The 230,686-nt window shown below is 72.9% G+C and carries 197 protein-coding genes and 5 pseudogenes (1 of these 202 cut by a window edge); 118 read left to right on the top strand and 84 right to left on the bottom strand.

Annotated features, from left to right (window positions below):
* Positions 1-2,903, top strand: partial view of a LuxR C-terminal-related transcriptional regulator gene (locus ABD350_RS12930; RefSeq protein ID WP_344348109.1) — the 3' portion only. 946 nt of this gene lie to the left of the window's left edge; only the last 2,903 of its 3,849 coding nucleotides appear in the window; its start codon lies off the left edge, out of view; the stop codon is at positions 2,901-2,903.
* Positions 2,904-3,124: 221 nt separating this feature from the next.
* On the opposite strand, the gene ABD350_RS12925 is transcribed toward ABD350_RS12930, so the two are convergent.
* From ABD350_RS12925 to ABD350_RS12915, 3 genes are all read right to left on the bottom strand, one after another.
* Complete coding sequence (locus ABD350_RS12925; RefSeq protein WP_344348108.1) at positions 3,125-3,487, bottom strand: ArsR/SmtB family transcription factor; 363 nt, start codon at positions 3,485-3,487, stop codon at positions 3,125-3,127.
* A 378-nt stretch (positions 3,488-3,865) separates the two neighbouring features.
* Entirely contained in the window at positions 3,866-4,663 is a 798-nt protein-coding gene (locus tag ABD350_RS12920; protein ID WP_344348107.1) for a hypothetical protein, read from the bottom strand.
* A gap of 360 nt (positions 4,664-5,023) precedes the next feature.
* Positions 5,024-5,452, bottom strand: a complete 429-nt coding sequence (locus ABD350_RS12915) for a MarR family winged helix-turn-helix transcriptional regulator (protein WP_344348105.1) — start codon at positions 5,450-5,452, stop codon at positions 5,024-5,026.
* Positions 5,453-5,620: 168 nt separating this feature from the next.
* Here ABD350_RS12915 and ABD350_RS12910 point away from each other — a divergent pair, with 168 nt between their 5' ends.
* Together ABD350_RS12910 and ABD350_RS12905 are read left to right on the top strand one after the other, a co-directional pair.
* Positions 5,621-6,517: an MBL fold metallo-hydrolase gene (locus tag ABD350_RS12910; RefSeq protein WP_344348104.1), complete on the top strand. Its 897-nt coding sequence runs from the start codon at positions 5,621-5,623 to the stop codon at positions 6,515-6,517.
* A 467-nt stretch (positions 6,518-6,984) separates the two neighbouring features.
* The gene (locus ABD350_RS12905; protein WP_344348102.1) at positions 6,985-9,894 is read left to right on the top strand and encodes an amidohydrolase family protein; all 2,910 of its coding nucleotides are present in this window, start codon (positions 6,985-6,987) and stop codon (positions 9,892-9,894) included.
* Here the strand turns inward: ABD350_RS12905 and ABD350_RS12900 are convergent.
* The gene (locus tag ABD350_RS12900) at positions 9,878-10,648 is read right to left on the bottom strand and encodes a class I SAM-dependent methyltransferase (RefSeq protein ID WP_344348101.1); all 771 of its coding nucleotides are present in this window, start codon (positions 10,646-10,648) and stop codon (positions 9,878-9,880) included. The two genes, ABD350_RS12905 and ABD350_RS12900, sit on opposite strands and share 17 nt — an antisense overlap.
* A gap of 113 nt (positions 10,649-10,761) precedes the next feature.
* Here ABD350_RS12900 and ABD350_RS12895 point away from each other — a divergent pair, with 113 nt between their 5' ends.
* Positions 10,762-11,241, top strand: a complete 480-nt coding sequence (locus ABD350_RS12895) for an Lrp/AsnC family transcriptional regulator (RefSeq protein ID WP_344348099.1) — start codon at positions 10,762-10,764, stop codon at positions 11,239-11,241.
* A gap of 62 nt (positions 11,242-11,303) precedes the next feature.
* Here the strand turns inward: ABD350_RS12895 and ABD350_RS12890 are convergent, their stop codons facing one another.
* Entirely contained in the window at positions 11,304-11,888 is a 585-nt protein-coding gene (locus ABD350_RS12890; RefSeq protein WP_344348098.1) for a TetR/AcrR family transcriptional regulator, read from the bottom strand.
* Between the two features lie 110 nt (positions 11,889-11,998).
* Between ABD350_RS12890 and ABD350_RS12885 the strand changes: the two genes are divergently transcribed.
* The 3 genes from ABD350_RS12885 to ABD350_RS12875 all read left to right on the top strand — a co-directional run bounded on the left by ABD350_RS12885 (position 11,999) and on the right by ABD350_RS12875 (position 14,080).
* Positions 11,999-12,439, top strand: coding sequence for a nuclear transport factor 2 family protein (locus ABD350_RS12885; protein WP_344348097.1), 441 nt, complete (start codon positions 11,999-12,001; stop codon positions 12,437-12,439).
* Positions 12,436-13,284, top strand: coding sequence for an NAD(P)H-binding protein (locus tag ABD350_RS12880; protein WP_344348096.1), 849 nt, complete (start codon positions 12,436-12,438; stop codon positions 13,282-13,284). The genes ABD350_RS12885 and ABD350_RS12880 overlap by 4 nt, the downstream gene beginning before the upstream one ends.
* 97 nt (positions 13,285-13,381) lie before the next feature.
* Positions 13,382-14,080 carry a response regulator gene (locus tag ABD350_RS12875; protein WP_344348095.1) on the top strand — a complete coding sequence of 233 codons (699 nt, stop codon included), beginning with the start codon at positions 13,382-13,384 and terminating at the stop codon, positions 14,078-14,080.
* A gap of 37 nt (positions 14,081-14,117) precedes the next feature.
* Here the strand turns inward: ABD350_RS12875 and ABD350_RS12870 are convergent, their stop codons facing one another.
* Positions 14,118-14,528 (bottom strand): pyridoxamine 5'-phosphate oxidase family protein, encoded by a 411-nt coding sequence (locus ABD350_RS12870; protein ID WP_344348093.1) that lies wholly within the window; start codon positions 14,526-14,528, stop codon positions 14,118-14,120.
* Positions 14,529-14,710: 182 nt separating this feature from the next.
* Between ABD350_RS12870 and ABD350_RS12865 the strand changes: the two genes are divergently transcribed.
* Both ABD350_RS12865 and ABD350_RS12860 read left to right on the top strand, forming a co-directional pair.
* Entirely contained in the window at positions 14,711-16,435 is a 1,725-nt protein-coding gene (locus ABD350_RS12865; RefSeq protein ID WP_344348092.1) for a sensor histidine kinase, read from the top strand.
* Between the two features lie 196 nt (positions 16,436-16,631).
* Positions 16,632-17,300 (top strand): helix-turn-helix domain-containing protein, encoded by a 669-nt coding sequence (locus tag ABD350_RS12860; protein WP_344348091.1) that lies wholly within the window; start codon positions 16,632-16,634, stop codon positions 17,298-17,300.
* 23 nt (positions 17,301-17,323) lie between these two features.
* Here the strand turns inward: ABD350_RS12860 and ABD350_RS12855 are convergent, their stop codons facing one another.
* Positions 17,324-17,776 carry a universal stress protein gene (locus ABD350_RS12855; protein WP_344348090.1) on the bottom strand — a complete coding sequence of 151 codons (453 nt, stop codon included), beginning with the start codon at positions 17,774-17,776 and terminating at the stop codon, positions 17,324-17,326.
* Positions 17,777-17,910: 134 nt separating this feature from the next.
* Positions 17,911-18,369, bottom strand: a complete 459-nt coding sequence (locus ABD350_RS12850) for a Crp/Fnr family transcriptional regulator (protein ID WP_344348088.1) — start codon at positions 18,367-18,369, stop codon at positions 17,911-17,913.
* A gap of 352 nt (positions 18,370-18,721) precedes the next feature.
* Here ABD350_RS12850 and ABD350_RS12845 point away from each other — a divergent pair, with 352 nt between their 5' ends.
* A complete protein-coding gene (locus ABD350_RS12845) occupies positions 18,722-19,108 on the top strand; it encodes a VOC family protein (protein ID WP_344348087.1) in 387 nt (128 codons plus the stop codon).
* A 188-nt stretch (positions 19,109-19,296) separates the two neighbouring features.
* On the opposite strand, the gene ABD350_RS12840 is transcribed toward ABD350_RS12845, so the two are convergent.
* A complete protein-coding gene (locus ABD350_RS12840) occupies positions 19,297-19,989 on the bottom strand; it encodes a response regulator (protein ID WP_344348086.1) in 693 nt (230 codons plus the stop codon).
* Positions 19,986-21,179 (bottom strand): sensor histidine kinase, encoded by a 1,194-nt coding sequence (locus ABD350_RS12835; protein ID WP_344348085.1) that lies wholly within the window; start codon positions 21,177-21,179, stop codon positions 19,986-19,988. The genes ABD350_RS12840 and ABD350_RS12835 overlap by 4 nt, the downstream gene beginning before the upstream one ends.
* Positions 21,180-21,499: 320 nt before the next feature.
* On the opposite strand from ABD350_RS12835, the gene ABD350_RS12830 reads away from it, so the two are divergent.
* Together ABD350_RS12830 and ABD350_RS12825 are read left to right on the top strand one after the other, a co-directional pair.
* A complete protein-coding gene (locus ABD350_RS12830; RefSeq protein ID WP_344348084.1) occupies positions 21,500-22,273 on the top strand; it encodes an SDR family NAD(P)-dependent oxidoreductase in 774 nt (257 codons plus the stop codon).
* A gap of 210 nt (positions 22,274-22,483) precedes the next feature.
* Positions 22,484-23,491 (top strand): 2-hydroxyacid dehydrogenase, encoded by a 1,008-nt coding sequence (locus tag ABD350_RS12825; RefSeq protein ID WP_344348083.1) that lies wholly within the window; start codon positions 22,484-22,486, stop codon positions 23,489-23,491.
* A gap of 19 nt (positions 23,492-23,510) precedes the next feature.
* Here the strand turns inward: ABD350_RS12825 and ABD350_RS12820 are convergent, their stop codons facing one another.
* The 7 genes from ABD350_RS12820 to ABD350_RS12790 form a co-directional block, all read right to left on the bottom strand.
* Complete coding sequence (locus tag ABD350_RS12820; protein ID WP_344348081.1) at positions 23,511-24,611, bottom strand: sensor histidine kinase; 1,101 nt, start codon at positions 24,609-24,611, stop codon at positions 23,511-23,513.
* Entirely contained in the window at positions 24,608-25,261 is a 654-nt protein-coding gene (locus ABD350_RS12815; RefSeq protein ID WP_344348079.1) for a response regulator, read from the bottom strand. Before ABD350_RS12815 ends, ABD350_RS12820 begins: the two co-directional genes overlap by 4 nt.
* A gap of 176 nt (positions 25,262-25,437) precedes the next feature.
* Positions 25,438-26,085, bottom strand: coding sequence for a histidine phosphatase family protein (locus tag ABD350_RS12810; RefSeq protein ID WP_344348077.1), 648 nt, complete (start codon positions 26,083-26,085; stop codon positions 25,438-25,440).
* Between the two features lie 372 nt (positions 26,086-26,457).
* Positions 26,458-27,645, bottom strand: a complete 1,188-nt coding sequence (locus tag ABD350_RS12805; protein WP_344348075.1) for a lanthionine synthetase LanC family protein — start codon at positions 27,643-27,645, stop codon at positions 26,458-26,460.
* Positions 27,646-27,714: 69 nt separating this feature from the next.
* Positions 27,715-27,870 carry a hypothetical protein gene (locus tag ABD350_RS12800; protein WP_344348074.1) on the bottom strand — a complete coding sequence of 52 codons (156 nt, stop codon included), beginning with the start codon at positions 27,868-27,870 and terminating at the stop codon, positions 27,715-27,717.
* A 24-nt stretch (positions 27,871-27,894) separates the two neighbouring features.
* Entirely contained in the window at positions 27,895-30,546 is a 2,652-nt protein-coding gene (locus ABD350_RS12795; RefSeq protein ID WP_344348073.1) for a lantibiotic dehydratase family protein, read from the bottom strand.
* 2 nt (positions 30,547-30,548) lie between these two features.
* A complete protein-coding gene (locus ABD350_RS12790; RefSeq protein WP_344348071.1) occupies positions 30,549-31,514 on the bottom strand; it encodes a thiopeptide-type bacteriocin biosynthesis protein in 966 nt (321 codons plus the stop codon).
* Positions 31,515-31,751: 237 nt separating this feature from the next.
* Here ABD350_RS12790 and ABD350_RS12785 point away from each other — a divergent pair, with 237 nt between their 5' ends.
* Positions 31,752-32,402 carry a CatB-related O-acetyltransferase gene (locus ABD350_RS12785; RefSeq protein WP_344348270.1) on the top strand — a complete coding sequence of 217 codons (651 nt, stop codon included), beginning with the start codon at positions 31,752-31,754 and terminating at the stop codon, positions 32,400-32,402.
* Positions 32,403-32,548: 146 nt separating this feature from the next.
* On the opposite strand, the pseudogene ABD350_RS12780 reads toward ABD350_RS12785, so the two are convergent.
* The 4 genes and pseudogenes from ABD350_RS12780 to ABD350_RS12765 form a co-directional block, all read right to left on the bottom strand.
* Positions 32,549-32,983 (bottom strand): annotated as a pseudogene (locus ABD350_RS12780) (MBL fold metallo-hydrolase); the annotation flags it as partial.
* Positions 32,984-33,065: 82 nt separating this feature from the next.
* Positions 33,066-34,064, bottom strand: coding sequence for a type I glyceraldehyde-3-phosphate dehydrogenase (gene gap, locus ABD350_RS12775; protein WP_344348069.1), 999 nt, complete (start codon positions 34,062-34,064; stop codon positions 33,066-33,068).
* A 231-nt stretch (positions 34,065-34,295) separates the two neighbouring features.
* Complete coding sequence (locus ABD350_RS12770; RefSeq protein WP_344348068.1) at positions 34,296-34,520, bottom strand: hypothetical protein; 225 nt, start codon at positions 34,518-34,520, stop codon at positions 34,296-34,298.
* Between the two features lie 90 nt (positions 34,521-34,610).
* Positions 34,611-35,609, bottom strand: a complete 999-nt coding sequence (locus ABD350_RS12765) for a TrbL/VirB6 family protein (RefSeq protein WP_382466628.1) — start codon at positions 35,607-35,609, stop codon at positions 34,611-34,613.
* A gap of 223 nt (positions 35,610-35,832) precedes the next feature.
* Between ABD350_RS12765 and ABD350_RS12760 the strand changes: the two genes are divergently transcribed.
* The gene (locus ABD350_RS12760; protein WP_344348067.1) at positions 35,833-37,032 is read left to right on the top strand and encodes an acyl-CoA dehydrogenase family protein; all 1,200 of its coding nucleotides are present in this window, start codon (positions 35,833-35,835) and stop codon (positions 37,030-37,032) included.
* A gap of 163 nt (positions 37,033-37,195) precedes the next feature.
* Complete coding sequence (locus ABD350_RS12755; protein ID WP_344348066.1) at positions 37,196-38,401, top strand: CaiB/BaiF CoA transferase family protein; 1,206 nt, start codon at positions 37,196-37,198, stop codon at positions 38,399-38,401.
* A 13-nt stretch (positions 38,402-38,414) separates the two neighbouring features.
* Here the strand turns inward: ABD350_RS12755 and ABD350_RS12750 are convergent, their stop codons facing one another.
* The 4 genes from ABD350_RS12750 to ABD350_RS12735 form a co-directional block, all read right to left on the bottom strand.
* A complete protein-coding gene (locus ABD350_RS12750) occupies positions 38,415-39,443 on the bottom strand; it encodes a LysR family transcriptional regulator (RefSeq protein WP_344348065.1) in 1,029 nt (342 codons plus the stop codon).
* On the bottom strand, positions 39,433-40,341 hold the full coding sequence (locus ABD350_RS12745; protein WP_344348064.1) for a LysR family transcriptional regulator: 909 nt from the start codon (positions 40,339-40,341) through the stop codon (positions 39,433-39,435). Before ABD350_RS12745 ends, ABD350_RS12750 begins: the two co-directional genes overlap by 11 nt.
* A 47-nt stretch (positions 40,342-40,388) precedes the next feature.
* Positions 40,389-41,345: a GlxA family transcriptional regulator gene (locus ABD350_RS12740; RefSeq protein WP_344348063.1), complete on the bottom strand. Its 957-nt coding sequence runs from the start codon at positions 41,343-41,345 to the stop codon at positions 40,389-40,391.
* A 280-nt stretch (positions 41,346-41,625) separates the two neighbouring features.
* The gene (locus ABD350_RS12735) at positions 41,626-43,215 is read right to left on the bottom strand and encodes an MFS transporter (RefSeq protein ID WP_344348062.1); all 1,590 of its coding nucleotides are present in this window, start codon (positions 43,213-43,215) and stop codon (positions 41,626-41,628) included.
* A gap of 844 nt (positions 43,216-44,059) precedes the next feature.
* Here ABD350_RS12735 and ABD350_RS12730 point away from each other — a divergent pair.
* Entirely contained in the window at positions 44,060-44,614 is a 555-nt protein-coding gene (locus ABD350_RS12730; RefSeq protein WP_344348061.1) for a DoxX family protein, read from the top strand.
* Positions 44,615-44,718: 104 nt separating this feature from the next.
* On the opposite strand, the gene ABD350_RS12725 is transcribed toward ABD350_RS12730, so the two are convergent.
* Together ABD350_RS12725 and ABD350_RS12720 are read right to left on the bottom strand one after the other, a co-directional pair.
* Positions 44,719-45,144 carry a glutaredoxin domain-containing protein gene (locus tag ABD350_RS12725; protein WP_344348060.1) on the bottom strand — a complete coding sequence of 142 codons (426 nt, stop codon included), beginning with the start codon at positions 45,142-45,144 and terminating at the stop codon, positions 44,719-44,721.
* Between the two features lie 168 nt (positions 45,145-45,312).
* Positions 45,313-46,818: an MFS transporter gene (locus ABD350_RS12720; RefSeq protein WP_344348059.1), complete on the bottom strand. Its 1,506-nt coding sequence runs from the start codon at positions 46,816-46,818 to the stop codon at positions 45,313-45,315.
* 121 nt (positions 46,819-46,939) lie between these two features.
* On the opposite strand from ABD350_RS12720, the gene ABD350_RS12715 reads away from it, so the two are divergent.
* Complete coding sequence (locus ABD350_RS12715; protein WP_344348058.1) at positions 46,940-47,560, top strand: TetR/AcrR family transcriptional regulator; 621 nt, start codon at positions 46,940-46,942, stop codon at positions 47,558-47,560.
* A gap of 168 nt (positions 47,561-47,728) precedes the next feature.
* On the opposite strand, the gene ABD350_RS12710 is transcribed toward ABD350_RS12715, so the two are convergent.
* Complete coding sequence (locus ABD350_RS12710; RefSeq protein WP_344348057.1) at positions 47,729-48,169, bottom strand: MarR family winged helix-turn-helix transcriptional regulator; 441 nt, start codon at positions 48,167-48,169, stop codon at positions 47,729-47,731.
* Between the two features lie 88 nt (positions 48,170-48,257).
* Between ABD350_RS12710 and ABD350_RS12705 the strand changes: the two genes are divergently transcribed.
* A complete protein-coding gene (locus ABD350_RS12705; protein ID WP_344348056.1) occupies positions 48,258-48,668 on the top strand; it encodes a nuclear transport factor 2 family protein in 411 nt (136 codons plus the stop codon).
* Between the two features lie 321 nt (positions 48,669-48,989).
* Positions 48,990-50,294 (top strand): phosphatase PAP2 family protein, encoded by a 1,305-nt coding sequence (locus ABD350_RS12700; protein WP_344348268.1) that lies wholly within the window; start codon positions 48,990-48,992, stop codon positions 50,292-50,294.
* 75 nt (positions 50,295-50,369) lie between these two features.
* On the opposite strand, the gene ABD350_RS12695 is transcribed toward ABD350_RS12700, so the two are convergent.
* Positions 50,370-50,573 carry a hypothetical protein gene (locus ABD350_RS12695; RefSeq protein WP_344348055.1) on the bottom strand — a complete coding sequence of 68 codons (204 nt, stop codon included), beginning with the start codon at positions 50,571-50,573 and terminating at the stop codon, positions 50,370-50,372.
* A 5-nt stretch (positions 50,574-50,578) separates the two neighbouring features.
* Positions 50,579-52,057: an alpha/beta hydrolase gene (locus ABD350_RS12690; RefSeq protein WP_344348054.1), complete on the bottom strand. Its 1,479-nt coding sequence runs from the start codon at positions 52,055-52,057 to the stop codon at positions 50,579-50,581.
* 66 nt (positions 52,058-52,123) lie between these two features.
* On the opposite strand from ABD350_RS12690, the gene ABD350_RS12685 reads away from it, so the two are divergent.
* Positions 52,124-53,041 (top strand): MerR family transcriptional regulator, encoded by a 918-nt coding sequence (locus ABD350_RS12685; protein WP_344348053.1) that lies wholly within the window; start codon positions 52,124-52,126, stop codon positions 53,039-53,041.
* A gap of 21 nt (positions 53,042-53,062) precedes the next feature.
* On the opposite strand, the gene ABD350_RS12680 is transcribed toward ABD350_RS12685, so the two are convergent.
* Positions 53,063-53,641, bottom strand: coding sequence for a GNAT family N-acetyltransferase (locus ABD350_RS12680; RefSeq protein ID WP_344348052.1), 579 nt, complete (start codon positions 53,639-53,641; stop codon positions 53,063-53,065).
* Positions 53,642-53,744: 103 nt separating this feature from the next.
* Positions 53,745-56,018, bottom strand: coding sequence for an alpha-xylosidase (yicI, locus tag ABD350_RS12675; protein ID WP_344348051.1), 2,274 nt, complete (start codon positions 56,016-56,018; stop codon positions 53,745-53,747).
* A gap of 284 nt (positions 56,019-56,302) precedes the next feature.
* Between yicI and ABD350_RS12670 the strand changes: the two genes are divergently transcribed.
* The 5 genes from ABD350_RS12670 (at position 56,303) to ABD350_RS12650 (ending at position 61,620) form a co-directional block, all read left to right on the top strand.
* Positions 56,303-57,556: an ABC transporter substrate-binding protein gene (locus tag ABD350_RS12670; RefSeq protein WP_344348050.1), complete on the top strand. Its 1,254-nt coding sequence runs from the start codon at positions 56,303-56,305 to the stop codon at positions 57,554-57,556.
* Positions 57,553-58,497: a carbohydrate ABC transporter permease gene (locus ABD350_RS12665; RefSeq protein ID WP_344348048.1), complete on the top strand. Its 945-nt coding sequence runs from the start codon at positions 57,553-57,555 to the stop codon at positions 58,495-58,497. The genes ABD350_RS12670 and ABD350_RS12665 overlap by 4 nt, the downstream gene beginning before the upstream one ends.
* A 6-nt stretch (positions 58,498-58,503) precedes the next feature.
* On the top strand, positions 58,504-59,337 hold the full coding sequence (locus tag ABD350_RS12660; protein ID WP_344348047.1) for a carbohydrate ABC transporter permease: 834 nt from the start codon (positions 58,504-58,506) through the stop codon (positions 59,335-59,337).
* 527 nt (positions 59,338-59,864) lie between these two features.
* Positions 59,865-60,830: a dihydroxyacetone kinase subunit DhaK gene (locus ABD350_RS12655; RefSeq protein WP_344348046.1), complete on the top strand. Its 966-nt coding sequence runs from the start codon at positions 59,865-59,867 to the stop codon at positions 60,828-60,830.
* Positions 60,831-60,966: 136 nt separating this feature from the next.
* On the top strand, positions 60,967-61,620 hold the full coding sequence (locus ABD350_RS12650; protein WP_344348267.1) for a DAK2 domain-containing protein: 654 nt from the start codon (positions 60,967-60,969) through the stop codon (positions 61,618-61,620).
* A 61-nt stretch (positions 61,621-61,681) separates the two neighbouring features.
* Here the strand turns inward: ABD350_RS12650 and ABD350_RS12645 are convergent, their stop codons facing one another.
* Together ABD350_RS12645 and ABD350_RS12640 are read right to left on the bottom strand one after the other, a co-directional pair.
* Positions 61,682-62,434, bottom strand: coding sequence for an HAD family hydrolase (locus ABD350_RS12645; RefSeq protein WP_344348045.1), 753 nt, complete (start codon positions 62,432-62,434; stop codon positions 61,682-61,684).
* 239 nt (positions 62,435-62,673) lie between these two features.
* Positions 62,674-63,687 carry a ScbA/BarX family gamma-butyrolactone biosynthesis protein gene (locus tag ABD350_RS12640; RefSeq protein ID WP_344348044.1) on the bottom strand — a complete coding sequence of 338 codons (1,014 nt, stop codon included), beginning with the start codon at positions 63,685-63,687 and terminating at the stop codon, positions 62,674-62,676.
* Positions 63,688-63,808: 121 nt separating this feature from the next.
* Between ABD350_RS12640 and ABD350_RS12635 the strand changes: the two genes are divergently transcribed.
* Positions 63,809-64,489: a ScbR family autoregulator-binding transcription factor gene (locus ABD350_RS12635; protein ID WP_344348042.1), complete on the top strand. Its 681-nt coding sequence runs from the start codon at positions 63,809-63,811 to the stop codon at positions 64,487-64,489.
* Positions 64,490-64,742: 253 nt separating this feature from the next.
* Here the strand turns inward: ABD350_RS12635 and ABD350_RS12630 are convergent, their stop codons facing one another.
* The 3 genes from ABD350_RS12630 to ABD350_RS12620 are packed head-to-tail and all read right to left on the bottom strand — an operon-like array spanning position 64,743 to position 68,511.
* Positions 64,743-66,005, bottom strand: coding sequence for a hypothetical protein (locus tag ABD350_RS12630; RefSeq protein ID WP_344348041.1), 1,263 nt, complete (start codon positions 66,003-66,005; stop codon positions 64,743-64,745).
* Positions 66,002-67,291: an amidohydrolase gene (locus ABD350_RS12625; RefSeq protein WP_344348040.1), complete on the bottom strand. Its 1,290-nt coding sequence runs from the start codon at positions 67,289-67,291 to the stop codon at positions 66,002-66,004. Before ABD350_RS12625 ends, ABD350_RS12630 begins: the two co-directional genes overlap by 4 nt.
* Entirely contained in the window at positions 67,288-68,511 is a 1,224-nt protein-coding gene (locus ABD350_RS12620) for an MFS transporter (RefSeq protein WP_344348038.1), read from the bottom strand. The genes ABD350_RS12625 and ABD350_RS12620 overlap by 4 nt, the downstream gene beginning before the upstream one ends.
* A gap of 174 nt (positions 68,512-68,685) precedes the next feature.
* Between ABD350_RS12620 and ABD350_RS12615 the strand changes: the two genes are divergently transcribed.
* From ABD350_RS12615 to ABD350_RS12605, 3 genes are all read left to right on the top strand, one after another.
* Positions 68,686-69,780 (top strand): Lrp/AsnC family transcriptional regulator, encoded by a 1,095-nt coding sequence (locus tag ABD350_RS12615; protein ID WP_344348037.1) that lies wholly within the window; start codon positions 68,686-68,688, stop codon positions 69,778-69,780.
* A 124-nt stretch (positions 69,781-69,904) separates the two neighbouring features.
* On the top strand, positions 69,905-71,566 hold the full coding sequence (locus ABD350_RS12610) for a cellulase family glycosylhydrolase (protein ID WP_344348036.1): 1,662 nt from the start codon (positions 69,905-69,907) through the stop codon (positions 71,564-71,566).
* A 361-nt stretch (positions 71,567-71,927) separates the two neighbouring features.
* Complete coding sequence (locus ABD350_RS12605; protein WP_344348035.1) at positions 71,928-73,130, top strand: SGNH/GDSL hydrolase family protein; 1,203 nt, start codon at positions 71,928-71,930, stop codon at positions 73,128-73,130.
* Between the two features lie 25 nt (positions 73,131-73,155).
* On the opposite strand, the gene ABD350_RS12600 is transcribed toward ABD350_RS12605, so the two are convergent.
* From ABD350_RS12600 to ABD350_RS12590, 3 genes are all read right to left on the bottom strand, one after another.
* Complete coding sequence (locus ABD350_RS12600) at positions 73,156-73,368, bottom strand: hypothetical protein (RefSeq protein ID WP_344348266.1); 213 nt, start codon at positions 73,366-73,368, stop codon at positions 73,156-73,158.
* Between the two features lie 86 nt (positions 73,369-73,454).
* Positions 73,455-73,841, bottom strand: coding sequence for a DUF2267 domain-containing protein (locus tag ABD350_RS12595; protein WP_344348034.1), 387 nt, complete (start codon positions 73,839-73,841; stop codon positions 73,455-73,457).
* 51 nt (positions 73,842-73,892) lie between these two features.
* Positions 73,893-75,218: an erythromycin esterase family protein gene (locus ABD350_RS12590; protein ID WP_344348033.1), complete on the bottom strand. Its 1,326-nt coding sequence runs from the start codon at positions 75,216-75,218 to the stop codon at positions 73,893-73,895.
* A gap of 232 nt (positions 75,219-75,450) precedes the next feature.
* Here ABD350_RS12590 and ABD350_RS12585 point away from each other — a divergent pair, with 232 nt between their 5' ends.
* The 9 genes from ABD350_RS12585 (at position 75,451) to ABD350_RS12545 (ending at position 83,346) form a co-directional block, all read left to right on the top strand.
* Positions 75,451-75,897, top strand: a complete 447-nt coding sequence (locus ABD350_RS12585) for an SPW repeat protein (RefSeq protein ID WP_344348032.1) — start codon at positions 75,451-75,453, stop codon at positions 75,895-75,897.
* Between the two features lie 220 nt (positions 75,898-76,117).
* Positions 76,118-76,561, top strand: a complete 444-nt coding sequence (locus ABD350_RS12580; protein ID WP_344348030.1) for a DUF2267 domain-containing protein — start codon at positions 76,118-76,120, stop codon at positions 76,559-76,561.
* A 248-nt stretch (positions 76,562-76,809) separates the two neighbouring features.
* Positions 76,810-78,216 carry an eCIS core domain-containing protein gene (locus tag ABD350_RS12575; RefSeq protein WP_344348028.1) on the top strand — a complete coding sequence of 469 codons (1,407 nt, stop codon included), beginning with the start codon at positions 76,810-76,812 and terminating at the stop codon, positions 78,214-78,216.
* 301 nt (positions 78,217-78,517) lie between these two features.
* Positions 78,518-78,658 (top strand): lasso RiPP family leader peptide-containing protein, encoded by a 141-nt coding sequence (locus tag ABD350_RS12570; RefSeq protein ID WP_344348027.1) that lies wholly within the window; start codon positions 78,518-78,520, stop codon positions 78,656-78,658.
* An 86-nt stretch (positions 78,659-78,744) separates the two neighbouring features.
* Positions 78,745-80,580, top strand: coding sequence for an asparagine synthase-related protein (locus ABD350_RS12565; protein ID WP_344348025.1), 1,836 nt, complete (start codon positions 78,745-78,747; stop codon positions 80,578-80,580).
* 102 nt (positions 80,581-80,682) lie between these two features.
* Positions 80,683-80,943 carry a lasso peptide biosynthesis PqqD family chaperone gene (locus ABD350_RS12560; protein WP_344348024.1) on the top strand — a complete coding sequence of 87 codons (261 nt, stop codon included), beginning with the start codon at positions 80,683-80,685 and terminating at the stop codon, positions 80,941-80,943.
* A gap of 107 nt (positions 80,944-81,050) precedes the next feature.
* Entirely contained in the window at positions 81,051-81,488 is a 438-nt protein-coding gene (locus ABD350_RS12555; protein WP_344348023.1) for a lasso peptide biosynthesis B2 protein, read from the top strand.
* Positions 81,485-82,495 carry an ABC transporter ATP-binding protein gene (locus ABD350_RS12550; RefSeq protein WP_344348022.1) on the top strand — a complete coding sequence of 337 codons (1,011 nt, stop codon included), beginning with the start codon at positions 81,485-81,487 and terminating at the stop codon, positions 82,493-82,495. The genes ABD350_RS12555 and ABD350_RS12550 overlap by 4 nt, the downstream gene beginning before the upstream one ends.
* Positions 82,492-83,346: an ABC transporter permease gene (locus ABD350_RS12545; RefSeq protein ID WP_344348021.1), complete on the top strand. Its 855-nt coding sequence runs from the start codon at positions 82,492-82,494 to the stop codon at positions 83,344-83,346. Before ABD350_RS12550 ends, ABD350_RS12545 begins: the two co-directional genes overlap by 4 nt.
* A 114-nt stretch (positions 83,347-83,460) precedes the next feature.
* Here ABD350_RS12545 and ABD350_RS12540 read toward each other — a convergent pair whose 3' ends face one another.
* The 6 genes from ABD350_RS12540 to ABD350_RS12515 all read right to left on the bottom strand — a co-directional run bounded on the left by ABD350_RS12540 (position 83,461) and on the right by ABD350_RS12515 (position 88,637).
* Positions 83,461-83,628, bottom strand: a complete 168-nt coding sequence (locus ABD350_RS12540; RefSeq protein ID WP_344348020.1) for a hypothetical protein — start codon at positions 83,626-83,628, stop codon at positions 83,461-83,463.
* Positions 83,629-83,893: 265 nt separating this feature from the next.
* On the bottom strand, positions 83,894-84,802 hold the full coding sequence (locus ABD350_RS12535; RefSeq protein ID WP_344348019.1) for an NmrA family NAD(P)-binding protein: 909 nt from the start codon (positions 84,800-84,802) through the stop codon (positions 83,894-83,896).
* A 79-nt stretch (positions 84,803-84,881) separates the two neighbouring features.
* The gene (locus ABD350_RS12530; RefSeq protein WP_344348018.1) at positions 84,882-85,862 is read right to left on the bottom strand and encodes a quinone oxidoreductase family protein; all 981 of its coding nucleotides are present in this window, start codon (positions 85,860-85,862) and stop codon (positions 84,882-84,884) included.
* Positions 85,863-85,952: 90 nt separating this feature from the next.
* Entirely contained in the window at positions 85,953-86,438 is a 486-nt protein-coding gene (locus tag ABD350_RS12525) for a MarR family winged helix-turn-helix transcriptional regulator (RefSeq protein ID WP_344348017.1), read from the bottom strand.
* A gap of 202 nt (positions 86,439-86,640) precedes the next feature.
* Positions 86,641-87,252 (bottom strand): TetR family transcriptional regulator, encoded by a 612-nt coding sequence (locus ABD350_RS12520; RefSeq protein ID WP_344348016.1) that lies wholly within the window; start codon positions 87,250-87,252, stop codon positions 86,641-86,643.
* A gap of 92 nt (positions 87,253-87,344) precedes the next feature.
* Positions 87,345-88,637: an MFS transporter gene (locus ABD350_RS12515; protein WP_344348015.1), complete on the bottom strand. Its 1,293-nt coding sequence runs from the start codon at positions 88,635-88,637 to the stop codon at positions 87,345-87,347.
* A 220-nt stretch (positions 88,638-88,857) separates the two neighbouring features.
* Between ABD350_RS12515 and ABD350_RS12510 the strand changes: the two genes are divergently transcribed.
* Complete coding sequence (locus ABD350_RS12510) at positions 88,858-89,793, top strand: LysR family transcriptional regulator (protein WP_344348014.1); 936 nt, start codon at positions 88,858-88,860, stop codon at positions 89,791-89,793.
* A gap of 91 nt (positions 89,794-89,884) precedes the next feature.
* On the opposite strand, the gene ABD350_RS12505 is transcribed toward ABD350_RS12510, so the two are convergent.
* Positions 89,885-91,117: a spore photoproduct lyase family protein gene (locus ABD350_RS12505; RefSeq protein WP_344348013.1), complete on the bottom strand. Its 1,233-nt coding sequence runs from the start codon at positions 91,115-91,117 to the stop codon at positions 89,885-89,887.
* A 272-nt stretch (positions 91,118-91,389) separates the two neighbouring features.
* Positions 91,390-91,788 (bottom strand): nuclear transport factor 2 family protein, encoded by a 399-nt coding sequence (locus ABD350_RS12500; RefSeq protein ID WP_344348012.1) that lies wholly within the window; start codon positions 91,786-91,788, stop codon positions 91,390-91,392.
* 147 nt (positions 91,789-91,935) lie between these two features.
* Between ABD350_RS12500 and ABD350_RS12495 the strand changes: the two genes are divergently transcribed.
* Together ABD350_RS12495 and ABD350_RS12490 are read left to right on the top strand one after the other, a co-directional pair.
* Positions 91,936-92,484 carry a TetR/AcrR family transcriptional regulator gene (locus tag ABD350_RS12495; RefSeq protein WP_344348011.1) on the top strand — a complete coding sequence of 183 codons (549 nt, stop codon included), beginning with the start codon at positions 91,936-91,938 and terminating at the stop codon, positions 92,482-92,484.
* 106 nt (positions 92,485-92,590) lie between these two features.
* Positions 92,591-92,944 (top strand): annotated as a pseudogene (locus ABD350_RS12490) (arabinofuranosidase catalytic domain-containing protein); the annotation flags it as partial.
* 2 nt (positions 92,945-92,946) lie between these two features.
* On the opposite strand, the gene ABD350_RS12485 reads toward ABD350_RS12490, so the two are convergent.
* The 5 genes from ABD350_RS12485 to ABD350_RS12460 form a co-directional block, all read right to left on the bottom strand.
* Entirely contained in the window at positions 92,947-94,269 is a 1,323-nt protein-coding gene (locus ABD350_RS12485; protein ID WP_344348010.1) for an SGNH/GDSL hydrolase family protein, read from the bottom strand.
* A 45-nt stretch (positions 94,270-94,314) separates the two neighbouring features.
* Positions 94,315-95,826 (bottom strand): sodium:solute symporter family protein, encoded by a 1,512-nt coding sequence (locus ABD350_RS12480; RefSeq protein WP_344348008.1) that lies wholly within the window; start codon positions 95,824-95,826, stop codon positions 94,315-94,317.
* An 85-nt stretch (positions 95,827-95,911) separates the two neighbouring features.
* Positions 95,912-97,186, bottom strand: a complete 1,275-nt coding sequence (locus ABD350_RS12475; RefSeq protein ID WP_344348007.1) for a glucarate dehydratase family protein — start codon at positions 97,184-97,186, stop codon at positions 95,912-95,914.
* On the bottom strand, positions 97,183-97,938 hold the full coding sequence (locus tag ABD350_RS12470; RefSeq protein WP_344348006.1) for a 5-dehydro-4-deoxyglucarate dehydratase: 756 nt from the start codon (positions 97,936-97,938) through the stop codon (positions 97,183-97,185). Before ABD350_RS12470 ends, ABD350_RS12475 begins: the two co-directional genes overlap by 4 nt.
* Positions 97,939-98,331: 393 nt before the next feature.
* The gene (locus tag ABD350_RS12460) at positions 98,332-99,177 is read right to left on the bottom strand and encodes an LLM class flavin-dependent oxidoreductase (RefSeq protein ID WP_344348005.1); all 846 of its coding nucleotides are present in this window, start codon (positions 99,175-99,177) and stop codon (positions 98,332-98,334) included.
* A gap of 262 nt (positions 99,178-99,439) precedes the next feature.
* Here ABD350_RS12460 and ABD350_RS12455 point away from each other — a divergent pair, with 262 nt between their 5' ends.
* Together ABD350_RS12455 and ABD350_RS12450 are read left to right on the top strand one after the other, a co-directional pair.
* Positions 99,440-100,183 carry a class I SAM-dependent methyltransferase gene (locus ABD350_RS12455; RefSeq protein ID WP_344348004.1) on the top strand — a complete coding sequence of 248 codons (744 nt, stop codon included), beginning with the start codon at positions 99,440-99,442 and terminating at the stop codon, positions 100,181-100,183.
* Positions 100,184-100,341: 158 nt separating this feature from the next.
* Positions 100,342-102,138 carry an eCIS core domain-containing protein gene (locus ABD350_RS12450; RefSeq protein WP_382466625.1) on the top strand — a complete coding sequence of 599 codons (1,797 nt, stop codon included), beginning with the start codon at positions 100,342-100,344 and terminating at the stop codon, positions 102,136-102,138.
* Here ABD350_RS12450 and ABD350_RS12445 read toward each other — a convergent pair.
* Genes ABD350_RS12445 through ABD350_RS12430 form a run of 4 tightly spaced genes read right to left on the bottom strand, consistent with a single transcriptional unit; the run spans position 102,125 to position 105,352 of the window.
* Positions 102,125-103,066: a class I SAM-dependent methyltransferase gene (locus tag ABD350_RS12445; RefSeq protein ID WP_344348003.1), complete on the bottom strand. Its 942-nt coding sequence runs from the start codon at positions 103,064-103,066 to the stop codon at positions 102,125-102,127. The two genes, ABD350_RS12450 and ABD350_RS12445, sit on opposite strands and share 14 nt — an antisense overlap.
* Positions 103,045-103,689 carry a cysteine hydrolase family protein gene (locus ABD350_RS12440; RefSeq protein ID WP_344348002.1) on the bottom strand — a complete coding sequence of 215 codons (645 nt, stop codon included), beginning with the start codon at positions 103,687-103,689 and terminating at the stop codon, positions 103,045-103,047. Before ABD350_RS12440 ends, ABD350_RS12445 begins: the two co-directional genes overlap by 22 nt.
* The gene (locus ABD350_RS12435) at positions 103,686-104,819 is read right to left on the bottom strand and encodes an isocitrate/isopropylmalate family dehydrogenase (protein ID WP_344348001.1); all 1,134 of its coding nucleotides are present in this window, start codon (positions 104,817-104,819) and stop codon (positions 103,686-103,688) included. The genes ABD350_RS12440 and ABD350_RS12435 overlap by 4 nt, the downstream gene beginning before the upstream one ends.
* On the bottom strand, positions 104,816-105,352 hold the full coding sequence (locus tag ABD350_RS12430) for an EF-hand domain-containing protein (protein ID WP_344348000.1): 537 nt from the start codon (positions 105,350-105,352) through the stop codon (positions 104,816-104,818). Before ABD350_RS12430 ends, ABD350_RS12435 begins: the two co-directional genes overlap by 4 nt.
* Positions 105,353-105,769: 417 nt before the next feature.
* Here ABD350_RS12430 and ABD350_RS12425 point away from each other — a divergent pair, with 417 nt between their 5' ends.
* A complete protein-coding gene (locus ABD350_RS12425; protein WP_344347999.1) occupies positions 105,770-106,600 on the top strand; it encodes a nucleotidyltransferase domain-containing protein in 831 nt (276 codons plus the stop codon).
* 80 nt (positions 106,601-106,680) lie between these two features.
* Here the strand turns inward: ABD350_RS12425 and cynR are convergent, their stop codons facing one another.
* Positions 106,681-107,571, bottom strand: a complete 891-nt coding sequence (gene cynR, locus ABD350_RS12420) for a transcriptional regulator CynR (protein WP_344347998.1) — start codon at positions 107,569-107,571, stop codon at positions 106,681-106,683.
* Positions 107,572-107,699: 128 nt separating this feature from the next.
* Between cynR and ABD350_RS12415 the strand changes: the two genes are divergently transcribed.
* The 6 genes from ABD350_RS12415 to ABD350_RS12390 all read left to right on the top strand — a co-directional run bounded on the left by ABD350_RS12415 (position 107,700) and on the right by ABD350_RS12390 (position 114,210).
* On the top strand, positions 107,700-108,293 hold the full coding sequence (locus ABD350_RS12415) for a carbonic anhydrase (RefSeq protein ID WP_344347997.1): 594 nt from the start codon (positions 107,700-107,702) through the stop codon (positions 108,291-108,293).
* Between the two features lie 53 nt (positions 108,294-108,346).
* Positions 108,347-108,817, top strand: coding sequence for a cyanase (gene cynS, locus ABD350_RS12410; protein ID WP_344347996.1), 471 nt, complete (start codon positions 108,347-108,349; stop codon positions 108,815-108,817).
* A gap of 208 nt (positions 108,818-109,025) precedes the next feature.
* Positions 109,026-110,000: an L-threonylcarbamoyladenylate synthase gene (locus tag ABD350_RS12405; protein WP_344347995.1), complete on the top strand. Its 975-nt coding sequence runs from the start codon at positions 109,026-109,028 to the stop codon at positions 109,998-110,000.
* A gap of 750 nt (positions 110,001-110,750) precedes the next feature.
* Positions 110,751-112,070 carry a uracil-xanthine permease family protein gene (locus ABD350_RS12400; protein WP_417801506.1) on the top strand — a complete coding sequence of 440 codons (1,320 nt, stop codon included), beginning with the start codon at positions 110,751-110,753 and terminating at the stop codon, positions 112,068-112,070.
* The gene (locus ABD350_RS12395) at positions 112,067-113,503 is read left to right on the top strand and encodes an amidohydrolase family protein (protein ID WP_344347993.1); all 1,437 of its coding nucleotides are present in this window, start codon (positions 112,067-112,069) and stop codon (positions 113,501-113,503) included. Before ABD350_RS12400 ends, ABD350_RS12395 begins: the two co-directional genes overlap by 4 nt.
* Positions 113,500-114,210: a TSUP family transporter gene (locus ABD350_RS12390; protein WP_344347992.1), complete on the top strand. Its 711-nt coding sequence runs from the start codon at positions 113,500-113,502 to the stop codon at positions 114,208-114,210. Before ABD350_RS12395 ends, ABD350_RS12390 begins: the two co-directional genes overlap by 4 nt.
* Positions 114,211-114,285: 75 nt before the next feature.
* Here the strand turns inward: ABD350_RS12390 and ABD350_RS12385 are convergent, their stop codons facing one another.
* From ABD350_RS12385 to ABD350_RS12360, 6 genes are all read right to left on the bottom strand, one after another.
* Complete coding sequence (locus ABD350_RS12385) at positions 114,286-115,326, bottom strand: LacI family DNA-binding transcriptional regulator (protein ID WP_344347991.1); 1,041 nt, start codon at positions 115,324-115,326, stop codon at positions 114,286-114,288.
* A gap of 176 nt (positions 115,327-115,502) precedes the next feature.
* A complete protein-coding gene (locus ABD350_RS12380; protein ID WP_344347990.1) occupies positions 115,503-115,790 on the bottom strand; it encodes a lasso peptide biosynthesis PqqD family chaperone in 288 nt (95 codons plus the stop codon).
* Complete coding sequence (locus ABD350_RS12375; protein ID WP_344348263.1) at positions 115,787-116,161, bottom strand: lasso peptide biosynthesis B2 protein; 375 nt, start codon at positions 116,159-116,161, stop codon at positions 115,787-115,789. Before ABD350_RS12375 ends, ABD350_RS12380 begins: the two co-directional genes overlap by 4 nt.
* 99 nt (positions 116,162-116,260) lie before the next feature.
* Complete coding sequence (locus ABD350_RS12370) at positions 116,261-117,154, bottom strand: asparagine synthase-related protein (protein WP_344347989.1); 894 nt, start codon at positions 117,152-117,154, stop codon at positions 116,261-116,263.
* Positions 117,112-118,113 carry an asparagine synthase-related protein gene (locus ABD350_RS12365; protein ID WP_344347988.1) on the bottom strand — a complete coding sequence of 334 codons (1,002 nt, stop codon included), beginning with the start codon at positions 118,111-118,113 and terminating at the stop codon, positions 117,112-117,114. The genes ABD350_RS12370 and ABD350_RS12365 overlap by 43 nt, the downstream gene beginning before the upstream one ends.
* Positions 118,114-118,123: 10 nt before the next feature.
* On the bottom strand, positions 118,124-118,249 hold the full coding sequence (locus ABD350_RS12360; protein ID WP_344347987.1) for a lasso RiPP family leader peptide-containing protein: 126 nt from the start codon (positions 118,247-118,249) through the stop codon (positions 118,124-118,126).
* Between the two features lie 287 nt (positions 118,250-118,536).
* Between ABD350_RS12360 and ABD350_RS12355 the strand changes: the two genes are divergently transcribed.
* Positions 118,537-119,448: a DUF5995 family protein gene (locus tag ABD350_RS12355; protein ID WP_344347986.1), complete on the top strand. Its 912-nt coding sequence runs from the start codon at positions 118,537-118,539 to the stop codon at positions 119,446-119,448.
* 83 nt (positions 119,449-119,531) lie between these two features.
* Here ABD350_RS12355 and ABD350_RS12350 read toward each other — a convergent pair whose 3' ends face one another.
* The 3 genes from ABD350_RS12350 to ABD350_RS12340 all read right to left on the bottom strand — a co-directional run bounded on the left by ABD350_RS12350 (position 119,532) and on the right by ABD350_RS12340 (position 121,337).
* Entirely contained in the window at positions 119,532-120,449 is a 918-nt protein-coding gene (locus ABD350_RS12350) for a glyoxalase (RefSeq protein ID WP_344347985.1), read from the bottom strand.
* 178 nt (positions 120,450-120,627) lie between these two features.
* Positions 120,628-121,125 (bottom strand): MSMEG_6728 family protein, encoded by a 498-nt coding sequence (locus ABD350_RS12345; protein ID WP_344348262.1) that lies wholly within the window; start codon positions 121,123-121,125, stop codon positions 120,628-120,630.
* Between the two features lie 65 nt (positions 121,126-121,190).
* Complete coding sequence (locus ABD350_RS12340; protein WP_344347984.1) at positions 121,191-121,337, bottom strand: hypothetical protein; 147 nt, start codon at positions 121,335-121,337, stop codon at positions 121,191-121,193.
* Between the two features lie 288 nt (positions 121,338-121,625).
* On the opposite strand from ABD350_RS12340, the gene ABD350_RS12335 reads away from it, so the two are divergent.
* The 10 genes from ABD350_RS12335 to ABD350_RS12290 all read left to right on the top strand — a co-directional run bounded on the left by ABD350_RS12335 (position 121,626) and on the right by ABD350_RS12290 (position 133,141).
* Complete coding sequence (locus tag ABD350_RS12335) at positions 121,626-123,368, top strand: pyruvate dehydrogenase (RefSeq protein ID WP_344347983.1); 1,743 nt, start codon at positions 121,626-121,628, stop codon at positions 123,366-123,368.
* Positions 123,369-123,477: 109 nt separating this feature from the next.
* Positions 123,478-124,353 (top strand): alpha/beta fold hydrolase, encoded by an 876-nt coding sequence (locus ABD350_RS12330; protein WP_344347982.1) that lies wholly within the window; start codon positions 123,478-123,480, stop codon positions 124,351-124,353.
* Positions 124,354-124,575: 222 nt separating this feature from the next.
* On the top strand, positions 124,576-125,301 hold the full coding sequence (locus tag ABD350_RS12325) for an alpha/beta fold hydrolase (RefSeq protein WP_344347981.1): 726 nt from the start codon (positions 124,576-124,578) through the stop codon (positions 125,299-125,301).
* A 94-nt stretch (positions 125,302-125,395) separates the two neighbouring features.
* Positions 125,396-126,253: an alpha/beta fold hydrolase gene (locus ABD350_RS12320; protein ID WP_344347980.1), complete on the top strand. Its 858-nt coding sequence runs from the start codon at positions 125,396-125,398 to the stop codon at positions 126,251-126,253.
* Positions 126,254-126,418: 165 nt separating this feature from the next.
* Positions 126,419-129,382 (top strand): FAD-binding and (Fe-S)-binding domain-containing protein, encoded by a 2,964-nt coding sequence (locus ABD350_RS12315; protein ID WP_344347979.1) that lies wholly within the window; start codon positions 126,419-126,421, stop codon positions 129,380-129,382.
* Between the two features lie 37 nt (positions 129,383-129,419).
* The gene (locus ABD350_RS12310; RefSeq protein ID WP_344347978.1) at positions 129,420-130,262 is read left to right on the top strand and encodes a fumarylacetoacetate hydrolase family protein; all 843 of its coding nucleotides are present in this window, start codon (positions 129,420-129,422) and stop codon (positions 130,260-130,262) included.
* A 107-nt stretch (positions 130,263-130,369) separates the two neighbouring features.
* Positions 130,370-131,344 (top strand): SMP-30/gluconolactonase/LRE family protein, encoded by a 975-nt coding sequence (locus tag ABD350_RS12305; protein ID WP_344347977.1) that lies wholly within the window; start codon positions 130,370-130,372, stop codon positions 131,342-131,344.
* A gap of 53 nt (positions 131,345-131,397) precedes the next feature.
* On the top strand, positions 131,398-131,898 hold the full coding sequence (locus ABD350_RS12300) for a MaoC family dehydratase (protein WP_344347976.1): 501 nt from the start codon (positions 131,398-131,400) through the stop codon (positions 131,896-131,898).
* 14 nt (positions 131,899-131,912) lie between these two features.
* Positions 131,913-132,575, top strand: coding sequence for a DUF4232 domain-containing protein (locus ABD350_RS12295; RefSeq protein WP_344347975.1), 663 nt, complete (start codon positions 131,913-131,915; stop codon positions 132,573-132,575).
* Positions 132,576-132,676: 101 nt separating this feature from the next.
* On the top strand, positions 132,677-133,141 hold the full coding sequence (locus tag ABD350_RS12290) for a DUF5709 domain-containing protein (protein ID WP_344347974.1): 465 nt from the start codon (positions 132,677-132,679) through the stop codon (positions 133,139-133,141).
* 103 nt (positions 133,142-133,244) lie between these two features.
* Here ABD350_RS12290 and ABD350_RS12285 read toward each other — a convergent pair whose 3' ends face one another.
* Positions 133,245-134,873 (bottom strand): alkaline phosphatase D family protein, encoded by a 1,629-nt coding sequence (locus ABD350_RS12285; protein ID WP_344347973.1) that lies wholly within the window; start codon positions 134,871-134,873, stop codon positions 133,245-133,247.
* Between the two features lie 141 nt (positions 134,874-135,014).
* Here ABD350_RS12285 and ppk2 point away from each other — a divergent pair, with 141 nt between their 5' ends.
* Positions 135,015-136,010: a polyphosphate kinase 2 gene (gene ppk2 / locus ABD350_RS12280; protein ID WP_344347972.1), complete on the top strand. Its 996-nt coding sequence runs from the start codon at positions 135,015-135,017 to the stop codon at positions 136,008-136,010.
* A gap of 101 nt (positions 136,011-136,111) precedes the next feature.
* Here ppk2 and ABD350_RS12275 read toward each other — a convergent pair whose 3' ends face one another.
* Positions 136,112-137,740, bottom strand: coding sequence for a flavin-containing monooxygenase (locus tag ABD350_RS12275; RefSeq protein ID WP_344347971.1), 1,629 nt, complete (start codon positions 137,738-137,740; stop codon positions 136,112-136,114).
* 142 nt (positions 137,741-137,882) lie between these two features.
* On the bottom strand, positions 137,883-138,299 hold the full coding sequence (locus ABD350_RS12270; RefSeq protein ID WP_382466632.1) for a class I SAM-dependent methyltransferase: 417 nt from the start codon (positions 138,297-138,299) through the stop codon (positions 137,883-137,885).
* A 1,225-nt stretch (positions 138,300-139,524) separates the two neighbouring features.
* Here ABD350_RS12270 and ABD350_RS12265 point away from each other — a divergent pair.
* Positions 139,525-139,728 carry a cold-shock protein gene (locus ABD350_RS12265; protein ID WP_344347970.1) on the top strand — a complete coding sequence of 68 codons (204 nt, stop codon included), beginning with the start codon at positions 139,525-139,527 and terminating at the stop codon, positions 139,726-139,728.
* 254 nt (positions 139,729-139,982) lie between these two features.
* Positions 139,983-141,509, top strand: a complete 1,527-nt coding sequence (locus tag ABD350_RS12260; protein WP_344347969.1) for an alpha/beta hydrolase domain-containing protein — start codon at positions 139,983-139,985, stop codon at positions 141,507-141,509.
* Between the two features lie 98 nt (positions 141,510-141,607).
* Here the strand turns inward: ABD350_RS12260 and ABD350_RS12255 are convergent, their stop codons facing one another.
* Positions 141,608-144,052, bottom strand: a complete 2,445-nt coding sequence (locus ABD350_RS12255) for a SpoIIE family protein phosphatase (RefSeq protein ID WP_344347968.1) — start codon at positions 144,050-144,052, stop codon at positions 141,608-141,610.
* A 37-nt stretch (positions 144,053-144,089) separates the two neighbouring features.
* Positions 144,090-148,367 carry a HAMP domain-containing protein gene (locus tag ABD350_RS12250; protein WP_344347967.1) on the bottom strand — a complete coding sequence of 1,426 codons (4,278 nt, stop codon included), beginning with the start codon at positions 148,365-148,367 and terminating at the stop codon, positions 144,090-144,092.
* A gap of 422 nt (positions 148,368-148,789) precedes the next feature.
* Here ABD350_RS12250 and ABD350_RS12245 point away from each other — a divergent pair, with 422 nt between their 5' ends.
* Positions 148,790-149,437, top strand: coding sequence for a phosphodiesterase (locus tag ABD350_RS12245; RefSeq protein WP_344347966.1), 648 nt, complete (start codon positions 148,790-148,792; stop codon positions 149,435-149,437).
* 179 nt (positions 149,438-149,616) lie between these two features.
* Here ABD350_RS12245 and ABD350_RS12240 read toward each other — a convergent pair whose 3' ends face one another.
* Both ABD350_RS12240 and ABD350_RS12235 read right to left on the bottom strand, forming a co-directional pair.
* A complete protein-coding gene (locus tag ABD350_RS12240; protein ID WP_382466623.1) occupies positions 149,617-150,537 on the bottom strand; it encodes a Rieske (2Fe-2S) protein in 921 nt (306 codons plus the stop codon).
* A 153-nt stretch (positions 150,538-150,690) separates the two neighbouring features.
* Positions 150,691-152,217: a glycosyl hydrolase family 18 protein gene (locus tag ABD350_RS12235; protein ID WP_344347965.1), complete on the bottom strand. Its 1,527-nt coding sequence runs from the start codon at positions 152,215-152,217 to the stop codon at positions 150,691-150,693.
* A 298-nt stretch (positions 152,218-152,515) separates the two neighbouring features.
* On the opposite strand from ABD350_RS12235, the gene ABD350_RS12230 reads away from it, so the two are divergent.
* Together ABD350_RS12230 and ABD350_RS12225 are read left to right on the top strand one after the other, a co-directional pair.
* Positions 152,516-152,938, top strand: a complete 423-nt coding sequence (locus ABD350_RS12230; protein ID WP_344347964.1) for a DUF6003 family protein — start codon at positions 152,516-152,518, stop codon at positions 152,936-152,938.
* Positions 152,939-153,206: 268 nt separating this feature from the next.
* A pseudogene (locus ABD350_RS12225) lies at positions 153,207-154,368 on the top strand (PP2C family protein-serine/threonine phosphatase).
* Here ABD350_RS12225 and ABD350_RS12220 read toward each other — a convergent pair.
* Positions 154,284-155,882 (bottom strand): FAD-binding oxidoreductase, encoded by a 1,599-nt coding sequence (locus tag ABD350_RS12220; RefSeq protein ID WP_344347963.1) that lies wholly within the window; start codon positions 155,880-155,882, stop codon positions 154,284-154,286. The pseudogene ABD350_RS12225 and the gene ABD350_RS12220 overlap by 85 nt on opposite strands.
* A 333-nt stretch (positions 155,883-156,215) precedes the next feature.
* Here ABD350_RS12220 and ABD350_RS12215 point away from each other — a divergent pair, with 333 nt between their 5' ends.
* Positions 156,216-157,895 (top strand): Ig-like domain repeat protein, encoded by a 1,680-nt coding sequence (locus ABD350_RS12215; RefSeq protein ID WP_344347962.1) that lies wholly within the window; start codon positions 156,216-156,218, stop codon positions 157,893-157,895.
* Positions 157,896-157,988: 93 nt separating this feature from the next.
* Here the strand turns inward: ABD350_RS12215 and ABD350_RS12210 are convergent, their stop codons facing one another.
* Positions 157,989-158,636 (bottom strand): TetR/AcrR family transcriptional regulator, encoded by a 648-nt coding sequence (locus tag ABD350_RS12210; protein ID WP_344347961.1) that lies wholly within the window; start codon positions 158,634-158,636, stop codon positions 157,989-157,991.
* A 184-nt stretch (positions 158,637-158,820) separates the two neighbouring features.
* Between ABD350_RS12210 and ABD350_RS12205 the strand changes: the two genes are divergently transcribed.
* From ABD350_RS12205 to ABD350_RS12165, 9 genes are all read left to right on the top strand, one after another.
* Positions 158,821-160,221 carry an MFS transporter gene (locus ABD350_RS12205; RefSeq protein WP_344347960.1) on the top strand — a complete coding sequence of 467 codons (1,401 nt, stop codon included), beginning with the start codon at positions 158,821-158,823 and terminating at the stop codon, positions 160,219-160,221.
* A gap of 12 nt (positions 160,222-160,233) precedes the next feature.
* Positions 160,234-161,466, top strand: coding sequence for an FAD-dependent monooxygenase (locus ABD350_RS12200; RefSeq protein WP_344347959.1), 1,233 nt, complete (start codon positions 160,234-160,236; stop codon positions 161,464-161,466).
* A gap of 129 nt (positions 161,467-161,595) precedes the next feature.
* On the top strand, positions 161,596-162,363 hold the full coding sequence (locus ABD350_RS12195) for an ATP nucleotide 3'-pyrophosphokinase (protein ID WP_344347958.1): 768 nt from the start codon (positions 161,596-161,598) through the stop codon (positions 162,361-162,363).
* Positions 162,364-162,930: 567 nt separating this feature from the next.
* Positions 162,931-164,166: a PucR family transcriptional regulator gene (locus ABD350_RS12190; protein ID WP_344347957.1), complete on the top strand. Its 1,236-nt coding sequence runs from the start codon at positions 162,931-162,933 to the stop codon at positions 164,164-164,166.
* Positions 164,167-164,637: 471 nt separating this feature from the next.
* Positions 164,638-165,429, top strand: coding sequence for an ABC transporter ATP-binding protein (locus ABD350_RS12185; RefSeq protein WP_344347956.1), 792 nt, complete (start codon positions 164,638-164,640; stop codon positions 165,427-165,429).
* Between the two features lie 92 nt (positions 165,430-165,521).
* Positions 165,522-166,301 carry an ABC transporter ATP-binding protein gene (locus ABD350_RS12180; RefSeq protein ID WP_344348260.1) on the top strand — a complete coding sequence of 260 codons (780 nt, stop codon included), beginning with the start codon at positions 165,522-165,524 and terminating at the stop codon, positions 166,299-166,301.
* Positions 166,298-167,194: a branched-chain amino acid ABC transporter permease gene (locus ABD350_RS12175; protein WP_344347955.1), complete on the top strand. Its 897-nt coding sequence runs from the start codon at positions 166,298-166,300 to the stop codon at positions 167,192-167,194. Before ABD350_RS12180 ends, ABD350_RS12175 begins: the two co-directional genes overlap by 4 nt.
* Positions 167,187-168,311, top strand: a complete 1,125-nt coding sequence (locus ABD350_RS12170) for a branched-chain amino acid ABC transporter permease (protein ID WP_344347954.1) — start codon at positions 167,187-167,189, stop codon at positions 168,309-168,311. Before ABD350_RS12175 ends, ABD350_RS12170 begins: the two co-directional genes overlap by 8 nt.
* Complete coding sequence (locus ABD350_RS12165; protein ID WP_344347953.1) at positions 168,308-169,576, top strand: ABC transporter substrate-binding protein; 1,269 nt, start codon at positions 168,308-168,310, stop codon at positions 169,574-169,576. The genes ABD350_RS12170 and ABD350_RS12165 overlap by 4 nt, the downstream gene beginning before the upstream one ends.
* A 162-nt stretch (positions 169,577-169,738) precedes the next feature.
* Here ABD350_RS12165 and ABD350_RS12160 read toward each other — a convergent pair whose 3' ends face one another.
* A complete protein-coding gene (locus tag ABD350_RS12160) occupies positions 169,739-170,284 on the bottom strand; it encodes an SMI1/KNR4 family protein (RefSeq protein ID WP_344347952.1) in 546 nt (181 codons plus the stop codon).
* Positions 170,284-171,021: pseudogene (locus ABD350_RS12155) on the bottom strand (RHS repeat-associated core domain-containing protein); the annotation flags it as partial. The gene ABD350_RS12160 and the pseudogene ABD350_RS12155, both read right to left, overlap by 1 nt.
* Positions 171,022-171,299: 278 nt before the next feature.
* Between ABD350_RS12155 and ABD350_RS12150 the strand changes: the two are divergent.
* Both ABD350_RS12150 and ABD350_RS12145 read left to right on the top strand, forming a co-directional pair.
* A complete protein-coding gene (locus tag ABD350_RS12150) occupies positions 171,300-172,382 on the top strand; it encodes a fatty acid desaturase family protein (protein ID WP_344347951.1) in 1,083 nt (360 codons plus the stop codon).
* Positions 172,383-172,538: 156 nt separating this feature from the next.
* Complete coding sequence (locus tag ABD350_RS12145) at positions 172,539-173,276, top strand: dienelactone hydrolase family protein (RefSeq protein ID WP_344347950.1); 738 nt, start codon at positions 172,539-172,541, stop codon at positions 173,274-173,276.
* A gap of 122 nt (positions 173,277-173,398) precedes the next feature.
* Here the strand turns inward: ABD350_RS12145 and ABD350_RS12140 are convergent, their stop codons facing one another.
* Both ABD350_RS12140 and ABD350_RS12135 read right to left on the bottom strand, forming a co-directional pair.
* Positions 173,399-173,884: a hypothetical protein gene (locus tag ABD350_RS12140; RefSeq protein WP_344347949.1), complete on the bottom strand. Its 486-nt coding sequence runs from the start codon at positions 173,882-173,884 to the stop codon at positions 173,399-173,401.
* Positions 173,885-174,104: 220 nt separating this feature from the next.
* Positions 174,105-175,397: an extracellular catalytic domain type 1 short-chain-length polyhydroxyalkanoate depolymerase gene (locus ABD350_RS12135; RefSeq protein ID WP_344347948.1), complete on the bottom strand. Its 1,293-nt coding sequence runs from the start codon at positions 175,395-175,397 to the stop codon at positions 174,105-174,107.
* A 277-nt stretch (positions 175,398-175,674) separates the two neighbouring features.
* On the opposite strand from ABD350_RS12135, the pseudogene ABD350_RS12130 reads away from it, so the two are divergent.
* The 5 genes and pseudogenes from ABD350_RS12130 to ABD350_RS12110 form a co-directional block, all read left to right on the top strand.
* Positions 175,675-176,829: pseudogene (locus tag ABD350_RS12130) on the top strand (glycoside hydrolase family 10 protein); the annotation flags it as partial.
* Positions 176,830-177,244: 415 nt separating this feature from the next.
* Complete coding sequence (locus ABD350_RS12125) at positions 177,245-178,300, top strand: FecCD family ABC transporter permease (RefSeq protein WP_382466622.1); 1,056 nt, start codon at positions 177,245-177,247, stop codon at positions 178,298-178,300.
* Positions 178,301-178,302: 2 nt separating this feature from the next.
* Positions 178,303-179,070 (top strand): ABC transporter ATP-binding protein, encoded by a 768-nt coding sequence (locus ABD350_RS12120; RefSeq protein WP_344347947.1) that lies wholly within the window; start codon positions 178,303-178,305, stop codon positions 179,068-179,070.
* An 8-nt stretch (positions 179,071-179,078) separates the two neighbouring features.
* Positions 179,079-180,083 (top strand): ABC transporter substrate-binding protein, encoded by a 1,005-nt coding sequence (locus ABD350_RS12115; protein ID WP_344347946.1) that lies wholly within the window; start codon positions 179,079-179,081, stop codon positions 180,081-180,083.
* A 254-nt stretch (positions 180,084-180,337) separates the two neighbouring features.
* Complete coding sequence (locus tag ABD350_RS12110) at positions 180,338-180,658, top strand: hypothetical protein (RefSeq protein WP_344347945.1); 321 nt, start codon at positions 180,338-180,340, stop codon at positions 180,656-180,658.
* Positions 180,659-180,735: 77 nt separating this feature from the next.
* On the opposite strand, the gene ABD350_RS12105 is transcribed toward ABD350_RS12110, so the two are convergent.
* Positions 180,736-181,968, bottom strand: a complete 1,233-nt coding sequence (locus ABD350_RS12105; RefSeq protein WP_344347944.1) for an MFS transporter — start codon at positions 181,966-181,968, stop codon at positions 180,736-180,738.
* Between the two features lie 282 nt (positions 181,969-182,250).
* Here ABD350_RS12105 and ABD350_RS12100 point away from each other — a divergent pair, with 282 nt between their 5' ends.
* Together ABD350_RS12100 and ABD350_RS12095 are read left to right on the top strand one after the other, a co-directional pair.
* Entirely contained in the window at positions 182,251-183,435 is a 1,185-nt protein-coding gene (locus ABD350_RS12100; RefSeq protein WP_344347943.1) for a Gfo/Idh/MocA family protein, read from the top strand.
* 59 nt (positions 183,436-183,494) lie between these two features.
* Positions 183,495-184,034: a VOC family protein gene (locus ABD350_RS12095; protein WP_344347942.1), complete on the top strand. Its 540-nt coding sequence runs from the start codon at positions 183,495-183,497 to the stop codon at positions 184,032-184,034.
* Between the two features lie 243 nt (positions 184,035-184,277).
* Here ABD350_RS12095 and ABD350_RS12090 read toward each other — a convergent pair whose 3' ends face one another.
* The gene (locus ABD350_RS12090; protein ID WP_425584187.1) at positions 184,278-184,682 is read right to left on the bottom strand and encodes an SDR family oxidoreductase; all 405 of its coding nucleotides are present in this window, start codon (positions 184,680-184,682) and stop codon (positions 184,278-184,280) included.
* 17 nt (positions 184,683-184,699) lie between these two features.
* On the opposite strand from ABD350_RS12090, the gene ABD350_RS12085 reads away from it, so the two are divergent.
* The 24 genes from ABD350_RS12085 to ABD350_RS11970 all read left to right on the top strand — a co-directional run bounded on the left by ABD350_RS12085 (position 184,700) and on the right by ABD350_RS11970 (position 216,396).
* Positions 184,700-185,053 (top strand): MmyB family transcriptional regulator, encoded by a 354-nt coding sequence (locus ABD350_RS12085; RefSeq protein ID WP_382466621.1) that lies wholly within the window; start codon positions 184,700-184,702, stop codon positions 185,051-185,053.
* A gap of 527 nt (positions 185,054-185,580) precedes the next feature.
* Entirely contained in the window at positions 185,581-187,440 is a 1,860-nt protein-coding gene (locus tag ABD350_RS12080) for a phage tail sheath family protein (RefSeq protein ID WP_344347940.1), read from the top strand.
* 34 nt (positions 187,441-187,474) lie between these two features.
* Entirely contained in the window at positions 187,475-187,999 is a 525-nt protein-coding gene (locus ABD350_RS12075; RefSeq protein WP_344347939.1) for a phage tail protein, read from the top strand.
* Between the two features lie 38 nt (positions 188,000-188,037).
* Positions 188,038-188,766 carry a T4 family baseplate hub assembly chaperone gene (locus tag ABD350_RS12070; protein ID WP_344347938.1) on the top strand — a complete coding sequence of 243 codons (729 nt, stop codon included), beginning with the start codon at positions 188,038-188,040 and terminating at the stop codon, positions 188,764-188,766.
* Positions 188,759-189,502, top strand: coding sequence for a hypothetical protein (locus ABD350_RS12065; RefSeq protein WP_344347937.1), 744 nt, complete (start codon positions 188,759-188,761; stop codon positions 189,500-189,502). Before ABD350_RS12070 ends, ABD350_RS12065 begins: the two co-directional genes overlap by 8 nt.
* A gap of 127 nt (positions 189,503-189,629) precedes the next feature.
* Positions 189,630-190,568 (top strand): Pvc16 family protein, encoded by a 939-nt coding sequence (locus ABD350_RS12060; protein ID WP_344347936.1) that lies wholly within the window; start codon positions 189,630-189,632, stop codon positions 190,566-190,568.
* Between the two features lie 36 nt (positions 190,569-190,604).
* On the top strand, positions 190,605-192,572 hold the full coding sequence (locus ABD350_RS12055; protein ID WP_344347935.1) for an ATP-binding protein: 1,968 nt from the start codon (positions 190,605-190,607) through the stop codon (positions 192,570-192,572).
* Positions 192,563-192,847, top strand: a complete 285-nt coding sequence (locus ABD350_RS12050) for a hypothetical protein (RefSeq protein ID WP_344347934.1) — start codon at positions 192,563-192,565, stop codon at positions 192,845-192,847. The genes ABD350_RS12055 and ABD350_RS12050 overlap by 10 nt, the downstream gene beginning before the upstream one ends.
* Positions 192,844-199,638 carry an eCIS core domain-containing protein gene (locus ABD350_RS12045; RefSeq protein WP_344347933.1) on the top strand — a complete coding sequence of 2,265 codons (6,795 nt, stop codon included), beginning with the start codon at positions 192,844-192,846 and terminating at the stop codon, positions 199,636-199,638. Before ABD350_RS12050 ends, ABD350_RS12045 begins: the two co-directional genes overlap by 4 nt.
* Positions 199,638-200,234 (top strand): hypothetical protein, encoded by a 597-nt coding sequence (locus tag ABD350_RS12040; RefSeq protein WP_344347932.1) that lies wholly within the window; start codon positions 199,638-199,640, stop codon positions 200,232-200,234. Before ABD350_RS12045 ends, ABD350_RS12040 begins: the two co-directional genes overlap by 1 nt.
* On the top strand, positions 200,231-200,917 hold the full coding sequence (locus tag ABD350_RS12035) for a hypothetical protein (protein ID WP_344347931.1): 687 nt from the start codon (positions 200,231-200,233) through the stop codon (positions 200,915-200,917). The genes ABD350_RS12040 and ABD350_RS12035 overlap by 4 nt, the downstream gene beginning before the upstream one ends.
* A gap of 7 nt (positions 200,918-200,924) precedes the next feature.
* Positions 200,925-201,290 carry a LysM peptidoglycan-binding domain-containing protein gene (locus tag ABD350_RS12030; protein ID WP_344347930.1) on the top strand — a complete coding sequence of 122 codons (366 nt, stop codon included), beginning with the start codon at positions 200,925-200,927 and terminating at the stop codon, positions 201,288-201,290.
* Positions 201,283-202,422 (top strand): phage late control D family protein, encoded by a 1,140-nt coding sequence (locus ABD350_RS12025; RefSeq protein ID WP_344347928.1) that lies wholly within the window; start codon positions 201,283-201,285, stop codon positions 202,420-202,422. Before ABD350_RS12030 ends, ABD350_RS12025 begins: the two co-directional genes overlap by 8 nt.
* A 36-nt stretch (positions 202,423-202,458) precedes the next feature.
* Positions 202,459-202,995: a phage baseplate assembly protein V gene (locus ABD350_RS12020; RefSeq protein ID WP_344347927.1), complete on the top strand. Its 537-nt coding sequence runs from the start codon at positions 202,459-202,461 to the stop codon at positions 202,993-202,995.
* 18 nt (positions 202,996-203,013) lie between these two features.
* The gene (locus ABD350_RS12015) at positions 203,014-203,349 is read left to right on the top strand and encodes a hypothetical protein (protein ID WP_344347926.1); all 336 of its coding nucleotides are present in this window, start codon (positions 203,014-203,016) and stop codon (positions 203,347-203,349) included.
* Entirely contained in the window at positions 203,346-203,738 is a 393-nt protein-coding gene (locus ABD350_RS12010; RefSeq protein WP_344347925.1) for a GPW/gp25 family protein, read from the top strand. The genes ABD350_RS12015 and ABD350_RS12010 overlap by 4 nt, the downstream gene beginning before the upstream one ends.
* The gene (locus ABD350_RS12005; RefSeq protein WP_344347924.1) at positions 203,735-206,839 is read left to right on the top strand and encodes a putative baseplate assembly protein; all 3,105 of its coding nucleotides are present in this window, start codon (positions 203,735-203,737) and stop codon (positions 206,837-206,839) included. The genes ABD350_RS12010 and ABD350_RS12005 overlap by 4 nt, the downstream gene beginning before the upstream one ends.
* Positions 206,836-210,636, top strand: a complete 3,801-nt coding sequence (locus ABD350_RS12000) for a putative baseplate assembly protein (protein WP_344347923.1) — start codon at positions 206,836-206,838, stop codon at positions 210,634-210,636. The genes ABD350_RS12005 and ABD350_RS12000 overlap by 4 nt, the downstream gene beginning before the upstream one ends.
* The gene (locus tag ABD350_RS11995; protein WP_344347922.1) at positions 210,636-212,795 is read left to right on the top strand and encodes a hypothetical protein; all 2,160 of its coding nucleotides are present in this window, start codon (positions 210,636-210,638) and stop codon (positions 212,793-212,795) included. Before ABD350_RS12000 ends, ABD350_RS11995 begins: the two co-directional genes overlap by 1 nt.
* A 54-nt stretch (positions 212,796-212,849) precedes the next feature.
* Positions 212,850-214,397: a DUF6519 domain-containing protein gene (locus ABD350_RS11990; protein ID WP_344347921.1), complete on the top strand. Its 1,548-nt coding sequence runs from the start codon at positions 212,850-212,852 to the stop codon at positions 214,395-214,397.
* Positions 214,397-215,284, top strand: coding sequence for a peptidoglycan-binding protein (locus tag ABD350_RS11985; protein ID WP_344347920.1), 888 nt, complete (start codon positions 214,397-214,399; stop codon positions 215,282-215,284). The genes ABD350_RS11990 and ABD350_RS11985 overlap by 1 nt, the downstream gene beginning before the upstream one ends.
* A 104-nt stretch (positions 215,285-215,388) precedes the next feature.
* A complete protein-coding gene (locus ABD350_RS11980) occupies positions 215,389-215,715 on the top strand; it encodes a PadR family transcriptional regulator (protein ID WP_344347919.1) in 327 nt (108 codons plus the stop codon).
* Positions 215,712-216,068 (top strand): DUF1048 domain-containing protein, encoded by a 357-nt coding sequence (locus ABD350_RS11975; RefSeq protein ID WP_344347918.1) that lies wholly within the window; start codon positions 215,712-215,714, stop codon positions 216,066-216,068. The genes ABD350_RS11980 and ABD350_RS11975 overlap by 4 nt, the downstream gene beginning before the upstream one ends.
* Position 216,069: 1 nt before the next feature.
* Entirely contained in the window at positions 216,070-216,396 is a 327-nt protein-coding gene (locus ABD350_RS11970; protein ID WP_344347917.1) for a DUF1048 domain-containing protein, read from the top strand.
* Between the two features lie 99 nt (positions 216,397-216,495).
* Here the strand turns inward: ABD350_RS11970 and ABD350_RS11965 are convergent, their stop codons facing one another.
* Together ABD350_RS11965 and ABD350_RS11960 are read right to left on the bottom strand one after the other, a co-directional pair.
* Positions 216,496-218,136 (bottom strand): alkaline phosphatase D family protein, encoded by a 1,641-nt coding sequence (locus ABD350_RS11965; protein WP_344347916.1) that lies wholly within the window; start codon positions 218,134-218,136, stop codon positions 216,496-216,498.
* Positions 218,137-218,527: 391 nt separating this feature from the next.
* Positions 218,528-219,349, bottom strand: a complete 822-nt coding sequence (locus tag ABD350_RS11960; RefSeq protein ID WP_344347915.1) for an SDR family NAD(P)-dependent oxidoreductase — start codon at positions 219,347-219,349, stop codon at positions 218,528-218,530.
* A gap of 116 nt (positions 219,350-219,465) precedes the next feature.
* On the opposite strand from ABD350_RS11960, the gene ABD350_RS11955 reads away from it, so the two are divergent.
* The 8 genes from ABD350_RS11955 (at position 219,466) to ABD350_RS11920 (ending at position 230,627) form a co-directional block, all read left to right on the top strand.
* The gene (locus ABD350_RS11955) at positions 219,466-220,095 is read left to right on the top strand and encodes a TetR/AcrR family transcriptional regulator (RefSeq protein ID WP_344347914.1); all 630 of its coding nucleotides are present in this window, start codon (positions 219,466-219,468) and stop codon (positions 220,093-220,095) included.
* A 205-nt stretch (positions 220,096-220,300) separates the two neighbouring features.
* Complete coding sequence (locus ABD350_RS11950) at positions 220,301-222,100, top strand: hydroxysqualene dehydroxylase (protein ID WP_344347913.1); 1,800 nt, start codon at positions 220,301-220,303, stop codon at positions 222,098-222,100.
* Positions 222,101-222,755: 655 nt separating this feature from the next.
* Positions 222,756-224,426 carry a hypothetical protein gene (locus ABD350_RS11945; RefSeq protein WP_344347912.1) on the top strand — a complete coding sequence of 557 codons (1,671 nt, stop codon included), beginning with the start codon at positions 222,756-222,758 and terminating at the stop codon, positions 224,424-224,426.
* Positions 224,419-225,522: a Gfo/Idh/MocA family oxidoreductase gene (locus ABD350_RS11940; RefSeq protein ID WP_344347911.1), complete on the top strand. Its 1,104-nt coding sequence runs from the start codon at positions 224,419-224,421 to the stop codon at positions 225,520-225,522. The genes ABD350_RS11945 and ABD350_RS11940 overlap by 8 nt, the downstream gene beginning before the upstream one ends.
* Positions 225,519-226,658: a Gfo/Idh/MocA family protein gene (locus ABD350_RS11935; protein WP_344347910.1), complete on the top strand. Its 1,140-nt coding sequence runs from the start codon at positions 225,519-225,521 to the stop codon at positions 226,656-226,658. The genes ABD350_RS11940 and ABD350_RS11935 overlap by 4 nt, the downstream gene beginning before the upstream one ends.
* On the top strand, positions 226,655-227,920 hold the full coding sequence (locus ABD350_RS11930; protein ID WP_344347909.1) for a B12-binding domain-containing radical SAM protein: 1,266 nt from the start codon (positions 226,655-226,657) through the stop codon (positions 227,918-227,920). Before ABD350_RS11935 ends, ABD350_RS11930 begins: the two co-directional genes overlap by 4 nt.
* Positions 227,917-229,425 carry a methionine--tRNA ligase gene (locus ABD350_RS11925; RefSeq protein WP_344347908.1) on the top strand — a complete coding sequence of 503 codons (1,509 nt, stop codon included), beginning with the start codon at positions 227,917-227,919 and terminating at the stop codon, positions 229,423-229,425. Before ABD350_RS11930 ends, ABD350_RS11925 begins: the two co-directional genes overlap by 4 nt.
* A complete protein-coding gene (locus ABD350_RS11920) occupies positions 229,422-230,627 on the top strand; it encodes an MFS transporter (protein ID WP_344347907.1) in 1,206 nt (401 codons plus the stop codon). The genes ABD350_RS11925 and ABD350_RS11920 overlap by 4 nt, the downstream gene beginning before the upstream one ends.
* The last annotated feature ends 59 nt before the right edge of the window (positions 230,628-230,686 follow it).

Below are 230,686 nucleotides of genomic sequence, written 5' to 3'. Positions count from 1 at the left end.
CCCCGCCGCGCCATGATCCCGATTCCCTGCCGGAGCCGGGGGCGGAGAGCGGGTCCATACCGGGCCATGGCGTTGACCGACTGTCGTCGGTGCGCGCTGGGGGTGACCCCGTGTCGGGGCACGGGCAGGGGCAGGGTCTGGATCCGCTCGCGGAGCCGCGTGCGGCGGGTGGGCCCGTGCCGGGTCGCCGCGGCGTGGCTCGTCTGCCGGAAGCGCGTGCCGGGGGCGGATCCGTGTCGGGGCAGACGGAGGGCCGGTCTGTGGTGCCGGGTCACGGCCTCCATTCCCTGTCGGAGCCGCACGCCCATGGCGGCCCCATCCCAGAACATGCCCCCGTCACGCTGCCGACCCCGCACCTCGACGACGGGCCCACGCCCGGGCCAAACTCCGATCGACAGGGCACCGGTGACGGGCCTACGCCCGGCCCTGGCCCCGGTCGGCAGGGCATTGCCGGCGGACCCATGCCCTGGCCCGGCTCCGACCGGCAGGGCACCGGCGGTGGGCCCACGCCTTGGCCTGGCTCCGGTCGGCAGGGCACTGGCGCTAGGCCTACGCCTTGGCCTGGCTCCGGTCCGCAGAGCACCGGTGACGGGCCTACGCCCGGCCCTGGCTCCGACCCGCACGGCACCGGCGGCGGTCCCACGCCCGGCCCCGGCCCCGATCCGCACGGCGCCGGTGACGGCCGGCTCGCGTCGGGCGGTGTCGTGTTGCCGGAGGCGCTGTTCGGGGCCGAGGGGCGGCTCGGGTTCCGCAGTGTGGTGCTGTGCCGGGCGGTGTACGCCGGGGCGTCGGCCGAGCGGCGCCGTGCGGCCCACGAAGCGCTGGCCGGCACGCTGCCCGACGCGCACGGTCTTCCGGCGCTGCTGCACCGCTCCTGGGCCGTCACGGCCCCCGCCCCGACGCTCGCCGCCGCCCTCGCCTCCGTCGCTGCGGACCCGGCGTCGGCGGTCACGCCCGCCCAGTGCTGTACGGCTTACACCCGGGCCGCCGAACTCGCCCCGGACGGCGTCGAACGCGTCCGGTGGTACACGGCCGCCGCCGAACAGGCGCTGCTGGCCGGTCGGTCGGCCCAGGCGCTGCGACTGCTCGACACGGCCCGCTGCCGACCGGCCCCCGCACCGGTACGCGCGCGTGCCGAACTGCTGCGCGGCACCGCGCTGCGCTGGGACGGCCCGGTCGACGACGCCCGCGAAACCCTGTTGCTCGCCGCGGCCCTGTCCGCTCCGCACGACCCCGAGCGGTCCGCCGAAGCCGCCCTGGTCGCCGCGGACGCCGCCTGGTCGGCGGGCGACGTAGCCGCGTGCCTGCGCGCCCTGGCGCAGGGCCGCTGGTCGACCGGGACCCACCACACGGGTGGGGCCCCCGGCGCCGCCCTACGGAGCCGGTCACTGCCCGGGATCCCACCCCGGTCCGCCGATCGGACCGTGGCCGAGCGGGCGCCGGACGCGGGGGAGGCCCTGGGCACGGTTCCCGTGGGCCAGGCACCGCCGGTGCCCGCCGCTCCCCCTGGGGCCGAGTGGGACCTTGGCACGGCGGAGCCGTCCGGTCCCGGTCTCTGGGGCGGCGAGGTCGCGCCGGTACCGCCCGGGAACCCGGCCCTGTCCGCCGGCGCGCTCACGGCCGGGCGGGGCCTCGGCGCCGTAGCGGCGGCCCTCCGGGACCACCGTGCGGGCATGCGCGCGGTCCTGCAAGGACGCTTCGACCTGGCCGCGGCCCCCCTGCGGCGGGTCGTGGACCGCGCGTGGACGGCGGACGACCCCGAGGAACTGCTGCGGGCGGCCTCCGCGGCCCTGCTGCTCGGCGACACCGCCGCCGCCCGCCGGGCCGGCGCCCGGGCGCTCGCGGTGGCCCGGACCGGCGGGTCCGCCCTGCACGAGGCACGAGCCCTGGAGTACCTGGCCTACGGCGAACTGCGCGCCGGACGGCACGCCCTGGCCCGGGCGCACGCCGAGGAGGGACTGCGCAGCGCCTACCGAGCCGGGCAGCGCAACACGGCCGCCCACCACCACGCCGTACTGGCCCTGGCCGCGTCCATCGCCGGTGAGGCGCACACCGTCGCCGAGCACGCGACGGCGGCCATGACCATCGCGCGCCGGCACGGGCTGGCCCAGGCCGCCGCGCTGGCCCAGTGGGCGCTGGCCCGCGCCGACCTGGGCCACGGCCGGCCCCGCGAGGCCGCCGAACGGCTCGCCCCCCTGGTGCGGCCCGGCCCGGGGCGCGGCCACTTCGCCGTCTGGCTGCTCGCCGTACCGTGCTACGTGGAGGCCTGCGCGCTCGCCCGGCAGCCGGAGGGCGCCGGGGACGCGGTCGAGGACTTCGCGCTCTGGTCGGCGTGTGACGCCGACCCGCAGGCCCCCGCCCAACTGTTGCGCTGCCGCGCCCTGCTGGCACCGCCCGAGGCCGCCGACGCGCTGTACCGGCAGGCGCTGCGGCGGCACGGGGAGGCCGCCGGGGACTTCGAACGCGCCCGTACCGAACTGCTCTACGGCAAGTGGCTGCGCCGGCGCCGCCGGCTGCGCGAGGCACGTACCCACCTGCGGGCCGCGCTGCTCGGCTTCGAGCGCTGCGGCGCCGGCCCGTGGGCCCAGCAGGCGGCGGCGGAACTCCGGGCGAACGGGGTGACCGGGGTCGCCGGGGTGCTCGGCGCGGACGGACCGGCCGCGGGCGTGCACGGGGACGCGGTTTCGCCGGACGGGCTGGCGCGACTCACCCCGCAGCAACTGCGCATCGCCCGGGGCGTCGCACAGGGACTCACCAACCGGGAGGTGGCCCTCAGCCTGTCGGTCAGTACCCGCACCGTCGACTACCACCTGCGCAACGTCTTCGCCGTCCTCGGCGTCCGCTCCCGGATGGAGCTGGCCCGTCTGGTGGAGCAGGCCGGGCAGACCGTGGCACAGCTCTGAGGGGCGCCCCTCGCCAGGTATCCCGGCGCCTCCGCACCACCACAAGACCCACCGTGACACCCGGCACGGCCCGGTCGAAGGCACTGGCCCCAGGGTTGTCGCCGAACCGGGCCAGTCGCCGCCTGGCCGCCGCCTCCATCAGGCCGCGCGGACCGTGCTCCAGCGCGCGCACGCGCCTCCGGCACGCTGCCCCCGGACGGTCCCCGGAGTCCGCGGTGGTCTCAGGCGCCGGTTCCGCGTAGCCGGAGCGTCCTGCCGGAGCCGTATCGGGAGGGCCCGGTCAGATGGCCGACCATCACCCGAACGAGTGTGACCACGTCGGGATCGTCGATGTAGTAGACCTGCCGTCGGCCTTCCCGGCGGGAGCCGACGAGCCCGGCCAGCTTCAGCTTGGTGAGATGCTGGCTGACGGCGGGCAGGGCGCCGCCCACCCGGTCGGCGAGGTGGGTCACATCGCTCTCGCCCTGGGCAAGGGCCCACATCAGGTGCAGCCGGGCGGTCGAGGCGAGCAGCCCGAACGCGGCGGCCGCGGCCGCCAGCACCTCGGCGGACGGATCCTCCAGGCCACCGGCGCGGTCCGTCACGGTTCCCCCGTCCTCTCCGGTGCTTCTCCCATTTCGCCTCGTGGGCAGCCGACGCCCGCGGGCCCGCTCATCGTAAGGGCCGGGCCCCCGGCCATAGCGCGCCGGAAGCCAGGCCGTAGCGCGCCACCGGGCGCGGGCACCTCCGCCGTGCACCGCCGGGACCCCATAGCGCGCCGCCGGACGCCTCTCTCGTGCATCGCCGGGCCCTTGGCCACCGTGGGCCCTCGACGGCGCTCGACGGCAGGCACCAGAGGCACCAGGGGGTCTCCCGCCTCCTCCGCGCAGCCCGTACCAGGGATTTCCCGCCCCTCCGCTCGGCCCGTACCAGGGGGCCTCCCGCCCCAGGGGCCGGCTCCAGGCTCTCCCGCGCACGGTTCATCACCGTCCCGCGTGATCCCGGCGCTGCCCCAGGCGTGCCTCTTCGAGGCGGCCGAGGAGGAAGGGCACCACTCCCCGCTCCAGCAGGGCCAGTTCCCAGGCCTGCCGGGCCCGGGCCACCGTGTCCGCGGAGCCCGCCACCGCGCCGGAGCCGTCCGGGCGGTCGCCTCTCACCGGCCCGGACCGCCGGACCAGGTCACCGACCGCCACCCCGACGGCCAGCGCGCCCAGCAGCAGGCCGGCCGTGAGCAAACCGTCACCGGCGCCGGGCAGGGCACCGGAAGAGCGCATGCCGTACCCGGAGAGCAACAGCACCAGCCCCACCGAGGCCGAGACGCGCATCGCAGGGGCCGAGGACGGCGCTCCGGCGGCACGGCCGGGCAGCCCGGCGGCGTGGGACGGCGGCAAGGCGCCGTGCGACGCCGTCCCCGGGGCGCGGGACTCCGGCCCGGAGGTACGGGACGGCGGTCCTGCGACACGGGACGGCGGCACAAGGGCGGATGCGGATGACGGCGGCACAGGGGCGGATGACGGCGGCGCGGGGGCGCGGAGGGCCCGTCGGCCGTTCCTCCGGACGGAGCTCGCGGTCACGGCCGCCAGATACTCGCGGTACTCGATGTCGGCGAACGCGGCGATCGCGTGTATCGCTCCGAGCGCCCGTGTGCGCAGCTCCGCACGGTCGATGAGGCTCCCGCACCGCTCCATCGCCTCCACGACCTGCCCGAGGCTTATGGCCTGGTCGAGTACGCGCTCGAACACGCCGCCGAGTTCGAGCCCGAACGGAGCACTGTCCGCCATACATCCCCCAGGGTCCGGAAACTTCGCCGACAGCGGGTTCGTCACCCGTCGCGCCGTGACGAGGGGTGGTGAGCCTCATAGTCGCAAGGTTGCGCAACCAAGAGAACGGGGCGTGCGGTCGGTCGAGGGGGCGCGTAGAAGGAAAAAGGGGGAGGGAGGCCGGCGGCTCGGTCCCCCTCCCCCTTTTTCAGGGCATTCAGCTCAGGCGCAGGGCCTCGCGGAGGGGGGTGAACAGATCGGTCTGGTTGGTGTTGGTGACGGATACGAGGCCCGGTGCGTCCGGACGGACGTCGGTGCGTGGCTCCCGGGCGGCCGCCGGTGGCGAAGCCGGTACCGGGGGCGCTGTTTCGGTGGTACGGCTCAGGGGCGGGTGATGGCTTGCTCCAGCAGGCCCTGAAGGGTGCGTTGCTGCTGTGGGCTGAGGCCGGCCAGCGGTGAGTCCTGGGCGAGGAGGCCGAGGAGGCGGTCGCGCAACGCCGTGCCCTCGGCGGTGAGCAGGAGCTGCCTGGCGCGTCGGTCGGTGGGGTGCGGGCACCGCTCGACCAGGCCCTGCTTCTCCAGCTTGTCGACGACGAACGTGGCGTTGGAGGGCTCGCAGCTCATCCGCTCGGCGAGCTCGCGCATCGTTATCGGGCCGGTCATCTCCCGCAGCGCGGTCGCCTGGGCGGCGGTGAGGCCCAGGGCGACGGCCCTTTCGCGTACGTGCTCGGCGATCTGCTGGGCCAGTCCGTTCACCAGACCGCACAGCTCTCTCTCGGCGCTGGTCTGGGGTTCGGGTGACGTCGTCATGGCCCCCATCCTAGCAAATCCGTCAAGCTCGGATATTTAGAGCTTGAATGTTTCTAGCTTGATGCTTATCGTGGTCGTGTGCCGACCGGGAGACATGACGGTGACCGGCATCGAGGTCCGGCGGCCGACGACCGAGGCCGGGAAACGAAGAAGAGGGAGACGAAGCTCATGGCGGCCAACTCCGCATTCACCTGGGCCGACCGGCTGCGGCGGCCCGCGGGAATCCGCTCGGTACGGCTGGGCGACACGAAGGTGTCCTTCGTCCCGGACGGGGCCGTGCAGGGCAGGCCGCGCGCCTGGCTGCCGGACAGCACCGACGAGACCTGGGCCGCGCATCCGGAGTACCTGGACGCCTCCGGGTATCTCGTGGCGAGCGTCGGCGGCCTCCTGGTGGAGCACGGCGACCGGGCGCTGCTGATCGACGCGGGGTTCGGCCCCCAATCCCTGCCGGCCGATCCGGGCACCCCGAACGGCGCGCTGTACGGCGGCGCACTGTTGGACAGCCTGGCCGGACTGGGCCGCCCGGCCGGGGAGATCGAGGCCGTGGCCTTCAGCCATCTGCACCCGGACCACGTCGGCTGGGCCCTCCATCCCGTTCCGGGCGCCGACCGGCTCGCGTTCGCCCACGCCGACCACCTCGTACCGGAGCCGGAATGGGCCGCGCGCGACCTGCCCGAAGCGGCCGGCGGCCTGGGCGAGGAGACCGTCGCGGCACTGGCACCGCGCGTGCGCACGGTGACCGACGGACAGGAGATCTTCCCCGGCGTGCGCGTCCGGATCACCGCCGGCCACACGGCCGGGCACGCGGAGTACGTCATCACCGGCGGCGGAACGCGGCTCATAGCGTTCGGCGACTCCCTGCACTCACCGATCCAGGCGGACCACCCCGAGTGGTCCTGTGTCTACGACCAGGACCCCGCCCGGGCCGCCGACCACCGCCGACGTCTCGTCGCCGAGCTGGCGGAGCCCGGCACGATCGGGTTCGGCGTCCACTTCGCCGACGTGGTGTTCGGCCGGGTCCGGCGGGACGGCGACGGCCCCGCGTGGCAGCCCCTGGACGCCTGAGGCGCCGGGCACCGGCACGGGCACGGGCGGGGCGGAGGAGCCGGGGTGCACACCCGGAGCGCGGGTGCACGCGCAAGGACACGGCGCGTACCCCCCGTGCAACGACGCACCCGGGAACCGCCGGCCGGTGCCCGAAATCCCGCGCGCCGTCCCGCGTCCGGCCCCGGTGCCCGACACCATGGACCCGGCCGTGCCGCCCGCCCACCGTGGCGGTGCGCTGCGCACGGCTGCCCGGCGACCTGGTGAGGAGAGCGATGACGACGGATCACGGCCGGGTCAGCCGCCGGAACCTGCTGCGGGCGTCCGCCGCCGGGCTGACGGCCGTCGGGGCCCCTGCGGCACCACAGGCCATGGCCACGCCAAAGGCCACGGCGGCACCAGGGGACACGGCCGCACCACAGGCTACGGCCGCGCCCGCCGGCGCAGCGCGACAAACCCTGGAGTACCGAGAGTTGACCGGTGGGTCGGTGACCTCCTCCCGCGATGGGTCCGTGCTGGTCGCCGAGGTGCAGGGCGTCCTGTGGCGGGTGCCGCCGGAGGGCGGGGAGGCGGTACGGATCACCGACTGGGACCTGGAGGCGACCCGCCCGGCCCTGTCCCCGGACGGCGGACGGCTGGTGGTGGGCGGCTACCGGGGCGGCGGCTTCCATCTGTGGACGCTGCGCACCGACGGCAGCGGGCTGCGCCAGATCACCGACGGGCCCTGGGACGACCGGGGCCCGGCCTGGTCGTCCGACGGCAGCTGCCTGGTCTTCGCCTCCGAACGCGGTGGCGACGCGGTGACCGGCGCGTCGTTCGGGCTGTGGACCATGGACGCGGACGGCGGCGGGACGGTCCGGCTGACCGGCGGCGCCTACGAGGACAGCGACCCGGTCTGGTGGCCCGACGGGCACTCGGTGGTGTGCGTCCGCGCCGCCCACACGGCCGACGGCGCCACCGACGGCGGCCGGGCACTGGTCCGGGTGCCCGCCGGGGGCGGCCCCGCACAGGTGCTCCGCGAGGTGGGGGAGGGACGGCTGCTGTGCCCGTCCGTCTCCCCCTCGGGCCGGATCGCCTACCTGCACCTGTCCGGCACCACGGCCTCCCCGTCCCTGCCCGCCGCGCGGGCGACGCTCCTGGTGGACGGCCGGGTGGTGGCCGAGGGAGAGGATCCGGCGGCGGCACCGCCGTGCTGGCTCGGCGACGACTGGCTCCTCTACGTCGCCGACGGCCGGCTCCGCCTGCGCGCCCTCGGCGCACCCGGCTCGGTGCGGGACATCCCGTTCACCGCCCGGATGCCGGTGCCGCGCCCCCGGCGGCGCCCCAAACCGCCCTCCCTGGAGGCCGCGGGACCGGTGCGCGGCATCCATCTGCCCGCCCTGGCGCCCGACGGCGGCAGCGTGGCCTTCGTGGCGCTGAACGCCCTGTGGGTGCTGCCCGTCGACGGCACGCCCCGCAAGCTGCTCCAGGCCGCCGCCGTCCACCATGTGCAGATGCCCGCCTGGATGCCGGACGGGCGGAGCCTGCTGTACTGCACCGACCGGGACGGGCTGACGGCCGTACACCGGATCGACCTGGACGGCGGGCGCGACGAGCCGGTCACCGGCCCGGGCCGGCTGTACCCGGCGCCGTCCCCGGACGGCACCCGTCTCGCCTGCCAGGACACCCGCGGCTCCGTGCTGCTGCGCGACCTGGCCACCGGCGCGGAGCGGGTGCTGGCCCGGCCGCTGGCCGCCGACGGCCCGCCCGGCGCCCCGACCTGGTCGCCGGACGGCCGCTACGTGGCCTTCTGCGACCGCAACCGGCTCAACCACCGCTTCCGCGAGGGCTATCACCTCATCCGGGTCCTCGACACCCGCACCGGCGCCGAGAAACGCCATCTGCCCGCCGACCACCAGTCCCTGTCCGACCGGGCCGCCGCCGGTCCCGTGTGGTCGCCCGACGGCCGCTGGATGGCGCTGGTCGCCGAGTCGGAGCTCCGGCTGCTGCCCGTCACCGGCGACGGCACCCCGACGGGCCCGGCCCGCCGGCTCACCGGCGAACCGGCCGACCACCCCACCTGGGCACGCGAGACGAACACCCTGCTCTACCTGTCCTCGGGCCGGCTCCGTCTCCTCGACCCGGCCCGGTCCGGGCCCCGGGCGCTGTCCGTGCCACTCACCCACCGCCCGGCCCGAGGCGGGCAGCGACTACGTGTCCACGCCGGGCAGTTGTGGGACGGGACCGGCACCGCCCCGCGCCGGGACGTCGACATCCTCACCGACGGCCGACGGATCACCGCCGTCGAACCCCACCGCCCGCGCCGCCCCGGGCACCGCACCGTCGACGCCTCGCGGCACACCGTTCTGCCCGGCCTGTTCGACAGCCACACCCACCCCTACAGCGCCACCTACGGCGCCCGGCACGGCCTCACCGCGCTCGCCTACGGCATCACCACCATGGCCTGCCTGGGCGCCTCCCTGTACGAGGCGATCCGGCTGCGCGAGTCCCTCGCCTCCGGGCACAGCACCGGCCCGCGCCTGCTGGCCTGCGCCGAACTCATCGACGGCGCCCGCACCGCGTACGCCATGGGCCGTGCCCACCGCACCACCGCCGGTGTGCGGCGCACCCTGGAGCGGGCCACCGCCCTGCGGGTCGACTTCGTCAAGACCTACGTCCGCGCCTCCGGCCAGGTCATGGCGCAGGCGGCCGAGGCCGCCCACCGGCTCGGGGTGCCCAGCGGCAGCCACCTGTGCGCACCGGGCCGGGCCGCCGGGCAGGACCTCACCACCCATCTGCAGGCCACCCAGCGTCTGCCCTACGGCCACGCCACCACCCCCGCCGGCCACATCCACCAGGACCTCGTCCAGCAGTACGCCGACGGCCGTTTCGCCCTGATCGCGACCCCGTTCACCGCGCAGGCCCTGCTCGGCGCCGACCCCGCCCTGGCCGACGACCCCCGGGTGCTCACCCTCATGCCGCCCTGGGACGTCGCCGCCGTCCGTGAACGCGCCCGCACCCCGCCCACCGACGAGCAAGTGCGGGCCCTCGCCACCGAGATGGCCGCCTACCGCCGCCTCGCCGCCGAGGGCGCCCTGATCGCGGTGGGCACGGACGCGCCCCTGGTCCCGGCCGGCCTCTCGCTCCACCTGGCCCTGCGCGCCCTGCACGCCCACGGCTTCACCCCGGCCCAGGCCCTCCGAAGCGCCACCGCCGTTCCCGCGCGGCTGTTCGGCGTCGAGAACGATCTGGGCACCGTCGAGCCGGGGAAGCTCGCGGACCTGACCGTCGTCGACGGCGATCCCTTCACCGACTTCGGCAGCCTCCCGCGCACTCCGCTGGTCCTCCGGGACGGCGTCGCCCACTACCAGAGCGACCTCGTGAAAGCGGTGCGGGGCACGGTCACGACGCCCGCTTGAGGACGACGGTCCGCATGCCCCCCGGTCCGCTCCGCTCGTGCGTCACCCGCAGTCCGGCGCCGTGGAACTGCTCCAGCACCCAGGCGTGGGAGAGCCGCAGCTTGCGGTAACTGCGGGCGTTCAGGGACCAGTCGCCGCTCGCGGGGTCCCGGGTGTGGATCAGGTCGTGCACCACCACCGTGTAGGCGTCGTCGTCGTCCGGGTACTCCAGGAAACAGGTCATGATCCGGTCCTCGGTGGAGCGGACCGGGAGGAAGCGGTCCGTGCCGGTGAGCGGGACCGTCAGATCGCGGTAGGCGAACACGGCCGTTCCCTCGGGCGCGAGCGCGGCGGCGACATCGGCGCACAGCGCGGCCACGGCCCCCCTGGTCGGCAGATGGGTCAGGGTGTCGCCCAGGCACACGACGGCACCCGCCGAGCCCGGGTGGACCAGGTCCGGCAGGGCGGTGCGCACATCCGCCCGTACCGGGCGCACCGCCGGGGTGCCGGCGGCGTGCGCGGTCAGCTCGTCCAGGAGCGGTTCGCTCAGGTCGACGGCGAAGACCGGATCGAAGCCGAGGCCGGCCAGGGCGAGGCTGGTGTGCCCCGGACCGCAGCCCAGGTCCACGGCCGTCGACGCGGCCGGACCGGGCGCCACGCCCCACTCCAGCAGGTGGGCGCGCTGGGCCGAGGCCAGCGCGCGGAGATCACCTCCCAGCATCCAGGTGTAGTGCTCCGCGAGGAACTGGTCGTAGTGATCGACAGCGGTCGTCATGGGGTGGTCAGGGCTCCCTTCGGCTCCGGTGGGTGAAGGGAAATCTAGAGCGGGATACGGCAGTTGCGAGCACCGGCCGAACCCTATTCGGGGCGGGGGGAAAAATGGCGGCCATGGACTCCATTGATTCGGCGATCCTCGGCCATCTCCAGCGCGATGCACGGCTCACCAACCGGGAGTTGGCCCGCAAGGTCGGCATCGCCCCGTCCACCTGTCTGGAGCGGGTCCGGTCGCTGCGGGCCCGCGGGGTGATCACCGGCTATCACGCGGCCGTGCAGCCACGTCTGTTGGGCCGTTCGCTCCAGGCCCTGGTCTTCGCCCGGCTGCGCCCGCTGAGCCGGGACGTGATCTCCGGCTTCGAGGCGTACCTCGCCGAACTGCCGGAGGTGGTCTCGGTGTTCGTGGTCTCCGGCGACGACGACTTCGTGGTGCACGTGGCGGTGCCGGACATCGAGCGGCTGCACGCCTTCCTCATGGACCGCTTCAGCGCCCGCCGGGAGGTGGTGAGCTTTCGCAGCTCGGTGATCTACCAGCAGACGAGCAGCCGTGTGCTGAGACCGCTGGACGGCACCGACCACGGGGAGGGAAAGTGAGCGACGCGGCCGACGCCCTGCCGTCTCCGGCGGCTCACCCGTGAACCGCCGGCCCCGCCGCGTCAGTCCTCGGCGCCCAGTGTCCGGGCGGTGAACTCCGCCAGCCGCGACCGCATTTCCTCGCGGGAAAGACCGTTTTCGCCGGCCAGATGGGCGACGAGGTCGGCCCGGGTGGCGGCGAGCAGGGCGTGGGCGGTGAAATCGGCGTCGGGCCCGCCCGGCACCCGCTCCAGCAGTTCCTTGAGCAGGGCGTGCCATCGCGCGTAGTGGTCCGTGCGGTACGGGCTGGCGTCGCCGGTCTGTTCCAGGGCCAGCGCGAGGTGGCGGTTGTCGAGCTTGAAGCACAGCACGGCGTCGAGCAGGGCCGGCACCCGCAGGCGCGGCGGGCTTCCGGGTCCGAGCGGCGGCGGGCCCTCCTCCACGCTCGCACGGACCGGTTCGAGCCGTGCCTCGTACAGCGCCCGGATCAGCCCGGTGCGATCGCCGAAGGCGCGGAAGAGCGTGCCCTTGCCGACACCGGCCGCCGCCGCGATGTCGGCCATGGTGACGTCGTCCGGGTGCTCGCACCGGGCGAACAGCGTGTCGGCGGCGGCGAGGACGGCCGCGCGGTTGCGGGCGGCGTCCTTGCGCGGTCTGCGGTCGGCCATGGGGCCCTCCTCTGTTCCTCGGTCGGTCCCTCTGTTGCGATCCGGACCGGCGGTCCGTATCTTCGATTAAGCGGACCGCCGGTCCGTATCGTACTGGAACGGAGACAGCCATGCCCGTGACCACCCATGCCCTCGCCTCCCCGGCCGACTTCTACCGCCACAGCCTGCGGCTGCTGCTGGACAAGGACATCCCCGGCTGGATCGGGCTGTGGGCCGAGGACGGCGTGATGGAGTTCCCCTTCGCCCCGCCGGGCCGGCCCGAACGCCTGACGGGCCGGGACGCCATCGCGGCCTACATGCGCCACTACCCCGACCACATCGACCTGCGCGACTTCCCCGAAGTGCGGATCCACCAGACCACCGAACCGGACACCATCGTGGTCGAGATGCGCGCGGTGGGACGGATCGTGGAGAGCGGCGACCCCTACGACATGACCTACATCGCCGTCGTCACGGTCCGGGACGGCCGGTTCACCTCCTACCGGGACTACTGGAACCCCCTCGCCCTCCAGGCGCCCGGTCTCGACTTCGTCAGGAGCGATGCCCGATGACGACCTCCGACACCACCTTGGTCATCGGCGCCACCGGCACCACCGGCGGCCGGACCGCCGCGCGGCTGACCGCCGCCGGACACCCCGTGCGGGCCGCGAGCCGCCGGGCCACCCCCGTCGCGGGCGCGCAGCCGGTCCGCTTCGACTGGTACGACCCCGGCACCTACGACGGCGCGCTCGACGGCGCCGACCGCGTCTACCTCGTTCCGCCCCTGGGCGACCCGGACCCGGCCGCGGTCATGCTGCCCTTCCTCCGGCAGGCCCGGGCCGCCGGCGTCCGCCGTGCCGTGCTGCTCAGCTCCTCGGCCATCCCCGCGGGCGGACCGGGCGTCGGGGCCGTACACCAGGCCCTGCCCGAACTGTTCGACCAGTGGGCCGTACTGCGGCCCTCCTGGTTCATGCAGAACTTCACCGGCGCCCACGCCCACGCCCGGAGCATCCGCGAGCACGGCGTGATCCTCACCGCCGCCGGCAACGGCCGGGTCGGGTTCGTCGACGCCGACGACATCGCCGCCGTCGCCGTACACGCCCTGACCGACGACCGCGCACCCGACACCGACCTCGTCCTCACCGGGCCGCAGGCGCTCGGCTACGACGACATCGCGGCCATCGTCACCGAGGTCACCGGCCGTCCCGTGACCCACCGCCCGCTGACGTACGAGCGGATGCGGGACCGGCTGGCCGAACAGCTGCCCCTGGAATTCGCCGAGATGCTGGCCGGCATGGACCGCGCCATCGCCGCGGGCGCCGAGGACCGCACCACCGACACCGTCCGGCGCCTCACCGGCCGCCCGCCGCACAGCTTCCGGGAGGTCGCGGAGCGCGAACTGACCCGGGGCGGATGAGCGGGGCCCGCGCGCGAAAGGGCCGGACGGCCCTGTTCCGCGGTCCCACAAGGGACCAGGATCGGCAAGGAAACCGAGTATGTGACAGGGAGTTACCATGGCGGAGCGCGCGCAGACCGGACCCGGCAACCCGATCCGGGTCTTCCTCCTCGACGACCACGAGGTGGTCCGGCGCGGGGTGCGCGACCTGCTGGACGACGAGCCGGACATCACGGTGGCCGGCGAGGCGTCCACCGTCGCCCAGGCCCTGGCGCGCGTTCCCGCCCTGCGCCCCGACGTGGCCGTCCTGGACGTCCGGCTGCCGGACGGCGACGGGGTGACCGTCTGCCGGGAGCTGCGCTCGCGCCTGCCGGAGCTGGCCTGTCTGATGCTGACCTCGTTCGACGACGAGGAGGCGCTGCTGGACTCGATCATGGCGGGCGCGTCCGGGTACGTCCTCAAGCAGATCCGGGGCTCGGACCTGGTCTCCGCCGTGCGCACGGTGGCCGCCGGGCAGTCACTGCTGGACCCCAGCGCCACCACCCGGCTCCTGACCAGACTGCGCGACGGGCGGGAGGAGGGGGCCGAGCCGGACGCGCTGCCCGGGCTGACCGAGCGGGAGCGGGAGATCCTGGCCCTCATCGGCGAGGGACTCACCAACCGGCAGATCGGCCGGCGGCTGTTCCTGGCCGAGAAGACGGTGAAGAACCACATCTCGCGCCTGCTCGCCAAGCTCGGGGTCGAACGCCGGGTCCAGGCGGCCGTCATCGCCACCCAGGTCCGAACCCGCCCGCGCGCCGACGGCCACCGCTCGTGAACCGACGGCCCTCGGCCCGAGCGGTGCCCGGGGCCGGTCACATCCCCGCCAGCCGGCGCCCGGTGACCAGGTCCGGCGCGATGCGCACGAACACCCCGTCCCGCGGGGGCATCCAGGAGATGGGGCCGCACCGCGCGAGGCACGCCCGCTCGGCCGGGTCCGTCACGAGGGCGGCCCGGCCGGTGACGACCACACTCCAGCCGCTGCGGGCCGCCGCGTCGAACTCGTCGGCCTCGAAGGCGACCACGGCACCGTCGACCGCGCGCACCAGCTCCGAGCCCGCCGTCGTCCGCAGCACCACGGAGGAGTCCGCGTCCAGACGGAAGTTGACCGGCAGCACGGCCGGCAGCGCCTGCCGGGTGTACACGATCCGGCCGACCGGCACCCGGCGCAGCAGGCGCAGGCAGGCCTGTCTGCCGAGCGCGTGGAAGTCGACGTCGTGAAGCACCGGGCCATCGTGGACCCCGGCGGCCGTCAGGGGGTAGGGCCGATGGGCCCTGCCCGCGTCCGGAAACCGCCGCCGCCCGCCGGCGGACCACCCGACCCCCTGCCACGCCCGCCCGCGCCGGCCGCTACGGTGATCCCGGACGAGGCGGCCGTGCGCGGGGCGAGGGTTCGGGGAGGAACGGCGTGAAAGGCTCCGAGGGCACCGGTGCGGCACCTGTCGTACGGCTGCCGCAGCTGAGACTGGACGAGCTGCTGGAGGAGTTGCAGGCTCGTCTGGACGCCGCCCGCGGCACCCAGAACAAGGTGCACACCCTGCTGGAGGCCGTGGTCTCCGTCGGCCGCGAGCTGGACCTGGAGCAGGTACTGCGTGGCATCGTGGAGGCGGCGGCGGTCCTGGTCGACGCCGAGTACGCGGCGCTCGGTGTGATCGGTACGGGCGGCAGACGGCTCTCGGCATTCGTCACCTACGGCGTGGACGCCGCGGACATCGCCCGCATCGGCCCCTTCCCCGAGGGCCACGGCATCCTCGGCGAACTGATCCGCCACCCGGAGCCGCTGCGGCTCGACAAGCTCTCCGAGCACCCGGCGTCGTACGGCTTCCCGCCGAACCACCCGCCGATGCACACCTTCCTCGGCGTACCCATCCGCGCGCGCGACCGGGTCTTCGGCAACCTCTACCTCACCGAGAAACGCGGCGGACTGCGGTTCGACGAGGACGACGAGTCGCTGGTGTCCGCGCTGGCCGTGGCGGCGGGCGTGGCGATCGACAACGCCCGGCTGTACGAGGAGTCCCGGCTGCGGGAGCGCTGGCTCGCGGCCACCGCGGAGGTCAGCAGCAGCCTGATGTCCGGCGCGGACCAGCACGAGGTGCTGGCGCTGATCGCCGAGCGGGCGCGGGAGATCAGCGGCTCGGCGCTCGCCGCCGTGGCGACCCCCGTCCAGGACGCCGACGCGCTCGCGGTGGAGCTGGCCATCGGCCGGCAGGCCGACGCCCACCGGGGCCTCGTGCTGCCCGTCGAGGGCACCCTCACCGGCCGGGCCTTCGCCCTCGGCGCCCCCGTGACCAGCCCGGACGTGGCGCACGACGAGCGGGTCACGCAGGGCCCGCCACGCTTCGCCGGGCTCGGCCCGGCCGTCGCCGTCCCGATCGGACGGGAGGACCGGGTCCGGGGTGTGGTCCTGCTGGCCCGCGAGACGGGCGCGGGGGACTTCTCCGACAAGGAGACGGAACCGCTGCGGGGATTCGCCGCGCAGGCCGCCGTCGCCATGGAACTCGCCGAGCGCCGCCGGGACGCCGAGCAGATCGCGCTGCTGGAGGACCGCGACCGGATCGCCCGCGACCTGCACGACCTGGCCATCCAGCGGCTGTTCGCCACGGGCATGACGCTGCAGAGCGCGGACCGGTTCATCCAGCACCCCCAGGCCGCCGAGCGGGTGCGGCGGGCCGTGGACGACCTCGACGAGACCATCAAGATCATCAGGTCGGCCATCTTCGGCCTGCGCGCCGACGACCGCGACGAGACACCCGGACTGCGCGCCCGCGCGGTGCGCGTGGCCGGCGAGGCGACACCGGTGCTGGGATTCGCGCCCAGCGTCCGGATGGAGGGCCTGCTCGACACCCATGTGCCCAGGGAGGCCGCCGACCACGTCGTGGCCGTCCTGTCCGAGGCCCTCGCCAACATCGCCCGGCACGCCCACGCCGACCGCGCCGACGTGGCGCTGGAGACCGACGGGACCGAGGTACGGCTCACGGTCACCGACAACGGCGTCGGCATCCCGCCCGGGGGCCGCCGCAGCGGCCTGCGCAACATGGCGGAACGCGCCCGGAACCTCGGCGGCGACCTGGAACTCGGCTGCCCCGAGGGCGGCGGGACCCGGCTGGTCTGGTACGCGCCCCTGCGGGAGTAGCGCCCACTCGTGTGCCGGCCGGGGCCGGGGGGGGGCCGGACGGCGGCCGTGGTGCGGGATCGCCCGAGCGGAGCAGCGCGGGGGCCGAACGGCCGTAGCCCGCCGGGGCCGGGGCCGTTTGACCGGGCCCGGCCCGGTGGCATCGGTCATGGTGGACGTACGGGGCGACGGTCCGCAGCCCGAGGAGTGAGGAACCATGGCCGAGCAGACACCACCGGGACGGCTGCCGCAGGGCGACCTCGGGCGTCGCATCGAGCAGCGCCGCAGGGACCTCGGCCTCACCGTCGAGGAACTGGCGTTCCGGGCGGCCATGGCCCCGGCCTACATCGAGCACCTGGAGCGGCACAGCACCGCGGCACCGGAAGCCGGCACGCTGCTCAGGCTGGCCGGGGCCCTGCGCACCAGCGTCACGGAACTCGGCGGCGGACACGTCGACCTGCCGGCCGGCCTCGGGCACGCCGCCCGGGCACCCCGCTTCACCGAACTGGGCGAGGAGGACTGCCGTCGGCTGCTGTCGACGCACGGCGTGGGCAGGATCGCGGTGTCCACCGATGCCGCCCCGGTCGTCGTACCCGTCAACTACAGCGTCATCGACGACGCCATCGTCTTCAGGACGCAGGCCGGGACGGTCTCCCTCCAGGGGCTCGGCCGGGAGGTGGCCTTCGAGGTGGACCGCCTGGACGACGCGCTCAGCCAGGGCTGGAGCGTCGTGGTGCACGGCACCGCCGAACAGGTGACCGACCCCGATGCCGTACGTCACCTCGCCGAGCACGCCTACAGCGCGCCCTGGGCCGGCGGGGAACGCGATGTCTGGGTCCGCGTCGGGATGAGCGCGCTGACCGGCCGCCGCATCGACACCTGGTAGCCGGCGGCCCCCCGGGATCCGGGTCAGCGGGGCGGGCCCTGGTCCTCCCGGACGACGACGACCGGGCAGGCCGCGTGCTGGGCGCAGCGCAGGCTCACGGAGCCCAGGATCGCGCGGGCGAAGCCGCCCCGCCCCCGGCGGCCCACGACGAGGATCTCCGCGCCCTCCGAGGCGGCGATCAGCACGTCCGAGGGGTCGCCCTCCACCAAGATCTCCCGCATACCGGCGGGCCGCTCGTCCGGGAAGACCGCGCGCATCTCCTCCGCGAACCGCTCCTGCGCCTGCTCCAGGTCGAACTCGGGGTCGATCGCGGGCCCGGTCCAGCCGATGGCCGACGGCGTGTCCCAGGCGCACACGGCCTCCACGAAACCGCCGACCATCTCCGCGTACCGCGCCGCCCAGCGCAGCGCCGCGTACGACGTCGGGGAGCCGTCCACACCCGCGACCACGCGGGCCTTCGGTCCAGGGGGTTGCATGGCCACCTCACCAGCAGTCGTTGTCGGTACTTCCCACGCTGCCCGGGACGGCGGAACTGTGCCAGCCGGGAAGCCACCCCACCAGGCCGCGGCGAGCACGGGGAGTGAGCACCCTGCGCACGGCTGCCCCGTGGTCAGACCAGGCTGCCGCCGCCGTAGGGGGCGTACAGGTCGAGCAGCCGGGCACGGGAGGCGAGCAGCCGCTCGACGAGCACCCGGCCCACCCAGCCCGCGATCGCGCGGCCGAACTCCGGGTCCTCGGCGCACATGGCCCGGACCGTGCCGCCGTCGAACTCCCACGCGCGCACCGGACTGACCGCCTCGGCGCCCAGATGCCACAGGTACGGCGGGTGGTACCAGGACCAGCCGACCAACTGGCCGTGCCCCAGCGAGGCGACGACGGCGGGTCGCCGGCCGGGCACGCGGAGGTCGAGGGCGACCGTGCCGGTGCGGACGATCCACAGCCGGTCGGCACGCCGGCCCTCCTCGAACAGCCGGGTCCCCGCCTCGAAGGACACCTCACTGGCTATCCGCAGCAGCCGCTCACGGTACTCGGCGGGGAGTGCCGCGTTCATGGTGGTGGCGGAGGTCATCACACCGGCTCCCTTCGTATGGTCTGCCCCCAGCCTGGGCCGCCTACGGCCCCGCCACCACGGGCCGCCCGGCCCACCCCCGGGGCCTTTCGGCCCCCGTCTGCCGTGTTCCGGCCACGAGCCTCCGGAGCGGGCGGGGTGGTGCGAAAGGCGGTCGTCGCCGCGTGCCCGCTGTCCGCGCGCCGCCGTACCGACCAGCAGCCCGGCTCCGGCTCCCAGAGCCGGAGCAGCGTCCGTTTTTCTCGCGGCTCCGACCGGGTGAGGACCCGGCGCGCGGGGGGCGCCGCTGCGTGCCCCGCGTTCAAGGGGGACGATGGGCTCAAGGCCACGTCGCCGCACCGGAGAGAGCTCCATGAGAATCCACCTGACCAACGTCTTCGTCGACGACCAGGAGAAGGCCCTGCGCTTCTACACCGAGGTGCTGGGCTTCGTGAAGAAGCACGACGTTCCGCTGGGCGAGGACCGCTGGCTGACCGTGGTCTCGCCGGAAGACCCGCACGGGACCGAACTCCTGCTGGAGCCCTCCGGCCATCCGGCGGTGCAGCCGTACAAGACCGCGCTGGTCCGGGACGGCATCCCGGCCGCCTCGTTCGCCGTGGACGACGTACCGGCCGAGTTCGACCGGCTGCGCCGGCTGGGCGTGCGGTTCACCCAGGAGCCGCTGGAGACGGGCACCGTGACCACGGCGGTCCTGGACGACACCTGCGGGAACCTCATCCAGCTCGTGCACACCACCTGAGCGTTCCGGCGCCGGACCCGCTGGGCGGGCAGGGGCGGCACATCGCGGGGAACGGTCTTTCACGACGAGTGCCGACGGGCTGCCCGAGTTCTGGTGGAGACCGTAGATCGCATCGACTTCTCTCCCCAAGGCTGCGCGCGACCGATTTGCCGGGCCGGGGCAACGGGGTGAACCCGGGATGTGCCGGCTCAGCGTGGCGGCTCTTGTGGCGCCGGCGCAGGGGTGGGCCGGTCCGGGGTGATGCCGGCGAGGACGGCGAGAACGGCGAGCCGGATGCGGTTGTCCCGGCCCGTCTTCGCCATCAGGTTCGCCACGTGCGTCTTCACCGTGGTGACCCCGAGATGCAGCCGGTCGGCGATCTCCTTGTTGGACAGGCCCGCGCCGAGCAGGCCGAGTACCTCCCGCTCACGCGGGGTGATGGCCGGTACCGGGAGGGCCATGGGGGTGCCGGAGGAGGAACGGGCGCGGAGAGCCTGGGCGACGAGGCGGTCGAGAACATTCCGGCTGAAGGGGGTTTCTCCGTTGGCGGCCCGGCGTACGGCGTCCAGCAGTTCGGTCGGTGGGGTGTCCTTGACGAGGAAACCGCAGGCTCCAGCCACGAGCACCGGGTAGAGATGGTCATCGTCGTCGAAAGTGGTGAGGGCCACGACGCGGGTGGCCGGGCGTGCGGCGAGGATGCGGCGGGTGGCCGTGATGCCGTCCATTCCGGGCATTCTCAGGTCCATGAGGACAACGTCGGGAATGAGGCGTTCAGCCAGTCGTACCGCCTCCGCTCCGTTGTCCGCCTCGCCCTGGATCTCGATGTCCCGGGCCTGCTCGAAGAGCATGCGCAGTCCCATGCGGACCAACTGCTGGTCGTCGACGACGAGGAGCCGGATCACAGCAGCGGCTCCACGCCGGTCGCGATGGCGGGCAGTTCGGCCGTGAGCCGCCAGCCCCGAGGAGCAGGGCCCGCATCCAGCCGGCCACCGAGCAGGTCCACGCGTTCACGCATGCCGATCAAGCCGTGTCCGGACGGGCCCGGGACCGGTGGCCTCATTCTTCCGGCCCCGTCGTCGCGGATCGTCACCTGTACGGCGTCATCGGCCAACCGCACGGTCAGCTCCGCGTGTGTCCCGGGTCCGCCGTGCCGGGCCGCGTTGGCCAGGCCTTCCTGCGCCAGGCGGAGGACCGCGAGGCCACGTACTGCGTCGAGCCGCGCGACACGGGGATCCACGGAAGCGGTTACGGCCAGGCCGGACTGGCGGCTGTGGTCCACCACCGACTCCAGCGCCGCGGGCAGCGCCCCGGGCAAGACCAGGGAACCGGTGCCGGGACCGGCACCGTCCGGGGTGCGCAGTACAGCCACCAGGCGCCGCAGATCAGTCAGTGCCGCGCCGGCACTGGAGTGCAGGTCGTCGAGGACTTCGGTGATCCGCGGGTCGGTGGTGCTGGTGGCGGCGAAGACATGCCGGGCGACACCGACGCGCAGCACCATGGAGGAGACGTGGTGGGCCACGAGGTCGTGCAACTCGCGCGCGATGGTGGTGCGTTCCGCCGTGCGGGCGGCCAGCAACCGTTGTTCGGCGCGAAGTCGCTGCTGTTCCGCGTGCCGACGGGCATGCAGCGCGGCGTCGCGGGTCACGCGTACGTACGCGCCCAGGAGCAGGGGCAGACCGGCGACAACGCCCATCTTGTAGAGCACCGCAGGAAGCTCGCCGGGCAGGTCGCCGAGACGGTTCACGGCGACGGCGAGCGCCAGTGCCGTCGCCGCGGCGGCCAGGCGGCGCCCGGGCTGCCGCATGGCCAGCTCGAAGAGGGTCACGGCGGCCAGCACCTTCACCGCCGAAACGGTGCTCGTGCCCAGCGCGTGGGCGACGACGAGCAGCACCGACTGCGCCAGGAGCGCGCCGAACGCCCACTTGCCGACGGCCAGGCAGAGCACGAGTCCGGCTGCGGCAAGGCTCCAGTCCTGTGCTCCGGACGGCCGCTGCAACAGCAGTACGTCGCCGATCAGTGCGCCGGCGAGTGCGCAGGCGCGTATGACGGCGAATCTGCTGTCGAACGCCAGCTCGATCCATGATCGGTTCACCCGGCCCACGATAGGCGGACGTCCGGCTCCTGGGGTCCTGCCATGGGAGGAGGGCGACTCCTCCGACCGGCCGTGAGGTACGGCCCGAGGAGGGAGTCGTGTGCCCGGGGCGAACTGCCACTGTGCTCGTCATGGATACGCATGCGAGCACGAACACGAGTACCGGCACGAGTGCGGGTTCCGCGGTCACGGGGCGGCGGACCCTCCTCGGTGGTGCTGCCGCCCTGGGCCTGGCCGGCGCGGCCTTCGGCACCACCGCCCACGCGGTCGGCGCCCAGTCCGGGCCCCGGAGCCAGGCCGGCCGTTTCCAGGGGAAGTCGGTGCTCATCACGGGCGCCACGTCGGGTATCGGCAGGGCGGCGGCGATGGCGTTCGCCGCGGAGGGCGCCCATGTCGGATTCTGCGGGAGGCGAGCGGCGTTGGGGCGCCAGGTGGAACGGGAGATCCGGGCCTCGGGCGGCGAAGCCACGTACATCCAGGCCGATGTCCGGATGGCCGCCCAGGTGCAGAGCTTCGTGGACCGGGTCGCGAGCCGCTACGGCGGCATCGACGTGGCCTTCAACAATGCCGGCATCGGCGGCGGCAAACTTCCCCATGAGATGAGCGTCGAGGAATGGGATGACGTCCAGGCCACCAACGCCCGAGGCGTGTTCCTCGCGATCAAGTACGAGATCCCGCACATGCTCAGGGCACAGCGCGGCGTCATCATCTGTACCTCGTCGTCGGCGGCCGAACAGGCGCGGCCGAACGGCGCCGCCTACACCGCGAGCAAGCGGGCGGTACAGGGCATGGTGAAGTCCGCGGCGCTCGCTTACGGGCCCAGGGGAATCAGGATCAACGCCCTGCTGCCCGGTACCACCGACACCCCCTTCGTCCGCCCGCCGGGAATCCCGGACGCGGATTGGGCCCTGTACAAGCAGGCATGGGGGCCGCTCAACGTCGACGGTCTCGAACGGATGGCCGACGCGGAAGAGATCGCGCGCGCGGTGCTCGGGCTCGCGTCCGACGACTTCCCGTATATGACGGGCGCGTCGGTCACCGTGGACGGCGGAAGCACCGCGGGCCGCAAGATGACCCAGCCGAGCGGTACCTGAGGTGGGCCCTTGGCCCTGGGGACGACGCACCGGCTCCGCCGAGGCCGGCCCGGCAGAGGGGCCGGCGGAATCAGCCACGGCGCTTCGCGCGGCCTCCCCGAGCGGGAGCCCAAGCGGTGCCTTGGGCCACCCGGACGCCAGGCGCGCGCCGCTGGAGCCCGACCCGGGGCGTCGCGGCCTACGGTGGGGGGATCGACGGGAGGAGTGCACGTGGAGATCGTTGCGTACGGCGTTCTCTCCGACGAGGAACCCCTGCTCAAGGCCGCGTTCGACAAGGCGTTCGACGGGCGGCACGAGCTGCGCTGCCTGGGACTGTTCCTGGACCGGGACACCGTCCCGACGGCCACCGGCCACGAGATCGTACTCAGCAGCGTCAACGACACCCTGGACGCCGGCGTGCTGCGCACCCTGGCCGCGGGCGGCACCCGGATGATCGCCCAGCGGTCCACCGGCCACAACAACATCGACCTCGCCGCCGCCCGGGAACTCGGCGTCACGGTCGCCCGCGTCTCGTCCTACTCGCCGTACTCGGTGGCCGAGTTCGCCTGGACCCTGGCCCTGGCGGTCAACCGCCGGATCGTCCGCGCCGCGCACCGCACCCGCGAGTTCGACTTCCGGCTCGACGGCCTGATGGGCCGCGACCTGCGCGGCCGGACGGCCGGCGTGGTGGGCACCGGAAAGATCGGGACCGCGTTCGCCGCGATCGCCCACGGATTCGGGATGCGGCTGCTGGGCTGGGACATCACGGAGAACCCCGACTGCCTCGCCCTCGGCATGGAGTACGTGCCACGCGAGCGGCTCTTCGCCGAGGCCGACCTGGTCAGCCTGCACGTGCCGCTGCTCCCGGAGACCCATCACCTCGTCGACCCCGGCACGCTCGGCCTGATGAAGGACGACGCGATCCTGGTCAACTCCAGCCGCGGCGGCCTGGTGGACACCGACGCCCTGCTGGCGACGCTGCGCGCCGGACGGCTGACCGGCGTCGGCCTCGACGTGTACGAGGAGGAGGCCGGTGTCTTCTTCCTGGACAAGTCGCTGGAGGTGATGACCGACGAACGCCTGGCCCGGCTGATGACCTTCAACAACGTCCTGCTCACCTCGCACCAGGCGTACTTCACCGAGGACGCCGTCGGTCAGATCGTCCGCACCACCGTGTCCAACGTCGAGGACTACCTGGCCGGCCGCACCGGCGACAACACACTCGTCGCCGCGACATGAATGCCTCCGACGGGTGCGCTCACCTCGTGTCCTCGGCCGGCAGTACGACGCACAGTTCATAGCCGCCGTCACCGGTGGGACCCGAGGTCATGGTGCCGCCGAGGAGTTCGGCGCGCTGGCGCAGACCGAGCAGACCGTGGTGCGCCCCGGGCAGGGGCAGCGGCGGCTGGGTCGGCGCCGTGTTGGTGACCCGGACCCGGACCGAGCCGTCGGCATGGCTGAGGTCGATGTGCGCGGTGGCCCCCGGAGCGTGCTTGCGGGTGTTGGTCAACGCCTCCTGGACCGTGCGGTAGACCGCGCGCTGGACGGTCGGCGGAAGACCCTCGGGCAGGGCCATGCGCAACTCGGTCCTGATGCCGCAGTTGTCGGCCAGCCGCTGGATGTCGCTGAGCGCCGGCTGCGGGGTGAGCTCCGTGGGGTGACCGCTGGAGGCACGCAGCACACCGACCATGTGGCGCAGTTCGTCCAGCGTCTGCACGCTCAGCCGCCGGATCGTCGCCGCGGCCTGCCTGGTCTCCGGGTCGCCGGCACCGACTTGCAGCGCCCCGGCACGTACGGCGATCAGACTGACCTGATGGGAGACGACATCGTGCATCTCCCGCGCCAGCTGCGCGCGCTCCTTGGCGAGAACGGCCTGGGCGGTCAGCAACTGCTGGTGGTCGCGCGCCTCCGAGATCTCGGCCAGTCTCAGCGACAGATCGCGACGGGTGCACACCAGCTGCCCCAGGAAGACGGCCGCCGCCGCCGTGGCGGCGCTGTAACCGAGCGCGATCAGCGTCGGGGTACCCGTCAGATCCAGCTCCGGCGACGGCAGCGACGTCGTGTCGCTGACCGCGAACGCCAGGGCGCACACCACCAGCAGCCCCCGGGGACGGCTGAGCGAGGCGAGCGTGTACAGCGCGGCCAGGCAGGCGAACACCGAGTCGGACAGCAGGACGGCGGGCAGCGTGAGCAGGAAGGTGAGCAGCGGTTGCGGCCGGCGCAGCAGCAGGGCGACCGCGGCGGCCAGCGCGCAGGCCATCCGCAACGGCTCGTCGATGTCCCAGTGCGCCCACACGTCGAGGAGCGCCATGGCCACGGCCACGCCGTCCAGGAGCAGCGGCGACGGCCGGCGGGTCATCCCGTGCCCTCCGCGAGGAGTCCGGCCTGCTGGGCGAGGAGGGCGGCCTGGACCCGGCCGCTGACCTCCAGCTTGGTCAGGATCGCGCTGACATGGTCCTTCACGGTGCCGGTGCTCAGGTGCAGCCGGGCCGCGATGTCGGTGTTCGACAGCCCTTCGGCGATCAGCACGAGGACCTCACGCTCCCGCTCGGTCAGCCGCTCCAGAGCCTTCGCCGGGCGCTCCTGCGCTCCCGCGTTCAGATAGCCGTCCACCACCGTGCGCGTGACCTTGGGCGACAGCACCGTGCCACCGCGGGCCAGGCTCTGCACCGCCGGCGGCAGCGCCTCGGGATCGGTGTCCTTCAGCAGGAAGCCGGCGGCGCCCGAGCGCAGCGCCGTCTCCACGTACTCGTCCATGTCGAACGTGGTCAGCATGGCCACCACCGGAGGCTCCGGCAGCCGCCGGATGTCGCTCAGCACGGTCAGCCCGTCCACGTCCGGCATCCGGATGTCCAGCAGGACGACATCGGGGCGCGTCTCCCGCACCGTCCGCAGGGCCTGACCGCCGGAGACCGCCCCGACGACCTCGATACCGTCGGCTGCGTCCAGGATGCGCTGGAAGCCCGTGCGGATGAGGGCTTCGTCGTCGACCACCAGTACCCGGATCACGTGTGCTCCAGCCTCTGTGGGAGTACTGTGTCCGATTCGTACCACGCCGGGCGCGACCGCGCCGCCGGGGGAGTCCCGCGCGGTCTACGCGTCCCCGGGGCCGTACCGGCGCGTCCCCGGGCCCGTACCGGGGCGGGGCCGCCGTCCCGTCTCCCGCCGGGGTGGCCGCCCGGTGGTCAGGTCACGGCCCGGCCGGCGAGGCACAGCCGGTCCCGGCCGGCCGGCAGGGTGAGTACGGCGACGGGGACGGTCTCCCCGGCCGCCGTCGGCAGCCGCCGGGGTGTCGCGGGCGGCGCGAGCCGGGCCGTCCAGTGACCGTCGCGCATGGTCAGGGTCACCGTCGACAGCGGCGGCACCCGCAGCTGCCAGAAGGCGCGGGCGGGCACGGCCAGGGCATGGACCAGCGAGGCCCGGATGACGGCGGCCTCGGTGATCGCGAGCAGCTGTCCCGCGCCATCGGGCAGCGCCGCCAGCCAGGCCGCCGTGCGGTCGCAGAGCCGGGCGACCGACTCGCCGCCGTGCGGTGCGGCCTCGGGATTCGTCAGCCACGCGGACAGGCCGTGCGGGTCCTCGGCGACGATGTCCTGGAGCGGGCGGCCGTCCCACGCGCCGTAGTCCAGGTCCCGCAGGGAGTCCTCCGGCGTGGCCTCGACCGCCAGTGCCTCGGCGATCCGCGCACAGCGGGCCGAGGGCGCCCGGACGGCCCGCGCGTACGGCGGCAGGGCCGCCCGCAGGGCGGTGACCGCGCCCTCGTTCCCGAAGACCCGGTCAGGGCCGCCCGGTGTGGCGGTCGCGCACAGCATCGTCAGTCGCACGGTCACCATCCGACCTCCTTCTCCGCATGGAGCGGCACCTCACCGGCCCGGTGAGCAGGGGAGTGCCCGCCCGAGCAGGGGGTGCCCGTCAGTCACCACCCTCCAGGCAGGACGCGCGGTCGAACCATCCGGCAGATGGCCGGACCACCCCCGCCGGGTGGCGGGAGCCTCGCCCCGAAGAGACGGTCGCTTCCCGCACCCGGCCCGTTCCGAAAGGCGAGCCAGGCCCCTGCCCGGCCGCCCCGGCCCACGTCCGCCGCCGACGCAGTACCGGTCCGCGCGTGTGACGAGGACGGCGAGGCCCCGCGGGGTGGACTGCTCCGCGGCTCCAGGGGGGCGCGGGCAAGGCAACCTGGTCGTCTTCGGCAGCGGCGGGAGGTGTCAGCGCAGTCCCAGACAGGGCAGCCAGTCGCGGGGCGCCCCGTGGACGGCGGTCAGCAGCGCGGCCAGCACCCCCGGCAGGCCGGTGAGGAGGTCCGCGGGCCACTCGGCGAGCGGCGGAGCGGCCAGCCGGGCCGTCACATGACCGACGAGCCGGTCCTTCAGCGCGCTCGCCGCCGGCAGCCGGACGTGGCGGTCGAAGGCGTCGGCGACCGCCAGCACGCCCGCGGCCCCGTGGCACAGCCCGAGCCGGTCACCGGGGGTGTCGCCGAAGAGGTGGAACGACTCGTCGTAGTGCTCGGCGAGCGTGGTGAAGGCCGTCGCGGCCCAGCCGGCGGCGTCCTTGTCCCCGAGGGCGTCGGCGGCGTCCCACAGGGCCCAGGCGACCCCCGGCGTGCCGTAACACCACGCCTGGCGGGGGTTGGCCTCGGGGGGAGGCGGGTGCGCGAGTCCGGCGCCGGGCCAGGTGCGGATGCCCCGCTCGTCGTCGTACGCCTGGCGGACCAGCCAGCGGGTGGCCCGGCGGAGCGCCCCGGCGAGGTCGTCGGCGAGGTCCGGTTCCGGGCCGGTGCGGCGCAGTGCCGCGGTGAGCGCGGTGACGAGTCCGGCGACGCCGTGTCCCATGCCGGTGTTGACGCGGCCCTGCATCCAGGCCAGCAGAGGATGGTCCGTGTACTGTCCGGCGCGCAGCCGCCCCAGCTCCTCCTCGTCGCACAGCAGCGCCAGGTGCGCGGCGAGCGGTCGCGGCACGGGCCGCGCCGGTTCCGTCGCGCACAGGGCGAGCAGCAGGCCCGAGGGGCCGGAGATCAGGTCGTAGTCGCGAAACGCGACCTCGCGGACGCGGTACCCGAGCGGGCGCCCGGCGAGGTGGGCGTCGAGCCGGTCCGCCGCGGGCCGCAGCCCGGGCAGCACCCGGGCGCCCAGGCGCAGCCCGACGAGCGTGCCGGCCAGACCCCCGTCGTACAGGGCGGGGTGGGACGGCCCGCGCCCGGCCGTGCGGGACCACACGGCCACGGCGGCCGGCGCCGCCCGCTCGTCCGCGACCAGCCGGGCCAGCACCGGGATCCCGGGGTCGCAGCGGTGTCCGCCCCGCTCGGGCGTCTCGGCCCACTCCAGCAGGTAGCGGACGGCGAGGCCGTGGACGTCCTCGTCCGGCGGGGCGACCGGTGCTGCCGTGTCGTGCGGCATCGTCCTCCCAACGTCGTCGTGGCGGCGGGGCGGAGCCGCCCGCACGGGCGGGCGGCTCCAGGGGGGTCGTCATCCGCAGATGACGACCGTGGCACAGACGACGATCGTGCACAGGCCGCTGCAACCGTCGGTGTACGCGGACGCCGTCGGCAGGTCCTCGTCGGTGATCCGCTCCTCCAGGTCGCTGATCAGCGTGTCGAGTTCGGTGATCTCGTGTGCGGGCATGGGACTTCCCCTTTCACTGTTCACTCATCGGGTGTTGGCCGCCCCGGCGGGCCGCCTGGCGGGCGGGCCGGGGACGTCGTGCCGGCCGTCGTGGACCAGTGCGTCGGCGGCGGCCTCGGCGAGCCGGCCGGCGCCCTGGTCGTGGGGGAGCCGGAGCAGGAGCTGGGCGGCGACTCTGGCGCCGCCGTGCAGCGGGTCACGCAGCAGAAGGTCTTCGGGAGCCGGCAGCGTCTCCTCCACCAGCAGCGCGGTGCCCGCCTCCCGGGCGCACAGCCGCTCGATCAGCTGGAGGGCCGTCAGCGAGGCGAGGTCCACCGGGACCGGTTTCGCGCCGGGCGCCGTCCGCACGAACGCGTGCCGGGGCAGGCCGGCCGACCGGCGCAGCAAGGCGAGGACACGGACCTTGGTGAGCAGGTCGTCGCCCGGCTCCCACAGCCGCCCGCGGTCGATCCGCCAGGTGGCCGGGGTGAGGACCAGGTCGCCGCCCGCGGTCAGCCGCGGCAGCCGGTCCCGGTCGGGCAGCGCCGCGTCCAGCGCGTCCAGCCGCACCAGATAGGAGGCGGCCGGATGGCTCGCCGCGAGCAGCAGGCGCACCAGGGTGTCGTAGGGCGGGACGGGGGAGCGGGTGGCCTGGTACACGGGGATGATGCGCCGCCCGTCCGCCTCGGCGACGATCCGGCCGTGCGCGCGCCGCAGGCTGATGCGGTCCAGCGGGAGGTAACGGGCGTGCCCGCCGGGCGAGCCGTAGTACGGCGTGGGGTCCGGGTCGCCGGTCCACCAGCGGGTCGTCACCGGACGGCGCACGGCGTTGGCGGACCGCTCGGCGAGCGGCGGCACCAGCAGGTCGACGAAGCGGACCCCGGTGCGCTCCTCGACGCCGGCGAGGAAGGCGCGATAGGCGTCGTTGTTGCCGTAGCCGCCGTGCAGGGTGCGCAGCCCGTCGGCGAACCGGGCGTCGAGCACCCCGGCGGCCGAGGCGGTCTCCAGCACGGCGACCGGACCGCCGTCGGGGGACGGCGCCAGCGGGCGCAGCAGACAGTCGACCGGCCAGGGCGGCAGCGCGACATCGCCGGGCGGCGCGCCGAGTTCGTCCAGCAGCGCGTCGTCGATATCCCCACACGTCGTGCCGGAGCGGGCGGCCGCGTCCAGGTGGTCCAGCAGCCGGGCGTAGCCGCCGCCGGGGTCGCGGGCGGAGGGCCAGCCGGTGTAACGGCGGGCGGCGGGCGGCGGTTCGTCGGCGCTCAGCCGGTCGGCGAGGATCTCGCTGATCGGGCGCGCCTGTTCGGTCAGCCCGGCGAACCAGGGCTGCCGCTCCGGCGGCTCCGCGGGCCGGTCGGCCGCCCGGAGGGCGGTGATCCGGGCCGCGATCCGCAGCCCGCGCCGGACGCGTGCGGCGGCTGCCGCGGGCACGGCGACGCCGGCGCCGAGCCGGCGGTAGGAGTCGAGGAACCAGGCGTCCGTCCCGCCCCTCGCGGGCGTCGGCGGCAGTGCGCCGGTGGCGCCGACCGTCTCGGCCGGCACCCAGCCGGAGCAGTGCTGCCGGGGTGCCCGGCAGATCTGTACGACGCCCAGCCCGTGCAGGTGCTGGAGGAACCCGCGCAGTACCGCGGGGGCCACGGGCGGCCGGTCGGGCGGGGCGCTCAGCGGCGGCAGCATGCGGTCGAGTTCACCGAGCGTGCGCGGACCGTCGGCGAGCAGGGCCAGGACGCTTTCCAGCACACGGGTGCGGCGCAGCACGATCTGCCGGAGCCGGCCGGGTTCACGGGGGTCCACGACGTAACAGCGCACCTGCCCCGGGGTGTCGCCGGGGGCGGTGGCGGACGGTTCGGCGAAGTGCAGGGGTGTCGGCGCCAGCAGGGTCGCCGGGTCGGCGGTGCGCAGATCGGCGGGGGTGGTGCCGGTCCGCAGGAGGTGCACGTTCTCCACGGCGATCGCGGCGAGGGCACCGAGGGGGGTACCGGGCACGAGCAGCGGCAGACAGCCGTCGTCCGGGCCGTCGGTCACCGGGAGCGCGGCGATCTGGCCCGCCCAGCCGCGGGGCGTCGTCTTCACCGCGGCCCGGCCCACGATGCGCCACAGGTAGGCGGCGCGTTTGCGCAACTGCTTGCCGGACCACGACTGGCCGGCGGCGAGCCGTCGTTCGATGTCGTCGGCGAGCGCGGGAGCGGCGCTGTCCAGGAACGCGCGCATCACCGGGCTGGAGGACGCCGTACGCCACGCCTGCTCGGCGACCCGTTGCTGCTCGGCCGTGACCTCCTGCCGCAGCCGGGCCAGCGCCGCCTGTGCCGCCTCGGCGCCGCGCAGCAGGGCGCGGGCCTGCCCGGCGAGATCGGTGGGCACGGCCGACGAGCGTTCCAGCAGATCGCAGTCCGGCGTCCCCGGTGCCGCTCCCGAGTGCAGCCGCCGCCGCAGGGCGAGTACGGGGCCCCGGTCGGTGGGCGCCAGCGAGGGGTGCGGAACGACCTCGGCACCCAGCCGGTCGGCCAGCGCCCGGGCCTGCGCGGCGAGCCGCTCGGTGATGTCGGCATGCCGGGCGGCGCCCTCGAAGAGGTGCTCGGCGGCGCCGGCCGTCCAGGCCGCACCGGGCATGCCGCCCAGCCGCAGCAGCGCGGTGGCCCCGAGCAACGCGTCACGCGTGCCGACCGGTCGGGTCGTCTGTGCCGGTACGTGTTCCATGTTCAGTCCGCCTCCTCCCGGCCGTCGGCGGCGAGCGCCTCGGTGAGCAGGCACTGGCGGGCCGTGGAGAGCGCGCCCCGGTTCCAGTGGAAGATCACGTGGTAGGCGGCGGCCCGGCGCGGGCCGATGGTGGCGTCACCGGAGGCGAAGTAGTGGCTGTGCCAGCGCTCGGCGGCTTGCCCGACCGCCGCCAGATGTTCGCCGAGGATGTCGCGCCAGGCCTTGGGCAGGGACTGGAGCCGGTCCTCGGGGCTCTGCTCCCAGTAGGCGCGGATCCCGGCGGCGGCCCGGCGCAGGTCCGGCTCGCCGAGGCCGCCCGGCAGCCGCCGGCCGGTCTCCTCCCGTACGGCCTGCCAGACCCCCCGGTGCTCCCAGCCGACGATGCCCAGCCCGTCGAAGACGGCGTGCAGCAAGGCCAGGGACACCCGCCAGCCGACCGGGGCCGGCTCACCGGCCACGGCGGTGTGCACGTCCAGCCAGGCCCGGGAGTCCGCGGTGAACAGCTCGTGCACCCAGGGCATGGAGAGGGGGCCGCCGAAGAGGTATGTCTCCGGCTCGTACACACCCGCCACGGGTGGCGCCCCGGCGTCCTCGGACCGCTCCGGCGCCAGGTGCCGCAGCAGCGCGGCGCGCAGGTGCGGTGCCCGGGACGGTTCCGCCGCGAGGAACCGCACGCGCAGCCCCGGGGGTTTGTGCATGAAGAAGAAGTCGCGGGCCTGTCCGGTGCCGAGCAACTCACGGGCCGCGGTGGCGAGCCGGCCGTACGGCGGTGACGGCGTGCTGCCGACGTTGACCTGTACCCAGCCGGCCTCGGGGGTGTGGGAGCGCAGCGCTTCCAGCCCGGCCGTCAGAAAGGCTCGCCGGGCCGCCGCGTACCCTGGGTCCTCCGCCACAAGGGGTACGGTGTCCAGCGGCTCGGCGCGTACGTCGTCCATGCAGTCGGCCAGTAACCGCTCGACCCTTACCATGCGACCTCCTCACCGGGAAGGGCAATCCACTCCTGTGATGTCCAGGTCACCTGTGTTCCGAAGCGCGAATGTGAATTGGTCATATGATCAACAGGAGTGCGCGGGGGGTATGTCGCAGGCGGTGTCAGCCCGTTGGACGCGCTGGTTTCACACCGGCGCCGCCGGTGCCGGCGTCTCACGGATCCGCTCGCGGTGGCTGTCGCTGGCCATCGCTTCGCCACCATCGAGGAACCCGCCATGCCCGTGCCCGCCGACCCGACCGTCCTGCACCCGATGCCCGAACAGCCGCGCGTGGTACTGCTCAAGCCGTTGGTGAAGTCCCCGTTGATCGAGGTCGGCGAGTACTCGTACTACGACGACCCGGACGACCCCACCGCGTTCGAGACCCGCAACGTGCTCTACCACTACGGACCGGAGAAGCTGATCATCGGCAAGTTCTGTGCGCTGGGGACCGGGGTGCGGTTCATCATGAACGGCGCCAACCACCGTATGGACGGCCCTTCCACCTTCCCGTTCCCCACCATGGGCGGCTCCTGGGCGGGCCATTTCGACCTGCTCACCGGCCTGCCGAACCGAGGAGACACCGTCGTCGGCAACGACGTCTGGTTCGGCCACGGTACGACGGTGATGCCGGGCGTACGGATCGGGCACGGCGCGATCATCGGCTCCGGCGCCGTGGTCACCGCGGACGTACCCGACTACGGCATCGTCGGCGGCAACCCGGCCCGACTCATCCGCACCCGCTACTCCGACGAGGAGATCGCCCGGCTGCTGGCGGTGGCCTGGTGGGACTGGCCCGCCGAGCACATCACCGAGCACGTGCGCACGATCATGTCGGGCACCATCAGCGACCTGGAGGCCGCCGCCCCGGCCGGCGGGCAGGCGTAAGGCGCCACCGACGGCGGAAGCGGAGGCCGGGCCGGCCGGCGAGAGCGCGCGAGCGGGGCCGAGGCCGGCGGCGAGGCGGTGCTCCACACCGCTCGGAGAAGACCCGCGTCTCACGTCCCCGTCCGTCGGCCGGCGCGCGTGCGCCTCTAAGCGATCGAGAAGGTGGTGCCGGGGGCGGCGTAGTCGACGGGGCCGTGGTATCGGGCAGAGGCGCGCCGGACCGCTTCGCCCGGGGTGAGGGTCGGGCCGACGTGGGTGACGAGCAACCGGCCCGCCCCGGCCGCCCTGGCCGTGTCGCCGGTGTCCTCGGGAGTGTGGTGCGCCTGCGGGCCGTCGGTTGGGGCCTGGCTGCTCTCGGCCTCGCACAGCAGCGCGCCGCATCCCTCGGCCAGCCGCGTGAGGTTCGCGCACGGTGCCGTGTCCCCGGAGCAGACCAGCGACCGGCCCCCGGCCTCGATGCGTACGGCGAAGGCCGGGATGCCGTGCTCCACCGCCAGGGTGGTCAGCGTGAGTCCGCCGACCCGCGCCTCATGCCCGTCATGCAACTCATGGACGGTGAAGGCGGATTCGACGGGGCTGCGGGCCCGGCTGACCGGGCACGGCGGTGCCCCGGACCCACACGGGGAGTCCGGGGCGGCGTGGCCCGCGGCCCTCGAGACGAGGTCAGCGCGCGGCGAGCAGGTCGAGCGTGTCGAGCACGCGGTTGGAGAAGCCCCACTCGTTGTCGTACCAGGCGACCACCTTGACATGGCGGCCGTCCACGCGGGTGAGGGCCGAGTCGAAGATGGACGAGGCCGGGTTACCCGTGATGTCGGACGACACGAGCGGGTCCTCCGAGTATTCGAGGACGCCGGCGAGCGGCCCCTCGGCGGCGGCACGGTACGCCGCCAGCACCTCGTCCCGCGACACCTCCCGGTTGACGGTGGTGTTGAGTTCCACGATCGAGCCCACCGGAACCGGCACCCGGATCGAGTCACCCGACAACTTGCCGTCCAGGTTCGGCAGCACCAGGCCGATCGCCTTCGCGGCCCCCGTCGTGGTCGGCACGATGTTCACGGCGGCGGCACGCGCACGGCGGGCGTCGCGGTGCGGACCGTCCTGGAGGTTCTGCTCCTGGGTGTAGGCGTGCACCGTCGTCATGAAACCGTGCTCGATGCCCGCGAGTTCGTCCAGCACCGAGGCCAGCGGCGCCAGCGCGTTCGTCGTGCAGGAGGCGTTCGAGACGATCGTGTGCAGGGACGCGTCGTACGCCTCGGTGTTGACCCCGTACGCGAGCGTGACATCGGCCCCGTCCGACGGCGCGCTGACGAGCACCTTCCTCGCGCCCGCGTCCAGATGCGCGCGGGCGGCCTTGGCCGACGTGAAACGGCCGGTCGACTCCAGGACGATGTCGACCCCGAGTTCGGCCCACGGCAACCGCGCCGGCTCGCGCTCGGCCAGCACCTTGATGCGCCGGCCGTCGACGACGAGCGTGTCCCCGTCGGCGCTCACGGGCCGGCCGAGCCGGCCGGCCGTCGTGTCGTAGGCGAGCAGCCGCGCCAGGACGGCGGGCTCCGTGAGGTCATTGACGGCGACAACCTCCAGAGCGCTGTCGCGTTCGAGCAGCGCGCGCAGCACGTTGCGTCCGATGCGGCCGAATCCGTTGATGGCTATGCGGGTCATGCATGCTCTCCCTTCCGTTCGCCACCATCGTGGTCCGCCGCGCCCGCCGATGACTACGGCGCGAGCGCCATCGTTCGCAAGGATCGCGCCATACCGGTGGGCCGACCCGTCTCCGCCCGCCGTGGGACAACCCTCAAGCGGACGGCGGGCTGTCGGGAAGCACGGTGCCCTACTGCCCGAGGACGCCGACGAGTTCGGTGTGCTCCGGTGACGCGCCCCGGGGACGCGTCACTACGTGACTCCACGGCTGTCCGTACCCGCGCCCGCGCCGTCCTCGTCGTCCCGCCCGTCGTCCGGCAGCCCGGTGTGCCGGGTCGCGAGGCGGTAGACGATCAGGGCGTCCCGGTACTCCTTCCCGGCGACGACTTCGCCGGGAAGGTTGGTGCGCTCGCTGCGGGACGTCGATGTCCGCTTCCCGGTACCGGGGAAGCGGACCGCTGTTCGCGGCTCCTCCACGAAGCGGAGACGATCGGCGCGGACGGTCGCCCGGAACGCGATGTCCCAGGGCGGGTGTGCGGCTTCCGGCGCCAGGCCGCCGGCCGCCGTTCAGGGCGGCTCGTCCCGTTCCCTGGGGGCGCGGCGACGCACGGGCCGGGGCGGCACCTTCCCGTCCTCGCCGCGTAGTCGGCGCGCACGGGTGCCACCGCGACTTCGCACGGTCGGGTCCCGGTACTCGCCGCCGGGTTCGCGCGTCCGGGGCCCCCCGGGAGCCGCGGTCCGGCGTACGGCACCGCCCGCCGCATCCCGCGCGTCGGTGACGTCCGGTACGTCCCCCGCGACGTCAGCGACGTCAGCGACCTCCGGTACGTCCTCGACGGCGGCCGGTACGTCCTCCACCGCCCGGGTCACACCGCTCGCCGCATCCGCCACGGTGCCCCCCACCCCACGGGTCACCTCTCCGACGGCGTCCCCGGCACCCCGCCCGACGCCCTCCACCGCCGAGCCGGCGCCGCGGCCCACGTCCCGCACGGCGGAACCGGCTCCGCTGCCGAGGTCACCGACCGCCCTGCTCGCCCCCGTACCCAGCTCGCCGACGGCCTGCCGCGCCCCGCTCCCGACGTCCCGCACGGCGGACCCCACCCCGCGGGTCAGCTCCTCAAGGATCTGCGGATTGCGGTCGAGCGTGGTGAGCACCCGGTTGATGATCATCGCCACGTTGTCCAGCCGCACTTCCAGCCGGGCCTGCGCCTCCACCCCCGAGATGCCCAGATGCACCCGGCCCAGTGCGACATCGGCGCCCACGTTCAGCCTCAGCAGATCCAGTACCTCGGCCTGGAGCGAGACGTGCGCGCGCAGATCCTCCACGTCCAGATCGATCTGGTCCACCTTGAGCACCGGGACGTCGAGGAAGACATCGGGCTCCGCGTCGGCCGCCCTCCTCCGGCCGGCGGGCTTTCCGTCCGGGCCGGGCATGTCGTCGTAGACCTCGTCGTCCGGGGCGGCCGTCTCCTCGTAGACCTCGTCCTCGGGGACGGCCGGGTCCTCGTCGCGCAGCCCGGGCTGCTCCTCGATCGGCCCCTCACCGCCTTCGGCGCTGTGACGCATCCCGAGCCGCCTCCGCTGGTTCGCCGGACATTTCATCCCATTCTGCTGTGATGTACGCCGGGGCGCTCGGCGCGAGCGAGCCATTGGGAAGTCCTTGGATCCTGGTCGAATTTTCGTCTTTGACCTATGCCGTGCCTCGGACGTGCACTGGAAGAGCGGCCACCCGGTATCCGGGGAACCCGGGACCGGTGCCCCGCATGGTTTCCGACAGGGAAGGGCGATCATGGCCTCGCAGCACAAGAAGATGGATCCGTTCGCCGTCGAGGGCGACTTCTTCCGGATCAAGGACCTGCTCGAACCCGAGGAACGGCAGACGCTGGAGCGCATCCGTTCCTTCCTCGCCGACAAGGTGGAACCCTCCGCCGGCGAGCTGTGGGCCGGGGCGGAATCCCCCCTGCAACTGGTGGACGCGATCCGTGACCTGGGCATCACCGGCATCCCCGGCGACGCTCCCGGCATCACCGCGCGCAGCCCGCTGCTGAGCGGCCTCATCAGCATGGAGATGGCCCGCACCGACCCGTCGTTCGCCACCTTCTACGGTGTGCACAGCGGGCTGGGCATGGGCTCCATCCGCGAGTGCGGCTCCGACGAACAGCGGCAGCGCTGGCTGCCGCAGATGGTCGAGTGGCGCAAGATCGGCGCGTTCGGCCTGACCGAGCCGCTGGTCGGTTCCGGTACCGCACGCGGCCTGCTGACCACGGCCCGCCGTGACGGCGGCGACTGGGTGCTCAACGGCGAGAAGAGGTGGATCGGCAACGGCACGTTCGCCGACCTGGTGGTGATCTGGGCGCGCGACGAGGCGGACGGGCAGGTCAAGGGCTTCGTGGTGGAGAAGGGCACCCCCGGCTTCACCGCCCGCAAGCTGGAGGGAAAGATCGCCCTGCGCGGCGTGCAGAACGCCCACATCGTCCTGGACGACGTCCGGGTACCGGAGGAGAACCGCCTCCAGCGGGCCGAGTCCTTCCGCGACACCGCACGCGTCCTCAAGGTCACCCGGGGCGGCGTGGCCTGGCAGGCCATCGGCTGCTCGATCGGCGCCTACGAGGCGGCCCGCGCCTACGCGGTGGAGCGCGAGCAGTTCGGCAAGCCGATCGCGAGCTTCCAGCTCATCCAGGACCTGCTGTCCCGCATGCTCGGCAACATCACCGCCTCCCAGACGATGGCGGTGCGGATGGCCCAGCTGCACGCCGAGGACGCGCTGAGCGAGGCCCAGGCGGCCATGGCCAAGATGTTCTGCACCACGCGTATGCGGGAAACCGTCGCCTGGGCCCGTGAGGTGTTCGGCGGCAACGGCATCCTGCTGGAGTACAAGGCGGCCCGCTTCTTCGCCGACGCCGAGGCCCTCTACTCCTACGAGGGCACCCGCGACATGAACTCCCTCATCGTCGGCCGGGCGGCCACCGGCATCAGCGCCTTCGTCTGAGCCCCGAGCCCCGAGCCTTGAACCCTGAGTCCTAAGTCCCGAGCCCCGACCCCGAGCTGTGAGCCCCGGGCCCGAGCTCCCCGAGCCGTGAGTTCCTCACCTCACCGCACACCTCCCGCATTCCGCACAGGGATGAGTCATTCCACAAGGGGATGAGACGTTCATGAGCCACTCCACCCCGGCATCCGGCACCCGCCCCCTCGACGGCCTGCGCGTCATCGACCTGGCCAGCGTCATCATGGGGCCGTACGCCTGCCAGATCCTCGGCGACCTCGGTGCCGACGTCATCAAGATCGAATCGCCCGCCGGTGACGTGATGCGCCACGTGCACCGGCGGGACGCCGACACCATCGGGGCGCTGGCACTCAACATCAACCGCAACAAGCGCAGCGTCCGCCTGGACCTGAAGACACCCGAGGGCAAAGAGGCCGCGCTCGCGCTCATCGGCACGGCCGACGCGCTGATCACCAACATGCGCCCACGGGCCCTGCGCAAGCTGGGCCTCACCTACGACGACCTGGCCGAGAGCAACCCGCGCCTGGTCTACTGCAACGCCCAGGGCTTCCGCTCCGACTCGCCGGCCGCCGACTACGCCGCCTACGACGAGGTCATCCAAGCCGCCTCCGGCATGGTCGACCTGATGCGCCGGGTCACCGGCCAGCCCTACTACGTACCCACGGCCATGGCCGACAAGGTCTGCGGCATGACCATCGCCTACGCCGTGCTCGCCGCCCTGCTGGGCCGGGAACGCACCGGCAAGGGCCAGCACGTCGAGGTGCCGATGGCGGACACGATGTTCGCCTTCACCCTGGTCGAGCACATCGGCGGCCAGGCGTACGAGCCACCGGCGGGCCCCGTCGGCTTCCCGCGCTCCCTGGAACCGGGGCACGCGGCGTTCCCCACCAAGGACGGATACGCCTGCGTCCTGCCGTACACCTACCGTGACGCCGAGGCCTTCTTCGCGTTCGTCGGGCATCCCGAGGCGCTGGAGGGCTTCACCCCCGAGAACTTCCAGTCGAGGATTGGCCGGCTGTACGAGCTGCTCGCCCAGTACACGGACGGACACACCACCGCGGAGTGGGAGGAGTTCTGCTCCCGGCACTCCATCCCGTTCGCCCCGGTCATGAACCTCGACCACGCCGGGGAGCACCCCTACTGGGCCGACGGGCACATGCTCGACGTGCAGCGGCATCCGCACGTCGGCGCCTACCGGGTGATCGGCGACCCCGTCCGCTACTCCGGCTCGCCCTCCGGGGTACGGCGGCCCTGCCCGGAACTCGGCGAGGACACCGCCTCCGTCCTGGCCGAGATCGGTTACACCCCCGAGCAGGTGGCCGCGGTGACCGGCGGGGCCGACGCGGAGCGGTGAGGGGGAGGCGTACTCACGCGGCCGGGCCCGGACCGTCGGCGGATCGTGCCGCGCACGTCTCCCGCAGGATGTCCAGGAACACCCGGCAGGCCGGGGACAGGGGCTCCCGGCGGCGTGCCACCCCGAACGGAGCGCGCACGGGCGGGCCGAGGGGGCGTACGACCCCGCCCCGCTCCGCGATGCGCTCGGCGTACCAGCGGTCCACCAGAGCCGCGCCCGCACCGGTCAGCACCAGCGGCACGACCGAACCCAGATGCGGGGTCACGACACCGGCCCAGGAGTGCGCCGCCTCAGCCGGCTTCCGGCCGTCCTCCTCGTGCCCGCTGCCCTCCTCGTGCCCGCCCTCCCGGAGCCCGCTGCCCTCCTCGTGTCCGGCGCCGGCCAGAGCCCGGCGGATCGCGTGCCGGGCGGAGCCGCCGTGCAGGACCGCCACCAGCGGCATGGCGCTCACCTCGGCCGGCGACACCGGTCCCGGTGCGATGGCGGTGCCCGGCGCCATGGCCAGCCAGATGTCGTGGTGGCCCAGCTCCTCCGTCACCAGGGCCGGAGCCGGAGGCAAGGGCAGTGAGACCACGGCCAGTTCATGGCGCCCGTCGGTGAGCGCGTACACCAGCTCCGCGTCCCCGGGCGCGTCCTCCACCAGCACGCCGACCCCCGGGTAGGCCCGGCGGAAGCTGCCCACCGCCCGCGCCAGCGGGTCGGCCGTCACCGAGGCGTGCGCCACCAGCTCCAGGCGCCCGGCGCGCAGCGACGCCACGTCCGAGACCGCGCGGCCGGCCGCCCGGCGCGCCGCCAGGAGCCGCCGGGCCGGTTCCACCAGGGCCAGGCCCGCCGGGGTCGGGACGACACCGCGCGGCGTCCGCTCGAACAGCTCGGCGCCCGCCTGCCGTTCGATCGCCCGCATGGTCTGCGACAGGGACGGCTGGGCCACGTGCAGCCGCCGCGCCGCCGCGGTGATACCACCGCTGTCGACCACGGCCAGGAAGTACTCGGCCTGCCGCAGACCGGTGAACGGCGCGCCCCGGCCCGGTTCACCCGCCAAAGGACGCACCAGCCGCGTGCCCCGCGCCCTCCGGTGCCACCGCCAGATCGGCCAGCGCCCGGGCGGCCGGGGACAGTTGCCCGGGCACATACGCCAGACCGTACCGCTGGCGCAGCGGCGGATCGAGCCGGCGGACCCGCGCGCCCTGCCCGGCGGCCCACCGCGCCACCTTCCCGGCGAGGAAGGACATGCCGGCACCGGCCAGCACCAGGGGAATCACCATCTCCCGGTGCGCCACCTCGACCGTGACCCGCAGACGCACCCCGTGGGCCGTCAGATGGTCCACCAGCAGGGCGCGCTGGCGGCTGTGACCGGTGACCCCCACCGTTTCCCGGCCGGCCAGCCACCGGACCGGCAAAGGGTCGGGAGGGGGTGGTTCGTCGGGCGGGAAGACGGCCATGATCTCGTGTTCGCCCAGCGCGCGCACCACGATGCCGTCCGCGTCGACGGGCAGATAGGTCAGGCCCACCTCGGCCCGGCCGTCCGCCAGTATGCCGCGCACCTCCGCGTCGTGGTCGGTGACCTGGACGCGCACCCGTACCTCGGGATGCAGCCCGCGGAACCGCCCGAGGAGCGGGGCGCAGGGATCGACGGCCAGCACCGGCGTGGTGACGAGGTCCAGTTCCCCGGCCGGCCTGCCGTCCAGCCGGCCGATCGCCTCGCCCGTCCGGCGCAACTCGCGCAGCAGCAGCCGCGCATGGGGCACGAACGCCTGCCCCGCGGGCGTGAGCACGGCCCCCCGCCGCACCCGGCGCACCAGCGCCGCGCCCATCTCCTTCTCCAGGGTGCCCAGAGCCTGCGACAGCGACGGCTGGCTCACCCCGGCGGCCACCGCCGCGTGACCGAGGCTGCCGTGCTCGGCGACCGCGAGAAAGTACTCCAGCTGCTGACGGTTCACGCTCCGCACCGTACCCGGACCGGCACGTGATCCCGGCCGCCCGCCGGCTAGTCCCGCCGGAAGAAGGTGCGCCGGTATTCGGTCGGGGTGGTGCCGAGGATGCGCTGGAAGTGGGTGCGCAGGTTCGCGCCGGTGCCCAGACCGACGTCGGCGGCGATCTGCTCGACACCGCGTTCCGTGCGCTCCAGCAGTTCGCGGGCCAGGTCGATGCGGGCCCGCATGACCCACTGCATCGGTGTGTACCCCGTGTCCTCGACGAACCGGCGGGACAGCGTGCGCGGCGAGACCGCCGCGTGCCGGGCGAGCGCCTTGAGGGTGAGGGGTTCGCCGAGCCGGTGCAGCGCCCACTCCCGGGTGGCGGCGAACCGCTCGCCGAGCGGCTCGGGCAGGCTGCGCGGCACATACTGCGCCTGGCCGCCGCTGCGGTAGGGGGCCGCGACCAGGCGCCGGGCCGCGTGGTTCGAGGCGGCCACCCCGAGGTCGGTGCGCAGGATGTGCAGGCACAGGTCGATGCCCGAGGCGGCGCCGGCCGACGTCAGCACACTGCCCTCGTCGACGAAGAGGACGTTCTCGTCGACCCGGACCAGCGGATGCTTCGCCTTCAGCGCCCGGGAGTAGTGCCAGTGGGTCGTGGCACGCCTGCCGTCGAGCAGGCCCGTGGCGGCGAGCGCGAAGGCGCCCGTCGAGATGGCGGCGAGCCGCGCGCCCCGGGCGTGGGCGGCGAGCAGCGCCCGGACCACGGCGGCCGGCGGGTCCTCGCGGTCCGGGAACCGGTAGCCGGGTATGAAGACGATCTCGGCCCACTCCAGCGCGTCGAGGCCGTGGGCGACGTGGTACGACAGGCCGTCACCGCCGGTCACCAGCCCGGGCGCGGCGCCGCACACCCGCACCTCGTACGGCATGCTCGCCCGGGTCGTGAACACCTGGGCGGGGATGCCGACATCGAGCGGCTTGGCACCCTCCAGCACGAGGACGGTGGCACGACGCATTCGGGAGGACGACACGGCAACAGGGTACGATCCGCCGCCTCGGCGGGAGCGGGAGGTCCGTCCGGAGTGGAGTTCGCCGTGGCCGCTGGGGAGTTCACCGGTACGGGCGCGGGCGCGGGCGTGGAACGGGGGCCGGAGCGGCCGGTCCGTGCCAGGAACGCCCACGAGCGCGCCGGTGGCGATCCAGCCGGGCCTGCCCATGTTCGGCGGATTGACCGCCGCCGTCGGAGCGGCGGTGGCCCCGACACCCCCGCCCCGCATCCTGCGGGAGCGCTCGGCCCGGTGCCCGCGCGGGCTACGCCGCCGGCCGCATCAGCTTGCCCGGCTCGTCGGCCGGGGCCGCCGCCGGGGTGCGGACCATCACGTAGATGCACACCGCCACCACGGCCGTGCCCACGGCCCCCGTGTACAACGCCGCGTGCAGACCGTCGAGGAACGCGACATGGAACCAGCGGCGCACCGCACCGGCGCCCGGGCCCGCGAGCGCCGCCGCCGGCCCGTGGGCCAGGGCGCGGTCGGCCAGCGCGCCCGCCCGGTCCGCCGGGAGGACGGCCTCCGCCTGACGCAGGAACGAGTCCCTCATCCAGGAATTGAGCACCGCCCCGAGCGCCGCCACACCGGTCACACCGCCGAGTTCGCGCAGCATCTCGGCGATCGCGGTGGCCATGCCGGCCTGTCGGCCGCGTACCCGCTGCACGACGATGACGTTGATCGGTACGAAGGTCAGGCTCACGCACACCCCGATCACCGGCAGGACCCAGCAGTACTCGGCGTAGCGCGCGTGCTCCCCGTAGGAGGCGAGCCCCGCCAGCGCGAGCGGACACAGCGTGACGCCGACCAGCAGCGGCCGGAAGGCGCTCCAGCGCGCGGACAGCCTTCCCGCGAGGGGGCCCGTGACCACGATGAACGCGGACGCCAGCAGGAAGACGAGGCCGGCTCCGGCCGGCGACCAGCCGAGGATGTACTGGAGGTACAGCGACAGGAAGAAGATCGCTCCGAACAGGGCCAGACTCGTGGAGAAACCGGCCAGCGCGGCCACCGCGCAGAGCCGGTCGCGGAAGAAGGACAGATCGATCATCGGCTCGGCGGCACGCGCCTCCACGGCCAGCAGGGCGGGCAGGGCCAGCCCGGCCGCGGTGAAAGCGGCCAGGACGGCGGGGTCGGTCCAGCCTTCCGACGGCCCCTGGATGAGCGCGAAGATCAGCCCGCCGACACCGAGGGCCGCCAGCGCCTGTCCGGGCAGGTCCCAGGAACGGCTGCGGCACGGCGGCGCGTACGGCAGGACGTAGGCGCCGAAGACCAGGAGGCCCACGCCGATCGGCACGTTGATGAACAGCACGCTCTGCCAGCCGAACCGCTCCACGAGCGGACCGCCGATCACCGGGCCCAGGGCGAGCCCCAGGCCGGACGCGGCACCGCGCAGCCCCAGCGCCCTGGCCCGGGTGGCGTCCTCGGGGAAGACCTGCCGCAGCAGCGCCGCGCTGGACGGCAGCAGGGCCGCGCCTCCCGCGCCCTGGACGATGCGGCCGGTGACGAGCATGGACCAGCTGTCCGCCGTCGCCCCGAGCGCCGAGCCAAGGGTGAACGCGGCCAGTCCGGCTAGGAACAGCCGGCGCCGCCCCAGCCGCTCGCCGACGATGCTGCCCGGCAGCAGGAAAGCCGCCAGGATCAGCGTGTACGAGGCCACGACCCACTCCAGGCCGCCGACACCCACGGCCAGGTCCCTGCCGATGTCCGGCAGCGCGTTGTTCATGGCGAGGTTGTCGAGCATGACCATGAAGACGGCCACGGACTCGACGACGAGGACGGCTCCGGGGCGGCGGCGCCGGTTTCCGGGCAGGGCGGGGGCGGCGGGCGAGGGCGGGCCGGTACGCGGCAGTGACATGGCGTCGTCCAGAGGGGGGAGGGGGTACGGGGGCGGGGGTGCGGGCCGATGTGTCGGGCCAGGCGGATTCGGGGCGGCGGATCCGGTGGGCGGATCGGGTCAGGGTGTCCGGTTCGGGAGTGTCCGGTCGGCGGAGTCGTTCGGCGGGGAGCCGCGGTTCCCGGTCGAGAGCCTGGTCGGGATGGTCGGGACGGCGGTGGCAGAGGTCGCGGGGAAGGGAGGCCTGCCCCTGTCACCGGGCCTGTGCGGCCCCGGCCGGCAGGAGATCCGGTCGGCGGGCAGCGCGTGGTCCGGACCCGCCACCCCATGCGGCTTCGCGAGCAAGAGCGAGGGAGTCGCCGGGCCCCTCCCGCCGGGCGCGGTAGGCGAGTTCCGGATACCGTCCGGGGAATTCCGCGCCCATACCGGGCTGGTGGGCTCTTGGCCCGGGGGAAAGGACTGCGATCACCTGGCAAAAGGTACGCGTTCGCCGCCGGGTCGCAGGCCGATGCCGGTGAAGATCACTGACAGAGGTGAGGCGCGCGCTCTCGGCGGGCAACATGCGGATGATCGGACAATCAGCCGCATTAGGTGGTGTGTTGATCGTGAATGATCGGGCCGTGCGTCGTACGGAACGAACACGAGCACGGCTGTGACGACGCCCCTGTTCTTCCGGCGGGATTCTTCCGGCGGAATCCTCCGGGGCCGGTCGATGTGCGCGGTCACCGGGGTTGCGGAAGGATCGATAGGGGCGGCCCGCACCCCGCGACCGAAACGCGGGCCGTACGCCGCCGGCCGGTCAGCCGGTGCCCCACCTGCCGACATGCGACACCTCTTGTTCGTGCGTCCGTACCGGAGCACTCAGATGACCAAACGCGACACGGGCCGGTCCTCGGCGGCCACGCGACCGGCCGCACGGCGGATCCTCGCCCCCGGGGGCACCGCCGGTGACTGGGGGCTGCTCCTCCTCAGACTGACCTTCGGACTCGTCATGGCCGGCCACGGCGCCCAGAAACTGTTCGGCCTGTTCGGCGGGCCGGGGCTGACGGCCACCGGCAAGGGATTCGCCGACCTCGGCTACCACCCGGGGAAACTGTTCGCGGTGATCGCCGGACTCTCCGAGTTCCTCGGCGGCCTCGGTCTGGCCGTCGGACTGTTCACCCCGCTCGCGGCCGCCGCGCTGGTCGGAGTGATGATCAACGCCATGGCGACGGTGACCGGGGCGCACGGCCTGTGGGAATCGGACGGCGGCGTCGAGTACAACGTGGGCATCGCCGTCGTCGCCCTGGCCGTGGCCGCGACCGGCCCGGGCCGGCTGGCGCTCGACCGCTTCTTCCCCTGGCGCGCCGGCGGCTGGCCCGAAGCCGGCGTCGCCCTGGTACTGGGAGGCCTCGGCGCCGCGATCACCCTGAGCCTGTGAAGCCCGGCGGCGGGCGGCCGCTCCCGGACCCGTCCACGGCCTGACCGAGGCCGACGCACACGGCGTACGCGCACTCCTCCCGAGCCGGCCACCACACCCGCCGATCAGAGCTGGGCGCGCACCCATCGTGGGTCGGGGTTGACGTACGGCCGGCCCGCCACCACCACGGTCGGCACGGTCTCGTCACCGCCGTTGACCGCCCGCACCGCCGCCGCGCCGGCCGGATCACGCCAGATGTCGACCCAGTGCAGCCGACGGGCGTCACGGCCCAGCCGGAACCGCAGGCGCAGGCAGTACTTGCACCCCGCCCGCCAGTAGACGATCGGCCGGCCGTCGACCGCGCCGCGCTCCCGCGCCTCCACCGCACCGACCGGCCGCGGGAACACCAGCGGGGAGTGCATCCCAGCGAGCAGCGCGAACACCAGCCACACCGCGACGGCCGGTCCGACGGACCCGTCCACGGCGCCCACGGCCGCGACGAGCGAGCCGCAGCCGGTGAACAGGAGGGGCAGGAGCCAGGCGCGCATCATGATCACAGACCCTATCGGCAGGGCGAGTTCAGCGGGCCCGACGGAGGACGAACGCCGACGACGGCTTCCGCGCGCCTCCGTTTCGGGGCTCGTGGCGCCCGCGCCCGGGTCATCACCTCCCGAGCCTCCTTCGCAGCAGGTGACCAGGCCGGCGGTCACCGGGGCCGGTCAGGCCGCCTTCGTGGGCTGCCGGGCGGGCTCGGCAGCGAGAGGCGTCGCGGTGGTGTTCCGGCGGGGTGGGGCCAGCGCGGCGAAGATGGCCACCGCGCCGACCGCGCACACGGCGGCCGTTCCGTACAGGGCGAGGTGCAGGGCGTGGGTGAAGCCGTCGGCCAGTGCGGCCGAGCCGCTGCCGGACAGGTCGCCCGCGGCGGCCTTCGCGGCCAGCTCGCGCGATCCGACGCGGGCGTCGATGAGGCTGACCAGGACCGCGCCGTACACGGCGATGACGATGGCTTCGCTGCCGATGCGCATGGTGTTGAGGAACCCGGTGGCCATACCGGCCCGTTCGGGCTCGACGAGGCTCATCGCCGCACCGTCGCCCACGCCGAACGACACTCCGGCGCCCAGCCCGGTCATCAGCAGCGGACCGGCGATCACGGCGATGGAGGCGCCGGGGCCGATCACGGTGAGCCAGGCGTTTCCGCCGGCGAACATCAGCAGGGAGAACGTGATCAGCGCACGGGGGGACACACCCCGGTTGACCAGGCCCCCGGACAGCGGCGGGGCCAGCAGCACCGGCGCGGTCATCAACAGCAGGACCGTTCCGGCGCGTTGGGCGGAGAAGCCGCTCGCCCCCACCAGGTAGGTGGGCAGGTATGTCAGCAGCGTCACGAAGCCGAACGTCGACACCACGGGCACCATGCACAGCGCGAGGAAACGGCGGTCACGCACCAGCGTCAGATCGAGCACGGGGGCCGTGGAACGTGACTGGAGAACGACGAACAGCACCAGCAGACCCGCGCCGGCGACGAGCAGAGCCGCCGTGCCGGGGCTCGTCCAGCCCCATTGCGGGCCCTGGACCGCACCGAGGACGAGCAGCCCGAGACCCGCGACGAACACCAGCGCGCCGGTCGCGTCCAGCCGGGGACGCCGTGGGGCGCGGGACTCGGTGACGAAGCCGACGCCGGTCAGCGCCACGGCGAGCAGGGCCGCGTGCACTCCGAACGTGGCGCGCCAGCCGAGCGTCCCGACCAGCCAGCCCGACAGGGTCGGCCCCGTCGCCAGCCCGATGCCGGCGGCACTGCCGAGGGCCGCGAAGGCACGGGTGCGCGCGGCACCGTCGAAGGCCGTGGCCAGGATCGCGCCACCGCTGGCGAACACGCCCGCCGCGCCGACGCCCGACAGGGCGCGGGCGAGGTCCAGCAGGACGACGCCGGGTGCGACCGCCGTGGCGAGCGAGCCGACGGCGAACACCGCCGCTCCCGTCGCGAAGGCCCGCCGGCGCCCGACCAGGTCGGCCGCGGACCCGGCGACCAGCATGAACGAGGCGAACGTCAGGTTGTAGGCGTTCATGACCCATTGCAGGGGTGCCCCCGCGGTGTGCAGGTCCGCGCCGATGCCGGGCAGCGCGACGGCCGCTCCGGAGATGGACATCGGCACGGTGGCGAAGGCGAGCAGGACCACGGCCAGCGTGATCGCCGGACGTGAGCGGTCCGCGGAAACGGTAGTCACGGGGGGAGGGCTCCTTCAGGAGACGGCAAGAAGCGGCCAACGAACGGCCACTTGGGCGACAGTGCCACTGAGTGGCATTAGCTGTCAAAGGGCAACAGCGTCCGGGTGGTAGACTCATGACGTGAGTGACGATCTGCGCGAACTGCCGCTACGGGAACGGAAGAAGCTGCGCACGCGGCGCGCCCTGGCCGAGACCGCGCTCCGTCTCTTCACCGAACGCGGCTATGACGCCACCACCCTCGACGACCTGTGTGACGCGGTGGAGGTGTCCAAGCGCACCTTCTTCCGGAACTACCGGTCCAAGGAGGACGTGGCGCTCGCCGCCGACAGCGATCTGTGGTCGGCGTATCTGGACCGCGTGGCCGCCGCGCGACTGGACGGCCCGCTCCTTGAAGCGCTCCGAGTGGCCCTCGACGCCACCCTGGAGGCGATGGACGCGGACTGGGAACGCCGGTTCCTGGCCACCCGTGAGCTGTCGGAGTCCGTTCCCGTACTGCAGGCGCACAGCCTGGGGTACTGCCAGGACACCACCCGCGCCATGGTCGAGACACTGGCCGGCCGTTCCGGCGCGGGGGTGGACGACTCCCGCCTCCGTCTTACCGTGGAGATCTTCGTCGCCGCCTGGCGCACGGCGTGCCTGCGCTGGACGGCGCAGGGCGGCGAAGGGGGCCGCGACGGCCTGACGCGGCTCATCGAGCAGACCTTCGCCTTGATCCCCGACGCCCTCACCTGCACCGCCTAGCCTCCGCCGGCCCCTCGGAGGTCGACGGGGGCCCGGGGCGCGACGGAGAATGCGCGCTCCGTCCCGCCCCCGGCCGGGCTGGCGGGCCGGGGGCCTGGAAGCGACACGCCTCCGGCCCGGCCTCGGCGAGGAGGCGCCCCGGCGGCCCTGGACCGGCGCGCCGGGCTGTCACCGCGGCTCGTGCGCGGCGAGGGCGTGGGTGAGCAGGCGGGTCAAGGTCTGCCGCTCCTCCGCCGACAGCGGTTCGAGCAGGTCGTCCTGCACCCGGTCGAGCACCTTGTCCATGCGGCGCAACTGTCGGACGCCGGCGTCGGTGAGGGTCACTTTGTTGCGCCGGCCATGGTCCGGGTCGGGCGTGCGGTCGACGAAGCCCTGCGCGACCAGTTCGTTGACGGCCGCGACGACATCACTGCGGTCGATGCGGCACCGACGGCCCAACTCGGCCTGACTCGCGGGCCCGTGCTCGTGCAGTGCCGCCAGGATGCGGTAGTGGTACCCGCGCGCCCCGACGGTGGTGAAACCGTCGAACACCAGCTTGCGGGCGTGCACGGCCAGTTGGGTGATCAGCCAGCTCGGCCGCACCGTCAGGCGCTCGGGGATCTCTTCCATGGCGACCACTCTAGCCATGTTGGCGGGACCAACACTTGTGGATAGTGTTGGTCCTGCCAACATTGGAGCGACCATCAAAGGAGGCGCCGTGTCCACCGCTGCCCCGGCCGCCGATCGCGTCGAGATCGCCGAACTGTTCGCCCGCCTGGCCCGTCTGCTGGACGAGGGCCGGCACGAGGACGCGCCCACGGTCTACCACCACGACATCACGGTGCGTTCACCGCGCGCCGAGCTGCACGGCCTCGATGAGGTGACCGCCCACCTGAAGCGCAGCCGGGTGGCGGGGGAGAGCACCCAACACGTCCATGGAGACGTGCTGGTGCGGATGGACGGCGACCGGGCGGAGGCCACGGCGAACCAGGTCGTGTACTTCTACCGTGACGGCGAACCGCCCCACCGCACCAGCGGTCTGCGCGTCGCCTGTACGACCGTGCGGACGCCGGCGGGCTGGCGGATCGGCGACATGCGCATCACGCTCGCCTGGACGCGCGAGCGGTGACGTGGTGCGTCGGCTCCGGCGGGTCGACGCGGCTGGCGACCAAGAAGGCCGGCGCGCGCCTTCGTATTTCCCGGGAGGGCGATCTTCGTACCGTATGTAAGAGGCAAACCCCGGCCGCGGCACTCGGCTAACATGATCGAACTCATGACGAGCGTACCCATCGCTCGTCATTCACCGGAAAAGTGTGCTATCCGGCGCGAAGAGTCACCAAAATAGACAACAACTAACAAATCGGCCAGAGAATTGATACCTATACCAACACGGGTACGTACCCGAATAAAGGGCGGAACCGAGGTCGCCCCGTGGCGCCGACCACGGGTGATCCTCTGGACCGCGGCGGGTGTGACGACTCTCGGTTTCCTCGTCGCACTGGAGATCACCGCACGTCATTACGGATTGCGGGGGCCGCTCGCCACCGAAGCGCGAGAGCTGGTATTTCCGCCCAAATCGGGATTCCTGCTGTACGCCAGCATGGGCCTGATGATGGTGGTGCTCACCTGGCGGCAACGACTCGTCGCCGCCGGTGTCGCGGTCGGTATCGACGCCGTGTTCCTGCTGGTGCGCTGGGCGTCCGGCTACGACTTCGACCTGGACGAGGGCCACCCCTTCGGCAACGGCGCGCTGTGGGTGCTCCTGGGCTGCGGGGTCGTCGCCGTCACCCGCCGCACCGGCCAGGAGCGTGCCCTCCTGCTGAAGGGCGTCGGACTGGGCCTGCTGCTCATGGCCGGCCGCAAGACCGGTGACACCTGGCTGCTCATCACGTCCAAGAGCCGGCCGACCGTACTCGACCAGTACGTGGCGACCGCCGACCACGCGCTGGGCAACCCGTCGTGGCTGGTCGGCCGCTTGGTGAACGCCAGCGGCCCGGTCGGCACGCACCTGCTCGACTACGTCTACGCGCAGCTCGCGGTCGCCGCGGTCGTCGTCGCGCTGTACCAGCTGCGCAACGTGGCGGCCGAGCGCCGCTTCCCGCGCCACCACCTGGTGCGCACCTTCCTGGTGATCGGCCTCCTCGGCCCGGGCATCTACATGATCTTCCCCGTGGTCGGGCCGATCTTCGCCTACGGCCCGGGCGCCTCCGGCACCGGCGGCCTGGAGTGGGCGGCGGCCAACCTGTGGCCGCACACGCCGACACCGATCACCACACCGCACCCGATGCTGTACGACGGGATCACCCCCCGCAACTGCATGCCCAGCCTGCACACGGCCTGGGCCACCGCCATTTTCATCCACTCCCGCAAGGGTCCGCGCGTCCTGCGGTACGGGGGCACGTTCTGGCTGATCGCCACGCTCGGCGCGACCCTGGGATTCGGCTACCACTACGGCGCCGACATCGTGGCCGGTGTGGTGTTCACGCTCACGATAGAGGCCGGGCTGCGCTCGCTCGCCCGGGGCTGGGACCGCTCGGGGACCCAACTGGTCGCCCACGGCACGACGGTCTTCGTGGCGCTCCTGCTGGCGTACCGTTATCTGCCGATGGAGATGGCCAAGGCGCCCTGGCTGTTCGGGCCGCTCGTCATCCTGGCGATGCTCTCGGTGATCTACGGCTACCTGCGGACCACCTCGCGGTGGGAACCGAAGCCCGTGCCGGCGCCCCGACCGGAGCCGCAGCCCGAACCGGTGTGAGCCATGGCGCGGCACCGGACGTACGAGCCCGGGGTCGGCACCGGGACCGCGGCGAGGCGACCGCCGCCGGCCGGATCACCGACCCCGGCGGTCGCCGGCTCGGCGCACGACCGTCCAACGCCTCCGCGTCACGATCGCGACGACCGCCCCGACCTCCACGATCAGCGCTCTGAGCCCGCCGAAGAACAGCGGCAGCGGCCACAGCGAGGCGAGCCCGTCCCTCCGCGCGGCCTCGGGGGAGCCCGCGCGGCACAGCCCCCCGACCCGCTCGTCCGACACCGGCGTCAGCTCTCCAGGCGGGAGAGCACCGTACGCATCGCGCGAAGGACCGCCTCACGGGACTCGTCCGTCGGGCCGTGCGACTCGAAGCCGTGGGCGCCGTGCGGTACGTCGACGATCTCCACCGGTGTCCTGGATTCCTGCGCCGCCTCCAGGAACCCCTCGACCGTGGCGGCGATCTGCGGGGTCTCCAGGCCCGCCCGGGTGAGCACGAGCGGCGGCGGCTGCGCCCCGTCGGCCCGCAGCGCCTCGGCCGGACGGAAGCGGGGGGAGACGGCACCCCAGCCGGGCAGCGGGGCCAGGACCGGGTAGGTCAGGGCGACGCAGCGCAGCCACTTCGGCGGGGCGGTGAGCCAGTCGGTGACGAGCAGCCCGGCGCCGGAGAAGAACCACAGGGCGATGCGCTCCGGGTCCACGCGCGGGTCGGCCCGCAGCAGTTCGACGGCCTCGGTCACATCGTCCGCGGCCCGCGGGTAGGCGGCGAGGTTGTGCAGGCGGTGCTCCACGACGGCGCCCACCGCGCCCAGGCTCGCCGCGAGGCGGGCGTAGCCGAGGTAGAACGGCCAGTCGCGGGGCGCCGGGACCACATCGGGCGACACCGGGCCGCCGTGCACGAACAGCACCGCCGGCCGGGGCATCTCTCGCGGTTCCGGCAGGTGCAGGTCCACGCGGCCGGTCCTGACCCGTGGCCGCTCCGGGGGATCCAGCAGGAACGGGCGCAGGGAGGACGGTTCGTCCTCGGGCGGGGTCAGCCTGTGCCCCTCGTCCGCGGCAGCGCGGCACAGGACCTCGGTCAGCTCCCGTGGAGTGGACAGCATCGGCCAGTGACCGGTGGCCAGCTCGAAGAAGCCCACCCGCGGATCGGCCAGCTCGCGCAGCTGCGGCGGGCCGACGCGGACCAGCTCCTGGATCCCCTCGATGGTCGTCCCTCCGGCCGTGCACAGGACCGCGCTGACCGGCACACCGGCCGCCGCGCCGGTCAGCCGCAGCGGCTGGGTCAGCGTGCGCGGCGGCTGGGCGACGGCCCGCTCGCTCAGGAACTCCAGCTGGCCGGCCGTAAGGCCCTCCGTGCTGCCCCAGCGCTGCCAGTCCCGTGGCCCCGGCGGCGGGACGGGCCGCGGGTCGTCGCCGGTACCGAGCAGCTGGTGTACCGCGGGATCCGGGACGAGGGCCAGGGCCGGATCGCCGTGCCGCGGCAGCCCGGCGTCCAGGTGGACGACGCGGGCCACCCGCTCCGGGCGCAGGTCGGCCGCGCCCAGCACCGGGTGGATGGCGTAGTCGTGGCCGACCAGCACCACCTGTGGGGCGTCGAGGGAGTCGATCAGCCGGACCACGTCCTTCACGTGCGTCTCCAGGTCGGCCTCCGGCCGCGTGTCCAGCGACACCGGGTGTGCCCCGGCGCCCTTCCGCCGCAGCCGGCCCACCACCGCATCCCAGATCCGCCCGTCGGTGAACGGGCCGGAGACCAGCACAAACGCAGACATCAGCGCCTCCAGACAAGTAGGTCGTCGCGGGTAACGTAGGAACTCCCCCTGAGGGAGGTTCAACCTGTGTCACCGGACGGCACCCTGAGCATCGGCGACCTGGCCGCGCGGGCCCGCACCACGGTCAAGACCATCCGCTTCTACTCCGACCAGGGCCTGCTGCCCGAAGCGGCCCGCAGCAGCGGCGGCCACCGGCGCTACGGGCCGGACGCCCTGGCCCGGCTGCGGACGATCCGGTCGCTGCGCGCCCTCGACGTCCCCGTCCCCGAGATCAAGCGGGTCCTGGAATCCGGTGAGGGCCCGGAACCGGGCGAGGGCCTGGAAGCCGTGGTGGCACGGCGGTTGGACGAGATCAGTGGTCAACTCGCCGCCCTGCGCTGGCGGGAGGCCGCGCTGCGGGCGCTGCGGGAGAGCGAGCCGGGGCAGTTGGCGGAGCGCCTGGAGCTGATCGGAGCGGTCAGCGTCCCGCCCGACACCTCCGCGATCGCCCACTACTGGCGCCGGCTGCTGCCCACCCGGCTCTCCGCCCGCCTTCGCTCCGCGATCACCGAGGCGGCCGTTCCCCAGCCGCCCGCCGACCCCACCACCGACCAGGTCCTCACCTTCGCCCGCGTGCACGCGCTGGCCACGGCCGCCACCGACCACTGCCTCGCCGCCCACCGGCCCGTCACCGAGAACCACCCGGACCTGCTCTACGACGGCCTGTACGAGGCCCACCAACTGGTGGAGGCCGCCGTACGGGCCGGCCGCGCCCCGGGCCCGGGCGAGGCCCTGGACTGCTATGCCGCCGCCTACGCGCGGGCCGCCGGCACCCGGGACACCCCTGCCTTCCGTCAGGCACTGGCCGCCCGCCTGACCGCGGCGGACCACCCGATGATGCGCCGCTACTGGCATCTGGCGGGGGTCCTCCTCCCCGGCCTCACCCTCGGCGCGGCCGACGCCTGGCTCCGCGAGGCACTGGCCGCGGACACGGCGACGGGCTGAGCCGCCGGACCCGGCCGGGGTTCAGCCCTTCCACTCCCGGGCGAGCATCGCGTAGACGTACTCGCTGCCCCAGCGGTCCCCGTCGAGGTCGTTCTCGACCAGATGGGCCTCGCGGCGCATCCCGAGGCGCTCGCACACCCGCGCCGACGCCGTGTTGAGGACATCGAGCCGGGCGAAGACCCGGTGAGCGTCCAACTGCCCGAAGGCCAGCGAGAGCAGCGCGCCCGCCGCCTCGGTGGCGTAACCCCGGCCGGCGTGGCGGGGGTTGAACACCCAGCCGATCTCCGCCTGCCGCGCGTGCGCGCTGGTGAGCGTGAGGACCACCTCGCCGACGACACCGGGTTCCCCCGCCCGGCACACGGCCAGCAGCAGCGTATCGCCGTCCGTCCGCCAGTCCGTGCCCTCGGCCCGGGCCGCGATGGACTCGGCACAGCCCTCGCGGGTGAGCGGCGGACGGTACAGGTGGCGCGCCACCTCCGGCAGGCGCTGGTAGGCGTACCGGTCCTCGACGTCGGCGGATGTGAACGGCCGCAGCACGAGCCGTTCGGTGGCGACGGGCGCCGTGACGCGCTTCGCGTTGTTCTTCGAGACGGCGGTCATCGTGTCCCCCCATGTACTGCTGCCCGGCCTGCCTGCCGCGACAGACTAGCCGGGCATCGCGTGCCCTTTCCCGCGTATTACCCGGGGCCGGCATCCGGCCCGCTCAGCCCAGGGGTACGACCACCTCGCCCGTGCCGGTCGCGCTCGCGCCGTCGCCCGCGACGCGGACGGTGAACGGGCGGTCGGTGCCGCGCGCGGTGACCCGCAACCCGCTGCCGTCGCGGCGGACGGCGAAGGTGGCGGCGGGGGCACCCGACAGGTCGGGAACCGTGACCTCGGCGGTGTATCCCGGCTCGGCCGTGGGGTGGACCAGCAGGGTGGGGGTGTCCAGCCAGTCGCCGTCCGGGCGGCTGTCGTCGGCCGCCAGCGGAAGTACGGCGCCCTCGCGGACGTACAGCGGCAGGCTGTCGTAGTCGTGCCGCTCGGTGCGCCAGGCCGGGCCGGCGACCCGCTCGCCGGACAGCAGATGCGTCCAGGTGCCCTCGGGCAGATAGACCTCCACCTCGCCGTCCTCCGTGAACACCGGGGCGACCAGTAGATCGGGCCCCAGCATGTACTGGCGGTCCAGCGGGCGGCACGCCGGGTCGTGCGGGAACTCCAGGAGCATCGGGCGCATCACCGGCACGCCGGTGCGGTGGGCCTCGGCCGCGGCACCGTACAGGTAGGGCATGAGCCGGTGTTTGAGCAGCGTGAACCGCCGGGCGACCGCCACCGCCTGCTCGCCGAAGTTCCACGGCACCCGGTACGACGTGGAGCCGTGCAGCCGGCTGTGCGAGGAGAGCAGGCCGAAGGCGAGCCAGCGCTTGAACACCGCCGGGTCGGGGGTGCCCTCGAAGCCGCCGATGTCGTGGCTCCAGAAACCGAAGCCGCTCAGCGACAGGGACAGCCCGCCGCGCAGGGACTCCGCCATGGCCTCGAACGACGCCCAGCAGTCGCCGCCCCAGTGCACCGGGTACTGCTGCCCGCCCGCCGTCGCCGAGCGGGCGAAGAGGACGGCCTCGCCCTCGCCCCGCTCCTTCAGCAGGAGTTCGAAGACGGTCCGGTTGTACAGGTGGGTGTAGTAGTTGTGCATCCGCTCCGGGTCGGAGCCGTCGTGCCAGACGACATCGGTGGGAACGCGCTCGCCGAAGTCGGTCTTGAAGCAGTCCACGCCCTGGTCGAGCAGCGTCTTCAGCTTGGCCTGGAACCAGGCGCGGGCCTCGGGGCTGGTGAAGTCGACCAGGCCCATGCCGGCCTGCCACAGATCCCACTGCCAGATGTCGCCGTCCGGCCGGCGCACCAGATGGCCCAGTGCCGCCGCCTCCTCGAAGAGCGGGGACTTCTGCGCGATGTACGGGTTGATCCACGCGCTGACCCGCAGGCCCTTCTCCTTGAGCCGGACCAGCATGCCCTCCGGGTCGGGGAAGACGGCCGGGTCCCACTGGAAGTCGCACCACTGGTACTCGCGCATCCAGAAGCAGTCGAAGTGGAAGACCGACAGCGGGATGCCGCGCTCGGCCATGCCGTCGACGAAGGACATCACGGTCGCCTCGTCGTAGTCGGTGGTGAACGACGTGGTCAGCCACAGGCCGAAGGACCAGGCGGGCGGCAGCGCCGGACGGCCGGTCAGGGCGGTGTAGCGGGCGAGCACCTCCTTCGGGGTGGGGCCGGCGATCACGTAGTACTCGATGCTCTGGTCCTCGACGCTGAACTGCACCTGCCCGACGGACTCCGAGCCGACCTCGAACGAGACCTTGCCGGGGTGGTTGACGAACACGCCGTAGCCGCGTGAGGAGAGGTAGAAGGGGATGTTCTTGTAGGCCTGTTCGCTGCTGGTGCCGCCGTCCGCCTGCCAGATGTCCACCACCTGGCCGTTCTTCACGAACGGGGTGAAGCGCTCGCCGAGGCCGTAGACCTGCTCGCCCACGCCAAGCGCCAGCTGCGCCAGGACGTGATGGGCGCCGTCGTCGGTGGTGGCGAAGGCGGTGCCCTTGGCGCCCGCCCGCGTCAGCTCCCGGCCGTCCGCGCCGAGGAACGCCAGTGCCCACGGGGCCGCCTCGTCCAGGCGCAGGGTCAGCGGCCCGCTGGTCAGCTCCGTGACCGTGCCGTCGCGGCGCACCACGCCCGCGCCGTCCGGCTCCTCGCCGAGGGCGAAGTCAGGGCCGGGGCGGCGCTTGCCGGCGTGATGGGTGACCCGCACGCCGATGACGCCCTCGGCGGGGGAGAAGCAGTCGACCGTGAGCAGCGGCGCGTTGAGCGTGTCCCCTCTCCGCGTCACCTTCTGCACGGCGGCATATGCGGTGAAGCGCTTCGAAGACAGACGGACATCACGGGGTTGTACGGCATACGCGATCTGCACGCCGTCGCGGACGCGCCAGAAGCCGTTGGTGAACTTCATGTTCTTCCTCGGGGGGAGCTGGAGTGATTCGAGTAGGGCGCGAAGGCGCCGCCCGGCGAGGCGATCGTACACAGAACACTTCGTCGCCGGGCAGGTCCGCGCACCGTTAAATCGCTTCTGAACAGGGAGGATTGTGGATTTCCCGGCGATCGTCACCCGGGGTGCGGGTGAACGGGACGGGTGCCGGGGTCTGGCGCTGCGGCCCATGCATGGCGTATTAGTCATCACCATAAACAAAGGCGTCCGGCGCCGCTGCCGGACGGTACGACAGGCAAGGGCCGTACATGTCGAAGCGCTTCAATAGACGCTCCCGCAGGGCCGTGATACCTCTCGCAGTCGTCTACGCCCTGGTCGCCGGTGCGGCGCTGACCGGCTGCGGCCGGCAGCGCGACGGCTCCGTCTACACCGTGCTGAACTCCTCGACCGACGAGACGTACCACCGCTGGGACGCCGAGGCGATGGCCCGGTGCGGCGAGCGGCTCGGCGTCACCGTCGAGCAGCAGAGCGTCCCGGCGGCCCAGGTGATGACCAAGGCACTGCGCATGGCCTCCTCCAAGTCGCTGCCGGACATCGTGCAGTTCGACGCCTCGGAGATGCCGGTGTTCGCCGAGGCCGGCGGGCTGACCGACCTCAGGACGCTCGGACTGGGCACCGACGGCGTGCCGCGCGGCATCGTCAACTTCGGCTCCTACCAGGGCACGTACTACGGAGCCGCCCGGTCGGTGAACACGCTCGCCCTCTTCTACAACAAGGATCTCCTCCACCAGGCCGGCCTGAAGGTGCCCACCACCTGGGCGGAACTGCGCGAGAGCGCGCGCAAGCTGACCCGGGGCAAGCGCTACGGCCTCGCGCTCAGCGCGGGCGGCGCCGAGGACGGCGTCTTCCAGTTCACGCCGTTCATGTGGTCCAACGGCGGCGACGAGACCCGCCTCGACGGGCCGAGGGTCGTCGAGGCGCTGGACTTCTGGAAGGGCCTGCTGAAGGACGGCTCGCTGTCGAAGTCGACGGTGGGCTGGACGCAGGCCGACGTCAACGACCAGTTCATGGCGGGCAACGCGGCGATGATGATCAACGGCCCGTGGCAGGTCGAGACCCTGAACACCAGGAAGTCCCTGCACTGGGGCCTCGCGCGGATCCCCGTGCCGAGGCCCGGCGCGAAGTCCGTGGCCCCGCTGGGCGGTGCCGTGCTCACCGTCCCGGACACCGGCGACGAGGGGCGGGAACGGATGGCGGGGAAGATCGTCGGCTGCCTGACGAGCGAGCGCGAGCAGCTGACCTACGCCCGCAACAGCTGGATGGTCCCGGCGAACGAGAAGGCCGCCGCCGTCTGGCGCGAACAGGTGCCCCACCTGGACGCGCTGGCCGACCAGGTGGCCGCGGCCCGGTCCCGCACGGCCCGGCTCGGCGCCGGCTGGCCGGGTGTGTCGCTCGCCCTGCAGAGCGCCTTCCAGGCCGCCCTGACCGGCCAGTCCAGCCAGGCCGCCCTCCAGCGCGCCCAGCAGCAAGCCACGAGCGGGAACCGAGGTACGCGCGGATGACCACGCCCACCGTCACCGCGCGCGGCGCGGCGCCCACGGCCGGCGTACCGGCCTCCGCCCGGCCGCGGTACCGGCGCCGGCTGGCCCAGTGGGGGTTTGTCGCCCCCGCCGTGCTGTTCATGCTGCTGTTCTTCGGCTACCCGCTCGTCCGCAACGTCGTGATGAGCTTCCAGCACTACACGCCGAAGACGTTCTTCACCGGGGAGGCGCCCCTCAACGGGTTCGACAACTGGTCGGCGGTCTTCCGGGACGCCCTGTTCGGCAAGGCCCTGTGGCACACGCTCGTCTTCACCGCGGGCTCGCTGCTCGGCCAGTTCTGCGCCGGCCTCGCCCTCGCCGTCTTCTTCACCCGCAGGTTCCCGCTGAACGGCGTCCTGCGGTCGCTGATCCTGCTGCCCTGGCTGGTGCCCATGGTGGTCTCCGGCATCGTGTGGCGACGGATCCTGGACCAGGACACGGGTGTACTGAACTCCTTCATGGACACCGTCGGCCTGGACGGCCACACTCCATGGTTGACCAGTCCGCACATGGCCCTGCTCTCGGTCATTCTGGTCAACATATGGATCGGGATCCCGTTCAACATGGTCATCCTGTACGGCGGTCTCCAGGAAGTCCCCCGTGAGCTGTACGAGGCCGCCGCCCTGGACGGCGCCTCCGCCTGGCGGACCTTCCGCTCCGTCACTCTGCCGACGCTCCGCCCCGTCATCACGGTCGTCCTCGTCCTGGGCTTCATGTCGACGGTCAAGATCCTCGACCTGATCCTGGCCCTCACCGACGGCGGCCCCGCCGACGCCACCCAGACCCTGGGTACGCTCACCTACCAGAACTCCTTCGTACGGCTGGACTTCGGGGCCGGCGCCGTCGTCGGCAACGTACTGATCCTGATCTCCGCGGTCTTCGCGGTGTTCTACCTGCGGGCCAACCGCACCGAGGGGAAGTGACCGGCGATGGCCGCCGAGAACGTGAAGCTGCGTGCGCGCCGGCGCCGTTGGGGCTCCACCGTGGCCGGAGTGCTCGTCCTGGCCGTGATGCTGTTCCCGCTGTACTGGATGCTCGACACCGCGCTCCAGCCCGAGGCCGGGCTGCTGGAGGTCGATCCGGTGCCGCACAGCCTGGACCTGTCCGGTTTTGCCAAGGCGCTCGACGACCAGGGCGGGCATCTGCTGACCTCGCTGCTGGTCTCGCTCGGCGCGGTCGTCATCTGCCTGGCGATCGCGGCCCCGGCCGCCTACGGGCTGGCCCGGTTCCGGCTGCGCGGCACCCGCACCATCGTGTTCGGCACCCTGATCACCCAGATGGTGCCCGGCATCGTCATCGCCAACGCCCTGTACACGTCGTACGTCGATCTGGGCCTGGTCAACTCCTACTTCGGGCTGATGCTCGCGGACGCCTCCCTGGGCATCCCCTTCTCCATTGTGTTGATGCGGTCGTTCATGCAGTCCATACCCGGCGAGGTGATCGAGGCCGCGGAGATGGACGGGGCGGGCCGGCTGCGCACCTTTTTGCGGGTGGTGCTGCCGATGAGCCGCAACTCCCTGATCACCTCGGGGCTGTTCGCCTTCCTGTTCTCGTGGAGCGACTTCATGTTCGCGCTCACCCTCAACACCACCGACGACGTCAAGCCGGTCACGCTGGGTATCTACCAGTACATCGGCGCGCACGTGGGCGACTGGGGCTCGGTGATGGCGGCCTCCGTGCTGTCCGCGGTCCCCGCCGCCGTCCTGCTCGTCCTCGCGCAGAAGTACATCGCCGCCGGCATCACCGGCGGCTCCGTCAAGTGACCCCGTTCGAGGGGTCGCGCCAGGAGGACGGTCGAGGCCCTTCGCGCCGGACACCTACAGCCATACCCCCGGCGCCCGGGGGCCGGGGCGCGCCGCTCCGGCTCGCCGTGGACGACCTGACCTCCCTGCGCTTGGCCTGCTCGGCCGCATCCCGGCCCGCCACGGACGTCTCGTCCCTCCCGCCCCGTACCCGTGCAGCTCGCCGGGCGGGCAGCTCGTGAGAGGAAGCATGCACCAAGTCCCTCCGGTGTGCGCGGCGGCCGGGCTCGACTTGCCGTCGCGGCCGGGCCGCCGCAGCATGGCCGGAAAGACGGATCCGACGGCGACAGCCGCAAGGCGGACCGCCATAAGGCAGGTGAGACCCGGAGACACACGAGGCAGCATCCCGGGTTGTGCGTCCGTGGATGACGTGCCTCCGATCGACCCACCGTGGTTTCCGGCCTCCCGCTTCCCGCTCGGGGGCGCTGCGAGGCCGAGGACGTCTGGGAGGCCGGCCAGTGGTGTACTTCACGAATTCGCTCGACCGAATGGTCCCCGACGCACTGGCCGGGTTCGCCCGGGTCCACGCCGACCTCGTCGTCCACGACGAACAGGCCGGGTTCTTCCGGGCCCGGTACCCGGCCCCGGGCCGCCGCGTGGCGATCGTGTCGGGCGGTGGGTGCGGGCACGAACCGCTGCACCTCGGTTTCCTCGGCGCGGGCATGCTCGACGCCGTATGCCCCGGCCAGTTGATGGCCTCCCCACACAACCGGCAGGTGTTCGACGCCTCCCGCGCGGTGTCGCGCGGCGCGGGTGTGCTGCACCTGGTGAAGAACTACACGGGGGACCGCATCAACTTCGGCATCGCGGCCGAGCGGCTCGCCCATGAGGGCATCGACTGCGCCCGCGTGCTGATCGACGACGATCTGGCGTCGGACTCGCCCGAGTCGGCCACGGGCCGCCGGGGCACCGGGGCCGCCGTGCTGGTGGAGAAGGTCCTCGGGGCCGCCGCCGACACCGGCCTCGGACTGCGCGAACTCGCCGATCTCGGAACCGAGTTGGTGAGCCGATGCCGTAGCCTCGCGGTCGCCTCGGCCGCACATCGGACACCGGCCACGGGGCGTTCCGCCTTCGACCTCGCCGAGGGGGACCTTGAGTGGGGGGTCGGCATCCACGGCGAGCGGGCCCGCCGTACGGAGTCCCGGCCGGCCCTGGACGAGCTGGTCACCCGGATGACGGAGGAACTGCTGGCGGCGCTGGACCCGGCCGCCGGTGACTCGGTCATCGCCCTGGTCAACGGGCTCGGCGGGGTGACGCGTCTGGAGCTGTACGGCGTCGCGCGGGAACTCGCGGCGCGCCTGGACCGGTGGGGACTGGTCCTCGAACGCGTCCTCGTGGGCGACTTCGTGACCGCGCTGGACATGCGGGGCTTCTCGCTCACGCTGATGCGGGCGGACCCGGAGACGGTCAAGTGGTTCGACGCGCCCGCGCATACGCCCTCATGGCCCCGGTGACCAAGGGCGGGCAGGAGGTGGCACCATGCTGGAGCACTACTCGGCGCAGGACGACGCAGCATCCCCCAACACCGGTATCACGCGTCCGGTTCGGACGGATACGCCGCCCACGGACGCGGCCTTCACCGAAGGCTGGATGCGGCGGTTCGCCGCCTCCGTCCGGGCCACCGAGGCCGAGCTCACCGCGCTCGACCAGCGGGTGGGGGACGGCGACTTCGGTACGAATCTCCGATCGGGACTCGACGCGTCCGTGCGTGCCCTGGACCAGGCGGGGGCGGTGACACCGGCTGCCGGCGGGCGGGCCGGCCGGCCGCTGCGGACGGTGGCGACCGTCTTCCTGGACGGGGTCGGAGGCACCAGCGGCCCGCTGTTCGGGCTGCTGCTGACGGAACTGGCGCTGGCGGCGGTCGGTCCGGTACTGGACGTGACCGCGCTGCGGGCCGGACTCACCGGTGGGCTCGCCGCCGTACAGCGGGTCGGCGAGGCGCGGCCGGGGGACAAGACCCTCGTGGATGCCCTGTATCCGGCGTGCGAGGCGCTGCGCGTGTGTCCGGAGCGGGCCGGAAGCCGGGTGGCCCTCGCCCATGCGTCGCGCGCCGCATGGGAGGGGGTGCGCTTGACGGCGCGACTGCGTGCGCGCCGCGGCCGGGCCAGTTACGTCGGCGAGCGGGGCAGGGGAGTGCCCGACCCCGGTGCGGTGGGTGTCGGCCTGTTGCTGTCCTCGGCCGGCGCAGTGGTCACCGAACTGCCGCCGTTCGTGGCGGATCCGGCGCCGGAGCAGCCGGGCTGAACGAGCGGTGACCCGCCCCCCGAGGACGGTCCCGAGCCGTTCGCCCGCCGCTGGACGGCGGTCACGGAGCCGTGGCCTGCCGGAGCCCGGAGCCGGTCGGCGACGGAGCCGCGGCGGGCTTCGGCGGCGTGGTCCGCAGCGGTGTCCGCTCGGTGGCCCAGCGGACGACCCGCGGGTCCTCCAGCGTCTCGACCCACAGGTCGGTCAGGGCGGCGGTCTCGTCGCCGGGCCAGGGGCCGGCGCCGAGCACCGTCAGTCCGGCCCGGACCGCGGCGAGGATCCCGCAGTGCGTGTCCTCGACCGCCATCGTGTAGGCCGGATCGGCCCCGCAGCGCTGGGCGGCCGTCAGATAGACGTCCGGGTCGGGCTTGGGCCGGATCGTGCCCTCGGGCACCACCACGGCGCGGAAGTGACGGAGCAGCCCGGCCTCTTCCAGACCGGGTTCGACCACGTCACGGGGGCAGTTGCTGGCGACGGCCAACGGTGCGAAGGCGGCCGTCGCCCGCACCAGGTCGCGGGCGCCCGGCATGGTCACCGGATGCTCGCGGACCAGGACCCGGAAGTGCCGCAGCAGCCGGTCGGCGAGGTCCGGTCCCAGTTCGGGGCGGCCGCCCTCGTCGGCCATGAGCTGCCCGCACTCGGTGTAGTGCAGGCCCTTGGCCCGTTCCGCGAAGCCCGCGGCGGGGGTGAGGCCCACGTCGTCGAGGACCCGCCGGCGGGCGGTTTCCCAGTGTCGTTCGGTGTCCAGCAGCGTGCCGTCGCAGTCGAAGACGACGGCCGCCGGTGTCCAGGAAAGGATGCGATGAAGCGTCATCTGTGTGCTTTCCGTTCGGAGGGGCCGCGAGAGCGCAGACCGGGGCGTGGCGTCCTCTCACCGCAGGGGGGCGAGCGGCGCCGACGGGTCACCGTGTGCGCGGGGCGGCGCAGGGTTCCGGGCGGGGCCGAACGTCGTACGGACGGGCGTTGACGCCTGTACGGACTAGTCCCACCAGGGAACATAACGATCGTTACGCTAGATTTGTTCACACGTGGCAGTCAAGGTGTCACGGCAAGTTACGCCCGCAAGGGTGATTGGTAGTGCAGAACGCCGAAAGCGGGGCATTCTCCGTCCTGCTCGAACCGGAAGGCACAGGTGCGGTGGTGCGGCACGCAGACGACCCGCGCGGGCGGCGAGAACTCGGTGAAGCGCAGCGCCGTCAAGCGGACGCCGATGGGCCGGGACAGGACCCCTTCGCTCGCCAGTGCGGCGGCCTGGCGCGCCGCCTCCAGCAGCACCATTCCGGGCACGTGGTCGGTGGCGTGGTCGAAGAAGAAGGGATGCCAGGGGTCGGCCGCGTCCACCAGCACCTCCGGCGCATCCGGCCGGTCCCGCAGGGCCGGCGGCCGCGCCCGCCGGTGCCGGCCGCCGCTGCCGCCGGGCCCGGCGCGGCCGTGGCCGCCGGCGCAACCGATGACCACGTCCCGGGCATGGGGCACGCCCAGCCGTGCCGGGTCGGGCCGGAGCAGCCCGGCCGACGCCGGGGGCTGGCAGGTGCCCAGGAGGGGCCCGCGCAAGGCGGCGTACCGTTCGGGGGAGAGGAACCGGGCACCGCCGCCGGCCCTGGCGAACACCGCGCCGCCGGCCAGGAACTCCGCGTGCAGCCGCAACCCGGCGAGGGCCCCGTCGGGACCGGCGCGCAGCCCGGTGACCCGCACCCGGCAGGTGACCTGGGTGGCGCCGTGGGCGGCCTGTGGCTGCGCTCCGGGTTCCGTGGTGAAGAAGACGTCGGTGATGAGCATGCGGGTGTCCACCGGTACACCGAGGTAGCGCAAAGGGATGAAAATACCCAGCTGCCGTAATGTCTCCACGACCATCAGCGGATGATGTACGGCGTGGCCGTCGACCGGAAAGGTGGGATGCGACCGCGACCAGCAGGCGGCCGCCACGAAACGCGTTGCGTCGACGCGTAGTACGTCGGTGAGCAGAACCTCCGCCACGGACGCCCGGTGGACCAGTTCCCGGGGGACCGTGCGCGACCAGCTCAGGGACCGCGGCTCTTCGTCGGTGCCACGGATTCGAGCGTCCATTCCCCCAGCAGACCGCAGTTCGGCGCGTTCCGCACACCGACTCGACAGTCCGGACGGGCTCGGGTACTACATTGCCTAGCGGCAGGAGAGGTACGGGAACCTCGGAAAAAGGTTGCGACGCGTGCGAGCGAATCTGACACGGCGGGCTCTGCTGGAAACCGCGGCACAATTGTTCGATGAGCGGGGTTATGCCGGGACCAGCATCAGCGATATCAGCGCACTTTCCGGGCGCACCAGCGGCGCCATCTATTTCCATTACGCCAGCAAGGAGAAACTGGCCCTCGCCGTGGTCGAGGAGCACTTCGCCTCCTGGCCGCGCATGATCGAACACCATCGCTCCACCGGCCGCCCGGCGCTGGAGAAACTGGTGGCGCTGAGCTTCACCGTCGCCCGCGCCTTCCGGGACGACGTCGTCGTACGGGCCGGCTCCCGCCTGTGGATGGAACGCAAGGCCATCGCCGCGCCCCTGCCCACGCCCTTCGTCGACTGGATCGGGGTCGTCACCGAACTCCTCGCCGAGGCACGCGCCAACGGGGAGCTGGCGGCCGGTGTCGATCCGGTGCCCGCCGCGCACAGCGTGGTCTGCGCGTTCTTCGGCATCCACACCGTCTCCGACGCCCTGGACGGCCGCGAGCACATCGAGGAGCACCTGCACAACCTGTGGCGGCTGCTCCTCACCGCTCTCCAGGCCCACCCGGACCCGGCGGCCCTGCTCGACCGGGTACGCGCCGCCCAGGCCTCCGCTCCCCCCGCGCAGAAGCCGTCGGCCGACGACGCCCTCCTCACCCGCGCCGAGGCATAGCCGGCCACGGGACGGGGGAACCCGCGAGCGGGGCCGGCCGCCGGCCCGCCCCGCTCCTCGCCGTCAGGCGGACGGGCCGGCGGTCACCGCGATACCTGGTCCCCGGCTGACCGGTCCGCGGTCCGTCGGCGACGGCGCCCCCGCTGCCGGGAGCGGCGGCCGGCAACGCCCCAACGGCCGAGGGAGACATGGGAAGGCCGGCCCGGCCGTAGGGCCGTAACCGGCCTGCCACGACTCGGCGTTCCGCGTCGCGTCAGGACCCTGTGCAGGCGTCCGGCCCCGACCTGGCGAGCGCACCGAGGTCGCAATAGGCCGCCTCGGGGTAGTACGCGCCCATCACCTCGGCGGTGCGGGCCGGGCCGCTCCCCACCGGGACCCGCTGGATCGCCTCCGCGAAGCCGGGCGCGGCCACCATGTTCCGCAGGATCAGCAGGTGCCGGGCGGTCGGTGTGGCCGAGGACAGCGGCAGGAAGGTGACCCCGGGCACGCGCTCGACGGCCGCCCGCTGGTCCTCCGTACCGACGGCATAGGTGTACGTGCCGTCCGAGGAGAGTCGGGTGTCGAAGTCCGCGCGGCAGCCCGGGTCGACGCCGCCGCCGGGCAGCGGGTTGGCGACCACCTCGCCCGGCCCCCACCACAGGTTGTCGCACATCGACCAGTACCGGACCCGGGCACTCCCGGCGGGCCACGGCCGGGCGCGGTCCCCGGCGGTCGCGGTGGGCGCCTTGCCGCGGACGACGAGGACCTGGCCGGCGGGCGGCGCCTCGAAGCCGGTGCTCAGGTAGGCGTTGTCCGGGTTGGGGTAGAGACCGTCCCCGCCCGACCGGGAGAAGGCCGGCCGGGGCGGGGTGCCCTCCCCGGCCGGGGACGCGGTCCCGGAGGGTGCGCCGACCGAGGGCCCGGTGGACGCGCCGGCGGTGGACGCGCCGGGGGACAGGGCGTCCGCGCACGTCGCCACCCGGACGCGGTGCCCGCCCTGGACGAAGGTGACCTTCGGCAGGCGGAACCCCCCGTGCGGCAGATAGATCCGGTAGACGACGGTTCCCTCGGCGCCTTCCGGAGTGCCGGCGGGGGCGAGCGGCAGGGCGTTGGGCCGGTCCGCGGGCGCCTCCGCGACCGTGACCGTGAACTTGCCGCCGGGGCGGGCCGGTTCGCGGTACGGGTTGCGGCTGCCCCGGTCGGGGAGCAGCTGGTGGTCGGTCAGCGCGGACGGGGTTCCGCCGGGCCCCGTGAAGCTGCTGCGGCGGGCGTCGTAGGTGGCGACCGAGGCGTAGCGGGCGTCGGGGAAGCGGCCGTCGAGCCGGATGGTCAGACCCTCGCGGACGGTATAGCGCAGCAGCCAGTAGCGGGCATTGGTGTCCGGATAGGCGACGTTGGACGTCTGGTAACCCAGCGGCTCCCAGGCGCAGGCCGGGACCGTGGGCGCGGGGGCGGCGACCGAGGAGGCGGCGGCCGTGGGGCCTGCCGCCGACAGGGCGAGCGCGGCGGCGAGGAGAACGGGCTTCCAGCGCCTCATGAGGCTGTCCTTCCGGTGTGGGGGTCCCGGCCCAGCCACGACGCGGCGGCGGCGAGGAGGTGGCGTACCCCGGCGGCGACGGCGTGCCGGTCGGAGGGCGCGTAGTACGGGGAGTGGTTCGTGGCCGTGCCCGGCGGGAGCGTGCCGCGTTCCAGCGCGGCCACGGCCGCCTCGTCGAAACCCGCGGGATCCGCGCCGCCGAAGTGGAAGAACACCGACGGACACCCGGCCGCCGCCGCGAACCGGCCGAAGTCCTCGCTGGCCGAGAGTGGAGCGGGCAGGGTGTGCCCCAGGGCACCGGCGTCGGCGACGGCCGCCAGCACCCGCTCGGTGGCGCCCGGGTCGTTGACCGTCAGGGGGAAGGAGTCGTACGTCGTGATGTCCGGCCCGCGGGTGGCGCCCTGGGCGTCGGCCTCCGCGTCGACGACGCGCCGGAAGTCGGCCAGGACCCGCTCGCGGGTCCCCGCGTCGAACGTCCGCAGACTGCACAGCAGTTCGGCGGTGTGCGGGATGACGTTCGCGACGGTGCCGGAGTGCAGGGCCCCGACCGTGAGCAGCGGTGACGGGGACAGCGGCGCCAGGCGGGCGGACAGGGTCTGCAGCCTCAGCACCACGGCCGCCGCCATCACGACCGGATCGACGGCGAGATGGGGGGCGGAGGCGTGCGCGCCCGCGCCGTGCAGAGTGACGCGGAGGCTGTCGGCCGCCGCCATGAGGGTGCCCGGCCTGGTCGTCACCACACCGGCGGGCAGCGGGCCCACATGCTGGCCCAGCACCACCTCGGGCCGGGGGAAACGGTCGAGGACACCGTCGTCCAGCATGGCCCGCGCGCCATGGCCCACCTCCTCCGCGGGCTGGAAGACGGCCACCACGGTCCCGCCCCAGGCGTCGGGGTGCGCGGCGAGCTGCCGGCAGACCCCCAGCAGGGCGGCGACGTGCACGTCATGGCCGCAGGCGTGCATCAGCCCCGGCTCGACGGAGGCGTACGGGAGCCCGGTCTCCTCCCGCACGGGCAGGGCGTCCATGTCCGCGCGCAGCCAGACCACCGGTCCCGCTCCGTTGCGCAGGAGGGACACCACACCGGTCCGGCCGACCCGCTCGGTGGTCTCCCAGCCGCCGATGCCCGCCAGTTCCCGGACGACGGCGTCGGCGGTCCGGCGTTCCTGGAAGGCGAGTTCGGGGTGAGCGTGCAGATCGCGGTAGACCTCCTCCCAGTGCGGGAGGTGAGCGGCGAGGCCACGGCTCAGACCGGTCTCAGGCGGGGTGGGCGGCAGCGGACGTATCACTGTCGTCCTCCTTCGGGGTGTCGGTGACGACGGCGCGCAGACGCGCCAGGAAACGGGGGGAGGTCTGGGGCACCCAGAGCACGGCGGCGACGGCGAGCGCGGGACCCACGAGCAGCGACCAGAACGCGGTGCGGTAGGAGAAGGCGTCGACGATGTGACCGAACAGGGTCGGCACGATACAACTGGCCGCCGAAGAGGATGATTCCCGAGGCCGCTCCCGTCAGGCCCGGCGGAAGGCTGCGCAGGGGTACCGAGAAGCACGGCATGTAGCACAGACCGACGGCCCCGCTGACGAGCGTGCCGACCACCACGAACTGGGCCAGTGTGGTGGTGAGCGGCAGCAGGACGAGCAGGCCGGCCGCCACGCACATGGCGGGGACGACGATCCGCCGGGGGCGCCCCTCGAATCTGTCGCTCAGCCGGCCCCCGGCGATGGCGGCGACCGCCGCGAGCAGCGTCGGCGCCAGGGACACCAGCCCCGCGTCGGCCACCGCCAGACCGCGCTCCTCCATCAGGAAGGAGGCGCTCCAGCTGTTCAGTCCCCACACGACGACGTCGTAGGCGAGGAACATCACCGCGAAGCCCCAGACGACGGGCGCTCGCAGCAGCGCGGTCGCGGCCCCCTTCGGGTGGGCCAGGGGCGGGCCGGTCCGCTCGGCGGGCAGCGGTCCGGGCAGCAGGCGCCGGATCGCGACCACCACCAGCAGGCCCAGCACGGACACGGCGGCGAACATCACCCGCCAGTCCCAGCGGGCCAGCAGTAGCCCGCCCAGTACGGCGGCCAGCAGCCCGCCGACCGCGTTGGAGCTCTGGATCCAGCCGTTGGCGGTCAGCCGCTGCGCGGGCAGGCTGCGCCGGCTCAGGGTGTCGACGGCCGCCGCGGGGAACAGGCCCTGGGCCACGCCGAAGAGACAACGGCAGACCACGAGCGCGGTGAACGACCAGGCCACGGCGGTCAGTCCGGTGAAGACCGACCACAGGACGAGGGCCACGCACACCACCCGCACTCCGCCGAAGCGGGCGGCGACCAGGCCGGCGGGAATCTGCGTGAGCGCGTAGGTGAGGAAGAACGAGGAGAGGATCACGCCCCGTTCCGCGTGGCCGAGCCCGAAGGTGTCGCCGATCGACGGCAGCGCCAGATTGATCACCTGCCGGTCGATGTAGTCGACGGCCCAGGCGGTGAACAGCAGGACCGCGGTGGTCCGGGTGGTTCTGAGCAAGGGGTCCTCCCGCCGTGCGAGGTGACGCTTGGCGGACACCCTGCACCGGCCGCCGCTCCGCACCACGCAATCGCAGGAATCCGGCACCCGCGCGGCCTTGGCGCCGGAATCCGGCAACCCCGGTAGGGGACACGGGGCTTCAGCCGGGCCGTCCGCGCTGACAGGATGGGACGCGTGCCGCCCACCGACACCGCCCTCCCGGACACCCGTGACATCCCTGTCACCCCCGCCGGTCCCGACGAGACCGACCTGGCCCTGGTCGAGGCCCTCCAACTGCGGCCGCGCGCTCCCTGGGCGCAGATCGCCTCCGTGATCGGCGTCGACGCCACCACCGCCGCGCGCCGCTGGCGGCGGCTCACCGACAGCGGCCTGGCCTGGATGACGGCCTACCCGGCGCGGCACGCCTCGGTCGTCGGCTACGTCGATCTCGCCTGCGCCCCCGGCGCACTCGACGCGCTGACCGCCGAACTGTGCGGCTGGGGACCGGTGTTCAGCGTGGAGCGGACCACGGGCGACCACTCGCTGTTCCTGGGCGTGGCCGCCTACGACCTGCCCTGCCTGGACGACTTCGTCATCAGGCGGCTGGGGCGGCTGGACGGAGTGCGCTCGGTGCGGCTGAGCCTGTGCACCCGGGTGTACCGCGAGGGCAGCGGATGGCTGGTGCACACGCTCAACGAACGCCAGCGCACCCATCTCACGGGCGGCGACAGGCCCGCGCGGCCGCGGCCCGGCACCGGACCGCACGAGGGCGACCGCAGGCTCCTGCTCGCGCTCGGCGCCGACGCCCGCCGCGGCCACGCCGAGCTGGCGCGGGAGTGCGGACTGAGCGAGACGACCGTACGCCGGCGGCTGGGGCGCATGATCGCGGGCGGCGAGGTCTACTTCCGCTGCGACCTCACCCAGCAACTGGCCGGCTGGCCGGTCATCGCCACGTTCCGGATCGCCGCCCCGGGACCCGGCACCGAGGCCGTGGCGCACGCGTTGGCGGGGTTGCCGGAGACCCGGCTGTGCGCGTCGGTCACCGGACCGCACAACCTGCTGCTGTCCGTCTGGCTGCGCGCACCCGCCGACTGCCTCGCCCTGGAGGAACGCATCCTGCGCCGCCATCCCGGGCTGCGGATCGGCGAGCGGAGCATCACCCTGCACACCGCCAAACGCATGGGCAGGCTGCTGGACCGGTGGGGCCGCGCCCGGGCCCACGTCCCGATCACCGCCGCACCGCAGAGCGGGGCCGTGGAGGACGGTCGTCGCTTCCGCCCCGGCTGCTGACCCGCCTTGAAGGGCCGGTGGTCATTTCCATACCGCTCTCTTGACGTGAACCTGGCATCACTGGCTGTATGGGAGCGCTCCCACATTGTTTCGGCCGACTTGTTCACCCACTCATGGAGCCGCAGTGAGAACACCGACACGCACGACACAGAGGAACCCGGTTGCCGTCTTGCTGGCCGCCGTGGTCACCGCACTGGGTCTGCTCTGCCTCTCCCCGGTCCCCGCCCACGCCGTCTCCCGGTCGGCCGCCGCCGCGCCCGGGCTGCACATCGGCAACGGCCGCCTCCTGGAGGGAAACGGCAACGATTTCGTCATGCGCGGCGTCAACCACGCGCACACCTGGTACCCGGGCGAGACCCGGTCGCCGGCCGACATCAAGGCGCTCGGGGCCAACACCGTGCGGGTCGTCCTCTCCGACGGCTACCGCTGGTCCCGCAACAGCGCGCAGGACGTCGCGGCCGTCATCCGCGACTGCAAGGTCAATCGCCTGATCTGCGTCCTGGAGGTGCACGACACCACCGGCTACGGTGAGGACCCCGCCGCCGGCACGCTCGACCACGCCGCCGACTACTGGATCAGCCTCAAGGACGTCCTGGCCGGCCAGGAGGACTACGTCATCGTCAACATCGGCAACGAGCCGTGGGGCAACACGAATCCGGCCGGCTGGACCGAGCCCACCATCGCCGCGGTCAAGAAGCTCCGCGCGGCGGGCCTCCAGCACACGATCATGGTGGACGCGCCCAACTGGGGCCAGGACTGGCAGGGCGTCATGCGCGCCAACGCCCGCACGGTCTACGACGCCGACACCACCGGCAACCTCCTCTTCTCGATCCACATGTACAGCGTCTTCGACACCGCCCAGGAGATCAACGACTACCTCGACGCCTTCGTCGCCGCGAAACTCCCCCTCGTCATCGGTGAGTTCGGCGGTCCGGCCGACCAGTACGGCGACCCGGACGAGGACACCATGATGGCCACCGCCGAGCGGCTCGGCCTCGGCTACCTGGCCTGGTCCTGGAGCGGCAACACCGACCCGGTCCTCGACCTCGCGATCGGCTTCGACCCGGACCGGCTCAGCTCCTGGGGACAGCGCGTCTTCCACGGCGCCCACGGCATCGCCGCGACCTCGCGCGAGGCCACGGTCTTCGGCGGCACCGCCCCCGACACCCAGGCCCCGACCGCACCGGGCACCCCGGCCGCCTCCGCCGTCTCGCCCACCTCGGTCACCCTGACCTGGCCCGCCTCCGCTGACAACGTTGGCATCACCGGCTACGACGTGGTCCGCGTCAACGGCACCACGGAGACCCCGGCCGCCTCCACCACGACCACCACGGTCACCGTCTCGTCCCTGACCGCCGACACGACGTACACGTTCGCGGTCTACGCCAAGGACGTCGCCGGCAACCGCTCCCCCCGGTCGGCGACGGTCACCGTCAAGACCGACAAGGGTACCGGCGGCCCCGGCACCGGCTGCTCCGTGCGCTACCGCGTCGTTGGGGAATGGCCCGGCGGCTTCCAGGGCGAGATCACCATCGGCAACACCGGCACCGCCGCCATTAGCGGCTGGACGCTGGGCTTCAGCTTCCCGGACGGGCAGACCATCGGCAGCATGTGGGGTGGTACCCCGACCCAGAACGGCTCCTCGGTGACGGTCGCCGCCGCGTCGTACACCTCGACGGTCCCCGCGGGCGGCTCGGTCACGGTCGGCTTCACCGGCGGCAAACCCGCCACCAACACTCCGCCTACGGGGTTCACTCTCAACGGCGTGGCATGCGTGACCAGTTGACGGACCGGCCGCGCAGGCGCGCTGGTAGCCGACCGGCCGGGGGCGCGCACGTGGCGGTGCGGTCGCGGCCCGCCGGCCGGCCGGGTGTCCGTGATGCGGCCGCGATCCGGCCGTGATCCGGCCGGCCTTTCGGGCCGCACGGTTCCGGCATCCGGCGGCCTTCCGCGGCGTCGTCGGCTCCCGTGGATTCCCCCGGGGGTCGGCGCGTGCCGCGGGGTCCTTCTTTCGTGTGAACCACCGTCCCCGGACGGGGAACCCGTGCCGCCGACGGGCATCACCCGGATGCCCGACGCCCACCGCGACCGTACGGCTCAGGCATACGTTGGGAGAGTTCATGCCATCCCGTCCCACACCACAGCACGTGACCGCGCGGAACGCCGACGAGGTGGCGGACGGCACGCTCGGCGGGGGAGTCACGGACACCCCGCCCCGCCCGGTGCGGATCATGCCGCTGGGGGACTCGATCACCGCCGGTCTGAACAGCACAGGAGGGGCCGGATACCGCGACGAACTCCTCGGCCACCTGCACCGCCTGGGCCACGACGCCCGCTTCGTCGGCCCCTGCGTCAACCCCTTCCAACCGCAGGGGGACCCCGGCTACGCCGCCGTCTGCGGCATCACCGTCGAAGCGCTCACCGCACTGCTGCCGCGGTGGATTCCGGCCGCCCGGCCGGACTGGATGCTCGTCCACATCGGTACGAACAACATGTACGGCCCCGACCACACGGCCGCCCCCGGCTTCCTGCGTACCTTCGTGGCGACCCTGCTGCGGCTGGCCCCGTCCGCCGGCGTCCTGCTCGCCTCGATCATTCCCTCGCGGCTGCCCGAGTGGCAGGCGCACATCGACGACTACAACCGCCAAGTACGCGCGATCGCCGAGGAGTCCGGGCACCGCGGCAAGGTCTTCTTCGTCGACATGGCCCCCGCGTTGCACGCCTCACCGCAGGGCGGTGACGACCTGTCCGACCTGGTCCATCCGGGCGACCAGGGGTACGCCAAGATGGCGGCCGTCTGGCGGGACGCGCTCCACGCACGGCTGCCCGCCCCCGGAGGCGGACCGATCCTGAACCCCAACCCGCACTTCCGGACCCCCTGGCTCTCCGAGGCGGTACAACGGGGCCGGGGCGACACCCCCGCCTGCTTCCCGGGCTGGACGAACCACGGCGCGGACGCCTGCCACGGGCGACTCGCGGGCCTCGACAACGGCTCGAACGCGGTGGGTCTGCGCACCGCTCCCGGGTTCCTCGGCATCTCCACCCGACTCGCCACCACCCCCGGCCGCCCGGTCCGCGTCACCTTCCGCGCCCGCGCCCTCGGCGCGAGCCCGGACCTCGGCGCACCCATGCACCCGGGAAGGACCTTCGGCGTCCAGGGCGGCGGGCACCCCGGGGCCACCGTCACCGCCACCGACGACTGGCGCACCTGGACGTACGACTTCGTCCCCACCGGCCCGGTCACCGACCTCCGCTTCACCCCCGGGACCGGCCCCCGCTCGGCCCCCGGCGCCCGGGCCGGCCGAGGCCCCCTGGTCACGGATGTCGTGGCACGCGAGACCGCCTGCTGAGCGCGGTGTGGCGCACCCCGGCCCGTCACCCGGCGCAGCCGACATCCAGGACCTCGACCACGTCATCGTGGACGGTGTACACCAGCCAGCACCATTCACCGAAGGCCGCGGCGAGATCGGGGACCTGTGCCCGCCGGTCCTCGGAGACGGCCGTGATGAGCATGATGATCTCTTCGTGCATGTCCTCAGGGACGTCGAACAGCACGTCGGCAGCCCGTTGAATGAGTTCGATTTTCATGGCGTCCACCCGTGGACGGCAGGATCTCCCGTGAACATGGTAATTCCGCCGGCTCCGGCCGGAACCGGTAGGAGCCCCGCACGCGGTCAGGGCGGGCCCGGCCTGCCGAACAGCTCCGCGTAGCCGGCCGGCAGCCGCGACAGCAGGTGGTCGACATCCGCGCCCGGCACCGCGTCGGCGACGGTGGACAGCACGGCGCCGGCGTCCCACTCGGCGGTCCGGGGCCGGGCGCCGGTCCGCTCGGCCACGCGCCGCAGGAACTCCTCACGCCCGAGGTCCTCCGGCCGGTCCGGGTGCGTGTGCAGGGCGTCGTCCAGCGGCGCGGGCAGCCGGGCCGCCAGGTCGTCCGCCTCCTGCGGGGTGATCTCCGTGGCGAGCACCCGCAGTACCGACGTACTGATGTGCTCGGCCTCCTCCCGGCTGTGGTATTCCCCTCGATCGCGGACCTGGGCCAGAAATTCCGCCAGCTTCACAGTGTCCTCCTGGGACTGGTTCCACCCCGTCGGTCTCACACGCCGTCGGTCTCACACCCCGACGGGCCGGGTCTCCTCCTCCGGGCCCGCCGCGGCCGTCGGGCGCAACGGGGTGACGGCCCGGGTGCGGTCGAGATAGCAGAAGGCGTCGTAGCGCTCGGCCAGCACGGTGGGAACGTAGCTGCCGACGCGTTCGTACCGAGGCTGGCAGACCACCCTGATCGCCCGGTGGCCGCGCTCCTCGTGGAACCACGCGCGCCGGCCGGTGGCGGGCGGCCGCTGGAACTGCACAGGGGGGAAGACGAAGAGGGCCCGCTCGCCGGGCAGCGCCGTGTGCAGCAGGTCCTCCAGGCTGCCGGTGCGCGCCGGGGGCACCTCCATCACCCGGGGCTCGTGGCCCCACGCGTCCGCGGCGATCACCGTGCCGGTGTAGGAGCCGAAGCCGAACAGCGCCACGCCCGCGCCCATGTGCCGTTCGCGGACCAGCTGACCGACGTTGATCTCGCCGATGTCGGCCATGTCCGTGGCGCGGGCGTCCCCGACGTGGGTGTTGTGCCCCCACACCACCGCCTTGGCGCCGGGACCGCAGTGCTCCATCAGCCGGTCCAGCGTGTCGGCCATATGCCGGTCGCGGAGGTTCCAGGAGTCCGGGCCGCCGCCCGGCATGGCCCGGTAGTAGCGCTCGGCGCCGGCCAGCACCTCGGCGTGCTGCCGGGCGGCGAACTCCGTGAGCGAACCGTCCGGGGAGGCCGTCCGCGCGGGCCGAGCCTCCGTGAGCAGGGAGAGCACCTCCGGCTCACACCCTCGGGGGACGTACCGTGTGGCCGGCGCCCACGACTGCGGGTCCTCGGCGTACGGCTCGAAGCACCGGTACGCGTCCAGGGCGGGCCCCACCCGCTCGGGATCGTGCTCCCGGAGATGGGCGAGGACGGCGTGCAGTGAGTCCCACAGGCTGTAGACGTCCAGCCCGAGGAAACCGACGCGCCGCTTCGGGGGCAGCCCCTCGTTGTGCCGGCGCAGCCACCGGATGAAGGCCGTGACCTCGGTGTTGCCCCACATCCACGTCGGCCGGCGGCGGAAGCCCGCCAGCACTCCGCCGGGGTCCTCGGGCGCGCCCGGGGCGGCGACCACCGAGCAGTGCACGGCGTGGCGGTCGGGCCAGTCGCCCTCCACCGCGACGCAGGAGAAGCCCTTCTCCTCGATCAGCCGACGGGTCAGCGTGCCACGGAGCCGGTAGTAGTCGGCGGTGCCGTGGGACGCCTCGCCCAGCAGGACGTAGCGGACATCGCCGATGCGGTCCAGCAGGGGGTCCAGAGAGCCCGGATCGGTCAGCGGCAGCGCCGCCTCCCGGATGCGGGCCTGTTCGGTGTCGGGCATGGCTCGCCTCCCTTCCCCGGGGCGCACCACCGGGTCCCCGCCACGCCGCACCGCGAAACCGGAGGTCACCGAGGTGGCCACGGAGCGCGGGTGCGCGTGTGTGAACGGTGGGACACTAGTGATGTGTGATGTGAATCACAGTGTGCGGCTCATGAGGGCCGCTTCATTCACTCAAGCGGGGGAATTCGGATAAAAAGCACATAAGCCCAATGTTGGAGAGGGGACGACGCCCATGTCGTATCCGCAACACTCCACCGGCATGACCGGACACCCCGAGATGGCGGAGATGCGGGAGCGGCTCGAACGCACCGCTTCCACCGGCAGGGCGATCGCCCTCGAAGGGCTGATCCTCCTGACCGGTCTCTACACCGCGATCTCACCGTGGGTCGTCCACTTCGCGGGTCGGCCGAACATCACCACCAGCAACCTGATCGTCGGCATCACCATCGGCCTGATCGGTCTCGGTCTGGCCCTCGTCCCCGAGCGGATGTTCCGCCTGGCCTGGGCGCTGGTACCCCTCGGTGTCTGGCTCCTGATCTCGCCCTGGGTGGCCACCACCACGCACAGCGCACGGGCCGGCATCATCTGGAACAACGTCCTGACCGGCGTCATCACCATGGCGCTCGGCCTGGCGGCCATGGGCCTCACCGTCGGCGTCACCCGCCCGGAAAAGCGCTGAGCCGAGGAGCGTGCCGCATCCGCTGAGCCGGGGAGCGTGCCACAGGTGATGCCGGGGAGCGTGCCGCACCCGGTCAGCCGAGGGCATGCCGCGCCCGGCGGGTCCGGCGCGCTCCCCGTGCGGGCGGGCGGACGGCCCGGTTTCATCCACCGAGGCACGGAATCCGGACGGGGAGAGTCGGAGGCCCTCATTCCCCTCCTCTCCAGATCAAGGCGAACGTATGGAAGGCAAGACGATGGCCACCACCCGCTCATCCGACTTCGAGCACGCCATCCACAGTGCGAACATCTGGCTCAAGGCGGTCGCGGAAGCCCTGGGAACGGACGACCGCCATCTCGCCCACCGGGTCCTGCGCACCTGGCTGCACACCCTCCGGGACCGGCTCACCGTCGACACGTCCGCCCACCTCGCCGCGCAACTCCCCGAACTGCTGCGCGGCGCCTACTACGACGGCTGGACCCCGAGTGCCGTTCCCATCAAGTACGACGTCGACGGCTATGTGAACCGCTTCGTCCAGGAAGCCAGGGTCGACGCCGAAGACGTACCGGAGATGGCTGCGGCCGTCACCACCGTCGTCCGCGGCCATGTCTCGCCCGGCACGCTGGAGTCGGCGCTGAAGCAGCTGCCGAACGACATCTGCGCCCTGCTGCTGCAGCCGGCCTGAGCGGGCGCGGCCTGCTCCGACCGCCGACGGATACGGGCCCGGGCCTTGTTGCCCGGACGGTGCCGGCGCGCGGACCGCTGTGACCAGCCGCGACATGCTCGACGAGGCATCACCGTGCCTGATGCCCGGCGCGCCGAAGCCACGCGTCAACTGCCCGCGCTGCCCCTTGCTTTGCCCCCGGGTACCTGTCCGGTCGCCCGCGTCTCGGGTATGCAGAAGCGAGTCGATTACCCGAGAGGGAAGACCCCATGCATTCCGAAGACCAGGCCAGGCCGGCACGGGAACGAAAGGGACCGGCCCACCCACCCCAGGCCGCGTACCGGACGCCGCTCCCCGCCCTCCTCGCGTTACAGAGCAGCGTCGGCAACGCGGCAGTCGTCCAGATGCTCCGCCGGCCCGGACACCCAGGAGCCCGGGAAGAACACCGGCATGGCGCCGACCGCGACCGCCGGCAGACAGAGCATCCCGTACAGCGCTCCACCGTCCACGACGTCCTGCGCACTCCGGGCCGTCCCCTCGACGACGACACACGCAAGGAGATGGAAACCCGGCTCGGCGCGGACTTCTCCGACGTCCGCGTCCACATGGACGCGGCCGCACAAGCCTCGGCGGCGGACATAGGCGCCCGCGCCTACACCTCCGGCAGCCATGTCGTCATCGGCGCCGCCGGCGGCGACAAGCACACCCTCGCCCATGAGCTGACCCACGTCATCCAGCAGCGCCAGGGCCCCGTCGCGGGCACCGACAACGGTGACGGGCTGTCCGTCTCCGACCCGGGCGACCATTTCGAACAGCAGGCCGAGGCCAACGCCCGGCGCGCGATGAGCGGCCCTCCGGTCGCGCGGAGCGCCGACGCCGGCCGCTCCGGGCGCGGAGACGGCGGCGGAGTCGTACAGCGGGTGAAGCGCACCCGCGACGAGAGCGCGGAAGAGCAGATCTCCGAGGACGCGGTCAACCTGATCGGCTCCTCCGTCGGACGGGAGGACACCTACGCGGGCGGACAGGGGCGCAAGATCCCCAAGACGCCCAAGGAGGCCGCCTGCTGGGAGTGGGCCGTGCGGGCCGCCGAGGACTCCGGCGGCCTCGACCGGGGCGAGTACTGGAACTACCTCATCGGCCTGAGCGAGGAGGACGACGTACGGGAGCTGGACCAGGTGGAGCCCGCGGTCAGAAGCGATCTGGACCGGTTGCGGGACGACATCACGGCCGCGGGCATGCGTTTCGACCCCGAGAACCTCGAAGCCCAGCACGACGAGGCCGCCATCCGCCCCCTCATGGAACGGGCGGTCCGGACCTTCGTACAGTCCCACGGCCTGCGGATCGACGCCGAGAACCCGGCGGGCTGGATCATGTGCCACTACCGGATGGACGGCGCTTTCGGCGTCCCCGAGCACTTCTGGATCGAGCTCCCCGTCCCGAGAGGCGGACGGGTGCTCCTCCAGACCGTCCCGGACATCCCGTACATCGAGGCAGGCGGCACCGATCTGCGCTGGCACGACGAGAACAGCGTGGCAGAACGGCAGGAAGGCCACGAGACCTACGAGACCATCGAAGTGCCGGTCGCGGCGCTCAAGGGCAGTCACACCAAGATCATCAACGGCATCATGGAGCGACGCACCCGGCGCAGGGCGACGGAGCCCTCCTCCAGGCCCTGACGGGTGCCGGCCCGCGCCGGCACGGACAGGCAGGCGCGGGAAGTCCCGGCGCGCGTGGCACGGGGCGGCCGGTGATGTGCGCGGGCACGCGAAAGGTGAGACCTGCTTACTTTTCGTGGTGAGTGGTGCGGCTTTGCCGGGGTTGTGCTGCACCTTCATTCGTGCGGTGTGTTTATGCGGTTCAACCGGTTATCCCACGCCCGTTCGGCCATCACCGTTGCGGGAGCGGCCCCGAAGGCCGGCGGACGGGACGCCGCTCCACACTCCTTCGGCCCGGAGGAGACGGAAGGAGGTGACAGACATGGAGAACCGCGAAGAGGTCCACGAGGCGCCGATGCTGAGCGAGGCCGGCGACTTCGCCGAGGTCACCCTCGGCTGGCCGATGGGCTCCCGCTACGACGGAGGACTGCCGCCGTACTGGCGCTACCCCTACGGCCAGTGAGCCCGTTGCTGTGAGCCCGGTGGGCGTACGACGCGCGCCCACCGGGCGCGGGGCCGCCCGGCCCGCCCGTGACGACAAGGAGTGCCGTGGACGACTGGTGGGTGATGCTGCCGGACTCGCGGGCCGCCGCCGCTGTCGCGGCGCGACTGGGCCGGGAGGGCGTGCGTCGCGTGCCGCACGCCTCGGGACGGCCCTGGCTGGTGGGCCGTTGGGACGCCCGGCAGGAGGTGTCGGCGCGGGCCGGCGAGGCGCGGGTCGTCGTCCTGGGCCGGAGCACCGCGCGGGCCGGGACGCTACGGCGGCGGATCGAGCGGGTGCGTCTGCCCGCCGAGGCCGAACGGGCCGTGTCGGGCCTGGCGGGCAGCTTCCATGTGCTGGCCTCGGTGGGCGGACGGGTGTGGGCGCGGGGAACGGCATCGGCCGTATGCCGTGTCTTCACCACACACATCGACGGGGTACCGGTGGCGGCCGGCCGCGCCGATGTGCTGGCCGCGCTGTCGAGCGCGGATCCGGATCCGGAGGCGCTGGCCCTGCGGCTCCTGTACCCGCCGGTGACGTCCACGGTCCTCGCCGACCGGACCTTCTGGCACAACGTGCGCGCCGTACCCCCGCACGAGGCGCTGGTGTGGGACCGCGACGGGCGCCGGGGACCCACGGCCCGCTGGTGGCGTCCCCCCGAACCACACCTGTCCCTGACGGAGGCCGCCGCCGCGGTGCGTACGGCGCTGACGGACGCGGTCGGCACCTGCACGGCCGGCGGCGGCACGGTCAGCGCCGACCTCTCCGGGGGACTGGACTCCACGAGCCTGTGCTTCCTGGCCGCTCGGACAGCGGGCCGGCTGGTCACCGTGCACTGGGAGGGACAGGACCCGGACAACGACGACGCCGCCTGGGCCGCGCGCGCCCGCGAGGCACTGCCGTCGGCCACCCACCTGGTGCTGCGAGGCGAGGAGTCACCCGACTGGTTCACCGGCGTGGGCGGGCTGCGGCTGCCCAGCGAGGAACCCTGCGCCTGGGTGCGGGACTTCGCCAAACAGTCCGACCTGCTGCGACGGGTCGCCGGCCACGGCTCCCTGCTGCACCTGGGCGGCGGTGGCGGCGACGAGCTGTTCACCCCGTTCCCCTCCCACCTCCAGGACCTGGCCGCCACCCGGCCGTGGCGGGCCTGGCGGCTGCTGAACCGGCAACGCCACCAATGGCGCGCCGGCCCCCTCGCGGCGGCCCGCGGCGTCCTCGGACGGGCCTCCTACCGACGGTGGCTGCTGGATACCGCCCCGCACGTGACCTTTCCGCCGCCGTCGGGCTTCACCGGCATGCTCGGCTGGCAGCCCGAACCCCGCGCACCGGGCTGGGCCACCCCTGAGGCGGTGGCCCTGATGAGAGAGGCGCTGCGCACCGCGGCGGCCGGCAGCCCCGAACCGCTGGCGCCCCAGCGGTCCGTGCACTGCGCGCTGCAACAGGTCCGGGAAGGCGGCAACACGGTGCGCGTGCTGAACCAGACGCTGGCCGGCCCGGATATCGCCCTGCCGTACACGGACGACGCGGTCGTCACCGCCGCCTTGTCGGTCCGCCCGCTGGAAGCCGTACAGCCGGGTACGTTCAAACCCCTGCTCGGCGCCGCCCTCTCCGGCATCGTGCCCGCGCCCCTCCTGACCCGCCCGTCCAAGGGCCCGTACGACGCCGACTTCTTTCGCGCGCTGCGCCGCCACCGCGGTGAGCTGCTGGCCCTGACCGAGAACTCGCTGCTGGCCGAAGCCGGGCTGATCGACGCCGAACGGCTGCGCCGCGCCCTGCACTACCACGCCGCCGCCACCGAACTCGACCCGCTGCCCTACACGTTGGGCTGCGAGGTGTGGCTGCGCTCGCTGGACGGCGACGGCCCGGCCCCGCTCCCGTACCCGCCGGCCGCGAGAGCACGGTGAACGAAGGAGCTCGGTGAACGGAGGAGTGCGGCAGGACGAAGGAGTACGGCGGACGAAGGAGCACGGCGGACGAAGGAATACGGCGTTGGAAGGAGCGTGTTGATGTCCCTATCGCTGGCCGCATACCTGACCGCGGTCGACACCGACGGCGGCGCCATGGTCCTGCTGGACGAACGCACCGGTACATACCGGCAATTGAACCCGACGGGCGCCCTCGTCCTCCGTCTGCTGCTGCGCGGCGCCACCGCGGAGGACGCCGCGGCCGCCTTGGCCGAACGCCATCCGCAGGCGGGCGGGAGCGCCGGCGAGGACGTCGCGCGCCTTGTGGAAGCGCTCCGGGGGGCCGGACTGCTGCGCGACTGAGCCGCCGCCCGGCCTCTCCCGCCGGCCCGCGGAAGCCCATGGAATCCCGACGATTGCCGAGGAATCCCGAGAAAGACACTTTCGCCATCGCATCAGGAGCCATCGCCATGACCGACCCCGTCGGACCACCACAACCGGCCATCGTCCCACCGCTCCGCCGCCTGCTCGCCCGGCTGGCCGTGGCCGCCGCCCGCCCGCTGGCCGGTGCCGGACCGCGCCGCATCCGCGCCGTCCTGCACCTGCTGCGCCGCGGAGCCGTCCCCGCCACCCGGCAGCAGGCCGCCGCGGCCCGGCAGGCCGTGGTCGCCGTCAGCCCCCGCTGCGCCGCGGACCGCGGCTGTCTGCAACGCTCCCTGGCCACCGCCCTGTTGTGCCGGGCGTGGGGGACCTGGCCCACCTGGTGCACCGGCGTGCGCACCGAACCCTTCCGCGCCCACGCCTGGGTCGCCGTCGGCTCCGAACCCGTGGGCGAACCGGCACACGAACGCGGCTACACGCCCGTCATCACCGTCCCGCCCCTGCCGCTCACCGGGAACCGCTCATGAGCGGACGTCCGAGCCCCGCCCCCGACACCGCCGCCGGCGGACGGGAAACCCGGCGCGCCCTGCCGTACGCGGTCCACACCCGGGGACTGGCCAAGTCCTACCCCGGCGGCCAGGAGGCGGTACGGGGCGTGGACCTGACCGTCGCGACCGGCGAGATGTTCGCCTTCCTCGGCCCCAACGGCGCGGGGAAGTCCACCACCGTGTCCATGCTGTGCGCGCTGAAGAGACCCAGCGCGGGGGAGGCCTGGGTCGCCGGGGCGAACGTGCTCACCGAATCCCACCTGGTGCGCCGCCGCGTCGGCGTCCTCTTCCAGCACAGCGCCCTGGAGCCGGACCTGACCTGCGCCCAGAGCCTGCAACTGCACGCGCGCCTGCACGGTCTGTCCCGCTCCGACGCCCGCTCCCGCACCGGCCAGGTGCTGAGCGCCACCCGCCTCGCCGAACACCGGCACGCGCGGGTGCGCACGCTCTCCGGCGGTATGCGCCGCCGCCTCGACATCGCCCGCGCCCTGCTGCACGAGCCCCGCGTGCTGTTCCTGGACGAACCGACCGCCGGACTCGACCCGCCCGCCCGCGCACGCCTGTGGCAACACCTGCGCCGCCTGCGCGAGGACGAGCGCATCACCGTCTTCGTCACCACGCACTATCTGGAGGAGGCCGAGTACTGCGACCGGCTCGCCATCATCGACCACGGCCGCGTCGTCGCCCACGGCACGCCCGCCGGCCTGAAATCCGCCCTCGGCCAGGAGACCGTACGGCTGCGCACCAGCGACAACCGGCGGGCCGCGGCCCTGCTCAGAACCGACCACGGCCGCACCGCCTTCGACGGCGGAGAGGAGGTCACCGTGCCGGTGACCGACAGCGCCGAGTGGCTGCCCAGGCTGTGCACCACCCTCGGCGCGCACGGCGTCCACATCCATACGGCCATCGCCACCGTGCCGACCCTGGACGACGTCTTCTTCCACCACACCGGCCGCCCCTACGACCCCGAGAGCGGCACCCCATGACAAGGGCACGGACGACGGCACGAGTCTCGTCCCGGGCGGGCCGCGCCGGGGCGGGCGGCGCGCGTCAGGAACTGCGCGCCATCCACGCACTCATCACGCGGGACTGGCTACGACTGGCCGCCAACCCCACGAACACCGTACTGCTGCTCCTGCAACCCCTGCTGTTCCTGCTCGCCTTCGGCGGCGGCCTGTCCGCACTCGTCCCCGACACCGCCCTCGGCGGCCAGTACCGCGCCTTCCTCTATCCCGGCATCCTGCTCATGGCCATCCAGGCGCCGGCCATCAGCGTCGGCATCCGCCTGATCACCGACCGGTACAGCGGCAGCATCCGCGACCTGCTCGTCACCCCCGCCCGCCGGTCGAGCCTGCTGTGCGGGATCTGCCTCGGCGGCTGCGCCACGGCCACGGCCCAGGGTGCCGTCCTGCTCGCCCTGGCACCGGCCGGCCAACTGCCCTACCGGCCCCTGCTGCTCGCCGGCCTCCTCGCGGAACTCACCCTGGCCTCCTTCACGCTGACCGCGCTGACCCTCCTGCCGGCCGTACACATCCGGCGGCCAGAGACCTTCACCACGCTCCTGTCCCTGACCAGCGCCCCCCTGCTCTTCGGGTCGGGCGCGCTCGTCCCGCTCTCCGCCCTCCCCTCCTGGGTGACCTCCGCGGCCGTCCTCAACCCGCTCGCCTACGCCACCGACCTCCTGCGCCGCACCGCCGGCCCCACCGCTTCCGCCGGCGTGTACTGGGGCGCGTGGCAACCGCCGCCGGTCGTGGAGGCGGGCGTCCTCCTGCTGACCGCGGTCATCGCCCTGCTCTGGACGGCCCGCCGCTTCGGCCGCACCGACGACATGGCGTGACGTCACCACGCCCTGGCCCGCACCTCCGCAGCCCGCTCCCGGGGCCGGCCGGCGGCCCGAGCGCGCACGAGAAGGGCCACGCCACTCGGTGGGGCGTGCCTCACCGGCGCAAAGTCATCCGTCCCGAACCGGTGAGGCGCGCAGACCGGATGCCGGGCAGCGGTGGGCCTGGCTGGTCGGCGTGATGCTGCCGCCGACCTTCGCGCCCGCGAAAAGGCCGCTGCGCACCTTTCCGGCGAGGAGGCCGTCGCTGAGGGCGAGCGTGTGGACGGTACGGCGCACCGCCCGGACGGTGGAGGTGCCGACACGGTGCCCGGAGGCGTTCCGCCAGGTGATGGTGGCCTGGCCGTCCGGGGGGCGTGACGCTGCCGCAGTCGGCGCGTACCCGGCCGTCGACCAGGACCGTGCCGGTGCGGACCGGGCGCCCGGCGGCTGTGGCCGGCCGGCAGCCGGTGAGGGGCAGGGCCTTCCCGGGCAGCCGCCGGTGACCGGCGAACGGGTCGGCCCCCCGTGCTGAGCCGCCGGTGACCGCGCCGGCGCCGGTGCCTTACGGCTCAGAGCGGTCCGCCCGGACGAAGTCCTCCAGGGAGACCGGCTTGATGTGCGGGTACTCGGCGTTGTCCAGGGCGTCGAACTTGGCCTTGCCCGTCACCATGCACCACTGGTATTGCAGGCCCACGTAGTCGAACGGGTTCTGGGAAAGGCCGGCCCGACGGGTGATCTCGGCGCGCAGGTCGTCGGCGGTGCCGAGGTTCACCAGGGCCAGGGTACGGCCGGTGGCCCGCTCAAGGGCCTGGTGGAACCGGCGCATCGACAGCACCTCGCCGGCGAACCGCCGGGTGCCCCCGGCCCGCGGGTCGAGGGCGACCGCGGCGGTGAAGGCGGCGGTGTCGGCAATCGAGGTCATGTCCAGCGGCTGGTCGGGGTCCCCCCAGTGCGAGACGGTGCCCGCCTCCCAGTCGACGATCCCCATGAAGCCGATCATGACCTCGTAGAAGGCGCCGTTGAGCACGGAGAGCACCTCCAGGCTCGTGTCGCCGTACGCGGCCGCGGCCTGCCGCCGCCAGTCGATCATGAAGTTGTCGCCGTCCTCCAGCTTCGTGATGTCGATGGCGAAGTCGGACGGGACGAAGCGGCGGGCACCGGCCCGCTCCGCGGCGCGCACCAGGTTCACCTGCCCGTCCACGATCACGTCGGGGCCGCCCTGCACCGCCGAGACCACGGTCGTGGCATCGCCGATCGCGGCGGCCAGTTTCTCCACGGGGTCGGTGATGTCCCCCTCGACGAGTTCCAGGCCGCGGGCTTCCAGGGCCGCGAGCGCCGCCCTCCTGTCACCGTCGGTGCCGGGCCGGACAAGGGCGCGCACGGGGGCACCCTGGTCGAGCAGGGCCGTGGTGATCCGGCCGCCCAGCAGGCCGGTGGCGCCGGCCACGAAGATGCTGGATGTGGTGGTCATGGTGTGGTTCTCCTAGGTAAGGCCCGGGTCGCTCGCGGTGCGGCCGACCGTGGGCGAGGTGCTTGGCAAGGGAAGTGGTTCACGGGATGAGCAGCGTCTTGCCGACCGTGCCGCGCGACTCCACGGCGGCATGTGCCTCGGCCGCCCGCTCCAGCGGGAAGCTCTGCCCGACGACCGCCTTGAGCTCACCGGCGACGGCCAGGTCCAGTACCTCGGTGACGAGTTCACGGGCGTATGCGGGCCGGTTCCAGATGAGGCCCGCGCTGAAACCGGTCAACGTCAGCCCCCGGCCGAGCAACTCCATCGGTTGCACGTCGAGCGGCTGCCCGCTGGAGGCGCCGAACACCACTTGGCGTCCGGAGCCGGGAGCGAGCAGTGCCAGCGACTCGCGCCCGAGTTCGCCCCCGACGTGGTCGTAGACGATCTCGACGGCCCCCCGCGTGGCCTGGCGCACCTCGTCGGTCCAGCCGGCCACCGAGTAGTCGACGACCTGATCGGCGCCCAACTCCTTGACGAGGGCCAGCTTGTGCTCGCCGCGGGCCGTGCCGATCACCGTCGCGCCGGCCCGCTTGAGCAACTGGACGAGGATCGTGCCGACGGCGCCGGCCGCGGCGTGCACCAGGACCCGGTCGCCCGCGCCGACCCGCGCCGCGTCGATCAGTCCGCGGGCGGTGGCTCCGTAGCGGTAGAGCGCGACGGCGTCCCGGAAGTCCAGGCCCGTCGGTACCGGGACGAGCGATGCGGCGGGGGTGCGGGCCAGTTCGGCATAGCCGCCGAGGCCCCCGGTGGTGGCGAGCACCCGGCTGCCGACGAGCGCCGGGTCGACCCCCGTGCCGGCCTCCACGACCTCGCCGGCGATCTCCTTGCCGAGAACCACGGGCGGCACCGCGTCGCCCAGGGCTTTGCGCATCATGCCCGAGCGCACCTGGGTCTCCAGGAACTGGATGCCGACGGCGGCCACCTTGACCACCACCTCGCCCGGGGCGGGACGCGGGTCCGGCACCTCGGCCAACGCCAGCCGGTCCGGTGGACCGAATTCCTTCAACAGGACGGCACGCATCTGTCCTCACTCCTTCATGGGTGGATCGTGAACGGATCACCGTGTCCGCGACGACGGCCGCGGCCGCTGCCGGGCACCGGATCGGGGGTGCTACCCCTTCTTCTCGATCGCCTCGGCGAAAGCGGCCAGGCCGGCGGCCAGATTCTTGATCTCGGCGGTGCTCCAGCCGTCCATCAGTTCGGCCACGATGGCGGCCCGCGCCTGCCAGAGCTTGCGGATGGCGAGCTTGCCCGCCCGGCTGACACTGACCAACTGGGCGCGGGCGTCCGCCGGGTCCGGCTCGCGGACGATGAAGCCGCGGGCCTCCAACCGCTTGGCGGGCGGCGTGAGCGTGGACTTGTCGACCTCCATGAGGTCCGCCAGGACCGACAGCCGCACCGGGGCGTGCTGGGAGATCTGCGCGAGCAACGTGTAGTCCCCCAGGGACAGTTCGAGTCCCGAGGCCGCCATGATGCGGCGTCGCGCCGCGGTGGAGAACATCCAGTTCCCCACCGTGGCGAGGGCCGCCGCCACCTCACCGGAAGCCTTGCGGTGTTCCTCCGGCCCGTCTGAGGAACCGGCAGACGTGCGTCCCATCTCCGACACCCACGATCGCAATCGATTGGTTGTGACCAACCAACTATTACTCGTTGGTGGGGTTCCCGGCAAGTGCGTTCGGAACGGCGGTCCGTCACCGCCGGAGCCCGCCGTGTCCCCTGCCTCGGGCACGCGTACGGCAGTACTCGCCGCCGTACGGGCCCGGCCGACGCTCACACTCGGGGGCCGACGGGCACGAGGCTCACGCGCGAGGACCCAGTGTTGCCATGGCCCGGTCCAGGGTGTCGGCGAAGGAGCCCTTCCCGTCCGAGGCCAACCAGGAGCGCTGAGCGGCCACCAGGCAACCGAACGCCGCGGCTGTCAGGGCACGGGGCGCCGGGTCGTCGGGAGCGCAGGGGGCACCGAGCGCGGCGGCCCGCTCGCTCAGTTCGGTGACGACGGCGTCCTGTGCCCGGTGCAGTTCATGGAGATAGCCGGCCAGCAGGGCGGGGGTCTCGAAGACCAGCCGGTGAACCGGCGCCATCCCGCCCTGGTGCCCCGGCGTCTCCGTGCGGGCCACCAGCGGGTCGAACGCGCGGCGCAGGGAGGCCCACACCGGCTCGTCGGCCGGGCGAGCGCGCAGGGCGGCGACCACGTCGTCCACGACGAGGCCGCGGTGTCCGAGGACGATCTCCTCCTTGGTGGCGAAATAGCGGAAGACACTGCGCTGGGACATCCCGACGGCCGCCGCGATGTCGTCCACGGTCGTCGCCTCGAAGCCCCGCTCCACGAACAGCGCGGTGGCGGCTTCGGTGATCTCTTCCCGCACCGCCCGGCGGGAGAGCTCCCGCAGGCCGACCCGTTTCCCACCCATGACCCACGCACTCTAGCGAGAGAGACGGCGGTCGACACGCCCGGAGGACGACGGCGGTCGCGTCCGGCATGCCGGGCGCGACCCGCCACCCGTCACCCGCGGCCCGGGGGCCGGTGGTCAGGTACGGTTCGGCGCCGGGCCGGCGCGGAGAGGGGCGCCGCCGTACGGCGGGGGAGGAGCAACGGGGTCGTCAGCACGAGCACACCGGCCAGGCCGATGGCCGTACGCGGACCGAGCAGGCCGCCCAGCACGCCCCAGACGGCCGTCAGAAGCGCGGCCGAGGACTTGGACGTCACGGTCCAGGCGGACAGCGTGCGGGCGACCCGGTCCGGCGCGGTGCGCTCAAGGCGATAGGTCGCGTAGACGGGATTGAACACCCCGCAGCAGAAGATGAGCCCGGCCTCCACGCCCATCACCAGCAGCAGCCCTTTGGTGCCGGGCCCGAGGAAGGCCAGGCCGACGGGCCACAGCGCGCGCAGGACACCGGATGCCACCAGGACCCGGTGCTGCCCGTACCGGGTGACGAGCGGCCGGGCCAGCCGCGCGCCGGCCAGTCCGGCGAGGGCGGGCGCGGCGAAGGCGAGGCCGTACTGCCAGGGCGCGAACCCGAACCGGCCGAGCATCAGGACGGCCAGCAGCGGCTCGGCGGCCATCACCAGGCCGTTGAACAGGGCGGTGTTGAAGAACAGCGGGCGCAGCGCCGGCTCGGAGAGGATGTACCGCCAGCCGTCGAGCAGGTCCCCGGGCCGCATGCGCGCGGCCCGCCGGAGCTCCGGCCGCGCCTCGCGTCCGCCCATCGCGCGGATGCCGAGCGCCGAGAGCAGATAGCTGACCGCGTCGGCCAGCACCGTCGCCACCGGCCCGAGGAACCCGATCGCCGCGCCGCCCAGCGGCGGTCCGACGATCGTGGTCGTCCAGGCCGTGGACTCGAACCGGGCGTTGGCGACGAGCAGGTCCTCCGCCGGCAGCAGCGTCTTCAGGTACGCGCCCGAGGCGGCGCGGAAGGTGATGTCGGCCGCCGCGACGACGACCGAGACCAGCAGAAGCTGGGGGAAGGTGAGGACACCGAACGCGAACGCGACCGGGATCGTCAGCAGCGCCGCGCACCGCGCCAGGTCCATCCCGATCAGCACGGGCCGCTTGCGGCGGAACTCCACCCACGGACCGAGCGGCACCGCCACGGCCGCACCCGCCGCGGCCCCCACGGAGGACAGCGCGGCGACCTCGGCCGGCCCCGCGTCCAGCACCCGGATGGCGATCAACGGGAACGCGCCGAAGGCGAGCCAGGTGCCGAGCGCGCTGGTCCCGTACGCCGCCCAGAGCCACCCGAACGGCCGGCCGAGCCGAGGGCCGAGCACAGGTCCCGGCCGGCGCCCGCTCTTCATACCCGAGTCCCCTCACATCCGCACGGCCGACCCAGGGCCGAGCACATCACAACAGGCTTACGACACAACCAGCCGGCGACCGGAAGCATCACCACCGGCCCACGACGGAAGCGGTACAACCGATCCGCGACCTGCAACATCAAAGCGAGCCTCGTCCCCGGGAGCAAACAACCGCGGAGCACCACACCACAACCGATGGTTGTGGTCATAGGGTGTCGGCATGGACTTCGAAACCGTCCGGACCTTCGTCGCCGTCGCCGACGCGGGGCAGTTCCAGGGCGCCGCCGCCGAGCTGTCGCTCACCCAGCAGGCCGTCTCCAAGCGCATCGCCGCGCTGGAGCGCGACCTCGGCGTGCGGCTGTTCACCCGCACCCCGCGCGGCGCCGAACTCACCATCGACGGGCAGGCGTTCCTGCCCCACGCGCGCGAACTGCTGCGCGTCGCCGAGCGCGCGGTCACCTCCGTGCGCACCGGCCGCCGCCCGCTGCGCGTCGACGTGATCGCCTCGCGCGGCGCGGCATCCGGCCTGATGCGTGCCTTCCACCGCGCGCACCCCGGGATCGAGCTCGACGTCGTGTGGCTGTTCGACATCGAAGCGGCCGTCACCGCCCTCCGGTCCGGCGAGATCGACGCCTCCTTCCGTGCCGTGGCCGCGCCCGGCCGGCCCCTGCCCGAGGACATCGAGTCCGTCCGGGTGCTCGACGAGCCGCTCCAGCTCCTCACCGGTCCCGCCCACGCTCTGGCGGGCGCCCGGACCGTGCCCCTCGCCCACCTCGCCGAGCACCGCATCTGGATGCCCGGCGTCGTCCCCGGCACCGAGTGGGCCGCCTACTACGACGACCTCGTGGCCGAGTTCGGGCTCACCATCGAGGCGACCGGTCCCAACTTCGGCTCCGACGCGCTCCTCGACACCGTCGCCGACACCCCGGCCCTGGCCACCTTCATGGGCGGACACACCCGCCTCGTCTGGCCCGCCGGCCACGGCCTGCGCCGCATCCCGGTGACCGACCCGACGCCCGTCTACCCGCACTCCCTGCTCTGGTACCGCGACAACCCCCACCCGGCGCTGGCCACCCTCCGCGCCCACCTCGCCGCCACGGCGCCCGGCCACGACGCCGCCGGGACCTGGACGCCGAGCTGGGTACTGCCGGACTGACGAATCCGGGGCACCGGCGTGCCGTACCTTCGGGAGGACGTGCCCACCGGGCTCGCCGGCGCCGAGGAGCGGGCGGGACCCGGGCCGTGGGTCAGAAGGCGTACCGGATGCGCAGCCAGGGGGCGTGGGCCGCGATCAGGGCGCGCAGGGTGCGCACGGCCCCTGCTTTGACCCGGTCGCCGTAGCGGACGTTCAGCGCGCCGTTCTCCGAGCGCTTGTCCTGTTGCAGCTCCGGCCGCCAGAGCAGTTCCTCGGCCCGGGGGTGCCAGCCCAGGTTGACCTGGTGCAGGTCCCGGTTGTGGGTGAGCAGGATCACCTCGGCGGCCGCCTGCCGTTTGACCCGGTCGGGCAGGACGTCGTCCAGCTGTCGGAGCAGCTCGCTCCAGGCGTCTTCCCAACCGGGACGCAGTACCACGGGGGAGAGGTTGAAGTGGACCTCGTAGCCGGCGTCCAGGAAATCCGCCGCGGCGGCGATCCGGTCGCCCACCGGCGAGGTCCGTACGTCCAGCAGCCGCGCGTCCGCGGCGGGCATCACGGAGAAACGGATCCGGGTACGGCCCTGGGGGTCCAGCGCCAGCAGGTCCGGGTTGACGAACTTGGTGGCGAACGACGCCTTCGCGGTGGGCCATCGGCGGAAGGCGCGCACCAGGTCAGCGGTGTTGTCGCTGATCAGCGCGTCCACCGAGCAGTCGCCGTTCTCCCCGATGTCGTAGACCCAGGCCGACGCGTCGCACTGGTTGGGCTCCGGCTTGCGCCCCTGGCGGGCGATGTGCCGGGCCAGGTGGGCGATGATGGCGTCGATGTTCGTGAAGACGGTGACGGGGTTGGCATATCCCTTGCGGCGCGGGACGTAGCAGTAGGCGCAGGCCATGGCGCACCCGTTGGAGGGGCCGGGAGCGATCCAGTCGGCGGACCGTCCGTTGGGCCGTGTGGTCAGCGTCTTCCGCTCGCCCAGGACCAGCGTCTCCCCCTTCACCCGCACCCAGCGTCCGACATTGCCCTCGTTGCCGTGCAGCCCCGGGATACCCCAGTGGGAGTCCACCTCGATCAGGTCGGCGTCCGGGAAGCGGGCCAGGATCTGGCGGCCGCGCGAGGAGGACGCGGCGGCCGGTTCCGCGTAGATCGTCCGGACGGGCAGCAGACGACGGGCCGCGGCGGACTCGCGGAACGGCGGGCGGCGCCCCGGCCCGCCCCCGGGGCCCGCGCCGCCGCCCGCGGGGCCCGTGCCGTCGGTCCCGGCGGTCTCCGAGGCGGCGTCCAGCGCGTCCAGGCCGAACAAGGCGTCGAGGCCGTCGTCGCCGGGGCCTGCGGAGGGGTACGTCATGCGTGTCTGCCGAAGAGTAGAGGAGGGGCCGCACATGGGGGACGCGGGCCTCACTCCACTGTAGGCGCTCCACCGGGGTCGCCGGCGACCCCCGGCACGCGGGGCCGCACCGCTCCGCGCTCCCGGCGTCGACGGCACCGAGGCTGCTGGTGTGGGGCGAGGACGACCGTTCGCAGCCGATCACCCACGCCGAGCGGTGCGTCGCGGAGACCGGCTTCCCGCGCTCCTGACGGCCGTGCCACCCCGCCCGGCGTGGTCGGACGAAGAAGTGGTCAGACGAAGAAGGCGTTCATGCCGGGAACGTCCGAGAGGTACGTCTCGATGCCCGCGATCCGGCCGTCGCGCAGACGGCAGACGGTGGACAGGTGCTCGTCGAGCCGGACCTCGCCCCGCCGGGCGGTGTTGTGCAGCGACAGCGCCATGTTCTCGCGGCTGACCAGGATGTGCAGCAGCCGGAAGTCGAGCCCGTAGGAAGCGATCTTCCTGGCGCGTTCCACGACCGCGTCGGCCCCCACGGCCGTACCCGAGACGGTGTTGTCGCCGGGCAGCGTCCAGGTGGCGTCGTCGGTGAGCAGGGACCGGATGCCGTCCCAGTCACCGGCGGTGAGGAAGGCGTGGAACTGCGTGCCGAGCCGGTGCGCGGCCTCGTACTGGTTCTCGTACGCGGGCATGGTTCCTCCCCAGGAGAACAACTAAAGCGGCGATCTTTGCTTTAGTCAGGCTAGGTGACCTTCTGGCTAAAGCGCAATCCTTTGCTTTAATCTGGGGGAATGCCCGCCAAAAGCAAAGCCAGCCGCCCCGGAGGCCGGAGTGCCCGGGTGCGTGCCGCCGTCCACCGCGCGACAGAGGAACTCGTCCACGAAGTCGGCGCCGACAACGTGACCATCCCCGCGGTGGCGCGCCGCGCCGGCGTCAACCCCAGTTCGGTGTACCGCCGTTGGGGCACGGCATCCGCTCTGCTCGCGGACGTGGCCGACCGGCGTCAGGACGAGGGGACGCCCGAGCTGCTCGGTGATCTCCGCGAGGACCTGGAGCGGGTGGCGGTCTGGACGCTCACGGATCTGTCCCGGCCGGGAGGGGTGGCGTTCTTCCGCGCGGAAGTGGCGCCGGACGTGGACGAACGCCGGGCCGGCCTGCGTGCCTGCCTGGAGCGGGTGAGTGCTCGCTTCCGGGCGCCGCTGGACGCCGCCGCCGAGCGCGGCGAGACGGCGCCCACGCTGGAGCGCGTGCTCGACCGGGTGGTCGCCCCCCTCTATTTCCGTGTGGTGTTCTCGGTCCCGGGAACGGACGAACGGTACGCGCGAGGCCTGGTCGCCGAAGTGTGCGCTCCCGGCGGGGACGCTCCTGGTGATCGCGGTCGTGGCTGACTTCCCGTTGGCCGAAGTATCGGGCGTGCGGAGATCATTCACGTCTCCGACTCCGGCCCGCCCCGGGCGGGCCGGGCTCCTCGCCCTGCCGGCCCTCGTACCGGCGATGGCCGCGGCCCCGCTCGGCGGCCGGGCCTCCGCCGATGGCGACACCGTGGCCGCCGGCTCTCTGCCCTGTGGTCTGTACGCGGCCGGCGGCACGCCCGGCGTGGCCGCGCACAGCACCACCCGCGCCCTGTACTCCGCGTACAGCAGCCGTCTCTCCCAGGTGAAACGGGCTGCCGACGGCGCTACACGGGACATCGCCGCGCTCGGCGCGGGCGGCTACGCCGACGCCGCCGCCCAGGACTCCTTCTGCGTGGGCACACGCTGCCTGATCACCGTCGTCTACGACCAGTCCGGCCGCGGCAACCACCTCACCCAGGCACCGCCCGGCAGACTCCAGGACCCCGTCGTCGGCGCTCAGCGGTGGAAAAGGGCGAACGGGACGGCGTCGGCCAGCGCCTGGTAACCGGCCGGGTTGAGGTGGAGGTGGTCACCGGTGTCGTAGGCCGGCCGCAGTCGGCCGGGGGCGTCCGGGTCGCGGACCGCGCGGTCGAAGTCGATGACGGCGTCGAATCCGCCGCCGGTGCGGATCCACTGGTTGACCTTCCGCCGGGCCGACTCGTGGGCGCCGGCCGGGTCGTCGTAGCCGTGGCCGCCGAAGGGGGTGAGGGTGGCGCCGTAGACCTGGATGCCCTGGGCGTGGGCGCGGGTGACGATCTGCCGGTAGGCGCCGATGAGTTCGGCCGCGATCCGCTCGGCGTCCGCCGGGCTGGTGCCGGCGGTGCCGATGTCGTTGACGCCCTCGAAGACGATGAGCCGGTCGACGCCGCTCCGGGCGAGGACGTCGCGGTCCAGCCGGGCCAGGGCGTTGGGGCCGAGCCCGTCCCGCAGGACGCGGTTGCCGCCCGCCGCTTCGTTGACGACGGCGATGTCCGCCGTGCCGGGGCGGGCCGCCAGCCGCGCCCGCAGCCGGTCCGGCCAGCGGTCGTTGCCGTTGGTCGTGGAGCCGCGGCCGTCGCTGAGCGAGTCGCCGAGGACGACGGTGGCGGAGGAGGTCCGCCGCGACCACACCTCCAGCCCGCTCAGGAAGTACCAGTGGTCGACGGCCGTGGCACCGGACAGGTCCTCGTCGTCCACGTGGTCGCCGGCGAGCAGGTAGGACGTCGTACGGGATCCGGGGTGCGAGGTGATGGAGGTGGAGGCCTGTCCGTGCGCCAGGTACAGCGTCACGGTGAGGTTGGTTCCCGGCGCCACCTCGAAGTCCAGCGGATCACTGACCGCCTGCGCGCCCTGCGGGATGTCGAAGCCCGGCTGCCCGCCGAACGTCACCCGGCGGGAGCTGCCCGGCACGATCGCGCCGACGCCCGCCTTGCCGCCGGCCGGGCGGGCCACGGAGACGGCGGTGACGGGCAGGTCGGCGCCGCCGAAGGCGTTGGAGAAGCGCAGCCGTATGCGCTTGCCGCCCGGCCCGACGTGCACGGTCTGCCGCAGCGTGGCGTTGTCCAGCACGCGGTCGCCCTGCGTGAACGGCGCCGGGGGCATGTTGCCCGGCTCGGTCAGCTGGGGCATGGACGCCCATGTGTCCGTCCACTGCCCGCTCCCGGCCGCCATGGCGGCGGATCGCGCCGGTGCGGCGGTGCCGCTTCGCGGGCCGTCCGTGCCGGACGGCGGGTGAGGGGCGAGGCCCACCGTGACGGCGACCGTCGCGGCGGCGACCGCCCATGACGCTGCTCGCTTCATGAGAAGAGTTCCTCCGTTTGGCTGGATTGCTGGGGCCGGTGTGTGTCAGGAGCGCTCGGTCACCGGGTGCGCGGCCGTGCCGGTTCCGGGCTCCGGACCGGAGACCGCCGCCACCACGGCGTCCGCCTCCGCGTCCGGTTCGGGAAGGAACAGGCCGAGGCATGCGTAGACGACGAGCGAGGTGACCAGGGGGGTGACGACCACCGTGGTCGGGGAGGCGCCGTCCAGGCCGTACTTGACGAAGAAGTAGCCGCCGAGACCGAGCGCCCAGGACGCGAGGGCGGCCCGGGGCCCGCAGCGGCGGAAGGCGGGCAGCAGCCCGAGCAGCATCGGGATGGAGATCGGGCCCATGACGGCCGCGACCATGCCGACGATGATGCCGAGGACTCCGCCGAAGTGATCGGCCTCGATGGCCACGACCATGGAGACGGTGATGAAGACGACCGTGGTCACCCGTGCCGCCCGCAGGCCGCGCGCGGTGCTCACCTCGCGGAAACCGGGCAGGACGGCGGGAAGGATGTCCCGGGTGACCACCGCCGAGATGGCGTTCGCGTCCGAGGAGGCCATGGCCATGGTGTGCGAGAACATGCCCGCGAGGGTCAGCCCCACCAGCCCCATGGGCAGGTAGGACTGTGCCATCAGGGCGTAGGTCTGCTGAGGGTCGGCGATGTGCGGCATGAGCACCGGCGCGGCGACCGCCGGCAGCAGCAGCACGGCCGGCCACACGAGGTAGAGGGCCGCCGACAGTCCGGCCGAACGGCGGGCGGCCCGCGGGGAGTCGGTCGCCATGTACCGCTGGGCCAGGTTCCACATGCCGCCGTTGTACTCGAAGAGCTTCACGACGACGTACGCGGTCAGGAAGCCGGCCGTGTAGGGGCCGACGAGGGGGTCGGTGTGCCCGGCCGGCAGCCGGTGCCACAGCGTGCCGAGGCCGGAGACGCCGCCGAGCCGGTCGAGGACGACCCACATCATCGACAGCGCGGCCACGCCCTGGATGACGAACTGCCCGAACTCGGTGAGGGCGTCCGCCCACAGCCCGCCGACCGTGCAGTACAGCAGGGTGACGATTCCGGTCAGCAGGATGCCGTGGGTCATCGACATGCCGGTGAAGACCTTCAGCAGCACCGCCACCGACGCCCACTTGGCGGCCACGTCGAAGACCTTGAGCAGCGCGCCGCTCCACGCCAGCGCCTGCTGGGTGGGCAGGTTGTAGCGGCGCACCAGGTACTCCAGCGGGGAGGCGACCCGGTAGCGCTCGCGCAGCCGGTTCCACCGGGGGGCGAAGAGCCAGGCGCCGACGCCGGTGCCCAGGGCGAGCGGCAGGAAGGCCCAGACGTAGACGGTGATGCCGTAGTCGTAGGCGACCGCGGCGTAGGCGACGAAGACGGCGGCGCTGTAGCCGGACATGTGGTGCGAGATACCGGTCAGCCACCAGGGCATCCGGCCGCCGCCGGTGAAGTAGTCGGAGACGTCGTCGACTCGCCGGTGCGACCACAGGCCGATCAGCAGCATCACCAGGAAGTAGGCGCCTACGGCGGCCCAGTCGAGCCAGTGCATGGGAGGACCTTCTTGTCGTGAACGGCGGGGAGTCGCACGGAGGTCGGGACGGACGAAGCGGGGCGCGCCCGGGGCCCGCCGGGAATCACCAGCGCGGTGACTTCTTCTCGTACGACGGGTCCAGCCGGCGCATGTAGCCGGTGTCGTCCCGGTTGCGCAGGCCGCAGCGCAGGTACTGCTCGTGCAGCCGGGCCAGCGCGTCACGGTCGAGTTCCACGCCGAGACCGGGGGAGCGGGGGACGGCGACCGAGCCGGCGCGGAAGCCGAGCACACCCGGGACGATCACGTCCTCCGCCGGGTCCTTCCACGGCCAGTGTGTGTCGCAGGCGTAGGTGAGGTTCTCGGTGGCCGCGGCCAGGTGCGTCATCGCGGCCAGGCTGATGCCGAGATGGGAGTTGGAGTGCATGGACAGACCCATGCCGAAGGTGGCACAGATCCCGGCGAGCAGCTTGGAGCGGTGCAGGCCGCCCCAGTAGTGATGGTCGGACAGGACGACCTGGACCGCGTCGTCGCGCACCGCGGAGGGCAGTTCGTCGAAGGCGACCACGCACATGTTGGTGGCCAGCGGCATCGGGGCCTCCCGGGCGACCCGGGCCATGCCCTCCTGGCCGGGAGTCGGGTCCTCCAAATACTCCAGGACGCCTTCCAGCCGGCGGGCCACCTTCAGCGAAGTCTCCACGGTCCAGGCGGCGTTGGGATCCAGGCGCAGCGGGATTCCGGGGAACGCCCGCCGCAGCGCGAGGACCGTCTCGACCTCCTGCTCGGGCGGCATCACACCGCCTTTGAGCTTGATCGCCCCGAAGCCGAACTCCGCCACCATGCGCCGGGCCTGCGCCACGATGCCGTCCGGGTCCAGGGCGGGCCCCCACGCGTCGGGCTCCTGCCCGGGGTGGGCGGCCCACTTGTAGAACAGGTAGGCGCTGAACGGGACTTCGCTGCGGACGGCACCGCCGAGCAGGTCGCTGACGGGACGCCCGGCGGCCCGGCCCTGGATGTCCAGGCAGGCCACCTCGAACGGGGAGAAGACCCGGTCGACGGTACTGCTGGTGGTGATCATGCCGGTCAGGCCGTGGCCGTCGCCGCCACGGTCGTCGCCGATCACATCGGCGACGCGACGGCGCATCGGGCCGAGGGCGTGGACGTCCATGCCGGTGATCGCGTCGGCGGCCGAGCGCAGCCTGCGCAGGTGTCCCTCGTCGGCGTAGGTCTCGCCCAGGCCGGCGATGCCCTGATCGGTCGTCACCTCGACCACGGCGCGCAGCGCGTAGGGTTCGTGGACACCGACGGCGTTGAGCAGGGCGGGGTCCTTGAACGCCACCGGTGTGATGTCGACGCGGATGATCCGCGGGTCCTCGCTCATCGGATCGCCGCACCCCTCGCGATGATCTCCTCCAGTTCGGCGAGATGCGCGGGCGTCGGATCGGTCAGCGGCGGACGCACACCGCCCACGTCGAGACCCCGCAGCCGGACGGCCGCCTTCACCAGGGCCACCGCGTAGCCGGGCACGCGTTCGCGCAGCGCGGTCAACGGATGGAAGAAGCCGGCCAGCAGCCGCTGGACCAGCTCGTCGTCACCGGCCGTGACCGCCTGGTGGAAGGCGAGCGCCGTCTCGGGGGCGAAGCAGAACACCGCCGAGGAATACAGCTCCACGCCGATGCCGCGGTAGGCGAGCTGGGTCCCCTCGGCGGTGGGCATCCCGTTGAAGAACCGGAAATCCCGTCCGCCGGTGGCCGGGTCCGCCCGCACCGCGGTCACGATCCGGGCCAGCGGGTCCAGGTCGCCGGTGCCGTCCTTCAGGCCCACCACCCGTGGCAGGCGCGCGACGTCGACAGCGGTCGCGACGTCGAAGCGGGCGGTGCCGCGCTGGTAGACGATCACCGGCAGGGAACCGGCGGCGGCGACCTCGCGCTCGTAGGCGACCAGTCCGGCGGGCGGTCCCGCGACCAGGTACGGCGGCATCAGCAGCAGCCCGTCCGCACCGGCCTCCTCGGCGGCCCGCGCGTACTGCCGGGCGAGGGGCAACGCGCCGCCGGGCTCCGAAAGTTTCGCCGTATCGACCGAACCGTCTTTCGCGAACGGGGTGACGGGAAAGAAGAGGATGCCCTTCAACACGCTGACCTCATCCGGTGACTGTCACATACGTGAATGGTCGTCATGATGACGAATGGTGGAGGGAATGTATGGTCGGCCGTCGAGCGCAGTCAAGACGTGTGCGACGCCTGTCCGGGCGGCCGACCGCATGGCTCCAGTGACGACTGAGGCCTCTCGGTGGTCGAATACCCGGCGAAACTTTCGCTATCTTCCGTAGCTGTCGATCGGCGATAGCGGCCAGATGGCCTTGCCGGGCCGACCCCGGGGGGCGGAGCGCGAGATCGATCAGCTCCGCCCGCCGCAGCATCCGTCCGTCGAACCCCGGCAGGGGTACGTGCAAGGGCTCGGTCCAGCGGGCCGGGATCGCTTCCCAGCCGTGATACGCGCCCGCGAGTCCCCGTGTGGTCCGAGCCGTCAGAGGATGTCGGCGAGGCGGTCCGCCTGGTTCGGGTCGACGCCGTAGCAGTAGAGCATGACCTCGTCGGCGCCCAGGTCGCCGAAGCCGCTGAGCGCGTCGCGGATCTCGGCGGGCGTGGTGAGCAGCCCGGCCACCATCCGGTCGGCCATGCCGGTGAAGGCGTAGTAGGCGTGCATGTTGGCCCGGGCGTCGGCGATGACCTCTTCGGGGCCGAGCGCGACATTGACCTGCGCGACCATGCGGGGTTCGCCGTCGCGGCCGTACTCCTTCCAGAACGTGCGGACGGTTTCGAACAGGCCGCCCGCCCAGGAGGGAGCCGCCGCGGAGAGGAAGCCGTCGCCCCAGCGCGCGACGCGTTCCAGGGCGGCGGGCTGGAAGCCCCCGAACAGCACCTCGGGGCCGCCGGGCCGGGCGGGTGCGGGGCCGATCGGGCCGGCCCCGTCACCGTAGGGCCCGCCGGACCACAGGCGGCGCAGCACCGCCATCTGTTCGTCCAGGCGCCGGCCTCGGGTGCGCTTGTCGATGCCCGTGACCTGGTGATCGTCGTCCCGGCCACCGATGCCCAGGCCGAGGACCAGGCGGCCGTCGGTCATCCGGTCCAGCGTGGCGGCCTGCTTGGCCAGGAGGGCCGTGTCGCGCAGCGGGGCGAGGAGCACCTCGGTCTGGACCCGGACACGGGAGGTCGCGCCCGCGAGAACGGCGAGGGCCACCAGAGGCTCCGGGTTGTCGTAGACGAGCCGGTCCAGCAGGCCGAGCGTGCTGAAAGGACCGGCTTCGGCGCGCTGGGCCCAGCTCAGCAGAGTGCCGGGGTCGCCGATGGGCAGGCCGATACCGATGTTCATGAAGGAGCCTCCGACAGGAAGGAAGGGTCGACAAAGACTGCTGCCGCCCCTCCGGCACCCGGGGAAGGTGGGACGCTCCCGCCCTGCGGCGCACTTCCAGGGAGCCTCTCATCGAAGTGCCCCCACCGTAGGACGGCCGATTCCACGAGGCAAACCATTTCGGGGCCTCGCCCTCTTCGCCTGGCGGTGAATATCTGGCGGTGAGCATCTGGCGGTGAGTATTCGGTGGACAGCGCCGGTGGCGGCGGCGAACGCTGGTGGCATGCAGCAGGAGGGCGTCTGGGACGCGGATACCGCACGCGACTACGACACGATCGGGACCGGGATGTTCGCGCCGGAGGTCTTGGGACCGACCGTCGAACGCCTTGCCCGGCTCGCGGGGGACGGAGCAGCGCTTGAGTTCGCCATCGGGACCGGCCGGGTAGCCGTTCCCCTCGCCGAGCGCGGAGTGCCGGTCACCGGCATCGACGCGTCACCGCCGATGGTGGAGCAGCTTCGCACCAAGGCGGACGAGGCCACGATCCCGGTGGTCATCGGTGACATGGCGACCACCGTCGTGCCCGGCACGTACACCCTGGTCTACCTCGTCTACAACACGATCTCCAACCTGCTCACCCAGGCCGAGCAGGTCGAATGTTTCCGCAATGCCGCTCGCCACCTCACCCCCGGTGGCCGCTTCGTGATCGAGCTGTGGGTGCCGGAGCTGCGTAAGCTCCCCCCGGGCCAGACCGCCACCGTCTGGCACTGCGAGCCCGGCTACATCGGACTGGACACCTACGACACCCTGCGGCAGCGGGTCGTGTCGCACCACTTCCGGTTCGACGAGACCGGGCAGGCCCGGCTGCTCCGCAGTCCGCACCGCTACATCTGGCCGGCCGAACTCGACCTCATGGCCCGGCTGGCCGGGTTCGAGCTGGAGAGCCGGACCGCGGACTGGGCCGGTGCCGAGTTCACCGCCGAGTCGCGTTCTCACGTCTCCGTGTACCGGATCCCGCGGCCGCGCTAGCTTCGTGCGGACCGGTGCCGCGAGCCGCGCATCGGGTCCCCGAGGGCACGCGGGGGTGCCCCTTCGGTCCTGTCGCGCTGCCCTGATGTCTCTGGCGTGCCTTGCGCCCCGCCCTGTATCCAGGAAGGAGTCGCATTCGGCCGTCAGATGAGGAACACGTGCACGACCACACCAGGACGAGGACGACCGGCACCGACACGAGCAGGACACCGGCCCGCCAGGCCGCCACCGGACCGCGGTCGGTCGCCCGGAGCCTCGCGGCCTTCCAGGCGGCTGCCGGGAACGACGCCGTGGTGCAGATGCTGCGCCAGGCCGGACACCTCCCCGAGGAGGGGCACCAGCACGGTGCCGGCTGCGGGCACGAGCAGCCCGAGGTGCAGCGTTCCGCCGTCCACGACGTGCTGCGCGCCCCTGGCCGCCCCCTGGACGAGGCCACCCGTACCGACATGGAAGCCCGGCTCGGCGCCGACTTCTCCGACGTGCGGATCCACAGCGACGCGGCGGCCCGGACCTCCGCGGCCGAGGTCGGAGCACGGGCCTACACCTCGGGCAGCCACGTGGTCATCGGGGAGGGCGGCGCGGACCGCCACACCCTGGCCCATGAACTCGTCCACGTGATCCAGCAGCGACAAGGCCCCGTCGCCGGAACCGACAACGGAGCCGGTCTGCGGGTCTCGGACCCCGCCGACCGGTTCGAGCGGGAGGCCGAGGCCACCGCGCGGCACGCCCTGGCGGGGCACGCCGCCGGGACGCGCGCCACCGCTTCCGCCGCCGGTCCCGCGGCGCACGCGGGGGCCGGCGGACCGGCCGCGGTGCAGCGGATCGTCAAGATCACCCCCGGTATGTACCTGCGGGGCGTGGGCGCCACCGAGGAGACACTCGACGGCGGCACGCTCCAGCGGTACCTGGCGATCGCGGTGGAGGACGAGGTGCACCGCGCCCAGAAACTCGACCCCCAGGGCCCGTACGAGGCGAACCTCAAAGAGATCAAACGCAAACTCAAGTCCGATGTCCCCGAGGCTCTGCGGCTGACCACCGCACTCGTCGGCGTGGTGAACAGCTTTCTGGAGGACCAGCAGACCTACGTCTCCGACTACAACCCGCCGGACCACGCTGACGGACCCGGCGCCATGGTGCCGGTGCCGAACGCGCAGACCCGGTACGCGACGGCACCGGACACCACCGAAACCGGCTACTACCACACGTCCCTTGCCCGGCAGACGGAGCCGTACTGGGGCAACGACACCACAATGCGCGAGAAGACCGCCCAGTCGCTCGGCCCGGTCGCCGAGACGCTGCCGATCGAGCAGAGCAGGCTTGAGCGCCATGCGCGGGGCGGGGAGAACCTGCCGTTGAAACGGCTCACCCTGAAGCAGGCCGCCCAGATGCTGCCGCGCCCGCTGTTCAACCTCATCTTCGACGTGCGTTACCAGTTGGAGTCACCGGACGAGGGACAGCAGCGGCCCGTGATCGACGAGCGGAGCGAAGCGCAGAAGGCGGTCCGCGACAAGAGCCCGCACGAACCGGGCACCCTGCGCAGTTGGCACCAGGACGACTACGGCAGGCTGCCCGACAACAGGTTCGACCCCGCCGCCGTCCCCGAGCACGCCCGGGATCTGCACGACCACTACACCGCCCACTCCCAGTCCGGTGCGGGCTCCTCGGTCCAGAACGCGGCCACGGCACCCCGCGGCTTCGCCGAGTACACCGGCACGGGAAGCGACTGGGAACACAATGTCAAGGTGGTGCTGGACTACATCCAGAAGCGGGTCTACCTCACCCTGACGCACTACCAGTACTGGGCGCTGATCCCTCCCGAGCGGAGCGGCGAACCGTACACGTTCTGGCAGGGGCCGGGCCAGGACCTGCAAGCGGCCCGCGCCGCACTGGCCAAGGAGCCGCGCGGCGCGACCGGGGTCATGATGAGCCCCTGGCTGGAGATCAGCATGTCCTGACCGCCAACGGCCTTGCGGATCCCGGGCCGGGCGACAGGCGGGGCCGGGCGGCGAAGAACCAGCGGTTGGCCGCCAAGGCGTCGTCCGGTTCCGGGCGGGGGCCCCGGCCGTGTACGGCGGCGAAGTCGTACGGTGTGCGGGCGGCCACCGTCCAGCCGCGCGCGGCGAGTTCGCCCGCCGTGTCGGGACGTGGCTCCCCGTCGAACAGGGCGAGCAGATCGATGCCGGTCCGCCGCCTGGCAGCGGCATAGACCGGGCTGGCCCGCACCCGCGGTGACTCGACGCCCAGCTTGACCTCGTAGGCCAGGGAACTGCCCGCGGCGCTCAGCCGGTCGATCGTGGCCACGAGGCGGCGTTCGGCCGCCGCCGGGAGGTAGAGCAGCAGCCCCTCGGCGAGCCACGCGGTGGGCGCGGCCACGTCGAAGCCCGCCTCCAGCAGGGCCTCGGACCAGTCGAGCCGCAGATCGGCCGCAAGGGCCCGGCGCCCGGCCGCGGGGACGGCCCCGGCCCGGTCGAGTACCGCTTGCTTGAACGACAGCATCCCGGCGGTGTCCACCTCGTGGACCACACAGCCCGGCGGCCAGTCGAGCCGGAACGCCCGGCAGTCCAGACCCGCCCCCAGCAGCACCACCTGCCGGACGCCCCGGCGCACCGCGTGGAGCAGGTGGTCGTCCAGGACGCGGGTGCGCAGGCCGAAGTACCGCCCGAGCCGGCCCCACAGCGGGTCGGCCTCACCGGCGGGCACCTGTTCCGGGCGGACCGGCCAGCCGGCCGAGGCCGGTGCCGCGCGCACGAAGTGCTCGGCGAACGGGTCCCGGGCCAGGGCATCGGGACGATGGGTCTCGATGGCGCGGGCCGCGGCCACCAGCAGGGCGGTACGGCCCACACCGGCCGCGACGCCCGGGGTCAGTCCGGCGGGCGGACGCACGACGCCTCCTCGGGCCGGTACACGGGCGCGGCCCACACCCGGGGGTCGTCCGCGGTGGTGGTCCGGGCGCCGTAGACCAGCCGCATGAACCGCAGCACGGCGTCGTACGGCAGGTGCAGCGCTGCCGTGCAGTCCGTCAGGACGGTCACGTGCCAGCCCTTCTGGAACGCCGTGCGGGCGGTGGTGTCCACGCACACGTCCGCGTACAGCCCGGCGAGGACCAGATGGCTCACGTCCCGCGCACGGAGGTGCTCCTCGAAGCCGTCGGACAGGAAGGCGTCGAAGCAGGCGCGCTTGGTGAACACCCGCTCGCCCGGGGCCGGGACGACGGCGTGGAACCGCGCGCCCCATGAGCCCTCCAGGCACTTGGGCCGCTTGCCGAGCGTACGGTCCCGCAACCGCCAGCCGGCCCCCTGGTGTCGGGGATCGCCGACGAAGCGCACGAAGAGCACCTCCACGCCGTGCTCGCGCGCCCGGGCCACCGCCCGGACACAGCCGGCGACGGCCCGTTCCAGCACGGCCGTGTCCTTGCCGAAGCGGGCCAGGCCCGCCGGGCCGACGCAGAAGTCGTTCTGCAGGTCCACGACGACCAGGGCCGTCCCACCCGGTTCCGCGCCGGTCATGACCCGCCGACCAAGGCGTCGTTCTTCGGGGCCACGTCGGCCGGGAAGGCGTCGAGCACGGCGAGCAGCGCGTCGACCACGGCGCTGGTGGAGTGCCGCCCGCCGAGGTCCGGCGTGCGCACGCCCCGCTCGTCCAGGGCGCGCAGGGCCCGCTCGGTGGCCCGTACCGCTCCGGGGCATCCGGCGTGGCGCTCCGCGACGAGTGCCGCGGCGCGGATCGTCGCCACCGGGTTGACGAGGTCCCGGCCGGCGAGGTCGTCGGCGGACCCGTGGACCGTCTGGTACTCGACCAGGCCGGACAGAGCGGGATCGAGGCAGACGTTCTCGGTGCAGCGGCTCTCCTGACGGGGGGCGCCGAACCGGTCGAGCAGTACGACGTGCATGATGTCGGCCCACTCGTTCCCGGCGACGATCAGCGTCCGGTCGGGCAGTCCGTGGGTGATCAGATCGCGGTTGACCGTGTCCGGCTGGAACAGGTCGACGCGTATGCCGAGCCGGTCCGCGAGTTCGGTCACCCAGGCGTCGAGGGCGCCGTCCAGGAGGTGGAACTTGTAGGCCATGACGACGCGGTCGAGGTGTCCGTCCGGCCACTCGCGCCGGGCCCGGCGCAGGGCGTAGTCGACCACGGCCTCGGTGATCTCCCGGCTGAAGGTCATGGTGCGGGTGACCGCGCCGGGCGTATGCCGGTTGTCCCCGGTGTAGAACCCCTGGGCCTGGTCCCGGACCAGCAGCAGCGAGCGGCCGGCGCCGGTGAGGAGATCGACCTTCACGGACCGCAGCCGCTGCCGGACGAGATAGAGCGACTGGGCGTTGACGGCGGTGCGGAAGACCGCCCGGGTGCCCCGCGCGGCCAGGGTGCGGCAGAACCGCTCGTAGTGGTCCGCGTCCTCGGCGGTCAGCGCCCGGATCCTGGCCACGTCCCGTTCGGCGCGCAGTGACACATACGAGTGGTAGAGGCGGGGGGAGCGCTCGATCGCCACGCCGTGCGGATGTCCGGCGGTCAACGCGCCGAGCACCCGCTCGAAGACGTCCGCGACCTCGGGACCGGTGCCCCGGCCCACCGCCAGGCCGACGACGGGCCGCGCCGGGTCCGATTCCCCCGCGGGCGTGGCGGCGTGGGGAAGGGTCATCGGACCGTGCCCGCGGTGAGGTGGTCGCCGGGGATGCCGGCCTTCTCCGGACGGTAGTAGTCCCGGATGCCGTCCGCCCAGGTGGGCACGGGGACGCGGTCGCCGTCGACGGGTTCGAAGGCGTCGAACAGGGCGTCGATGTTGGGGCGTTGGAAACCGATGGCCGTCATCAGCGCCGTGAAGTGCGTGCGTTCGACCAAGCCGTCACCGTCCGGGTCGCCCATGGCGGCCAGGGCGTCCGCGAACTCGTCGACCGTGGCGTCGAACCGCTGTGGGTCGAGCACGATCGCGGCGAACTCCTCGGGGCTGACGCGCCCGTCACCGTCGGCGTCCAGCTCACGGAGCAGTGTCTGCCAGTAGCGGCGGAAGGCGTCGAGCAGCCTGCTCCTCGCGCCGTCGGCGGCCTCGGGTACCGCCGCGACGACCCGCTTGCCCATCAGCTCGAAGTCGTCCGCTTCCAGGACGCCGTTGCCGTCGGCGTCGAACAGGGAGAAGACGAGCCGGACGCGGTCGTTCGCCTCGGTGGTGGGCATGGTGTGTCCCCTTACGACGGAAGAGCTGTTCGGCGGATGGCCGAAGGACTGTCCGGATCGCTGAAGAACTGTCCGGCGGACGCCGGCGGATCCCGGCCCTGCGGCCCGACCACTATCGGCGTGCCCTCGGCACCCCGGCGCGGAATGCCGGGCGCGTGCACACGAAAGAAGGGAAATCCGCCGGCCGACGCATGAGACGCCGCCATCCTGGAAAGCCCCGGCGGCCGGGAGCGGCGCGGGCGCCGGCCGGCCCTCCGCTTCCCGCGGTGGCAACGGCCGTGACGACTACGGCCGTTATGCTCTCCGGCATGGGCAACTTCTCCTGAGCGGGCCGCGACGGTCCACAGACATCCGCCCGGCAGGTGCCGGGTCCCGTCAGCGTGCCCGCACGCTCACCTCAGGAGACACCACCACACCATGTCCGTTCACGCTGCCCGCTCCGTCCTGGACGACCGCATCGCACGCCTGCGAGAACTCGCCCACGCCGACCCCCGCCTGGAGGGCGTACTGCTCTACGGCTCGTGGACGGTGGGTGAGGCCGACGCCCACTCCGACATCGAGGCATACCTCTACGTCCACGACGACCACCTCGCCGACTTCGACGGCCCCGCCTTCCTGGCACAGCTCGCCCCGCTCCGGCTCGCCTACACCAACACGTACGGCGTCCTCGCCGTCGTCTTCGACGATCTGATGCGCGGCGAGTTCCACCTCGCCCCCGCCGGCCCCGGCATCGACGAAGTCCCCGCCTGGCAAGGGATGGTGCACCTTCCCCGCCCCGACGACGCCGTCCTGCTCGACCGCACCGGACGGCTCACCCGGGCCGCCCGGCAGCTGGCCACCTTCCGTCCGCCCGAGCCGGTGTCCACCGCCCAGCAGCTGACCGACGAGCTGACCAACTGGACCCTGATGCTCGCCCACGTCCTGGCCCGGGGCGAAATCGCCCGCGCCCATGCCCTGTTGCACACCGTCATCGCGCCCCGGCAACTCCAGCTGTGCCGCCTGTTGCGTGACAGCACGGCCCATTGGCTGACCCCCAGCCGCGCGCTCGAACAGGACCTGCCGGCCGCCGACCGCCACCGCTACGCCGCCACCACGGCCGCCGCCCGCGACCACGACGTACGCAGGGCGGCACGCTCCAGCTGGCGCTGGAGCCGGGACCTGGCCGCCGAGGCGGCCGGCCGCTGGCCCCTCCACCTGTCGCACGAACTCCACGAACAGATCGGCGATCTGCTCGACACACCCCGCTGACCGCGTCCGGCCGGGGCCACCGGACCCGTCCGGCGGCCCCGGCCAACGGCCCTTGTCACGACCCCCGTTGGCCAAGGGCGTCACCCACGGGCGCGGACGAGGTCGTGGATGAGGTCGGTGAAGGCGCGGGCGGCGGCGCTCTGGTAGGCGTCGGTGCGGGTGAGGAGGGCGACGGTGCGCTCCGGCAGGGGCGGATCGAGGGGGACGAGGGTGAGGTGGGGGTGGTCGTGGGCGATGGCGTCGGGCAGGACGGTGGCCAGCGTCGTGCGCTGGACGATCGCGGTGAGCGCCTGGATGGAGTTGGCCTCCACCGCGGTCCGGGGACTGATGCCGTGCTCGGCGAAGTAGCCGTCGATGTGGGTGCGGGTGGCGAAGTCGGCGGTGAGCAAAGCCAGTTGCATCCGGGCGAGGCTCTCCACGGGCAGTGCGTGGTGGTCGCCGGCCGGATGACGGGCGCTGGTGACCAGGGCGAGGGTTTCGGTGAACAGTTCGGTGGCGGTGACACCGGGCAGATGGGTGCCGGCGAAGGCGATGCCGAGGTCGATCTCGTCGGCCAGCAGACCGGCCTCGACGCGGTCCTGCGTCGTCTCCCGCAGGGTGAGGGTGATACCGGGGTGGCGGCTGTGGAGTTCGGCGGCGAGCGGGCCGGTGAGGTAGGCGGTGAAGGTGGGGGTGACGGCGAGGCGCAGATGGCCGCGGGAGAGGTCGCGCACGTCGTGGACGGCGCGTTCGGCGGCGGCGAGGTCGCGCAGGGCGCGGCGGGCGTGGTGGACGTACGCCTCGCCGGAGTCGGTGAGGCGCACGGTACGGCCGGTGCGGTCCAGCAACTGCGCCCCCAGCATCCGTTCCAGCTGCTTGATCTGCTGGGAGAGCGTGGGCTGGGAGATGTGCAGCTCTTCGGCGGCGCGGGTGAAGGTGCCGTTCTCCGCCACGGCGAGCAGATAGCGCAGATGACGCAGTTCCAGGGCCATCCCCCGACTATAGATGTCACCTATAGGAGTCAGGTCCAGCAAGTCTTGGACGCTATGGGAACCGGTCGGGCAGGGTGGGGTGTGCCGGCCCGGTAGGGGGCGGTGACCCATCGAAGGGAAGTGACCCCGTGCGTGATCTCGCCGAGGGCGTCGCGCGGTTCCAGCGGGACGTCTTCCCGGCCAAGGAGGGCCTCTTCGCCCGCCTGGCCGGTCAGCACAGCCCCCACACGCTGTTCATCGGCTGCTCGGACGCCCGTGTCGTACCGGAGCTGATCACGGGCAGTGAGCCGGGCGAGCTGTTCGTCGTCCGCACCGCAGGCAATCTCGTGCCCGCTCACGGCCCCTGCCCGGACGGGGTCGCGGCGAGCGTCGAGTACGCCGTCGCGGTCCTGGGCGTGCGGGAAGTCGTGGTGTGCGGTCACTCGGCGTGCGGCGCGATGACCGCCCTCGCCCAGCGCCACGACCTGTCCGGCACCCAGGCGATCGCCGACTGGCTACGGCACGCCGACGCCTCCCGGGCCCGTACCGCCCGCGACGGCGACGTCGCCGAGCTGGTACGGCACAACGTGCTCGCGCAACTGGCGAACCTGACCACCCATCCCTCGGTCGCCCGTGCCCTGGCGCAGCGGACCCTCACCCTGCACGGCTGGGTCTACGACATCCCCACCGGCCGCGTCGACGTCCTCGCCCCCACCGGCCGGCCGGCCGCCCTGACGTCCTGACTCCGACTCCTCACCGACTCCTGATCACCCATCCCGTAAGGAACGTGACTCTCATGGTGCATGCCCAGATCGACCCCGCCGCCCGACAGGCCCTCGCCGTGAAGGCGGTCGAGGCCAAGATTCGCAAGGACCTGACCTGGGAGCGGATCGCCGAGGCCTCCGGTCTGTCGGTGGCCTTCACCACCGCCGCCGTACTCGGCCAGCAGGCCCTGCCGGAGGAGTCGGCCAAGGCCGTCGCGAAGCTGCTGGACCTGGACGAGGACGCGGTGATGCTCCTGCGGACCATTCCCACCCGCGGCTCCATCCCCGGCGGCATCCCCACCGACCCGACGATCTATCGCTTCTACGAAATGCTCCAGGTCTACGGCACCACCCTGAAGGCCCTCGTCCACGAGCAGTTCGGTGACGGCATCATCTCCGCGGTCAACTTCAAGCTCGATGTGAAGAAGGTCGCCGACCCCGAGGGCGGCGAGCGCGCGGTGATCACCCTGGACGGGAAGTACCTGCCGAGCAAGCCTTTCTGAGCGCCCACTCCGGCGACGGCCCCCCTGCCCCACCGCGCCCCGCCAGGGCGAGTGCGGTGAGGGGGCCGGATCGCCGGGTTCGCCCCGGCGAAGCCGCAGGTCCCGGCGTGAGTCGGAGGCGCCGGCATGATCGGCGACCGCTATCGGGGCCCACGCGGTGCCGTCGGCCGGGACGGAGCGGGGGCGCGGCGGTGAGAGAATTGCCGGCGTGAAGGCAACAACCAGTGACATCGAGAAGGCGGCCGAGGTGCTGCGCGCCGGGGGCCTGGTGGCCCTCCCGACCGAAACGGTCTACGGTCTGGGCGCCAACGCCGAAGACCCCGCCGCCGTCTCGCGCATCTTCCAGGTCAAGGGGCGCCCGCCCACCCACCCGCTGATCGTCCACATCGGTGGCGCGGAACAGCTGGACGAGTGGGTCGAAGACGTGCCCGCGACGGCGCGCCTGCTCGCCGAGCACTTCTGGCCGGGGCCCCTCACGCTGGTCCTGCGGCGCGGCCGGCGGGTGCCGCTCGAAGCGACCGGTGGCCTGGAGACGGTCGCCGTGCGCGTGCCCGACCACCCCGTGGCACTGGCGCTGCTGGGGGCCTTCGGCGGCGGTGTCACGGCTCCGTCCGCCAACCGCTTCGGCTCGGTCAGCCCCACCACGGCGGACCACGTCCGCGCGGAGCTCGGCGATGCCATCGACTTCGTACTGGACGGCGGCCCCTGCGAGGTCGGCGTCGAGTCGACCATCGTCGACGCCACGGGCGAGATCCCGAGCATCCTCCGGCCCGGCGGAGTGACCCGCGAGGAGCTCGAAGCGGTGCTCGGGAGCCCGGTCGCGGTCCCCGCCACCAGCCATGTCCGGGTGCCCGGCCAGCACCCGTCCCACTACGCGCCGCGTGCGCGGGTCGTCCTCGTCGAGCCGGAGAAAGTCGTCGCCGAAGCGGAGCAAGCGCAGGAACTGGGACATCGGGTCGGTGTCCTTCTTCCCCCCTCGCTCGCCGGCGCCTCGGTGAAGACGCACGTCGTGGAGGCGGTCCCCGACTCGATGGCCGCCTACGCGCGCGGGCTGTACGGGTACCTGCGCGAGCTCGACCAGCGGGGCTGCGACCTCATCGTGGCGTCCTTGCCGACGGAGGAGGGGCTGGGCCTGGCGATCGCCAACCGGCTCCGCCGCGCCGCGGGCCCCCGGCCTTCCTGACCGGCCGGTCCGAAAAAGAGGCGGCGGAGTCGGCCCGGGCCGGATGCTTCCCGGAGCGAGCAGCTGACGCAGGCCTGAGGCGAGCAGCTGGAGCCGGCCCGGGGCGAGCAGCTGACGCGGGCCGGGGCGGGGCGAGTCGGCGCGCGTCTCCCAGCGGCTTCGGCGCCGTGCGAACCGGCGGAACCATGCGAAGTGGCCGTTCGCGCCCGGCGAAGGGCCCGCTCGACGACCCAGCGGCTCCTGCCCCGGCAGGAGCCGCGGGCGGTGCCCCCCTCGCGGCCGTCGCCGACCGAGCTGCCGCGTCGCCGGGTCGGGCCGGCCGCTGCGACAACCCTTGACGGTGGATCAGCGGGCTCCCATACTGGCGGCCAAATCGATTTGGCCAAATCGATTTGGCTCTCCGTCCAGGGCCGGATCGCGGCTGAAATCCGAGCGTGTCGTACGACCGAACGGAGCCCGAACGTGTCCAGTCCCCGCCAGAGCCGGCCCGAAGTCGGCCACCCACCCGTCCCCGACCGGACCCCCGCCACCGCCTCGGCCACCCACCCGGCCCCGGCCGACACCCCTACCGCCACCACTCCCGGCGACGCCTATCCCGTCACCGCCACCACTCCCGCCGACGCTCACCCCGCCCCCACCGTCCGCCCCGAAAGCGGCCACCGCCCCGCGGACGCTCCCACCGACGACACCGTGCCCTCGGCCGGGCACGGAGCCCTTCCCGGGCACGGGACCCCGTCCGGCACGCACCCCGTGGACGAGTCGCGTCCCCTCGGGCGGATCCTGCTCTTCGGGATCCAGCACGTCCTGGTCATGGCCGCCACGCCCATCTCGGCGATCTTCCTGATGAGCGCCACCCTCGGGCTCGGCGCCGACCTGACCGTCGACCTGCTCTCCGCGGCCTTCGTGCTGTCCGGCGCCGGCTCGCTGATCCAGTCGCTCGGACCGTGGAAGATCGGACCGCGGCTGCCCTTCATGATGCTGCCGGGCGGGGCGCCGCTCATCCTCTTCCTCGCGATCGCCGAACAGCACGGCCTGCCCACCGCCACCGGCTCGGTGATCCTGACGGCGCTGTTCACCTTCGTCGTGCTGCCGGTCTTCTCCCGGTTGCTCCGGTTCTTCCCCGCCCTCGTCATCGGCACCATGATCGTCATCGTCGGTGTCAATTTGGTGAAGGTCGGCGCGGTCCTCGTCACCGGGCAACCCGGCACGCCCGGCTTCGCCGATCCCGTCAACCTCGGTCTCGGCATGGCGACGATCGGGTTCACCGTCGTCTTCTACCTGCTCTTCACCGGCACCCTGCGTCAGCTCGCCGTCATGCTCGGCCTGCTCGCCGGTACCGCGCTCGCCGCCGTGACCGGCGCCATCGACGCCGGCGCCGTCGGTGGCGGCGGGCTGGTCGGCCTGCCGCGGTTGATGCCCTTCGGCTCACCCGTGTTCCATCTCGTCGCCGCGCTGCCGCTGATGCTCTACAGCCTGGCTTCCATGGCGGAGGCCACCGGCCAGACGATCGTCAACGCCGAGGCCGTCGGCAAGGAGATCGACCGCCGGACCGACGTGCCGAAGACCGTCCGCGGCGACGCGCTCACCTCCCTCTTCGGCGCGTTCTTCGGCCTGCCGCTCATGGTCACCAGCGGGGAGAACATCGGCATCGTCCGCGTCACCGGCGTCCGCAGCCGGTTCGTCACCGCCGCGGCCGGCATCGTCCTCGTCGTCATCGGCTTCCTCGCCCCCGTCACCCGCGCGATCAGCGTGATCCCGTCCGCGGTCGTCGGCGGCACCGCCATGGTCGTCTTCGCCGTCATCACCGTGCTCGGCGTCCAGATGCTCGGCCGTTCGGACCTCGACAAACACACCACCACCTTCATCTGCGCGGTCGCCCTGGCGCTGGGGCTGCTGCCGGTCCTGGTGCCCGGCGTGTACGGCCACTTCCCGCCGAGCGTCCGCATCCTCCTGGAAAGCGGCGTCGCCGTCGGCGCGTTCGTCGCCGCCTTCCTCAACATCCTCTTCCACCACGTCAGGCCGGGCATCGCCGCCCGGCTGACCGTCGTCCGCACAGGAAGCGACCGATGAACCAGCCCGAGCGCGAACTCCTCACCGCACCCGGCCCGCTCCTGCTCGTACCGGACGCGGTACTGCTGCCCGAAGGCCCCGTCGACGGCCATGCCGTCGTGATCGACGACGGCCGCTTCGAGGCCGTCGGACCAACGGACGAACTGGAGCGCACCCATCCGCGGTCGCCGGCCGTGCGACTGCCCGGCCGGCTGCTGATGCCCGGTTTCGTCGACGCCCACCACCACCTCACCCAGAGCTTCGGCGCCGCGCTCGCCTTCGGGGAGCCGTCGGAGATCTTCCGCCGGGTGTGGGTGCCGCTGGAGGGCGCGCTGGACGAGGAATCGGCCTACACCGCGGCCAAGCTGGCCGCCCTGGAAGCACTGCGCGGGGGCTTCACCACCGTCGCCGACGCCGGTACCCGCGCCGACGTGGACGTCGACGTGGTCGCGTCGGCCGCGCGCGACGCCGGGATCCGCTGCGTACTGGGACTCGTCTGCAACGACGCGGACGGCACGGACGGCGCGGGCGGCGGTGCCACCGCAGGGCATCCGGCCGTGCTGGGGAACGCGGAGAAGCACCTCGCCCGGTACGCCGGCGATCCGCTCGTCCACGCCTCCCTCGCCATCTCCATCCCCGAGGCGGCCACCGAACGGACCCTGCGCGCCACCGCCCGCCTGGCCGCCGAGTCCGGCGCCGTCGTACAGATCCATGTGAACGAGCACCTGGCCGGTGTGGAACGCTCTCTGGTACGGCACGGACTGCGGCCCCTGGAACACCTGCACCGCATCGGCGCGCTCGGCCCCCAGCTGCTCGCCGCGCACGCCGCGCTCCTCACCCCCCATGAGCTGACCCTGCTCGCCGACACGGGCACCGCCGTCAGCTACAACCCCGTCGCCAGCGCGTGGAAGGGCAACGCGGTGGCGCCCGCGACCGCCATGGCCGAGCGCGGCATCCGCTTCGGCCTGGGCACCGACGGCACCCGCGGCGACGGTTTCCGGCTCGCGGAGGCCGCCGAGTTCGCCCAGCGGCTGGCGTACGGGCTGAGCACCGGCGACTCCTCCTGCGGCGCCGGCTGGACCTGGCTGGAGACCGCCACCCGCGGCGGTGCCGACGCCCTGGGCCTCGGTGCCCGCACCGGCACCATCGCCCAGGGCCTGGCGGCGGACTTCCTCCTCGTCGACATCGGCACCCCGGAGCTGGCGCTCTCCTGGGACCTGCCCTGGGAGCTGGTACGGCGCGGAAACCGGGACCAGATCACGGCCGTCTTCGTCGCCGGCCGGATGCGCGTGTGGCAGGGCCGGCCGACCGACTGGGACGGGGCCGCGCTGGTGCGGCGCGCCGCCGAACTGGCCCGCGCCACCGTCGGCGAGGCGGACATCACCCGGGTGCACCGCACCTCCACCGCGGCACGGGCACTGCACCAGTCGCGGGAGCGGAGGGCGGCGCGGTGACGGTACAGACACTGACGGTCCTCGCCCTCACGGTGGCCGTGGCCGCGTTTGTCCAGGGCAGCAGCGGGCTCGGCTTCGCGCTGATCGTCGCGCCGGTCGCCGGGATGCTCGATCCCCACCTGGTCCCGGTCTTCGTCCTGGCGTCGATGATCCCGCTCAACCTGTACGTCGCCTGGCGCGAACGGGCATCGCTCGACCTGCGCGGCGCGGGCTGGATCACCGCGGCGAGGCTCGCCGCCACCCCGGCCGGGCTGGCGGTGCTCTGGCTGATCCCGGAGCGCGGCCTCGGGGTGTTCGTGGGCGTCTCCACCGTGCTCGCGGCCGTCGTGAGCCTGGCCGCGCCCGCGTTCACCCCCGGCCGGGCCGCCTACGTCGGAGCGGGCGCGGTGACCGGGCTGACGGAGACCGCGACCGGCGTCGGCGGGCCCCCGCTCGCGCTGGTCTACCAGCACCGGCCCCCCGCCGAACTCCGCTCCACCGTCGCCACGTGCTTCCTCGTCGGCGAAGTCGCCTCCCTGGCCCTGCTGTTCGGAACCGGGAAGGCGCAGGCCACGGAGCTCGGCCAGGCCGCCCTCCTGCTGCCGGCGATCGCCGCCGGCGCGTGGCTCAGCCGACTGGTGCACCACCGCCTGGACGCACGCCGGATGCGCCTGTTCGTCCTGGTCTTCGCACTGGTCTCCGGACTCGTCCTGATCCTCGGGGCCTGACGACGGCCCGGACGAGGCCGGGCCCGACGACGGTGCGGACGGGCTGGGCCCGACGACGGTTGAACGGGGCCGGGCTCAGGCCCGGGCAGCCCGCACGGACGACGCCCGGGCGATCACCCGCGGCTCGGGGGACACCGCCACCGACGGTACGGCGGCGTCCCCGCGCAGCCGCCCCAGCAGCAGCTCCACCGCGTCGGACGCCGCCTGGTCCAGATGCAGATCGACCGCCGTGAGCGGCGGCTCGCAGGTGCGGGCCCGCAGTCCGTCGTAGCGGGTCACCACCATGACGTCCTCGGGTACGGACCGCCCGCTGTCCCGGATCGCCCGGACCGCACCCACCGCGAAGGCATCCACCAGCGCGCAGACCGCGTCGATCCCGGGATGCTCGGCGAGCAGCGCGGCGCACCGCTCGTACCCGGCCCGCTCCCCACCGGACTCCGCGGCCCCGGCCAGGATCGGCGTCCAGCCGTACTCCTCGGCGATCTGCTCGTACGCGGCGATCGCGTCCACGGACGAGTGCCGCGAACCGGCGCCCACGATCAGCGCCGGCCGCACGGCCCCTTGCTCGTGCAGGTGCCGCAGCAGCAGCTCCGCGACCATCCGGCCGCGCAGATCGACGTACGGGGTGTCCTCCTCGGGCGCCACCGGCCGGCCGAGCGCCACGTACGGCAGCCCTCGCTCCCGCAACTGGGCCGCCGCCGCGTCCTCCACGTCCGGCTCGACCACGATGGCCCCGTCGATGTCGACGGAGTACAGCGCCGAGCCCGATTGCACGGGCGGTACCAGCACGAGCGCGTAGTCGTGCAGCAGGGCGCGCTCCGCGGCCGCCGCCGCGACCTCCATGTAGAACCCGAGCCGGGACGGCCCGCCCGCCACCGCGAACGGCATCGACGAGGCGAGCGCGATCACCTTCGCCTGCCCGCGCCGCAGCCGCTGGGCCCGGAGATTGGGCCGGTAGCCGAGGTCGGCCGCGACCTGCCGGATGCGCTCCCTCGTCCGCGGGTCGACCTTGCCGAGCCCGTTGAGGGCGTGGGACACGGTCGTACGCGAGACCCCGGCGACGCGTGCGACATCCGCGATCGTCGGCGGCTTCGGACCGGGGGCGGACGTAGCCATCTGCGCGAACACTCCTCGCTGGCGGGAACGGCTGGCCCACCCATCTTCCCCGACCCACCGCACACCGGCGCGGTCCGGGGACCCCTCGGCCGGCCCATGGGGGAGTCGCTTCCGTGGCCGTGGGGGAACGGTCCGCCCTTCCCCTCCGCCGTCGTCAACGGGCGGCCGGGCCGCCCCTACCCGGCGGCCCGGTCATCCGGTGTGGAGGCCAGGAGGCCGGCGGAGCGGAGCCGGCCGAGGAAGGCGCGGACGTCGGCTTCCGCCTGCTTCTGGTCGATGCCGTAACGGGACACCAGATGCTCCGCCGTCGCGCGGGGGTCCGATCCCCGCGCGAGGTGTTCCAGGATCGCCGCCGCGGTGGTGTTGAGCTGCCAGTACCGTCCACCGCGCTCGTCCAGCAGGACCAGTCCGTCGTCGGTCGCGACGGTCGTCACATGGGGGTGCAGTCGTACGCTCCGTGTCATGGGCGGGCCCCCCGCGCCCGGGACTGGCATGCGACCGTGATCAGTGGTCGCCACAAGGTGGTGTCGCTGCTTTCCCCGACCGCGGTTCCCTCCGCCTCCACCCAGGCGTGGGCGCGGAAAGGCATCGTACGGACGCCGACCCGCCACGTCGGCCACGCGCCGTGCCACCGGCACAGCAGGGCGATGGCCACGGACCGCTGGAGACAGCCGTCGCCGGCGCACATGACGCTCACCCTGAGAACCGCCGCCCGCGCCGCCGCCGCCTCGTCGTAGGTCGCCGGTCTCGCTCCCCTGGACAAGCGGGTCAGCACACGCCGCACATCGCGGGGCGGCCTGCGCGTCAGCAGGCGGGCCGCGCCGACGGCCAGCACCGCGCGCAGATGCCGTCCCGGAGTCAGGGGCTGCCGATCACCCGGCCGCGTCAGGGCCGCGCCTCTCGCTTTTCTCACCTTGCTCCTCCGGTAGGTGTGCTACGGGCCGGGCCTGCCGGGTACGGCGACGCCGGCGGCGGTGCGCGGCGCGGGCGACGTGTGGCCACGCAGCCACGCTTCGCAGTTCAGCGTCAGGATGAGGGCGGCCGGCAGGGGCCCCGGCCGCTGTGGGGCCAGGCACGCCTGCCGCAGTTCCCCGGCGTCGATCAGTCCCAGCCGGGCGAGCCGCGAGTCGTCGCACAGCGAGGCGAGTCCGCGTCGCCGGCCGCGCAGGCCGGTGTGGACGTCCTCGGCCATGTCGTTCTTCGTGGAACGCCGGAGCATTCCGGGGGGCACGGTCTCCGCCAGGGCTTCCCGCAGGAGCGGTTTGAACTCCCAGGGACTGGAACGCTCCTGGGGGCGGGTCGCCAGGCAGATCTCCACCACCCGGTCGTCGAGGTAGGGCGTGGCGGTCTGCACACCCGCCTCGCCCGTCAGCTGGTTGACCAGCCGGGCGATCCGGCCGGATGTCCTGATGTTCTCCAGAGCCAGGTGCTGTGTACGGGTCTCGGCCAGCGGCAGGGCCTGGCGGGCCGCGTCGGTCAGGGCGTCCGCGACCGCCTGTGCCGCCTGCGCGGTGATCCACGGAGGGAGCCGCAGGGTCTGGTGCCAAAGGGGCGGCGGGATGCGCCACTGACCGGGCATCGGCGAGCGCAGATGCCGGGCGCTGTGCGCCAGCCACGCCCCGTACGAGCGGCGGTCGCTGACCAGCTGCCAGGTCTGCCGCACCGACCACCGCCGCAACCCCCGCTGCCCGTACAGGTGGTTGAGGGCCGACAAGGGGTGGTGCCGGATCAGCGTGTGCACATAGGACGGCGGGGCCGTCAGCACCTCGTCACCGCCGTGGCCTGTCAGGTGCAGCCGGGAACCGGCGGACCGGGCGAGGCGCGCCAACTCCAGGAAGCGTGCGCTTTGCAGACCCTGGAAGGGCTCGTCGTGGCGGGGCGGGTGTCGAAGAGACCTTCCAGGACATGGGGCAGCCCGTCCGCGCCGATCAGCCTGTGGTCGGCCCCCGGCATGTGCCCAGCGGCTCGTACCGCCGCCCCCGTGTCGTCGTCCTCGCTGGTCAGGCCGGTGAGGGTGAGAGCGACGAGCCGGCTCGCCCGCTGCCACGCCAGATAGGCGACCGGGGTGGAGTCGAGCCCGCCGGACAGGTCGCAGCTGACGACCGCCCCCGTCTCGATACGGGCGTGTACGGCGCCGCAGAGAGCTTCGCGCAGCAGGACAGCGGTCTGTGCCCGCGCCAGCTCGGGGCGGGGTGGGGTCCATCGCCGCCCGGTCCGGGCCCTGCCGTCCGGGGTCAGTTCGAGGAAGTGGTCTCCGGGCAGCGCTCGGACACCCCGCCACACGGTCGTGTCCGACAGCGGATGCGGCACGCCGGGAAGGAGCAGCCGCAGGGCCAGCGCGGTCTCGTCGAGCGCGGTGGCGCCACCGGCCAGGATATCCGCGCGATTGGACGCCGGCACGGGGGGCGGCCCCGAGGTGTAGAACAGCCGTCGGGTGTGGGCCAAGGTGCCCCAGGCGCGGACCGTTCCCCCGGACGAGACGACGACATGATGGCTGCCCGGCAGTCCCGACGCGGCCTTCTGCATCTCGGCCGGCGTGCGCGCGCCGGCCGACCGGGACTCCAGCAGACGCCGGTCCACCGGGCAGAAGCCCAGCACCACGACGGTCCCGCCCGGGGTGCGGACCACCAGGAGCCGGTCGCCGTGGAGTACGCCGACGACGAGCGGCCGACCCGAGGGATGAGCGGCCAGGACCTCGGTGCCCGGGGCGGTGGGGGCGAGGGCGCCCTCGCAGTCGGGAAGGACGACGAACTCGCCCTCACCGCCCGGCTCGTGCGTGTCCGGCACGGCAGGGGCCTCAGTCCCACAGCCAGATGGTGTCCCAGGTCTGGGAACCGATGCCGTTCGTCAGCTCGGCGAACTCCCCGAGTTCGACCATCATCGGGGACTCGTACTCCTCACCCGTCACTTCCGGGTTCTCCATCTCGTTCCTCCTTCCAGCGGCCCACGGAAAGCCGCTACGGGGGCGTGGTGCCATGAAGGGCAAGAACAATCCTTCAGCATGAACAGGTGGAGCGGAACCGTAATTTGACTACTCTCCACACCAATCCGCTTCTTTCTGTATATAGATCACAAGTGCGACATGAAAGGGTGGGGAAGCGCCGCGGCCGGCCGCGTGTTCGTTACCTCTCCGGCCGTAACCCCCCGTCCCTCGGCCTCGTTTCAGCAGGCGATACCTCTGCCGCCGGGGAGTACGAGGAGGGGCGAGCCATGGGCCGTCGGCCGCGTGGAGTCCGTACGTTCATCGCCGTCACCATGGCGGGCGTGATCGCCCTCAGCGGCGGCACGACCTCCGCCGCCGCGCCGACCGCGGCCCCGGCCGGGCCCCTGGTGTGCCAGGGCGCGGTCATCCGCTGCGTGCAGGACGCGCGCCGCACCCTGGAAGGGATCCGGGACCGGCTGGGCTGCGACCACCGCGCCCCCTTCCCCGCCATCTACGTCCACCTCGAACGCTCGTTGGAGGCGGCGGTCGTCGACGGCGAACCCTTCGACGAGCCGTCCTGGCTCGCGGGCAGCCTCAACACCGGTTTCGTCAACCTGTACCTCGACGCCTACGAGGCCGACCGCGCCGGACGTCCCGTCCCGGCCGCCTGGCAGGCGGCGTTCGCCGCGGCGCGCACGGCCGATGTCAACGCCGGGCAGGACGTGCTCCTGGGAGCCAACGCGCACATCCAGCGGGACATGCCGTATGTCCTCGCCACCCTCGGCCTCACCCGCCCCGAAGGAGGCACGCGCAAGCCCGATTACGACCGTTTCCAGAAGATTCTGGACCGCGCCTACAGCCCCGCCGTCCAGGACGTCGCCAGCCGCTACGACCCGGTCGTCGCCCTCGCCGACGACCGTTGGAACCCCATCGCCGGCCTCACCGCCCGGCAACTGTTCCGGACCTGGCGTGCTCAGGCGTGGGAGCACGCCAGGCAGCTCGCCGACGCCCCCGACCAGGCCGCCCGCGACCGCGTCGCCCACGGGATCGAGACGAACGCGGCGCGATGGGCACACCTGCTGAGTGCCGTCCGCGTTCCCGACTATCGGCCGGTCCGCGACGACTACTGCCGGACACGTACCGGTCGCGAGCTCGCACCGGCCGCATCCGTGGAGATCCCGGCCCCCGCCCGGCTCTGACCGCCGCTCCGCCCGTCCGGTCCGGCCGTGTTCCCGGGGACGTGCCCGCGTCGGCCGGTCGCGCAGGCGAGGGCGGGCGGACGTCAGTGGGCCGTGTGCAGTTCGGCGATGTATCCGCCCGGGAACCGCACCGTCGCGGTGGACCGGCCCTCGGCGGTGTACGGCCCCCACAGCACCTTCGCGCCCGCCGCCTCGGCCTTGCGCAGTGTGACCGCGAGGTCGTGCACCGCGTAGCCGGTGGTCTCGCGGCCGAACGGATAGGGAAGGTGGCCGTCGGTGACACTGACGACGGTGTTGCCGAACGGGGAGCGGAGCGCGATGCGCCGGTACGTCCGCCCGGGCAGGCCGATGTCACCGGCGTCCGCCGCCCGCTGGTCGGAGACGATCCGGCCCCCGGTGAACCGGAGGTAGGCGCCGAGGAAATCGCCCACCGAGTCGGGCGTCAGGTAGACGCGGTTGTCCGGCACGGTCTTCAACGGCGCATACGACGGGGCCTTGGTGTGCCAGTACAGCTGGGCGTTGACACCCCCGGGGAACTGGACGACCGCGTCCCGGCCGATGGGATCGGCGAAGGGCGTCACGACGACGCGCGCCCCGCTCTGGCGGGCCTGCCGGACCCCCTGGTCGAGGTCGCTCACGAGCCAGCCCGTCCGCTCGGTGCCGAACGGATAGGGGACGGGCGTCTTGAAGTCGAAGACGGACAGGGTGCCGACGGGCGAGAGGACCAGCTGGGACTCGGTTTTGCTGGGCGTGGGGGTGACGGTCGTGACGACCTTCGCGGTGTGGGTGCCGCCGAAGGTCGCCTCCCAGCTCGCGACGAAGGCGTCCACGTCGCCAGGGGTGACATAGACGTGTGTGGTGTCGTACTGGGGGCCGACCGCCGTGGTCGGGACCGCGGTGGCGGCCCGCTCGCTCTGGGCCGAGGTCGGGGCCCCGGAGCCCACCACGCTCAACGCCACCAGCAACGTGGGCAGCACCCATGCCATCGTCTTGCGCTTCATCGGCGTCCTTTCCCGTGGAAGCAGGTCAGCCGAACGGTAGGGAACGGGAAGGCGGGTGAGGTTGCCGTCGGCGTCCCGGGTGTTGCCTGTCAGCGAACGGACCGGCCCTCACGGTGGCCCCCGGCGGAACGGCGGTACAGCCTGTGCGGGGGGCCTGCCCGCTGCGGCGGGGACACCACTAAGGTGCCGGCGGGGTGCCGGCGGCCCCGTCGGCCTCCCGGTCCGAGGACGGCCACACGTAGGGCAGGTCGTCGGGGACGCCGGGGAACACGTCCGCGTAGGTCTCCCGGTCCTTGCGGACGAGCGCGGACTGGTGGCTGCGGTGGAAGGCGGGGTCACCGAGCCAGGGCGGCAGTTCCCCGGCGCGGGCGAGTGCGGGCTGGTCGCGCACGGGAGCGCCGGGGTGGGTTCCGGCGTAGCCGGCGACCAGTGACGCGGCGCAGCTGTCCTGGTGGCCCTGTTCCCGCCACACCCGGCAGATCTCCAGCCCGTAGCGGACCAGGGCCTCCTCGTAGCCGCGCCACATCCGCACGGCCGGGTGCCTGCGCCAGCCGTAGCCGGGCACGGTCAGCCCGCGCAGCACCTGGAGCGCCTCGACCCGCTGCTTGCCCAGGCGCCGGCGGTCCAGGAGCAGGGCGGAGCGTCGGAAGTCGGAGTCGGGCAGGAACGTCTGCATGGTCACCGTCCGGTGCGGGTGCGGGTGCGGGTGCGGGTGGGGGTGGGGCTTCGTTCCGTGGTGGGTCACGGGTGCGGTGGTCCGACGGAGAAGGCGATCCGAGCGCGTGGGGGCACCTCGCGCGCGGCCCGTTCGAGGGCCTCGGCGGTCCGGCCGTCCATGTCTCCGGGGCGGCGGTGCCGGTCGGCGGGGGTGCTCCGGTGGCCGTTCATGGTGCTCCCTGGATGCCGTGGACGGTGCCGTGTACCCGTCTTCCTTTCCCGTTTCCGTCGCGGCGGCGGGTGCGCCGTCGGCCGAACGGGTCATGCGGGCCCCGCCCCGGGCGGTTCCGGCGGGCGAGGAGACGCGCGGGCCGTGTCGCGTGGCGCGCGCGGTCATCGCGGGGCATGGACAGCAGTGGTGCGCTGAGGGTCGCCGAGTGGTGCACGGAGGAACAACCGGTCCGCTCGGCGTCTTCCTAGCCTGGCCGCGACCCCGTGAGCGACCATCCGAGGAGCACCATGGCCAGACAGACCGTCGCCGAGCAGTATGTAGACCTCCTCGCGCGCGCCGGCGTGCGACGCATGTACGGGGTGGTCGGTGACAGCCTGAACCCCGTCGTCGACGCGGTCAGACGGCACGGCTCCCTGGAGTGGGTCCAGGTCCGGCACGAGGAGGTCGCGGCCTTCGCCGCCGGTGCCGAAGCCCAGTTGACGGGCAGGCTCGCCGCGTGCGCGGGGTCGTGCGGGCCGGGCAACCTGCACCTGATCAACGGCCTGTTCGACGCGCACCGCTCGATGGCACCGGTCCTCGCCCTGGCCGCGCAGATCCCGAGCGGCGAGATCGGCACCGGATACTTCCAGGAGACCCACCCCGACCGGCTCTTCGAGGAGTGCAGCCACTACTCGGAACTGATCTCCTCACCCCGGCAGATGCCGCGGGTGGTGCAGACCGCGATCCAGCACGCGGTCGGCCGGCGCGGAGTGTCCGTGGTGGCACTGCCCGGGGATGTCGCCGCGCAAGGCTCCCCGGCCGGCGGCGCGGAACTCGCCACGCCGCTGGACCGCCCGACGGTCCGGCCCGCGGACGAGGAACTGGCCCGGCTGACCGAGCTGGTGGACGCGGCCGAGAAGGTGACGGTGTTCTGCGGCCGGGGTGTCGAAGGCGCCCACGCGGAGGTCATGGCGTTCGCCGAGAAGGTCAAGGCTCCCGTGGGCCACGCGCTGCGCGGCAAGGAGCACATCCAGTACGACAACCCGTACGACGTCGGGATGTCCGGTCTGCTGGGCTACGGCGCCGCCTACGAGGCGATGCACGAGTGCGACCTGCTGCTGCTCCTCGGGACGGACTTCCCGTACACCGACTTCCTGCCCCGCCATGTGCGGACCGTGCAGGTCGACGTGCAGCCCGAGCGCCTGGGACGGCGCACCCAGCTGGACTTCGCCGTGTGGGGAGACGTCCGCGAGACACTGCGGTGCCTGACTCCCGCCGTGCGGGAGAAGCCGTCCCGCCGGTTCCTCGACCGGATGCTGCACCGGCACGTCCACGCCCTTGAGGGCGCTGTCGGCGCCTACACCCACGACGCGGGCCGGCACACCCCGATCCACCCCGAGTACGTGGCGTCCGTGCTCGACGAGGAGGCCGCCGACGACGCGGTGTTCACCGTGGACACCGGTATGTGCTGCGTGTGGGCGGCCCGCTACCTGACGCCGAACGGCCGGCGCCGCATCCTCGGGTCGTTCGTGCACGGTTCCATGGCCAACGCGCTGCCGCAGGCCATCGGCGCGCAGTTCCTCGACCGCTCGCGCCAGGTCGTGTCGCTCTCGGGTGACGGCGGCTTCTCCATGCTGATGGGGGACTTCCTGACGCTCGTCCACCACGGCCTGCCCGTGAAGGTCGTCGTCTTCAACAACTCCTCGCTGGGCATGGTGGACCTGGAGATGATGGTCGACGGACTGCCGCCGCACGGCACCGACTACCCGCACACCGACTTCGCGGCCATCGCCACCGCCGCCGGCGCACGCGGCATCCGGGTCGAGAAGGCCACGCAGGTACGTGAAGCCCTGCGCGAGGCCTTCGCCCACGACGGGCCGGCCCTGGTCGACGTGGTCACCGACCCCAACGCCCTCGCCATCCCGCCGAAGATCACCACCGAGCAGGTCACCGGGTTCGCGCTGTCGGCCAGCCGCACCGTCCTCACGGGCGGCGTCGGACGCATGATCGACCTGGCCCGGGCGAACCTCCGCAACGTTCCGCGTCCGTGAGCGGCCGACGGCCCGGCGCCGTCCCTTCCCCGCGTGGCGATCCCCGCGCGGCAACCCCCGCTCCGCGACCTCTGCTTGGCAACCCCCGCCGACCCGAAGGGCCACCGACATGACAGACCCGACAGATGTCACGCACCACACCGCCGTACTCAACGGCATCAAGCAGCACTGGGTGAGCGCCGGCCAGGGCCCGCCGGTCTACCTGCTGCACGGCTTCCCCGAGACCTGGTACGGCTGGCGCAAGCAGATACCCGTGCTGGCGGAGCGGTTCACCGTCATCGCACCGGACCTGCGCGGCTACGGCGACACCGACAAACCCGCCTCCGGCTACGACAAGCGGACCATGGCCAACGACATCGTCGCGCTGGCGGACCACCTCGGGCACGAGCGGATCGCCCTGGTCGGCCACGACCGCGGAGCCCGGGTCGGCACCCGGTTCGCCAAGGACCACCCGGAGCGCATCGACCGGTTCGTGGCCATGGACAACATCCCGACCCGGATCATCGCCGAGACCTACGACGTGCGGCTCGCCCGGCAGGGCTACTGGTTCTTCACCTTCCTCGGGGTGCCCGACCTGCCCGAGGCGCTGATCGCCGGCCGTGAGGAGACCTGGCTCACCCACTTCTACCGCAGCTGGTCGTACAACCCCGACATGCTCACCCCCGACGAGATCGCCGTCTACGTCCGCGCCTACCAGCAGCCCGGCGCCGTACGAGGCTCCTGCATGGACTATCGCGCGGCACCCGAGGATGTCGCCCAGGACCAGGAGGACGCCGACCGGCTCATCGACTGCCCCGTGCTGACCCTGTGGGGCGAGGACTTCAGTGCCGTCGGACAGGCCTACGACGTCCTCGACGTGTGGAAGGGGATGGCCCGCGACGTCCGCGGCGTGCCCATCGCCCAGTGCGGGCACCTGTGCCAGGAGGAGCGACCGGACGTCGTCAACCGTGAACTCCTGGACTTCCTCGCCGACTGGAGCGGCTGATCCGTATCCCCCTCGCGGGCACGGAAAGTCCACAAGCAGGGCACTGACGGACAAATGCCCTCCGCCCGTCGGCTCTAAGGTCCCTTACATACCAGCGGCATCCCTCTCATCCCGCTCATCCCACTCATCTCACTCATCCCACGCATCCCGCTCATCGCGGTCGGCGCCGGCCGGTCAGGCCGTCCCGCACACCGACCATCACACCCGGAAGAGAGCACTCCCATGTCCCGTTCCCCCAAGCCGACCGTCGTCCTCGTCCACGGTGCCTTCGCCGACGCCTCCAGCTACGCCGAGGTGATCCCCCGGCTCCTCGCCCGCGGTCTGGACGTGGTCGCCCCGGCCGTCCCCAACCGCAGCCTGATCGGCGACGCCGCGTACGTCGCCTCGGTCGTCCGGCAGATACCCGGCCCCGTCGTCCTCGTGGGCCACTCCTACGGCGGCGCCGTCATCACGGTCGCCGGCACCGAGGACAACGTCCAGGCGCTGGTCTACCTGGCGGGCTACGCGCTGGAGAAGGGCGAGAGCCTCGGTGAACTCCAGGGCCGCTTCCCGGACTCCGACCTCGCCGCCGCCCTCGTCTACACGCCCTTCCCCATCGAGGGCTCGACCGAGAACGGCACCGACGTGTCGGTCCGGCCCGACAAGTTCCCGGCCATCTTCGCCGCCGACGTCGACGCCCGGCTCGCCGAGATCCTCGCCGTCTCCCAGCGCCCCCTGGCCGCCCAGGCGTTCGCCGACGCCGCGCCGGCCGCCGCCTGGAAGACCAAGCCCTCCTGGGGCCTGGTCGCCTCCTCCGACCACACGATCAACCCGGACGTGGAGCGCTACGGCTACCAGCGGGCCGGCATGACCACGGTCGAGGTCGACTCCTCCCACCTGGTGATGCTCTCCCACCCCGAGCGCGTCGTCGAACTGATCGAGGAAGCCGTCCAGGCCACCTCCGCCTGAGGCCCCGGCCACCGGCCACGCCCGCCCGGACGGCCGGCCGCCCGGCCGTCCGGGCACGGCCTTCTTCCTCCCTCCCCTTCGCAGAGAGTGACCGATGAACTCACCGATCTCACGCCGCACCGTGACCGCGTCCCTCCTGGCCGGCGCCGCCGCGCTGGGCACCTCGGGCGTCGCGCACGCCGCACCGGCGGAGACGTCACACCGCCGCCCGGGCAGACCGCACGGGCGCCCGGAGGCGCCCACCGTGGTGCTGATCCACGGCGCGTTCGCCGACGCCTCCAGCTTCAGCGGCGTGATCCAGCGCCTCCAGCGGCACGGCCACCGCGTGCTGGCGCCGGCCCTGCCCCTGCGGGGACTGGCGAGCGACGCCGCCTACATCCGCAGTGTCCTGGACAGTGTCACCGGACCGGTCGTGCTGGTGGGGCACTCCTACGGCGGAGCGGTCATCAGCCAGGCCGCGTCCGACGCCCCGCACGTCAAGGCCCTGGTCTACCTCGCCGCCTTCGTGCCCGAGGTCGGGGAGAGCGCGCTCCAGCTCACCGACACATTCCCCGGAAGCACCCTGGGGCAGGCCACCGTCACCCAGCACTACCCGCTGCCCGGCGGCGGCCAGGGTGAGGAACTGGTCATCAGGAAGGACCTGTTCCGCCGCCAGTTCGCGGCCGGGGTCCCCGTCCGGACCGCCCAGGTCATGGCCGCGGGACAGCGGCCGATCACCCTCGCCGCGCTCCAGGAGCCCGCCACCGCCGCCGCGTGGAAGACGATCCCCAGCTGGTATCTCGTGGCGACCGAGGACCGCAACATCCCGCCGGCCGCGGAGCGGTGGATGGCCGGACGCGCCCGCGCCCGCACCGTCACCGTCCGGGCCCCGCACGCGGTGTCCGTGAGCGACCCCGGGCCCGTCACCGATCTGATCCTCAGCGCCGTGCGCTCCGTCCGCTCCGGTCGCTGACCCGGGCCGGTCACTCGTTCCCGCGCCCGACGACGACGTTGCGCCCGAGGACGCGAACCCCGCGGCCGTGACCGACCGGCCGCGGGGCCCTGCCCCCGCCCGCCCCCGAGTGCCCGCCGTCCCGGGCACCGACGGCGACCACCCCGCCATGGAACGGAGAGCCGTATGGCACTGCTCGATCCGGAACCGGGCAAGCTGCGCCCGCGGCATACCCGCGTCCCCGCGGCCGACCGGGTCCCCGACGCACGGGCGTCCGGCACACCGGACGCCCTGCGCGCCGGCCTCGTCCGCCTGCTCGGCCCGGACAAGGTGCTGCACACCCTGTCCGACCTCGTGAAGTACGCCTCGGACGCCAGCCCCTACCGCTTCGTACCCCAGGCCGTCGTCATCGCGCGGAACATCGAGGACATCGCCGCGGTGCTGCGGTACGCCCGCGAAAACCGGCGTGCCGTCGTCTTCCGGGCGGCCGGCACCTCCCTGAACGGGCAGGCCCAGGGCACGGACATCCTCGTCGACGTGCGCCGCAACTGGACCGGCCTCGAAGTCCTCGACGACGGCCGCAAGGCACGTATCCGGCCGGGTACGACCGTCGGACGCGCCAACATCGCGCTGTCCCGGTACGGCAGGCTGATGGGGCCCGACCCGGCGAGTTCCAGCGCCTGCACCGTCGGGGGCGTCGTCGCCAACAACGCCTCGGGCATGACCGCCGGCGTCACCCGCAACTCCTACCGCCTGCTGTCCTCCCTCACCCTGGTCCTCCCGTCCGGCACGGTCGTCGACACCGCGGCGCCGGACGCCGACGAGCGGCTGCGGGCATCCGAACCCGAACTGTGCGCGGGCCTGCTGGCACTCAAGGCCGAGATCGAGGCCGACGGCGCGCTCGTCGCCCGGATCCGCGCCAAGTACGAACTGAAGAACACCAACGGCTACCGCCTCGACGCCTTCCTCGACGGCTCCACCCCCGTGGAGATCCTGCGCGGGCTGATGGTCGGCTCCCAGGGCACGCTCGGTTTCATCGCCGAGACCGTCTTCGAGACCGTGTCCCTGGACCGGCTCACCCACACGGCACTGCTGTTCTTCCCGGACCTCGCGGCAGCCGCGGCGGCGGTACCGCGGTTCAACGACGCGGGCGCCCGCGCGGTGGAGCTGATGGACGGCAACACCCTCCGCGCCTGCGCGAGCGTCGACGGCGTCCCCGCCGACTGGGCCGAGCTGCCCGGGGAGACCGCCGCCCTGCTGGTGGAGTTCAAAGCCCCCGACGAGCCGACCCACCAGGCCCACCGGCGGGCCGCCGCCGCCGTACTGGCACGGCTGGACCTGGTCGCCCCGGTGCCGTCCGTCACCAATCGCTTCGTCGACGACCCGGCCACCGTGCACACGTACTGGCACGCCCGCGAGGCGTTCATGACCGCGGTCGGCAAAGCCCGCCCGGCCGGTACCACCCTGATCACCGAGGACTTCGCGGTACCGCCCTCGCGTCTCGCGGAGGCCTGCGAAGCCCTGGCGGACCTACAGCGACGGCACGGGTACGACGCGGCGGTCGCCGGGCACGCCGCGCACGGGAACCTGCACTTCCTGCTCGCCTTCGACGCCGCCCGGCCCGAGGACGTCCGGCGCTACGCCGACTTCATGGACGAGTTCTGCGCCATGGTGGTCAGCCGCTTCGACGGCTCCCTCAAAGCCGAGCACGCCACCGGCCGCAACATGGCACCGTTCATAGAGGCCGAATGGGGACCCCGCGCCACCGAACTGATGTGGCGGATCAAGGAGATACTCGACCCCGACGGCGTACTGGCTCCCGGCGTGGTCCTCACCCGAGACCCCGCCGCCCACCTCCGGGGCCTGAAGACCATCCCCGGCATCGAACCCGTCGCCGACGCCTGCATCGAGTGCGGCTTCTGCGAACCGGTGTGCCCCAGCCGCGACCTCACGACGACACCACGCCAACGCATCGTGCTCCGGCGGGAGATGATGCGCCAGAGCGACGACTCGGCCGCCCTGGACAGCCTGTTGGACTCCTACGGCTACGACGCCGTCGACACCTGCGCCGGCGACTCCACCTGCAAGACGGCCTGCCCGGTCGGCATCGACACCGGCGCCATGATGAAGGCCTTCCGCCACCAGCGCCACTCCGCACGGGAGGAACGCGCCGCGGCCCGCCTCGCACGGCGGTTCTCCCTGGTGGAGGCGTCCGTACGGGCCGCCCTCGGCGTCGCGGACCACATCGGCGACCGGACCCTGGGCCGTGTCACCTCCGCGGTACGCACCGCGGTCTCACCGGACCTGGTCCCCGAATGGATCCCCGCCGTTCCGTCCCCCGCGCGGACACCGCTGCCCGCCACCGACCGCGGCACCGCCGTCGCCGTCTACTACGTGGCCTGCGTCAACCGGATCTTCGCGGGCCCGGACGGCGCGCCCGGGCCCTCCCTGCCCGAGGCGGTCACCGAGGTCTCCCACCGGGCCGGACGGCCGGTGTGGATACCACCGGACCTCGGCGGATCGTGCTGCGCGACCATCTGGCACTCCAAGGGATACGACACCGGCAACACCGTCATGGCGAACCGCGTGGTCGAACGGGCCTGGGAGTGGACCGACGAGGGGCGCCTGCCGCTCGTCGTGGACGCCTCCTCCTGCACGCTCGGCATCGGACAGGAGGTCACTCCCTACCTGACCCCGGAGAACCTGCGCAAGCACCAGGCCCTCACCGTGGTGGACTCGGTCGTCTGGGCCGCCACCGAACTGCTGCCGCACCTGACGGTGACCGAACCGCTGGCCAGCGCGGTCCTCCACCCCACCTGCTCCATGCGACACCTGAAGGACGTCGAACAGCTGCGGGCCGTCGCCGAGTTCGTGGCACGCGACGTCACCGTCCCCGTCTACGCGGAGTGCTGCGGCTTCGCCGGCGACCGGGGACTGCTGCACAAGGAACTGACCGAGGCGGCCACCGCCCAGGAAGCCGCCGAGGTGGCGTCCGGCACGTTCGACGCCTTCCTGTCGGCCAACCGCACCTGCGAGATCGGCATGGAACACGCCACCGGCCGCCCCTACCAGTCCGTGCTGCTCGCACTCGAACGCGCGACCCGCCCCAACGGCTGGAACGCGGACCGCCCCGCACGTCGGCGGCGGTAACCCCCGCCCACCGCACCCACTCCCCAGGGAACCCACCTTGCGCATCGCCAATCTCAGCGGCCGGCTGGCCGTGATCGCCGAAGACCGGGCGATCGACGTGCACACGGCCAGCGGCGGGCTCTTCTCCGCCGACCCCCAGGCGGTCTACTCCCGCTGGGCCGAGTTCCGCGCCTGGGCCGCCCGGACCGTCCTCACCGGCGGGACACCGTTCGCCGCCGAGGACCTCGGCGCGCCCGCACCGGCCCCCCGGCAGCTGTTCGCCATCGGCCTCAACTACCGGGACCACGCCGCCGAAGCGGGCTTCACCACCCCCGAGGGCATGCCACCGGTGTTCACCAAGTACGCGACCGCCCTCACCGGCCCGGTGACCGAGGTGACACTGCCCCCGGGCGGCCACACCGACTGGGAGGTGGAACTCGTCGTGGTTGTCGGCCGGGAGGCGCACCATGTGTCCGAGGCCGATGCCTGGAGCCATGTGGCGGGGCTGACGGCCGGACAGGACATCTCCGAACGCGTCCTGCAGATGGAGGGCCCGGCCCCCCAGTTCAGCCTCGCCAAGTCCTACCCGGGCTTCGCCCCGACCGGCCCGTGGCTGGTGACCCCGGACGAGTTCGACGACCCCGACGACCTGGAGCTGACCTGCTCCGTCAACGGCGAGGAAGTGCAGCGCGGACGCACCCGGCAGCTCGTCTTCTCCGTCCCGGCCCTCATCGCCAAGCTGTCCGGCGTCCTCCCGCTGCTCCCGGGCGACGTCGTCTTCACCGGCACCCCGGCCGGCGTCGGCTTCGGCCGTACCCCACCACGCCGGCTCGCGCCCGGCGACGAACTCGTCAGCTCCGTAAGCGGTATCGGCGAGCTGCGGCAGAGGTTCGCCGGCTGACCCGGCACACCGCCCGGCCCCGGTCCGGAGGCGGAAGAAGCCCGGTCCCCGCACGGCCCCTCACACCACCGATTCCCCGGATCACCCGGAAAGGAAGGCAGATCCCCATGCCCACATTCCTCACCAGGACGCGCACCGGCCTCCTGGCCTCCGCCGTGGCGGCGGCCCTCGCCGTGACGGCCGCCGGCCCCGCGACCGCGGCGACCCCCGGCACCCGGCCGGACGTGCGCTTCGTGGCCCACCTGGACATCACCGCCGGACAGCGCCCCGAGAACATCACCCTGGAACCCGGCGGCAGCGCCGTCGTCACCTTCGCCTACAGCCGCCAGGTCGCCCGTATCAGCCCCGAGGGCACCGTGCGCGTACTGGCCACCCTGCCCGAACCGCCGGCCGGCTCCACCACCCCCGCCCTCACGTCCCCCTTCCTCGGCGGCATCGTCCGCGCCCACGACGGAACGCTGTACTTCCTGTACGCCACCGGAAGCAGCGATCTGACCGGTCTGTGGCGGCTGCGCCCCGGCGGCACCCCGCAGCGCATCGCCGCACTCCCGGCCGACGGCCTGCCCAACGGCCTGGCCCTGGACCGGCACGAAGACCTGCTGTACATCGCCGACTCGGTCCTCGGCACCGTCTGGCGGGTGCCCGTCACCGGGGGCACACCCACCCGCTGGGCCACCGGCCCGGCCCTCGCCGCCACCGGATTCCTCGGCGCCAACGGCATCAAGGTCCACCACGGCGCGGTCTGGGTGTCCAACCTGGACCAGGGCACCGTGCTCCGCGTCCCGGTCACCCGGCAGGGGAAGGCCGGCCACGTCGAGACCCGGGCGACCGGCCTGGTCGACATCGACGACTTCGCGTTCACCGGCCACGGCGACTCCCTCCTCGCCGCGATCAACGCGGACAACGAGATCGCCCTGGTCGAGCCCGGCGGCCGGCACCGGGTGGTGCTCACCGGCGCCGACGGACTGGAGAACCCGACCTCCCTCGCCGTACGGGGCACCACCGCCTACATCGCCAGCGGCGCCTACTTCACCAACGACGACCCCAACCTCCTGGCCGCCCGGATCGCCCCGCGCCGCTAGACCGGCCCGAGCCGCCCGCCCATCCGGCCCCGCCCCCACGAGAGGACACCTCGATGACACAGCCCCACACCACCCCGGCGACACCGCCGGCGTTCGATCCCGACACCTTCCACGTCGTGCCGGCCAGGACCTTCGAGGACCTGCGCGTCGGCGAGGTCTTCCGGGCTCCCAGCCGCACCCTGACGGACGCCCACGCCGCCGCCTTCCAGACCGTCTCCGCGGACAACCACCCGGTGCACTACGACGCGGAGTGGGCACGCAGACACGGCCATCCGGCCCCGGTGGTGCACGGCCTGCAGGTGCTCGCCTTCACCGCCCCCGGCGCCACCCTGTTCCCGCACTTCATCGGCGAGGTGTTCATCAGCTTCCTCGAACTCTCCTGCGCCTTCCTGGCCGAAGTGCACTCCGGCGACACCCTGTACCCGGCACTCACCATCACCGGCCTGGAGCCCCAGGGCGACAACGGAGTGGTGACCACGTCCGCCACCATCCACAACCAGCGCGGCGAACTCGTGCTGTCCGGCCAGCACAAGTACCTGCTGCGGCGCCGGTGACCCCGGGAAGAGACATGACACACCGCTTCCTCCTGCCCGGCATCCTCCTCGGCTGCGCCGTACTGGCCGGGTGTACGGGCCGGAGCACGGACGGCGCCGCGCCGACCGGCCCGAGCGGGCCCGGCTCTTCCGCGGCGACGGGCACCGCGGCCGCTCCGGCACCTTCCGGCGACGGCACCACCGGCCCGCACCCCACGTCGGCATCGTCACCTAGCGCCGGTACCGCGCCATCGGGGTCCGCCCGGCCCACGGCGTCACGCCGCTGCCACACCGCCGGACTGAAGGCGTCCATCGGACCCGACCACCCAGGCGCCGGACAGGCCGGCTTCGCCATCGTCCTGACCAACGTCTCGGGCCGCACCTGCACGGTGCACGGCTTCCCCGGCGTGGCGTTCGTCAACGGCGCGGGCGAGGCGGTGACCCCGGATCCCGAGCGGGCCACCGGCGAGGAGCAGCGGACCGTGACCCTGGCGCCCGGAGCCGGCGCCTGGTCCGCGCTGACGTACACCCGTCCGGAGAGCACCGGCGTCACCACCGTGACACCGGCGACCGTCCTCGTCACGCCACCCGACGAGACGGCTTCGATCCCGGTCCGCTGGGCGGGCGGCGAAGTCTCGAACACGGGCAAGGCGTCGGTGCCCCGGGTGAGCCCGCTCAGGCCCGGCGACGGCCCCTGAGCCGGGGCGGCACAGCGGCACAGGACAGTGGACGAGGCGACGGCCGCCACGGTGGCCGGGGGAGGTCCCGCCGAACCCGGCCCGGACGACGAGGAGTACGCATGACAGCCGAGACGATGGGCGACGAGGTCTATCAGCCCGACGGGGCCGAGGTACGGGACGACGCCGGCCTGCTGGACGCGTCGGACACCCTGGACTACCGGGACGGCGTCGAGGCATGGGACGAGGGGTACTCGCCCCCGGAGAAACCGTGGGGCGTGGAGCACACCGGGGTCACCGCGGCGGAGCGGTGGCGGGGGGAGAGCCTGGACGAGCGCCTCTCGGAGGAGGTGCCCGACATCGGGGTCCCCGAGGGCGACGGCCTCGGCGACCTGTGGGGCGGGGACGGCGGACTCGTCGACGACGAGGTCGGTGACGAGCGCGCCGGACGGCTGGTCGCCCCCGACGAAGGCACCCGCCCGAACACCGCATCCGACCTGTTCGCCTCCGACGTCGGGCCGGACGGAGCCGGGGCGTCGGCGGAGGAGGCGGCGATGCACGTGCTACCCGGCACCGAGCCCTTCTGATGTCCGGCCCGGCACGCCACCGCCCCGGAAGCCGCCGGACACCGCGGCGAGGCCCGGCCCGTCGGAAGCGACGGGCCGGCGCTCGCAGCGCCGCCCTCCCGAGTCACCCGGTGGTCAGGACGGTCTCGTGCACGGTCCGCAGCGTCTCGTCGGCACCGGTGCGTTCCAGGCGCAGGTGGGCCGAACGGCCGCGCAGGGTGAGGGTCATGAGCTGGTTGCCGAACCACGGCCCGCCCTGCTTGCGCCACCTCACCGGCGGGCGGCGGCAGCGGCCGTGCCGGGCCAGGAGCCGCCCGAGCAGCCGGGCCGGTGTGCTCCAGCCGAACCGGAAGCCGATCCGCATCGTCAGGGGTACGGAGTTGTGCACGGGTGAGCAGGTGAGCTGGAGGACCGGGATGCCGGGTCCGCCGGACGGCCAGGAGGCCCGCGCGATGTAGCCGTGGTGCACGTCTCCGGACAGCACGCACACGCTCGCCGGGGCGCCCGGCGCGGAACCGGCCTCGCCGATGAGGTGGGCGAGGTCGGCGAAGGAGCGCGGGAAGGCCGCCCAGTGCTCCAGGTCGGCGCCGCGGCGCAGCCACTCGCCGAAGCGGGCCCAGCGGTCCCCGCGTTCCCCGGCGCACAGGGCCGCGTCCCAGCTCTCGGCGTCGTGCACCAGGTGCGGCAGCAGCCAGGGCAGGGAGGTACCGATCAGCAGGTGATCGTAAGCCCCCTCGTCGCCCAGGACCTGCTCGCGCAGCCAGTCGGCCTCGCCCGGGTCGAGGAGGGCGCGGCGGTCCTCGTCCAGGACGCGTGCGGCCCGTGAGTCGACCATCACCACCCGGACCCGGCCGAAGTCACGGCGGTAACTGAAGCGGACCGAGGAGAGATCGGCGTCGGCCTGTTCGGCGAAGGCGCGCAGCGCCTGCGTGCCGTCGGGCGCGGTGCGCACGGCGGCCCAGGTCGGGTCGTCGGCCAGTTCGGCGGGGGAGAGGTTCCCCAGGTGCTGGTGGACCCAGTAGGACATCAGGCCGCTCAGCAGCCGCCGCTGCCACCAGTCGGTGGCGCGCATGTCGGCGAGCCAGGCGGCGGAGGTGTTCCAGTCGTCCACGATGTCGTGGTCATCGAAGATCATGAAGCTGGGCACGGTGGACAGCAGCCAGCGGATCGCCGGGTCCAGCCAGGACTCGTAGTAGAGGTAGCAGTATTCCTCGTAGTCGGCGACCTGGCTGCCGGGCGCCTTGTCGAGGCCGCGGCGGGCGGCCAGCCGGCGCCGGGTCTCCTCGGACACCTCGTCGGCGTAGACCTGGTCGCCCAGGAGCAGCAGCACGTCGGGGCGCTGCGCGTCGGGCCGGCCCGCCAGCCGCTTGGCGAGGGTGTCGAGGGCGTCCGGGCCCACCGGATCCTGGCCGTCCGCCGGGGGCGCGGCCCAGCGGCACGATCCGAAGGTGACCCGGACGGCGTCGCCGGCGCCGGGGGAGGGGATGACGGAGGGCGGGAAACGGGAGTCGGGCAGGGGCCACACGGGCGCGTCGTCCAGGAACACCTCGTACGACGGCGAGGTGCCCGGTTCGAGCCCGGTCACCGTGACGAGCGCGTAGTGGTGCCCGGCCACCCGGAAGGTGGAGGCCGTGCCGCCCGCGCCGTCCGAGCAGCGCACCCGCGCCGTACAGGGCACGTCCGTCTCGACCCACACGGTCGCGCACGAGCCGTCGGTGTACCTCAGCAGCGGTCCCAGGCGCAGTTCGGCCATGTGATCGCCTTCCTGTCTCGCTCGGTACGGAAAGGAACGACCGTAGTGACGGTACAGGCGTCTGGGATCCGTTCGCGTGGGCACGTGGGAGGAGACCGGGGCGGGCCGGCCCCGGCGAGCGGCGAACGGAGAGGCGGTGTCGTGGCCGAGCACGAGCAGGCGACCAAGACACGGGAGACCCACGGCGCGGTGCGCGAGGACGACCTGCTGCGGGGACTCGAAGTGGACGACCGGCAGCCGGAGCGGCCGGTGCTGCTGGACTCCGGCGGCCGGCCGATCGAGACCTGGCGGGAGAACCACCCCTACGACCGCAAGATCGGCCGGCGCGAGTACGAGCGGACGAAGCGGATCCTGCAGATCGAGCTGCTGAAGTTCCAGCGCTGGGTGAAGGACACCGGTCAGCGGGTCGTCGTGGTCTGCGAGGGGCGGGACGCGGCCGGCAAGGGCGGCACCATCAAGCGCTTCACCGAGCGGCTCAATCCCCGCGGGGCCCGTGTGGTGGCGCTGGAGAAGCCGACCGAGCGCGAGGCGGGCCAGTGGTACTTCCAGCGGTACGTGACCCACCTGCCGGCTCGGGGCGAGATCGTCTTCTTCGACCGTTCCTGGTACAACCGCGCGGGCGTCGAACGGGTCATGGGGTTCTGCACGGAGGAGGAGTACCGGCAGTTCCTCCGGCAGGCCCCGATGTTCGAGCACCTGCTCACCGACGACGGCATCCTGCTGGTGAAGTTCTGGTTCTCGGTGTCCCGGGCCGAGCAGCGCACCCGGTTCGCGATCCGCCAGGTCGATCCGGTGCGCCGCTGGAAGCTCTCGCCCACCGATCTGGCCTCGCTCGACCGCTGGGACGACTACACCACGGCCAAGGTCGACATGTTCCGCGCCACCGACACGCCGCACGCGCCCTGGACGGTCGTGAAGAACAACGACAAACGACGGGGCCGGCTGGAGGCGATGCGCAGTCTCCTGGTCCGCTTCGACTATCCGGCCAAGGACCACGAGGCGGTCGGCACGCCGGACCCGCTGATCGTCGGTGCGGCGGAGACTCTGTTGGAGCCCGGTGAGGAACCCGCCGACCTGTCGCCGACACCGCTGGCCGGACCGGGCGGCGAGCCCGGCAACCACCCGGACCCGCGGTGACGGCCCCCCGGTGACGGCCCCGCGGGGCGGAGCCGAAGCGGCGGCGCACGGACACGGCATGGACACCCCGGCCGCTCGGACGCCGCCCCCGCCCGCCGCTCTCAGGAGGAGGCGAGGGTGAAGCCGGTGTAGCCGTTCCGGGCCACGGTGTCGCACTCCTCCCGGTACCGGTCCAGCCCGCCCGCGTAGGCGAGGAACACCCGGGGTTTGCCGGGGACGTTCGCTCCCGTGTACCAGGAGTCCACCGCCGGGTAGAGCGTACGGGCGGCGACCTCGGCCACGTGTGCCCCCCAGCCCGCCTCGGCGTCCGGGACGGCGTCGATCTCCGTGATGCCGTTCCGCCGCAGGTGGGCGATGCAGTCGGTGATCCACTCGACCTGCTGTTCCAGCGACACCGCGATGTTGGTGAGCACGGACGGGCTGAGCGGGCCCAGGACGGTGAAGAGGTTGGGGAAGCTGGCCGAGACGAGCCCGAGATAGCTCCGGGGGCCCTCGGCCCACCTGTCCCGGAGGGGCACGCCGCCCTTGCCCACGATGTCGATGGAGAGCTGGGAGCCGGTCAGGGCGTCGAAGCCGGTGGCGAAGACGATCATGTCGAGGTCGTGCTCCCCGTCCGAGGTCCGGATCCCGCGGGGCGTGATCGTCTCGATCGGGGTCGTGCGCAGGTCGACCAGCGATACGTGCGGCAGGTTGTAGGTGTCGTAGTAACCGGTGCCCAGACAGGGGCGCTTGGTCGCGAACGGGTACGTGCGCGGGGAGAGCAGTTCGGCCGTCGCGGGGTCGGTGACGATCGACCGGATCTTGGCGCGGACGAACTCCGCCACGGTCTCGTTGGCCTTCTCGTCGGTCAGGATGTCGGTGTAGGTGCGCAGCAGCCCGTTCAGGAAGCCCTCGTCCCAGGCGGCCTCGTAGGCGGCCGTGCGCTCCGCCTGGTCCGCCTCCAGTGCCGACCGGGTCGGCGGCTCGAAGACGGTTCCGCTCCGGGAAAGCCGCTGGGCCCGCCGGAACTCGGGATAGCGGGCCTTGAACCGTGCGGTCTCCGCGGGCCGCAGCGGGCGGTTGCGCGCCGGCAGCACGTAGGCCGGGGTGCGCTGGAAGACGGTGAGGGAAGCCGCCTGTTCGGCGATCACGGGGATGGCCTGGACGCCCGAGCATCCGGTGCCGATCACGGCGACCCGCTTGCCGGCGAAGGAGACGTCCTCACGCGGCCACCGGGCGGTGTGGTGGACGGCGCCCGTGAAGCTGTGGGCGCCGGGTATCCCGGGATCCTTGGGGACCGACATGCAGCCCGTGGCCAGGATGACGAACCGGGCGGTGACGGTCCGTCCGGTGTCCGTGGCGAGCTGCCAGAGATGTCCGTCCTGGTCGTACACGGCGCGGGTGACCCGGGTGCGCAGCATGACGTCCCGGCGCAGGTCGAACCGGTCGGCCACGTGGTGGATGTACCGCAGGATCTCCGGCTGGGAGGCGTAACGCTCGCTCCACTGCCACTCCTGGTCCAGTTCCGGGGAGAAGGAATAGGAGTAGGACAGGCTCTCTATGTCGCAGCGGGCCCCGGGATACCGGTTCCAGTACCAGGTGCCGCCGATGTCGTCACCGGCTTCGAGGACCACCGTCGACAGGCCGAGCTGCCGCAGTCGGTGGAGCTGGTAGAGGCCGGACAGGCCGGCGCCGACGACGACGGCGTCGACCGGGTGTGCCGCGGCCGGTGGACCGGGGAGGGCAACCATCGGGTCTCCTGTTCTTCCGGATCACCTCGCGGGCCGGATATGGACGCCTGTTGGCCGGAGATACCGCCATCCGCAGCCCGCGTTCCCTCGGGCGGGGATTGGTTGATGATCACCCATCGAAGCTTCGGAAGTAAAGAGATGGTCAATCAATCGTCAAGGAAAATAGGCCGATTGACCTGAACCGGGCTCCCCGGGAGGCAGCGCACCACTCACCGGCCGGCGCTGCCGGGCCTGCCGGAAGGAGTAGGAAGTGCTCCAGGCCGTAGGGCTCGCCGTCGTCGCGCCAGTGCCACAGCTGAAAGGTGATGGCCTGTTGTGTACGGCCGGCCCGCACGTCCGGCTCCGTCAGGAGGTGGGGCGGCGAGTTGTCGGCGCAGACCACGGTGTCGAACCGGCCCCCGGCAAACGGGAGGTGTCTCATGTCGGCGGCGGCCGTACGCAGGCTCAGGCCCCGCCGGGCGGCCTCACGGGCGGCGCGAGCGGCGGCGTGGGGGCTGAGATTCGGGCATGGCGATACAGAGCGAGCCGGCGAGAGGTGGGCGTGGTGGGGGGAGGCGATTGTCAGAGGGTGCGTGTAGAGTTCGGCGGCTCATGTTCCGGGGCTCCGGAAGTGGTTCTGCACAGTGATGAACCCCCGTCAAAACACCCGAAAACCGACCGGTCGCGAGTGCGGACGTTCACTCAAACCGGTGTGTGATGTCCCTCACGCCCACTCGGGAAAAATCGGGAACTACCAGCGTCTTTTCCGGGTTGGGGTGCCCGATGTGTGCTGATCGACATGTGAGTACCCGTCGCACGAGGGCGGTAAGGCAAGGCATAGTGGGGGCACCGCCGCCGTCGTATGTGACGGGCATCACAAAAGCCTGATTTCACTTGCGTACGCGTCGGTAATCGCATTCGGGCAAAGGAAAGAGCTCCACCCGACGCAGGCCAACGCATCCTGGTGGAGCTCCTCCTCACACACCGTGTGCAGTGCGGCCGACTCTTGGTCGGTCAGGCCCCGGCCCTCGGGCCGGGGCTTTCCGCTACCAGGGCCATCCGTCCCGCGTGATCTCGTAGACCACGCGGATCAGGAACCCCAGCCACCGGGTGGCCCGTTCGGGCCGGTCCCGCTTGCTGCAACAACGGCAGTGCCCCTCCGACTCATACGGTTCGGTCATCGGGACCCTCACCCCCCTGTTCCTCTCGGAACTGCGGATTTCGCAGCTCCGTGGAGGCCCACGGCCTTCGTGGACCCCACGCGTGTGAGCCCACGCGACAGGCCCTGGGGGTAAGAGGTGAGGAGACTTTACCGGAGCGCAACGGATCTCGTTTCCCGTCAACCACCGCACTAGCAAAAGCGAATTGGCACGCAGTGTCATGCCGAGCGGTCGCATAGCCGACGGACCCGGAAGCTCAAGGGATGCTCAAGCGCGCTAGCTGCGCAATGTCGTGACGGGGCGTCTGGTACGCCGTGCCAGTTCCCGACACCGGCGTGCTGAAGCTCACACGGGAAGCGCACGCCACGGGTGAACGTGCGCCCCTCGCGCTCCGTGCGCCCCCAGCCATCGGCACCCAACGACACTCATTCGCGAATGCATCTTCTCGGGGCCTCCGCACCCCGCCCGCGAGACGGCCGCCCCGGCTGACGCCGTCTGCCGGAGCGGACCGCGCCCGACTCGTGGACGGATGATCGAATAACGGAGCCCCGGCCGGGGTAGAACGGACGCCGGGTGCCTTCCTCCAGGGGAAGACCCCCGCTACTCACCCCGGCCGGCACCCCCGGCACGATCGAAGGACGCAGTATGGCCAGCGGCACCGTGAAGTGGTTCAACTCCGAGAAGGGCTTCGGGTTCATCGCCCAGGACGGCGGCGGTCCGGACGTCTTCGCCCACTACTCGAACATCTCCGGCAACGGGTACCGCGAGCTGGTCGAGGGCGAGAAGGTCACGTTCGACATCACCCAGGGCCAGAAGGGCCCCCAGGCCGAGAACATCGTCCGCGGCTGACGCCCCTCCGCTGGCCCGAACGAGAGGGGCCCGGCACCGGCCGGGCCCCTCTCAGCCTTTCCGCCACCTCCAGCCGCGCCCCGGGCACGCCGCGAGGACACGTCTTCCTCGCGGCCATGACGCGGCCGCGGCTCACCGGCCGCCGGTCGCCGTTCCCGGACACCGGTGGATTCGCCGATGGCAGCCCGTCACGGTTCACCGAGACTGCGGTCTCAACCCATTGGGACCCGCATTCACGGAGGCAACCCGTGCGCATGCCTGCTCGATTATCGCGGCGGACCGTCACCGCCACCGCACTGGGGGTGCTGCTGTGCGGCAGCCTCCTTGGCACCCTGCCGGCAGCCCCGGCCGCGGCCTCCGTCGCCGGGGCCGTAAGCCCCACGATCACCGTGCCGCCCGCCGGCAGCCACGGCTTCCCGTTCCTCGCCGCGGCGGAGGACCTCGGCTCGTTCGGCTACACCGAGAGCGAGTACTTCGTCTCGGGCACCGCCACGTCGTACGCCAAGTCCGGCCTGTGGACCTCGGATGGCCGGTGGAACGTCCGCGCGTCCGGTACCGCCGCGTACAAGAGCCGCCTGCTGGTGCGCCGCCCCGTCGACCCGGCGAGGTTCAACGGCACGGTGGTCGTGGAGTGGCTCAACGTCAGCGGCCAGCTCGACCTCTCCCCGGACTACTGGTTCGAACGGGAGGAACTGCTGCGCCGGGGCTACGCCTGGGTCGGCGTCTCGGCGCAGGCCGTCGGCGTCAACGGCGGGCTGGGCGAGATCAAGGGCCTCAAGGGCTGGGACCCGGCGCGGTACGGCAGCCTGGTCCACCCCGGTGACGCCTTCGCCTACGACATCTTCTCCCAGGCGGGCCAGGCGCTGCGCACCCCGAACGGGCCCGACCCGCTCGGCGGGCTCCCGGTCCGGACACTGCTCGCCGACGGCGAGTCCCAGTCGGCGGGCTTCATGACGACGTACGTCAACGCCGTCCAGCCGGTGTCCCGGGTCTACGACGGCTTCATGGTGCACAGCAACAGCGCGATCGCCGCGCCGATCAGCGGCGTGCTCGCCGACACCCTGCGGATGCCGAACCCGTCCCGGATCAGGACCGACCTGTCCGTTCCGACGTTCGTCGTGCTCACCGAGACCGACGTGCCGGGCGCCGCGGTCGCACGGCAGCCGGACACCGACAGTGTCGTGCGCTGGGAGCTGGCCGGCACCGCGCACGGCGACCAGTGGGCGTTCGACCTCGGCGACCCGACCGTGCGGAAGTCGGCGGGCTCCGCCGCGCCGTCGGCCGACTGCGCCGCCGGTTCGGCCCCCTTCAACGACGGGCCCGGCCACTGGGCGATGAACGCGGCGCTGCGCCACCTGGCCGACTGGGCACGGGGCGGTGCGCGGCCGCCGAGCGGGCAGCCGCTGAGCACCGTCCTGCGTGACCCGGCCACCGGCCTGGCCACCGGCGGCGTCCGACTGCCGGACGTCACGGTGCCCACCCGTACCCTCACCGGTGCGCGCGACACCACCGGCAGCGGTGTCTTCTGCGGCCTGTACGGCGCCCGTGACCCGTGGAACGGTGACGCCGACACCTGGGACCGCCACGACGACGGCGACCCGTCCGACCCGTCGTTCCCGCCCACCGCGGAACCGGTGCTCAGCCGGCTCTACCCCACCCACGCCGACTACGTGGAGAAGGTGCGCACGGCCGCCCAGACGTCCGTCGACGCCGGATATCTGCTGCCGGAGGACGCGGCGGCGATCGTCGCCGCCGCGCAGGACTCGGCCATCGGCGGCTGACCCACCGGCCACCCGGCCGTCCCCGGCCCCGCGTCCCGGCCCGCGGCGCAGGGCCGGAGCACGGCGGACAGGACGCCGTGATCCGGCCCCGGAAGTGGCTACACCACCCGGATGCCCACGATGCAGGTGTCGTCGTCCGTGTCCGATCTGCTGTAGGTCAGCAGGCCGTCCAACTGCTGGTCCAGGGTCTTCGGAGCCGTGCGGGCCGCGGTCAGCAGGTGGGCCAGGGACTCCTCCACCGACCGGTCACGGCGTTCGATCAGACCATCGGTGTACAACAGCAGCGTGTCCTGCGGCGCGAACTCCAGCTCGGCCTCCTCGTACACGGCCTCCGGCACCGCACCCAGCAGCAGACCCTTGACCAGCGGCAACGGCGCCGCCTCCGAGCCGCGTACCAACACCGGCGGCAGATGACCCGCCCGCGCCCAGCGCAGCGTGTGCCGGTCGGGGTCGTACAACGCGCAGACCGCCGTGGCGGTGACCGCACCGGTCAGATGGTGCGCCACGATGTTCAGCCACGACAGCAGCTGGCCCGGCCCGGCACCGGTCACCGCGAGACCGCGCAACGCGTTGCGCAGGACGACCATGCTGGTGGCGGCCTCTATGCCATGGCCCGCGACATCACCCACGCACATCAGGACCAGCCCGGACGGCAGCACCACGGCGTCGTACCAGTCGCCGCCCACCAGGTGCTCGGTCTCCGCCGGGCGGTACCGCACCGCGACCTCCAGACCGGGCACCGTCAGCGGCGTCCGGGACGGCGGCATGATGGCGTGCTGCAACTGCAGGGTCAGCCGGTTGCGCTCGGCGGCCTGCTGCTCGGTGTGGGCGAGCTGGTCGCGGGTCGCGGCGAGCGCCACCTCCGTCCAGTGCTGGGCGGAGATGTCCTGATAGGCGCCCCGTACGACGAACAACCGGCCGTCGGTGTCCAGCACCGGCTCGGCGACCACGCGGATGTGCCGGGTCACGCCGTCGGGCCGCTGCAGCCGGAAGGCCGCGGAGGCGGGCCGGCGGTGGTGCAGCAGCGTGCGCAGGAACCGGCCGAGGGGCACGGCGTCGTCGGGGTGCGCGTACGCGGGCAGGTCCTCCAGGGGGACGGGCGTGCTCGCCGACGGCCGGCCGTAGAGGTGGAACAGCTGGTCGTTCCAGGTGATCTCACCGGTGAGCAGGTTCTCCTCGAACCCGCCGATCCGCCCCAGACGCTGGGCGTGCTGGAGCAGGCTCGCCAGCCGCGCCGTCTCGTCCTCGATGCGCCAGATCAGCAGCACGCTGTTGCCGTGCCGGCTGATGCTGATGTCCGCGACCGCCGACAGCGACACCTGGTCGACGAGCGAGGTCAGCTGCATACGGCGGGCCCGGAACGGCTCGCCCGTGGCGTACACCCGCTCCACCCGGTGGAACAGCTCGCTCTTGCCCGCGGCCATCGGGTACGCCTCCAGCAGCAGCGCACCGTTGACCACCGCCCGCGGCCGGCCCGCCGGATCCAGGAAGTGGTTGTTGATGTGCTGGATGCGGAAGTCGACCAACTGCCCGGAGCCGTCGAGGTGCGGCACCAGGACCAGGGCGGGATCGTGCAGCCCGTCCGCCAGGTCCATCAACTCGGCGGTGTCGGGCAGGATGCGCGGCTCCTGCCCGGCGTCCCGGCGCGACGTGTACGTCTCCAGGGTGTGCGCGCACAGCTCGGCGAGGGCGTCCACCTGCCGCAACACCTGCGGCGGCTGGGGTTCCAGCGGCCCCGGCCAGGCGATCTCCAGCACCCCGTGGATCCGGCCCCCGGTGCCCGCCGGCACCGCCGCCCGCCCGCCGTCCGGGTGCAGGTGCCGGCCGATGGTGGGCAGCCCGGTCTCGGCGAGCGAGCCGAACCACTGCCCGGTGCGCTCGGTCAGGCCCCGGCGGGCCACCGTCGCCACCTCCGGCGGCACATAACGCCAGCGGGTGGCCTCCGCGGGGGAGAACCCGGCGCTGCCGGCCAGGGTCAGCGAGCCGTCGGTGCCGGCGGCCCACACGGCCACGGCCACCGCGCCGAGCGGACGCAGGGCGTGCTCCAGCAGGGAGTCGGCCACGGCCTGCGTGTCGTCCGCGGCCAGCGCCCCGCTCTCGGCCGCCCGCAGCCGTACGGCCGCGGCGTCCCGCTCCACGGTGCCCGCGGCGGCGGCCAGGAAGCTGTGGGTGATCTCCGACATCCGGTCGCGGGCGGCCTGGTTGATGACCTCGACCGCGAACTCCAGCGGCGTCGCCTTGGCCTGCTCGGTCAGCTCGGCGAGCTGCCGGGCGGCCTGCGCCGGACCACAGCCCAGCCGCTCCACCAGGATGCCCTTGGCCAGCTCTATCAGCGCCCTGCCTTCCGCCTCCGCCTGTGCGGCCCGTACCTCGCGGCGCAGCCGCTCCACGGTGGCGGCGAGCCTGCCGACGGGAGACGTGGGGGAGACACCGGCCAGGTCCGACGGCGCCGGATCGCCGAGGGCCGGCGGCCCGGCGGGCTCGGACGGCTCCGGGCGCAGACCCACGCCATCCGGCTCATGTGACTGCTCGGTCGTGCTCACGATAGGGGTGCTCCTCGGCGGAAGCGCGCTCGCGCGTTCACGCGGACAGCCAGCGCCTGACACAGGCGATGAGGTCGTGGGTGTCGACGGGCTTGGTGACGTAGTCGCTCGCGCCCGAGGCCAGGGACTTCTCCCGGTCGCCGGGCATCGCCTTGGCGGTGACGGCGATGATCGGCAGGTCGGCGTACTGCGGCAGCTTGCGGATCTCGGCGGTGGCCGTGTAGCCGTCCATCTCCGGCATCATCACGTCCATCAGCACCATCGCGATGTCGGGATTGCCGAGCAGCGTGTCGATGCCCTTGCGCCCGTTCTCCGCGTGCAGGACCCGGAAGCCGTACATCTCCAGGATCCCGCTCAGCGCGAACAGGTTGCGCGCGTCGTCGTCGACGACCAGGACCGTACGGCCCCGGAAGCTGTCGTCGACCGGCGGGGCGAGGTCCTGCGGGTCCTCGGCCCGGACCAGCGACAGCACGTCCCCGGGCTCCTCGGCCGACAGGTGCAGGGCGATGCGCTCGCGCAGCTCGTCCAGGCTGGACAGGAACTCCAGCGCCCCGTCGTCCCGGTGCGAACGCAGCGCCTCGTCCCGGGCGGCCTCCGGCCGGCGGCCGCTGTGGACGAGCACCGGTACGCCCGCCAGCCCGGAGTCGCCCTGCAGGGCCCGCAGGAACCGGCCCGCCTCCCCGTCGGGCATGTCCAGGTCCAGTACGACGCAGTGGCACGGCTCGGCGGCCAGCGCGCCCGCCGCCTCCTGCGCCCCCACGGCGGTGATGACCTCCACCGCGGGCAGCGGGGAGCCGTCGTCCGGGCTGTGCCGGGCCACTTCCGCGACCACGCTCTCGGCGACCAGGGTCAGCAGCCCGCGCGGCCGCTCCTCCACCACGAGCAGCCGGCGCGGTCGCTGCCGGGCAGGGGAGGCCTGCGGTACGGCGGCGTCCTGGGCGGCCGTGACGGCCGGATGCGGCTCGGCCGGTTCCCTCGGCGCGAGCCGGCCGCTGCCGAGCAACTGCTCGAAGTCCGGGCGGGCCACCGGCAGGTACAGCGTGAAGGTGCTGCCCCGGCCGGGCGTGCTGTCCACCGCGACGGCGCCGCCGAGCAGATGCGCGATCTCCCGGGTGATGGACAGACCGAGGCCGGTCCCGCCGTACTTGCGGCTCGTCGTGCCGTCCGCCTGCTGGAACGCCCCGAAGATCGTCTCCAGGTGCTGCTCGGGGATGCCGATGCCGGTGTCCCGTACCCGGAACGCCACGACGGCACCGCCCCGCACCACACCGGCCGGGACCTCCCCGTCCGCCGCCGGCTCGATGGCCAGCTCGACGCGGCCCTGCTCGGTGAACTTCACCGCGTTGGAGAGCAGGTTGCGCAGGATCTGCCGCAGCCGGGAGTCGTCGGTGAGCAGGTCGGCGGGCGCGCCCGCCGCGGTGTTGACGGCGAACTCCAGTCCCTTCTGGGACGTCATCGGCCGGAACGTGGCCTCCACGTAGTCGATCAGCTGGCGCAGCGGCACCCGCTCGGGGGTGACGTCCATCTTGCCGGCCTCGACCTTCGACAGGTCGAGGATGTCGTTGATCAGCTGGAGCAGGTCGCTGCCCGCCGAGTGGATGATCCCGGCGTACTCGACCTGCTTCGGGGTCAGGTTGCGCGACGGGTTCTGGGCCAGCAACTGGGCCAGGATCAGCAGGCTGTTGAGCGGGGTGCGCAGCTCGTGGCTCATGTTGGCCAGGAACTCCGACTTGTACTTCGAGGCCAGCGACAACTGCTGGGCGCGGGCCTCCAGTTCCTGCCGGGCCTGCTCGATCTGCAGGTTCTTCGCCTCGATGTCACGGTTCTGCGACGCGAGCAGGGTCGCCTTCTCCTCCAGCTCGGCGTTGGAGCGCTGCAACTCGTCCTGCTGGGACTGCAACTCGGCCGAACGGGCCTGCAGCTCGGCGGTCAGCCGCTGCGACTCCTCCAGCAGCTCGTCGGTGCGGGCGTTCGCCACGATCGTGTTGAGGTTCACGCCGAGCGTCTCGCGCAACTGTTCCAGGAAGTCCCGGTGGATCGAGGTGAAGGAGGTGACCGACGCCAGCTCGATGACACCGAGGACCTGGTCCTCGAACAGGATCGGCAGCAGGATCAGCGCGGTGGGGACCGTCTGGCCGAGCCCGGACGAGATGGTGACGTAGTTCGGCGGCAGCTCGTCGACGGTGATGGTACGACGGCTGCGGGCCGCCTGGCCGACCAGCGAGCACCCGACGGGGAAGCGGGCGGGCCGCTGGTCGTCGTCGGGTCTGCCGTACGAGCCGACCAGCCGCAGCTCGGGGCCGCGGTCGCCGTCTTCGGAGAGGTAGAAGGCGCCGTACTGGGCCGCCACCAGCGGCGTCAGCTCCTCCATGATCAGCTCGGCCACCACCGGAAGCTCCCGGTGGCCCTGCATCAGGCCGGAGATGCGCGCCAGGTTGGTCTTGAGCCAGTCCTGCTCCTGGTTGGCCCGTGTGGTCTCGCGCAGCGACTCCACCATGGAGTTGATGTTGTCCTTGAGCTCGGCGACCTCACCGGAGGCTTCCACCGTGATCGAGCGGGTCAGGTCCCCCTCGGCCACGGCGCTGGCGACCGCGCCGATCGCCCGTACCTGACGGGTCAGGTTGCCGGCCAGCTCGTTGACGTTCTCCGTGAGACGCTTCCAGGTGCCCGAGACGCCCTCCACCTCGGCCTGGCCGCCGAGGCGCCCCTCGGTGCCCACCTCGCGGGCGACGCGGGTGACCTCGTCGGCGAACGCGGAGAGCTGGTCCACCATCGTGTTGATGGTCGTCTTCAGCTCCAGGATCTCGCCCCGCGCGTCCACGTCGATCTTCTTCGACAGGTCACCCCGGGCCACCGCGGTCGTCACCAGCGCGATGTTGCGCACCTGGCCGGTCAGGTTGTTGGCCATGGAGTTGACGTTGTCGGTGAGGTCCTTCCAGGTGCCCGCCACGTTCGGCACATGGGCCTGGCCGCCGAGGCGTCCTTCGGTGCCGACCTCGCGGGCGACGCGGGTGACCTCGTCGGCGAACGCGGAGAGCGTGTCGACCATCGTGTTGATGACGTCCGCCAGCGCGGCGACCTCGCCCTTGGCCTCGACCGTGATCTTGCGGGACAGGTCGCCGCGGGCCACGGCGGTGGCGACCTGGGCGATGGAGCGCACCTGACCGGTCAGGTTCGACGCCATCACGTTCACGTTGTCGGTGAGGGCCTTCCACGTCCCCGACACACCCTTGACGTCGGCCTGGCCGCCGAGGCGTCCTTCGGTGCCGACTTCGCGGGCGACGCGGGTGACTTCGTCGGCGAACGCGGAGAGCTGGTCCACCATGGTGTTGATGGTGTTCTTGAGCTCCAGGATCTCGCCGCGGGCGTCGACGGTGATCTTCTGTGAGAGGTCGCCCTTGGCCACCGCGGTCGCCACCTGGGCGACGTTGCGGACCTGGCTGGTGAGGTTCCCGGCCATGAAGTTGACCGAGTCGGTCAGATCCCGCCACGTGCCCTTGACACCCTTGACGTCGGCCTGGCCGCCGAGGCGTCCTTCGGTGCCGACTTCGCGGGCGACGCGGGTGACTTCGTCGGCGAACGCGGAGAGCTGGTCCACCATGGTGTTGATGGTGTTCTTCAGTTCCAGGATCTCGCCGCGGGCGTCGACGGTGATCTTCTGTGAGAGGTCGCCCTTGGCCACCGCCGTCGTCACCTGGGCGACGTTGCGGACCTGGCTGGTGAGGTTCCCGGCCATGAAGTTGACCGAGTCGGTCAGATCCCGCCACACACCGGCGACCCCCGGCACCTTCGCCTGCCCGCCGAGACGTCCTTCGGTGCCGACCTCGCGGGCGACGCGGGTGACCTCGTCGGCGAACGCGGAGAGCTGGTCCACCATCGTGTTGACGGTGTTCTTCAGCTGGAGGATCTCGCCGCGCGCGGGCACGTCGATCTTCTGCGACAGGTCGCCCTTGGCCACCGCCGTGGCCACCTGGGCGATGTCACGGACCTGCGTGGTGAGGTTCCCGGCCATCGCGTTGACCGAGTCGGTCAGGTCGGCCCAGGTCCCGGAGACCCCGGGCACCTCCGCCTGCCCGCCGAGCGTGCCCTCGGTGCCCACCTCCCGGGCCACCCGGGTGACCTCGGAGGTGAACACGGACAACTGGTCGACCATGCCGTTGAACACGGTCGCGATGTCACCCATGACACCGTGGGCGTCCTCTGGCAGGCGCGTCCCGAAGTCACCGTCCCGCACGGCTGTCAGGCCCGCCAGAAGCTGCCGCAGCTCCTGGTTGCCCGGCGCGGCGTCGACCGACTCGGACTTGTCGCTGGTCATGCGCAACCTCGTCCCGCTCCCCAAGGGCCCTCGGCGGTGAGGACCCGAACACCCCGGCGGCCCGTTAGGGCCCTAACGCTGTACATTTCCGCACTTCACGGATCTGCGTGATGAGAAAATACGCCGCAGGCTAACCCGCTCGGCCCCCGCCGCACAAAACCTCCCCTCCCGGTGCACCCGCGACACGCCGCCGCCCGGCGTTCACGGCGAATCACCCGGACGGGGGTGCCCGGAGTCACACGTGAGGCGAGCCGGTCCGGGGGTACCCGGTGGGCCGTGCAGAGGAGGGCCGCCGAGGGCGGGCCCGGCGGACAGCGACCACGAGGACAGGGCTGACCATGCTGAGGGGTGCGCGGACTCGGCCGGTCCGCGAGCCGGCGACTTCACGGCCGGTCCGCGGGGTCGAGACGGCTTTCCGGCTGTTGGCTCGCCTGCGCGGGGCTCCCGCCCTGCATCCGCACGGGCTGCTGTGCGCGGGCGAAGTGGAGGTGCCGGACGGCGGTGAGCGCTGGGGCGCGCCGTGGCTGGACGGGCCGGGCCGGTTCGCCGCGACCGTGCGGCTGTCCCGGGCGGCCGGGCTGCCCCGGCGCCTGCCGGACGCGCTGGGGCTGGCCGTACGGGTGGACCGGGCCGACGGCCCCGGCCAGGTCCTCGACCTGCTGCTGACGAGCAGTGGCCGGGGCCGAGTGGCCCGGCATCTGCCGCTGCTCCGCGCCGACGCGCTGGGCGGGCCGTACTCCAGCCTCCTGCCCTACCGGGTGGGCGGCCGCTCCTGTGCCCTGGCCGCCTTTCCCCGTCGGTCCGGGCGGGCCCCGGTGCACGGCGACCCGGTGAGCCTGGCACGGGCGCTCGCCGCCGGACCGCTCGTCTTCGACCTGTGCGCCGAGGGACCCGGCCGTTCCTGGCGAACGTTCGCCGTGCTCACCGTACGCTCCGCTCTGCCGGCAGGGCCGAAGGAGAGCGCGGGCTTCGACATCTACGAGCATGATGCCCGCGGATTCACCCCCGGCCCCGCGCTCGCCGCCGTCCGCCGGGCGGCATATCGGGGGTCTAGGTCCGGCCGCTGCTGAGAGGGAGGGGGGGCGCCGCCGACGCCGCAGGGCCGTGACGCGGACACCGTGCCGCCGTGGCGCCGGGGCCTCGATGGCGTTCCCCAGCGTTTCGGCGCCCCGCGTTGCGTCGATGCCGGGCGCCGGTCCGCCTGGCCCCCGCTGTACTTGCTGTGCTGGCCTGGCCCTTGCCGTGATGGTCAGCCGGCCACCGGGCCCGGTTCGTTCTCCGTCTCGTCCGGATCCCGCAGGCGCACCTCAAGGTGGCCGTCGACGACGCGTGTGTCGAAGACGGGCTGGGGAGAGGTGGCCGGGCCCTGTACGTTCCACCCGTCCGCGAGCCGGAAGACGCTGCCGTGCCAGGGGCACCGGACGCATCCGTCCTCAAGGGTGCCTTCGGACAGCGGCCCCGCGAGATGGCTGCACCGGTCGGCCAGCGCGCGGAAGGTCCCGTCGGCTTCGCGGACGACCAGGACCGGGACGTCGTCCACGCCGCGCCGTACCGCCCGGCCGGCCGGGAACTCGGCCACGGGCCCGATCCGGTGCCAGCCCTCCGAGACGACCTGGGGGACCTCTTCCGCGTGGTTGGCGCCGGCTGCCTGCCGGTAGGCGAGGTGGCCGCCCAGCGCGCCGCCGGCCGCCACCGCCGTCAGTCCCAGGAAGCCGAGGCCGCGGCCGGTCTTCGTACGGCCCTTGACCCGGTAGGCGAGCGAGGCGGCGTACAGTCCGACGGCCGCCGTGTTGGTCAGCGCGTGTACCAGGCCGACGCGCTGCTGGCGGCGATGCAGGTCCGCCCAGTCGACGGCTCCGGCCAGCGCGGCCGGGGCGGCGGCGGCGAGCCCGACGGCGATCAGCGAGCCCGCCTCCCGTGCGCGGCCGGGCCACAGGTCCAGCACCGCGGCCGACAGCCAGCTGCCCACCGGCACCTGTACCAGCAGCGGGTGCGCCGGGTGGCCCAGCCACCTGCCGTGCAGCAGGTCCCGGGCGCCGCGCAGCGGCAGGGCGCGCACGCCCCGGCCGAGCGCGTCGATCACCGCGTCCCCGTACGGCTGCCGTTCCAGACTGTCCAGGAGCCGCGGGACCAGGTCCCGCCGCATCCGGCGAGGTGGTGTTGTCGTCATGAGTCGCTGGGTCCCCAGTCGCGCATACGGCAAACGGGCCGTCCGGGCCGGCGGTGACCGCCTCGGACGCCCCGCCGGTCCACCCGTGTCCCGGTCCGCCGGGTGACCGGCCCCTCACCGGGGGCCGTCGTCACCGGGCGGTACCGGAACGGTTCAGCAGGCGCCGAGGTCCTGCCAGACACCCCACTGGCCGGTGGTGCCGGGCTCCTCGCCCGTCGTCCACCACTTGGCCTTCCAGGTGTGGCCCTTGTACGAGACCTGCTGGCCGCCGGTGTACACCGCGTCCTTGGCCCACGGGGCGGCCGTGCACTGGTTGCCGGAGCCGCCGGTGACGGTCAGGGAGTAGGCCGCCGAGTGGCTGCCCGAGGCGCCCGCGCCGGTCACGGTGACCGTGTACGTGCCCGATGCCGCGGCCGAGGTGGTGGCCAGGGTGAGCGTGGAGGAGCCGCCCGCGGTGACCGAGGCGGGGCTGAGGGAGGCGGTGACGCCCGCCGGGGCCCCGCTGACGCTCAGCTTCACGTCCTGGGCGTCGCCCTTCGTCACGGCCGTCCTCACCGTGGCCGTGGCGGACTGTCCGGCCGTCACCGACCCGGAGGCCGGGCTGAGCGCCACGGAGAAGTCGTCGGCCGGGTCGGGGACGCCGCCGCTGGTGAACGGCGCGAAGATGCGCGTGAAGTCCCACGTGTTCTGTTCGATGCCCGAGCAGTTGTCCGCGGCACCCCCGCCCGGGCAGCTGCCGTTGTCCCGCTGCAACGCCCAGAAGGAGAGGGTGTTGATGCCCTTGGCTACCGCCCAGTCGTACACCGTGCGGGCGTTGGCCAGGGTGAAGGTCTCCGCCTTGCCGAAGTCGTCGACGCCCGGCATCTCGGTGACGCCGACCATGTTCCACAGCTGGGCCGGGGTCTTGCCCGGATACAGCTCGGCGAGCAGGTCGTACAGGCCCTGGGCGGCGGTCTGGGTGTCCTTCGCCATGTCGTGGGGCTGGTTGTCGTAGTAGTCGAACGTCATGAGGTTCACGACGTCGACCCGGGTGCCGTTGCTCACCGCGTTGCGCAGCAGCGCCTCGCCGTTCTCGGCGGGGCCGCGCGTGGTGGTCGGCAGGGTGTAGGAGATCTCCACCTTGCGTCCGTTGGCGGCGGCCCAGTCCTGGACCAGCTTGACGGCCTTGTTGCGGCGGTCGATGCCGGCGGCGTTGTCGAGCGAGTCCACCTCGATGTCCATGTCCAGCCGCGAGATGTCGTAGGTGGTGATGACCTTCTCGTACGCGGCGGCGATCTGCCGGACGTCGGTGCAGCTGTCGGCGATCTCGGTGCCGGTGGTGTCGGCCGTGTACCCCCCGAACGAGGGGATGACGTCGCCTCCGGCCGCCTGGATCGTCTTGATGTCGGCGCCGAAGGTCGAGGCGGCGACCGGCATGCTCGTGTCGCCGTTCCAGTACGGCGTGCAGGAGCCCTTGGCGGCTGTCTGGAGGAACGCCATCGTCAGGTGCTTGGCGCCCGACTGGGCGGACAGGGCGGCGGGGCTCTCGCCGGTCCAGGCCTCGAAGTAGGGGGCGAAGACGTGGTTCGGCAGGGGCGTCGCGGCTTCGGCGGTGCCGGTTCCCGTGAGGGCGAGGCCCACCGCGGCCGCCGTGGTGGCGGCTGCGGTGAGGGCCGCGCGGAAGGAACGCACGAGTCTCATGTCAGTCCCGGTGTGTGGAGGGGTGGCCGATGGCCTTGCGCGGGGAGGGAGTTGCCGACTACTGGGATAGCGCCCCCACGGAGGCGGGTCAATGGTCTGGACCAAAAAGGGACTAGACCAATCTGGCGAGCGGGGGCGCCCCGCCGCAGTACAGGACACCCGGCGGCGGACTGGACCAGGTTCGAACGTCCGACCAGGTCCGTACGTCCGACCAGGTCCGCGCCGGGATGAGCATGCGCGGCGAACGCGGGTACAAGGGGTGCCGTGCCGACAAGTCTTCCGACGGGAGGAGCAGACGATGACCGACGACGCCTATCTCGTGCTGCAGTCCGATTCGATGGCCGCGCTCGGCGTGCCGCTCGCGGCTGTCGGTGACCTGGCCTGTCTGGAGACACCGGCGGTACGGGCCTGGCTGCAGGCCCAGGGAGTCACCGAAACCTCCGCGGACCTGCGGCTGGTGCCGCCGGAGGAGACCGCGGCCATCCCCGAGGACGCCGAGCGGCTGCCCGTGCCCCTCGGTGCGGAGGAGCTGAGCCGGCTGCGCCACCACACCGCCCCGCCGGACCTGGCGCGGCTGGAGGAGGAACTGCTGGGCTACCGCTCCTGCACCGACGGCCGTGACGCCCTGCTCGCCCGTGCCCTGGCGGCCGGTGTGCCGGCGCACCGCGTCGCGGAACTCACCGGCGAGGACCTGACGACGGTCGAAGCGGCCGCCCGCTGAGGACCGCGCCGGCACGGGCACCGGTATCGACCGGCACCGGTATCGGCACCGGCTTCCGGCTTCCGGCGCCGGGGGCGTATCCGGTCGCGGTAACGGACCGCTGATCGGGTGCGCAGGGCGGCAGGACGCCTGCTTCTCCCCACCGCCGGGCTGTTGCGCCTTCCGGGAGCCGGTGCCGGTCTGGTGCGTGTCGGTCCTGGCAGGGCCCGGGGCCCATCCGGGAGGGTCCGCGGGGAAAGCGGGGTGGCGGGATCGGGAGGCGCCTGCGGTGGGTGACAAGAGCCTGGGCCTGGACGAGGTGCTGCGGGCGGCGCAGGACTCGGCGCCGGTGGAGTCGGTGGACGTGATCGCCCGGAAACTGGAAGAGCGGTTCTCGGCGAGCGAGGTTTCGTTCTGGCTCGTGGACATGCTCGGGCAGGCAGCCGTGCGGCTGCCCCGAGCCGGCGCGGCCGGGCAGACGATCGGCCGGACGGAGAGACGCGAGCTGGCGGGCAGTCTTTACGACCGGGTGCTGCGTTCCCAGGAACCGCACCAGGAGCCGGCCGGAGAGGGCGGCCCCGGCTGGCCGCCCCGGTGACCAACCGCGGCGACTGCATCGGCGTGCTGGACCTGGTGGTGCCCCGAGTGGACGACGCGCTGTGTGAGGCGGTCGCGCAGGCCGCGCACGCGTTGGCGTACATCGTGGTGACCGACCGCCGCTTCACCGACCTCTACCACTGGGGGCGGCGCACCACCACGATGTCCCTGGCCGCGGAGATCCAGCACCAGCTGCTGCCCTCGGCGTCCTGCTGCGAGGCCGCGCAGTTCACCCTGGCCGGCGGCCTGGTCCCGGCCGACGACATCGGCGGCGACACCTACGACTACGCCCTCGACCAGGACGCCCTCTACCTGTCGATCACCGATGCCATGGGCCACGACACCGACTCCGCCCTGCTGGCGACGCTGACGGTGAACGCCCTGCGCGGCGCCCGCCGGGCCGGGGCCGGTGTCCTCGACCAGGCGTACGCCGCTCACAAGGCGATCAGCCGTCACAACCGTGGCATGACCACCGGGCAACTGCTGCGTGTCCAGCTGGGCACCCCTGGCCCCTGCGGCTACGCGACGGCCGTGCGGAGGAAGTCGTCATCAGGGTGAACATGCCGTTCGGGGTCCCGGCCCCGGTCACCTACGAGGTGCAGCGGCTCCGTCCGGAGCCTGGCGACCGCCTCGTCCTGATCACCGACGGCATGCACGAACGCGCGGCAGCCGCGGTCGACCTGCTCTCCCTCGTCGTCGCCACCCGTGACGAGCATCCCCGCGAGATGGTCCCGCCTGATCCGTCCGGGCCGGCCGGGGCCCGGCTGCCTCACGCGGGCGGACGGACGGACAGCGCGTGGCGGAACTCCTCGCGCGGATCCCAGCGGGCCTTGACGCGCTGCAGACGCGCGTAGTGCTCCTTGTAGTACAGCGCGTGCCACGGCGTCCCGGAGGTGTTCAGCGCCGGGTCGGCGAGGTCGGCGTCCGGGTAGTTGATGAACGAGCCGTCACTGACCGTGCCGGGTACGGGCACGCCGCCGGTGTCGGCGTACACCGCGCGGTAGAGGTCGCGTACCCACCCCAGGGCGGCCCCCTCGTTCTCCGGGCCCCGCCAGCTGGTGAGGTAGATCGCCTTGAGGACGGAGTCCCGCTGTGCCACGGCCGTCTCGCCGGGCGCCACCGCGTTGACCTGCCCTCCATAGGAGACCAGCCACACCGAGCCGTCGGCTTCGCCGCCCGCCTCGCCCGACAGGTGTTCGTACACCACGTCCGTCTGCCGGTCCGTGAAGCGCCGCCGCAGATAGGCGGCCTTGGCCTTGTAGTACGTCGGTTCGCTCTCCTGGACGGCCGCGGCCGCCTGGAGCCACGGCCGGCTCGCCGTGGTCCGCGTCGGCCGGGCCCGTACCCCGGCCCCGACCGCGGACACGTAGTCGTCGACCAGTCGCCGCGCCCCGGCGCCGGTGGAATCGACCTGGCCCACCAGGTCGACCGTGCCGAACCGGCGGTTGTTGAGCATCAGCACGCCGAACAGCCCCGCGTAAGGAGAGCCGGGCGCGCTGTTGCGCTCGTACCAGCCGCCGTGGTTGGTCACCAGGCGGTTGAACGACTGCCGGTCGAGGTCCCGCCAGGACCAGGAGGCGCTGAAGGAGAGCACGGACTCCGGCGCGCGCGGCAGCAGCAGCGAAGGGTCGGAGCCCTTCGCGCCGGGGGAGCGGAACCAGTAGCGGGTGACGACGCCGAAGTTGCCGCCGCCGCCCCCGGTGTGCCCCCACCACAGGTCGCGGTGCGGGTCGCCGGGCTCCCGCGTGGCCACCACGGTGCTCGCCCTGCCCCGCTCGTCCACGACCACGACCTCCACGGCGTACAAGTGGTCCACGGACAGGCCGTACCGGCGTGACAGAGCACCGTAGCCGCCGCCCAGGACGTGACCGCCGATCCCGACCTCCGCCGTGGCGCCCGCCGGGACGGTCACGCCCCAGCCGAGGAACAGCCGCCGGTAGACCTCACCGAGCAGGGCACCCGGCTCCACCGCGAAAGCCCGCCGCCGTGCGTCGTAGGAGACGGAGGACATGGGGGAGAGGTCGACGAGCGCCTTGACGGACGGATCGTCGACGAAGTTCTCGAAGCAGTGCCCGCCGCTGCGCACCGCGATGCGCCGTCCCTCGTCCACCGCTTGCTGCACCGCGTCGACGACCTCCCGGGACGAGGACGCCATCCGTACGTAGTCGGGGGTGCCCACGAAACGCGCGTTGCTGCCCCGCCGGGTCAGCGACGCGTACCGCGGGTCGCCGGGGCCGACCGTCACCGCGCCCGGCACACCGGTGCGCGCCGCGTCCGCCGTCGCGGTACCCGGTAAGCCCAGTACCGAGGCCGCTCCTCCGAGCGCGGCCGCTCCCGCGAGGACGCCACGCCGTGTCACTTCTGCCATGCCCTGCTCCTACGATCGCCGGTGCCGGTACCGTCACCGGACGGCTGATGTCCGATGACCAGAACCATGATCGACGGCGTGGCGGTGCCGGACATCGTGCCTGATGACCAACCGGCCCTCCGCCTTTGGAGTACGGCATCCCCTCCTCCGGGAGGTTGCGCCGTGACCGGGCCCGGTCGGGCGCGCCCCCTTGCCCAGTCGATCTTCACACCTGTTTCATGACGTTCACAGGCGTCTCACCGACACCGGTGAGGTGCTCGACTCGGCCTGTGGGGGGCACAGTTGGATACAGCACAGCGACCCAGACGTCTCGCGGCGGCACTTCTCACCGTCATGCTGACCGGGACCGGACTGACCGTCGCCGCCGCGCCCGCGGCCCACGCGGCGGCCTCCGAGGCCGTGGCCAAGCTGCCGATCTCGTCGTACTCGGGCCTGGCCGTCGACTCGGTGCACCAGCGCGTCTACATCGCCGACCAGCGCGACACCAACTCCGACGGCACGGTACTGGTCTACGATTTCCAGGGCCGGAAACTCGCCACGCTCCAGCACCAGTACGCGGTCTCGGGCGTGGCGCTCAGCGAGGATTCCGCGACGCTGTACGTGGGCGAACGCGGGCGCGTCGTCACCTACGACACCGGCACGTTCCAGCAGAACGGCGCGTACGGCGCCACGTACGACACCTGCGGCCGGCAACTCGTCTTCGCCGGGAGCAGGGTGTGGAGCACCAGCGCCTACGTCTATCAGGACTACCAGTGCGCCACGGCCTCCACAGCCCTGAACATGCTCGCCGACGGCACGGTCAACTCGACCGGCTGGAACGACGTCGGCCGGCTCCAGCTGGCGCCCGGGGCGCGCGGGCAGAACCGTCTCCTCATGGGCCAGCCCAAGGAGAGCGGTGCGGCGAACCCGTTCCTCGCCTCGTTCGACGTCGGCGGCGCCAACCCGCTGCGGGACGCCTCCCGCCGGTTCGCGGACGGCGAGGGCAAGGGCGCCCTCGACCTGAAGGACATGGCGGCGAGCGCGGACGGCACCAGGGTGGCCGTGGCCGACGCCGCCGCCGGCACCCGGCTGCTGAACTCCGGCGATCTGTCGGACGCGTCCGGCCAGTACCAGGCGCTGCCCGCCGGCGCGACGTCCACCGCGGTCGCCTTCAGCGGCGACGGAACGTACATCGCCCGGGGCGCCCAGGCCGCCGGCAGCACACCGGACCTGCTGGTGCAGAGCGCCGACCCCGCCGACGGCACCCCGCCGCTGGAGTTCGTCTTCGCGGGCAGTCTCGACGGGAACAGCGTCGCTCCGCGGGGCCTGGCCTGGTCCCAGGACGGCTCCCGGCTCTTCGCGGTCACCCGGGGCGGCAGCGGCTACGAGTACTGGCTGCACGTCATCCAGCCTCCGGCCGTCCAGTACGACACCCGTTTCGCCGGCGACCTCACCCACAGCCCCTCCGGAGCCGTCGCGGGTGAGCCGCTGTCGGTGCGTGGCCGGCTGGAGTGGGACGGGCCCGTGCCCGCCCAGCCGCTGAAGGTGACCGCCGTGCGCGAGGACGCGAACGGCACCCATCAGCTCGGCACGGCGACCGTCAAGGAGGACGGCACCTTCACCGTGCTGGACGAGCCCGACCTGGTCGGTGAGGCCACGTACAGGGTGTCGTTCCTCGGCGACCTGACCCACCGTCCCGCCACCGATGTCACCCACACCGTGACGGTCGGCAAGGCACCGGCCTCGATCACGCTGGCCGGGCCGGAAGAGGCCACCATGAGCGGGGGCGTCCACCTCACCGGGACGTTCACCGCACAGGGCAAGGCCCTGCCCGAGCGGGCCACGCTCACCGTCAAGCGCACGGACCGGCTCGGCACCGGCACCCTGTCGTCGGTGACCGTAGCCGCCGACGGCACCTTCACCATCGACGACCTGCCGCGCGCCCGGCGCGAGGTGACCTACACCGTGAGCTGGCCGGGCGACGGCCTGCACACGAGCGCGACGGCGTCGGCCACGGTGCACGTCAGGCGCTGAGTCCGCCGACAGCGCACTCCCTGGGGCGTTCCGGAAGAGAAGGGGGAGGAAACGGGGCCTGGCGGCGCACTGTTCTTTCGTGCTGCCCCAGGCCTACACGGTCCGGTACGCCCGGAGAAAGGTCCGCACTCCCTCGACGATGAGCGGCCGGACCCGGGTGTCCTCCGCGGCGTTCGCGGAACCGAGCCTGTCCAGCGCGACGCCGAAGGTCAGTGCGATGAACTGGTCGGCCGCGAGCCGGGGGTCGGGGACGTCGAGCAGCCCGGCCGCGGCGAAGGCGGCGAACCGCTCGGCGATCGCCTCCTCGGGGGTGTCGGCCATGGAGTTGTAGCCCTGATGCGGCAGGTGATCGGATTCCGCCCGGACCAGTCGTCGCAGCGTCGCGTACTCCGCCGAGCCGAGCATGTCGGTCGCGATGCGCATAGAGAACGCGACCAGGGCGTCCTCAAGGCCGGCGGCCTCGGTGTGGTCGTCGAGGGTGTCGTCGAGGGTGCGCCGGATCATGGAGATCATCGACTCGCCGATGGCGTCGACGACCGCTCGCAGCAGTGTCTGCTTGTCGCCGAAGTAGTCGTAGACCGTCCGCTTGGAGACCTTGGCCCGGGCGGCGACCGCGTCGACGCTGGTCCGGTCGAAGCCGTCGGCGAGGAACAGTTCCCGGGCCGCCGAGAGGATGGCGGCCCGTTTTCGCGCGGACCCCTCGCGCAGGGGCTTCGTGGTCGGCGTCTTCGTGGTCGGCATGGGCACATCGTATCCTTTCTACACTGCACGGTGTAGTGTAGTTCTCGGCGGAGGCCTCGGCCTGTCCACGAAGCGCCCGCGCCCCGCGTGAACCGGCCGCTGTTCCGCGCCGGTTCCGGCATGGCGGCAGGGCCGCGCGTACCACCGGCCCCTGCCCGCCCGGCAGTGACGGAAAGGAACGTCCATGACGGCGATTACGGTTCCCTCGGTCCGCATCGGGAAGGCCGCTGTCGGGGCCCTCGGCACGCTGGCGGTGGCCACCGGCGCCCTGGAGTCGGTGGTGACGCCGACGCTTCCCCTTCTGCAACGCGAGCTGGACATGAGCCCCGCCGAAGGCGCGTTGCTCAGCATCGTGCTCCTCATCACCGGCGCGCTCGTCACGCCGATCGCGGGCAGGTTAGGCGACCGCTACGGCGGGAAACGGGTCCTGGTCCGGCTGATGGCGGTAGTCTCGGCCGGTGGTCTGGTGTCCGCCCTGGCGCCGAACCTGCCGGTGCTGCTGATCGGTCAGGTGCTACAGGGGGCGATGGTGGGGGCACTGCCCCTGTCGTTCATCCTGGTGCGCGAACACCTCCCCGAGGAGGCGTCGAAGGTGGCCATCGGCGTGGTCGGCGGACTGTTCGTGGGGGGCGGGATGGCGGGCACGCTGTCGGCCGGACCCGTGGCGGAAGGACTGTCCCGGCACTGGATGTTCGCGCTGCCGACGATCGCGGTCATCGCGGCCACCATGCTGGTCAACGGGCTGATGCCGCACGATCGGCCGGTCCGGTCGGACCACGCCGGAGTCGACTGGCCCGGGCTGGTCCTCTTGAGCGGGACGCTGGGCACGCTCATGCTCGTCCTCGCGCTGGCGCCCGAGATCGGCGACCGGCCACTCGTGCTCGGCGCCCTCGTCGTGCTCCTGGCCGGCTTCGCGACCGGCTGGACGGCCGCCGAGCGCCGCTCGGCCTCGCCGATGGTCGACCTGCGCATGCTGGCGCGGCCCGCCGTGTGGAAGTCGTCCGTGCTGACGTTCGTGATCTGCGTCGGCACCTCGGTGGCGGTCTATCTCGTCCCGCAGCTGTTCGCGGTGCCTTCCGGGGCGTACGGATTCGGGGCCGGCGCCACCGAGATCGGCTTGTACCTGCTGCCCGGCGCCGTGGCCGCGTCGCTGGCCGGCCCGATCAGCGGGATCGGGGTGCGGCGTTTCGGCTCGCGTGCCGTGGTCACCGCCGGGGTCGTCGTCATGGCCGCCGCCCTGATCGCCCTGGCGGCCGCGCACAGCGAGGTCTGGCACCTCGTCATCGGCAAGATGATGATCGCGTTCGCCAACGGCCTGTGCGTCACGGCGATGGTGACCAGCACCGCCACATCCGTCGGCCGAGGTGACACCGGCATCGCCACCGGCCTGGTCCTGGTGACCCGTGTGATCGGCTTCGCCGTGGGGGCGCAGCTCGGTGGCGCGCTCCTCACCGCCGGGACCCCCTCCGGGTCGGATGTCCCCGCCGAATCGGCCTTCGTCACCGGTTTCGTCATAGCCGGCGCCGTCACGGCCCTGTCCCTGCCGGTCGCCCGGACGATGAGCAAAGAAGACGACCATGAGTGAAGGAGCCAAGGTATGAGCCAACGAACGAGCCACACCGGCCTGTCGAGGGACATCCGTACCCCTGTGAGGCGCAAGGTCCTGATATCCGGGGGCGGCATCGGGGGGCCCGCCCTCGCGTTCTGGCTGAACCGCCATGGATTCGCGGTCACGCTGGTCGAGAAGGCGAGCGCGCTTCGTGACGGTGGTTACCCCGTCGACGTGCGCGGCCCCGCACTTGAGGTCGTCCGCAGGATGGGAATCCTGCCGCGACTGCGGGACGCGCACGTCGACCTGCGCCGGCTGACCTTCCTCGACGGAGACGGCCGCGAAGTGGCCACGGTCGACCCGCACACCGTCACCGGCGGTGTCGCCGGACGGGACCTGGAGGTGCCGCGCGGGGATCTGACCGAGGCCCTTTACACGGCGGTCCGTGACGACGTGGAGTTCCTGTTCGACGACTCCATCGACACCCTCGACCAGACCGGCCACGGGGTCGACGTCACCTTCCGCGGAGGTGCCCGGCGTACGTTCGACATGGTGTTCGGTGCCGACGGCCTGCACTCACGCACCCGGGAGCTCCTGTTCGGCCCCGAAGAGCGGTTCCAGCGGTACCTCGGCTACTGCTTCGCCGTGTTCACCCTGCGCAACACCCTCGGGCTCTCCCACGAGGTCGTGATGTGGAACGTCCCCGGCAAGGCCGCGGCGCTCTACGCCGTGGGGGACGGCGACGAAGTGCACGCCTTCCTCAACTTCGCCCACCCGGAACCGCCGTTGGACGTGTTCCGGAATCCGCAGGCCCAACGGGACCTGGTGGCCGGGGTGTTCGCCGACGCGGGATGGGAGGTGCCGGGCATGCTCGCCGCCATGCGCGACGCGGACGACGTGTTCTTCGACGGGGTCAGCCAGATCCGTATGCCCCGCTGGTCCAGCGGCAGGGTCGCGCTGGTGGGCGACGCCGCGTACGCACCCTCGTTCCTCACCGGACAGGGCACCAGCCTCGCGCTCGTCGGCGCGTACATGCTCGCCGGTTCCCTGGCCGGCCGGGATCACGCCGCGGGCTTCGCCGCCTACGAACAGCACACCCGTGAGTTCGTGACCGTGAACCAGGAGCAGGTCGGCGAGGGCGAGGCCGCCCTCTTCCCCACCACGGCCCGGGCCTTGGAACAGCGCAACGACATGCTGCGCACTCTCGGGGCCACGCCCCCCGGGGAGGGACTGCCGGCCCACTCCGCCCTCACCCTGCCCGACTTCACGTCCCTCACGTGAGCTTCGGGGGCACGCGCGCCGAGGAGGCCGTCTGCTCCGGCCTTCCACCGGGCTGGGACAGTAACCGGCCGGGCGCCGGGCCGGTTGTGACTTGCGCAAGGTCATCTCAGCGACGCGAAGGCACAATCCATGACAACCAGCACGACCACCACCCCCACCCTCGGCCGGGGCCTGCTCACGGCGGCGCTCGCCACCGCGCTGGCCCTCGGTGCCGGGCCGGCGGCGGCCGCCCCCGGGGACCCCGGCGGCTGGAAGGGGGAGGGCGGGCTCACGCTGAACGCCGCCGACAACGCCAAGGTGGACACCTATGTCGACCGGACGAAGGAGGCCGAGCGGTCGATCACCGTGGACGTGCGCGCCGCCGCCCTCGTGTCGGGCGCGGAACTGGTCGGCTTCGAACACCGCCTGAAGTCGCCCGACTCCCTCAAGCGGAAGGTCGCCACCTCCCTCAAGGAACACCCCGGGCAGAACGTGGACACGGTCCTGGCCAGGCTGAGCGACGCCGTCCGCTACACCCTCCAGTGGCCGGACGGCGCCTACACCGACGGCGTCGCCGACGCGTCCGCCGTTCTGTCCGCCTGGGGCAACGACACCGTCAAGTGGTCCAACACCTGGGGCCGGAGCAGCGGTTACAAGGGCCTCAACACCGGCTGGCGCGCCCCGCGCTCCGGGCAGCTCTTCGAGATCCAGTTCCACACCCCCGCCAGCAAGCACGCCCAGGAGGTCACCCACCTGCTGTACGAGGAGCAGCGCCTGCCCTCCACCCCACCGGCCCGGAAGAAGGAGCTGCAGGCCCGGCAGGACGCCGCGTTCGCCGCCGTGCCCGTACCCCCGGGAGCCGACCGGCTCAGCCCGCCCGTCAGCCCGGTTGCCCCGCTTCCCGTCTCGGTCCGCTGACCTGACGGGTCCCGGCCGCTCCCCTGAGGAAACCGGTGGTGTGCCGGTCACTTCGGGGGCGCGGCCTTCGGCGAGGCCCTGAGAACCGGCGCCGCCCGCCCACGCGCCCAGGGCACGCCGCTCGCAGGTCCGGTGCCCTTCTGCCGTACGGCGTCCTCCGCGCCCACGGGAAACCGCGGCACCGACCGGCACGGCCGGAACCCGTCCGGGCCGTCGCCACGCACGGCGGACGCCGGCGGCTCCGGCGCGGACGGACCGCGGAACCCCTCGCCGGCCACCGCCCGTACGGCACCTCGCGCGCGGCACCGGCGGCGTACGAGTCCCGCAGCCCCGGCCGGACACCGGCAGACCCGCGCTACCCGGGCACGCACCGGGCTCTCGACGGTATGTGCCGCGTTCCCGAGCCGGGAAAAGACGATGCACAACCCTATTGACCGACCGGACGGTATGCCATTCTTCGGGGCAGGACCAGACGGGCGGCAGCCACCGCACGGACACAGCGGCCCGCCTGGGCCGCCGAGGAGTCCGCGCGCGCCGCCGCCGAGCCGACTCCGGGGGATGACCGCGATGCACCAAGCCCTGTGGACACCGACGGCGCTCCGTCCCGGCCCGACGGTCGTACCCCGGCCCAAGCCGCCACGGACGCGCTCACTCATCGACGCCGAGGCGGTCGGTGTGCTGCACCGGGCCGCCCGGGCCCTCCTGGAGGATCTGACAAGTCTCACCGACCGCCTGCTCATGGTGCTCCAGGACCGGGAACCGGCGTACCGGTCGGCGCTCCAGACGGACCCGCACAGCACGTGGCGGGAGGCACACCGCTCGCTGCGGCACAGCGTGTCCTCGCTGATCGACCCGCGTGGCACCTCGGACGCGGCCCGGCGCTGCTCCTGGAGGATCGGTGTCGCCCGCGCCGAACAGGGCCTGCCCCTGGAGGCGTTGCTGCACGCCTTCCGGCTCGGCGGGTCGATGGTGTGGCAGGGGCTGGTGGAGGAGACCGCCCGCACGGCACCCGAGGACGTCCGGCTGCTCGTGCACGTGGCGGCCGACGTGTGGAACTTCGTCGACGAACACTGCACCCTCGTGGCCGACGCCTACCGGCAGGTGGAGAGACAGATGACATGGCGGCGCGAGAACCGGGTCCGGCTGCTGGCCGCCGCGCTGCTGGACGGCACCAGCCGCATCGCCGACCTGCCCGAGGCGGCCGAGGCGCTCCAGCTTCCCGAACAGGGGCGGTACGTGGTGGTCGCGGTCGCCGGCGGGCGGCCCCCTCGACCGGCCGGTCCGCGCGCCCACTGGCACACCGGCGCCGACGTGGACTACGGCATCCTGCTCACCGAGGACGGCGAACTCCCCGACCCCGTGGTGCCGCCCGCGCCGGGCACCCGGGTCGGGGTGGGCAACGTGGTCCGCGGCCTCGCGGCGATCGGCGACGCCCGGGCCCAGGCCGACCTGGCGCTGAGCCTGTGTCCCGCCGAGGGCGGCACCGTCCGGCTGGCGGAGCAACTGCCCGCCGCGATGGTGGTGTCCGCGCCGGAACTCGCCGCGTCGCTCACCGAGCGGGTCCTCGGGCCGCTGGCCGGTCTCGAACCGGCCGACGCGGAGGTGCTGGTGGAGACCCTGGCCACCTGGCTGGCCTGCGACGGCTCGGCGCAGCGGGCCGGGGAACGCCTCTACTGCCATCGCAACACCGTCCTCAACCGGCTGCGCCGCTACGAACAGCTCACCGGGCGCTCGCTGGCCCGGCCGTCCGACGTGGTGGAGATCAGCCTCGCCCTCACCGCGCGCCGGCTCCCACGGCGCTGACCGCCGGCACGGGGCGCCCACGACGCCGTAGCCGAAGAGCCGTGGGCGGGATGCCCGCCGTCGCCCGTGCGCAGGGTCCCCGCCGTCGCCCGTCGCCGGGCCGTCCCGCACCGGTTCCTGCGGGCGGGGCGTGAGCGGTAGCCGCTGTCCGCCGCCAAGCCGTCCCCAGGCCCGGCCCCCGCCTGCCGCTGCCGGGCCGCGTCGCGGCACCTGCCCCAGGTCATCGCCTCACCCCGCTGGGCCCGCGCACAACCCCGTGCCGCCCGTACTGGGCCGACGCACTGTGCGGGGCGGGACGCCTGTACCGCTGTCCGCCGGATGTGCTGTCGTGTGTGCCCCACACCCCAGTGCCCCACACCCGCAGTGCCCCATACCTCCATGCCCCCGTGCCCGCATGCCCCCACACCCCCTACCCGCAGTGTCCTGCGTACCCAGCACCGTGCCGCACCGGCGCGGACCCGAGGAGCCGCGATGCCCGCACCACCCTTGGACGACGACCGGCCGGCTCTGACCGTGGAGCACCTTGACGTGACCTACGGACGTGCCGTGTCGGCCCTGCGCGACGTCACCCTGACCGTGCCGCCCGGCGAGGTGGTGGCCCTGCTCGGCGCCAACGGAGCCGGCAAGTCCACCCTGCTGCGCGCGGTGTCCGGCACCCTGCGCCTGCACCGGGGCGCCGTCACCGGCGGCCGTATCGCCTACGGGGGCACCGTCCTGGACGGACGCGACCCGGTCGCCGCGGTCCGCGCCGGTGTCGTGCAAGTACCCGAGGGAAGGCGGGTGTTCGCGAGTCTCACGGTCGACGAGAACCTGCGCAGCGGCGGCCTGGGTCTCGGCCGGCGCGCCCCGGCCCTGCGACGGCAGGCGAGGGAAGAGGTGTTCGCGCTCTTCCCCCGGCTGGCCGAACGCCGCCGGCAGGCGGCCGGGCTGCTCTCCGGCGGCGAGCAGCAGATGCTCGCCATGGGCCGCGCCCTGATGGCCGCGCCGCGCCTGCTCCTGCTCGACGAACCCTCCCTCGGACTCGCGCCGTTGATGGTCGAGCGGATCGTCGAGGTGATCCGGGAGATCAACACCAGGGGCACCGGTGTGCTGCTGGTCGAGCAGAACGCCGGAATGGCCCTGTCGCTGGCCGATCACGCCCATGTCCTCGACGTCGGCGAAGTACGGCTGTCCGGCCCGGCCGCCGAACTCGCCCGCACCGACGCGGTGCGCCGCCTCTACCTGGGCGAGGAACCCGACGCCCCCGGACGGGGGGCCGCGTGAGCAGCCCCCGGAACCCGCCGGTCGCCCAGGGCACCCCACCGCCCGCCCCCCGCACCTCGCCGGCCGCGCACGGCGCCCCGGCCGGCCAGGGTGTGCCGCCGCTGCACGTCCGTGACGTCACCGTACGCTTCGCCGGCCTCACCGCCCTGGAGGGTGTCTCCCTCACCGTCGCCCCCGGCACCGTGCACGCCCTCATCGGGCCCAACGGCGCCGGGAAGTCCACCTGTTTCAACGTCCTGTCCGGGCTCTACCGGCCCTCATGCGGCACCGTCCACCTCGGCGACACCGACCTGACCCGGCTCGCCCCGCACCGCATCGCGGCCCTCGGCGTGGCCCGCACCTTCCAGAACATCGTCACCACCGAGGGCACCGTCGCCGACAACCTGATGGTCGGCCGCCACGCGCTGACCCGAGCCGGGTTCGCCGCCGGGGCGCTGCGCCTGCCGTACGCGGTGCGCGAGCAGCGCGAAAACCTGGAGAAGGTACGGGAGATCGCCGAACTCACCGGCCTCGGCCCGCACTTCGACCGCCCGGTGGCGCTGCTGCCCTACGGCGACCGCAAACGCGTCGAACTCGCCCGCGCGCTCTGCCTGGAACCCAAGGTGCTGCTCCTGGACGAACCGGTGGCCGGGATGAACGCGGGGGAGCGGGCCCGGACCGCCGAGGTCGTCACCGAGGTCCGCGCCCGGCTCGGCCTGTCCGTGCTGCTGGTCGAACACGACATGGGCCTGGTGATGCGCCTCGCCGACGAGGTCACCGTGCTCGACTTCGGCCGCCTCATCGCCCAGGGCACACCCGACGAGGTCCGCGCCCACCCGCAGGTGCTGCGCGCCTACCTCGGCACCGCGAACGACCGGGAGGACACCGCGTGACCGCCTTCCTCACCAGCCTCCTCAACGGCCTGTCCCTGGGCGCCGTCCACGCCCTGGTCGCGCTCGGCTTCGTCGTCATCTTCAAAGCCTCCGGCGTGCTCAACTTCGCCCACGGCTCCCTGCTGCTGCTCGGCGGCTACCTCACCGCCGTCTGGCACCCCCACCTCGGCTTCGCCGGCGCGCTCGCCGCGGCGGTGCTGGTCACCGCGTCGGTCGCGGGAGCCGTCGACCGGTTGCTGCTCCAGCGCGGCGGCACCGGCCCGCACGCCGCCCACGCGCAGACCATCGTCACCATCGGCGTGGACGTGCTGCTGTTCACCGACCTGTCCCGCCGGATCGGCGGCGACCTGCTGCCGCTCGGCGACCCCTGGGCGGACGCGGTGACCCGGATCGGCCCGGTCACCGTCGCCGACAGCCGGCTCGCCGCGATCGTGGTCTCCTGCCTGGTCATCGGCGCGGTCTTCGCCGCGTTCCGGTACACCGCCTGGGGGTTGTCGCTGCGCGCCGCCGCCGAGGACGCCGAAGCGGCCGCCCTGATGGGCATCCGGCTCTCCCGGGTGCGCACCGGAGCCTGGTGCCTCGCCGGCGCCCTGGCCGCGTCGGCCGCCGTGTTCCTCGCCGCGTTCCCCGCCCCCGGTCTGGAGCGCACCACCGGCCAGATCGCGCTGGCCGCCTTCCCCGCCGCGATCCTCGGCGGTCTCGCCTCACCCGCCGGCGCCCTCGCCGGCAGCCTCCTGATCGGGCTCACCGAGGCGTTCGCCGCCGGGTACCAGTCCGAACTGCACGTGCTCGGCGACGGGTTCGGCGACGTGGCGCCGTACCTGGTGATGGTCGTCGTCCTGATCGTCCGGCCGCAGGGCCTCTTCGGCGCGAAGGGTGCCGCCCGTGTCTGACCTCCCCCCGCGCCGCACGCTCCGGCCCCTCGTCATCCTCCTGGTGGCCCTGCTCCTGTGCGCGCCGCCGTTCTACCTCGACGTGTTCTGGCTGCGCATCGGCCTGTTCGCGATGGCCGCCGCGATCGGCGCCGTCGGACTGGGCCTGCTCTCCGGCTCCGCCGGCCAACTCTCCCTCGGCCACTCCTTCTTCCTCGCGATCGGTGCGTACGGCTACACCTGGCTGGCCGGCGAGGAGCCGGGCGCCGGACTGCCCAGCGCGCTCGCCCTGGTCGCGGCGGTCGTGCTGGCCGGGCTGGCCGGCGGACTGTTCAGCCCCGTCGCCGGCCGGGTGCGCGGCGTCTACCTGGGCGTCGCCACGCTCGCCCTGGTCTTCCTCGGCCACCACATCCTGGTCAGCGCCGAACCGGTCACCGGAGGGTTCAACGGTCTGTCCGTGCCGCCGCTCGCGGTCGGGTCCTTCACCTTCGACGCGAGCGGCCCCGAACTCGTCGTCCTCGGCGTACCGTTCGGCGCCGAAGAACGCCTGTGGTACCTGAGCCTGGCCCTGTTCGCGTGCACCTGGTTCACCGCGCGCGGCCTGCTGCGCTCCCGGGCCGGCCGCGCTCTGAAGGCGCTGCGCGACAGCGAGACCGCCGCCGCCGTCATGGGCGTACCCGTGGCCCGCTACCGGGCCGGGGCGTTCGTCCTGTCCTCGATGTACGCGGGCCTGGCCGGCGCCCTGCTGGCACTCGCCTTCCGCCGGGTCGTCCCGGACTACTTCGGGCTCGCCCTGTCCGTCGACTACCTCGCGATGATCGTCATCGGCGGCCTCGGCTCGGTGGCCGGCGCCACCGCCGGCGCGGTCTTCGTCACCGCGCTGCCCCTGCTGATGACCCGGTACGCCGACCAGCTCCCGCTCGTCGCCTCACCCGGCTCGGCCGGCGATGCCCTCGGCCCCACCGAGGCCTCCCGCTACCTCTACGGCGCCGCCATCGTCCTCATCCTGCTCTTCGCCCCCGACGGGCTGAGCGGACTCCTGCACCGGCTGCGCGCCCGGATCCGGATCCGGCGCCGCCCGGCCGGACACCCCGCGTCCACCGCACCCGTCGTACGAACCAAGGAGCACACCCCGTGAACGTCAGGAACCGCACCACCCGGGCCGCCCTCGCCCTGTCCCTGGCCCTGCTCGTCGCGGCCACCGGCTGCAGTTCCAAGGCGAAGAGCGGCGACGGCGGCGACACCAGAGCCGACGGTGTGCGCACCGGGCCCGGCGTCACCGCGGACACCATCAGACTCGGCGCCCTCACCGACCTGACGGGCCCCTACGCCACCCTCGGCAAAAGCATCGTGCAGGCGCAGCGGCTGTGGGCCGAGCAGACCAACGCCAAGGGCGGGATCTGCCGCCGGAAGATCGAGATCGTGGTCAAGGATCACGGCTACGACGTCCAGAAGGCCGTCACCGCCTACGCCGACCTCGCCCCCGACGTCGTCGCACTGCCCCAGGTCATCGGCTCCTCGGTGATGTCCGCCCTCCTCGACGACATCGAACGGGACGACATCCTCACCTTCCCGCAGGCCTGGTCCGCCTCCCTGCTCGGCAAGGACGCCGTGCAGGTCCTCGGCACCACCTACGACGTCGACGCGCTCGCCGCCGTGGACTACCTCACCCGCGTCAAGAACATCAAGAAGGGCGACAAGATCGGCCACGTCTACTTCGAGGGGGACTACGGCGACAACGCGCTGGAAGGCTCCACCTGGGCCGCGAAGCAGGCCGGGATCACGGTCGTCGGCCAGAAGATCCAGGCGACTGACACCGACCTGTCCGCGCAGGTCGCCGCGCTCGCCAAGGCCGGCGTCAAGGCGGTCCTGATCAGCGCCGGACCCGCCCAGACCGCCTCCCTGGCCGGCGTCGCCGCCGCGAGCGGACTGAAGGTCCCGGTGGTCACCAGCGCGCCGGGCTATGCCCCGCAGCTGCTCAAGACCCCGGCCGCGCCGGCCCTGGTCGCCATGCTCGGCATCGTCAGCGCCGCCCCGAGCGTGAGCTCCGACCTGCCCGGTGTGAAAGCGATGGTCACCGCCTACCGGAAGAAGTACCCCGACTCCGCCGTCGACTCCGGTGTGCTCTCCGGCTACAACGCGGCCCAGCTCATGGGGGAGGACTTGAAGAAGGCGTGTGCGGCCGGCGGCCTGACCCGCGCCGACGTGATCGCGGCGCACCGTTCGCAGACCGACGCGGACACCGGTCTCGGCACCCCGCAGGACTTCTCCGACCCGTCCCGCCCGGCAAGCCTGTCGACCTACGTCCTGAGGCCGGACACCAAGGCGGTCGGCGGGACGGTCGGCGTCGAGGACGCGCACAGGACACCGGGTGTCGAGGACTACCTCAAGCAGCGCTCCTGAGGTGACCGCAGGCGCTGACGGCGATCCCTCCCGTCGTCAGGCCGGCGCTCGACGAGACCGGGCCCACGCGTGCGACGCCGGTCAGCACGACGATGCGTTCCTCGGTGCCCGGGGCGTGTGCGGCCGATTCCTGGAGCCTGCCGCCGGCGGTCCTCGGAGTGCCTACTCGTCGGCGAAGATCTCTTCGTTGGTTTCGAAGAGGTGCTCGTCCAGGGGCAGGTCGGGGAAGTATTCCGACTCGGTCTCTCCCGTGAGCAGCCCCAACAGGAAGGAGGTGCAGGGACCGGCGTGCCGCTCCCACTCGGGGCCGCGGCCCTCGTTGATCAGAATGGGCCAGTTCTCGGGCTCCTGGCCGGGGGTGGACAGGAAGTAGAGGACTTCACCGCCCTCGTCCTCGTAGGCCCACGGGATGAGGCGCGCCCCTTCCTGGTCCAGTTCGGCGGGGCGGGGTTCGCCACGATCCCACAGGAGCCGCAGGGACTCGCGGCACTGGGCGTCCATGGCGATCAGGTCGTAGCGCGGGCGCGGGCAACCGGGCTCCAGCAGCCAGATGCTCTCGTCGAACAGGCCGCCGCCGTAGGTGTCGACCAGTTCCTTGTAGTCCCGCGGCAGCTCGGTGCCCAGTCGCTCCTCCACGGCAGCCCAGTCCTTGGGGGCCGCGTCCGGGGGCGGCAGCAGCTCGGTGAGGCGGGTGAGGGAGGGGTTCATCAGCGTTCCTCGGGTCGGGGTTCGTTCAGGATAGTGACCGAATTGGTCGGGGAGCTCGACCCCAGGGGGGTGAACTTAAAGCCGCGGTTTCCATGCGCCTCGATGGTGACGCCGACGGGCACGACGTCGGTCGGATCATTGGTGCGGTAGACCGGCGTGACGCTGTACGTGATCGTCTCGCCTCGGTCGACGGCCGCGCGTACGTCGTTCTCGACCTGCCGCATGACCGGGCTGTTGGCGTAGGCGTGCATCGCGACGAAGTTGCGCGGATCCCGGTTCGATCCGCCGAGCTGGGCGCCGATCAGATGGCCCTTGTTCCAGGCGCCGCCCTTCTTGTAGCCGGGTACGTTGACGCGCGGCCGGGTCTTGCCGCCCATCATGTCGGGCTCCAGCGTGGCACGGACGCCGGTCGCCCGGTTACCGGGGCCGAGCGGACCGTACTGGACACGGCCGCCCCAGGTGACCTCGTTCTCGTCGCACCGGGCGAGTCCGAGCGGGTCGAGCTCGGACTGCGGGTTGGTCACGTAGGCGACCGGGTTGGGACCCGGTCCGAGCCCGAGCGGGTCGGGGCTCGTGTAGCGGGCCGTCTCGGGGTCGTAATGCCGGAAGTAGTTGTAGTGCAGGCCGGTTTCGGGGTCGGCGTACTGACCGGGGAAGCGCAGCGGGGTGGTTGATCCCGATGAAGTCCAGGACTTCGTCAAGCCAGCCCGGGATCGTGTACCCCATCCCCGTCGTCCTCCCGTTGCCCGGCACCCACTGAGCGGAAACCGAGTTCTCGCCTTGCGCTGGAGAACCCTAATGGCCGGCGGTGACACATGCCCAGGCACACGCAGCCGCACCGCCGTGGCGCCGCCGGCCGGACCGGTCGCCGGCGGGCAGCCGCCCTTGCTGGAAAAGCCCACGTCAGGGGGCTGAAGGGGGTGGCACCACCCGGGCCGCCCTGGGGCAATCCCCCGCTTCGACACGGTGCCTGTCCGGCTGTTCCGGGGGGACGGGCGTGCCGAGACTCGGAGGCATGACGTTTTCCCCGCAAGCCGCGACCCTGACCGCGGCACCCGCCGACCCCTCTTCTGCGCCCGGAGCCGGAAGTGACTTCTCCCGGCTGTCCCGGCGTATCACCGAGGCGGGACTGATGCGGCGCCGCCCCGGTTACTACGCGGTACGGCTCGGGCTGGTCGTCGCGCTGACGGCGGCGGGCTGGGGTGCCTTCCTCGCGCTCGGTGACACGTGGTGGCAGCTCGCGGTAGCCGCCTTCCTCGCGTTGATGTACGGCCAGACCGCCCTCGTCGCCCACGACTTGGCGCACCGCCAGGTGTTCCGGCGGAGCCGGCCGAGCCGGACCTGGGGCCGGCTCTTCGGCAACCTGGGGATCGGCATGAGCTACGGCTGGTGGATGAACAAGCACACCCGCCACCACGCCAATCCCAACCACGAGGAACTGGACCCGGACGTCGCCCCGGACATCCTGGTGTGGTCCACCGCCCAGGCACGCCACAGCCGGGGCCTGGCGCGTCTGATCGGCGGCCACCAGGCATGGCTGTTCTTCCCGCTGCTGACGCTGGAGGGCTTCAACCTGCACGTCGCGAGCGTGCGGGCGCTGCGCTCGCCGTCCATGAAGCACCGCGCGCTGGAGGCCGTACTGCTCCTCCTGCACCTCGCCGCCTATCTCTCGGCGCTGTTCCTGGTGCTCCCGCCCGGCAAGGCGGTCGCGTTCCTCGCCGTGCACCAGTGCCTGTTCGGCGTCTACCTGGGCTGCACCTTCGCCCCGAATCACAAGGGTATGCCCACGTTCAGCGGTGACGAGCGGCCCGACTTCCTGCGCCGCCAGGTCCTCACCTCCCGCAACGTCCGCGGTGGTCGGCTCACCGATGTGCTCCTCGGCGGTCTCAACTACCAGATCGAGCACCACCTCTTCCCGAGCATGCCCACCCCGCATCTGCGCCGGGCCCAGGTCGTCGTGCGCGCCTACTGCGCCGAGATCGGTGTGCCGTACCACGAGACGGGGCTGATCCACTCCTACCGTGAGGCTCTGGCGCATCTGCACCGGGTGGGGGAACCGATCCGGCGGCAGCGCGAGACGGCCGCGAAGCCTTCCTAGCGCCGCCCGGACGCCGACCGGTTCCCCACGGCACCCCCGGGGTGATCTCGAAGCCCTGAGCGCCCGTCGCCCACGGCGTAGAGGGATTCCCGCGGTGTTCTGCCGGCGGCAGAACACCGGCCGGACCGAGCTCGACGATCACTACAGTCCGGTCCCATGACGACGATTACGACGCGTACGGTGGAGTATCCGGCCGACGGTTTGACGATGATCGGGTACCTCGCGCTCCCGGCCGGTGTCGACCGCCGGCCCGCGGTGCTGCTCGGTCCGGAGGGCATGGGGCTCAGCGACGTCGAACGCCGCCGGGCCGACGCGCTCGCCGAGCTGGGATATGTGGCGTTGGCCTTCGATCTGCACGGCGGGCGCTATGTGGGTGACCCCGAGGAGATGCTGGCCCGTTGCCTGCCGCTGCTCGCTGATCCCGACCGGATGCGGGGCATCGGTCATGCGGCGCTCGACGTGTTGCGCGCCGAACCGCGGACCGATCCCGACCGGATCGCCGCCGTCGGCTACGGCACGGGGGGTGCCATCGGGCTGGAACTGGGGCGCGACGGTGTCGGCCTGCGTGCGATCGGGACAGTGAACGCCACGACCACGGGCCGGCCGGGGGAGGCGGCGCGGTTTCGCTGCCCGGTGTGGGCCGGGGTCGGGTCGGAAGACCCGATCATGCCGCCCGCGCAACGGGAGGCGTTCACCGCTGAGATGCAGGCCGCGGGCGTCGACTGGCGCCTCACGGTCTACGGCGGAGCCTTGCACGCCTTCCACCACCCGCCCGTCGACCACCCCGTGGTCCCCGGCGTCGGCTACCACCCACGACACGCGCGGCGAGCCTGGCGCGACGTCCTCGACCTGCTCGCCGAGTGCGTGCCCGTGACGGAGGATCCGAGGGCATGATCCAGGTGAGCGTGCCGGCGCCGGGCCTGGTCGGCGTCGCCCGTTGACCGTCCCCTCCCCTCAAGTCCGGCAGGGTCGCTGCCGTGTCCGAGTGGGCCCGGCCGAGGGCCGGGGCGGGATGGTCACTGAGGTTCGGACCGGTCGAGCTGCTCGCGGGTGTACGCGTCCCAGTCGGCCGGGGGATACGTCGCCTGCGGGGCCGCGAGGGCCACGTCGACCGCGATCGCGGTCTCCTCGTCGAAGAAACCGAGGTCTCGGACCAGTTCCATCGCCCGTACGGTGGCCTCGCCGAGCGGACGCGCCATGCGGTCCGCGCCGGACGGGAACGACACGGGTTTCATCCGCGCCACTTTGAGCGTGCGCTCGGCTCGGTCGTCCAGGCCGAGGACGGAGTAGCCGACGGCCAGGGCGACCTGCTTGAGCGCCGTGGACATGGCCCCGGCTAGGTCCGCGGCACCGTGCAGCGTCTGCGCCGGGCTGCCCGCGACGGCGTCGTACCGTGTCGGCCCGTACTGCCGCTCCAGCCGTTTCCGTTCGCCCGCCAGCAGGGAATGTGCCTCCTCCAGCACACGGCCGATACGCACCAGTTCGGTCATGTCGTGGAACATCGTGTCTCCTCGCCGTCGACTGGGCCGACTCTACGAGTCGTCGCGGCGCTGCGGAGGCTGTCGGGCGCAGGCGCCCTGATGGAGTGACGGGTGGGTGATCCGTGGACACGGCGGCGGCCACGGTGCATCACCGGTCCGGCCCCGCCCCGGGCGGGAGGACGGTCCGGGCAGGCGGGTGACGTACGGGCGCGTCACCCGCCTGCCCGGCCGGAGCGGTACGTCAACTGGTGGCGCAGGTCGCTCCGTTGAGGCTGAAGGACGCCGGGGCGGAGGTGTCGCCGGTGTGGGTGGCCTGGAAACCCAGGGTGGTCGAGGCACCGGGGGCCAGGGTGGCGTTGTAGGCGGCGTTCCGCGCGCTCACGGCGCCGCTGGAGGGTGTGAACCGGGCGTTCCAGCCGGAGGTGATGACCTGTCCGGCCGGCAGGGTGAACGTCAGCGCCCATCCGTCGACCGGCGCGGTGCCCGTGTTGGTCACGGTAATCGAGGCCGTCAGCCCGGTGTTCCAGGTGCTGGTCGAGTACGTCACCCGGCAGGCGCCGGCCGGGGGTGTGGGCGGCTCGGTCGGCGGCTGGGTGGTCCCGGAGTCCAGCCCGAAGAAGGAGATGGCGCGCGCGGCCATGCCCGCGGCCGGCAGGGTGTGCCCGGTGCCCTGGATGCTGATGGCCTCGACGGGGGCCTGGGTGCCGGTGCCGCCGTAGCGGGTGCGGGTCCAGGTGGACTGCGGATGGTCGGTGGACGCGGGCGTCTGGCTCACGCCGAGGACGTTGGTCCACTGCTTGATCTCTTCGCCGAAGTTCGGGTAGCGCAACGTGGTGTCCTCGGTGCCGTGCCACAGCTGCATCCGGGGCCGGGGCCCGCTGTACCCCGGGTAGGCGCCGCGGACCAGGTCGCCCCACTGCTGGGGTGTCCTCGTCACGGTTCCGTTGGCGCAGGCGCTGTTCCAGCCGGAGCCGTCGGTCGTGGCGAAGCAGCCGAAGGGTACGCCTGAGAAGGCGGCTCCGGCCTTGAAGACGTCGGGGTAGTCGCCGAGCAGGACGTTGGTCATCATCGCGCCCGACGAGGCGCCGGTGACGTAGACGCGGTTCGGATCGGCGCCGTAGTGCTGCTCGGCGTAGGTGACCATCGACACGATGCCGACCGGGTCGCTGCCGCCGCCGCGCTTGAGCGCCTGCGGAGAGGAGACGTCGAAGCAGCCGCCGCTGCGGGTCACCGAAGGGTAGATCACGAGGAAGCCGTACCGGTCGGCCAGCGAGGCGAACTCGGTGCCGGAGTAGAAGGCCGGACCGGAACCGGTGCAGTAGTGCACGGCCACCAGGACCGCGGGGCGGGCCGGTGCGCTGTCCGGCCGGTAGACGTACATGCGCAGGTTGCTCGGGTTGGCGCCGAAGCCGGTGACCTCCGTCAGGGAGGCCGCGTGGGCGGCCGGCGCGGACAGGGTCAGCATGGTGAGCAGCGGCGCCAGGACGGCCAGCAGGGCTGTCAGCAGGGGCCGTAGTCTCGGCCTTCGGATCATGTTGTCGGCTCCCGTCTCGAAACATTCGGACATCTTTCGGGAACGTGCCGCGTCACGTTAGGGGCATCGGAGGGCGGCGTCAACCACTCCTGCGGAAGTGCAATTGCCTGATGGTCCTCCCTGGTTGATCTTTGCCTGACTCCCTGAAGAGTCGTCCCGAACCGTTGACCACCGCCGTTTGGGTTCGTAATCTGCGCGTCACATTCGGAGATAGTTCCGAATGTTTCGAAAAGGGGGCTGGCGTGCTCATGCCTAAAGCGTCGCCCAGGCGGACGGCCTCGACCGCGAGTTCACCTCGGTCACCCCCGAGAACGAGATGAAGTGGGACGCCACCGAGTCCACCCGCAACACCTTCACCTTCGGCGCCGCCGACCAGATCGTCACCCGCGCGCAGAGCAAGGGCATGAAGATCCGCGGCCACACCCTGGTATGGCACTCCCAGCTGCCCTCCTGGGTCTCCGGCCTGGGCACCGGCGACCTGCGCACGGCCATGAACAACCACATCACCCAGGTCATGCAGCACTACAAGGGCAAGATCCACTCCTGGGACGTGGTCAACGAGGCCTTCCAGGACGGCTCCAGCGGCGCCCGGCGCAGCTCACCCTTCCAGGACAAACTCGGCAACGGCTTCATCGAGGAGGCCTTCCGTACCGCCCGCACCGTCGACCCCGACGCCAAGCTCTGCTACAACGACTACAACACCGACGGCATCAACGCCAAGAGCAACGCCGTCTACGCCATGGTCAAGGACTTCAAGGCCCGCGGCGTACCCATCGACTGCGTCGGCTTCCAGTCCCACTTCAACAGCGCCTCCCCGGTCCCTGCCGACTACCAGGCCAACCTCCAGCGCTTCGCCGACCTCGGCGTCGACGTCCAGATCACCGAACTCGACATCGAAGGCTCCGGCAGCAGCCAGGCAACCAGCTACGGCAACGTCGTCAAGGCATGCCTCGCCGTCACCCGCTGCACCGGCATCACCGTCTGGGGCATCACCGACAAATACTCCTGGCGCTCCAGCGGCACCCCGCTCCTCTTCGACTCCGACTACAACAAGAAAGCCGCCTACACCGCCGTCCTGACCACCCTCGGCGGCTCCTCCGGCGGCGGTACCCCCACCCCGGGCGGCGCCACCTGCACCGCCAGCTACAGCAAACAGGAGGAGTGGAGCGACCGCTTCAACGGCAAGGTGACCATCACCGCGGGCAGCTCCCCGATCACCAGCTGGTCCACGACGGTCACCGTCACCGCGCCGCAGAAGATCTCCGCGACCTGGAACGGTTCGCCCACCTGGGACAGCGGCGGCAGCGTCCTGACCATGCGGCCCAACGGCAACGGCAGCCTCGCCGCGGGCGCGTCGACGAGCTTCGGCTTCACCGTGAGGAGGAACGGCAACCCGGCGGCCCCGGTGATCGGGGCGTGCACGGCCTCCTGAACCGCACGGACCTCTGCCCCCTCGGCCGTACGATCCCCGCCCGGATCGTACGGCCGAGTCGTGGCGGCGTACGTCGGCACGCCTGCGGCCAGCGACGGCGCGGCGCCGGAGAACTTTTCCGGTGCCACGGCGCCGACCGCACCACCCGGCCGCCCAAAGACACGTCGGTGCCCGTTTGTTAGGCTTCCCTCGCCTCCCGTGGGGGAAGTCCGGTGAGAGTCCGGCGCTGACCCGCAACGGTGTGCACGGCACCGCATCCGACGGTGGCCGTGCGAGCCCGATCGCCTGCGGGGGCGTATCGACCCGTTGACTGCTCGCCGCGGACTGCGAGAGGGGATCGCCCGGCCGGGTACGGCCGCACGGGCTGCTCCTGCTCGACGTCCAGCAGGCGGCCCGTGTGAAGGACGGCCCACCCGTGCGCCGAAGTACGGCCCCCAGCCGCATACCCGTGCTGCCGCTCAGCCTGTCACTGGCGCTGCTGCTCCTGCTGTCCCTCGTGGGTGGTGTGGGACTGGGTGCCGCCGAGGTCGGCTGGGCGGAGGTACCGCGCTTCCTGTGGGCCGGGCTCAGCGGCGGTACCGTGTCCGCGAGCGACGCGGCCGCCTACACCATCGTCTGGGAGATCCGGCTGCCGAGGGTGCTGATCGGCGCCGTGGCCGGAGCGGGCCTCGCCGCCGTCGGTGTGGCCGTGCAGGCCCTGGTGCGCAACGCGCTCGCCGACCCGTTCGTCCTCGGTATCTCCTCGGGCGCGGCGGTCGGCGCCCACGCCGTGATCCTCCTCGGCGCGTTCGCCGGACTCGGGGTGTGGGCGCTGTCCGTCTCCGCCTTCGTCTCGGCGCTCGCGGCCATGGCGCTGGTATACGCCGTGGCCCGCTCACCGCAGGGCCTGACACCGTTGCGGCTGATCCTGACCGGTACGGCACTGGCCTACGGCTTCCAGGCCGTCACCTCGGTCATGGTCTTCGGCGCGGCCCGGGGCGAGGCGGCGCGGTCGGCGATGATGTGGCTGCTGGGCAGCCTGGGTGGCGCCACCTGGGCTCAGGTGCCCATCGCCGCGGTCACCGTGACGGCCGGATGGGCCTGGCTGCGCCGGCGGGCCGAGGCGCTCAACGCGCTCGCCCTGGGCGACGAGACCGCGGCCGCGCTCGGCGTCCGACCGGCTCGGCTGCGCCGGGAGCTGTTCCTCGTCACCGCGGCCGTGACCGGGACGGTGGTGGCGGTCAGCGGGGCCATCGGGTTCGTCGGGCTCATGGTGCCGCACGTCGTACGGATGCTGGTCGGCGCCGACCACCGGCGTGTGCTGTCCGTCGCGCCGCTCGCGGGGGCCGTGCTGCTGGTGTGGGCCGACGTACTGTCCCGGCTGCTGTTCGCCCCGGCCGAGCTGCCGGTGGGAGTGGTCACCGCGGTGGTCGGTGTGCCCGCGTTCCTGCTGCTGATGCGGCGGGGCGGCTACGCGTTCCAAGGGCGCTGACCATGCGACTGGACATCGAGGACGTCACCATCGAGGCGGCCGGAACACGCCTGGTCGAGCACATCGAACTCACCGTGGACAGCGGGGCGTTCGTCGGCCTGGTCGGCCCCAACGGCAGCGGCAAGTCCACTCTGCTGCGCTCCCTGTACCGGGCGCTGCGGCCGGCCGGGGGAGTGGTACGGCTGGACGGCGGTGACCTGCACGCCATGGATCCGCGAGCCGCCGCCCGGGTGCTCGCCGCGCTGCCGCAGGAATCCTCGGCCGAGTTCGACTTCACCGTCACCGAGATGGTCGCCATGGGACGGCTGCCGCACCAGAACCGTACGGCCGCCTCGGACCGGGAGATCTGCACCCGGGCGATGGAACGCACCGGCGTCGCCCACCTCGCCGACCGCGGGTTCCTCGAACTGTCCGGCGGCGAGAAGCAGCGCGTCCTCATCGCCCGCGCCCTCGCCCAGCAGCCCCGGATCCTGATCCTCGACGAACCCACCAACCACCTCGACATCGCCCACCAGTTGGACGTCCTGTCCCTGGTCCGCGACAGCGGCCTCACCGTGCTGGCCGCCCTCCACGATCTCAACCTGGCGGCCGCCCACTGCGACGTCCTGTACGTCCTCGACGGCGGCCGGATCGTCGCCTCCGGGCCACCCTGCGACATCCTCCGGCCCCCTTTGCTGGCAGAGGTGTTCGGTGTCCGGGCCCACACCGTCCGGCACCCCGTGACGAACGCCGTCCAGCTGCTGTTCGACCTGCTCCCGCCCGCCACCTGAAGGACGCCATGCGCAAGCGCCTCATCGCCGCCGCCCTCTGTCTCGCCGCGACCGCCACCGGCTGCGGTGCCTCGGTCGAGCCGTCGCGAGACCCGGGAATCCCGTCATCGGTCACCCTCACCAACTGCGGCCGCCGGGTGACGTACGACAAGATTCCCGAGCGGGTCGTCACCAACGACGTCGGCATCACGGAACTGATGTTCGCCCTGGGCCTGGAGGACCGCATGGCGGGCTTCGCCATGCCCGACGACAAAGGGGACCTGCGCGATGTGCCCTGGAAGGACGGCTACGAGAAGACGACATGGCTGTCCAAGGACCAGCTCACCAAGGAGAACGTCCTCGACGCCCGCGCCGACCTGGTTTTCGCCGGCTGGGGCTACGGCTTCCGCGAGGACGGCGGACTCACCCCCGAATCACTGGAGAAGCTCGGCATCCCCTCGTACACCCTCACCGAGTCCTGCCACAACGGCCGTGCGAAGTCCTCCCGGGGCATCATGGCGCCGCTGGACGCCCTGTACGCCGACCTCGCCAACCTCGGCAGACTCTTCGGCGTCGAGGAGCGTGCGGACGCGCTGATCGCCGACTTCAAGAAGCAGATCGCCAAGGTGCGGGCGACGGCACCCAAGGGAGCCGACCGTCCTTCGGTCTTCCTCTACGACAGCGGCCGGGACGCCCCCTACACCTCCGGCCGTTACGCCGCCCCGGAACAGATCATCACCGAGGCCGGAGGCGTCAACCTCATGCACGATCTGGCGGACTCCTGGACCACGGTCGGCTGGGAGAGCGTCGTACAGCGCAACCCGGACGTCATCGTCGTCTGCGACTACGGCGACGTCAGCGCCGAGCAGAAGAAGGAGTTCCTGCTCTCCTACCCACCGCTGCGGAACGTCTCCGCCGTCAAGCACCGCAGGATCGTCTCCCTGGACTACGCCGGCCTGGTGGAAAGTCCCCGCAACCCGGCGGCGATCGCCCGGCTCGGCGCATACCTGCGCACCGTGCAGGCCGACCGGTGACACGGGCCCGTCCGGCGCCGCGGGCCCCACCCCGCCGGGTGCGGTCGATCCTGTCACCCATGAGGGGCGTTCGAGTGGCGGTGCCCGGCGGGCGGGCACATCGTGGTCGGGCGAGGAGTGCCCGGTCCCCGGCCCGTGGGTTCCACGGACCAATCCCGGGACCGGAGGCAGCGTCGTCCGGATCACCACCGAGATCAACCGAGATCATGGGAAAGCGTATGAGCCGAATCGGAACAGCGAGGGCGGGAACACTCGTGAGCCTGGTCATCCTGGGGCTTGCCGCCCCGCCGGCGGTCTCCGCCGAGGCCGGCGGCCCAGCGGCACCGGCCGTGGTCTGCGGTACCGACGGGTCCACCGGTCTGGCGGTGTCGGCCGGCAGCGCCGGGGACTGCGCACTGGCTCTGCGGGTGGCGGATGCCTACACCAAGGCCGGGCTGCGGGAGGGCGGAGCGGTCACCGTGGTCCGCGCGGACGGTTCCGTGTGGCGCTGCCAGGAACGGCAGGGCGACCCGAACCCGTACCAGGAGTGCGTGGACGCGACCGACACGGCCCGGCACATCACGCTGACATCCTGACATCACCCGGTTGACACCCGCAGGCAACCCTGCCTGTCGCTCCGGCGTCGAGGCGGTACGGATCCGCGATCCGACGGCTACGCCGACATGTCCGGCACCCCGCCCCGGACGGCGGCCCGTCGTTCCCCCTGCCGCACCACCCACGTTTCGGACAGCAGTACGGCCAGGCCGCCGACCGCGAGCACACCGCCGACGAGCACCGCGCCCCGCACCCCGAGACCGGTGGGCAGCAGCAGGCCGCCGACGAGGGAGCCGCCGGCGATGCCGACGTTGAAGACGGACGAGCCGACGGCCGAGGCGATCTCGGTGCTGCCGGGTGCCACATGCAGAATCCTGCTCTGCAGCGCGGTCGTCATGGCGGACATGGCGAATCCGAGCAGCGCGACCAGGCAGACGGCGGCGACGGCCCGGTCGCCGAGCAGGCACAGCCCGAGCATCGTCGCCGACAGCAGGGCCACGCCCAGCACCATGGTGCCGCGCGGATGGCGGTCCACCCGCGCGCCCGCCAGGGCGGTGCCCGCGATCCCGGCGATGCCCGAGCCCAGGAGCAGGGGCGCCACGGCTGACTGGGCGAGGCCGGTCACATCGGTGAGGAAGACGGTGATGTACGTGTAGCCGGTGAAGACACCACAGATGACAAGGGCCGTCGCCGCCATCAGGACCAGGAACCGGCGGCGGCTGGGGTCCGCGCCGTTCGCGGCGTCACCCTCCTCACCGGCCGAGGACGGCAAGAGGACGGCGACCGCGACGAGGGCGAGGAACCCGAACCCGCTCATCACCACGAACGGGATCCGCCAGCCGGCCTGCTGCCCCAGCCACGTCCCGGCCGGGACACCCACCACGGCGGCCAGGGACAGACCGGAGAAGAGCCCGGCGACCACCCGGCCCCGCACCTCGGGAGCGAAGAGGCCGGCGGCGGTCGAGGCGATGACCGACCAGAACACCGAGTGGGTGAGTGCCACCGTGACGCGGGCGGCGAGCAGGATCCAGTAGCCCGGGGCCGCGGCGGAGACGAGATTCGCCATGACGAACAGGGCCAGCAGCCCGCAGAGCAGCGTGCGCCGCGGCACACGGCGGACCAGGCGGGTCAACGGCACCGAGGCGACGGCCACCACCATTCCGTATCCGGTCACCAGGCGGCCCGCCTCGGCCCTGGACACGCCCAGATCGTCGGCGATCAGCGGAAGCAGACCGACCGGCAACGTCTCCACGGTGCTCAGGGAGAACAGCGCCAGCGCCAGCGCGACCACCACGACCACGGCGGTCGAGGTGCGTATGGAGGTTCCCGTTCCGGTGAGGGGCACTGTCACTGCCTTTCCTGTCTGGTCGTCCAGGCGATCCGGACGGCCGGGGAGGGATCCCGGACAAAGGCCGGGCGGCGTCAATGAATGCACGATCCCGTGGCTCGTGCAAGCGGATTTCTGTAAACACCCCGTAAACGGCATCGCATCTGCTTCATTCCGGCCAGGAGCGCAGAATCAGCCGAAACTCTTTCGATCCTTGAGCCGGTGAACACAGGACGTGTTGTCTGTCTCTCACAAGTCCTCCACGGGGACTCTCTGCACGGCCATTCCACGGAACAAGGAGGAGCAATGCCCACTTCCATGGGCGAAGGCAAGCGGGTAGGCGTCGCCTTCCTCGGTTGTGGTTATGCCGCGGACTTCTACGGCCCCACATTGCCCAACTATCCGGAAATCAGCCTCATAGGCGCCTACGACCCCCAAGGGGACCGAGCGAAAACTTTCGTCGCGGAGTACGGCGGGAGGTTATTCGGCAGCATGGACGAGGTGCTTGCCGACCCCGAGGTCGAGATCGTCGTCAACCTCACGCCGACGGCCCAGCACTACGCGGTGAACAAGGCCGCCCTGTCGGCCGGGAAGCACGTGTACTGCGAGAAGCCCATGACCACGAACATGGCGGAGGCGAGGGAACTCGTCTCGCTCGCCGCGGAGCGCGGGCTTTCGCTGTGCAGCGCCCCGGCCACGGTGTTCAGCCGGTCGGCGCAGACCCTCATCCGTGCCGTCCACGACGGGGTGGTGGGCACACCGCGGCTCGCCTACGCCTCGCTCGACATGGGACCGCTCGCGTTCATGGCCTACCGCGACTGGCGCAGCAAGCGCGGAGTCCCCTGGCCCTACCGCGAGGAGGTGGCCAACGGCTGCGTATTGGAGCACGCCGGTTACCTGCTCACCTGGCTGACGGCCATGTTCGGTCCGGTCGTGCGCATGTCCGGCCAGACCGTCACTCCCTTCGCGGACCAGTGGGAGGGCGTCGTCGCCGACGTGGCGCCCGAGACCTCGTTCGGCGCGCTGCGCTTCGCCGACGGGACCATGTGCCGCCTCACGATCGGCTGGGCGGCGCCCGCCGACAAGTCCCTGCTCGTCGTGGGCGACCGGGGAGTCCTGTCCGTCGACGACGTGTGGCAGGCGTCGAGTCCGGTCACGCTGCGGCGCCGGGTGCTCACGACCGGCAGGGACACCGGTTACCTGGCCGAGCCCGAGCAGCTCCCCTTCGTCCTGCCCCCGCTGGAACACGGATACGACGACGAGGCGCACGACCTGACGGTCGCCGCGGGCATCGCCGACCTCGCCCGGGCGATCCGGTCGGGAGGCCGGCCGCTGCTCGGTGCGGAGTTCTCCCTCCACATCCTCGACGTCAGCCTCCGCTTCGCCACGGCCAGGACCGCGGACGAGCCCATCGACGTCCCGGCCCCCTCCGCCACCGGCCTGTGGGGCGACCGGTACCGGCAGCCCGCGGAGCTTCCCGTCCCGGCCTGACCCCAGCCGCTCCTTCTTCGACCGCCACCCGCCGGCCGCACAGCACCACGGAGGAAACCGTGTACGGCAAGACCCGAGGAATTCCCGGATCGTCAGGCGTGCACCACGTCGCCTACACCGTTCCAGACCTGGACCAGGCCGTCACGTTCTTCGTCGACGTGCTCGGCGCGGAACTCGCCTACCGGCTCGGTCCGGTGGAATTCCCGGACAGCGACTGGATGGAGAGATACCTCGGCGTCCACCGGAAGGCGGCGATGGACCTGGCCATGCTCAGGCTCGGCCCGGTGACCAACTGCGAGCTGTTCCAGTACTCGGCTCCCGACCAGCGAAGGGAGATACCGCGCAACAGCGACTGGGGCGGCCACCATCTGGCCTTCCACGTCGAGGACATGGACGAGGCGGTGGCGTACCTGCGTGCTCAGCCCGGTGTCCGGATACTGGGCGAGCCGCAGCCCCTGGAACCCGGGTCGACCAGAGGTGACAGCTGGGTCTACTTCCTCTCTCCGTGGGGAATGCAGCTCGAACTCATCAAAATGCCTCCCGGAATGTCCTACGAGAGGGAGACCACGACCCGCCTCTATCAGCCTGGCGGGCGTTGAATTCCGCTTTCGGAGGGGCTGCCGGGTTCGGCGGCGCCGAGGCTCGGGCCGCACGGCCCCCATGGGATCGGCCCCCGGGTACGGGCTCGGCGCGTACGTGGGGCGGTAGGCGCACGAGCGTAGCCGCGCCTGGTCCCAGGTGCTCATGATGGTCTCCGGGACGGGTCAGGGACGGTCCGGCGCCGGGGTGCGGTGGTGCCTGCGGGCCGCACCCCGGCCGGGTGCCCCGGTTCCGGGCGGGGTTCAGTGGGTGGTGTATCCGCCGTCGACGGGCAGGGCGACGCCGATCACGAAGCCGGCGCCGGGGCCGCACAGGCACAGGACGGCGGCGGCGACTTCCTCGGCCTGGCCGAGGCGCCCGATGGGCTGCTCGCTCGTGATCGCGGCCATGGCCTCGGTCTGCCCCGTGAGTATGTCGGCGACCATCGGGGTCTCGATCACGCCCGGGCAGACGGCGTTGGTGCGGATGCCCTTGGGCGCGTACTCGACCGTGGCGCTCTTCGTCAGGCCGATCACACCGTGCTTGGAAGGGTGGTAGGCGGCGCGCTCGGGCAGGCCGACCAGCCCGCCGAGGGAGGAGCGGCTGTCGATGGCGCCGGAGCCCTGGATGCGCATCTGGCGCAGTTCGTGCTTCTGGGCGGCCCACACGCCGCACAGTCGCCCGCATGGAACGCGGGAACCTCTCCGGCGCCTCCGAAGCCGTGCTGGACTCCCTGGCCCGGGCGCTGCGGCGCGACGAAGCCGAGCGTGCCCACCTCATGGACTTGGCCCGGACCGCCGGCATCACCCGCCGGCCCGCATGCCGCCGCACGGCACAGCCCATCCGGCCCGCACTGCAACAGCTCCTCGACGCGATGACCGACGCGCCCGCCTTCATCCGCAACGGCCGCCTCGACATCCTCGCGACCAGCCGTCTCGGCAAGGCCCTGTACCGGCCGCTGTTCCAGGACCCCGCCCGGCCGCTACCCGTACCGACCGACCCGGGTCTGACCCTCACCGCGGAAAAGCCACGCTCCTGAACCGTGAGACCCCACGGCACTCTCCAGTGATCAAAGCCAGTGGCAGCCTCCGCGGCCCTGTAAACACCGGAATCCGCCATTGAGGAATGTGCGTCTGGTGGAATTTCGAACGCCTCGGTAAGTGCTTCGAAGGCGTTCGGAATAGGATCTTCATATTCCGGTGGCGTTGCCTGTGAAGATCCTTGGAGTCTGTTGTCGATGACATGCGGGCGCACTGCGGGAAGAGCAGGTGTTTACCTTCACGAAACTTTCGTTCGGGGTGGCCGGAACGCGCCTTGTTGCCCCAACTGCCCGTGCCTCAAGGTTAATTCGTCTACGAGCATCAGGAGTCACAAGCGTTGCTTGGCCCGGCCGGCCGACCGCCGTCCGGGAATTGGCGGGGGAAATCGAATGCGTGCGCACGTCCAGCGTTGACCGGCCGGTTGCGTGGGGTCGTCCGCCGCGCCGGAACGGAACCTGTCCCTTTGCCGCCTGCCTCTTGGTGCCATTGCCCGGTGCCCGAGACAGGGGCAGGAGGGGGAAAGCCGATGAGCTCGGTGAGCGCCGCCAAGCCGACGTATCCCGGCGTCTACGTCGAAGAGCTTCCCAGCAGCACCCGCACCATCTCGACCCTGACCACGTCGGTGACCGCTTTCGTCGGCCACACCCGGCGCGGTCCGCTCAACGAGCCGGTGCGCGTCACCAGCTTCGCGGAATTCGAACGCCGCTTCGGCGGCCTCGGCGCGCGCAGCGCGGTCGGCTACGCGGTCCACCAGTTCTTCGGCAACGGCGGCAGCGTCGCCGTCGTCGTCCGCGTCACCAAGGCCGGCAGCGGAAAGGCCGCCCGCGTCACCCTGAAGTCCACCGAGGGGCACAGCGACAGCGACGCCCTGGACGTGCACGCCAAGGAGCCCGGCCTGTGGGGCAACGGCCTGCGCGTGGCCGTCGACCACGACACCCTCCACCCCGACGACACCTTCAACCTGCGCGTCCACGACGCCCGGGGCGCGGTCCGCGAGAGCTTCACCGGCCTGTCCACGGACCCGGACAGCGGCCGCCACGCCCCCGCCGTCGTCAACGCCGGTTCCCGGCTGATCCGCGTCCACGCGGTCGGCGAGGGCCGCCCCGACCCGTCCGGTACCGTCTCCAAACCGTTCGGCCACCGGCTGCCCGACCTCGCCGTCGACCTCACCGTCAAGATCGGCGACGTGCAGCGCGAGTTCACCCTCTACGACCCCGACAGCGACGGCGCGGCGCCGTGCTCCGTGGCCGAGCTGGCGCTGCTGCTCGAACGCAAACTGCGCGCCCTGCCCGACGCCCCCGGCAAGCACGCCTTCGCCGACGCCGAGGTCACCGTCTTCGGCCGCCGCCTCCAGGTCGTCGCCGGCTCCACCGACCCCCAGGACGTCGTCCGCTTCGTCGGCGAGTGCGCCAACGACCTCGGTCTGGAGGCCTCGGTCAACCCGCCTGTCTTCCCGCTGGCCGGCGGAGCGGACGGCGAGGCACCCGGCCCCCGGGACCTGATCGGCTCCGAGGCCGCCAGGACCGGCTTCCAGGCGCTGCGCCAGGTGGCCGACGTCAACCTCCTCGTGCTGCCCGAACTCGCCGGGTACGACAAGACCGAGGACGCCGTCACCGTCGTCTCCGCCGCCCAGCGGCTGTGCGCGGAGCGGCGGATCTTCCTGCTCGTCGACGCCCCCTCCACCTGGGTCGACGTCGACACGGCACGCGCCGGCGTCGCCGCCTTCGACGCGGTCCGCGGCAGCCACGCCGGCCTGTACTTCCCGCACCTTCGGCTCACCGACCCGCTCACCGGACGGCTGCGCGCCTTCCCGCCCTCCGGCGCGGTCGCCGGCGTCATCGCGCGCACCGACGCCGAGCGCGGCGTGTGGAAGGCGCCGGCCGGCACCGAGGCACGGCTGGCGGGCGTGCACTCCCTCACCGTCGACCTCACCGACCGCGAGACCGGGCTGCTCAACCCGCTCGGCGTCAACTGCCTGCGCACGCTCCCGCTGACCGGCCCGACCGTCTGGGGCGCCCGAACCCTGGAGGGCACCGACGCCCTGGACGGCGAGTGGAAGTACGTGCCCGTACGACGGCTCGCCCTGCACGTCGAGGAGAGCCTCCAACGCGGCCTGCAATGGGTGGTGTTCGAGCCCAACGACGAGAACCTGTGGCAGCAGATCCGGCTCGCCGCCTCCTCGTACCTGCACACCCTCTTCCGGCAGGGCGCCTTCAAGGGCGGCACCCCGCGCGAGGCCTACTTCGTCAAATGCGACCGCGACACCACCACCGACGAGGACATCGCGGACGGCATCGTGAACGTCCTGGTCGGCATCGCGCCGGTCCGCCCCGCCGAGTTCGTGATCGTGAGGATCCGGCAGACGTCCGGCCGGTTCGAGCCGTAGTCCCGCGGGAATTCTGGAGAGCTGAAGGAATCCGATGGCAGAGTTCACCGTCAACGCCCATCGTTTCGACCCCTACAAGAACTTCAAGTTCCTGGTCCTGTGGGACGGTCGTACGGTCGCCGGCATCAGCAAGATCAGCCCGCTCAAGCGCACCACCGAGGTCGTCAAACACCGCCACGGCGGCGACCCCAGCTCCCCGCGCAAGTCGCCGGGACGCTCCGAGTTCGACGGCATCACCCTGGAGCGCGGCGTCACCCACGACCCCGAGTTCGACCGCTGGGCCAACAAGGTCTGGCAGGTCGGCGCGGGACCCGGCGCGGAGGTCTCCCTCGCCGACTTCCGCAAGGACATCGTCATCCAGGTCCTCAACGAGGCCGGGCAGGTCGCCGTCTCGCACAAGCTGTACCGGACCTGGCCCAGCGAATACCAGGTCCTCGGCGAACTCGACGCCAACGCCAACGCGGTGGCCATCCAGTCGCTGAAGCTCGAATGCGAGGGCTGGGAACGGGACTACGAGGTGCCCGAACCCGAGGAACCCTCCTTCCTCAACCCGGCCTGACGCGGCGCGCGGCGAGGCGAGAGGAACGGGGGGAACGGATGGCGGACACCGGGGCGGCCGCGCTGCTGGCCACCTGGGAGGCGGGCCTCGCCGAGGCGCCCGCCGGGCGTGCCCTGCTGCTGCACGGCACGGCACGCCCGGACCTCGACGCCACGGCGCTGCCCGCCGTACCGCTCGGCGAACGCGAGAGCGACCTGCTCGCCCTGCGCCGCGCCCTGTTCGGGGAGCGGATGCAGGTGCGGCTGGACTGCCGCGCGTGTGGCGCGGACATGGAATGCGAGCTGGACGCGGGGGAGTTCGCCCGGACGCTCGACCGGCCCGCGCGGCGGGTCGTACGGCTGACGGAGGACGGTTGGGACATCGCCTTCCGGCTGCCCGCGGCGGCCGACCTCACGGCCGCGGCCCACGCCGCCGACCCGCGCGCCGCGCTGCTCGCCCGCTGCCTGGTCTCGGCGGCCCACGACGGGGCGCCCCGCACCGCCGCCTCCCTGCCGGAACCGGTACAGCGCAGGATCGCCGAGGCCGTCGAGGCCGCCGACCCCGGTGCCGACGTGACGCTCAACGTCGGCTGCCCCGAGTGCGGCACCGCCACCCGGGCCGAACTCGACATCGCCTCCTACCTGTGGACCGAACTCGACGCCTGGGCACGGGACACGCTCCTCGACGTCCATCTGCTCGCCACCGCCTACGGCTGGAGCGAGCCGGAGATCCTGGCGCTGAGCCCGCTGCGCCGCCGCTACTACCTGGAGCTGTGTGCGGATGTCTGACTCCTCCCTGACCGACCCCTCCCGGGGACCCGACTTCCTCGACCGGCTGCTCGCCCGGCACACCGCCACCGCGACGGACACGGTCCGGGTACGGCCGCGGCTGCCCGGCCCGTTCGAACGCGTCGAGGCCGTCCGGCCCCGCACCCCGGAGCCGGACCCCGCCGGCACCATGTGGCCGGCCACCACTCCCGCGACCGCGCCCGAGCGGGACGGCCCCCGGCCCGCCACCGAGATCCACCACCACACGGAGCGCGAACGGACCGTCGTGCGCGCCGAACCGGCCCTCACGGAAACGGAGCCGGGCAAGGCGGCCCCGGTCGCCTCGCCGGAGGCGCGCCTGCTGCGCCCTGCCGCGCCCCTGACGGCCGGACCGCGCCCGGCGCCCCGCACCACGGAGCGCGGCACCGGGCGACCGGACCCCGGGACCGGCGCGGACCGGGCCGCGAAGCCCGCCCTCACCCCCCTGGTAACGGGCGCCGCTCGCCCCTCCGCCGCGCCCCCGGCAGCACGCCCCAGCGCCGCGGACACGACGGCGGCCCGGACCGCCGTACGACAATCCGCCGGGCGCCGCGCCGGCCGGGCGCCCGAGCAGGTGGTGCGGGTGCAGATCGGCCGGCTGGAGGTGACGGCCGCCCAGCCGCCCGCCCGCACCGGTTCCCGGCCGGGTGCCCGCCCCGCCGAACGGCCGGCCACCACCCTCGGCTTGGCCGACTACCTGGCCAGGGAGCGCGAGTGAGCACGGGCCGTGCCGGCGAGCCGGTGGGGAGGACGCCCGCGGGCCAGGTGGCGCAGGTGAACGGGGCCGCCGGTGAACGCCGGGGCGCCGGGGGGCCGTTGGACGACAGGGACGGGGAACCGACGCCATGAGCAACGCACTCGCCATCGCCCACGTCAGCCAGGCCCTCGCCCTGCTGATCGAGTCCCATCTCCAGCCGGAGATCGACATGGCCGTCAAGGTGGAGCCGCGCAAGCCGCCCGCCGAGCCGCCGGCCGAACCCACCATCTCCGTCTTCCTCTACCAGGTCGCCCCCAACTCCTCGCGGCGCAACGACGACCTGCCCACCCGAGCCCCCGACGGCACGCTGACGCGCCGGGCACGGGCGGCACTCGACCTCAACTACGTGATCAGCGCGTACGGCGACGAGACCGAACTCGTCGGGCAGCGGCTGCTCGGCTCGGTGGTGCGCACCCTGCACGAAATCCCGGTCCTGCCCCGGGACGTCCTCGAACTCGCGGGAGAAAAGCCCTACTTGGCGGGCAGCGACCTCGCGGAGACGGCACAGCGGGTGCGGTTCACGCCGAACGTGATGGACATCGACGAGACGTCGAAGTTGTGGGGCATGCTCTACCAGACCCCCTACGCCCTCTCCGTCGTCTACCAGGCGTCCCTGGTCTTCATCGACGGCCAGGAGACCCCGGTGCCGGCCAAGCCGGTCGAGCGGCCCGAGGTACGGGTGCTGCCGTTCGGCGCACCGGGGGCGCCGGTGCCACCGGGGACCGGGACAGGCGGTGCCCCAGGCGAGCAACGGGCGGGAGCGACGGACACCGCGCCGGCGAACGAGGACCGGACCGGAGCGAAGGAGGCCGTGCCGGAGAAGGCGGACGAGGCCGGGGTGAAGACCGCCGCGAAGACCCCTGCCAAGACACCAGCCAAGGCCACGGCCAAGGCACCCGCGAAGACCGCTGCCAAGGCACCCGCGCGCGCCCGCAAGGGTACGTCCGGAGCGGCCAAGGCGGCCAGGCCGTCCGCGCGGAGGACGAACCGCGACACGGACGGCACCGAGAACACCGACCACGACTGATCCGGCACGGGCGACCCGACGGAGGCAGGTGAACACATGCGAAACGACCAGGAGCCGACGACCGGCGGCGACTCCGAGTTGACCGCCGGGATCAGGCGCGTCCTCGCCCGCGTCGACGCCCACGCCGCCCGCACCGGCCAGGACCGCTCCACCGGGCAGCAGGACGACCCCGGCACCGCCCGCACCCCCGCGCCCGCCCTCACCACCCCGCTCGACGCCCTCGTCACCCTCTTCGGACTCACCCCCTTCGAACGCGACGTCGTCCTGCTCACCGCCGCCGACGAACTCGACCCGACCACCGCCGCCCGGTGCGCCGCGGCCTCGGGCGACCCACGGCGCGCGTACCCCACCTTCTCCCTCGCCCTGGCCGCCCTCGGCGCACCGCACTGGAGCGCCCTCACCCCCGTGGCCCCGCTGCGCCGCTGGCGGATCGTGGAACCGGAGGACGAGACCCGGCTGACCGTCTCCCGGCTCCGGCTGGACGAGCGCGTCCTGCACTTCCTGCTCGACTCGCCCTACCTCGACGCCCGGCTGCACGGCAGACTCCGCCGCACCACCCCACCGGACGCGCTCCCGCCGTCGTACGACCTGGCCGCGGGCCGGCTCGCCGAGGGCTGGCGGGAGGACGGCCGCGGCCCCGGGGCGCCGCCCGTGGTCGAGGTGACCGGCGGCGACCCGCGCAGCCGCGCCGAGCTCGCGGCCGCCGCGGCCGCCCGCTGCGGGCTGGGCCTGTACGCGATGAGCGCCGCGGAGCTGCCGACCGACCCCGCCGAGCGCGACCGCCTCGCCCGGCTGTGGCAGCGGGAGGCGATCCTGCTGCCCGCCGCCCTGCTGGTGGAGGCCGGCGACCTGGACCGCGACCAGCGCGCGGCCACCGAGGCGTTCCTGGCCGGCGCCGCCGTGCCCGTCGTCGTCTCCAGCGAGGACCCGCTGCCCACCGGGCGCCCGCCCGGCAGCCGCGTGGCCGTGCCCCGCCTGGACGACGACGAACAACTCGCGGTCTGGACCGACGCGTTCGCGGGCGTGGCCGGACTGGCCGACGGCGAACTGCGTGCCCTGGCCGCCCAGTTCCAGCTGCCACCGCACGTGGTCCGCTCCGCCGCGGCCGCCGTGGGCCGCCGCCTGGCCCACGAGGACCAGGCGGACCCCGCCGAACTCGCCTGGCGGGCCGGACTGGAGGAGGCCCGCGTCGGCATGGACGAACTGGGCCGCCGGACAGCACCCCGGGCGGGCTGGCACGACCTCGTGCTGCACGACCGTCAGACCGCTGTGCTCCGCGAGATCGTCGCGCATGTGCGGCAGCGGCCTACCGTCCACCAGGAGTGGGGATTCGCCGCGACCCTGCGCCGGGGGCTCGGCGTCACCGCGCTGTTCGCGGGCGGCTCCGGCACGGGCAAGACACTCGCCGCCGAGGTCATGGCCGGCGAACTCGGCCTGGACCTGTTCGTCGTGGACCTTTCCCAGGTGGTGAGCAAGTACATCGGCGAGACCGAGAAGAACCTGCGCCGTGTCTTCGACGCCGCCGAACGCGGTGGTGCCCTGCTGCTGTTCGACGAGGCCGACGCCCTGTTCGGCAAGCGCAGCGAGGTAAAGGACAGCCACGACCGGTACGCCAACCTGGAGGTCAGCTATCTGCTGATGCGGATGGAGGCCTACCGGGGACTCGCCATCCTCACCACCAACATGAAGCAGGCCCTCGACACGGCCTTCCTGCGCCGTATCCGCTTCGTGGTCGACTTCCCCTTCCCGGCCGAGCACGAACGCGCCGAGATCTGGCGTCGCGTACTGCCACCGCAGGCCCCACTCAAGGACATCGACCCGGACCTGCTGGCCCGGCTCACCGTCGCGGGCGGCTCGATCCGCAACATCGCCCTGTCCGGTGCGTTCCTCGCCGCCGAGGAGGGCGACCGGTTGCAGATGCGGCACATGCTCGCCGCCGCCCGCACCGAATACCTCAAGCTGGAACGCTCACTGACCCCCGCGGAGGTGCGCGGATGGGTGTGAACAGGCGGCCGTCGGCGATCCGCGTGGAGATCGGCGAACTGGTCCTCGACGGTTTCCACGCGGACCCGGCCCGCGTGTCGGCCGCGTTCGCACGCGAACTCGCCCGCCTCGTCGGGCAGCACGGCGTTCCGTTGGCGGCGAACGGCGCCGTGACCGTGCGGGCGCTCACCGGCCTGCCCCCGCTGCCCGCCGGACTGCCGGCCCGCCGCCTCGGCCAGGAGCTGGCCCGCGCCGTCCACGCGGGGCTCAGCGGCCACGGGGAGGTGACCCCATGACCGCCAGGGCCCGGGACGCGGCCGCCCGGCAGACGGCCGGACAGCGCCGCCGCAAACGCAGAGAACACGCCGCCAAGTCCCGCGCGCCCGAACCGAAGAACATCGTCAGCGGCGCCGGACAGCCTCTCGACCCCGGGCTGCGACGGGAGCTGGAGGACCGGCTCGGCCACGACCTGAGCCGCGTCCGCCTGCACACCGACCGCGACGCCGACCGTCTCACCGGACTGCTCGGCGCCGACGCCGTGGCCGTCGGCCAGGACATCCTCTTCCGCTCGGGCGCCTTCCGGCCCGGCACCGACGACGGCCGCCGCCTCCTCGCCCACGAGCTGCTGCACTCCGTTCAGAACCCGCACGGCCTGGGCACCTTGCGGGCAGGCCGCGAACCCGGCGCGGTCAGTCTGCCCCAGCAGTCCGTCGAACGCGAGGCCGAGTCCGCCGCCCAGGACCTCGTCCGCCCCCCGACCGACGCCTCGGCGCCCCCGATCACCGAGAACCGGCCCACACCCGGCTGGCTGCGCTACGCCACCGTGGACGCCGACCGCACCCGTGCGGAGGCGATGGACCCGGCGACCCTCCTCGACCGGCTCGCCAACTCGGTCGTACGGTCCCTGCGGGGCGACCCCGAGGATCTGTCCCGGCGCACCCGCAAGCAACTCGCCCGGCTGCCGGAGGAGTTGCTCGACGGCGTTCTGGCCCGCCTGGAGAACCGGCTGCTGGCCCCGGAGCACGACCGGGTGCTCGACCTCGTCGAGGAGACCGGGGCGTACGACGACCACGCCCAGGATCTGGAAGTCAACGCCCACGACGCGCCCGGGATCGAGCCGGATCTGGCCGAACAGACGCGCACCGAGCGGGAGAAGGCGCTGCGGTCACGGGAACAGCGGCAGGCCGAGGCGGAACGGCCGGGCATCGCGCCGGGACCGGAGCAGGAACGGGCCGCCGACCGGGGCGCGGCCGGCAGCACCCCCCGCAACGGCGGCACACCCGAGCACGGAAGCACCCCCCAGGATGGGGGCGCGCCGCACGCCACGCGGCAGGAGACGCCGGAGTCACCGGGCGCGGCCCGGGGCCCGGCACCAGCGGCCGATTCGGCGACGGCCCCCGACGGGCAGGAGCGGGTCGCGCCCCCCACCGCCACCGGGGCGGCGTCGGCCGGCGAACGGCGCAGTGACACGGAGACGGCACCGGCGGTCGAGCGGGAGGCCGGCGGGAAGGCGGGCGAAGGCGGCCGGGAGGGGACCGAGCAGACACGGGCTCCCGCCGCGAGCGAGGAGGAGTCCGCGGCGAGGAACCGCCCGGGTGCGGCCGAGGCCGCCGTCGCCGGACAGCAGCTGCGGCAGCAGGACAAGGGCGGGCGGCAGAAGCCCGCCGGCTCGCCGGCGGTCCCGGGCCCGGGCACCCGCCTTCCGGGGCCGTTCAGCACGCTTGAGGGCAGGCGCAACCAGGACGTCGAGGGCCTTGAGGAGACGACCGAGGAGGAGCCCTCCGGCTCGGGCGGCGAGTCGGAGGTCGACGTCGGAGGCGGGGAGCCGAGCGCCTGGGACGTCGTCCTCCGGCCCGAGGACTTCCTGCCGGCGCAGGACCTCGACATGTTCGCCGTACCGACGGCGGACACGCTCGACCCCGGCGCGGCCGCGTCGTCGGTCCCGTCCTTCCCCGTCCCACCGCCGACCAGGGCGGAGCAAGTGCGGGCCGAGCGCGACGCGGAGGACGCGGAGGACGCGGCGGCCGGTCCGGAGGAGGAGACGGGCGGGGCCGGCCCGGCGGACGAAGCCGGACCGGCGCCGGAGACCGAGGGCGGCCCGGACGGCACCGCCGTGGCACGGGCCGCCGCGGCCCCGCCCGCCCCCGGCACCCGGGACCCCAAGAGCGGAGACGACCCCAAGGCCGGCCCGGTCGCCGCACAGACCACGGTGCAGCGGGCGCCGGGCCGGGCCGAGGGCACCTCCGAGGGCGGCGGCGCGGCGGGGGAGACGGCCGCGAAGGAGGAGAGGGGCACCGCCGCCGCGGGCGACAAGGGTGCCGGCGGCCAGGAGAAGGAGTCCCAGAAGGCGACCGGCGGCCGGTCCGCGCAGAAGGACGCCGAGGTCGAGGAGGCGGACGCGGGGGCCGGTCCGGCCGGGCCCGCCGGACGGCGGACGGCGGACGAGGGCGGCGCCGGGACCCCGGATCCCGCACCGGACGCGTCGGCCGTCGCGGCCGGGCCGACGGCGCCGGGCGCCTCGACCGGGACCCCTGGGACGCGGGCCGCCGGGGAGGGCGAGGCACCGGCCCCCGAGACCCGTACGGCACCGCGTCCCCGTACCGCGTCGGCGGCGCAGGAACCCGCGCCCGCCGCCGCGAAGGCCGCACCGGCGCCCGCGAGGACCGCCACGGAATCGCCCGCCGAGCCGGAGTCCGCGCCGCGGCCGGCGCCGGGCCCGAAGGCGGCCGGCGGGGGAGCCTCCCCGGGCGGTGGCGGTGGCGGCGCGGGCGCCGCCCCGGCCCGGTCCAAGGGCAAGAAGGACAGTGCGCCGGCACCCGACCTCTCCGGGGTGTCCCCGGAGGCGGGGCTGGCGACGGCCTCGAAACTCAAGCCGCACAAGGCGCTTCAGGCCATGGGCGGGGTCGGCGGCGCGGTGGACCGCTCCGTCGGCGACGAGCACAAGACCCTCGCCTCCGCGCCCCCCTCGATGCAGCGCCCGGCAGGCGCGCCGCGGACGCTGCGGGGCAAGCCGGAGACGGACGCCCCGGCGGCGTACTCCCAGGACAGGCCCGAGGAGGCCCGGGCACCGGAGCAGAAGGACGCCGAGGTCACCGGAGCCAAGGAGCCCGAGGGCCGGATCGAGGCGGAGCAGGCCGAGGAGCCCGGGGGGTGGGACACCTTCAAGATGGCCCTCGGCTTCATCGGCGGCAAGATCGTGAACGGTGTCGCGAGCCTTTTCGGCGCCGACGAACCGGTGGTGGATCCGCAGGCGCTGGCCGCGAAGTTCGCGGGGCTGCCGACGAAGGACGAGGCGCTCAAGCAGGCCCGTGCGGGCGACGCGCCGGGTGTCGGCATGAAGGGCGCGGCGGAGCAGTCGGCCGGCGAGCAGGACGGCCATGTCGACGCCAAGGGCCAGGCGACGATCGGCACCGCCCGGGACGACGCCGGTCGGCGGATGGGCGAGGACCAGGTCTACCCGGACGCGCCCGAGGAGACGATGACCGCCAAGGTCCCCGGCGCCCGGGGCGGTCAGGGCGCGGTGGCCGGCGGCGCCGGGGCGATGGGTGCCGTACCCCCGGAGGCGGCCTCCGAGGTGGCGGAGCACGACCGGGGCCCGCAGTTCCAGGCGGCGTTCACCGATGGCGCGAAGAGCATGTCCGAGGGCCGGCAGGCCAAGGACCGCGATGTGCGCGACGCGCAGGACCGGCACCGGCAGAGCGTCGATGCCGAGATCGCGGCGAACACCGCGTCGCAGGCCCAGGAGCGCGAGAAGGCCGTGGGTGAGGTCACCGCCCAGCGGCAGGACTGGCGCACGGAGCAGGACGAGCAGCTCAAGTCCCTCGGCGACAAGAAGAGCGAACGGCACGACAAGGTCCGCAAGGACGTCGAGGAGAAGGAGAAGAAGACCGACGACGACGTCGACAACGAGAAAAAGGGCAGCGACAAGAAGATCCAGGACGAGAGCGACAAGGCCGAACGCGAGGCGGACCGGAAGCGCGACGGCGCGGTCCAGGAATCCGGCAACTGGGTCAGCAAGGCCTTCGACTGGATCAAGCAGAAGGTCATCGAGATCAAGAACGCGATCGTCCGGGTCATCCGGGCGGCCCGGGACGCGGTCGTCGGCTTCATCAAGAACTTCAAGGACACGGTCGAGCGCTGGATCAACGAGGCCCGCAGGAACATCGTCGACGCGATCAGGAACCTCATCAGGGACCTGATCGAGTTCGCGGTGGCGATGGTGCGGGCGGTGATCGAACTCGCCGCGAGGATCCGTACGTTCATCACCCGCCTGATCTCAGCGGCGATCGCTCTGGTCAACCGCCTCGCCCAGGCCCTGAAGCAGGCCGTCTCCGACCTCCTGGACGCCCTCGGCAAGCTGCTCGGCAGCCTCCTGGACATCCTGAAGAAGGCACTCCAGGCCGCGGTGAAGGCGGTTGTCGAGGCGGTGAAGGCCGTCCTGGAATTCGCCTCGAAGCTCCTGAGCGCGCTGGGCGCCTGGATGATGATCGCGGTCGACTTCCTCTCCGACCCGGGCGGCTGGCTCGGCGGCGCGAAGAACTCCGCGGTGGACGGCGCGAAGAACCACCTCTTCCGAGAGGTGTCCACGGCCGTCAAAGCCTGGTTCCAGGAGAAGATCCAGGAGATCATCGGCGTCCCGAAGGCGATCATCGACAAACTGATCAGGGGCGGCTTCTCCCTCGCCCGGATCGTCAAGGAGACCTGGGACGCGGTCGTCCCGCAACTCCCGCTCATCATCGGCGAGCTGGTGATCACCAAGGTCGTCGCGAAACTCATCCCCGGCGCCGGCTGGGTGATGGCGGTCATCGACGCGATCCGCACCGCCTGGGGCGCGCTCAGCGCCATCCTCAGCTCCCTGGACGCGGTCCTCACCTGGCTCAAGGCCGTCCGCACGGGCGGTGCCGGCATCCTCTTCGCCAAGGCAGTGGCCGCCGGCGTGGTCGCCCTCCTGGAGGTCCTCTACCAGGCCCTCCTCAGCCAGATCGGCAAATATGTCGCCAAGGTGGGCCGTCGCCTGCGGGGCGTCGCGGCAAGACTCACCAAGGACGGGCCGGGCAAGCCGGGGGGCCGGGGGCGCGCGGGAACGGACGACACGGGGGGCCGGGGCCCGGCGAGGAAGCCCAGGGGCGAGGAGCCCGCCGGCCGGAAGCCCGGCTCGGACGCCGGAACACCTCGTCACGCGGACCCGAGGGCACCCCTGACCAAGGACGGCAGGCCAGGGAAGCCCACCGCCCCCGCGCCGACGGCCAAGGACCGGAACGGCCGCCCGAAGGACCCCACCGAAAAACCGGACACCAAGCCCACCCCGTCCGCCAGACCGAAACCGGCGCCGGAATCCCGTCCGAAGCCGGCCCCCGAGGCCGGACCGAAGCAGGGGCGCCCCGACGACAGGGCACCGGACGGGACCCGGGACCGGACTCCGGGCAGGCGGAAGCCCGAGGACAAGGACACCCCCGGCGCCTCGAAGCCCCAGGACGCCGCCGGCCGGTCGCCCGTCAGGACGAAGCCCGATGCCAAGGACGACCCGGGCCGGGGCAGGCCGCAACCCGCTCGGGACGGGACCGGGAACAAGCCGAAGCCCCACGGCAAGGACGGTGGCGAGGGGCCCCGCAAGCCGAAGGAGAAGGACGAGGGCGACAAGCAGCGCAGGCCCGGCCGCGAGCCGGAGGGACCGCGACGCAAGCGGGACGAGCATGAGGGCCGAAGGACCGACGAGAAGGAACGGGCCGAGAGGAAGCAGGAGAAGAAGGACCGGCGCAGGAAGCAGGAGGACTCCAAGGACGCGAAGGACGAACGGCTGCGCCAAATCGTCGCGCGGATCAGGCCGAAGGTGAGTGGCCTGCTCGCCCGAGGCACACCCCGCCCGGCCCTGCGGGCGGCCCTCGCGGCCATGCGTACGTGGTACCGCCTCAGCAGCCTTACCGCGGGCGGAGGGGACCGCTTCGACATCGAAGCCGTCCTCAACCCGAAGGAAGTCGTCCTCGAAGCGCTCGGCATCACGATTCCGCGCCGCGAACTCCTCGAATTCCTGCAGGACCTGGCGGCCCGACTGGAGGACGACCCCGCCATGGTGCGGCTCAGCGCGAACGTCCGACTGGAAGCCAAACAGCCCGGTGTCGTTCCGCGCCATACGGTGAACGCCCCCACACCGGCCCCGGCGATCACCCGGATCACGCGCGCCATGACGCCGTTGTCACAGCAGGAGCAGGAGGTGCTGAGCGTCTTCGACGAAGGCCTCCCGCAGATTCCCGGGCCGTCGTCCCCCGAGAACGCGCCGCCGGCCGTACGCCGCCAGCAGACGGGAGAAAAGGCCGCCCACAAGATCGTCACCGGTGAGGGCATCACCCAGGAGGAACAGTCCGCGCACTCGTACCGGACGGCAACCAGGCGCGACCGGAAGACCGGGGAGCGCAAAAAGATTCTGGGTATCGCCGACGAGTTCACCGCCAAGGGGGAATGGGACGAGGCGATTACCTACCTCGACAACCACTTCCGCGGTAAACCGCAATCCAATGACCTGGACAGGATCCAGCGCGTCAATCTCCTCAAGGACGCGTGGATCATAGGGATCCAGGAATCGGAGCGTGACCCCATGGCTCTCGTCTCGAACGCGATGGTCGTGCAGCGGCTGACCGCGGCGAAACGGGGCGGCGCCACGCCCAAGAAGCTGACCCAGGTGCTCCTGGAACTGCCGGCGGCCTTCAAGGGCTCGGAACGGGCAGGTGAGCTGCTGAACGAGGACGTTTCCGGACAGCGTTCACTCGCCGCCGACCGGGAGGCCATCGCGCATACCCTTCCGGGCGAGTCGGCCGACGATGCCAGGCGGCGCAGAAACCGGGAACGAAGGCCGCTGAATGCCGCCAACAATCTGGCCAACCGGCATGTGATCGCGGTGTCGGCGTGGATGAAGGAACTGGGAATCGAGAAGAAGGTGGAGGCATCGGTCAACGCGGTCGGCCTGGTGGGCACGGAGGAGCGAGAGAGAGCCATCAAACAGGAGTTGTTCAATATAATCGAAGACGAAATTCGCACGATGTACGGTGCCACAGCGCGGCAGACCACCTACCGCGGGCGAGGAGACAGGTGATGGTTGAACCCGAGTACCGCACCCGTAGGTATGTGCTGCACCCCGACAAGCACTGGGGTCACGCGGCGAACCTTGCCGACGAGTTCGGATGGCCTTTGGTGTACCAGCAGCAGAGGGACCAGGCTCAGGGGACCGACGGTCAGATGATCTGGCAGTCCGAGACCGGGATTTCCCTCCATTATGTCGTGGACGCCACCGCGGGAATCGGCTACATCACGCTGGCGGGCCCGGACGAGGACACCGTCACTCCCTTCGCCGAGCGGGCCGTCACCGCCCTTTCTCCGTGGCGGCTGGAAGAGCTTTACCGGGAATTCGACGGCGAGACCAGCCCGGTCGAGAGGGGGCGGCTCACTCTGCGCATCGGCCTGGCAGCCCCCGCCGAGCCGGCAGAGGGATGCCTTCGCCGGATCGAGGACTCCCTCGGCGACGAGGACCCGAGGATCCGCCTCGCGGGACTGTGGGCGGTCACCTACACCGGATACGAAGAGTTCCTGGGCCCGGTGCGGCGTATGGCCCGCGAGGACACCGAGCCCTGGATCCGCACACGGGCCGAGAGCATCGTCGCTGCCTTCGCCGGGGCGGGAGACGGAGAATGACCCGCTACCCCGACATCCCCAAACCCATCCGCGCCGGCCTCGTCGTGGTCGACCCCGACCGAGGCACCCCCCAACGCGTCATCGTCCTCCAGTTCAACCCCGACACCCTGGAACGCAGCATCGCGCCCCAGTCCGCCGGGGACAGCGGGGACGCCGGCGCCGGGGGGACCGGCAGCGGGGACCGGAACGAGGCGTTGCGGCTGAAGGGGCCCGCGCAGGAGACATGGAAGTTCACCGCCGAGATCGACGCCACCGACCAGTTGGAGATCGCCGCGCCGGACGGCATCCATCCGCAGCTCGCCGTGCTGGAGATGCTGGTGCAGCCGACCACCGCGCAATTACGCGCCGCGACCAGGCTGACGCAGCAGGGCAGTATCGAGATCAGCCCGATCGAGACGCCGTTGACGCTGTTCACCTGGGGGAGCAAGCGGGTGATGCCGGTACGGCTCACCGAACTGTCCGTCAACGAGTCGGCGTTCGACGTGAACCTCAACCCGATCCGGGCCTCGCTCAGCGTCGGCATGAAGATCCTGACCGTCAGCGATCTGCCGGCGGGACACAGGGGCGCGGATCTGTACCTGGCGCACCTGGCGCAGAAGGAACGGCTCGCGGCCGCAGCCCGCGGCGGTGGCCTCGGCGCGCTGGGCCTCGGCGGCGCCGGCCTGCTGACCGGAAGGGGATGAGGACGGGATGGCGGAGACCGAGCAGCCGTACGAGAGCGCGCTGGACGCGCTACCGGGCGCCCACCCCTACCCGCGCACCAGCCGGTACCACGACGCCGAGATCGGTGTGCACCGGCGCGCCGACGGCACCGAAGTCCGGTACGCCAAGCGGCGGTTGCTGCCGCCACTGGACGAGGAGACCGAGCCGCACACCGTCGGCGCCGGCGAGCGGCCCGACCTCCTCGGGCAGCGGTTCCTCGGCGACCCCGGCCAGTGGTGGCGGATCGCCGACGCCAACCCCCTACTGGACCCGGCGGAGTTGACGGACGAACCGGGACGGGTCATCGGCATTCCGCTCGCCGGCGGGTTCCCGCGGGGAGAGCGGCGTGTCTGAACAGCCCGTGGGGCGCGGCCCCGTACACATCCAGCTCCTCATGGGGCCCAAGCTCGCCCGCCCCATCCCCCCGGAGGTCGCCGAGGCGCTGCTGTCCGCGCAGGTCACGACCACGGCGGGGGAGCGGAGCGGGTTCCAGTTCGCCTTCGACCTCACGAAGAAGGGACTGCTGAACCAACGGCTGCTGCCCGAGGGCTTCTTCGACCCGAAGACCCGCGTCATCCTCACCGTCAGCGTCCGCGGCACCCCCGAAGTGCTCTTCGACGGGCTGATCGTGCGCCAGGAGGTCGGCGCCAGCAACCTCCCCGGCCACTCCACCCTGACCGTCACCGGCGAGGACCTGACACTCCTGATGGACCTGGAGGAACGCACCGCGCCCTACCCCAACCTGCCGCCGTCCCAGCGGGTGCTGGCGATCCTGCGCCGCTACTCCGACTACGGCATCCGCCCCGACGTCTACCAGGAGAAGATCGCCCAGCCCCCGCACCAGGACCTCCGCGTCCACTACCAGACCGGCACCGACCTCCAGTACGTCACCGAACTGGCCCGCGCCAACGGCTACACCTTTTATCTGGAGCCCGGCCCCGACCCCGGCCGGTCATCGGCCCGTTGGGGACCCGAGGTGCGCATCGGACTGCGCCAGCACGCCCTCAACGTCAACATGGACGCCCAGTCCACCGTGGACCAACTGACCTTCGCCTACGACGGCACCGCCCGCGAGGAACCCCAGGCGCGCTGGCAGGACCCCGGCACCCGCCAGTCCACCCTCCTGCCCCAGCCGCCGGTCAGCCCCCTGCGCCCGCCGCTCGGCCGCCGGCCCACCCCCGCGCTCAAACGCAAGACCCTCTCCGGCACCGCCAAACAGCAGCGCGAGCAGGCCGAGGCCGAACTCCTCGCCCGCGCCGCCGTCTCCGCCGACGTCATCTCCGGCTCCGGCTCGCTCGACGTCGGCCGGCACGGCTACCTCCTCCAGCCGCGCCGCCTCGTCGGCGTCCGCGGCGCCGGACGGGCGTACGACGGCGACTACTACGTCAAGTCCGTCACCCACAACCTCCGCCCGGGCTCCTTCCAGCAGAACTTCACCCTCACCCGGGAGGGCCTGGAAGCGCGCGGCGACACCGTCCGGCCGTAACAGCCCCCACCCACCGACCAGGAGAGCACCCCGACCATGGCGGCACCCAGCAATCGCTACCTCGGCAAGTTCCGCGGCCGGGTGGTCAGCAACGACGACCCGTTACGGCTCGGCCGGATCACGGCCGAGGTCCCGGACGTCCTCGGCGACGAACCGTCCACCTGGGCGCTGCCCTGCCTGCCGTTCACCGGATCCGAGTCCGGGCAGTTCGTGGTGCCGGCGCCCGGCGCCGGCGTCTGGATGGAGTTCGAACAGGGGGACCCCAGCTTCCCGGTGTGGACCGGCTGCTGGTACGGCGACGCGAGCGAACTGCCGCCCGACGCACGGCGCGAGTTGCGGGCCGGCGCGGCGAGCAAACCCGTCGTCGTCCAGACCCCGGGCGACCACAAGATAGTCCTCAACGACACGGCCGGCACCGACCAGGGGATCCTCCTGCAGGCCCAAGGCGGCGCCTACATCCGCATCACCAGGGAAGCGGTGGTCATCGCCACCGGCGCGGGCGCCGAGATCACCTTGCGCGGCCGCGAAGTCACCATCAACCAAGGCCAGTTGACCGCCCAGTCCCAGCGATAGACGAACGGGGGAAGAGAGTTGTCCGGGAGTCTGCTCCACGCGGGCGCCGTGATCGGCTGCCCGCACGGCGGCCGAGCCGCACCCGCCGCCACACCCTCCGGCGGCGTCCGCGTCGACGGCGTCACCGCGGTCACGACCGCCCACACCTACGTCGTCACCGGCTGCCCGCACACCGTGCGGAACGTGCCCTCGCCGTGCGTGTCCGTCCGCTGGACCGCCGCCGACACCGGCGTCACGGTCGACGGCGCGCCCGTGCTGCTCGACACCTGTGCCGCCCAGTGCCTCAGCGCGGCCCTCGTCCCGCAGGGACCACCCGTCGTCCAGGCCGCGCAGCGAAAGGTCACCCTCCGATGAGGCCGCCGAGCCAGCCAGCCCGCCCGCGCAGCGACATCGCCTTCCCGTTCCACGCCGACCGCCGCGGCCGCACCGCGCACGCCCGCCCCGCCGAGCACGTCCACGACCTCGTCGAACAACTGCTGTTCACCAGCCCCGGCGAACGCGTCATGCGCCCCGACTTCGGCTGCGGACTGCTCGACCTGGTCTTCGCGCCGGCCGGCCCCGAACTGGTCGGCACCCTCGAACTCTCCGTCCAGGCCGCCCTCCAGCGCTGGCTGGGCGACCTGATCGAGGTGGTGTCCCTCGACATCGCCGGCGACGGCGACACCGTTCGCGTCCAGCTGTCCTACCTCCTCCGCGCCACCGGCGCCGTCCAGGAGGACTTCTTCGAGGGGAGGGCGGCATGAGCGCGGGGGCCACCCGGCGGGCCAAGGTGCGCGCCGCCCACCTCAACGGGATCGACGCCGTCGAGGTGAGCGACGACGGACTGCTGCTCACCGTCACCTTCCTCGGCAAGGCGCCCGACGGCCTCGGACCCGAGAACGTCCGTATCGACGGCGGCCGGCGCATCACCGGCCTCACCGCCGTGGACGTCGGCGTCGAACGCGAGGAGGACCCCGAACTGGACGACCGGCTCCACGTCACCCTCGACCGGGCCGGCGACACCTCCCGCTACCGGCTGTCGCTGGTGGAGGCCGACCCCTACGGCAGGCCCGGCACCGAGCCGTACCACGGCTTCGACCAGCGGTACGCCGCCGCGGAGTTCGGCTTCTGGCCCGACCGGCCGAGCCCCTTCGACTGCGCGGACGAGAGCCGGCCGAGCGCCGCCCCGCCGGCCGCGCCCGTGATCGACTACACGGCCCGCGACTACGACTCCCTGCGCGGGCTCCTGCTCGACCGGCTCACGCTGACCACCCCCGACCTCGCCGAGCGCAACCCCGCCGACCTGGGCACCACCCTGGTGGAACTGCTCGCCTACACCGGCGACCAGATCAGCTACCAGCAGGACGCCGTCGCCACCGAGGCCTACCTCGACACCGCCCGCCGCCGCGTCTCCGTACGCCGGCACGTCCGGCTCGTCGACTACGCGATGCACGACGGCTGCAACGCCCGCGCCTATGTGACCGTCCAGACCGCCGCCGACCACACCCTGGCACCCGGCACCTACCGCTTCGCCTCCGTCGACGTACGCACCCTCGACCCGCACGACCGCCCCCGGCCCGGCCCGGTCATCGACGAGAACGACCTCGGCGACCTGGACGAACGCGGTTTTGTGGAGGTCTTCGAACCCGTCGTCGCCACCGAGCCGCTGACACTGCGGGTCGCGCACAACGCGATCCGGTTGTGGACCTGGGGCGGCGAGGTGTGCGCGCTGCCCGTGGGAGCCACCGCCGCCACCCTGCGCGACGAGTGGGCGCACCCCGGCACCCGCCGGGACCGCGGGCTCGCCCTGAAACCGGGTGACGTACTGATCCTGGAGGAGGTCAAAGGCCCGCGCACCGGCACCCCGGGCGACGCCGACCCCGCCCACCGGCAGGCCGTCCGCCTCACCTCCGTCACCCCCGGCCTGGACCACGTCGAGGACCAGCCCGTGCTGGAGGTCACCTGGGCCGCCGAGGACGCCCTGCGCCTCCCGTTCCGCCTGACCACCCGGGGCGGCCGCGACTGCCTGCCCGTCGAGGACGTCACCCTCGCCCGCGGCAACACCGTCCTGGTGGACCACGGCCGCTCCGGCACCGTCGAGACGGTCACCGTGCCGCCGGACCCGGCCGTCGTCACGCCCTGCGACCCGGTCGGCCCCGGATGCGAGGACCACCCGCGGGGCAACGCCCCGGCACGGCTCATCGCCTCGCTGACGGACCGCGCCGAAAGCGGCCGGGCACTGCGCCCCGACGACGTCCGCGAACTGTTCGACGTGGTGGGGGAGCGGGCTGTCCGGCGCGCCGGGATCGGTCTGGAACGGGCCGGCCGGCGCCACGAGCACGTGCTGCCCGGCACGCCGTACGCGCGGGCCACGGCCCTGCGGACGCTGCTCGCCCAGAGCGTCTACCCGGGCATCCGGCCGCGCCTGCGCCCCGTCCTCGGCCACGCTCCCGTCACCCAGGCGGTACCGTTCCCCGACCCGGCGGCGGTCGCCGCCGCACAGGCCGAGCGGATCGCGGCGATCCCGGACCGGGTCCGGCAACGGCTGGTCGAGCTGTGGCGCAGCGCCCGCGACCGCGACGGACTCGCGGAGGAGGAGATCGCCGAACTCGCGGTGCTCTTCGGCCTGAAGCCGCTGGAACGGCTCGAACTGCGCCGGCACCCCGTCCGCGCCCTGCGCGAACTGCTGCACCGCGAAGACGAGTTGCTCCACACCAAGCGACGGCGCGTCGCCGTCCTCACCGCGCGGGCCCGCGCCGGCACCGTCCTGGACGCCCCCATCGCCTGGGAGATCGCGCACAGCTGGGGCCCGGCGTACGCCACCGGACTCCACCCCGAGGAGCCGGTGCTGCGCGGCCCGGCGAGCGCCGCGCTCGCCCCGGACCCCCGCCGCGCCCTGCCCGCCGTACGCCTCACCGACGGCGACGCGGTGTGGGAGCCGCGCCGCGACCTGCTCGACAGCGCACCCCGCGACCGGCACTTCGTCGGCGAACTGGAGGACGACGGGCGGCTCGCCCTGCGCTTCGGCGACGGACGGCACGGCGCCCGGCCGGCCCCCGGAGCACGCCTGGAGGTGCGCTACCGCCTCGGCGGCGGCAGCGCGGGCAACGTCGGCGCGGAGGCCATCAACCACCTCGTCGTGGCCGCGGGTGAACCCGGCGAGCCGGTACCGGCCGCCTCCGTCCGCAACCCGCTGCCGGCCACCGGCGGCACCGAACCCGAACCCCTGGAGCACGTACGCCAGTCGGCGCCCCTGGACCTGCGCCGCACCCGGCTGCGCGCCGTCACCGCCGCCGACTACGCGGCGCTAGCCTCCGCGCTGCCCGGCGTCCAGCGGGCCGCCGCCGACCTCCGCTGGACCGGCAGCACCCAGGAGGCCCACATCGCCGTCGACGCGTACGGCGGCACTCCCTCGCCGCGCCTGCTCGACACGGTGACCCAGGCCCTGGAGCCCTACCGGCGCATCGGCCACGACCTGGTGGTCGGCCCCGCCCGGCTGGTGCCGGTGGACATCGCGCTGCGGGTGTGCGCCCTGCCCGGGCACCAGCACGGGCAGATCCTGGCCGACCTGTACCGCGTCCTCGGCAGCGGCCGGCTGCCCGGCGGCCGGCTCGGCTTCTTCCACCCCGACGCCCTGACCTTCGGCGAACCCCTGCGGCTCAGCCGCCTGGTCGCCGTCGCCGCGGCCGTCCCCGGCGTCGAGAGCGTCGACGTGACCCGGCTGCGGCGGCTGTTCGGACCGGACCGGGCAGAGCGGGCGGACGGCGTGCTGCGGCTCGGCCCGCTGGAGATCGCCACCTGCGACAACGACCCCGACCGGCCGGAACAGGGCCGGCTGGAGATCACCATGGGAGACGCCCGATGAACCGGCCCTGCTCCTGCGGCGGCGCCTGCGGCGGCCACGACGAGCGCCTCGCCCCCGCCCCCCTCCACAATCCGCCCGGCCGCACCGCCCTCGACTACCGCGTCGGCGAGTACGGCACCTTCCTCGCCGCCCTCCTCGACCGGCTCGCCTCACCCGCGTACCCGGCGCTCGCCGGACTCACCGTACGCACCCCCGACGACCCGGCCGTGGGCCTCCTCGACGCCGCCGCCGTCCTCGGCGACCTGCTCACCTTCCACTCCGAGCGGATCGCCGACGAGGCCTACCTCCGCACCGCCCGCGACCACCGCTCCCTGGTCCTGCTGGGCCGGCTCGTCGGACACCGGCCGCGCCCCGGACTGGCCGCCACCACCCAGCTGGCGTACACCCTCGAACGCGACCCGCGTGCCGAGACCCTGCCGGTGCCGATCCCGCGCGGGGCCCGCAGCCACAGCGTGCCCGCCTCCGCCGACGAGCAGGCGCTGACCTTCGAGACCTCCCGGGACCTCACCGCCCGCTGGGACTGGAACGAACTGACGGTGCGGCGCCGCCGGCCCTCCCTGATCACCCCCGACGACCTCACCCGCCGCTCGGAACTGTTCGTGGAGGGCACGGCCACCTCCCTGCGCACCGGCGACCGGCTCCTCTTCGTCTTCGGTGAACAGGCGGGCGGGGAACGGAAGCTGATTCCGGTCGCGGGCGTCCGCGTGGACCGCGAGGAAGAGATCACCGCGCTCACCCTGCCGCAGTCGGCCCCGCCCACGCTCAAGGAACTGGTGGCCGAGGTACGACGCTGGACCGCCGCGCCGGCCGGCCCCGGCGAACCCGGTGACGAGCCGCCGACCCCCGAGGTCCCCAACCCGCGCCCGGTCAGCCGCCTGATCGAGGACTTCGACGACCAGCACCTCGCCCCCCTGCGCACCGATCTGGACACCATCGACACCCCGGAGAAGCTCGCCACCCGCCTCGGCGATCCGCTGGCCCGCCTGCGCGAGGCCCAGGTCCTGGCGGAGCCGTACGAGGACGTCGCGGCGTGGTTCGAACAACTGGAGGCGGTCCTCGCCGAACTGGCCGGGCGGGCGCTGTCGCCGGCCCCCGCCCAGCCTGCCGACGCGGGCACTCCCGCCGCCCGGGGCGACAACCCGCCGGGGGCGAGCACCCCCGCCCCGGCCCGGCCGCGCGACGCCGCCCACCCGGCCCGCCCCGACCCCCGCCAAGCCGCCCTCCGCGCCCTGGACACGATCCTCCCCGCCCTGCGCGCCACCACCCCCGCGCCCCCGCAGGGGACCCGGACCCGCCGCCCCGGCACCGACACCGCCCGTCTGCTGACCGCCCTCGACCCGGGCCTGGCCGGCCTCTACCCGGCCTGGCGCACCGCCACCACCCCGGCCGCCCGCCCACTGCTGCGCGCCCTCCTCGCGATGCGTGTCACCGCCTTCCCGTTCGGCGCGAACGCCCCCCTCAAACCGGTCCAGGACGCCCGCGGCCGCGTCATCCGCACCGCCGACTGGCCCCTGACCGGCGCCGCGCTGGTGAGCACGCGCGTGGTGTACGACCCGGCGGGGAAGACGCCGGTCCGCGCCGAGTTCCAGTACGTCGAGGGCGGCGGCTCCGACCAGCGTGCCGAGAACCTGCCCGTCACCGGGCCGGTCACCTTCGCCCTGGGCCCCGGCCGGGTCGACCTGTCCACCCGGGCCGTCCGCGACGACGCGCCGAGCCGGCCCACCCGCCGCCCGGCCGCCGACGCGGAACCCGGTGTCACCGCCCGGTTCCACGCCGGCCTGCCCGAGGGCAGCCTGTTCGTCTCCCGGCCCGGGGACGACGGCACCGTACACATCGCCCTGACGAACGGCACCGCCGAGCGGTTCAGCCTGAAGCCCGGCGACAGCAGGCGGTTCCCGCACGGCGAGTACCAGGTGAGCGCGGCCTACACGGTCGGCAGCACCGCACCGAACGTCGAGATCGTCATCGCGAGCAAGCCCGCCCCCCTCAACCGCCGCATCCTGCGCCTGGACAGCGTCCAGGACGGCATCACCACCGGCAGCTGGGTGGCGATCGAGCGCCCGGCCAAGGGCACGGGCGTCCCCGGCGACGCCACGCTCGCCCTCGTCACCACCCAGGTGGTGGCGGTCCGGACGGCGGCGTACGCCGACTACGGCATCACCGGCCGCGGCACCGAACTCACCCTGGCCGACCCCTGGCTGGACGAGTCGGACGTCCTGCTCTCCCACATCCGCGACACCACCGTGCACGCGGCGGGCGAGCCGCTGCGCCCGGCCGACGAGCCGCTCGGCGAGGACGTACACGGCAACGAGATCGAACTCGCCGAGCTGTACGACGGGTTGCGCCCCGGCCGGACCCTCATCGTGTACGGCGAACGCAGCGACGTACCCGGCGCGAGCGGGGTCACCGCCGGCGAAGTGGTCACCATCGCCGCCGCCGACCCGGCCGTCGACCCCCGCCTTCCCGGTGACCACGTCCACACCCGCCTCACCCTCACCACGAACCTGGTCCACCGCTACCACCGGGCGAGCGTGCGCATCCTCGGCAACGTCGTCGAGGCCACCCACGGCGAGAGCCGCGAGGAGGCCATCGGCAGCGGCGACTCCGACCGCGTCAACCAGACCTTCGCCCTCTGGCAGTCCCCGCTGACCTGGCTCGCCGCCGACAACCCGCTCGGCGCCACCCCGGTCCTGGAGATCCGCGTGGACGGCGTGCTCTGGCACCAGGCCGACAGCCTCGCCGGGCGCGGCCCCACCGAGCGCGTCTACATCACCGGCACCGCCGCCGACGGCCGCACCACCGTGACCTTCGGCGACGGCGTCCACGGCGCCCGGCTGCCCAGCGGACACGAGAACGTGCGCGCCCGCTACCGCTTCGGCACCGGCAAGGCCGCCGACGTCCCCGCCGACCGGATCACCCAGCCGCTCACCCGCCCGCTCGGCGTCACCGCCGTCACCAACCCGTTTCCCGCCACCGGCGGTTCGGACGCGGACGGGCCGGGCCTGACCCGCCGTACGATCCCGCTCGCCGTCTTGGCACTGGACCGGCTGGTCTCCCCGGCCGACTACGAGGACTTCGCCCGCTCCCGCGCCGGCATCGGCCGGGCCACCGCCCGAGAACTCTTCGACGGACGACGGCGCGTGCTCCATGTGACGGTCGCCGGCACCGACGACGTGCCGCTCGCCGACGACAACCTCCGGCCGCTGCGCGCCGCCCTGACCGCATACGGCGACCCCGGCCTGCCGGTCCGGGTGGACGCGCGCGAACTCGTCCTGCTGCTGATCGCCGCCAAGGTGAGACTCGCCCCCGACCACGCCTGGGAGACCGTCGAACCCCGGCTGCGCCAGGCGCTGCTGCGCCGCCTCGGCTACGAGGGACGGGAGCTCGGCCGGCCCGCCCGCCTGTCCGAAGTGCTGGCCACCGCCCACTCGGTGCCCGGCGTCGACCACATGGACGTGGACGTCTTCACCGGCGTGCCCGCCACCGCCACCCCGGACCGGCTCACCGCCCTGCTCACCGGCCCCGGCACCCCGCGGACGACGGTCCCCGCGCACCCGGCGGCCTACGACGAGCAGACCTACACGGTCCGCGACGCCGACGGCGAGACCCTGTCGTCGGTGTGCGCCCGCCACGGCATCCCGCTCGGCCGGCTGCTGCGCCTCAACCCGGACATCACCGACACCCGGCCCCTGGCCAGGCGCCGGACGGTGGTCGTCTTCCGCGGCATCCGCCCGGCCCGGCTCGCCATGCTGTCGGCGCGCGCCGCGGACACCCTGATCCTGACGGAGGTGAAGTGATGTCCCCCGACGCCGAACAGCGGCCGCCGGCCGACCGCCGGCCCGACCGGCTCGCCGACCTGCTGCCCCGCCGGCACCGGTTGCGCGACGCCGAGGAGGGTGAACCGCTGCGGGCCCTGCTCGCGGTGATCGGCGAACAACTGGACCGGGTCCGCGACGGCGTGCGACAGGGGTACGAGGACCTGTTCGTGGAGACCGCCGCCCCCTGGGTGCTGCCCTACCTCGGCGACCTCGTCGGCTACCGCACCCTGCCCGGCTACGAGCGAGTCCTCACCACCGGTCTGCACGAGGGCGGCCGGGCAGCGCTCGCCGAGGCCGTCGCACCCCGCCGGGACGTGGCCGCCACGGTCGCCCAACGGCGCCGCAAGGGCACCCTGCACCTGCTGGAGGAACTCTCCGACCGGGTCGCCGACTGGCCCGCCCGCGCCGTCGAACTGTCCCGGCACGTGGCCCACACCCAGCCGGTCCGACTCCAGGACACCGGCCGGCGCACCGAGCGCGGCCGGCTGCTCGACCTCGGGGACGGCTCGGCACTCGCCGTCGCGGGCGGCCCCTTCGCCACGACCTCCCGCACCGTCGACGTACGCCGCGCCGACTCGGCGAGACGACAGGGGGGTTGGACACCGGCCGGGGTCGGTCTCTTCGTCTGGCGGCTCAAGCCGTACGCGCTCACCGCGTCCCCGGCCTACTGCATCGACCGCGCCCGCAACCTCTACACCTTCTCCATCCTCGGCAACGACACCCCGCTGCTCACCCGCCCGGTGCCCGAACCCTCGCCCGCGCACACCGCCGCCGTGGACAACGTGCCCGCGTTCATCACCCGCCGGCTGCTGCACGACCGGCTCGCCGACTACTACGGCCCCGGAAAGAGCCTGTGCATCCGGCGCGACGGCGAGGACCGGCCTGTACCGCTCGCGGACCTCGTCGTCGCCGACCTGTCCGACTGGCGCTACCGGCCCGGGCGCGGGCAGATCGCCGTCGACCCCGAGCTGGGCCGGATCGCGTTCGGCGCCCGCCGCGCGCCCCGCCAGGGCGTCTGGGTCGACTACCACCACGCCTTCGCCGCCGACATGGGCGGCGGCGAGTACCCGCGCCCCGACCGCGGGTCCCGCCCCGAAGCCGACCTCTACCGGGTCGGCCCCGGCGGGCCGTACCGGCGGATCATGGACGCCTACCGGGCCTGGCAGGAGGACCGCGGCCCCGGACGGACCGGCATCATCGAGATCACCCACAGCGGCGCCTACCAGGAGCAGCTGGACTTCGACCTCGACCCCGGCGACCACCTGGAACTGCGCGCCGCCGAGGGCACCCGGCCGGTGATCCGGCTCCTCGACTGGTACAGCAACCGCCCCGACGCCCTCAACATCCGTGCCGTACACGCCGATTGCGCCCCGCACGAACGGCCGCGCATCGTCCTGGACGGGCTCCTCGTCGCCGGGCGGGGCATCAATGTCACCGGCCCCGTCGGCGCTGTCGTCGTCCGGCACTCCACGCTCGTGCCCGGCTGGTCGCTGGAGCCCGAGTGCGCGCCGCACTCGCCCGACGAACCCAGCATCGTCCTCGAACACACCACCGCCTGCCTCCGGATCGAGCACAGCGTCCTCGGCACCATCGAGGTCATCGGCGACGAGGTGAGCCGGGATCCGCTCGACATCCAGCTGCGTGACAGCGTCCTGGACGCCACCGGCGACGACCGCGCGGCCCTGTCCGCCCCCGACTGCCGCCACGCGCACGCCGTGCTGCACCTGCGCCGCACCACCGTCATCGGGGAAGTGCACACGCACGCCGTCGAGTTCGCCGAGAACTCCCTGTTCACCGGCCGGCTGCGCGTGGCCCGGCGCGGCATCGGCTGCCTGCGCCACTGCTACGTTCCGCCCGGCTCGCGCACCCCGCGCCGCCATCGCTGCCGGCCCGACCGCGCCGACGCCGAACAGGCGCAGGTGGTACGGCCGTTGTTCGTCTCCACGCGCTACGGGACGCCCTGGTACGGCCAGTTGTCCGACCAGTGCCCCGCACAGCTCCGGCGCGGCGCCGACGACGGAGGGGAACTCGGCGCGTTCCACGACCTGTACCGCCCCCAGCGGGAGGACGCGCTCAGGGCGCGGCTCGCCGAGTACACACCCGCCATCGCGGACGCCGGAATCTTCTTCGTGACGTGAGCGGTGCCGCCGTACGACCCACCCGCAGACTTCCGAACCAGGGGGACCCCCTTCATGCACGCCGACCTCTCCCGCGCCACCTTCCGCCCGGAGCGGCACTACTCCGCGGTCCTCGCCCAGCAGGGCCGGGTACAACTGGACGCCGACCTCAACGAACAGACCGCGATCCAGCTCCACCAGGCCCGCACCCTCGCCGCCGACCTCATCGGCCGGCACGGCGGACCCGCCGGCGCCTGCGGCTTCCGCGTCGAGTACGTGGGCGGCAGGCACGACATCGACACCCTGTACATCCACGGCGGCCGCTACTACGTGGACGGCATCCTGTGCGACGCCGACCGCCCCGCGCCCGGCGTCCCGGTACCGGACGAGGACACCGGACAGCGGCAGCCCGCCGGGACGGACGCCCACTGGGACTACTGGAACCAGCCCGACGCCTTCCGCGACCCGGAGCGGCCCGGCGACCGGCTGCCCTCGCCCGCCCGGTCGCCCTTCCTCGTCTACCTCCGGGTGTGGGAGCGGACGGTCTCGGCGGCCGAGGACCCGGCGCTGCGCGAGGTCGCCCTCGGCGCGGCCCTGCCGGACACCACCGTCCGCGCCAAGGTCGTCTGGCAGGTGCTGCCGCTGCCCCTGACCGCGCTGGACATCGAGGACGCCGCACCGTCCCCGGGAGCCGTCCGCGAGGCCTTCGAGAAGTGGGCCACGGCCCAGGCGGCGCCCTCCGCCCGGCTCGCCGCCCGCGGCGAACGACCCGAGCACGCCGACGACGACCCCTGCCTGGTCCGCCCCGACGCCCGCTACCGGGGCCCGGAGAACCAGCTGTACCGGGTGGAGATCCACGCGGGCGGCGCGGCGGCCGACGCCACCTTCAAATGGTCCCGGGAGAACGGCTCGGTCGTCTTCCCGGTGGACGAACTCGACGGCACCTGGGTGCGGCTGGCGACCCTGGGCCTCGACTCCAGGCTCGATCTGGAGGTCGGCGACCGCGTCGAGTTCACCGACACCGCCCACGCCTCCCGGCTGGAGGCGCTGCCCCTGCTGCGCGTCGAGGAACTGGACCTGCCCGGCCGCCGCGTCCGCCTCTCCGCCGAGCCGGACCCGGGTGTGGGGCGCCTGCCGCACCTGCACCCGTTCCTGCGCCGCTGGGACCACCGCGAAGGGCCCCGGCGCAAGGGCCGCACGAACTCCCTGAAGGGCGGGGCGGTACCGCTCACCGAGGGGGAGTGGCTGCCGCTGGAGGACGGCGTCGAGGTCTACTTCGCCGAGAACGGCGCCTACCGCACCGGCGACCACTGGCTGATCCCCGCCCGCACCGCCACCGGAAGCGTCGAGTGGGACACGGACGCCGCGCGCCGCCCGCTGCTCAAGGCCCCGGCGGGCATCGACCGGCACGTCGCCCCGCTGGCACTGGTCACCGGCGAGGGCAGCACCGTCGACCTGCGCCAGGCCTTCGGCCCGCTCGCCGCGGACGTTCCTCCGGCCGACCAGGCGGCCCTGGACGCCGAGGCGCGCGCCGCACAGGAGGAACAGACCACCGAGGCCGGCTCCGTGGGGGGCCGTTCCCAGACCACGGCGGCGGGGGCCGCCGCGGAAGGAGACGAGTGATGGCACAGCCGATGAGCGCGTCCAAGCTGCTTCAGGTCCTGCGCGCGGAGGGCCTGACGGTCCACGAGGTGCGCGACTGGCGCCACCACAACCGCAATTCCAAGGGGCCCTGGGGCCCGGTGCACGGCGTGATGATCCACCACACCGTCACCTCGGGCACCCGGAACTCCGTGAACATCTGCTACGACGGCTACGCGGGCCTGCCCGGGCCCCTGTGCCACGGGGTCATCGACAAGGACGGCCACGTCCACCTCGTCGGCAACGGCCGGGCCAACCACGCCGGTCTCGGCGACGGCGACGTGCTGCGGGCGGTCGTCGACGAAAGAAGCCTGCCGCAGGACAACCAGGCGGACGTCGACGGCAACCGGCACTTCTACGGCTTCGAGTGCGTCAACCTGGGCGACGGCAAGGACCCCTGGCCCGAAGTGCAGAAGGAGGCCATCGAGAAGGTGTCCGCCGCGATCTGCCGGCACCACGGGTGGTCGGAGCGCTCCGTCATCGGCCACAAGGAGTGGCAGCCCGGCAAGCAGGACCCGCGGGGCTTCACCATGGACGGCATGCGGCGGCGCATAGCCGACCGGCTCGCGGGCGAGGGCGGCAAGGATCCGGACGGCCCGGGGCCCGGGCCCAAGCCCGAGTACGCGCCCTTCCCGGGCGCCGGCTTCTTCCACGTGGGACGGAAGTCCCCCCTGATCACCGCGATGGGCCGCCGCCTCGTCGCCGAGGGCTGCGGGCGGTACGAGAAGGGGCCGGGCCCCGAGTGGACCGAAGCCGACCGCGAGTCCTACGCGGCCTGGCAGCGGAAGCTGGGCTACCGCGGCAAGGACGCGGACGGGATCCCGGGCCGGACCAGCTGGGACCGGCTGAAGGTCCCGTCGGACGGCTGACCGCCCGGTGAGCGCACCGGAGACGCCGCCGCCTGCGCTATTCAGTGGTACTTTATAGCGGTACTCGGTACCACGAGGTACCGGCAGGGCTGAGGAGCGTCCCGGTGGAGGACCTGACGGAGATGTTGAAGGGCACGCTGGAAGGGTGCGTGCTCGAAATCATCGGCGGCGAGGAGACCTACGGGTACGCCATCACCCGTCGGCTGAACGAACTCGGCTTCACCGACGTCGTCGAGGGAACGGTGTACACCATCTTGCTGCGACTGGAGAGGAACGGACTCGTCCAGGTGACCAGACGGCCCTCCGGGGTCGGCCCGCCGCGCAAGTTCTACGCCCTCAACGACGCCGGACGCGAGGAACTCGCGAAGTTCTGGGCGAAATGGCAGTACGTCTCATCGCGTATCGACAAACTCAGGGAGGGCGGGAGATGAACTACTGGGAGAAGGTCACGGGCGGCGATCTCACCAGGGACTGGAAGGCCTTCGAAGCCCGGGCCGCGGCCCTGCCGGACGACCACCGGGAGGCGTGGGGCCAGATCGTCGCCCACCTCTTCCCCTACGGGGACTTCACCGGCCGCAACCTGATACCGATCCTCGACTCCGCCCTGGGGCTGCTCGAAGTCTCGGCGGCGGACGGGCAGAGCGTCCACGAGGTGCTCGGCGACGACATCCGGGGCTTTTGTACGGCGTTGGCCGGCGGAGAAGGGGCCCGGACCCACCGCGACCGGTGGCGCGAGCAGTTGAACAGGAACGTGGCGAGGAAATTGAGCCGGCTGGGAGGCTGACGTGGGCATCCAGGACATCATCGAGGGCAAGAAACAGTGGCGGGCGCACGTGGCCCGGGTCAAGGCCCTCCCGCAGGATTACCAGATCGTCTACAAGGAGATGCAGAAGTACCTGTTCAAGGTCGGACCGATCGATCTGCCCGACGGGCCCCTGCTCCCCGGGATCGTCGACTTCTTCGAGGAGGGCGCCGCCGCGGGCAAGGGAGTCCTGGAACTCGTCGGCACCGACGTCGCCGCGTTCTGCGACGACCTGGTCAAGGACTCCCCCACCTACGCGGACGTCTACCAGGACTCCCTGAGCGGGAAGCCCGGCGCGGCCGGGAAGTGACCGGCCCCAAGGCCGCCGGAGCCGGCGATGCCCCCCGAGCGGTCGGCGCTGCCGGGGCCCGGCACTCCCTCACCCCGCGTGCTCCGTTGCCGCGCGGATTCAGGCCGGGACGAGTCCCGGGGCGCCGGCTTCCGTGACGAAGGACGCCGCGGTCGTGACGGGGGCGCCCGGCTTGGTGACGTACGGGACGGTCTTGAAGTCGGCGCGGGCCGCTTCCCGTCCGAGCGCGACGGTCACGTAGCCGCGCCGTCCGTTGTAGAACCTCATGTGCGGGTTGGCCGCGAGGTAGGTGGCCCAGTTGCTCGGCCGGTCCGCCCCGTCGCGCCCGCTGGTGATCGACGTGGTGACGATCTCCGTGCCCACGGTCGGGGAACCGGGGTCGCCGAAGTCGCGCTTGATGTCGAACGCGTAGTGCACGTGCACGTCGCCGGTGAGGACCACGAGGTTCTCCACGCCGGCGGTCTCGGCCCCCGCCAGGACCCGCTCGCGGGAGGCCGGGTAGCCGTCCCAGGAGTCCATGGAGACCTTGGACGGCGTAGCGGTGGTGTTGTATCGCCGGGAGAAGGTGACCTGCTGCGGTACGACGTTCCACAGCGCCCGCGAGGCACGCCAGCCGTCGATCAGCCACCGCTCCTGCGTGGCGCCGGTGAGCGTGCGCGCCGGGTCCTCGGACTCCGGGCCGGGGTACTGCCAGCCGTCGCCGTAGGCCTGGTCCGAGCGGTACTGGCGGGTGTCCAGGACGTCGAACTGGGCGAGGCGCCCCCAGTGGAGGCGGCGGTAGAGCCGCATGTCGGAGCCCGTGGGCAGCTGCGGCCGGCGCAGCGGCTGGTGCTCCCAGTAGGCCCGGTAGGCGGAGGCGCGGCGCAGCAGGAACTCCTCGGAGGAGCCGCCGTCCTCCGGGGTGTCGTCGGCGTAGTTGTTCTCCGTCTCGTGGTCGTCCCAGGTGACGACGAAGGGGTGCGCGGCGTGCGCGGCCCTCAGGTCGGGGTCGGACTTGAACAGGGCGTAGCGCAGCCGGTAGTCCTCCAGCGTCACCGTCTCGCGGTTGTAGTGGGCCGGGAGGGTGCGGTCGGTGTAGTTGCGGTTGTTCCCGGTGGCGTTGACGGCGTACTCGTACAGGTAGTCGCCCAGGTGGAAGACGACGTCCACGTCGTCTTCGGCGAGATGGCGGTAGGCGGTGTAGTAGCCGTCGGCGTAGGCCTGGCAGGAGACGGCACCCAGGGTCAGCGCGGTGGGGCGGGCGCCGGGCGGCGGGGCGGTGCGGGTACGGCCGGTGGGGCTGAGCCATGCCCCGGCCCGGAAGCGATAGAAGAACACGCGGTCCGCCGGCAGGTGGGGCACCTCGACGTGGACGGTGTGGCTGAGCTCGGGATGGGCGGGGGCGGTGCCGCGCCTGACGATCCGGCGGAAGTTCGCGTCGTGGGCCAGTTCCCAGTGCACGGTGACGCGCCGCGCGGGCAGTCCGCCGTCGGGCTGGTACGGCTGCGGGGCCAGCCGGGTCCACAGCAGGACGGAGCCCGGAAGCGGGTCGCCGGAAGCCACGCCCAGCGTGAAGGGGTCGTCGGTGATCCTCCGGGCGTCGAACTCGGCGGCGGCGGCCGTGCCGGCGGTGGGCAGGTTCACGGCGAAGGCGAGCGCGGCGGCGGCGCCGGTGACGGTGAGGAAGCGGCGCCGGCCGAGGTGCCTTGCGGCGGCGCGCAGTTCGGGGGCGTGCTGGGACGGGCGTGCTGCGGATGTCATCCGGTCTCTCCCCTGTCGCGGTCGATGCAGGGGGCAGTTGACAGGGCCGTGACTACCGCGACGGGGCAGGAGCCTGGCAGACTCATGACGCTCACATGACGGAAGCGCGCGTTCCGTAACCGAGCGAACCACCCGGCCCAGCCGTGCCACCGGCACCGGCACCTGCATGGCACCGGCTCCGGCACCGGTCGCGCGGTCCCCGCCGCCGCACCGCTGTGCGCGGGCCGCCCGGTGGCCTGGCCGGGCGCCGTACCGAGACCCTGGGGGAGAGGCGGCGGCCCCTACGGCCGTCGGTCGGGGAGTGCCGTGCCGCCCAGCCGCGGAAGACGGTCCGTGTCCGGTGCGGCCGGGGCGGGTCGCCGGCTTCCGGGTGTACACGGCGCGGGGCCGGTCAGCCCGGGGCGAGACGGCTGAGGTGTTCCCAGGACCGGTACAGCTCCGTCCGGGCCTGGTTCATGTGCAGGACGTGGTCGAAGGACTGGCTGCCGACGATCAGCCGGCGGGGCGGGTCCGGCAGCGCGGCCAGTTCCATGATGACCGGAGCGGCGGTGTCCGGGTCGGGGGCTACGGCGTCGCCCCACAGCGCCTCCATCTCCGTGCGCAGGGGCTCGTACCGCGGCAGGGGCTCGGTGGCCGTGGTGCCGGTGGTGAACAGACCGGTGTTGTAGCCGCCCATCTGCACGACGGTGACCTTGATGCCGAAACCCTCGACCTCCCTCGCCAGTGCCTCGCTGACCGAGTCCAGCGCGGCCTTGCCCGCGCCGTAGAAGCCGACGGTGGCCATGCCGCCGCCGCTGCCCATCGAGCTGACCTGGAGGAGCCGTCCCCCGCCCTGGGCGCGCAGGTGAGGAAGGACCGCCTGGGTCACCCACACGGCGCCGAAGAAGTTCACATCGAAGTGCGCCCGGATCTGTGCTTCCGTGGCCTCCTCCACCATGCCGTAGAGCATGCCGCCGGCGTTGTTGACGACGACGTCGAGCCTGCCGAACGCCGCCGCCGCACGTTCCACCCCCTCGAACACGGCCCGGCGGTCGGTGACGTCCAGGGGCAGCGGGACCAGGTGGTCGGGATACTTCGCCGCCAGTTCCGCCAGCGGCTGGACGTCCCGCGCAGCGCCCACCACGCGGTCGCCGGCCGCCAAGGCCGCCTCGGTGAAAGCCCTGCCCAGGCCGCGGGACGCGCCGGTGATGAGCCAGACCCTTGCTTCCGACATGAAATCTCACTCTCAGTAAACGAGACGGACCGTACCGTTTCGATGTCAGCCTAGGGCGTTGTTCCCGAAGTGGCAATACGGACCGTCTCGTTTACTTTTTTGGGTAGGGTGACCGCATGTCCAGCGAGAAGGGGCCGGACCACTCCCGGCGCAAGGAGCGATCCCGGCAGGCGATCCTCGCGGCCACCCGCGCCCTGGTCGCGGAGGAGACGTACGAGAAGGTCACCATCGAAGCCATCGCCGCCCGGGCCGGCGTCGGCAAACAGACGATCTACCGGCGGTGGCCGTCGAAGAGCGCGGTCGTCTTCGCCGCCCTTCTGGCGCTGAGCGAGGACGCCGACGGACAGTCGGTCGCGCTGCCGGACACCGGCGACCTGGAGGCCGACCTCAAACTCGTCATGCGGGCCACGGTCGAGGAGTTCACCGACCCGGCTTTCGACAGGCTGATCCGGGCCCTCAACGCCGAGATCGCCAACGATGACGCGCTGGCGGCCGAGTACCGGGAGAAACTGGCCCGGCCGCTGGACGAGGCGAAGAAGGCACGCTTGCGCAGCGCTCAGCGGGCCGGCCAGCTCGACGTCGACGCCGACCTCGACCTGGTGCTCGAAGTGCTCTACGCGCCCCTCTTCCAGCGGTGGCTGTACCGCGGGGGTCCGCTGACGGCCGCATACGCCGACTCACTCGTCGACGCGACCCTCAGGGCGTTCGCCCCCCGGAAAGAGAGCGGACCGACTCCGCCCGCGTGAGGGGAGCGCCCCGCCACGGAAATTCCGGCCCTGGCCTGACGGAACGGCGGCGCTGAGCCGTCGTGCCCCGGGTGCCCCGGCCCGGGCGGTGATGTGCCCGCACACGAGGGCGCCCACCGGTGAGTCCCGCACGATTGTGAGGATGACGTGGTGACCGAATGGCGCCCTGTCGCCGCGTTCCCGGTCTCTCTACCCTCCGGTATCCATGACAACAGAACACCAGGGAACGACGCGCAGACGGTTCCTCGCGGGCGCCGGGGGCACGGTGGGCGCCCTCGCCTTGTCGCCGGGTGCCGTGCAGGCCGCTGCCGCCGCCCCCACCGGCAAGCACGTCGCCGTCCTCGGCGGAGGCGTCGCCGGACTCAGCGCCGCCCACGAACTCGCCGAACGCGGCTACACCGTCACCGTCTACGAGTACTACGACGTGCTCGGCGGCAAGGCGCGCTCGATGGACGTACCGGGAACCGGCACGGACGGCCGTAAACCCCTGCCCGGGGAACACGGCTTCCGCTTCTTCCCGGGCTTCTACCGGAACCTCCCGGACAGCATGCGCCGCATCCCCTTCCCCGGCAACGCGGGCGGCGTCCACGACAACCTCCGCAACGGCACCGAGGCGCTGTTCGCCCGGGCGGGCGGCCGCCCGGACCTGCACTTCCCCCTGCGGCGGGTCACCACCCCGCCCGCGCCCGGCGACATCACCCCGTCCTGGATCCGCGACCAGATCCTCTCCGTCCTCGACCTGGGCAGCCGGCTGCCCGCGCACGAGGCCGCCTACTTCGCCGGCCGTGTCCTCGTCCACCTCACCAGCTGCGACGCGCGCCGCGAGGACCAGTGGGAGAAGACCCCCTGGTGGCACTTCATCCGCGCCGAGCGGATGAGCGAGGAGTACCGCACGCTCCTCGGCATCGGACAGACCCGCAACCTCGTCGCCACCCGCGCCGAGGTCGCCTCCACCCGCACCGTCGGCCGCGTCATCATCGAGGCGCTGCTGCTGTGGGGCCTGCTGGGCCGCGGCATGGACGGTGACGCGGACATCGACCGGGTGCTCAACGCCCCGACGAGCGAGGCGTGGATCGACCCGTGGTCCGCTCACCTGCGCTCGCTGGGCGTCCGGTTCGTCCTCGGCACCGAGGTGCGGGAGGTGCTGTACGACGGTGGACGCGTCACCGGCGTACGGGTCTCGGCCCGTGACGGAAGCGACGAACGCACCGTCACCGCCGACCACTACGTCTCCGCGATGCCCGTCGAACACGCCCGGCGGACCTGGGGTGCCGCGCTGCGCGCGGCCGACCCGCAGCTCGCCCGGTGCGACGCGCTGCAGACGGACTGGATGACCGGTGTGCAGTTCTATCTGCGCACGCCGACGCCCGTCGTCCACGGGCATGTCAACTGCCTCGACTCACCGTGGTCGGTGACCGGCATCGGGCAGGCGCAGTTCTGGGACGTACGGGACTTCTCGGCGGACTACGGCGACGGACGCGCCCACGACTGCCTGTCGGCGATCGTCTCGGAGTGGCACAAGCCCGGGATCCTGTACGGCAAGACGGCCCGTGAGTGCACGCGCGAGGAGATCGTCGAGGAGTGCTGGGCGCAGCTGAAGGACGCGCTGAACGACTCCGGCAAGACGACGCTCAGGGACGCCGACCGGATCGCCTGGTTCGTGGATCCGGCCGTGACAGGCCTCGGCGGCCCCGACCCGCAGAACCGGGAGCCGCTCCTGATCCATCCCGCGGGCACGCTGTACAACCGCCCGTCGGCGAAGACCGCCGTGCCGAACTTCTTCCTCGCCGGGGACTACGTCCGCACCGACGTGGACCTGGCGACGATGGAAGGAGCCAACGAGTCGGCGCGGCGCGCCGTCAACGCGCTGCTCGACCGGGACGGCTCGGACGCCGAACGCTGCCGGATCTGGGAGCTGTACCGCCCGCGGGAACTGGAACCCCTCAAGCGCGTCGACGAGGTGCGCTACCGCCTCGGCCTGCCCAACACCTTCGACCTGGGATGATCAGCGTCGTCGCGATCCGGTCCGGCGGCAACGGCTCGATCCCCGCCCACCGGGCGTCAGTCGACGACCGTTCTGTGCGATGACCTGTGGACTGGGGTGCTGTACCGCCCTCTCCGCAACAGGCCCGGTGGCGCCCACTGCCGAGGCAGACGGAGATGCCAGGGAGATCGTGGATCTGCTGGGTGCCGGGGGTCGCCGCGGCATCCGGCCAGAACCTTCACCGGTCTAGGAGCATCTTGGCTGTGACGTGATCGGCGGTGGCCGGGGGCGGAGTGGCCATCCCGACTTGCGGGTGACGCGTGACATCGCGTGCGTGTGAGAGCGAACGGCCGTGCCGCACGGCGAGCGGGTACGCGGCCCGCCGTACGGGGTGGCGCGCGTACCCCGTCTCCGGCCTCAAGTGGCGCATACCACCAGTGCGCTGAGAGATCAGTGCATGTCCCGCTCGGGCAAGACCACCGCTCGCCACGTCGATACAGTCGTGCCTGCTCCCACCCCCCCATTCCCCGCGACATAGTGCGCGTCTCCTCACCCCACCCCTGTGCTGCGCCTCGGTGTCATCGCCGCATCGGCCCGGCCGGTCGTCCCGTCCGCCCGTCGCACATGGCACCCGCATGCCGGACGCACCCAGACGCAACGACGAAAGAAAGTGTTGATGAGCCACAACGCTGTGATAGGCACATCCCCGGACGCTGGAGAACTGTCACGGGCCGCCGCCACCGCGCGTATCCACGACGTGGTCCACGGGCACTGGCCGCCGGACGTCCCCCTGCGGCTGCGGTTGCGGCAGTGGCCGGCTCCCACGGAACCGCCGCTGATGGGCCATGAGATCGTCTCGCTGGGCGACGCCGGACACCTGCACCTCCTCGACACCGGAACCGGCCGTGTCACGGTGCAGTTCACCCCCGAGCCGGAAGCCGCGCCGCACGCACTGGAACACAGTGACCCTCCCACACCGCGGTGGCGCGCCGTCGTCCTGACGGAAGGCGTCCAGCCCGGCGCCTCGCGGCCCGCCGAGGTCGCGCGGGCACTGGCCGAGGCCCTGCGCGAGGAAGGCGCCGCCTTCAGCGAGGGCGAAGTGGCAGCCCTGTGGAAGGCGATGCCGCTGCTGCGCCGCTACGCCACACCGGACGGCACCCTGGCCGACTGGGCCCTGATATTCCGCGACCACTACGTGGAGAACAGCGTCGGCTTCCTGCTGGCCGCCGAACGCGCAGGCTTTCCGGCCCGGTGGATCTACGCCCTGGACAAGGGCGACAAGACGCTGCGCCGGGAACGAGTGCACGGCTGGTTCCTCTCCCGCGGCTACCGCAGCGCCACGCTCGACAACTCGGTGGTCAACAAGACCGCCACCGCCGAGGAGGTCGCCCACGCGCGCGCCGTCGGCTCCGACGTCGACGCCTTCATCCGGGCGGCGCGGGCCGACAACAGGCGTGTGCTGATGGTCGACGACGGCGGCATCATCGCCCTCGGAACCGGACACGAGCGGCTGATCACCGAAGTCCCGGACGCGGCCCTGGAACTGACGGTCAGTGGACTCAAGCGCATCACCACCGCGGACGGCCCCCGGCTCCCCGTCTTCAACATGGCACGCTCGGAGGTCAAGACACACCTGGCCTACGCCGAGATAGCCGACTCCTGCGTCCGGCGGCTGCGCGCCATCGTGCCGGGGGAGAAGTTCGTCGGCCGCCGGGTGCTGGCCCTGGGCTTCGGCACCCTCGGCGCGCGGATCGCCCGAGCGCTGCGCGCGACCGGCTGCCGCGTCACCGTCGTGGACACCGACACGCTCGCGCTCGTACGCGCGGCCGAGGAGGGGTTCGACACCAGCCGCTCCGCCCGGGAGGCCCTGCTGCGCACCCGTCCCTTCCTGATCGCCGGCAGCACCGGCGAGGACGCGCTCACCGAAGCCGACCTGGGGCTCTTGCCCGAGGGTGTCCTCCTGGCGGGTTTCGCCACCCGCGACTTCAGCCTGCTGAGTGAACGCCGCGTCGCCGCACGGGCGTCGGACGTCCCCGGCGTCGGTGTCCGCTACACCCTGCCCGAGGGCCGCTCGGCGATCCTGCTGGGCGACGGCCGGTCGCTCAACCTCTACGCCTACGAGGGCATACCCAACCGCGGCTACGACGCCTACCGCGCCGCCACCCTCGTCGCCGCCAAGCACCTGTGCCGCTCCGCGGCGACCCTCGCACCCGGGGTGCACCTCGGCGCCGTCGACGCCGCGGTGCGGGAGGCGGGCCTGTACGAGGCGTACTACGACACCTATCTCGCCGACACCGCCGGGCCGGCCACGGCGGGTACCGACCACGACGGCGGTGCGCATGTCTGACCTGCCCCGCGTGTGCGTCGTCGGCTACGGAGTGGCCGGCCGGCTCCACCACCACCTGCTGCAAGCCGCGGGCCTGCGGGTCTGTACCGTCGACCCCGCGCCGGCCACCGGCCCCGCCGGCGTCCGCGACCGCCGTCCCGCCGAGCACTGGACCCGTCTGGAGGACGTGCCGGGCCCGGTCGCCCTGTGGTCGCTCTGCACCCCCACCAGCGCGCACGTCGACACCCTCGCGGCGGTGCTCCGGCGCGAGCCGCGGGCCCGGGTCATCCTGGAGAAGCCGGCCTGCCGGGCGGAGGACGCCCCCCGCCTGCTGGAACTGCTCCGGCGGCACCCCGAGGCGCGCCTGATCGTCGTCAACCAGTACCGGCACGCCCGCGCGCTGCGCCTGCTGGACGGCCTGCGCCGCCGGTACATGCCGTCGCAGCCGGTGACGGCGGTGCGTGTCGCCTTCAGCAAGGACCGGCGGGCCGACATGGAGGCCGGCCGGTTCATCGACCGGGACCACGGCGTCTTCGGCTACGAATGGCCGCACATGCTGGCCGTGGCGAGCCGCCTGCTGCCCGCCGACACCTACCGCGCCTACATCGAGGGGCCGGTACAGGAGGTGAGCGGCACCGTGCACCCCGACTACTTCGTCACGGCGGCCCGGGAACGAGCCACACCGGCCGACGGCGTGATTCTGGAGCTGTACTCGTCGGTCGTCGGCGACCGGCCCGACGACCCCGGCGTCCCCGACTGGGCGCGCCCCTTCGGACACTCCACCGGCGGCCGGCGGCGACTGGCCCAGATCCAGGCCGGACCCGCGCTGTTCACCGCCGAGATGGACCCGGTCGCGCTGCCGGACGGCGGCCGGCTGCCCCGCAACACCCATCGGCTGACGGCCGAACTCCCCACCGGCCGCAAGGAGATGCTGGTGAACGACTCACCCCTGGACAACGCCTTGCGGACCGCGGTCGCGCGGCTGCTCGGCGACACGCCCCCGCCCCCCGTGGACCTGCGGCCCGTACACCGCATCAGCGCCCTCGCGGACCGCTTCGGACACCACGGCCGCGTCACCCCGGCCACCGCCGGGCAGTCCCACGGAGGTGCCGCGTGAGCAGGCTCGGCTTCGGCATCATCGGCTGCGGTGTGATCGGCGGTCTGCACGCCCGGGTGCTGCGTGACCACCCGCCGCTCGCCGCGCGGGCGCGCCTCGTCGCCGTCGCCTCCCCCTCCCCGGAGCGCGCGCGGCGGCTCGCGGCGGAGACCGGCTGCGAGGCCACCGGCATCGACACCCTCGTCAACCGCGCCGACATCGATGTCGTCAGCGTCTGCGCGCCCAGCGGACTCCACGCCGAACTGGGCCGCCTCGCGCTGGCCGCGGGCAAGCACGTCGTCGTGGAGAAACCCGTCGAGGTGACCGCCCGGGCGGCGGACGCACTGATCGACAGCGCCCGACGGGCCGGACGCACCCTCGCCGTCATCAGCCAGCGCCGCTTCGACCCCGCCTCCCGCACGGTGCGCTCCGCCATCGACGCGGGCGAACTGGGCACACTGACCTCGGGGCTCGTCGAAGTACCGCTGTGGCGCGGCCAGTCGTACTACGACTCGGGCGACTGGCGCGGCAGCCGGGCGCTGGACGGCGGCGGCGCGCTGCTCAACCAGGGGGTGCACGCCGTCGACCTCGTCCAGTGGTTCCTCGGTCCCGTCGTGGAGGTCGCCGCGCACACCGCCCTGCGCGGACACCGGGGCATCGAGGTCGAGGACGTCGTCACCGCGACCCTGCGGCACGCCGGCGGTGCGCTGACCTCCCTGCTGGCGACCACGGCGGCGTACCCGGGACGCACCACACGGCTGGCCGTGCACGGCGACCGGGGCAGCGCCGTGATCGACAACGACGAACTCGCCTACTTCCACGCGGCCCGGCCGGGGGACGACACCTCCGCCTACGGCGCCTACGGGGCCGGCAACCAGGCCGCCGAACGCCGCCCCGCCCCCTTGGCCCGGCAGCGCGACGCCAGCGGCCTGCTCCCGGCCCCGCACGGCGACCAGCTCGTGGACCTCTGTGACGCCATCGCCGAGGGACGCCCGCCCCGCGTCGACGGCCACGAGGCCCGCAAAGCCCTGCTGACCGTGCTCGCGGTGTACGAGGCGGCGCGCACCGGCACCGTCGTACGCGTGCCGTCGAGCGCGGCCCCGGCCACCGCCGCGTCACCCACCGCGCACACCCCCGTGATCCCGGAGTCGGTATGACCACTGTCTGCTTCGTCGTCGCCGACGACGAGTTCGAACGTGACTTCCTCCAGCTTCCCCTGGACATCGCCAACGCGGCGGCCGTGCTGCGCCAGGACGGTATCGACATCGCCGTCTGGGACCGCCGCCTGAGCGCCGGGGCACCCGCCGTCGACACCGTGGACGTGGCCGTCGTCGTCACAGCCATCGCCGACCGCGCTCAGTGCTATCCACTCGATCTGGGCCCCGTACGGACCGCCGTGCGGGAGATCCGGCGGACCTGGCCACGGGCCACCGTCGTCGCGGTCGGCCCGCACGCCACTCAACTGCCCACCGCCACGCGGCGCGAACTGGGCGTCGACGTCGTCGCCCGCGGGGAGACGGACGCGGCGGCGGTGCACGGTGTCCGGGACGTGCTCGGCGGCAGGCCCGCCCTCGGCGAGCTGCCCCTGGCCGGGACCTACCCGCCGCCGGACTTCGACGGAGCGCCGCTGCCCGCCTACGACCTGCTGGACCTGACCGCCTACACCGCCGAGACGTTCTCCGGCGGACGGGTGCGGCGCGGACCGTGCGGCATGGTGCTGGGCGTGCGCGGCTGTACCTACGGCTGCACGTTCTGCCATCTGCCGTTCGGCACCCGCATGCGTCCGCAGCCCGTGGACCGCACCCTCGCGGAGATCGACGCGATGCGCGAACGCGGCATCGACTCGCTGTTCTTCCTCGACTACGTCTTCGGTCTGCACCCCACCTTCTACAAGGACCTGTGCGCGCGCCTCGCCGGCCGCGGCATCGGCTGGACCGGCCAGAGCCGGGCGGAGGTGGTCCTGCGCCAGGACGTCGACCAGTGGGCCGCGGCCGGCTGCCACGGCATGTGGCTGGGCGCCGAGTCACCCGCCGTGGCCGAGACCGGCGTCGGCAAACGCGTCCCGGCGGAGAAGATCGACGCGGCGATCCGCAAGCTGTCGGCAGCCGGGATCACCCCCTTCGCCTTCCTCCTGCTCGGCCTGCCCGGCGACCCGGCGTGCCTGAGCGGCGAGGTCGTCGACTGGGCCGCTTCCCTGCCCGGCTACTTCGGGCTCAACCAGCTCTTCCTGCGGCCCGGCACCCCGCTCTACGACGAACTGGCGGCCGACTACAACGGCGGTGCCACACCGGCGACATGGGCCGAGGTGGAGGCGGTCACCCGGCGCTACCGGGAGCGCTACCCGGTGAGCCTCGACGACCTGTGGGACCGGCTCGTCCGGCTGCCGAACTACATCGGCAACGCGATGGCGGCCGTATGACCGCCGCGCACACCCCCGCCGGCGACGGTCCCCTGCGCATCACCGTGCCCGTGCCGAACGTGCATTCCTACCGCCATCTCGGGTTCGCGGTCGACCTGATCCAGGCCGACGCACTCGCCCGCCACCACCGCTCGCCGGGCAGATCGGTACGCGTGGTCGGCGGCACCGACGAGAACTCGGCGGTGACGGTGCGGCTCGCCCGCTCCACCGGTGTCCCGCCCCGCGCACTCGCCGACAGGGACGCGGCCGGCCTGCCCGAACTGCTCACCGCACTGCGCACCCCGCTGGACGCCCGGGTCCGCACCAGCGCCTCGGCCCGGCACAGGGAACTGGTCGAGCGGCTGTGGCGGGACTGCCTCGGCGCGGGCGACCTCTACCAGGGCGAGTACGAGGGCGACTGGTGCGAGGCGTGCGGTGGTTTCGTCGCGGCGAGCGGCGGCCGATGCCCGCGGCACGGCACCCCGGTAGCGCCCGCGACGGAGCCGAACTGGTTCTTCCGCACCTCCCGGTACCGGGACCGGCTGCGCGACGCCGTGGCCTGCGGCGCACTGAGGATCGTCCCCGCCGCTCGCCGGAACGAGGTCCTCGCCTTCCTGGACTCGGGTGTCGAGGACATGAGCGTCTCCCGGCCCCGCGAGCGGTCGGACGGCTGGGGCCTGCCCGTACCCGGCGATCCCGGCCAGATCCTGTACACCTGGTGGGACGTGCTGGCGGCCTACCTGGACGAGGGTGAGGACGGGCACCATCCCTGGGAGCAGGACGCCGAGCACTGGCAGATCATCGGCAAGGGCATCCTGCGCGTCCATGCCCTGCACTGGCCCGCCGTGCTGCTGTCGGCGGGACGCCCGCTGCCCGGCGCCCTCGCCGTGCACCAGCACCTGACGACGCGGGGACTGCCCCCGCAGGACGGGGCCGGGGCCGGGTTCGACCCGGTCGCCCTGGCCGGGCACCACGGAGCGGACGCGCTGCGCTGGTGGGTGCTGCGCGAGATGTCCGCCGGTGACGACACGGACTTCACCGTGGGCCGGATGCTGCGCCGGGCGAACGAGGACCTCGCCAACAGCGTGGGCAACCTGGTCAACCGTGTCGTCGGCATGGTCCACCGCTACCGTGCCGGACGCGTTCCCGACGGGCCCCGCGACCCCGGCACGGACATCGCGGTCGGCTCCGCGCGCGCGGAGACCGCCGAGGCACTCGCCGCGTTCGACTTCCGTGCGGCGACGGCGGCCGTGCTCGCCCTGAGCCTGCACGGCAACCGTCTGGTGGAACGGACACGGCCCTGGGAACTGGCCAAGGCGGAGGCCCAGGGCGAAGATCCGGCCGCCGCCCGCCGACTGGACGCGGTCCTCGCCGAGGCCGTGGCGGTGTGCCGGGCGCTGGCAGAGCTGCTGGCACCCTTCGTACCGGATCTCGCGGAGCGGATCGCCCGCCAGTGCCGGGGGACACCGCTGCCGCCGCAGAGCCCGGTGTACCCGCGCCACCAGGAGGAGCCCGCCGCACCGTGACCACCGATGCCCGAAGCGCGGTCCGTGAGACGGGCGAGGCGCGGCCCGCCCTGCCGCGGGCGTTCTGGTGGCTGTGGACCGCCACGCTCGTCAACCGGACCGGCGGCTTCGTCGTCGTCTTCCTGTCGCTCTACCTGACGCTGGAGCGAGGCTTCTCGGCCTCCTTCACCGGTTTCCTCACCACGCTCTACGGCGCCGGGGGCGCCGTCGGCGCACTGGCCGGCGGCGTCGTCGCGGACCGCTGGGGCAGGCGGTCGACGCTGCTGGCCGCCCAGTTGCTGAGCGCCGCCGGCACGGCGGCGCTCGCGTTCGCCCACGGCCGGACGGCGCTCGCCGTCCTCGTCTGCCTGGCCGGGCTGACGGGCAACGCGTCCCGCCCGGTCGTACAGGCCGTGGTGGCCGACATGGTGCCCGAGGAGGCCCGGGTGCGGGCATTCTCCCTCACCTACTGGGCCGTCAACATCGGTGTCGCCGTCTCCTCCGCGCTCGCCGGGCTGCTGGCGCGGGACGGTTTCCTCCCGCTGTTCCTCGGCGAGGCGGTGGTGACCGCGCTCTGCGCGCTGACCGTGTACGGCACGGTCCCCGAGACCCGGCCCGGCCCGGCCCCCGGGGCGAGCCCGGCAGCTCCGCCCGACGGCGCGGACCGGCGCCGAAGACGCCTGTTCCCGGCCTTCGTGGGCGTGACCTTCCTGACCGCGCTCCTCATGCAGGAGACCAGCACCGCGCTCCCGCTCACCATGGCGGGCGCGGGCCACACCACGCGGGACTACGGCCTGGTCATCACCCTCAACGGCCTGCTCGTCGCGGCGCTGCAACTCCCCGCGGGCCGGGCCGCGGCGCGGTTCCCGCCCGCGCTGGCGCTGGCCGTCGGCGCCGTACTGCTCGGCGGAGGGCTGGGCCTCACCGGCCTGGCCGGCTCCCTGGAGACGTACGCCCTGACCGTGGTGATCTGGACGGCCGGCGAGATCATCCTCGCCCCGACCGCCATGGCCACCGCGGCCGCCCTGGCACCGCGCCACGCGCACGGCCGCTACCAGGGCGCCTACAGCGGCGCCTGGGCCGCTGCCGCCTGCGTCGCCCCGGCACTCTCGGGCCGCGCACTCGACACCGTGGGCCCGGCGGCCCTCTGGGGCACGAGCGCGGCGCTCGGCGCCCTGGCAGCCGCCGGCTACGTGGTGATCCTGCGCGGACGGCGGAACTAGGCCGTTTCCTTCGGATCACCTCGCCGACCAGATGAAGATGGCGGCGAGGTGGAGTCCGG

Source organism: Streptomyces nogalater, assembly GCF_039532885.1.
GTDB lineage: Bacteria > Actinomycetota > Actinomycetes > Streptomycetales > Streptomycetaceae > Streptomyces > Streptomyces nogalater.
This window is presented reverse-complemented; position numbering and strand designations above follow the sequence as displayed.

Coding starts and splice junctions, on each gene's coding strand:
- ABD350_RS12820 (WP_344348081.1), bottom strand. CDS start 24,611: ATGACCCGCCGGCCGTCGCCGCTGCTCCTGGACGGCGTGGCCGTGGCC.
- ABD350_RS12140 (WP_344347949.1), bottom strand. CDS start 173,884: ATGTTCCACGACATGACCGAACTGGTGCGTATCGGCCGTGTGCTGGAG.
- ABD350_RS12210 (WP_344347961.1), bottom strand. CDS start 158,636: ATGCCGACCACGAAGACGCCGACCACGAAGCCCCTGCGCGAGGGGTCC.
- ABD350_RS12345 (WP_344348262.1), bottom strand. CDS start 121,125: ATGCAGACGTTCCTGCCCGACTCCGACTTCCGACGCTCCGCCCTGCTC.
- yicI (WP_344348051.1), bottom strand. CDS start 56,018: ATGAAGTTCACCAACGGCTTCTGGCGCGTCCGCGACGGCGTGCAGATC.
- ABD350_RS12710 (WP_344348057.1), bottom strand. CDS start 48,169: ATGGAAGAGATCCCCGAGCGCCTGACGGTGCGGCCGAGCTGGCTGATC.
- ABD350_RS12295 (WP_344347975.1), top strand. CDS start 131,913: ATGACACACCGCTTCCTCCTGCCCGGCATCCTCCTCGGCTGCGCCGTA.
- ABD350_RS12665 (WP_344348048.1), top strand. CDS start 57,553: ATGACCACGCCCACCGTCACCGCGCGCGGCGCGGCGCCCACGGCCGGC.
- ABD350_RS12880 (WP_344348096.1), top strand. CDS start 12,436: ATGACGACCTCCGACACCACCTTGGTCATCGGCGCCACCGGCACCACC.
- ABD350_RS12285 (WP_344347973.1), bottom strand. CDS start 134,873: ATGGCCGAACTGCGCCTGGGACCGCTGCTGAGGTACACCGACGGCTCG.
- ABD350_RS12085 (WP_382466621.1), top strand. CDS start 184,700: ATGGAACGCGGGAACCTCTCCGGCGCCTCCGAAGCCGTGCTGGACTCC.
- ABD350_RS12640 (WP_344348044.1), bottom strand. CDS start 63,687: ATGGACGCTCGAATCCGTGGCACCGACGAAGAGCCGCGGTCCCTGAGC.
- ABD350_RS12545 (WP_344348021.1), top strand. CDS start 82,492: ATGACAAGGGCACGGACGACGGCACGAGTCTCGTCCCGGGCGGGCCGC.
- ABD350_RS12075 (WP_344347939.1), top strand. CDS start 187,475: ATGGCAGAGTTCACCGTCAACGCCCATCGTTTCGACCCCTACAAGAAC.
- ABD350_RS12380 (WP_344347990.1), bottom strand. CDS start 115,790: ATGACACGGAGCGTACGACTGCACCCCCATGTGACGACCGTCGCGACC.
- ABD350_RS12730 (WP_344348061.1), top strand. CDS start 44,060: ATGACCAAACGCGACACGGGCCGGTCCTCGGCGGCCACGCGACCGGCC.
- ABD350_RS12790 (WP_344348071.1), bottom strand. CDS start 31,514: ATGGTAAGGGTCGAGCGGTTACTGGCCGACTGCATGGACGACGTACGC.
- ABD350_RS12760 (WP_344348067.1), top strand. CDS start 35,833: ATGGCCTCGCAGCACAAGAAGATGGATCCGTTCGCCGTCGAGGGCGAC.
- ABD350_RS12395 (WP_344347993.1), top strand. CDS start 112,067: ATGAACCAGCCCGAGCGCGAACTCCTCACCGCACCCGGCCCGCTCCTG.
- ABD350_RS12330 (WP_344347982.1), top strand. CDS start 123,478: ATGACAGACCCGACAGATGTCACGCACCACACCGCCGTACTCAACGGC.
- ABD350_RS12050 (WP_344347934.1), top strand. CDS start 192,563: ATGGGTGTGAACAGGCGGCCGTCGGCGATCCGCGTGGAGATCGGCGAA.
- ABD350_RS12320 (WP_344347980.1), top strand. CDS start 125,396: ATGAACTCACCGATCTCACGCCGCACCGTGACCGCGTCCCTCCTGGCC.
- ABD350_RS12475 (WP_344348007.1), bottom strand. CDS start 97,186: ATGAGCGAGGACCCGCGGATCATCCGCGTCGACATCACACCGGTGGCG.
- ABD350_RS12100 (WP_344347943.1), top strand. CDS start 182,251: ATGCCCACTTCCATGGGCGAAGGCAAGCGGGTAGGCGTCGCCTTCCTC.
- ABD350_RS12160 (WP_344347952.1), bottom strand. CDS start 170,284: ATGAACCCCTCCCTCACCCGCCTCACCGAGCTGCTGCCGCCCCCGGAC.
- ABD350_RS11945 (WP_344347912.1), top strand. CDS start 222,756: ATGAGCCACAACGCTGTGATAGGCACATCCCCGGACGCTGGAGAACTG.
- ABD350_RS12215 (WP_344347962.1), top strand. CDS start 156,216: ATGCTGACCGGGACCGGACTGACCGTCGCCGCCGCGCCCGCGGCCCAC.
- ABD350_RS12585 (WP_344348032.1), top strand. CDS start 75,451: ATGTCGTATCCGCAACACTCCACCGGCATGACCGGACACCCCGAGATG.
- ABD350_RS12480 (WP_344348008.1), bottom strand. CDS start 95,826: ATGCACTGGCTCGACTGGGCCGCCGTAGGCGCCTACTTCCTGGTGATG.
- ABD350_RS11940 (WP_344347911.1), top strand. CDS start 224,419: ATGTCTGACCTGCCCCGCGTGTGCGTCGTCGGCTACGGAGTGGCCGGC.
- ABD350_RS12765 (WP_382466628.1), bottom strand. CDS start 35,609: ATGCGTCACAGCGCCGAAGGCGGTGAGGGGCCGATCGAGGAGCAGCCC.
- ABD350_RS12690 (WP_344348054.1), bottom strand. CDS start 52,057: ATGTCTGCGTTTGTGCTGGTCTCCGGCCCGTTCACCGACGGGCGGATC.
- ABD350_RS12070 (WP_344347938.1), top strand. CDS start 188,038: ATGGCGGACACCGGGGCGGCCGCGCTGCTGGCCACCTGGGAGGCGGGC.
- ABD350_RS12900 (WP_344348101.1), bottom strand. CDS start 10,648: ATGACGACCGCTGTCGATCACTACGACCAGTTCCTCGCGGAGCACTAC.
- ABD350_RS12300 (WP_344347976.1), top strand. CDS start 131,398: ATGACACAGCCCCACACCACCCCGGCGACACCGCCGGCGTTCGATCCC.
- ABD350_RS12000 (WP_344347923.1), top strand. CDS start 206,836: ATGAACCGGCCCTGCTCCTGCGGCGGCGCCTGCGGCGGCCACGACGAG.
- ABD350_RS12520 (WP_344348016.1), bottom strand. CDS start 87,252: ATGGGTGGGAAACGGGTCGGCCTGCGGGAGCTCTCCCGCCGGGCGGTG.
- ABD350_RS12440 (WP_344348002.1), bottom strand. CDS start 103,689: ATGACCGGCGCGGAACCGGGTGGGACGGCCCTGGTCGTCGTGGACCTG.
- ABD350_RS12910 (WP_344348104.1), top strand. CDS start 5,621: ATGGCGGCCAACTCCGCATTCACCTGGGCCGACCGGCTGCGGCGGCCC.
- ABD350_RS12040 (WP_344347932.1), top strand. CDS start 199,638: ATGGTTGAACCCGAGTACCGCACCCGTAGGTATGTGCTGCACCCCGAC.
- ABD350_RS12185 (WP_344347956.1), top strand. CDS start 164,638: ATGCCCGCACCACCCTTGGACGACGACCGGCCGGCTCTGACCGTGGAG.
- ABD350_RS12630 (WP_344348041.1), bottom strand. CDS start 66,005: ATGAGGCGCTGGAAGCCCGTTCTCCTCGCCGCCGCGCTCGCCCTGTCG.
- ABD350_RS12460 (WP_344348005.1), bottom strand. CDS start 99,177: ATGAACATCGGTATCGGCCTGCCCATCGGCGACCCCGGCACTCTGCTG.
- ABD350_RS12580 (WP_344348030.1), top strand. CDS start 76,118: ATGGAAGGCAAGACGATGGCCACCACCCGCTCATCCGACTTCGAGCAC.
- ABD350_RS12810 (WP_344348077.1), bottom strand. CDS start 26,085: ATGGTGACCGTGCGACTGACGATGCTGTGCGCGACCGCCACACCGGGC.
- ABD350_RS12290 (WP_344347974.1), top strand. CDS start 132,677: ATGACAGCCGAGACGATGGGCGACGAGGTCTATCAGCCCGACGGGGCC.
- ABD350_RS12250 (WP_344347967.1), bottom strand. CDS start 148,367: ATGACCAGCGACAAGTCCGAGTCGGTCGACGCCGCGCCGGGCAACCAG.
- ABD350_RS11960 (WP_344347915.1), bottom strand. CDS start 219,349: ATGTCGGAAGCAAGGGTCTGGCTCATCACCGGCGCGTCCCGCGGCCTG.
- ABD350_RS12885 (WP_344348097.1), top strand. CDS start 11,999: ATGCCCGTGACCACCCATGCCCTCGCCTCCCCGGCCGACTTCTACCGC.
- gap (WP_344348069.1), bottom strand. CDS start 34,064: ATGACCCGCATAGCCATCAACGGATTCGGCCGCATCGGACGCAACGTG.
- ABD350_RS12510 (WP_344348014.1), top strand. CDS start 88,858: ATGGACTTCGAAACCGTCCGGACCTTCGTCGCCGTCGCCGACGCGGGG.
- ABD350_RS12355 (WP_344347986.1), top strand. CDS start 118,537: ATGGGCCGTCGGCCGCGTGGAGTCCGTACGTTCATCGCCGTCACCATG.
- ABD350_RS12035 (WP_344347931.1), top strand. CDS start 200,231: ATGACCCGCTACCCCGACATCCCCAAACCCATCCGCGCCGGCCTCGTC.
- ABD350_RS12650 (WP_344348267.1), top strand. CDS start 60,967: ATGCGGCGGTTCGCCGCCTCCGTCCGGGCCACCGAGGCCGAGCTCACC.
- ABD350_RS12485 (WP_344348010.1), bottom strand. CDS start 94,269: ATGAAGCGAGCAGCGTCATGGGCGGTCGCCGCCGCGACGGTCGCCGTC.
- ABD350_RS12020 (WP_344347927.1), top strand. CDS start 202,459: ATGGCGGCACCCAGCAATCGCTACCTCGGCAAGTTCCGCGGCCGGGTG.
- ABD350_RS12335 (WP_344347983.1), top strand. CDS start 121,626: ATGGCCAGACAGACCGTCGCCGAGCAGTATGTAGACCTCCTCGCGCGC.
- ABD350_RS12800 (WP_344348074.1), bottom strand. CDS start 27,870: ATGCCCGCACACGAGATCACCGAACTCGACACGCTGATCAGCGACCTG.
- ABD350_RS12850 (WP_344348088.1), bottom strand. CDS start 18,369: ATGACCTCCGCCACCACCATGAACGCGGCACTCCCCGCCGAGTACCGT.
- ABD350_RS12230 (WP_344347964.1), top strand. CDS start 152,516: ATGACCGACGACGCCTATCTCGTGCTGCAGTCCGATTCGATGGCCGCG.
- ABD350_RS12915 (WP_344348105.1), bottom strand. CDS start 5,452: ATGACGACGTCACCCGAACCCCAGACCAGCGCCGAGAGAGAGCTGTGC.
- ABD350_RS11975 (WP_344347918.1), top strand. CDS start 215,712: ATGAACTACTGGGAGAAGGTCACGGGCGGCGATCTCACCAGGGACTGG.
- ABD350_RS12680 (WP_344348052.1), bottom strand. CDS start 53,641: ATGACCGCCGTCTCGAAGAACAACGCGAAGCGCGTCACGGCGCCCGTC.
- ABD350_RS12080 (WP_344347940.1), top strand. CDS start 185,581: ATGAGCTCGGTGAGCGCCGCCAAGCCGACGTATCCCGGCGTCTACGTC.
- ABD350_RS12235 (WP_344347965.1), bottom strand. CDS start 152,217: ATGAGACTCGTGCGTTCCTTCCGCGCGGCCCTCACCGCAGCCGCCACC.
- ABD350_RS11930 (WP_344347909.1), top strand. CDS start 226,655: ATGACCACTGTCTGCTTCGTCGTCGCCGACGACGAGTTCGAACGTGAC.
- ABD350_RS12385 (WP_344347991.1), bottom strand. CDS start 115,326: ATGGCTACGTCCGCCCCCGGTCCGAAGCCGCCGACGATCGCGGATGTC.
- ABD350_RS11950 (WP_344347913.1), top strand. CDS start 220,301: ATGACAACAGAACACCAGGGAACGACGCGCAGACGGTTCCTCGCGGGC.
- ABD350_RS11995 (WP_344347922.1), top strand. CDS start 210,636: ATGTCCCCCGACGCCGAACAGCGGCCGCCGGCCGACCGCCGGCCCGAC.
- ABD350_RS12785 (WP_344348270.1), top strand. CDS start 31,752: ATGCCCGTGCCCGCCGACCCGACCGTCCTGCACCCGATGCCCGAACAG.
- ABD350_RS12655 (WP_344348046.1), top strand. CDS start 59,865: ATGGTCCCCGACGCACTGGCCGGGTTCGCCCGGGTCCACGCCGACCTC.
- ABD350_RS12890 (WP_344348098.1), bottom strand. CDS start 11,888: ATGGCCGACCGCAGACCGCGCAAGGACGCCGCCCGCAACCGCGCGGCC.
- ABD350_RS12725 (WP_344348060.1), bottom strand. CDS start 45,144: ATGATGCGCGCCTGGCTCCTGCCCCTCCTGTTCACCGGCTGCGGCTCG.
- ABD350_RS12120 (WP_344347947.1), top strand. CDS start 178,303: ATGCGACTGGACATCGAGGACGTCACCATCGAGGCGGCCGGAACACGC.
- ABD350_RS12220 (WP_344347963.1), bottom strand. CDS start 155,882: ATGGCAGAAGTGACACGGCGTGGCGTCCTCGCGGGAGCGGCCGCGCTC.
- ABD350_RS12550 (WP_344348022.1), top strand. CDS start 81,485: ATGAGCGGACGTCCGAGCCCCGCCCCCGACACCGCCGCCGGCGGACGG.
- ABD350_RS12855 (WP_344348090.1), bottom strand. CDS start 17,776: ATGCAACCCCCTGGACCGAAGGCCCGCGTGGTCGCGGGTGTGGACGGC.
- ABD350_RS11925 (WP_344347908.1), top strand. CDS start 227,917: ATGACCGCCGCGCACACCCCCGCCGGCGACGGTCCCCTGCGCATCACC.
- ABD350_RS12045 (WP_344347933.1), top strand. CDS start 192,844: ATGACCGCCAGGGCCCGGGACGCGGCCGCCCGGCAGACGGCCGGACAG.
- ABD350_RS12305 (WP_344347977.1), top strand. CDS start 130,370: ATGCCCACATTCCTCACCAGGACGCGCACCGGCCTCCTGGCCTCCGCC.
- ABD350_RS12575 (WP_344348028.1), top strand. CDS start 76,810: ATGCATTCCGAAGACCAGGCCAGGCCGGCACGGGAACGAAAGGGACCG.
- ABD350_RS12455 (WP_344348004.1), top strand. CDS start 99,440: ATGCAGCAGGAGGGCGTCTGGGACGCGGATACCGCACGCGACTACGAC.
- ABD350_RS12150 (WP_344347951.1), top strand. CDS start 171,300: ATGACGTTTTCCCCGCAAGCCGCGACCCTGACCGCGGCACCCGCCGAC.
- ABD350_RS11985 (WP_344347920.1), top strand. CDS start 214,397: ATGGCACAGCCGATGAGCGCGTCCAAGCTGCTTCAGGTCCTGCGCGCG.
- ABD350_RS12265 (WP_344347970.1), top strand. CDS start 139,525: ATGGCCAGCGGCACCGTGAAGTGGTTCAACTCCGAGAAGGGCTTCGGG.
- ABD350_RS12505 (WP_344348013.1), bottom strand. CDS start 91,117: ATGACGTACCCCTCCGCAGGCCCCGGCGACGACGGCCTCGACGCCTTG.
- ABD350_RS12500 (WP_344348012.1), bottom strand. CDS start 91,788: ATGCCCGCGTACGAGAACCAGTACGAGGCCGCGCACCGGCTCGGCACG.
- ABD350_RS12560 (WP_344348024.1), top strand. CDS start 80,683: ATGTCCCTATCGCTGGCCGCATACCTGACCGCGGTCGACACCGACGGC.
- ABD350_RS12340 (WP_344347984.1), bottom strand. CDS start 121,337: ATGAACGGCCACCGGAGCACCCCCGCCGACCGGCACCGCCGCCCCGGA.
- ABD350_RS12430 (WP_344348000.1), bottom strand. CDS start 105,352: ATGCCCACCACCGAGGCGAACGACCGCGTCCGGCTCGTCTTCTCCCTG.
- ABD350_RS12360 (WP_344347987.1), bottom strand. CDS start 118,249: ATGGAGAACCCGGAAGTGACGGGTGAGGAGTACGAGTCCCCGATGATG.
- ABD350_RS12860 (WP_344348091.1), top strand. CDS start 16,632: ATGGCCGAGCAGACACCACCGGGACGGCTGCCGCAGGGCGACCTCGGG.
- ABD350_RS12875 (WP_344348095.1), top strand. CDS start 13,382: ATGGCGGAGCGCGCGCAGACCGGACCCGGCAACCCGATCCGGGTCTTC.
- ABD350_RS12190 (WP_344347957.1), top strand. CDS start 162,931: ATGCACCAAGCCCTGTGGACACCGACGGCGCTCCGTCCCGGCCCGACG.
- ABD350_RS12435 (WP_344348001.1), bottom strand. CDS start 104,819: ATGACCCTTCCCCACGCCGCCACGCCCGCGGGGGAATCGGACCCGGCG.
- ABD350_RS12795 (WP_344348073.1), bottom strand. CDS start 30,546: ATGGAACACGTACCGGCACAGACGACCCGACCGGTCGGCACGCGTGAC.
- ABD350_RS12275 (WP_344347971.1), bottom strand. CDS start 137,740: ATGGTTGCCCTCCCCGGTCCACCGGCCGCGGCACACCCGGTCGACGCC.
- ABD350_RS12135 (WP_344347948.1), bottom strand. CDS start 175,397: ATGATCCGAAGGCCGAGACTACGGCCCCTGCTGACAGCCCTGCTGGCC.
- ABD350_RS12060 (WP_344347936.1), top strand. CDS start 189,630: ATGAGCAACGCACTCGCCATCGCCCACGTCAGCCAGGCCCTCGCCCTG.
- ABD350_RS12735 (WP_344348062.1), bottom strand. CDS start 43,215: ATGTCACTGCCGCGTACCGGCCCGCCCTCGCCCGCCGCCCCCGCCCTG.
- ABD350_RS12055 (WP_344347935.1), top strand. CDS start 190,605: ATGCGAAACGACCAGGAGCCGACGACCGGCGGCGACTCCGAGTTGACC.
- ABD350_RS12010 (WP_344347925.1), top strand. CDS start 203,346: ATGAGGCCGCCGAGCCAGCCAGCCCGCCCGCGCAGCGACATCGCCTTC.
- ABD350_RS12660 (WP_344348047.1), top strand. CDS start 58,504: ATGGCCGCCGAGAACGTGAAGCTGCGTGCGCGCCGGCGCCGTTGGGGC.
- ABD350_RS12525 (WP_344348017.1), bottom strand. CDS start 86,438: ATGGGACGCACGTCTGCCGGTTCCTCAGACGGGCCGGAGGAACACCGC.
- ABD350_RS12555 (WP_344348023.1), top strand. CDS start 81,051: ATGACCGACCCCGTCGGACCACCACAACCGGCCATCGTCCCACCGCTC.
- ABD350_RS12195 (WP_344347958.1), top strand. CDS start 161,596: ATGACAACCAGCACGACCACCACCCCCACCCTCGGCCGGGGCCTGCTC.
- ABD350_RS11965 (WP_344347916.1), bottom strand. CDS start 218,136: ATGACATCCGCAGCACGCCCGTCCCAGCACGCCCCCGAACTGCGCGCC.
- ABD350_RS12005 (WP_344347924.1), top strand. CDS start 203,735: ATGAGCGCGGGGGCCACCCGGCGGGCCAAGGTGCGCGCCGCCCACCTC.
- ABD350_RS12115 (WP_344347946.1), top strand. CDS start 179,079: ATGCGCAAGCGCCTCATCGCCGCCGCCCTCTGTCTCGCCGCGACCGCC.
- cynS (WP_344347996.1), top strand. CDS start 108,347: ATGGTGCATGCCCAGATCGACCCCGCCGCCCGACAGGCCCTCGCCGTG.
- ABD350_RS12515 (WP_344348015.1), bottom strand. CDS start 88,637: ATGAAGAGCGGGCGCCGGCCGGGACCTGTGCTCGGCCCTCGGCTCGGC.
- ABD350_RS12065 (WP_344347937.1), top strand. CDS start 188,759: ATGTCTGACTCCTCCCTGACCGACCCCTCCCGGGGACCCGACTTCCTC.
- ABD350_RS12530 (WP_344348018.1), bottom strand. CDS start 85,862: ATGCGTGCCGTCCTGTTGAAGGAATTCGGTCCACCGGACCGGCTGGCG.
- ABD350_RS12145 (WP_344347950.1), top strand. CDS start 172,539: ATGACGACGATTACGACGCGTACGGTGGAGTATCCGGCCGACGGTTTG.
- ABD350_RS12755 (WP_344348066.1), top strand. CDS start 37,196: ATGAGCCACTCCACCCCGGCATCCGGCACCCGCCCCCTCGACGGCCTG.
- ABD350_RS12350 (WP_344347985.1), bottom strand. CDS start 120,449: ATGAAGCGCAAGACGATGGCATGGGTGCTGCCCACGTTGCTGGTGGCG.
- ABD350_RS12645 (WP_344348045.1), bottom strand. CDS start 62,434: ATGACGCTTCATCGCATCCTTTCCTGGACACCGGCGGCCGTCGTCTTC.
- ABD350_RS12590 (WP_344348033.1), bottom strand. CDS start 75,218: ATGCCCGACACCGAACAGGCCCGCATCCGGGAGGCGGCGCTGCCGCTG.
- ABD350_RS12805 (WP_344348075.1), bottom strand. CDS start 27,645: ATGCCGCACGACACGGCAGCACCGGTCGCCCCGCCGGACGAGGACGTC.
- ABD350_RS12030 (WP_344347930.1), top strand. CDS start 200,925: ATGGCGGAGACCGAGCAGCCGTACGAGAGCGCGCTGGACGCGCTACCG.
- ABD350_RS12570 (WP_344348027.1), top strand. CDS start 78,518: ATGGAGAACCGCGAAGAGGTCCACGAGGCGCCGATGCTGAGCGAGGCC.
- ABD350_RS12260 (WP_344347969.1), top strand. CDS start 139,983: ATGCCTGCTCGATTATCGCGGCGGACCGTCACCGCCACCGCACTGGGG.
- ABD350_RS12240 (WP_382466623.1), bottom strand. CDS start 150,537: ATGACGACAACACCACCTCGCCGGATGCGGCGGGACCTGGTCCCGCGG.
- ABD350_RS12205 (WP_344347960.1), top strand. CDS start 158,821: ATGACGGCGATTACGGTTCCCTCGGTCCGCATCGGGAAGGCCGCTGTC.
- ABD350_RS12600 (WP_344348266.1), bottom strand. CDS start 73,368: ATGAAAATCGAACTCATTCAACGGGCTGCCGACGTGCTGTTCGACGTC.
- ABD350_RS12200 (WP_344347959.1), top strand. CDS start 160,234: ATGAGCCAACGAACGAGCCACACCGGCCTGTCGAGGGACATCCGTACC.
- ABD350_RS11990 (WP_344347921.1), top strand. CDS start 212,850: ATGCACGCCGACCTCTCCCGCGCCACCTTCCGCCCGGAGCGGCACTAC.
- ABD350_RS12425 (WP_344347999.1), top strand. CDS start 105,770: ATGTCCGTTCACGCTGCCCGCTCCGTCCTGGACGACCGCATCGCACGC.
- ABD350_RS12315 (WP_344347979.1), top strand. CDS start 126,419: ATGGCACTGCTCGATCCGGAACCGGGCAAGCTGCGCCCGCGGCATACC.
- ABD350_RS12920 (WP_344348107.1), bottom strand. CDS start 4,663: ATGGCGGACAGTGCTCCGTTCGGGCTCGAACTCGGCGGCGTGTTCGAG.
- ABD350_RS12670 (WP_344348050.1), top strand. CDS start 56,303: ATGTCGAAGCGCTTCAATAGACGCTCCCGCAGGGCCGTGATACCTCTC.
- ABD350_RS12895 (WP_344348099.1), top strand. CDS start 10,762: ATGGACTCCATTGATTCGGCGATCCTCGGCCATCTCCAGCGCGATGCA.
- ABD350_RS12325 (WP_344347981.1), top strand. CDS start 124,576: ATGTCCCGTTCCCCCAAGCCGACCGTCGTCCTCGTCCACGGTGCCTTC.
- cynR (WP_344347998.1), bottom strand. CDS start 107,571: ATGGCCCTGGAACTGCGTCATCTGCGCTATCTGCTCGCCGTGGCGGAG.
- ABD350_RS11955 (WP_344347914.1), top strand. CDS start 219,466: ATGTCCAGCGAGAAGGGGCCGGACCACTCCCGGCGCAAGGAGCGATCC.
- ABD350_RS12535 (WP_344348019.1), bottom strand. CDS start 84,802: ATGACCACCACATCCAGCATCTTCGTGGCCGGCGCCACCGGCCTGCTG.
- ABD350_RS12845 (WP_344348087.1), top strand. CDS start 18,722: ATGAGAATCCACCTGACCAACGTCTTCGTCGACGACCAGGAGAAGGCC.